Here is a 230,686-nt window from a genome sequence, read left to right as displayed (position 1 = left end):
GCGTTCGTGCAGCGTCGGCAGCGGCGCGAAGTAGTTGCTCAGCCGGGCGCGGAGGTTCTTCGCCTTGCCGACGTAGAGCACCCGGCCGGCCTCGTCACGCCAGCGGTAGACGCCCGGGTCGGTCGGGATCTCCCCCGCCTTCGGGCGCCACGGGACGGTGTCCGCCACCTACCGTGCACCCGCCTTCTGCTTGGTCGACTTCTTCGGTCGGCTCGCCGTGCGGGCCTCCACCGCCTGCTGCTTGCCGACCCGGGCGTCCTGTGCGTCGAAGATCTCCCGCAGGAAGACGCCCGTGAAGCTCTCCGGCACGTCGGCCACGTGCTCAGGGGTGCCGGTCGCGAGCACCGTACCGCCGCCGGCGCCACCCTCTGGGCCCATGTCGATGACCCAGTCGGCCGACTTGATCACGTCGAGGTTGTGCTCGATCGTGATGACGGTGTTGCCCTTGTCGACCAGGCTCTGCAGCACGATGAGCAGCTTGCGGACGTCCTCGAAGTGCAGACCCGTCGTCGGCTCGTCGAGCACGTAGACGGTCCGGCCGTTCGAGCGGCGCTGCAGCTCGGTGGCGAGCTTGACGCGCTGTGCCTCGCCGCCGGAGAGCGTGGTCGCGCTCTGGCCGAGACGGACGTACCCGAGGCCCACGTCGACGAGCGTCGCCATGTACCGGTGGATCGCGGAGATCGGCTCGAAGAACTCGGCCGCCTCGCTGATCGGCATGTCCAGGACCTCGGAGATGCTCTTGCCCTTGTAGTGGACCTGGAGCGTCTCGCGGTTGTACCGCGCGCCGCCGCAGACCTCGCACGCGACGTAGACGTCGGGCAGGAAGTTCATCTCGATCTTGATCGTGCCGTCGCCGGAGCAGTTCTCGCACCGGCCGCCCTTGACGTTGAAGCTGAACCGACCGGGCTGGTAGCCACGGGTCTTCGCCTCGGGTGTCTCGGCGAACAGCTGACGGATCCGGTCGAACACGCCCGTGTAGGTCGCCGGGTTCGACCGCGGCGTGCGGCCGATCGGGGCCTGGTCGACGTGCACGACCTTGTCCAGCTGGTCGAGGCCCTTGACGCGGGTGTGCTTGCCGGCGATGTGCCGGGCGCCGTTGAGCTGGTTCGCGAGCACCTTGTACAGGATGTCGTTGACCAGGGTGGACTTGCCCGACCCGCTCACGCCGGTGACCGCGGTGAACACCCCGAGCGGGAAGTCGGCGTCGATCGTCTTGAGGTTGTTCGCCCGCGCGCCCTGCACGCTGATGGTGCGCTTCAGGTTGACCTTGCGACGCTCGGCCGGGACCTCGATCGCACGACGGCCAGCGAGGTAGTCCCCCGTCACCGACTCGCGGTTCGCGATGATGCCCTCGTACGAGCCCGAGTGCACGACGTTGCCGCCGTTGACGCCGGCCCCGGGGCCGATGTCGACGACCCAGTCGGCCGTGCGGATGGTGTCCTCGTCGTGCTCGACGACGATCAGGGTGTTGCCGAGGTCCTTGAGCTTGACCAGGGTGTCGATGAGGCGGCGGTTGTCGCGCTGGTGCAGCCCGATGCTCGGCTCGTCGAGCACGTACAGCACCCCGGTCAGGCCGGAGCCGATCTGCGTCGCGAGACGGATGCGCTGTGCTTCGCCACCGGAGAGCCCGCCGGCGCCGCGCGCCAGGGTCAGGTAGTTCAGCCCGACCTCGAGCAGGAACTCGAGGCGCGCCCGGATCTCGCGCAGGACCGCCGCGGCGATGTGCGCTTCGCGGTCGGTGAGCGTCAGGGTGTCCATGAACGCGTACGCGTTGTCGAGGGACATGTCGGTGACGTCGGCGATGCTGCGGCCGTCGACCGTGACCGCCAGGACCTCGGGCTTGAGGCGCGTGCCCTCGCACACCGGGCACGGGACCTCGCGCAGGTAGCCCTGGAAGCGCTGGCGCTGCGAGTCCGACTCGGCCTCGGCGAACTTGCGCTCGATGTAGGGCATGACGCCCTCGAACCCGCTGGTGTAGCGCATCTCGCGGCCGAACCGGTTGCGCCAGGACACCGACACCTGGAAGTCCTTGCCCGTCAAGATCGCGGCCTGCACCGAGGCGTCGAGCTGGCTCCACGGGGTGTCGAGCGTGAACCCGAGGTCCTTGCCGAGGCCGGCGAGGAGCTTCTCGAAGTACGAGTACAGCCCGCTCGCGCCGGTCCAGGGCAGCAGGACGCCGTCGCGCAGCGAGGCATCGGGGTCGCCGAGCACCAGGTCCGGGTCCACCGACATGCGCGTGCCGAGCCCGGAGCACTCCGGGCAGGCGCCGAACGGCGCGTTGAACGAGAACGTGCGGGGCTCGATCTCGGTCAGCGCGAGCGGGTGGTTGTTCGGGCACGACAGGTTCTCGGAGTAGGTGCGCACCGCACCGGGACCGTCGTGGTCGACCAGGTCGATGCCGACCGTGCCACCGGTCAGGCGCAGTGCCGTCTCGAGTGAGTCGGTGAGCCGACCGAGGATGTCCTCGTTCGACACGAGACGATCGACGATCACCGAGATGTCGTGCTTGACCTGCTTCTTGAGCTTCGGCGGGTCGCTGAGCTGAATGCGCTCACCGTCGACGATCGCGCGGGCGTAGCCGGACGCCGCGAGTTCCTGGAAGAGGTCGACGAACTCGCCCTTCTTCTTGGAGATGACCGGGGCGAGCACCTGGAAGCGCGTGCCGGACTCGAACTCCATGAGCTGGTCGGCGATCTGCTGCACGGTCTGCTTGCTGATGACCTCGCCGCACGTCGGGCAGTGCGGCACCCCGATGCGCGCCCAGAGCAGACGCATGTAGTCGTAGACCTCGGTGATCGTGCCCACCGTCGACCGCGGGTTCCGGTTCGTCGACTTCTGGTCGATCGACACCGCGGGCGACAGCCCTTCGATGAAGTCGACGTCGGGCCGGTCGACCTGGCCGAGGAACTGCCTGGCGTACGCGGACAGGGACTCGACGTAGCGTCGCTGGCCCTCGGCGAAGATCGTGTCGAAGGCCAGTGACGACTTGCCGGATCCGGACAGGCCGGTGAACACCACGAGGGAGTCACGGGGGATCTCGAGGTCGACGTTCCGGAGGTTGTGCACCCGGGCCCCGCGGACGCTGAGCGTCGAGGAGCCGGTCGGGACGGTCACGCCGGGGAGGTGGGGGTCGGTCGGCTCGCCGAAGGCGTTCCGGCCCGAGGTCGCGGTGCCGCGGTCAGAGGTGATTGTCATCGCCGTCGATTCTACGAAAGGGGTCCGACATCCGCCCGCGAGTCGGTGGTCAGCCGAGTGCGTCGAGAGCGAACGCGACCCCGGAACGACGCTCGCTGGCCGTCCAGAGCCGAGCGGCGGCGGTCCGGTCGTGGGCGCGCGGCTCGGCACGGACCACGGCTGCGGGTCCGCGCAGCTGCATCCACCCGGCCGGGCCCCAGTACTCCCCCGAGCGCACGTCCGCGGCGACCGCAGCGTGCACGAGGGGTTCGGCACCGGCGTCCTTGCCCTGGGCGTACAGACGCTGCGCCGGCCGGGTCCACGCGGGTTCCGGGCGTGACGGTGCGACGTCCGGGCGCTCCGGCGAGAGCGCGTCGAGCGACAGTCCGGGGTGCGCGACCACGCTGGCGACGGACGAGCCCGCATCCGCCAACCGCTGGGCGAGTTCGAAGCCGAACAGCATCACCGCGAGCTTGCTGCGGCCGTACTGCCGGTAGCTGGAGTAGTGGCCGACGCGGAACGGGTCGCCCGTGTCGAGGCTGGCCCACCGGTGTGCGATCGACCCGAGGTGCACGACGCGACCGCCACGCTGTTCGAGCAGCGGCATCGTCAGCGCCGTCCAGGCGAAGTGCCCCAGGTGGTTCGTGCCGATCTGCAGCTCGGTGCCCTGTGCGGTGGTGCTCGGGGTCGAGGCCCCGACGACGCCGGCGTTGTTCACGATCGCGTCGACGCCGTCCGGTTCGAGGGCCGCGAGCTCGTCAGCGGCGGCACGGACGGAGTCGAGGTCGGCGAGGTCGAGGTGCACGTGCGCCAACGACGCTCCGTCCACGTGCCGCCGGATGCTCTGTTCCGCTGCTGCTGCGCGACCGCGGTCGCGGGTGGCGAGCACGACCCGGTGCCCCGACGCGGCGAGCTGCTCGGCCGCGTGGTACCCGAGGCCCGCGCTCGCCCCGGTGACGACGACCGTGCGGCGATCTTCAGCTGACATGCCCGGCCGACTCCATCTGCCGCAGCGCCTTCTTCAGGTCCTGCACCTCGTCGCGGAGTCGCGCGGCGAGCTCGAACTTCAGCTCGGCCGCGGCCTGCAGCATCTGGTCGTTGAGGTCGCCGATCGTCGCCTCGAGCTGGGTCGCGCCCTCGCCCGCGATGCCGCCGCGCTTCAGGTTGGGCGTGGGCGAGCGGCGACCGTCGGCGCCGGGACGACCCTGCAGCAGCGCCTTGGTGTCGTCGTTCTCGCGCTGCAGCACCTCGGTGATGTCGGCGATCTTCTTGCGGAGCGGCTGCGGGTCGATGCCGCGTTCCAGGTTGTACGCGACCTGCTTCTCGCGACGACGATCGGTCTCCTCGATCGCGGTCTTCATCGAGTCGGTCATCTTGTCGGCGTACATGAGCACCTGGCCCGACACGTTGCGGGCCGCGCGACCGATCGTCTGGATGAGCGACGTGGACGACCGCAGGAAGCCTTCCTTGTCGGCGTCGAGGATGGCCACCAGGGACACCTCGGGCAGGTCGAGGCCTTCTCGAAGCAAGTTGATGCCGACGAGCACGTCGTAGACGCCCTGTCGCAGTTCGGTCAGGAGCTCGACGCGCTTGAGCGTGTCGACGTCGGAGTGCAGGTACCGCACCCGCACACCGGCGTTGCCGAGGAAGTCGGTCAGCTCTTCCGCCATGCGCTTCGTCAGGGTCGTGACGAGCACGCGCTCGTCCTTGTCGACGCGCTGCTTGATCTCCTCGAGCAGGTCGTCGATCTGGCCGTCGCTCGGCTTCACGACGATCTCGGGATCGACGAGGCCGGTCGGGCGGATGATCTGCTCGACGACGCTGTCCGTGATGCCGAGCTCGTACCGACCGGGCGTCGCCGACAGGAAGACCTTCTGCCCGACGCGGTCGAGGAACTCCTCGAACCGCAGCGGACGGTTGTCGAGCGCGCTCGGCAGCCGGAACCCGTGGTCGACGAGGGTGCGCTTGCGCGAGGCGTCGCCTTCGTACATCGCGCCGATCTGCGGCACGGTGACGTGCGACTCGTCGATGACGATGAGGAAGTCGTCGGGGAAGTAGTCGATGAGGCAGTGCGGTGCCTCGCCCGCGACGCGGCCGTCCATGTGCCGCGAGTAGTTCTCGATGCCCGAGCAGAAGCCGATCTGCTCCATCATCTCGATGTCGAACGTGGTGCGCATGCGGAGCCGCTGGGCCTCGAGCAGCTTGCCCTGTCCCTCGAGCTCGGCCAGGCGCTCGGCGAGCTCCGCCTTGATGTCGACGATGGCGCGGTGCATGACGTCGGTGTCGGCGACGTAGTGCGACGCCGGGAAGATCGACACGGCGGGCAGGTCGTTGATCACGTTGCCGGTCAGCGGGTGCAGGGACGAGAGCGCTTCGACCTCGTCGCCGAACATCTCGATCCGGATGGCGTGCTCTTCGTACATCGGGATGATCTCGATGGTGTCGCCGCGCACGCGGAAGGTGCCGCGGGCGAAGTCGACGTCGTTGCGCTGGTACTGCATCGAGACGAACTTGCGCACGAGCTGGTCGCGCGAGATCGTCTGCCCGACGTGCAGTGCCACCGAGGCGTTCATGTACTGCTCGGGCGTGCCGAGGCCGTAGATGCAGGACACCGTCGACACCACGACGACGTCGCGCCGGCTGAGCAGCGAGTTGGTCGTCGAGTGCCGGAGCCGCTCGACCTCGGCGTTGACCGAGGAGTCCTTCTCGATGAAGGTGTCCGTCTGCGGGACGTACGCCTCGGGCTGGTAGTAGTCGTAGTACGACACGAAGTACTCGACCGCGTTGTTCGGCATCAGACTGCGGAACTCGTTCGCCAACTGCGCGGCGAGGGTCTTGTTGTGCGCGAGCACGAGCGTCGGCCGCTGCACCTGCTCGATGAGCCACGCGGTCGTCGCCGACTTGCCCGTACCGGTCGCACCGAGCAGCACGACGTCGGTCTCACCGGCGTTGATGCGCCCGGCGAGCTCGGCGATGGCCGCTGGCTGGTCGCCACTCGGCGTGTACTCGCTGATGACCTCGAACGGACGTACCGCTCGGGTCGGTTCGATCGCAACACCCATGGCATCAACGGTAGTCGGCACCCCTGACACCAGCGCCCCTGCTCGCCCTGGGCGTATCGTCCTCGCCAAGCAGCCTCCAAGTCCGCTGATAACCAGCGGGCATAGCGTCCGGTCCGTTCAGCAACCCGATCGCTCCGCACGTCCCCGACGAGCCAGCACGAGCCACACCCGAAGAGGCCCCATGACGACGGCGACCCCCGCCGCACCGACGAAGGGCACCCCGTTCCGCGGTCGCATCCGCGGACGAGTGCTCCTCCTGCTCTGCTGCATGTACGCGATCTCGTACATCGACCGGACGAACATCTCGACGGCGCTGCCGCACATCACCGAGGAGTTCGGCTTCAACGAGGCCACTGCGGGCCTGATCGTGTCCGCGTTCTCGCTGCCCTACGCGCTGCTGCAGGTCTTCGGCGGCACGATCAGCGAGAAGTTCGGACCGCGCAAGGCCCTCTTCGTCATCACCGTCGTGTGGGGCGTCGCGACGCTCTGGACCGGCTTCGCCGTCGGCTTCTGGACCCTCTTCGCGGCCCGAGCGCTCCTCGGGCTCAGCGAGGCCGCGGCGTTCCCGACCGCGACCCAGGCCATGACCCGCTGGATCCCCCGCGACCGCAACGGCTTCGCGCAGGGCGTGGTGCACTCCGCGGCCCGGCTCGGCAACGCGCTGGCCCCGTTGCTCGTCGCCTGGGTGATCGGTTCGACGGGCAGCTGGCGGTGGGCGTTCTTCGCCACGGCGGTCCTCTCCTTCGCCTGGGGCATCGTCTGGTTCGTCTGGTTCCGCGACAAGCCCGAGTCCACGAAGGGCATCACGCAGGTCGAGATCGACGAGCTCCCGCCCGTCGAGACGCGTGCGACCCGTCCGCCGGTGCCGTGGCGGCAGATGGCGCGGCAGATCCTGCCGGTGACCTTCGTCGACTTCGGCTACGGCTGGACCCTCTGGGTGTTCCTCACGTGGCTGCCGACGTTCCTCAGCTCGACCTACGGGCTCGAGATCGGCGACTTCGCGCTGTTCACCACGCTCATCCTGCTCGCCGGCGTCGTCGGCGACACGGTCGGCGGCATGCTCAGCGACCGGATCATCCACCGCGGCGGCAACACCCGGAACGCCCGCCGGACCGTCCTGGTGATCGGACTCGGCGGGTCGCTCGTCTGCCTCATCCCGCTCGTCATCGGGCAGGGCCTGCTCGTCGCGACGATCTCGCTCGCGCTGTCGTTCTTCTTCCTGGAGCTCTGCAACGCGAACCTCTGGGCGATCCCGATGGACGTCGCCCCGCAGTGGTCCGGCACCGCGTCCGGCTTCATGAACACCGGCTTCGGCATCGCCGGCGTGGTCTCCCCCATCGTCTTCGGGCTGCTCATCGACGCGTCCGGCTGGCAGCTGCCGTTCGCCCTGTCGTGCGTGCTGCTCGGCGCCGCGGCGGTCGTCGCGTGGTTCATGAAGCCGCAGCGGCTCACGTCGACGAACGGCGTCCTCGAGGTCGGCACCCCCGCCGCCGAGCAGCGCACCGTCTGACCCGCGACGCGCGCTGTCAGCGGCACGCCGTGCCGAATCGGGCGTACCTGGTCGAGAGGAACGACCAGGTACGCCCGATTCCCCTGTCCGCAACGGAACCCGCGGGCGTGCGCGCGGCTCTGCTGGTCCCCGACCGCCGGACGGGAGGCCCGGGTCCAGGCCGACCCGCGCCTCCCGTCCGCCGCGCAGCGCGTCCACCGCCGCGACGCGCATCCGCCGCCGCGCACAGCGAGCAGGAACGGGCGTACCTGGTCGGAAGAACCGACCAGGTACGCCCGGAACGGACAGGTCAGCGCTGCGGGCTGCGCGCCCGACGCTGGGCGCGGGACGCGAGCGACGGCCGGCCGGTGAGCGGCACGCTCAGCGGGGTCCACCGGAACGCCTCGGTGACCGCCACGGACAACACCACCACCAGCAGGTACGTGACGAGCGTCAGCCACGGCCGCGGCACCACGGCCTCGAGCCAGCTGTCGCCGTACAGCAGGATCCAGATGAGGAACGGGTGGCTCAGGAAGATCCCGAACGACCGGTCCGAGGCGTAGTCGACGAAGCGCGCGACCGGGCTGCCGGGGCGCCGACGATCCGCCCAGCGCGCACCGATCGCCAGGAAGCCGACGAAGACCGCGGTGCTCCACACGGCCTCGATCGGTTGCAGCGGCGTGCCGGCGGCGTAGAGCGACTGGCCGAGGGCGACCTGGAGCGCCCAGACGCCGAGCGTCAGCGCACCGACGCCGGCGAAGGCCCAGAGCACGGCCCGGCGGTGCACCCGGATGAACCGGAGGAACGCGTCGGCGTGGTCGGCGGCGATCGCCCCGGAGACGATGAAGAACACGTACGAGAAGAAGAACTGCTTCTGGTACCCGTGCAGCCAGGCGTCGCTCGCCGGGAAGTACTTGTACCCGGCGAACACGACGAGCTGCACCACCAGCGCCACGACGAGCGTCGTGACGTGGTGCCCGCGGGTCTTCCGGACCAGCCACACGATGACCGGCAACAGCAGGTACACCTGCATGGTCACGAGCAGGAAGTACAGGTGGTACCAGGACGAGCCGGTGACGATGCCCTCGGCGAGGGTGCGCACCAGGTCGGGCACGTCGCCCCGACGGGTGCTGCTGAGGAGCCAGCTCGAGCCGACGTACACGAACGACCACGCCAGGTACGGCACCCCGACGAGCAGGAACCGCTTCGGCCAGAACTGCGCCATCGGCCGCGGTCGCAGCGTGTAGCTGTAGACGAGCACGAACGCCGTCAGCGAGAAGAAGACGAGCCGGGTGAAGTGCAGCAGGGCGAGCAGCGCGTTCAGGCCGACGTCGTCGGAGGCGGCGGTGTGGCTGGTGGTGTGCACGCCGATGACGCAGGCGAAGGTCAGGATCCGGAGGACGTCGACCTCGTACAGGTGGCGTGGCTTGCCCGCCGCGGTGCGGGTCGGGGTCTGGACCTGCGGCTGCGGCTGGGCCTGTGGCTGCGGCTGCACGCCGGTCACGACGGCTGCGCCATCGTCCGCACCTTCGCTCGCTGCACCTTGCCGGTGGGCGCACGCGGCAGGTCGGGGACCACGATGATCTCCACGGGGCGGCGGAAGCGGGTCAGGTGGGCCTCGGCGCGCGCGGTCAGGTCGGCGACGAGCGCAGCGGCGTCCGCTGCGTCCGCTGCGTCCTGCTGCAGGATCACGTACGCCACCGGGACGGCCCCGAGCACGTCGTCCGGCCGCCCGACCACCACGGCTTCGAGCACCCGGGGATCGCCGAGCAGGACGTCCTCGACCTCGGAGGGGTAGACCTTCTCGCCGCCACGGTTGATGACGTCGTCGGAGCGTCCGGCGAGCGAGACCCAGCCGTCCGCAGCGACGGACCCCACATCTCCCGTGCTCAGCCAGCCGTCGGCGTCGAAGCGGTCGGGAGCGCGCCCGAACAGGTAGCGCCCGACGATCCCCGGGCCGCGCACCCACAGCGCACCGACCTCGTCGGCGGGCAGGGCTGCGCCGTCCTCGTCGCGTGCCTGCACCTCGGACCCGACGGGCACGCCGACGGTCCCGGGGCGAGCAGGCGCGTCCAGCGGTGTCGCGGTGATCTGCGACGCACCTTCGGTCATCCCCCAGCTCACGACGAGCGGGACGTCACCGAGTGCCGTGCGCACCGGGTCCGGCAGCGGTGCCGAAGCGCTCCGGACGAACCGGAGGCCCTCCGGGAAGTCCAACGGCCCGGTCTTCGCGAGCACGGCGAGGATCGCCGGCACCGCGTTCAGCCAGGTGATGCGCCGCTCGGCGAGCAGTTCCCAGAACCCGGTCCGCCGGAAGCGCACGTCGAGCACGAGCGTCGCCCCGGCGACGAGCGTCGCCAGTAGGCCGACGACCTCGGCGTTGACGTGGAACAGCGGCAGCGAGTTGAACCCGCGGTCGCGGCCGGTCAACCCGTTGTGCCGCGCGACCGCCCGCGCGACGAACAGCAGCTGCGACTCCGGCAGCTCGACGCCCTTCGGAGCGCCGGTCGACCCGGAGGTGAAGAGCACCACGGACCCCTCGCCCGGTGCGTCCGGGCTCTGCGTGGGCACGTCACCGTCACGGACGGCGGCCGGGAGGAACGTGGCCGCGTCGATCCCGCTGGCGGGCACTCCGGGGACGGTCCCGTCCACGGCGCGGTCCGACACCACGATCGAGGCCCCGCCGATCAGGTCTGCGAGACGGCCCGGCTCGGTCGCCGGCTGTCCGGTGTCCACCGGGACGGCACGGCGCCCGGTCGCCACGGCGGTCAGGTGCACCACGGCGAACGCGAGGGGATCGCCGACGTCGACGAGGACGGCTCCGGAGGCGGGGACGCCGATCGCGTCGAACGTCGCGGACCAGGCGGTCACGGCGTCCTCGAGCGCTCGGTAGGTCAGGACGCGCGCGGAACGGGCGTCCTCCAGGTAGGGGCGCTCGGGGCTCTCCACCGCGCGGTCGCGGATGAGCGAGCGCAGGTCGGGTTCTCCGTCGACGGGCTGCACCAGCAGAGGTTATTGCGCGAGCCTATGAGCCGTCAGAGGGGAACCGGTGCAGCATCCACTGCCAGAGCGCGGTCATCCGCGGGTCCCCGTCCGGTCCGAGCGGCGTGGAGTCCTTGATGATGAACGAGTGCGCCTTCCCCCGGCCCCGGACGTCGGTCAGGATCGCGTGCGGGTCCGCGCCGGCGAGCGGAGGATCGGTGTCCGTCCGGAAGGGGCCGTCGACGCCGTCGAGCCCGAGCACCCGCCACGACCCGGTGATCCGCGGGCCGAAGGTGTCGCGGACGTCGTCGACGGCGTACATGCGGGCGACGGGGGTCTTGCCGGGGCGGTTCATCCACGCCGCGTGCGACGGACCCCGTGACTCGACGGGCGACGAGAACATCAGTGCCCCACGGACGGACCGGATGTGGGCGATGTACGCCGCCTCGCCGCCGCCCTGGGAGTGCCCGGCCACGACGATGTCCTGCCAGGCGATGTCGTCGTCGCCCTGCACGAAGCGGCCCCACCCGCCGTCGGGGTCGTGGTCGTCGAGGTAGGCCACCGCGTCACGGAAGCGCGACACGATCGACCCGGCGGGCGTCACCGAACTGAACTCGGACTGACGGGTGCCGTCGAACCGGTTGCGCTGCACCATGCCGTAGCAGCGGGCGTCGGCCTCGCACGTGCCGGACAGGGTGCGACCGAGGTTCCAGTAGTCCAGCCCGAGCACGTGGTACCCGTCGGCCAGCGCCTGCCCGAGGAACCGCTGGTAGTCCGCCGGGCGGGACCTCGTCGCGGGCAGGAACAGCAGCAGGGGGCCGTCGGCCGAGGTGCGGGCGGCGAAGTCGTCGCGGTTCGGGGTGAGTCGCTCGCCGTTGACGGTCCCGAGCCGGAAGCGGTGGAACTCCCCCTCGGGTCCGCGCTCATCGCCCGATGGCGGCGCGGCGGCGTGCGAGCGGTCGATCGTCGGGACGCGTCCGTCGTCCTCGATGCGCTGCGCACCGAGCAGGTTCGCCGCGACCAGCGCTCCGCCGCCGATCGCGACGAGGACGATCGCGGCGAGGACGAGAAGCAGCCGGTGCTTCACGAGGTGATCCGCGACCACACCTCGTCGGCCGACCGGATCGTCTGGTCGAGTGTGCCCGTCGCGTCGACGACGTGGTCGGCGAGGGCGAGTCGGTCGGCGTCGCTCGCCTGTGCGGCGACTCGGCGCTCGGCCTCGTCGCGGGCCATCGCACGGTGTTCGACCAGCCGCTCGATGCGCTGCGCGGCGGGGGCGTCGACGACCACGACCGCATCGAACCGGAGCGGGCGGGATCCGCGGGCCTCGGCGAGCAGCGGCACGTCGTACACGACGACGGCGTCCGGGTCGGCGGCCTCGGCCGCGTCGAATGCACGCTGGGCGAGCCGCCAGACCTCGGGGTGGGTGATCGCCTCGAGGTCCTTGCGTGCCGCCGGGTCGGAGAACACGATCGCGCCGAGCGCGGGACGGTCGAGCGAGCCGTCGGCCGCGATCACCGAGGAGCCGAACCGCTCGGCGACCTGCGCGAGCCCGGGGCTGCCCGGTGCGACGGCGTCCCGTGCCAGCCGGTCGGCGTCGACGACGATGCCGCCGTGCTCCGCCCACCGCTTGGAGACCGTCGACTTGCCCGCGGCGATGCCGCCCGTGAGACCGATGATGCGCACTGCGACAGGCTAACGACCCGCAGCGTGGAAACGCCGGAAGCCCGGCACCCCCTGGGGGATGCCGGGCTTCCGGTCAGTGCGACTCGCTCGATCAGTTGGTCGAGCTGAGCTTCTCGCGGAGCGCCGCCAGCGAAGCGTCGTCGGCGAGGGGGCTGGCGCCACCGGTCTCGCTCGAGAACGACGACGAAGAGGAAGCGGACGACGTCGAAGCGCCGGCCGGGAGGTCGAAGCCACCCTTTTCCTCGTCGGCGATGGTCTTCGCGACCTGCGCCTTGTGGGCTTCCCAACGACCCTGGGCGGCCGCGTACTGGCCCTCCCACTCGGTGCGCTGGGTGTCGTAGCCCTCGAGCCACTCGTTCGTCTCCGGGTCGAAGCCGTCCGGGTACTTGTAGTCACCCTTGTCGTCGTACTCGGTCGGCATGCCGTAGAGCGCCGGGTCGAACTCGGTGCCCTCGGGGTCCACGCCCTCGTTCGCCTGCTTGAGGCTGAGCGAGATGCGGCGACGGTCGAGGTCGATGTCGATGATCTTGACGAAGACCTCGTCGTTGACCGAGACGACCTGCTCGGCGAGCTCGACGTGCTTGTTCGAGAGCTCGGAGATGTGCACCAGGCCCTCGATGCCGTCGGCAACGCGGACGAAGGCACCGAACGGGACGAGCTTCGTGACCTTGCCCGGTGCGATCTGACCGATCGCGTGGGTGCGGGCGAAGACCTGCCACGGGTCCTCCTGCGTCGCCTTGAGCGAGAGCGACACGCGCTCACGGTCCAGGTCGACCTCGAGGATCTCGACGGTGACTTCCTGACCGACCTCGACGACCTCGCTGGCGTGCTCGATGTGCTTCCAGCTGAGCTCGGAGACGTGGACGAGACCGTCGACGCCGCCGAGGTCCACGAACGCACCGAAGTTGACGATCGAGGACACGATGCCCTTGCGGACCTGGCCCTTGTGCAGGTTGTTGAGGAACGTGGTCCGGGACTCGGACTGCGTCTGCTCGAGGAGCGCACGGCGCGACAGGACCACGTTGTTGCGGTTCTTGTCGAGCTCGAGGATCTTCGCCTCGATCTCCTGGCCGAGGTACGGCGTGAGGTCGCGGACGCGACGGAGCTCGATGAGCGAGGCGGGGAGGAAGCCGCGGAGACCGATGTCGACGATCAGGCCACCCTTGACGACCTCGATGACCGTGCCGGTCACGACGCCGTCGGACTCCTTGATCTTCTCGACGTCGCCCCATGCGCGCTCGTACTGCGCACGCTTCTTGGACAGGATGAGGCGGCCTTCCTTGTCCTCCTTCTGGAGGACCAGGGCCTCGACCTCGTCGCCGACCTTGACGACCTCGTTGGGGTCGACGTCGTGCTTGATCGAGAGCTCGCGCGAGGGGATGACGCCCTCGGTCTTGTAACCGACGTCGAGGAGGACCTCGTCGCGGTCGATCTTCACGACGGTGCCGGAGATGAGATCACCGTCGTTGAAGAACTTCAGGGTCTTCTCGACCTCGGCCAGGAAGTCATCAGCCGAACCGATGTCGTTGATGGCGACCTGCTTAGGAGCCTTGGTCGTAGTGGTTGTCATGTAGAGATTGCTCCGAACGGACATGAGTCGGGCCGTGGCGTGCGGGGAGTCGAGACCCCCGGGGTGCTCCGCCGTGGCGATTGATTGAGTGGCGCGGATTGCGCCGCACAAGTCTAACCGCACCGGCGGAGCCCCCACAACCGGGCGTGTCACCCGCGCGTCAGCCGAGCAGCGCGCTCCGCAGCGTGTCGAGACCGATGCTGCCGAGGGCGAGCGCACGACGGTGGAACGACTTCAGGTCGAAGTCGGCGCCTTCGCGGGCGGCGACCTCGTCGCGGATCGACTCCCACACGCGCTGGCCCACCTTGTACGACGGCGCCTGTCCGGGCCACCCGAAGTACCGCGCGACCTCGAACTGCACGAACGCGTCGTCCATGTTCACGTTCTCGCGCATGAAGTCGAGGGCGTACTCCCACGTCCAGCCGCCGCCGTCCGGGTTGGTCTTCTGCAGGTGCACGCCGATGTCGAGCACCACGCGCGCGGCACGCATGCGCTGGCCGTCGAGCATGCCCAGCCGGTCGCCGTCGTCGTCGAGGAACCCGAGCTGCTCCATCAGGCGCTCGGCGTAGAGCGCCCAGCCCTCGACGTGCCCGGACGAGCCGGACAGCTGGCGGCGCCACGTGTTCAGCTCGCCGCGGTTGTAGACGCCCTGGCTGATCTGCAGGTGGTGCCCGGGGACGCCCTCGTGGTAGACCGTCGTCTTCTCGCGCCAGGTGCCGAACTCGGTGACGCCCTCGGGCACCGACCACCACATCCGGCCCGCGCGCGAGAAGTCGTCGGACGGCCCGCTGTAGTAGATCCCGCCCTCTTGCGTCGGGGCGATGCGGCACTCCAGCCGGCGGATCGGGTCCGGGATGTCGAAGTACGTGCCGGCCATCGCCGCGACGGAGGCGTCGCTCGTCTCCTGCATCCAGCGCTGCAGGGCGTCCGTGCCGTGCAGGATCCGCGACGGGTCGGTGTCGAGCACCTCGATCGCCCGGGCCACGCTCGCACCCGGCTCGATCCGGTCCGCGATCCGCTCCTGCTCGTCACGCATGCGGGCGAGTTCCTCGAGGCCCCACTCGTACGTCTCGTCGAGGTCGACGACGGCACCGAGGAACCGGCGGGAGTGCAGCTCGTAGGCCTCGCGCCCGACGGCGTCGACCGGGGTGGCGAGCGGCAGCAGCTCGTGCTCGAGGAACTGCCCGAGGCTCCGGTACGCAGCCGACGCGACCTCGGCCCCGCGGGTCAGCTCGGCACGGAGCGAGTCCGGCACGGGAGAGCCGTCGTCGAACGCCGCACCCTCGGCGAGCCGGCGGAAGAAGCCGTCCTCGGCACCGTTGCGGGCGGCCTGCTCCGCGACCAGGGCGACCTGCCGCTTCGCCGGGGTCACGTCCTCGCGCGTGCCCTCGAGCAGGGTCTCGCGGATGCCCTCGAGCGCGTCCGGCAACGCGTGCAGTCTGCTGGCGACGTCGTGCCAGTCCGACTCGGTCGCCGTCGGCATCAGGTCGATGATCTCGCGGACCGACTGGGCCGGGCTCGCGATCACGTTGAGGTCGCGGAGGTGCAGCTTCCGCGCGTACGACTCCTGCACCAGGTCGAGTTCGGCGCCGAGGTCCGCCTTCGTGACCTCGTCGACGGGGTCCACCGCGGCCGCGACGTCGAGCGTGCGCTTCGCGGCCCGTGCCGCGTCGGCCAGGGCGGCCGCGCCCGCGGGCGAGGTGTCGCCGTACTCCCCCGTGCGACCCGGCACACCGATGTACGTGGCCGTCGTCGGGTCGAGGTCGACGAGGGTGGCGACCCATCCCTCGGCCACGTGGTCGACGGCGGTCTGCTGGCGGACGGGACGCTCTTCGCTCATGCTCCGACCCTACCGACCGGCTCGGACGACGGACAGCGGTCCTAGGATCGTGACCACCGGTACCGTCCGGTCAGAGGAAAGGATGTTGCATGTCCGAACACGATGGTCGCTGGACCGAGGGCACGCCCTGCTGGTCCGACCTGGGTGTGCCCGACGTGGACGCGGCCCGCACCTTCTACACCGACGTGTTCGGGTGGCACGTCGAGGACGGCCCCGCCGAGGCCGGTGGGTACGTCACGGCGCTCCTCGGTGGCCGCCCGGTCGCCGGGATCGGTCCGCTCACGGGCGAGGGACAGCCACCGAGCTGGACGGCGTACCTCGCCACCGACGACGTCGATGCCATCACCGCTCGCGTCACCACCGCAGACGGCAGCGTCCTGACACCCGCGTTCGACGTGCTCGATGCCGGTCGGATGGCGATCGCCGCAGACCCGACGGGTGCGGTCGTGGGACTCTGGCAGGCAGGGGCGCACGACGGCTCCGGTCGGGTCAACGAGCCCGGTGCTCCGTGCTGGGCCGAGGTGCACACGCGCGACGCCGAGGCGGCGAAGGCCTTCTACACGGCCCTGTTCGGCTGGTCGTACGAAGTGTTCGGCGATCCGTCGGAGCCCTACGCCTCGGCGAAGCTGCCCGGCGCCACTGCGGACGCTGACCCGGTCGCCGGCGTCTTCGCGCCACCAGGCGGACTGCCGGAGGGCGTCCCGGCGTACTGGTTGACGTGGTTCGGCTCGGACGACACCGACGCGACCGTCGACGCGGCCGTCCAGCGGGGTGGGACCGCCCTGATGGAGCCGTTCGACAGCCCGTTCGGGCGCTCGGCGATCGTGCTCGGCCCCCAGGGCGAGGTGTTCGGCGTCGTCGCGATGCCGGCCTGAGGTCCCGGCCACGAACGGACGGGAGGCCCGGTGCCAGCTGGCACCGGGCCTCCCGTCCGTCCTGTGGTCGCGTCGCGACCCGCGGTCAGTGCGCCGCGCTCTCCCAGTTCGCGCCGAGACCGACCGAGACGTCGAGCGGCACGGTGAGTTCGGCGGCGTTGCCCATCCGGGTGCGCAGGATCTCCTCGACGCGGTCCTGTTCACCGGGCGCGACCTCGAGGATGAGCTCGTCGTGCACCTGGAGCAGCAGGTGCGACTCGAGTCCGCCGTCGCGCAGGTCCTGGTCGACGCCGAGCATCGCGATCTTCATGATGTCGGCCGCCGAGCCCTGGATCGGCGCGTTCAGCGCAGCGCGCTCGGCGTTCTCGCGCAGGACGCGGTTCGGGCTCTTCAGGTCCGGGAACGGCCGGCGACGACCGAAGATCGTCTCGGTGTAGCCGTCCTCGCGCGCCTGCTCGACGACGTTGCGCAGGTAGTCGCGCACGGCGCCGAACCGGGCGAAGTACTCGGTCATGAGCGTCCGGGCCTCGGACTGCTCGATGCGGAGCTGCTTCGACAGCCCGAACGCGCTCAACCCGTAGGCCAGGCCGTACGACATCGCCTTGACCTTGGTGCGCATCTCGGCGGAGACCTCGGCCGGCTCGACGCCGAACACCCGGGCGCCGACGAAGCGGTGCAGGTCCTCGCCCTCGTTGAAGGCCTGGATCAGACCGGGGTCACCGGACAGGTGCGCCATGATGCGCATCTCGATCTGCGAGTAGTCGGCCGTGATGAGCGTCGTGTACGGCTCCGCGACGGCGAACGCCGACCGGACCCGGCGTCCGACCGCGGTCTTCACCGGGATGTTCTGCAGGTTCGGATCGGTCGACGAGATGCGGCCGGTGCTGCTGCCGGTCTGCTCGTACCGGGTGTGGATGCGCCCGTCGACGATCGCCGCGTCGAGCGTGTCCACGATCTGGCGGAGCTTCGTGGCGTCGCGGTGCTGCAGCAGCAGTCCGAGGAACGGGTGCGGGTGCTGCTCCTGCAGGTCGGCCAGGCTCGCGGCGTCGGTCGAGAACCCGGTCTTCGTCTTGCGGGTCTTCGGCATCGCGAGCTCGGTGAACAGGACTTCCTGCAGCTGCTTCGGCGACCCGAGGTTCACCTCGTGCCCGATCTCGGCGAACGCCTGCTGCGCCAGGTCGGCGGCGCGCTCCCCCAGTTCCTTCGACAGCCCCGTGAGCACCGGGCGGTCGATGCCGACACCGATCGTCTCCATGCTCGCGAGCACCGACACCAGCGGGAGCTCGATGTCGTCGAGGACCTTGAGCGACGACTCGTCGATCCGGGCACGGAGCGCCGTGGTGACCCGCAGGACGAACCAGGCGTGCACGCCGACGTTCACCGGGTCGGTCTCCGGCACGAGCTGGTTCGGATCGGCGGTGGGGAGCTCTTCGCCGAGCTCCTGGTAGACGAGGTCGGCCAGCGGCTGGCCCTGCTTGCCGGGCTGGGCGAGCCACCCCGTGATGCGTGCGTCGCCGGCGATGCCGTTCACGACGAAGCCCGCGGTCGCGAGCACCTTGATCGCGGTCTTGGCGTCGTGGAAGTGCTTCGGGGCGTCGGAGGCGAACCACGCCGACAGCTGCTCGTAGTCCTTCGCGCCGCTGCCACCGGGCACCTGGACGGCGTCGTCGTGGGTGGCGATGCCGATGGTGCTGAGTCGGCCGTCGATGACCTCGACCGCGACGCCGTAGCCGTTCGCCGCCTCGGACGCGTTGCGGCGCTCGAGCCAGTACCCGAGTTCCTCGTCGATCAGGGTCTTCACCGACGGCGGGGTCGCGGCGCCGTCGGTCACCCCGCCCTCGGCCGGCTGCTCGGACGGTTCACCGGAGCCGGCGACCTTGAAGACGCGGTCGAGCAGCGTGCGGAACTGCAGCTTGGCGAACAGCTCGCGCACGGCGGTCTCGTCGAGGGGACGGAGCGCGACGTCGGCCGGACCGACGGGCAGTTCGACGTCGGTGACCAGGCGGTTGAGCCGGCGGTTGCGGACGGCTCGGTCCTGCTGCTCGCGCAGGTTGTTGCCGACGACGCCCTTGATCTCGTCGGCGTGCTCGAGGACCCCCTCGAGCGAGCCGTACTGCGTGACCCACTTGACCGCGGTCTTCTCGCCGACCTTGTCGATGCCGATCAGGTTGTCGCTGGTCTCGCCGACGAGCGCGGCGATGTCCGGGTACTGGTGCGGCTCGATGCCGTAGCGCTCGTACACCTTGTCGCGGTCGTACCGGGTGAGCTCGGAGACGCCACGGACCGACGGGTACAGCAGCGTCACGTCGTCGTTGACGAGCTGGATGGCGTCGCGGTCGCCGGAGACGACGTACACCTGGTACCCCTGCGCAGCACCCTGGGACGACAGGGTCGCGAGGATGTCGTCGGCCTCGTAGTCCTCCTTCGTCACGGTGGTGATGCCCATCGCCTCGAGCGCCTGCTGCAGCAGCGGGATCTGCCCCTTGAACTCGGCCGGGGTCTCGGAGCGGGTGCCCTTGTACGCCTCGTACTCACGGGTGCGGAACGAGAACCGGGAGATGTCGAACGCCACCGCCAGGTGCGTCGGCTTCTCGCGCTGCAGGAGCATGAGCAGCATCGAGATGAAGCCGTGGATGGCGTTCGTGTGCTGCCCGTCGCGGTTCACGAAACTGTCGACCGGCAGCGCGTAGAAGGCCCGGAAGGCGAGCGAGTGGCCGTCGATGACCATGAGGGTAGGCTTTGCGGAGTCCGACACCCGGACAGCCTACCGACGCCATCCGACACGGGAGTTCGAGCGCGTGACCGACGAAGCCACCATCACCGGGAACGTCGACGAGCGGCTTGCTGCCCGCGGGATGGGCGAGCTCGCCGACAAGATGGGCATGGTCATCACCGAGATGTCGGCCGACCGCGCCGTCGGCAGCATCCCGGTCGAGGGCAACCGCCAGCCGGTCGGCCTGCTGCACGGGGGCGCCTACGTCGTCCTCGCCGAGAGCCTCGGTTCGATGGCCGCCAACGTGCACGCCGGCGAGGGCCGCTACGCCGTCGGCATCGAGCTGAACGCCTCGCACACCCGGAGCGCCACGTCCGGCACCGTCACCGGTGTCTGCACCGCGATCCACCTCGGCAACACGCTCACCACGCACGAGATCGTGCTCACCGACGACCAGGGGCGCCGCTGCTCCACCGTCCGCATCACCAACCTCATCCGCGAGGCACGCTGAACTGCGAACAGCGCTGAACCACTCGCACGCACGCAGGGAGTCCGTCATGGACTGGAAGATCGAACTCGTCATGTTCCCCGTCAGCGACGTCGACCGGGCCCGCGAGTTCTACGAACGCATCGGCTTCACGATCGACCACGACCAGCGCGTGTCCGACGACGTGCGGTTCGTGCAGGCCACCCCGCCCGGGTCGGCGTGCTCGATCGCGTTCGGCGAGGGCATCATGTCCCCGGACGTCCAGCCCGGGTCGCTGAAGTCCGTCCAGGTGGTGGTCCCCGACGCCGACGAGGCCCTCGCCCACCTGCAGGGGCTCGGCGTGAACGCGATCGGTGTCGACGAACTGGCCTGGGGTCGCTTCGTGTTCTTCACCGACCCGGACGGCAACGCCTGGACGCTCCAGCAGCTCCCCGCGCGCGGCTGAGGCACCGGGCGCTCAGTCCTCGGGCGGACGCTGCAGCAGCAACCGTGCGTCGCCGAAGCCGAGCCGTCGGTACAGCCGCTCCCCGTCGACGCTCGAGTGCACCGAGGTCCGCTCGACGCCGAGGTCGTCCGCGATGTCGAGCAGCGCGGTGACGAGTCGTCCGGCGACGCCGAGCCCGCGCAGGTCGGGGTGCACGTAGACGGTCTGCACGTCGGCGGTCAGGCGTCGCCCCGGCCGGTCCGGGGTCGGCGGCCGGGCGACGAGTCCGAGCCACGCCATGCCGAGCACCGCACCGTCGCGCTCCGCGACCACACACCGGTGCGTGTCCGGGTGCTCGCGGGCGAAGGCCTTCATGGCCGCGCGGTAGTCGTCCGGCGTCGCGGCCGGCTCGGCGCCGCCCTCGCCGACACTCCACCGCCACCGCAGGTCGGCCACCGCTGGCATGTCGTCAGGCCGGGAGGCCCGGATCACCACGTCGTCCATGGCTCCAGCCTGCCAGGTGGTCGCCGCCACCGCCCCACGCGCCCGTGGCCGCGAGTGCATGCGTCCGCACACTCCGACAGAACACGCGTCGATCGACCGGTGTCGTGTCGCAACATGCACACGCAGACGATGCGTCTGCACACTGCGACAGAACACGCGTCGATCGACCGGTGTCGTGTCGGAACATGCACACACACCGAGCGCGCCACGCGCCCGGGAACGCAACAGCGCCGCCGGACCGGGGTCCGACGGCGCTGGTGTGAGCGACGGGTGGTACTACTTCTTGGCGCTGAGCTGCTCGATGATCGCCTTGGCGACGTCGTGCATGGTCAGACGGCGGTCCATCGAGGCCTTCTGGATCCAGCGGAACGCCTCGGGCTCGGTGAGGCCCATCTTCTCGTTGAGCAGGCCCTTGGCGCGGTCGACGAGCTTGCGGGTCTCGAAGCGCTCGACGAGGTCGGCGACCTCGGCCTCGAGCGTGATGATCTGCTGGTACCGCGAGAGGGCGATCTCGATCGCGGGGAGCAGGTCGTTCGGGGTGAACGGCTTGACCACGTAGGCCAGCGCGCCGGCCTCGGTCGCACGCTCGACGAGGTCCTTCTGGCTGAACGCCGTGAGGAGGACCACCGGAGCGATGTGGTTCTTGGACAGCTTCTCGGCTGCGGAGATGCCGTCGAGCTGAGGCATCTTGACGTCCATCACGACGAGGTCGGGACGGAGGTCGGTGGCGAGCTGCACGGCGGTCTCGCCGTCGCCGGCCTCGCCGACCACGTCGAACCCGTTGTCGCGGAGGATCTCGACGATGTCGAGGCGGATGAGCGACTCGTCCTCGGCGACGACGACGCGACGGGGTGCTGTTGCAGTTGCTTCTGTGTCACTCACAGCCGCAAGCCTACTAGACGTCAGAAGTGCTTCATGTCAGCACACGACAATCGGTTGGTACGAGTGGCGGGACGCGGTACCGGAACAGCCCCGCACGCCGTGAGCCTGCGTTGTACGAGTGGCGGGACTTGAACCCGCACGCCGTGAGGCAGAGCATTTTGAGTGCCCCGTGTCTGCCGATTCCACCACACTCGCGAGGCCTCCAGGCTAGCAGGGCCCCCGCCCCTCGACCGCCGCCGGCAGCCGCAGGTCGAACACCGCACCGCCGAGCACGTCGCCCTCGCCGCCTTCGTTGTCGTCGGCGTGCTGCAGGGACCCGCCGTGCGCCTCGGCGATGCCCCGTGCGATCGGCAGGCCCAGTCCGGCCCCGCCGGAACGGGCGTCGCGAGCGGCCTCGAGGCGGACGAGTCGGTCGAACACCCGCACGCGGTCCTGGGCCGGGATGCCCGGACCATCGTCCGCCACCCGGAGCACGGGGCCCGCTCCCCGGTCGTCGAGGGAGACGACGATCCGGCCGGCGGGTCCGGCAGCGCGGGCGGCGTTGTCGACGAGGTTCCCGACGACCTGGGCGAGCCGCTCGGGGTCGACGTCGGCGCACACGGGCCGCTCGGGCACCACGACCTCGAGCGCGACGGACGGCAGCCGCAACCGCAGCCGGTCGCCCTCCGCCACCAGGAAGGCGCCGAGGTCCACCGGTCGTCGGTCGAGTTCGATCCCCCGGTCGAGCCGGGCCATCGTGAGCATGTCCTCGATGAGCCGTGCGGCTCGGTCGGCCTGGCGGACGACGTGCACGGCGAGCACCTCGCGCGTGGCGACGTCGCCGCCACCGTCGCGCACGAGCGTGTCGGCTGCAGCCCGGACCCCGGCGACCGGCGTCCGCAGCTCGTGCGCGGCGTCGGAGAGGAACGAGCGGACCCGTGCCTCCGCGGCGACCGCCTCACGCTCCGCGCCCTCGACGGCGTCGAGCATCTCGTCCAGGGCGACGGCGACGCGACCGATCTCGGTGTCCTGCCGCGAGGGTCGGAGTCGCCGCCCACGGTCGCCGCCCGCGATCGACCGCGCGGTCGTCGCCATCTCGTCGAGCGGCCGCAGGGACCGCCGGACGACGACCACCACCCCGAGGACGGCGACCCCGAGGAACGCCGCGGAGGCACCGCCCATGACCCAGCCGAGCTGGACCAGGGTGTCCTGCACATCGCGGGTCCCGGCGGTCAGCGTGATGCGGGTGCCGTCGTCGAGTCGGCTCACGAGGGTGAGCACCCCGTCGTCCTCGCGCACGGACGACGACGTGACCGTGGCGCCGTCCTCGGTGGTCGTCGGCGTCGCCGCGGCCGTGGGTGTGGTCCCGCCGACGAGTGCGCTGCCGCGCGGAACCGTTGCCGGCAGGCTGCCGGGGTCCGGCGGGCCCGTCCGCAGCTGGTCCGGCGTCGGACCGGCCTCGACGGCCCCGCCGTCCGGCCGGACGATGCGCACCGACAGCCCCTGCGCGGAGAGCCGGTCGGCGAGGTCCTCGGCGTCGACGGTCCCGACGAGCGCCGCGGCGGCCGACGCCCGGTCACGGAGCCGGTCCTCGGCCTGGGCGCGCAGTCGGATGCCGAGCAGCACCTCGACGGCGACCGCCAGCCCGGCGAGCAGCACCGCGAGCAGGACCACGATCGCGACGACCGTGCGCAGCCGCAACGAGGTCGTGCGGAGCGCGCCGTCGTGGACCCTCACGCCGCCGTCCGCTCGTCGCTCAGCCGGTACCCGAGGCCGCGGACGGTGTGCACGAGCCGCGGCCCGTGCGCCTCCATCTTGCGTCGGAGGGCGCTGAGGTGGACCTCGACGACGTTCGCCGCGACGTCGTCGTAGCCCCACACCTGCGTCGTGATCTGCCCCTTCGACACGGTGCGGCCCCGGCTCTCGGCGAGGAACCGCAGCAGGCGGAACTCCGTCGCGGTGAGGTCGAGCAGGACCCCGGCACGCCGAGCGGTGGCGGCGTCCGGGTCGAGGACGAGGTCGCCGACCTCGACGACCGACGGGATCCGCCCGCGCCGCCGGAGCACCGCCGTCACCCGCGCCACCAGCTCGGCCATCGCGAACGGCTTCACCACGTAGTCGTCGGCACCCTCGGCGAAGCCGCGCAAGCGCTCGTCGAGCTCGTCCCGCGCGGTCATCATGACGACGGCGGCGTCCGAGGTGGAGCGCACCCGGCCGGCGAGCACGATGCCGCTCGGCCCGGGCAGCATCCAGTCCAACAGGACGAGGTCGGGTGCGGCGCGTCGGAGGTCCTCGACGAGGTCGCGTCCGTCGGATGCCTCGGCGACCAAGAAGCCCTCCGCACGCAGGGTCGTCGCGACGGAGGTCCGGATGGAGTCGTCGTCGTCGACGACCAGGATTCGAGCGGGAACAGGCACGGCGGACACCGTAGGACGCTCCGGCGGCCACCGAGCATGGAGGACGCTGGAGAACCCCTGTGCTTCAGGCATGCTTCAGATTCGGACTCGAGCGTCGTCTCCAGCGGCGGATCACCCGGATCCGCCCGGTCACGGAACGGAACCACCATGCTCGACGAACGAGACGACTCGACCACCACCGCCACCCCGCGACGCGGCGCACTCCTGCGACGGGTCGGGATCGGCACGGCCGCAGCCGCGGTGCTGGTGCTCGGCGGGTTCGGCATCGCCACGGCGAACGCCGCGACGACGACCCCGGCGCCGAGCGCCCCGACCGGTGCGCCGAGCGGTGCACCGGACAGCGCGACCACACCGGCCCCGGTTCCGTCGGACGGCGACACCGCGACGGTGCCCGCACCACCCGAGGGCGGCCCCGCGGCGGCGCCCGGCTGCACGGCGCTGCCGAAGGCCGGCGACACCGCGACGGTGCCCGTGCCGCCGAAGGGCGACGAGGGGAAGGCACCCACCCCGCCGAAGCACGGTGCGAAGCCCACGGCACCCACCCCGCCGAAGGACGGTGCGAAGACCACGGCACCCACCCCGCCGAAGGACGGTGCGAAGCCCACGACGCCCACTCCGCCGACGCCCGACGCGACCACCACGCCGGCGCCGACCTCCGGTTCCTGATCACCAGGCCGGGAGGCGCGCACCGTCGGCGGTCCCGACCGCGCGGGGCGTGCCTCCAGGCCGGGTCGTCCCGACCGGCTCAGGGACCCTCGAGCGCCTCGATCGCCGCCACGAGACCGGCTCGTCGCGGCGACCGCCGCGGCAGGACCGCGAGCAGCGCGCGGAGCACGCGCGCGTCCGCCGCCCCGTCCGGCGTCCGCGCCCACGCGAGCAGCGCCTCGACGCTGCCGTCCGCGACGACCGACTCGCGGAACCGACCGCGCACCAGGTCGCGCACGGCGTCCACCCCCGGCGCAGCCGACCCCGGCAAGACGGGCCCGGTGTACCGGTCGACGGCCTGGAGGCGCGCCCCGCGGTCGAGCGCGGACAGCACCGTGTCGACGTCGGTCGCCATCCCGGTCACCCGGTACGGTCGCGACGTCACGGTCACGCCCGACGCGTGCTCCGCGAGGACCCGTCGGAGCCGCACCACCTCGGCGCGCAGCGTCACGACGGCGCCGGCGTCGCCGTACACGGCGTGCGCGAGGTCGGCGGCCGCCAACCCGTCGGGGTGGGCGGCGAGGACGACCAGGAGCTCGGAGTGCCGCGCGGACAGGTGGACCCGGCGGTCGTGGACGCGCAGGACGGCGGTGTCGGTGCCGAGGACCGTCAGCTCCGCGCCGGGCGCGCGCGGCGTCGACGCGGCGGGCCTCGGCAACCGGCTCGCGGCCAAGGCGAGCTGCGCCTCGGCGGCGGCGACCGTGGCCGCGAGGAGCGAGAGGGTGTGCCGTTCGACGGCCCGGTCGTCGCCTGTCAGGTCGAGCACGCCGACGGTGGCCCCGTGGGCGTCGTGCACGGGCACTGCGGTGCACGACCACGGCTTGACGGCGTTCGCGTAGTGCTCGTCGGAGCGGATCTGCACCGGCCGGTCGAGCCGCAGGGCGGTACCGGGCGCGCTCGTGCCGACGCGGTCCTCGGCCCAGTCGGCGCCTGGGACGAAGCCCATGTCCTCGGCCGCACGTCGGGCCGTCCGCGCGCCGTCGACCCACACGAGCCGACCGGAGGCGTCACCGACTGCCAGGACGCAGCCGGCGGACCGGGTGTCGTCGAGCAGCAGGTGCCGGACCACGGGCAGCAGGGTGGCGAGCGGGCCGTCCCGGCGGGCGGCGTCGAGCTCGTCGTCACCGAGTGCAAGAGATGGCACGCCGTCCGGGTCGACCGCCGCGGACCGCCGCCAGGACGCGGCAACGAGCGGGCGGAGCCGGTCGGGTGCGCGCATGCGTCCTCCGATCGACCCCACCCGCCGCACCGTCGCGACGAGTACGGCCAGCCTACGTCCGCTGCGCGACCGGGACCAGGCCGAGATCCGCCAGCTCGGCGTCGTCGAACATCCGCGACCGGGTCAAGAACCGCTTGCCCTCGGGGCTCTCGACCGAGAACCCGCCGCCCCGCCCGTCGACGACGTCGATCGTCAGGTGCGTGTACTTCCAGTACTCGAACTGCGACACCGACATGTACACCTCGACGGGGTCGATGCCGTCGACCTCGAGTGCCCCGAGCAGGACGTCGCCGGAGCCGGTCCGGAACATGCCGACGGGGTAGCACATCGGGCTCGAGCCGTCGCAGCAGCCGCCCGACTGGTGGAACATCAGCGGGCCGTGCCGGGCGGCGAGGGTGCGCAGGAGCTCCCCCGCCGCCGGCGTGACCGCCACGCGTGCGGTGTCGGGCATCAGAAGAAGCCCATCGGACCATCGGCGTAGGACACGAGCAGGTTCTTGGTCTGCTGGTAGTGGTCGAGCATCATCTTGTGGTTCTCGCGCCCGATGCCGGACTGCTTGTACCCACCGAACGCCGCACCGGCCGGGTACTGGTGGTAGGTGTTCGACCACACCCGTCCGGCCTGGATGTCACGTCCGGCGCGGTACAGCGTGGTGGCCTCGCGACTCCACACCCCGGCACCGAGTCCGTAGAGGGTGTCGTTGGCCGTGGCGATCGCGTCGTCGTAGCCGCTGAAGGACGTCAGCGCGAGGACCGGACCGAAGATCTCCTCCTGGAAGATCCGCATCGAGTTGACTCCCTCGAACACCGTCGGCGTGACGTAGTACCCGCCGGAGAGCTCCCCGCCGAGGTCCGCACGCTCCCCGCCCGTGAGCAGCTTCGCGCCCTCCTGCTTGCCGATGTCGATGTAGCTCAGGATCTTCTCGAGCTGGTCGTTCGACGCCTGGGCGCCGATCATCGTGGACAGGTCGAGCGGGTGGCCCTGCTTGACGGCGCGCACCCGGTCGAGGCCGTCGGCGACGAACCCGTCGTAGATCTCCTTCGCCACGAGCGCCCGGGACGGACACGTGCAGACCTCGCCCTGGTTGAGGTTGAAGAAGGTGAAGCCCTCGAGTGCCTTGTCGTAGAACGAGTCCTTCTCGGCAGCGACGTCGGGGAAGAACACGTTCGGGCTCTTGCCGCCGAGCTCGAGCGTCACCGGGATGAGGCTCTGCGAGGCGTACTGCATGATCAGCCGACCGGTGGTGGTCTCGCCGGTGAACGCGATCTTCCGAATGTCCGGGTGCTGGGCGAGTGGTGCGCCGACCTCGATGCCGAAGCCGTTGACGACGTTGAGCACGCCGGCGGGCAGGAGGTCGCGGATGAGCTCGACGAGCACGTGGATCGACGCCGGGGTCTGCTCGGCGGGCTTCAGCACGACGCAGTTGCCCGCAGCCAGGGCCGGTGCGAGCTTCCACACCGCCATCAGGATCGGGAAGTTCCACGGGATGATCTGTCCGACGACGCCGAGCGGTTCGTGGAAGTGGTACGCCACGGTGTCGTGGTCGATCTCGCCGGCCGAGCCCTCCTGTGCGCGGATCGCTCCGGCGAAGTAGCGGAAGTGGTCGATCGCGAGCGGGATGTCGGCGCCGAGGGTCTCGCGGATCGGCTTGCCGTTCTCCCACGTCTCGGCGACGGCGAGCATCTCGAGGTGCTCCTCCATGCGGTCGGCGATCTTGTTGAGGATGACCGCGCGCTCGGCGGCGCTCGTCCGCCCCCAGGTCGGGAACGCCTTCCAGCCCGCCGCCACCGCACGGTCGACGTCGGTGGAGTCACCGCGCGCGACCTCGGTGAAGACCTTGCCGGTGACGGGGGTGGGGTTCTCGAAGTACTGGCCGCTCGCCGACGGGACGTACTCGCCGCCGATGAAGTGGTCGTACCGCGATCGGTACTGCACGAGCGAGCCCGGTTCGCCGGGTGCGGCGTAGCTGGTGGGCGATGGTGCGATGGTCATGGTGGTGGCCTTTCGACGACGCTGTCGGGGCACGCACGGTTCGCGTGCTGCTCGCACCGTACGACCACGGGGGTTGCATCCGGTTGCACGGGCTCACGCCCGCTCGTCCGAGGACCGCACGGGCTCGCCGTCGGCCGGGTAGCGTTCGGGACTCCAGCGGTCCGATCAGGAGGAGTGTCCGTGGATTCTCGTGCCGTCCGCACGTTCCGGGTGTTCGTCGTCGTCACGGCGGTCGTCGCGATCGCCCTGGGGATCGTCGCCATCGTGTGGCCCCGGCCGTCGCTCGTCCTCGTGGCGCTGCTGTTCGGCGTGTACCTCGTCGTCGCCGGCGCCCTGCGGGTCGTGGCTGCGGCGCGCGGGCACGGGACGCCGACGGTGTGGCGGTGGACCTCCGGGATCGTCGGTGCGCTCGTCGCGGTCGCCGGACTCGTCGCGCTGCTCGACCCCGCGATCCCCCTGGTCGTCTACGCCGTGCTCGCCGGGGTCGGCTTCGTGGTCGAGGGCATCGTGTCGATCGTGGGCGGCTTCGTCGGCCACCCCGGGTCGTCCCGGGCGCCGACGCTGGTGAGCGGCGTGCTGTCGATCCTCGGCGGTGTCGTCGTGCTCGTCGCGCCCGGCCTCGCGCTCACGGTGTTCATGGTCTTCGCGGGCATCGCCCTCATCGTCGTCGGTGCCGCGGCCCTGCTGCTGCTCCCGCCGCGAGCCGCCGTCCGCCGGTAGGCGGTGCCCCGTCCGCCGCTACGCGGTGCCCGTCCCGAACAGCAGCCCGAGCGCGTAGGTCACGACCGCGGCGCCGAACCCGATCGCCAGCTGCCGGAACGCCCGCTTGCCCGGCGACGCACCGCTCAGCACGCCGACGACCGCACCGGTGCCGAGCAGGGCGAGTCCGACGAGCGTGCCGGCGACCGCGATGGCCGCCCACCCCTGCATGCCGAACAGGAACGGCAGCACCGGGATGATCGCGCCCGACGCGAAGAACAGGAAGCTCGACACCGCGGCGCTCAGGCCGTTGCCCACCGCCTCGTGGTCGTCGGTGACGGTGACCGGACCGGTCGACGGGTGTCGCTCACCGATGCCGGACAGCACGTGCGCTGCGTGCTCGGTCGCCTCAGCCTCGGCCATCCCGCGGGCGCGGTACACCAGAGCGAGCTCGTTCGCGTCGACGTCGAGGTCCGCCACGGCGCGCCCGGCCTCGGGGTGCGGTGCGGACGCCTCGAGCAGCTCGCGCTGCGACCGGACCGAGACGTACTCCCCCGCACCCATCGACAGGGCTCCGGCGAGCAGGCCCGCGATGCCGCTCAGCAGCACGAAGTGCCGGTCGGCGCCCGACGCGCTGATGCCGATGATGAGGGCCAGGTTCGACACGAGTCCGTCGTTGGCGCCGAAGACCGCCGCGCGGAACGTGCCCGACAACCGCATCCGACCGCGGTTCGCGAGCCCGCGCACCACCTCGCCGTGGATGCGCTCGTCGGCGGCCATGCTCGCGGTCGCGTCGTCGTCGTCGGCGTACGGCGAGCGGTCCTCGGCGCGCTGCATCAACGCGAGGACGAACACCGACCCGAACCGCTTCGCAAGTGTCGCGAGGACCCGGGTGCGCAGACTGCCCCGCTGCGGACGTCCGACGTCGTCACCGAGCAGGTCGAGCCAGTGCTGCTCGTGCCGTCCCTCGGCCTCGGCCAGCGCGGCGAGGATCTCGCGTTCCTCGCCGGACCGCCGCGCGGCCAGGTTCCGGTAGACCGCGCCCTCGGCGCGTTCGTCGGCCAGGTAGCGACGCCAGCGGCGGACGTCGGCGCGCGGCGCCGGGTGTTCGGTCTGGAGGCTCACAGCAGCCATCCTGCCGCCTGCGGCCGACCGGTGGTCACCACCAGGGCCGTGGGGACGCGGCAGGGCGCGGACCGGAGGCGACGCGTGGTCGTGCGCCGTGCCTCCTGTCCGCGCCCCGCGGACGCCGTCGCGCCCCGGTGTGTGGGGGCGCGACGACCACGGCGGGGCGCACCACGGGTACGTTGGCGGCGGGACGCGACAGGGCGCGGACCGGAGGCTGCGCGCACCACGTGCCCCGTGCCTTCCGTCCGCGCCCGGATGGGACGCGACGGGCGTCGGTGTCGGGCCGGGCTGTCGCGCCCCGCAGACGCCGTCGCGCCCCGGTGTGCGGGGGCGCGACGACCACGGCGGGGCGCAGCCGCGGCGCGTCCAGCGTCCGGCGTCCGGCGTCCGGCGTCCGGGCGGAACGCGGCAGGGCGCGGACCGGAGGCGACGCGTGGTCGTGCGCCGTGCCTCCTGTCCGCGCCCTGTCGGCGTCGGGATCCTGCGGATCAGTCCCGCACGTAGGCCGGAGCGGCCTCGGCGTGGGCGTCGCCCACCCGGTGCACGCGCAGGTCGTTCGTCGAGCCCTCGATCCCGGGAGGCGAACCGGCCGTCACGATGACGCGGTCGCCGGGGGCGGCCAGGCCGTTCTCGAGCAGGACGTCGTCCACCTGCGAGAAGAGCTCGTCGGTGTGGGTCTTGCGCTCGACCAGGAACGACCGGACGCCCCAGGTGAGCGCCATGCGGCGACGCGTGGCCTCGTTCGGGGTGAAGGCGATGATCGGAAGGCCGTGGCGCAGACGCGACATGCGGCGCGCCGAGTCACCCGACTCGGTGAACACGCAGAGGTACGAGGCCTCGGTGAACTCCGCGATCTCGACCGCGGCGAGGGTGATCGCCCCGCCGAGGGTGCGCGGCTTCGTGCCGAGCGGCGCGATGCGCTCGAGGCCGTGGTCCTCGGTCGACTCGACGATGCGGGCCATCGTGCGGACGGTCTGCACCGGGTACTCGCCGACGCTGGTCTCGCCCGAGAGCATGACCGCGTCCGCACCGTCGAGGACGGCGTTCGCGACGTCGGAGGTCTCGGCACGGGTCGGGATCGGCGACGAGATCATCGACTCGAGCATCTGGGTCGCGACGATGACCGGCTTCGCCATGCGGCGCGCGAGCTCGACGGCGCGCTTCTGCACGATCGGGACGGCCTCGAGCGGCAGCTCGACGCCGAGGTCACCGCGGGCGACCATGATGCTGTCGAAGGCGTCGATGATCTCCTCGAGCGCGTCGACGGCCTGCGGCTTCTCGATCTTCGCGATGACGGGGAGTCGCTTGCCCTCTTCGTCCATGATCTCGTGCGCGCGGACGACGTCCGAGGCGTTGCGGACGAACGAGAGCGCGATGAGGTCGGCGCCCTGGCGGATGCCCCAGCGGAGGTCGGCCTCGTCCTTCTCGCTCAGCGCGGGGACGTTCACTGCCACGCCGGGCAGGTTGATGCCCTTGTTGTTCGACACGGTGCCGCCGACGACGACCTCGGTGCGGACACGGACGCCGTCGGTGTCGAGCACGCGCAGGCGGACGCGACCGTCGTCGATGAGCAGCGGGTCGCCGGGCTTGACGTCCTGGGGCAGGCCCTTGAACGTCGTGCCGCAGATCTCCTTGGAGCCGGGGACGTCCTCGGTCGTGATCGTGAACACGTCGCCGACCGCCAGGTCGTGCGGCCCGTCGGCGAACTTGGCCAGACGGATCTTCGGACCCTGCAGGTCGACGAGGATCGCGACCGGCTTTCCGAGCTCCTCGGCAGCGCGACGGACGTTCACGTAGTTGGCCTCGTGGACGCTGTAGTCACCGTGGCTGAGGTTGAGTCGGGCGACGTCGACGCCCGCTTCGATGATCTCCTTGACGGTCTCGTAGTCCGACGTTGCCGGTCCGAGCGTCGAAACGATCTTTGCGCGTCTCAATGGATTCCTTCGTGGTGGTGGGTGATGCTCTGGTTTCCGCGCTGTGGGGCCGCGCGGAACGAAGCGAGGCCACCAGCACCTTATCGAGTGCTGGTGGCCCCTCGCTCACCGGGGGGTGAGCATCTGGTGGTGGTTGGTCATGCGGCGATCCGTCATCTCAGACCGACATCGCGCGGTCGGTCGCCTTCACCGGCGCCGGCAGGATCGTCGAGCCCTCGAGGTACTCGTCGACCTTCGCCGCCGCGGCACGGCCCTCGGCGATCGCCCAGACGATCAGGGACTGCCCGCGGCCGGCGTCACCGGCGACGAACACGCCCGCCTCGTTCGTCGTGTAGTCGGCGCGGCGGTCGAGCGCACCGGAGACCGTCGTCGGCAGACCGAGCTGCGGCTCGATCGTGTCGGATTCCGGACCCGTGAAGCCCATCGCGACGAGGACGAGGTCTGCGGGGATCTCACGCTCGGAGCCGGCCTTCGGCACGCGACGGCCGTCGAGGTACTCGGTCTCGGCGACCCGGAGCGCCCGGACCTCGCCGGCCTCGTTCGCCAGGAACTCGACGGTCGAGGCGAGGAAGTGCCGCTCGCCGCCCTCTTCGTGGGCGCTCGTGACCTCGAAGACGGTCGGGAACATCGGCCACGGCTGCTCGGACGGACGCTCCAGCGGCGGCTGCTTGCCGATCGCCAGGTTCGTCACGCTCAGGGCGCCCTGCCGGTGCGCGGTGCCGATGCAGTCCGCACCGGTGTCACCGCCGCCGATCACGACGACGTGCTTGCCCTCGGCGGTCAGCTGGTTGTCGACCCGGGTGCCGGCGTTCGCCTTGTTCTGCTGGACCAGGTAGTCCATCGCGAAGTGCACGCCCTCGAGGTCGCGCCCCGGGATCGGCAGGTCGCGCGGCACCGTGGCGCCGGTGGCGACGACGACCGCGTCGTAGCGCGACTTCAGGTCGTCCCAGGTGATGTCGCGGCCGATCTCGACGCCCGCACGGAAGCGGGTGCCCTCGGCCTGCATCTGGGACAGGCGCGCGTCGATCTGGCGCTTCTCCATCTTGAAGTCCGGGATCCCGTAGCGGAGCAGCCCGCCGATGCGGTCGTCGCGCTCGTAGACGGCCACGGTGTGCCCGGCGCGCGTGAGCTGCTGCGCGGCGGCCAGCCCGGCGGGGCCGGAACCCACGACGGCGACGGTCTTGCCCGTCAGGCGCTCCGGCGGGTGCGGGGTGACCCAGCCGTTCTGGAACGCCTCGTCGATGATCGAGACCTCGACCTGCTTGATCGTCACGGGCGGCTGGTTGATGCCGAGCACGCACGAGGACTCGCACGGAGCGGGGCACAGCCGGCCCGTGAACTCCGGGAAGTTGTTCGTCGCGTGCAGTCGCTCGATCGCCTGACGGCCCTCACCGCGCCAGGTCAGGTCGTTCCACTCTGGGATCAGGTTGCCGAGGGGGCAGCCCTGGTGGCAGAACGGCACGCCGCAGTCCATGCAGCGGCCGGCCTGGCGCTTGAGGGCACCGGACTCCTGCTGCTCGTAGACCTCTTTCCAGTCCATGAGCCGGACGGGCACGGGGCGCCGTGCGGGCAGTTCGCGTTCCTGGACCTTGAGGAATCCCTTGGGGTCAGCCACCGGTCACCTCCGTGGTCGTGTCGGGCGCTGCCGGTTCCAGACGTGCGTGACGCTCAGCCACCGGTCACCTCCATGATTCTGTTCCAGACGACGTCGCCGTCGGGGTCGAGCCCCTCGTCGACGGCGCGCTGACGGGTCTCGAGCACCGCCGCGTAGTCACGCGGCAGCACCTTGACGAAGTCGCTCAGGTCGCCGGACTCGAGCAGGTCGGACGCGAGCGTCGAACCGGTCTCCTCGGCGTGCCGGGTGAGCAGGTCGGTGACGATCTCGACGTCGGCGCTGTCGAGCGCCTCGAGTCGGAGTTCACCGGTCGCGAGGGCGTCGGTGTTGACGTGCTCCTCGCGCAGACCACGGACGTACGCGGTGCCGCCGGACATGCCGGCCCCGAGGTTCCGACCGGTCTCGCCCAGGATGAGCGCGAGCCCGCCCGTCATGTACTCGAGCGCGTGGTCGCCAACGCCCTCGACCACCGCGGTCGCCCCCGAGTTGCGCACCAGGAAGCGCTCGCCCACGATGCCACGGATGAACATGCTGCCCTGGGTCGCGCCGTAGCCGATCACGTTGCCGGCGATGACGTTCTCCGCCGGGTCGAAGCCCGAACCGGCGTCCGGCCGCACGATGATCTCGCCACCGGACAGGCCCTTGCCGACGTAGTCGTTGCTGTCGCCGATGAGGCGCAGGGTGATGCCGGCGGGCATGAACGCGCCGAGCGACTGTCCGGCGGAGCCGCGCAGCGTGACGTCGATCGAGCCGCTGGGCAGCCCGTGCTCGCCGTGCCGTTTGGTGACCTCGTGGCCGAGCATCGTGCCGACCGCGCGTTCGGTGTTGCGGATGGGCAGGTCGAGCGCGATCGAGCCGCCGTGGTCGAGCACGTCGGCGGTCTGCTGGATCAGCCCCACGTCGAAGTGCTGCTCGAGCTCGTGGTCCTGCTCGCGCTGGTGGCGACGCGGCTCGGCGTCCTCGAAGTGCGGACCCGCGAGGACCGGTGCGAGGTCGAGCCCTGACGCCTTCCAGTGCTCGAGGGCACGGTCGACGTCGAGGGCGTCGGACCGGCCGATCGCCTCGTCGAGGGTGCGGAAGCCGAGCTCGGCGAGGAGCTCGCGCACTTCCTGCGCGATGAACTCGAAGAAGTTCACGACGAACTCGGGCTTGCCGGAGAAGCGCTTGCGGAGCTCGGGGTTCTGCGTCGCGACCCCCACCGGACACGTGTCGAGGTGGCACACGCGCATCAGGATGCAGCCCTCGACGACGAGCGGAGCGGTGGCGAAGCCGTACTCCTCGGCGCCGAGCAGGGCTGCCACGACGACGTCGCGCCCGGTCTTCATCTGACCGTCGACCTGCACGACGACGCGGTCGCGCATGCCGTTCAGCATGAGCGTCTGCTGCGTCTCGGCGAGGCCGATCTCCCACGGGGTGCCGGCGTGCTTGAGCGAGTTGAGCGGGGACGCACCCGTGCCACCGTCGTGTCCGGACACGAGCACGACGTCGGCCAGGGCCTTCGTCACACCGGCCGCGACCGCGCCGATGCCGGACTGGCTCACGAGCTTCACGTGGACGCGGGCGGCCGGGTTGGCGCGCTTCACGTCGAAGATCAGCTGCTTGAGGTCCTCGATCGAGTAGATGTCGTGGTGCGGCGGCGGCGAGATGAGGCCGACGCCGGCGGTGGCGTGCCGGGTGCGGGCGACCCACGGGTACACCTTCTGCGGGGGCAGCTGGCCGCCCTCGCCGGGCTTCGCACCCTGCGCCATCTTCAGCTGGATGTCGGTGGCGTGGGTGAGGTACATGCTCGTCACGCCGAACCGCCCGGAGGCGACCTGCTTGATCGCACTGCGGCGCTCGGGGTCGAGCAACCGGTCGACGTCCTCGCCGCCCTCACCCGTGTTCGAGCGGCCACCGAGGCGGTTCATCGCGATCGCGAGCGTCTCGTGGGCTTCCTTCGAGATGGAGCCGTACGACATCGCGCCGGTGTTGAAGCGCTTGACGATCGACTCGATCGACTCGACCTCGTCGAGCGCGACGGGCTTGCGCACCCCGTGCTTGAAACGGAACAGCCCGCGCAGCGTCATGAGCTCCTCGGACTGGTCGTCCACGGCGCTCGAGTACTCACGGAAGATGTCGTACCGGCGGGCACGGGTGGCGTGCTGCAGCCGGAAGACGGTGTCCGGGTTGAACAGGTGCGGGGGGCCTTCGCGACGCCACTGGTACTCGCCGCCGGTCTGCAGCCGCTCGTGCGACAGGACCGCGCCGTCCTGCGGGTACGCCTGGGCGTGCCGCTCGGCGTTCTCCTTCGCGATGACGTCGATGTCGACCCCGCCGAGGATCGACGACGTGCCGGTGAAGTACTTGTCGACGAACTCCTGGCTGAGCCCCACGGCTTCGAACGCCTGGGCACCGGCGTAGCTCGAGACCGTCGAGATGCCCATCTTCGACATGATCTTCAGGACGCCCTTGCCGAGTGCCTTGATCACGTTCTTGACGGCCTGCTCCGGGGTGATCCCGGTGATCATGCCGGCACGGACCAGGTTCTCGCAGGTCTCCATCGCGAGGTACGGGTTGATCGCCGACGCGCCGTACCCGATGAGCGACGCCACGTGGTGGACCTCGCGCACGTCGCCGGCCTCGACGATCAGGCCGACCTTCATGCGCTGCTCGGTGCGGATCAGGTGGTGGTGCACGGCGGCGAGCAGCAACAGGCTCGGCACGGGCGCCTGCTCGGCGTTGCCGTCGCGGTCCGACAGCACGATGAACTGCTTGCCCGACTCGATCGCGGCGTCGACCTCGTCGCACACGGCGGCGATGCGCTTCTGCATCGCCTTCTTGCCGGCGTCGACGCGGTACAGGCCCTTGATCGTGACCGTCAGGTGCCGACCCGACTCCGTCTCGAAGTGCTGCACCTTGGCGAGCTGGTCGTTGTCGATCACCGGGAAGTCGAGCGTGATCTGCTTCGCGTGCTCGGGACCGGCCGACAGCAGGTTCCGCTCCGGACCGAGGCCCATGCCCATCGAGGTGATGACCTGCTCGCGGATCGAGTCGAGCGGCGGGTTCGTCACCTGGGCGAACTGCTGGGTGAAGTAGTCGAACAGCAGCCGGGGTCGCTGCGAGAGCACCGCGATCGGGGTGTCCGACCCCATCGCACCTAGTGGCTCCGCGCCCACCTGCGCCATCGGGCGGAGCAGGATGCGGACTTCTTCCTCGGTGTAGCCGAACGCACGCTGGCGGCGGGTGACCGACGCCGGGGTGTGCACGATGTGCTCGCGGTCGGGCAGGTCGTTGAGGTTGATGCGCCCCTCGTCGAGCCATTCGCCCCACGGGCCGGAGGACGCCAGGCCCTGCTTGACCTCGTCGTCCTCGATGATGCGGCCGGCCTCGGTGTCCACCAGGAACATCCGGCCGGGGCGCAGACGGCCCTTGCGGACGACCTTCGCGGCGGGCACGTCGATGACACCGGTCTCCGACCCCATGACGATGAGCCCGTCGTCGGTGACGAGGAAGCGCCCGGGACGCAGCCCGTTGCGGTCGAGGGTCGCGCCGACGAGCGAGCCGTCGGTGAAGGTGATGGCGGCCGGACCGTCCCACGGCTCCATGAGCATCGAGTGGTACTCGTAGAACGCCCGCAGCTCCGGGTCCATCCCGACCTGGTTCTCCCAGGCCTCCGGCACCATCATCGACACCGCGTGCGGCAGCGTCCGGCCGGTCAGGGTCAGGAGCTCGAGCACCTCGTCGAACGACGCCGAGTCGCTCGCACCGGGGCTGACGATCGGCAGCAGCGGCGCCACGTCGCCGAGCAGTTCGCTCTCGAGCTGCGACTGGCGTGCGCGCATCCAGTTGCGGTTGCCGCGCACCGTGTTGATCTCACCGTTGTGCGCGATCGTCCGGAAGGGCTGGGCGAGCGGCCACGACGGGAACGTGTTGGTCGAGTAGCGCGAGTGCACGATCGCGAGCTTCGACGCGAAGCGCTCGTCGCTGAGGTCCGGGTAGAACGGCTCGAGTTGCAGCGTCGTGACCATGCCCTTGTAGACCATGGTGCGGCTCGACAGCGACATGAAGTACAGGTCGTTCGCGTGCTCGGCGCGCTTGCGCAGCCGGTAGGTCTGGCGGTCCAGGGCGATGCCGCTCCACGAGGCGCCGTGCACGTCGTGGCGCACCGAGGCGACGAACAGCTGCTCGAACGCCGGCATGGCCGCACGTGCCAGGGTGCCGAGCACCTCGGGGCGCACCGGGACCTCGCGCCAGCCGAGGACCTTCAGGCCCTCTTCGCGCGCCAGTCGCTCGACGGCGCCCTTGACGGCGTGCCGGTCGCCCTCGTCGGTCGGCAGGTAGGCCGTGCCGACCGCGTACTCCCCCGCCGCCGGCAGGTCGAACGGCACCACGGCGCGCAGGAACTCGTCCGGCACCTGGCACAGGATGCCCGCGCCGTCGCCCGTACCGGCGTCCGAACCGACGGCACCGCGGTGCTCGAGGTTGCGGAGGGCGCCGAGTGCAGCGTCGACGATGTCGTGGCCGGGCGTCCCGCGCAGCGTCGCGACCATCGCGAGACCGCAGGCGTCCTTCTCGTTCGCCGGGTCGTACATGCCGGTGGCGTCGGGGACCGCCGAGAACCGACGGTGCGGCGGCACGAGGGACTTCGGTGCCGAGGGCTGGAGTGGCTGGAGCGCCATGGGGGAACCGTCCTCACGAGGAAGTGGAACAGGGACAGCGGTGGCCCGGTGGTGCGTTCCGCCCAGACGGGCGGGACTGGTGCCCGTGCCCCGCTTGTGGCGGGGAGGAGTGCTCCTAGGCGCGGTCAGTGGGAGTCGTGACCGCTCCGGAGCCCTGGGCGACGAGGCGTTCGTCGTCGTCCGCGTGCTCCGAGAAGGTGTCGTCGGAGTCTACATCGGACTTCGGACGCGGCTCGCGACCGGGCAGGTACGGGCTCGGCTCCTTGCCGGTGTGCCGACGGGTCTGCACGATGAAGATGACGATCCCGAGCAGGATGGCCGCGAACGACATCCAGACGTTCGTGCGGATGCCCGCGAAGGTCTCGCTCGTGTCGACGCGGATCGACTCGAGGAAGGACCGGCCGACGCCGTACCAGATCAGGTACAGGGCGAGGACCTTGCCCCACTGGAGCGTGAACTTGCGGTCGAGCAACAGGATGACGACGACGCCCAGGACGTTCCAGATGATCTCGTAGAGGAACGTCGGGTGGAACAGCGTGCCGTCGGGCAGGCCCTTCGGGAACGCGGCGTTCGTCGACTCGATCTGCAGGCCCCACGGCAGGCTGGTCGGCATGCCGAAGAGCTCGTGGTTGAAGTAGTTGCCGAGCCGGCCGAAGGCCTGTGCGAGCAGCACCCCGGGCACGACGGCGTCGATGAACGACGTGAACCGCAGGCCGACCTGGCGGCAGCCGATCCAAGCACCGACGGACCCGAGGATCAGGGCGCCGAAGATCGCGAGCCCGCCCTCCCAGATGTACAGGAAGGACAGCGGGTCGATGCCGGGGCCGAAGTAGTCCGACACGTGCGTGAACACGTGGAAGAGCCGGCCACCGATGATGCCGGCGGGCACCGCCCAGATCGCGATGTCGATGATGATCCAGCGCTCGACGCCGCGCGCGTTGAGGCGGCGGTTCGCGAGCAGGACCGCGGCGACGATCCCGAGCAGGATGCAGATCGCGTACGCGTGGATGCGGAAGTCGAGCGGCAGCGACCAACCGAACACGTCGCGCAGCCAGGCGGTCAGGTCGAAGTACTGCCAGGCGGTGCTCGGGCTCGGGATGCTCAGGAGGGGCATGGAGGAACGGTCGCCTTTCGGAACTGACGGGGCGCGGTGTCGACGTGTCGTCGGCCCCGCTCACTGTAGCGCGGGTCGTGGGCCCGCCAGGAACTGGACTAGGAGCGGCGGGCGCCGGTGGTGAGGTCGGCCGCGCGGTCGGCGACCCCCTGCACCCCGAGGTCGGCCAGTGCTCGGACGAACGCCGAGCCGACGATCGCGCCGTCGGCGTACTCCAGGACCTCGGCGACCTGCTCGGCCGTCGAGATGCCGAGGCCCACGCAGGTGCGCGCGACGCCAGCGTCACGGAGCCGCGACACCACGGTGCGTGCAGCGACGTCGACGCCGGCCCGTGCTCCGGTGACGCCCATCGTCGAGACGGCGTAGACGAACCCGCGGCTCGCCTGCACCGCCTGCTGCATCCGGGAGTCGGACGAGGACGGTGCCGCGAGGAACACGCGGTCCAGGCCGGTCCGCTCCGACGAGGCCATCCACTCGGCGGCTTCGTCCGGGATCAGGTCGGGCGTGATGAGCCCGGCGGCACCGGCGGCGACGAGGTCGTCGGCGAAGCGGTCCACGCCGTAGCGGAGGACCGGGTTCCAGTACGTCATCACGAGCACCGGCACGTCGGCGCGCTCGGTGATCTGGTGCACGGCGTCGAAGACCTGCGCGACCCGGAAGCCGTTCGCCAGGCTCTCCTCGGCCGCACGCTGGATGACCGGGCCGTCCATGACGGGGTCGGAGTACGGCAGGCCGAGCTCGATGACGTCCACGCCGTTCTCGGCGAGGGCGACGGCAGCGTCGACGCTGGTCTGCACGTTGGGGTACCCGGCGGGCAGGTAGCCGACGACGGCCCCGGCACGCTCCGCGTTGGCGGTGTCGATCGTCGTGGCGACGGTCTGGTTCGTGGTCACAGCTGCACCGCGTTCTCGTCGAGGATGCCGAAGTAGCGACTGGCGGACGCCACGTCCTTGTCACCACGGCCGGACAGGTTCACGAGCACGACCCCCTCGGGGCCGAGCTCCTTGCCGAGCTTCATCGCACCCGCGAGCGCGTGCGCCGACTCGATCGCCGGGATGATGCCCTCGGTCTGGCTGAGCAGCCGGAACGCCTCCATCGCCTCGGTGTCGGTGATCGGCGCGTACTGTGCGCGACCGATCGACGCCAGGTAGGCGTGCTCCGGCCCGACGCTCGGGTAGTCGAGCCCGGCGGAGATGCTGTGGCTCTCGATGGTCTGGCCGTCCTCGTCCTGCATCAGGTAGGACTTCGCGCCCTGCAGGACGCCCTCGCGACCGAGCGTGATGCTCGCAGCGTGCCGACCGGTCTCGACGCCGTCGCCACCGGCCTCGAAGCCGTGCAGCGCGACGGACTCGTCGTCGAGGAACGCCTCGAAGATGCCCATCGCGTTCGAGCCGCCACCGACGCACGCGGCGACGGCGTCGGGGAGACGCCCGACGCGGTCGAGGACCTGCTGGCGGGCCTCTTCACCGATCACCTTGTGGAACTCGCGCACCATCTCGGGGAACGGGTGCGGGCCGGCGACCGTGCCGAGCAGGTAGTGGGTCGAGTCGACGTTCGCCACCCAGTCACGCAGGGCCTCGTTGATGGCGTCCTTCAGCGTGCGCGACCCGGTCTCGACCGGGATCACCTCGGCGCCGAGCAGGCGCATCCGGGCGACGTTGAGCGCCTGCCGCTCGGTGTCGACGGCGCCCATGTACACGACGCAGTCCATGCCGAACAGCGCCGCGGCGGTCGCCGTGGCCACGCCGTGCTGGCCGGCACCGGTCTCCGCGATGAGGCGGGTCTTGCCGAGCCGACGGGCCACGAGCGCCTGACCGAGCACGTTGTTGATCTTGTGCGACCCGGTGTGGTTCAGGTCCTCGCGCTTGAGGATCACGCGGGCACCACCGGCGTGCTTCGCGAACCGCGGCACCTCGGTGATGATCGACGGACGACCGGTGTAGTCGCGCTGGAGCTCGTCGAGCTCGGCACGGAAGGCCGGGTCCGCCCAGGCCGTGCGGAAGGCTGCCTCGAGCTCGTCGAGCGCCAGGACGAGCGACTCGGGGACGAAGCGTCCGCCGAAGTCACCGAAGTACGGGCCGTGCAGGTCGCGGAGTGAGGTCACGATGGGTCTTCCCGGGACGAGTCCGACGCGACCGGCGGTTCCGGTGGTCGGACGGGTGGAACGTTCAGCCGCGGTCGGCGGCCTCGATGAACGACGCGAGGGTGGTGGCGGGGTCGGCACCCGTGACGAGCGCTTCCCCGACCAGGACGACGTCGGCACCCGCTGCGCGGTAGTGGGCGACGTCGGCGGGACCTGCGACGGCGGACTCGGCGACGCGCACGACCCCGTCGGGGATGCGGTCGGCGAGCGACCCGAAGAGGTCGCGATCGAGCGAGAAGTCGGTGAGGTCGCGCGCGTTGACGCCGAGGATCCGCGCACCGGCGTCGAGGCCACGGGAGACCTCGTCGGCGGAGTGCGCCTCGACCAGCACGCGCATGCCGAGCTCTTCGGCCAGCGTGTGGAGCTCGACCAGCTGCTGCTGCTCGAGCGCGGCCACGATGAGCAGCACGACGTCGGCGCCGGCAGCTCGGGCCTCGACGACCTGGTACGGGTCGGCGATGAAGTCCTTGCGCAGCACGGGGATGCCCACGCGGGCCTTGACGGCTTCGAGGTCGGCGAGACTGCCGAGGAACTTGCGCCCCTCGGTCAGGACGCTGATCGTCGACGCGCCACCTCGCTCGTAGTCGGCAGCGAGGGCGGCCGGGTCCTCGATGGGGGCCATCGAGCCACGGGACGGGCTGGCGCGCTTGACCTCGGCGAGGATCTTCACCCGGTCGCCCGGGGCGAGGAACGCGAGGGCGTCGAGCGGCGACGCCACCCGGTCGAGGTCGCGTTCGACGTCCGAGTACGGGCGGTCGACACGACGGGCGGCGGCGTCCTCGAGCGCGCCCGCGACGAGGGTCTCGAGCACGTTCGGCATGCGAGTCCTACTCGGCGTGGTGCTTGGCGACGTACTTCGGGCCGTTCACGCCGTAGCCGGCCTTCGCCATGACCGCGCCGATGACCAGACCGATGACGACGACGGCAGCGGAGACCCAGACGCCCCACGGCTGGTCGAACCAGAAGAACAGCGTGCCTGCCGCGAATCCGATCAGCATGATCACGACGGCGGTCCAGGCGGCCGGCGAGTGGCCTTCGCCGAGTTCTGCGGGCTCAGTGTTGCTCACGGTGCTCCTCGTTCTGCTCCGGCGTCGTCGGTCGACCGACGCCCATCCGATCCTACCGTGCCGTCGGTCGGGTCGACCCCAGCACTGAGGTCGTCCCAGTCCACGACGGCGTCGCGCACGACCGGGGCTGCGGCGCGGGCGTCGGCGGCGGCTCCCGCGGTCGCCGCGCCGTACTTCCGGCTCGGACCGGGCCACGCACGCTGCACCACGATGACGACGACACCGAGCAGGACGGCCAGGACCCCACCGGCGATGCCGACGGCCGGCCAGAGCGACACGTCGACGCCGGACACGACGCGGCGCACGGCGGTCAGGTCGCTGACCCCGGCCACCGCGCCGACGGCACCCTTCGCCGCGGCGACCGGGTCACCGAGTGCGGTGATGCCGCTGACCACGACGCCGAGTCCGAGCAGGATCTCGACGCACGCGAGCACGATGCGCAGCACCCGGCCGGCGATGGTCATCGCGAGGAACAGGGCCAGGCTCGCGATCGCCAGGGCGGTGTACTGCGGCACGACCGCGGCCCCGTCGGCGTCGACCGTCGAGGTGACTGCCGCACCGGCGTGCAGGTCCACGGTGAACCAGGTCTGCGTCCACGCGAGCATGATGATGCCGGCGACGAGCAGTCCGGCGACGACGACGATCGGGCGCGAGCGCTTCACGAGCGCACCTCGCGCATCCGGTTCGCCGTGGCCACGGCCCGCAGGGGTGCCGCCGCCTTGTTGATGGTCTCCTCGTGCTCGGTGGCCGGGTCGGAGTCCGCCACCAGGCCAGCCCCGGCCTGCACCCGTGCCACGCCGTCCTTGATCAGGGCGGTGCGGATCGCGATCGCGATGTCCGCGTCACCGGCGAAGTCGAAGTAGCCGACGACACCGGCGTAGGCACCGCGCTTCGCCGGCTCGAGCTCGTCGATGATCTCCAGCGCGCGGGGCTTCGGCGCGCCGGACAGGGTGCCGGCCGGGAACGTCGCCCGGAACACGTCGATGGCGGACATCCCCGCGCGCACCGCACCCTCGACACTCGACACCAGGTGCATGATGTGGCTGAAGCGCTCGACCGTCATGAACTCGGTGACCGCGACGGTGCCGGGCTCGCAGACCTTCTGCAGGTCGTTGCGGGCCAGGTCGACGAGCATCAGGTGCTCGGCGCGTTCCTTCGGGTCGTCGAGCAGGTCGTCGCCGAAGCGGACGTCCTCTTCCGGGGTCGCACCACGTGGACGCGACCCGGCGATCGGGTGCGTGATGGCGCGGCCGGACTGCACCTTCACCAGGGCCTCGGGCGAGGCACCGACGATCCAGTACCGCTCGTCGGCGGTGTCCGCCAGGGCCAGGAAGTACATGTACGGACTCGGGTTCAGCGTCCGGAGGACCCGGTACACGTCGAGCGGGTCGGCGGTCACCTCGTGGTCGAAGCGCTGCGAGATCACGACCTGGAACACGTCGCCGTCGCGGATGAACTCCTTCGAGCGCTCCACCGCGGCCATGTACTCGTCCGGCGTGGAACGGTGCGTCGGCGTCGGCTCGGCGATCTCGAACGCCTCGGCGACGGTCGCGACGCTCGGCTGGACGAGGTCGGCCTGCAGGCGGTCCAGGCGGCGCTGCGCGTCGGACCAGAGCGTGTCGGCGTCGTCGGTGCCGTCGTTCAGCACGCTCGCGACGAGCAGGACGAGCCCCGTGCGGTGGTCGAGCGCGACGAGCTCGGAGACGAAGGACAGCGCCTGTCCGGGCACGTCGAAGTCGGCCGGCGGCACGTTCGGCAGGTGCTCGAGCTGGCGCACGGCCTCCCACCCGATGAACCCGACCGTCCCGCCGACGAGCGGCGGGGAGCCGGGCACCCGCGGGGTGGCCCAGCGCTCGTGCAAGCGTGCCAGGACCTCGAGCGGTTCGCCGTCGAGTGAGCCGACCGCACGTTCGGCGTCGATGCCGGTGTCGATCCAGGCGGCGCGGTCGCCCTCCTGCGTGAGGACGCCGAAGCTGCGCACACCGACGAACGACCAGCGCGACCAGAGGCCGCCCTGGCCCGCGGACTCCAGCAGGAACGACCCGGGCCGGCCGTCGGCGAGCTTCCGGTAGACACCCACCGGCGTCTCGCTGTCAGCGTAGAGCGCGCGCACCACCGGGACGACGCGGTGGTCGCTCAGCAGCGCGTCGAACTCCGGCCGGGAGGTCGTGTGCGGCGCATCGGAGATCGTCGCGGTCGTCATCGGGTCGCCTCCACTGCCGTGTCGGCCGGGGCAGACGCGGTCGCGTCCGTCGGCGCCGACGCCGCTGTGCCGGTCGGGGCTGACGCCGTCGTGGGCGCGAGCGGATCGACGTCGAAGCAGCGGTGCGCCCCGGTGTGGCACGCGGCCCCGACCTGCTGCACGGTGACGAGCAGGGTGTCGGCGTCGCAGTCGAACGCCGCGTCGCGCACGTACTGCGCGTGCCCCGACGTGTCGCCCTTCCGCCAGTACTCGTTCCGCGACCGCGACCAGAAGGTCACGCGCCCCTCGGTGAGGGTGCGGCGGAGCGCTTCCCGGTCCATGTACCCGAGCATGAGGACGTCCTTCGACGACTCCTCTTGCACGATGGCGGGGAGCAGCCCGTCCGCACCGAAACGTGCGCGGTCGAGGACCGCGTCGGTGTCGGTGCTGGTGCTGTCGGTCATGAGACTCCTAGCCTACGGCGGCGGATCAGCGGGCGGCGGCGGTTCAGCGGACGGCGTGGCCGGTCGCGCGCAGCGCGGCCTTGACGTCGCCCACCGTCATCTCGCCACGGTGGAAGACGGACGCGGCGAGGAGGGCATCCGCACCCGCGTCGACGGCCGGGGCGAAGTGGTCGACCCGACCCGCGCCTCCCGAGGCGATGACCGGGACCCGCGCGACCGACCGCACCGCGGCGACGAGCTCGAGGTCGAACCCGTTCTTCGTGCCGTCCGCGTCGATGGAGTTGACGAGCAGCTCCCCCGCACCCCGCTCGACGGCGTCGCACGCCCAGGCGATCGCGTCGATGTCGGTCTCCGTGCGGCCGCCGTGCGTGGTGACCACGAAGCCGGACGCAGTCCGGTCGGAGCGCTTGACGTCGAGCGACAGCACCACGGCCTGCGCGCCGAACCGGTCGGCGATCTCGCCGACGAGGTCGGGCCGGGCGATCGCGGCGCTGTTCACGCCGATCTTGTCCGCGCCGCACTGCTGCAGGCGGGACACGTCGTCGACGGAACGGACGCCGCCACCGACCGTGAGCGGGATGAACACCTGCTCGGCGGTGCGGGTGACCGTGTCGTACATCGTGGCGCGGTTCTCGACCGTGGCACCGACGTCGAGGAAGGTCAGCTCGTCGGCGCCCTGCTCGTAGTAGCGCGCGGCGAGCTCGACCGGGTCACCGGCGTCCTGGAGGTCGAGGAAGTTCACGCCCTTGACCACCCGGCCACCCTTGACGTCGAGGCACGGGATGACACGGACGGCCACGCCGCCCGGCGCCGTGGCAGCCGCGGTCACAGTCGTGCCGCGTGGATCGGGCTGACGAGGATGGCGCGGGCACCGAGGTCGTACAGGGCGTCCATGATGAGGTTCGCGTCGTCGCGCGGGATCATCACGCGCACCGCGGACCAGTCGCGGCCGTGCAGCGGCGACACCGTCGGCGACTCGATGCCGGACGCGACGGCCGTCGCCTGCTCGAGCAGCGCGGTGGGGATGTCGTAGTCGAGCATGACGTAGCCGCGGGCGACGAGCACGCCCTGCAGCCGACGGCGGAGCACGTCGATGCCCGGGATCGTCTCGTCGGTCGACACCAGCAGCGCGGTCGACTCGAGGATGACCGGACCGAAGATCTCGAGGCCGGCCTGCCGCAGCGTGCTGCCCGTGGAGACCACGTCGGCCACGGCGTCGGCGACACCGAGACGCACCGCGCTCTCGACGGCCCCGTCGAGCTTGACGAGCGTCGCCGTCACCCCGTGGCGGGCGAGGAAGTCGCCGACCAGGCCCGGGTAGCTCGTCGCGACGCGGACGCCGTCGAGGTCCTGCAGGGTGCTGTACCGGCCCGGCGTGCCGGCGAACCGGAACGTGGAGTCCGCGAAGCCGAGCGCATCGACCTCGTGCGCCTCGGAACCGGAGTCGAGCAGCAGGTCACGGCCGGTGATCCCGACGTCGAGTGCGCCGGAGCCGACGTAGGTCGCGATGTCCCGCGGGCGGAGGAAGAAGAACTCGACGCCGTTGCGCTCGTCGAGCAGGTGCAGCGCCTTCGGGTCGCGGCGACCGGCGTACCCGGCCTCGCGCAGCATGTCGGACGCGGTCTCGGACAGGGAGCCCTTGTTGGGCACGGCGATGCGGAGCATCAGGGGGTCTGCTTTCTGGTCGGGGTCGTGGCGGATCGAGGTCGGTGCAGGGGCAGTGCCCGAGCGCGTCCTACAGATGTCGCCAGATGTCCGCCGGGGACAGCCCCTTCGCGACCATGAGGACCTGCAGGTGGTACACGAGCTGCGAGATCTCCTCCGAGGTGCGCTCGTCGCCCTCGTACTCGGCCGCCATCCAGACCTCGGCCGCTTCTTCCACGATCTTCTTGCCGATCTGGTGCACGCCGGCGTCCAGTTCGGCGACGGTGCCGGAGCCCTCGGGGCGCGTGCGCGCCTTCTCGGTGAGCTCCTGGAACAGGTCGTCGAACGTCTTCACGCGGTCCAGGCTACCGGTCTCCGCTGACGCTGCCGACGTACCGTCCGGACGGGTCGCGCTCATGCCCGCGCCCGCGCGGCCGCTTCGCGCAGGTCCGTGATCCGCGCGGCGGGCTCACCGCCGTACACGGCCGACCCGGCGACGAGCGTGTCGGCGCCGCTGCGCACGGCCTCGGGCACGGTGTCCACCGAGATGCCGCCGTCGACCTCGAGCCACACGTCGAGCCCCGAGGCGTCGACCGCCGCACGGGCGTCGGCGAGCTTCGGCATCACGGACGGCATGAACGACTGCCCGCCGAAGCCGGGCTCGACGGTCATCAGCAGGATCATGTCGTAGGCGTCGAGGTGGTGCAGCACCTGGGTGATCGGGGTGCCGGGCTTCACCGCGACGGCGGCACGGGCCCCGTTCGAGCGGATCGCGGCGGCCGTGGCCACGGGGTCGTCCGCGGCCTCGAAGTGGAACGTCACGCTCGACGCACCGGTCTCGGCGTACTTCGGTGCGTTGACGTCGGCGTCGGTGATCATGAGGTGCACGTCGAGCGGCACCGGGGAGACCTGCTGCAGGCGCTCGACGATCGGCAGCCCGAGCGTCAGGTTCGGCACGAAGTGGTTGTCCATCACGTCGACGTGCACCAGGTCGGCGGTCTCGATGCGGTGGAGTTCACGCTCGAGGTTCGCGAAGTCGGCGGACAGGATGCTCGGCGAGATGCGGATCGTCACCGGGCAAGCCTACCGGCGCGAGCGCGACGCCCCGCTCGACGGCCTCAGCCGACGCGACGGAACAACGCGATGAACATCGCGTCCGTGCCGACCCGGTGCGGCCAGAGCTGCGCCGTCGCGCCGTCCGCGATCTCCGGGTCGCGCGCGGCGACCCCCCGGACGATCGTCGCGGTGTCGAGCTGCTCGAGGACTCCCCCGTGCCGCCCCATCAGCGCGTCGACCTGCCCGCGCGTCTCGGCCAGGTGCGGTGAGCACGTGACGTACGCGAGCGTCCCACCCGGTGCGAGCACCCGGACCGCGGCGTCGAGCAGCTCGGTCTGCAGGGCCGCGAGCTCTTGGACGTCCTCCGGGGTCTTCCGCCAGCGTGCTTCCGGACGCCGACGCAGGGCGCCCAGGCCGGTGCACGGCGCGTCGAGCAGGATGCGGTCGAAGGTCATCCCGGTGCCGTCGCGGCCGTAGCGCCTGGCGTCGCCCTCGACGACGCGGACGTGGTCGCCGAACACCCCGAGGGCGTTCCGCACGAGTCCGGCACGTGCCGGCACGAGTTCGTTCGCGACGAGGGTCGCGCCGCCCTGCTGCGCCTCGGCGGCGAGCAGCGCGGCCTTGCCGCCGGGGCCGGCGCACATGTCGAGCCAGCGCTCGCCCTCGCGCACCGCGGACGACCGACTCAGCGCGAGGGCGGCGAGCTGCGAGCCCTCGTCCTGCACGCGCAGGCGCCCGGCAGCGACGCCCGGCACGCGCGCGGGGTCACCGGAGATGCCCCGGATCCCGACGGGCGAGACCGGCAGGGCGTCGGCGGCCGGCACGGGGTCGGCGGTCCGGACGGGAGGCACGGTGCCGGTCGCGCCGTCGGCCTCCGGTTCGTCGTCGGCGGGCACCAGGGTCGCCGGCACGTCCGCCGCGCCGTTCGCGTCGGCGAACGCGGCATCGGCGTCTGCGTCTTCGTCGAGCACCGTGCGCGTGGTCGCGGTGGCGATGTCCTCGTCGGTGGCGAGCCCGGGCAGCGCCGCGAGCTGCACCCGGGGCGCGGCGTTGTCGGCGGCGAGCAGGGCGGCGAGCTCGTCGCGGGAGCGTTCGGCGGCGAGGGCGTCGCGCAGTGCCGAGACGACCCAGACCGGGTGCGACCACCGCGTGGCGAGCAGGGCGTCGCCACCACGGCCCTCGGTGATCTGCGCGTCCCACTCGTCGTCGGTGCGCGCGGCGATCTTGCGCATCACGGCGTTCACGAAGCCGGTGGCACGGCGGGCACCGACCTCGCGGGCGAGCTCGACCGTGGCGTCGACCGCGGCGTGCGTCGGGGTGCGCATGGCGAGCAGCTGGTGGGCGCCGAGCCGCATCACGTCGAGGACGTCGGCCTCGATGTTCTCCGGCCGACGACCCGACGCCAGCGCGATGATGACGTCGTAGCGACCGAGCATCCGGATCGAGCCGTAGGTGAGCTCGGTGGCGAACGCGGCGTCGCGCGCGGTGAGGCCGGCACGACGGATGCGTGTCGGCAGCAGCAGGTTCGCGTACGCGTCGTCGACCTGCACGGCGCGGAGCACGTCGAACGCGACACGACGGGCGTTCGCGGGACGGGGACCGCGGCGGGCGCCCCGGGTGTTCGTCGGCTGGCTCATGCGAGGACCTTCCCGTCCAGTTCGCCCAGGCCACGGGCCCAGGCTGCGGCGTCCATCGCCTTCTTGCCGGCCGGCTGCACCTCGAGCAGCGCCAGCGGAGTGTCACCGGTCCCGACCAGCAGCCGACCGCCGTGGAGTGCCAGCGCACCGGGCGCGAGCTGCGGGGCGGGGTCCGCGGGGCCTCCTGTCAGGCGGTTGCTGCGGAGCAGCTTCACGCGGGTCTCGCCGAGGTGGGCGTACGCGCCGGGCTCGGGGGTGACCCCGCGCAGACGGGCGTGCACGACCGCCGCCGGAGCACCGAAGTCGATGCGCCCGTCGTCGATGGTCGTCTTCGGTGCGAGCGTCGGCTCGCCGGTCTGCTCGGTCGCGACGGCCGTGCCGGCGGCGATGGCGTCGACCACCCGGGCGACGGTCTCGGCGCCGGACTCCGCCATGGCGGCGAGGACCTCGCCGGCGGTCGCCTCCGGGTCGATCTCAAACGGGTCCGCCGCGAACACCGGGCCGGCGTCGAGCGCCTCGACGAGCTGGAAGACCGACGCGGCGGTGCGGGTGTCCCCCGCCATCACGGCCCGCTGGACCGGCGCCGCGCCGCGGTACGCCGGCAGGTCGGAGAAGTGCAGGTTGACCCAGCCGAGGCGCGGGGCGTCGAGCGCGGGACGGCGGAGCAACGCGCCGTAGGCGACGATGACACCGAGGTCGACGTCGAGGTCGGCGATGCGCGCGGTGACGTCGTCGTCGACGCGGCTCGCCTCGATGACGGGCAGTCCGAGCTCCGCGGCGACCTGCGCGACCGGTGTCGGGGTCAGCACGCGCTTCCGGCCCTGCGGTGTCGGCGGACGCGTGAGGACCGCGGCGATCTCGTGGTCGGACGCCGCCAGACGGCGGAGGGTGGGGACGGCCGCAGCGGGGCTGCCGGCGACGACGAGACGCATGGGTTCGATCCTCCCACGCGCGCGCTCGGTGGACTGACCCGAACCGGGCCCGCGCCGGGTGGGTACGGTCTGCGGCACAGCACGAGAGGGGTTCCCATGTCCGATGTCACCACGTCCACCGACCGCTTCGCAGGGTCCAGCATCCAGAAGGTCGCGCTGCTCGTCGGCGTCGTGTTCCTGCTCGTCGGCATCGCTGGGTTCGTGCCCGGGCTGACGTCCGGCTCGCTCGCGGGTGCCGGCCACGGGTCGATGGCGATGCTGCTCGGGGTCTTCCAGGTGTCGGTGCTGCACAACGTCGTGCACCTGCTGTTCGGGGTCGTCGGGGTGCTCGCGGCGGGGTACGCCACCGGGTCGCGGATGTACCTGGTGCTCGGCGGGGTCGTCTACTTCGTGCTCTGGGTCTACGGGCTGTTCACCGCGGGGCACTCCTTCGGCGCGAACTTCGTACCGCTGAACTGGGCGGACAACTGGCTGCACCTCGTGCTCGCGGTCGGGATGGTCGCGCTCGGCGTGGTGTTCCCGCGCGTCGGCGGGCGGGCCGTGCGCGCCTGACGCTGCGGCGCGGCGGACTCGTTTCGCGACGAACCACTCGTCGGTCGACGCGTGGATCGTCGGAAGGTGCACACGCATCGGTTGCGTGCGCATCGGCCGACAGAACACGAGGTGATCGACGCGTGGAACGTCGCAAGGTGCGAACGCACACGGCCCGGGAGGCGCGGCGCAGCTCTGCCACGGAGGCCCCGCCCCGACGGCCGGTGCGGGTCAGACCTCGCTGAAGGGTTCGGCGTCGTCGAGCCGGACCCGCAGCGTCGGTGCCGCCCGTCGCCGGTTGCCGCCCTTCAGCACCCGCCGGGTCGACGACCGCCGGATGACCTCGGCCTTCAGGGTCGCCGCGACCTCGGCACCGTGCGCGTACGGGAACCGCACGATCGCCCGGACCGTGCCCGGCAGGGCGTCGTCCTCGACGGGGACCGGGCCGAGCACCGGGCCCGCGGTCGCACCCTCGAGGGCCTCGACCGCAGCGGTGACGGCCTCGTCGGTGCCGGTCATCGTCGCGACGCGGACCGCCGGCGGGAAGTGCAGTTCGCGCCGGTCGGTGAGTTCGTCGTGCGCGGGACCGTCGAGCCGCCAGAGCGCCATCGCCGTCGCGAGCTTGCCGCCGATGCCGACCAGGTACGCCTCGGCCCCGGGAGCGCCCTTCGCGGCGGCGTTCGTCCAGAACCGGAGCACGTCCTCCTGCACGCGCAGCCCCTCGCGCGCGAGCATCTTCTCGCCGTCGAGCAACAGCACGCACGCGTAGCCCCCGGGCACGCTCGGCTCGGCGCCACGGGTCGCGACGACGACGGAGGGCCGCGCGGGGACCTCGTCGAGCGGGCGTGAGCCGTCGGCCACCACGATCCGGGTGCCGGGGAACGCCCGCCCGAGTTCGTCGGCGGTGCGTTGGGCGCCCTGTCCCACGGGCTTCACGCTGCCGTTGCCGCACGTCGGGCAGCGGAACCCCACGGCGAGGGCACCGCAGAACCGGCACTGCGGCGTGGCACCGCGGTGCGGGCTGCCGAGCGGACCGCCGCAGATCCGGCAGTGCGCCCGCTCACCGCACTCCGCGCAGACGAGTCCGGTGCCGAACCCGGGGCTCGCGACCTGCACGAGCACCGGGCCGTGCTGGCTGGCCTCGCGCGCGGCACGCCACGCGGAGCTCGGGATGCGTGCCTGCGCGGCGTACCCCTCGGCCGAGGTCTGCTGCACGGTCGGGATGACCTTCGGGGTCTTCACACGGAACGGCGTGACGTCCTGCAGCCAGTGCAGTTCGACGAGCCGTTGCACGTCGGTGCTGCGGGCGTGCGAGACGAACAGCAGTGCGGCGCCCGACTGCGCTGCCCGCACGAGGGCGACGTCACGCGTGTGCACGTACGGCGCGCGCTGCTCGATGAACGAGGCGTCGCCGTCGTCCCACATCGCGATGAGCCCGAGGTCGGTCGCCGGTGCGTACACCGCCGTGCGGTTGCCGATCGCGACGACGGGGTGCGTCCGCGCCTGCAGCAGTGCCTTGGCCCGCTGACCGTTCGTCTGCTTGGCGTCGAAGCGCACGACCCGTTCCGGCGGCAGCACCGCGAGCAGCGCGCGCTCGAGGTCGATGACGTCGCGGAAGTCGGGGACGGCGATGACGGCGGACTGCTCGCTCGCCAGCGTGTGGGCAGCGGCCTGGGCGAGGGTCGCCGCCCAGCCGGGCACCCAGATCGGATCGGAGTCGCCGTCGCCCTCGTCGCTGGTGGGCCCGGCCAGCGCCACGGGGTGGGGAACCGCCGCGACCGCAGCGCGATCGTGCTCGGCGATCACGCCTTCGAGCATGCCCGGGGTGTAGCCGGTCACCGGCGGGGCGGACACCGGGGGCGGGGACCACGAGGTGTCCCGCGCGAGCCAGGCCTTCTCGGCGCGGACCTGGCGGGTCGGCACGGCCAGACGGAGGACGTCCGACGCCACACCGGCGGCACGGTCGGCCACGGCACGGGCGAGCTTCCAGATCTCCGGAGCCAGGACCGGGACGGGTGACACCAGGGTCTCGATCGCGCTGAGCTCACCCGGGTAGTCGCCCTCGTCGACGATCTCGACGACGTAGCCGTCGGACATCCGGGCCCCGGTGCGGAGCGGGACCTTCACCCGGACCCCCGGCACGCAGTCGTCCTCGAGCTCGGCCGGCACCCGGTAGTCGAACAGACGGTCCAACTGCGGGAGCGGCGAGTCGAGGACGACGCGCGCGACGGTGGTCACGCGGTGCCTCAGACGGCGGCGGTGACGAGCCCTGCGGCGGCGCGGAGTTCCTCGACGCGGTCGAGCTGCTCCCAGGTGAACCCGGGGAGCTCGCGGCCGAAGTGTCCGTACGTCGCGGTCTGCGCGTAGATCGGACGGAGCAGGTCGAGGTCGCGGATGATCGCGGCCGGACGCAGGTCGAAGACCTGGCGGATCGCGGCTTCGATCGTGGCGTCGTCGACGTGTCCGGTGCCGAAGGTCTCGACGTAGAGCCCGACGGGCTTCGCGCGGCCGATCGCGTAGGCGACCTGCACCTCGAGCCGGTCGGCGAGGCCCGCGGCGACCGCGTTCTTCGCGACCCAGCGCAGCGCGTACGCCGCCGAGCGGTCGACCTTCGACGGGTCCTTGCCGCTGAAGGCGCCGCCACCGTGACGGGAGGCCCCGCCGTAGGTGTCGACGATGACCTTGCGGCCGGTGAGTCCGGCGTCGCCCTGGGGGCCACCGATCTCGAAGCGACCCGTCGGGTTGACGATGACGTCGACGTGCGAGGAGTCGAGGTCGACGAGGTCGAGCACCGGACGGATCACGTGCTCGGTGATCTCGGCGGTGAGCTGCTCCAGCGTGACGCTCGGCGAGTGCTGCGTCGACAGGACGACGGTCTCGACGGTCTTCGGCACGACGCCGTCGTAGCCGACGGTGACCTGCGTCTTGCCGTCCGGGCGCAGGAACGCCAGCTCGCCGGACTTGCGCACGGCGGCCAGACGCTCGGCCAGGCGGTGTGCCAGCCAGATCGCGACCGGCATGTACTCGGGGGTCTCGTTCGTCGCGAAGCCGAACATGATGCCCTGGTCTCCGGCACCCTGACGGTCCAGCGGATCGACCGCGCCGGTGCGGGAGTCGAGCGACTCGTCGACGCCCTGCGCGATGTCCGGCGACTGCGCACCGATCGACACCTCGACGCCGCACGTGGCGCCGTCGAAGGAGACGTCCGACGAGTTGTAGCCGATGCCCGTGATGACGTCACGGACGAGCTTGGGGATCTCGACGTAGCCCGAGGTCGTGACCTCGCCCGCGACGTGCACGAGGCCGGTCGTCACCATCGTCTCGACGGCGACCCGAGCGTGCGGGTCCACCGTGAGCAGTGCGTCGAGGATGCTGTCCGAGATCTGGTCGCAGATCTTGTCGGGGTGCCCCTCGGTCACCGACTCGGACGTGAAGAGGCGCAGAGCAGCTGCAGTCACCGGGATCAGTCGGAGGGCTGCTGCTGCTTGGTGACGGTGAGCTTGTCCTCGTTGATCTCGTGGAGAGCCACGGACAGCGGCTTGTCGTCGATCGTCGAGTCGACGAGCGGGCCGACGTTGTCGAAGAGCGAGCCCTCGTGCAGGTCGGCGTAGTAGTCGTTGATCTGACGCGCGCGCTTGGAAGCGAAGATGACGAGCGCGTACTTCGACTCGACCTTGCTGAGCAGGTCGTCGATGGGCGGGTCGATGATGCCCTGGGGGTTGGCCATGGAGTCTCCTCGTCGTCGGTGCACCCGTCAGGGCGCAGAGAACAAGTCTACGACCTGTCGTGCCGCGGTGCCGACATCGGAGTTCACGATGCGGACGTCGAACTCGTCCTGGGCGGCCAGTTCGACCTTCGCGGTGTCGAGTCGACGCGCCTGTTCCTCGGGTGACTCGGTGCCGCGGCCGATGAGTCGACGCACCAGTTCTTCCCACGTCGGGGGCAGCAGGAACACGAGCACGGCCTCGGGCATCGCGTCACGGACCTGGCGAGCACCCTGCAGGTCGATCTCGAGCATGACCCGCTCGCCGGCGTCGAGCGCTCGGTCGATCGGCGGGCGCGGGGTGCCGTACCGGTACGAGTTGTGCACCGTGGCCCACTCGAGCAGTTCGCGCTCGCGGATCATCCGGTCGAACTCGGCGTCGTCGACGAAGTAGTAGTGCACACCGTCGACCTCGCCCGGGCGGGGCTTCCGGGTCGTGGCGGAGACGCTGAGGTTCACGTCCGGGTACTGCTCGCGGATGTACGCGCTCACCGTGCCCTTGCCGACCGCCGTCGGCCCGGCGAGGACGACGAGCTTCGAGGCACCGCGCTTGCGACCGCGCGCGGCGAGCCAGTCGGCCAGGGCCGTGCGCTGCCGGGTGCCGAGGCCCCCGAGACGCTTCGACGGCGCGATGCGCAGGGAGCCCATGATCGACTCGGCACGCGCCGGACCGATGCCGGACAGGCTGACGAGCAGGTCGCGCACCCGGAGCGAGCGCTCCGCGGAGGTCGTGTCGACGAGGGCGTCGTCCCATGCAGACCGTGCGACCTCGAGCGCCGAGCGCTCCCCCGACGCGACCTGGGACTTCACCGCGGCCCGGGCGCGTCGCGCGGCGACCGCTGCCTGGGCCGCCGCGACGCGGTCGACCTCTGGTGGCGTGCGGTGGGCCGGCAGGTCGGTGCCGTCGGAGCGGTCGCCGTCGGTGGTCATGCTGCGGCCCCGAGGGCGGCGCGGATCCGGTCGGCGCGGTCGGACACGAGTGCCGCGACCCCGTCCGGACCGTCGGTCAGCAGACCGCGCGACTCGCTCACGAGCACCTGTTCGGCGCGCGCACCGTACAGCGCACGGAGGTCCTCGATCCGGGCGCCCTGGGCACCGAAGCCCGGGGCGAGCACCGGCGCGGTGCCGATCGCGTCCGCGTCGATGCCGAAGTCGTCGAGGTGAAGGGTCGCGCCGAGCACGAGCCCGACGTCGCCGAGGGCCTGGTCGCCCGCGGCCCGGTTGTCGTCTGCCACGTCCAAGACGATACCGGCAGCCACGGACCGCCCGGCACGCGGGCCCTCCGCCAGGACCGCGGTCTGCAGCACCCGCGCCTCCGGGTTGCTCGTCGCGGCGAGCACGAAGACCCCGGCACCGTTCCGCCGAGCGACGTCGACCGTCCCGCTGAGCGAGCCGTAGCCGAGGTACGGCGACACCGTCATCGCGTCGGCCGCGAACGGCCCGTCACGGTCGAGCCACGCGAGTGCGTAGTCGTCACCGGTCGACCCGATGTCGCCCCGCTTCACGTCGGCGACGACCAGGAGGCCCGAATCGCGTGCACGACGGATCGTCGCGTCGAGCGCGCGGTAGCCCGCCACCCCCGCCGCCTCGAAGAACGCGATCTGCGGCTTCACGATCGCCGCGCGGCCGGCGGCCGCGTCGACCAGGGCCGCGCCGAAGGCGGCCAGTCCCTGCTCGTCGCGACCGAGCCCCCACGCCGCCAGGGTGGTGGCGTGGGGGTCGATGCCGACGCAGAGCGGTGAACGCTCGCGCATCGCGGACGCGAGCCGATCGCCGAAGGAGGCCGGGCCTCCCGATCGTCCGTCGCTCACCAGGTGGCGCGCTCCCGCGCGTAGTCCTGCAGGCTCCGGACGTTGAGCGGCGTGCCGATCGTCTCGATCGCCGCGACCGCCGCACCGATCTGCGCGATCGTCGTGAACAGCGGCTTGTCCGCTGCGACCGTGGCCGCTCGGATCTCGTACCCGTCCGCACGACCGGCGGCACCCGACGGCGTGTTGATGACGATGTCGACCTCGTTGCGCGTCAGCAGGTCGACGACGCTCTCGCCGCCCTGGCTGTACTTGCCGACGATGCCGACCTCGATGCCGTTGCGGCGGAGGATCTCCGCCGTGCCCTCGGTTGCGATGATCGTGAAGCCGAGCTGCTGCAGGCGGTGCACCGGCAGCACGATGGCGCGCTTGTCGGTGTCCGCGACGCTCACGAAGACCGTGCCGCTGGTCGGCAGGCCGCCGTACGCGGCGTCCTGCGACTTGAGGAACGCCCGCGGGAAGTCGCGGTCGATGCCCATGACCTCGCCGGTGGAGCGCATCTCGGGGCTGAGGACCGAGTCGACGACCTGACCCTCGCGGGTGCGGAAGCGGCGGAAGGGCAGGACGGCCTCCTTGACGGCGACCGGGGCCTCCATCGGGACGAACGCCCCGTCGCGGGCCGGCAGCATGCCCTCGGCGACGAGCTCGTCGACGCTCGTGCCGGTCATGATGCGCGACGCGGCCTTGGCCAGTGCGATGCCGAGCGCCTTCGAGACGAACGGGACCGTGCGGCTGGCGCGCGGGTTCGCCTCGAGGACGTAGAGCACGCCGGCGCCGATGGCGAACTGGACGTTGAGCAGACCCTGCACGCCGATGCCGCGGGCGATCTTCTCGGTCGCGTCGACGACGCCCTGGATCTCGGCGCGGCCGAGGCCGACCGGGGGCAGGGTGCAGGCGGAGTCACCGGAGTGGATGCCGGCCTCTTCCAGGTGCTCCATGATGCCGCCGATGTAGAGCCGCTCACCGTCGAAGAGCGCGTCGACGTCGATCTCCACCGCGTCGTCCAGGAACCGGTCGACGAGCAGCGGGAGCTCCGGGCCGATGATCGCCTGGTCCGCCATCCGGTCGAAGTAGTCGGCGAGCGACGGGGAGTCGTACAGGATCTCCATACCGCGGCCGCCGAGCACGAAGGACGGGCGGACGAGCACCGGGTAGCCGATCTCCTCGGCCACGGCGGTCGCGCTCGCCAGGTCGTGGGCGGTGCCGTTGCGCGGCGCGAGCAGCCCCGCGGCGTCGAGGATGGCGGAGAACTGGCCGCGCTCCTCGGCGGAGTCGATCGCCGTCGGGCTGGTGCCGAGGATCGGGATCCCCGCCGCCTCGAGCGGCTTCGCCAGGCCCAGGGCGGTCTGCCCGCCGAGCTGCACGACGACGCCGACGAGCTCGCCCGACGCCGCCTCGGCCTCGATGACCTCGAGGACGTCCTCGGCCGTGAGCGGCTCGAAGTACAGACGGTCCGAGGTGTCGTAGTCGGTGGAGACCGTCTCGGGGTTGCAGTTGATCATGATCGTCTCGAACCCGGCGTCGCTCAGCGCGAAGGACGCGTGCACGCAGGAGTAGTCGAACTCGACGCCCTGGCCGATGCGGTTCGGGCCGGAGCCCAGGATGACGACCTTCTTGCGGTCGCTCGCGACCACCTCGGTCTCGGCGTCGTACGACGAGTAGTGGTACGGCGTCAGGGCAGGGAACTCGCCGGCGCAGGTGTCGACGGTCTTGAAGACGGGGCGGATGCCGAGGGCTTGCCGGTCGTCGCGGACCTGCTGCTCGCTGACCGGGTGCTCCGGGGTGCTGCGCAGCGCCGCGATCTGGGTGTCGCTGAAGCCGTGCTCCTTGGCCCAGCGGATGGTGTCCGCGTCGAGCTCGTCGGCGGCCGCGACCTCGGCGGCGACCTCGTTGATGAGCACGATCTGGTCGATGAACCACGGGTCGATCTTCGTGGCTTCGAAGACCTCGGCGGCGGTGGCACCGGCGACCAGGGCCTGCTGCACCGTGACGATCCGGCCGTCGGTGGGGATGGACGACTTCGCGAGCAGGGCGTCCTTGTCGAGCTCCGACGCCGGGGTGTCCCAGTGGAAGCTCGAGCCGCGCTTCTCGAGCGAGCGCAGCGACTTCTGCAGCGCCGTCGCGTAGTTGCGGCCGATGGCCATCGCCTCGCCGACGCTCTTCATCGTCGTGGTGAGCGTGGCGTCCGCCGCGGGGAACTTCTCGAACGCGAAGCGCGGGGTCTTCACGACCACGTAGTCGAGCGTCGGCTCGAAGCTGGCCGGGGTCACCTTCGTGATGTCGTTCTGGATCTCGTCCAGGCGGTACCCGATGGCGAGCTTCGCGGCGATCTTCGCGATCGGGAAGCCCGTGGCCTTCGAGGCCAGCGCCGACGAGCGGGAGACGCGCGGGTTCATCTCGATGACGATCAGGCGGCCGTTCGACGGGTCGACGGCGAACTGGATGTTGCAACCACCGGTGTCGACACCGACGCGACGGATGATGTCGATGCCGATGTTGCGCATGTTCTGGTACTCGCGGTCGGTGAGCGTGAGCGCCGGGGCGACGGTGATCGAGTCGCCGGTGTGCACGCCGACCGGGTCGACGTTCTCGATGGAGCAGATGACGACGGTGTTGTCGTAGTTGTCGCGCATCAGCTCGAGCTCGTACTCCTTCCAGCCGAGGATCGATTCCTCGAGCAGGACCTCGGTCGTCGGGCTGGACTGCAGCCCGTCGCCGACGAAGCGGACGAGCTCGGCTTCGTCGTACGCGAAGCCCGAACCGAGACCACCCATGGTGAAGGACGGGCGGACGACGAGCGGGTAGCCGAGGTCCTTCGCGAACTCCTTCGCCTCTTCCAGCGTGTGGGCGATGTGGCTCCGGGCCACGTCGGCGCCGGACTCGAGCACGAGCTCCTTGAAGAGCTGGCGGTCCTCACCGCGCTGGATGGCGTCCACCTTGGCACCGATGAGCTCGACGCCGTGCTTCTCGAGGATGCCGGCCTCGTCGAGCGCGATCGCCGCGTTCAGGGCGGTCTGGCCGCCCAGCGTCGGCAGGACGGCGTCCGGCTTCTCGATGCGGATGATCTCCTCGAGGCACGCGTTCGTGATCGGCTCGATGTAGGTCGCGTCGGCGAAGTCGGGGTCGGTCATGATCGTCGCCGGGTTCGGGTTGACGAGGATGACCCGGACGCCCTCGGCACGGAGGACGCGGCACGCCTGGGTGCCGGAGTAGTCGAACTCGGCGGCCTGACCGATGACGATCGGGCCGGAACCGATGACGAGGACGGAGTTGATGTCTGCGCGCTTGGGCATCAGTTCGCTTCCTTGGTGATGTCTGCTGCGGGAGTGGTCGCGTCGGCGGTGGCCGCGTCGAGCGGCTCCCCGTCACGTCGCGCGCGCACCAGGTCCGCGAACCGGTCGAAGAGGTACATGCTGTCGTGCGGACCAGCGGCGGCCTCGGGGTGGTACTGCACGCTGAACGCGGGCACGTCGAGCGCCCGCAGGCCCTCGACCACGTCGTCGTTCAGCGAGTAGTGCGAGACCTCGACGCGGCCGAACCCGGCCGGCGACTCGAGGACCTGCCCCAGGGGAGCGTCGACCGCGAAGCCGTGGTTCTGGCTCGTGATCTCGACCTTGCCCGTGGTGGTGTCGAGCACCGGCTGGTTGATGCCGCGGTGCCCGAAGGGCAGCTTGTAGGTGCCGAAGCCGAGCGCGCGGCCGAGCAGCTGGTTGCCGAAGCAGATGCCGAAGAACGGGCGACCGGTCCGCAGGCTGCCCTGGAGCAGTTCGACCTGGGCGTCCGACGCGGCGGGGTCGCCGGGGCCGTTCGAGTAGAACAGGGCGTCCGGTGCGAGCTCCTCGAGCGCCGCCGCGGAGATGTCCTGCGGCACGACGTGCACCTCGAAGCCGCGCTGGGCGAGGTAGCGGGTGGTCGACGCCTTCACGCCCAGGTCGAGCACGGCCAGTCGGCCGATCTGCTCGCCCTCGGCCGGCACGACGTAGGTCTCCGGGGTGGACACGATCGCCGAGAAGCTCGCGCCGGCCATCGTGGCCTGCGACCGGACGGCGTCCAGCTGCTCCGACTCCGACAGCGTCGCGTCGGCGCCGCTGAACACGCCGCCCTTCATGGCGCCGGCGTCGCGGATCCGGCGCGTGAGGGCGCGGGTGTCGATGCCGGAGATCCCGACGATGCCGTCGCGCACCAGGTGGTCGTCGAGCGACGCGTTCGCGCGGTGGTTCGAGACCACGCGGCTGGGGTCGCGCACCACGTACCCGGCGACCCAGATGCGACGGGACTCGGGGTCCTCGTCGTTGACGCCGGTGTTGCCGATGTGCGGTGCGGTCTGCACCACGATCTGGCCGGCGTAGGACGGATCGGTCAGCGTCTCCTGGTAGCCGGTCATGCCGGTCGCGAAGACCACCTCGCCGAGCGTGCGCCCGCGGGCGCCGTAGGCCCAGCCGTCGTACCGGGTGCCGTCTTCGAGGACCAGGACGGCCCGTTCGCGTGTCATGCTTTCTTCCCTTCGCCCGCGGTTCGCGGGGCATCGGCCGCAGTCGCCTGCGGCCCGGTCTCGGTCAGTCCCTGCAGGGCGAGCAGCGCGGCTGCGTCGCCCTCCGGGAACCGGAAGTACGTGTCGAGGTCCGTCGCACCTGCGGCGCCGGTCGCCGTCCATCGCAGACGGACCAGTCCCCCGGGCTCGACCACCCGGTCGATCGCCCACGTCGAGCGGTCGGCCCCGCGGACCGCAGCACGTGCGATCCAGCGGTCGTCCGCGCCGGCGAGTCGCAGGACCACACCGGTCGCGTGGACGCGCACGCCGCCGCGACCCCGGAACCCGAGTCCGCCAGCGGTGATGCGTTCCAGCGGCTGGTCGGCACGGGTCGTCGCGACGGAGAAACCATCCCAGGACCCGACTTCCGGTCCGATCGTGGTCGGGACGGGGACGGGAGGCACGGATTCCGCCTGCTTCCTGGTCCGCGTCCGCCAGGTGCGCGCCATGGCGACGAACAGCGCGGCCACCGCGAGCAGGATCACCCCGCCGAGCAACCAGCGCGCGGCGTCGCCGCTCATGCGCGCGCCCCCGTCCGGAGTGCCGCGGCGTGCGCGGCGACGGTGTCGGCGTCGACGAGGCGGCCGTCGAGCACCGTCGGCGCGCCCAGGTGGAACGTGGCGACGACCCGGCCGGGCAGCGTCATGCCGAGGTACGGCGAGTTCTGCGACTGTCCGGCGAGGTCGGCGACCGCGAACTCGCGGCTGGCCGTCGGGTCGTAGAGCGTGATCTCGGCGGGCGCGCCCTCGGTGATGCGCTGACCGTGGCCCTCGACCTGACCGATGCGTGCCGGCGCCTCGGACAGGACCCGGGCGACGTCGGCCCAGTCGAGCTGCCCCGACGCGACGACGGCGGACTGCACGACGCTCAGCGCCGACTCGAGGCCGACCATGCCGTTCGCCGCCGCCGGCCACTCGCAGCACTTCGCCTCGGCGGTGTGCGGTGCGTGGTCGGTCGCGACGATGTCGATGGTGCCGTCGGCGAGGGCTGCGCGCAGGGCGTCGACGTCCTCGCGTGCCCGGAGCGGCGGGTTCACCTTGTAGCGGGCGTCGTACCCGGGGGCGCCGTCGTGCCCGGCGATGAGGTCCTCGGTGAGCACGAGGTGGTGCGGGGTGACCTCGGCGGTGACGTCGATGCCGCGGGACTTGGCCCAGCGGATCACCTCGACACTGCCGGCGGTCGACACGTGGCAGACGTGCAGCCGCGCGCCCACGTGGTCGGCGAGCAGGACGTCGCGGGCGATGATCGCCTCTTCCGCCACGGCCGGCCAGCCCGCCAGCCCGAGCTCCGACGACAGGCGGCCCTCGTTCATCTGCGCGCCGATGGTGAGTCGGGGTTCCTGCGCGTGCTGCGCGAGCACCCCGCCGAAGCCCTTGATGTACTCGAGTGCGCGGCGCATTAGGAGCGGGTCGGACACGCACGAGCCGTCGTCCGAGAAGACCCGGACCTTCGCCCTGCTCGTCGCCATGGCACCGATCTCGGACAGGTGCGTGCCCTGCAGCCCCTGCGACACCGCGCCGATCGGGCGGACCGTGACGTAGCCGGCGTCGTCGCCGAGTGCCTGCACCTGCTCGACGACCCCGGCGGTGTCGGCGACCGGGCTCGAGTTCGCCATCGCGTTGACGGCGGTGAAGCCTCCGGCCGCCGCGGCGCGCGAGCCGGTGAGGACCGTCTCGGATTCTTCGTGACCGGGCTCGCGCAGGTGGGTGTGCAGGTCGACGAGACCCGGCAGGGCGATGAGCCCGTCGGCGTCGACGACCGTGGCACCGCTCGCGTCCACGCCGGAGCCGATCGCCGTGATGCGGCCGTCCTGCAGTCGGATGTCGGCGCGCGAGCCGTCGACCAGCTGCGCGCCGCGGATCAGGTGAGCGGTCATGCTGCGGACTCCTTCGGTTCGGTGCCGGTCAGGGCCAGGTAGAGGACCGCCATGCGGACCGAGACGCCGTTCTCGACCTGCTCGACCACGGTGGAACGGGGGTCGTCGGCAGCGACGCCGGCGATCTCCAGCCCGCGGTTCATCGGACCGGGGTGCATGATCAGTGTGCGCTCGGACAGCCGCGCGAACCGCGCAGCCGTCAGGCCCCAGTGCCGCGTGTACTCGCGCGGGTTCGGGAAGAACGCGTCGTCCATCCGCTCCTGCTGGATCCGGAGCGTCATGACGACGTCCGGGTCCTCGGCCAGGGCGGCGTCGAGGTCGTGGTGCACCGCGGCTCCGAACGGCGTCGTCGTCGCGGGCAGGAGCGTCGGCGGTGCGGCGAAGGTCACGCTCGCGCCGAGGGTCCGGAGCAGCCACGCGTTCGACCGGGCGACGCGGCTGTGCAGCACGTCGCCGACGATCAGGACCCGGACGCCGTCGAGGCCCTGTCCACGCGACCCGGCACCGTGCAGGCGACGGCGCATGGTGAAGGCGTCGAGCAGCGCCTGCGTCGGGTGCTCGTGCGTGCCGTCGCCGGCGTTCACCACGGGGACGTCGATCCAGTCGGCGTCGGCCAGCACGCGCGGCGCACCGGACGAGCCGTGCCGCATCACGATGCCGTCGATGCCCATCGCGCCGAGGGTCTGCACGGTGTCCTTGAGGGACTCGCCCTTGGAGACGCTCGAGCCCTTGGCCGCGAAGTTGATGACGTCGGCCGACAGGCGCTTCGCCGCGGCCTCGAACGAGATGCGCGTGCGGGTCGAGTCCTCGAAGAACAGGTTCACGACGGTCTTGCCGCGCAGGGCCGGGAGCTTCCGGACCTCGCGCGTGTTGACCTCGGCCATCTCCTCGGCGACGTCGAGGATGTGCACGGCCTGGTCGCGCGACAGGTCGGCGGTGGAGAGCAGGTGCCGCATCACGCCACCCCCTGCTCGATGAACACGGTGTCGTCGCCGTCGGTCTCGGACAGGTGCAGGGTGACCCGCTCGTCCGAGGCGGTCGGCAGGTTCTTGCCCACGTGGTCCGCGCGGATCGGCAGCTCGCGGTGGCCGCGGTCGACGAGCACGGCGAGCCGGACGGCGCGCGGCCGGCCGATCCCCTGCAGGGCGTCGAGCGCTGCCCGGACCGTGCGACCGGAGTACAGGACGTCGTCGACGAGCACGACGACCTTGCCGTCGATGCCGCCGGCGGGGATCACCGTGCGGTGCGGGGCACGACCGATGCCGTGCCCGAGGTCGTCCCGGTGCATGGTCACGTCGAGCGTGCCGACCCGTTCGGATCCGATGCCCGCCCGCGCGGACTGCCACTCGGGCTCGATGTCCGCCAGGACGCGGCCCAGCCGTTCGGCGAGCACGGCGCCCCGGGTCGGGATGCCCAGGAGGACGAGGTCCGAGCCGCCGTGGTTGGCCTCGAGGATCTCGTGTGCGATGCGCGTCAGAGCGCGCGTGATGTCGGGTTGCTGCAGGACCGTTCTGGTACCCACGTCGACCCCCTTCCCCGCCTCACTGGACGGCATTAAAGGATGCTGACGTGCACAAGCCTAGCGGGACTCCTGGTCCCCTGCGACCGTCCGACCGGACGGTGCACGACCGCCTGCGACGGCTCCGAGGACACCGTTCACGAAGCCCGCGGAGTCCTCGGTCGAGAGCGACTGGGCGAGCTCGACGGCCTCGGCGATCGCGACGGCGTCCGGCACCTCCGGGTTGAACCGGAGCTCCCAGACGGCCATCCGCAGGATGCAGCGGTCGAGCACCGGCATCCGGGCGATCGACCACCCCTGGGCGTGGTCGATGATGACGGAGTCGATCTCGTGGCGGGCGTCATCGACGCCCGTCACGATCTGCCGTGCGTAGTCCCAGCTCGAGGCACGCTCGGGCTGGTCCAGGTGACGGACGGTCTCGGTCGCCAGGACGTCCGTGATCGGGAGCTCACGCACCTCGGCCACGTACAGCATGTCGAGGGCGCGCTTGCGGGCCTTCGAACGAGCACTCATACGGACGTCGCCTAGGAGTTGACGCGGCCGAGGAAGCTGCCGTCGCGCGTGTCGATCTTCACCGTGGTGCCGCTCTCGAGGTACAGCGGGACCTGGATGCGGTGGCCGGTCGCGATGATGGTCGCGTCCTTGGTGCCACCGGAGGAGCGGTCGCCCTGCAGGCCCGGCTCGGTCTCGACCTCGGTCACGATCGACGTCGGGAGCTCGACGTAGAGCGGGTTGCCCTCGTTCATCGCGATGGTGACCATCGCGGACTCGAGCAGGTAGTTCTTCGCGTCGCCGACGACCGTCGCCGAGACCGGGATCTGGTCGTAGGTGTCGGTGTCCATGAACACGTACGAGTCGCCGTCCTCGTAGAGGAACTGGTAGTCGCGGCGGTCGACCACGGCGGTGTCGATCTTCGCACCGGCGTTGAAGGTGCGGTCGACGACCTTGCCGGAGACGACGTTCTTCAGCTTGGTGCGGACGAACGCGCCACCCTTGCCGGGCTTGACGTGCTGGAACTCCACGACCGACCACAGCTGGCCGTCGATGATGAGAACGGCGCCGTTCTTGATGTCAGTGGTACTGGCCATGAGTCTTCGGTGTCCCGTTCGGTCGTGTTGTGAAAGGTCTTCGGGCCGCGCTGGCCCCGGACGAGTGTAGCGGACGCCCGCCCGTCGCCATCAGCGCCGTCGCCGGGCGCGCCAGGAGTCGATCGCCGCCCAGCCGAGCAGCACCACGGCCGCTCCCCCGAGCAGTGCCCCGGCCACCGCGGTCGAGATCGCCGCGTCCGGTCGGGCGGGCAGTGCCAGGTAGACGATCGCCAGGATGCCGGCACCGGCGCCGAGCAGCACGAGCAGGATGCGCCGGATCATGCCGGACACGAGTTCGCGGTCGCGGCGGTCCGCGAAGAGCCGGATGTTGACGGTGAACTTGCCCGTCTCGATCGCCTCGCCGATCCGGTCGACCCGGCGCGGCAGTCGTCGGGCCGCGGAGACGACGCCGATCAGCTCCTTCGCCGCCAGGTCGCGCAGCTTGCCGGGGCGCAGCTGGTCGGTGATCTGCTCACGGGCGAGCCCGCGGGACTCCTCGAGCAGGTCGAACGAGGGCGCGAGCGTCCGGAGCGTGCCCTCGAAGATCGCCAGCGCCCGCGCGGCGGCGACGAAGTCCGGCGGCGCCTTGAGCCGGTACCGCCCGAACACCTCGACGGCGTCGTCGACGGTCTCGACGCCGATGCGCGCGCCCGGTCCGAGCTCGTCCGCGACGAAGCGCGCGATGTCCCGACGGAAGTCTGGCTCGTCGTGCGCGTCGCGCACCGGTGCCATCCGCAGGACCGCATCGGCGATCCGCGAGGTGTCGTCCTGCAGGTAGGCGACCAGCAGGTCCTGGACCGTGTCCCGGAGGGTCGGGTCGAGCCTCCCGACCGATCCGAAGTCGATCAACGCGGGCCGCCCGTCGGGCAGCACCAGGACGTTCCCGGGGTGCAGGTCGGCGTGGTACAGGCCGTCGAAGACGACCTGGCGCAGGAACGCGCGGAGGATCGCGCGCATCGGGCCGTCGAGGTCGCGGTCCGCGCGCTCGGCGCGGATCGCGCTGAGCGTGTCGCCCTCCAGGAACTCCATCACGAGCACGCGGCGCCCGGACAGGTCCGGGTACGGGTCCGGGAACCGGACCTCGTCCGGACGGGCACTGCGGGCCTGGGCGGCACGCAGGGCGGTGAGGTTCCGCAGCTCGGAGACGAAGTCGACCTGGCGGACCAGGTCGTCGGCGTACTGCGCAGCCACGTCCTGCACGCCGACCTGCCGGGCCTCGGTCGACCAGCGCGCCATGAAGCGGACGACACGGAGCGCGATGTCGACGTCGCGGCGGACGGCGGCGTCGATGCCGGGACGCTGCACCTTGACCGCGACCGCGGTGCCGTCGGGCAGGCGGGCGCGGTGGACCTGGGCGATCGAGGCCGCGGCGACGGGCACCGGGTCGAAGGACGCGAAGACCTGGTCGACCGGTGCGCCGAGTTCCTGTTCGAGCAGGGCGAGCACCTGGTCGGCGGGGGCGGCGGTGACGTTGCGCTGCAGGTGGGCGAGTCCCTCGGTCCACTCCTCGGGCAGCAGGTCGTCGCGGGTGGAGAGCAGCTGGCCCATCTTCACGAACCCGCCGCCCGCTTCCTCGAGCGCACGGCGCAGGTGCTCGGCCTGACTGCGGCGCAGGTCGGAGGTGGCCGGGTCGTGCGAGAAGTCGAGGCGACGGAACGGGACGAGGCGGTGGCGTCTCGCGATCGACAGCAGTTCGGTGAACCGGCGGCCGCGGGACCGGAGGGTGCCGGTGTCGGCCTCCTGCGAGCCGGACAGGTCGCTCAGTCGGGGTGGGTTGGGCACGTCGTCAGTCTGCTCCCCGCTGCTGGGTCCGCCGGGTGCGCCCGTTGTCCTGCACAGGCCGGGAGGCGCGGTCCGGCATCCACAGGTCGGCTCGCGTGTCCCGTCGGGACACGCCCACTGCCGCAGGCTTGCCCCGTGGAGACAGCACTGATCGCGGCGTGCATCGCCGCCGGCGCGGCGATCGTGGCGGCGGTCGTCAGCTGGTTCGGGGCGTTCCAGAGCCGGCGGACGACCGATCGAGAGCACGCCTGGAAGCGGTTCACCTGGTCGCTCGCCCAGCCACGAGGCGGCCCTGCATACGACATTTCGAGAACTGTGCTCCGGGAACCCGAGACCGTACGGTGGTGGTCGAAGGCGGACCGACGGCTCGCCACTCGTGCACTCCGGAGGCGAACCGCCGCCGATCACGTCCACCCTGAGGAAGAGGAGTCCACCTGATGCCGATCTTGCGACCCTTGCCGGATGCGCCCGACGTGGATGCGGACGACGACGTGCTCTTCGCGTGGGACAACGGAGCCACCGTCGCGGAGTTCCGGGAATGGCAGCGGACCGGCGTCCTCACCGTCTCGATGCACGTCAAGTGGTGGTGGCGACGGACGCGGCGGGTGTTGCGCTGACGCCGGCTCAGGCACCGCTGCCGTTGTAGCGCGCGGTGGCGCCCGACTCGACCAGGTCGCGGTAGCGCTCGAGCGCCGTCTCGGCACCGGTGCTGTGCTCCTGGTGCACGTCGATCCCCCGAGCAACGAGCTGCTCGCGCCAGTCCCCCGGCACCGGACCCTCGTCGAAGCCCGTGATCCGCTCGACCGTGGCTCCGTCGGCGGCGAACTCCAGCGCGGAGACCCCCGACCACAGCAGGGCCCCGAGGCACATCACGCACGGTTGGGCGTTCACCACGAGCACACGCCGGTGGCCGACGTCACGGCCGAGGTTCCAGGCCCCCGTCCGAGCCTGTGCGAGTCCGAGGGTGACGACCTCGGCGTGCATCGACGACAGGTTGGTGTGCAGCACCAGGTTCACCCCGAGGGCGACGACCGCGCCCGTGTCCTCGTCGACGACGGCCGCCGCGAACGGCCCGCCGGTGCCCTCCTCGACGTTCCGTTCGGCGAGGGCGTTCACGAGCGCGAACCGCTCCGCACGGGTGCCGAGGTGTTCCGGAGCAGCGGCCTGCGCGTCGCGGAGCCAGTCGGGGACGCCGACACGGAGCTCGGTCGGGAACGGGGCGAGGGCTGCTGCAGACATGCGGCGACGCTAACGGCGCATCGTTTCGACGGTGTTTCCCGATCGAAACGATGCCGAAACACCGCGCCCGTAGCGTCGTCCACCACCGGCTCGAGCCGGTGGGAGAACGCGACACGAGCACGGGCGACAGGGGGGGGCGACGATGACGGCACACCACGCGACCGCCGCGTCCCGCTGCTGGCCCCGCGGCGCCATCGCGCACGGACACTGACGTCCGTTCGACCGACCGTTCGTCCGTCTGACCGCCGCGCGCCGATCCGCCGGGCGGTCCACGTGCCCTGGAGCGCGCCGTCTCGCCGAGCCGCGCCGATCCGCGCACCCTGCTCCGTGCCTCCCGGCCGCCCGCCGGAGGCACCCACCCACCTGCTGCACCGTCCCCTCCGAGAGGACCCCCGTGACCACGATCCACCTCGCAATGTTCCTGTTCCCCGGCTACCACCTCGGCGCCTGGCGCCTGCCGGACGCCGTCCCCGAGCTCGACCTCGGCATCGACCACTACGTCCGCGCCGCCGAACTCGCCGAGGCGGCGAAGCTCGACGCCCTGTTCTTCGAGGACCAGGCCGCAGTCCGGCGCAGCAATGACATCCTGGCCGGCGACACCTACGGTGCGGCGAACCCCCGCTCGATCCACTTCGACCCGACGATGCTCCTGCCCGCCCTGGCGATGCGGACCACGCACTTGGGTCTCGCGGCGACGTCGACCACGACCTTCAACGACCCCTACAACCTCGCGCGGCGGTTCTCGACCCTCGACCACATCAGCAAGGGCCGCGCGGGGTGGAACCTCGTGACGTCCTTCAACGAGGACGAAGCCCAGAACTTCGGACTCGACGCCCACGTGCAGCACGCCGCCCGGTACGAGCGGGCGAGCGAGTTCGTCGACGTCGTCACCGGGCTCTGGGACTCGTGGGACCCGGACGCGATCGTGCGCGACAAGGAGTCCGGCACCTACTTCGACATCGAGAAGATGCGGTTCCTGCAGCACGACGGCGAGCACTTCCGCGTGCGAGGACCGCTGACGACGGGTCGGAGCCCGCAGGGACGGCCCGTCGTGTTCCAGGCGGGTGCGTCGGAGCCGGGCCGCGCACTCGCGGCGCGCACCGCCGACGTCGTGTTCACCCTGCAGTCCGACCCGGACGAGAGTCGTGCGTTCCGCGACGACATCCGAGCGCGCGCCGAACGGTTCGGCCGCGACCCCGACCACGTCAAGGTGCTCGTCGGGATGACCCCGATCGTCGGCGACACCGACCAGGACGCCCGCGACCTCGCCGACCGGATGATGGCGTTGATCCCCGACGACCTGGCACTGAGCAACCTGAAGCCCCTCGCCGGTGGCGTCGACTTCCGGCAGTTCGACCTCGACGCGCCCGTACCGGAGCTGCCCGAGTCGAACGCCGGCAAGTCGCACCGGGCAGCGATCATGGCGGTGTCACGGCAACAGGGACTGTCCGTCATCGAGACCGCCCGGTACTTCGCCGAGGGCAGCCACCGGAAGATGATCGGGTCACCGTCGACGATCGCCGACACCATGCAGGCGTGGTCGGAGGCCGGGGCGTGCGACGGGTTCCTGGCGGTGCCGACGCACTTCCCGGCCGGGGTCGAGGACTTCACCCAGAAGGTCGTGCCGGAGCTGCAGCGCCGCGGACTGCACCGGACCGAGTACACCGGACCGCACCTGCGCGACCACCTGGGCGTGCAGAAGTACTAGACGCCGACCTCTTGGTAGGCGGTGAACAGCAGGTGGTCCTCGGGGCCCTCGAGGATCACCGGCTTGCCGACACCGTCGAGGATGATGAAGCGGAGCATGCCGGCACGGGCCTTCTTGTCGCGACGCATCGCGGCGAGGAGGCCCTGCCACCGGCCGAGACCGTACGACGTCGGCAGGTCCAGGGAGTCCAGGATCGCCCGGTGCCGGTCCACGGTCGCGTCGTCGAGGTGGCCCGTCAGGCGTGCGAGCTCGGCGGCGAACACCATGCCGACCGACACCGCAGCACCGTGCCGCCACTGGTACCGCTCCGCGTGCTCGATGGCGTGCCCGAGCGTGTGACCGTAGTTCAGGATCTCGCGTCGTCCCTGCTCGGTGAAGTCGTCGGACACGACCTCGGCCTTCAGGGCGATGGCGAGTTCGACCACGCGGCGGAACTCCGGCGACGTCGGGTCGGTGACGCGGGCGACGTCGGACTCGATGATGTCCAGGATCTCCGGCACGGCGATGAACCCGGCCTTCACGATCTCGGCGAAGCCGGTGAGGATCTCGTTGCGCGGCAGGGTGCGGACGAGGTCGAGGTCGGCGACCACCGCGCGCGGGGCGGAGAAGGAACCGACGAGGTTCTTGCCCTCGTTCGTGTTGATGCCGGTCTTCCCGCCCACGCTGGCGTCCACCATGCCGAGCACGCTCGTCGGCACCGACACGTACGGCACCCCGCGCAGCCACGTCGCCGCGACGAAGCCCGCCAGGTCGGTGACGGCACCGCCGCCGAGGCCGATGACGGCGTCGGTGCGGGTGAAGTCGGACTGGCCCATGATCTGCCAGCAGAACGACGCGACCTCGATGCGCTTGGCGGCCTCGGCGTCCGGCACCTCGGCGATGAGGGCTTCGAGGCCGGCGTCGACGAGCAGGTCGCGCAGGTCGTTCGCCCGCGCACCGAGGGTCGGGGCGTGCACGATGAGGACCTTGGCGACGCGGGGGCCGAGGATCGCGGGCAGCGAGGCGAGCAGGCCCGAACCGACCGCCACCACGTAGCCGTCGTCACCGCCGACGCGGATCTCGGTGGTGCCTGCGGGCAGGATCGGGTCGGTCACGGTGCTCCTTCGGTGGTGGTGCTGGTGTCGTCGCGTCGGCCGGCGCTGGTGTCGCCGCTGGCGCTGCTGTCGCTCCGCAGCCAGGTGACGACCTCGTCGACCACCCGGGACATCGGACGGCGCGAGGTGTCGACGACGACGTGCGCGAGCTCGGCGTAGGTCGCCGCACGCTCGTCCATGATCGTCTGCCAGGCGTCGATGCCGCCGTTCGCGAGCAGGGGCCGGTCCGAGCCGGCGATCCGCTCGGCGACGGCCTCGGGCGAGACGGTGAGCAGGACGATGCGGGCGCCGGACAGTGCCTCGCGGGTGGCGGCGTGCGTCACCGCTCCGCCGCCGACGGCGATGACGCCCCCGGTGCCGAGGGCGGTCCGGACGGCGTCGGCCTCGAGGGCACGGAAGGCCGGCTCACCACGGTCGGCGAAGATGCCGGGGATCGGTCCGTGCTCGCGGACGATGACCCGGTCGGTGTCGGTGAACGGCACACCCAGCGCCTTCGCGACGCGCTTGCCGACGCTGGACTTGCCGGCGCCCATCGGGCCGATCACGACGACGGGCGCAGCCAGACCTCGCGCGGCGCCGCCGCCGGTCGTGCTCACGACGCGTCGGCCGGTGCCGCCGGCTCCGTCCGACGGGTGCGGAGCGTCTCCGGGATCGACGCGAGGTAGGCGTCGAGGTTGCGCTTGGTCTCGACGACGTTGTCCCCGCCGAACTTCTCGAGCACGGCGTCGGCGAGCACGAGCGCCACCATCGCCTCGGCCACGACGCCGGCGGCCGGGACCGCGCAGACGTCGGACCGCTGGTGGTGCGCCGAGGCGTCCTCGCCCGAGACGACGTCGACGGTGTGCAGCGCGTGCGGCACGGTCGCGATCGGCTTCATGCCCGCACGGACGCGCAGGACGGTGCCCGTGGACATGCCGCCCTCGGTGCCACCGGCACGGTCGCTCGTGCGGTAGATCTCGCCGTCCTCGCGGTAGAGCTCGTCGTGGGCCGCGGAGCCGCGACGGCCAGCGGTCGCGAAGCCGTCGCCGACCTCGACGCCCTTGATCGCCTGGATGCCCATGATCGCCGCGGCCAGACGGGCGTCGAGCCGACGGTCCCACTGCACGTGCGAGCCGAGCCCCGGCGGGACGCCGTAGAACAGCACCTCGACGACGCCACCAAGGGTGTCGCCGTCCTTCTTCGCGGCCTCGACCTCGGTCACCATGCGCGCCGAGGTGTCGGCGTCGAAGCAGCGCAGCTGGTCGTCGTCGAGACGGTCGACGTCGTCGGGGAGCGGCAGGTCGGTGCCGTCCGGCACGCGGACCGTGCCGACCTGCAGGGTGTGCGCGACCGACCGCATGCCGAGTTCGGCGAGGAAGGACTTCGCGACGGCGCCGAGCGCGACGCGGGCCGCGGTCTCACGGGCGCTCGCGCGCTCGAGGATCGGGCGGGCCTCGTCGAAGCCGTACTTCTGCATGCCGACCAGGTCGGCGTGGCCCGGACGCGGGCGGGTCAACGGGGCGCTGCGGCCACGCGACATCTCGGTGGACTCGACCGGCTCGGGGTTCATGACCTCGACCCACTTCGGCCACTCGGTGTTGCCGATCCGGATCGCGATCGGGCTGCCGAGCGAGAACCCGTGCCGGACACCGCCGGACACGTGCAGCTCGTCCTGTTCGAACTTCATGCGCGAGCCGCGACCGTAGCCGAGCTTGCGGCGCGCGAGATCGGTACGGATGGACTCGAACGACACCGGGACACCCGCGGGCAGGCCCTCGAGCATCGCGATCAGTTCGGGTCCGTGGGACTCACCAGCAGTCAACCAACGAAGCATGCTGCAATCCTCCCACAGCGCACCGCCGTGCGACGTCGCCGCCCTACTGGTAGTCGGGGTGCGCCCGGAGCCACGCCTGGAACTGCTTCACCGCGACGAGGTGCTCGTCGTAGGTGTTCGAGAACACCGTCTCGCCGGTCTCCAGGTTCACCGTCACGAAGTACAGCCACTTGCCCGGGGCCTCGTTCGTCACGGCCTTGATGGCGATGTCCCCGGGGTTCGAGATCGGTGCCGGCGGCAGCCCCTCGTGCACGTACGTGTTGTACGCGTTCGACTCGTCGGCGCGCTCTGCGTCGGTCGTCGTGACGGTGTGCGTGTTGCCCGTGCCGTAGGCGACGGTGGCGTCGGACTGCAGGCGCATGCCCTGGTCGAGCCGGTTCTGGAACACCCGCGCGACCTTCGGGTAGTCGGCGGCGAGGCCGGCTTCCTTCTGCACGAGCGACGCGAACACGATGACGTGCTCCTGGTCGGCCTCCTTGACGCCGGCGGCGGCCAGGTGCTCCTTCATCGTGTCGACCATCGACCCGAAGTACTGCTCCGCCGTCCACCCCGGGTTGATCGGGTACGTCGCGGGGAACAGCCAGCCCTCGAGCGTGGTGACGCCGGACGGCAGGTCGTACGCGGACACGTCCTTCGCGGCCTTGGCGACCTCGGTCTTGGTGAGCCCGGCCTTGGAGACCATGCCGGCCTCGATGTCCGCCAGCGCGGTGCCCTCGGGGATCACGATCGAGGCCTGCACGCGGTTCTTCTCGTCCTGCAGCGCGGCCAGGGCCGACTTCGAGCTCATCTGCTTCTTCAGCGAGTACGAACCCGGCTGGAACTGCACGTCGGGCGACGCCAGCAGCAGCTTGTAGAAGACCTTCGAGTCCTTCACGACCCCGCTGCGCTGCAGCGTCGCGGCGACGTTCTCGCCGATGTCGCCCTGCTTGATCGTGATGGTGACCTTGGCCTTGCCGGAGCCGGTGTAGTCGTCCGGTTCGGTCGAGCCGCTGACCGCGGCGACGATCTGCTGGATCTTCGGGGCAGCGAACGCGTACGCGCTCACCCCGCCGGCCACGACCACGGCGACGATCACGATGCCGGCGATGAGCGGCCCGCGACGGCGCTTCGGGCGCGGTTCGCGCGGCGGCCTGGAGGCTCCCCCGCGTCCGCCACGGCCACCACGTCCGCCGCCTCCCGCGGCTCCACCGCCACCGGTGCGCCCGGCGTCGTCGGTACCGTCGGGCCCGTCGGACCCGGCTCCGCCGACGGCGGGCGCCGAGGGCACCACCTCGCCGGTCAGCAGCGCGGCGACCTCGGGATGGAGTTCAGGGGCCGCCTGCTGCGGTCGCACGGGCTCCGGTGCCGGCTGCTCGCGCGGAGCGGTCGAGTCGGGGTCCATGCGGTCGGCAGCGACAGCGGGCTCCTCGGGTGCCGGCTCGGAGTCGGGCCCGGGAACGGCGTCGCGACGAGCGCGTTCCGCTTCGAGCGCCCGAGCCTCGCGACGGGACATCGGACGGTCCGGCTGCGGGGTCACCCGCGCGGAGTCATCACGGTCATCGGTACCTGCTGCGCGGTCGGAAGTGGTCTTCCGCCGCTCGGCTTCGTTGCCGGGCGCGATGATCGCGTTCCAGTCCAGATCGTCTGCCAACGGTTCTCGGTCTCTCGGTCGGGAACTCCGCCTGGGCACCGTCGTCCTCGGGTGACGGAAGGGCAGCCGGGTCGCGGCGGGTTGCCCTGTCAGGGAAGCGTGGTGCCCGGAGGGGCACCGGCACTGCGTTCGTGGTCGAGCGCGTGTTGCAGAATGATAACAGCGGCCGCTTGGTCGATCACGGACCGCGACTTCTTCGTGTTCTTGCCGGCCTGGTGCAGTCCGCGTTGCGCGGTCACCGTGGACAGTCGTTCGTCGACCAGCCGGACCGGGCGGCGCTCGGCGATCCGGGCCGCGAACGCCCGCGCGTCGTCCGTCGACGGGGTGTCGCCGCCGGACATCGACAGGGGCAGTCCGACGACGAGCTCGAGCACGTCGTACTCGTCCGCGATCTCGAGGATCCGACGCAGGTCGGTCGAGTCGTCGCGGCGCACGGTCTCGACCGGCGTCGCCAGCAACCCGTCGCGGTCGCACACGGCGATCCCGATCCGGGCACGGCCGACGTCCACGCCGAGCCGCCGCCCGGACCGGATCGCCACGATCAGCCCGCGATCCGAGCGGTCACGGCGCGGAGCGCAGCCGGGAGCGCAGCCGGGTCGGTGCCGCCGCCCTGGGCCAGGTCCGGCTTGCCGCCGCCGCCACCACCGAGCACACCGGCGGCCTCCTTGGCGAGCGGACCCGCCTGGACGCCCGCGGAACGCGCCGCGTCGTTCGTCGCGACGATCACGATCGGCTTCCCGCTCACCACGGCACCGAGCACGACGACGGCAGCGCCGTCACCGAGCTGTGCGCGGACCCCGGTGGCCAGCGAGCGCAGGTCGTCGCCGGACTGCAGGCCGTCGACGGTCTCGGCCACGACGGTGGTCGTGCCGACGGTCGTCGCGGTCCGTGCGATCGACGGGACCCGCTGCTGCAGGTTCGCCGACTCGAACTCGGCGATCCGCTTCTGCGCGGTGCGGAGGTCCTCCATGAGCGACTGCACACGCGTGGGCAGGTCGGCACGCGGGGCCTTCAGCGCACTGGAGAGCTGCGAGACGATCGTCCGCTCGACCGCGAGGTCACGGAAGCCCTCGAGCCCGACGAGCGCCTCGACACGACGGTTCGTCGACCCGACGCTCGACTCCCCCACCAGGTTGACGAGTCCGATCTGGGCACTCGAGGCGACGTGCGTCCCACCGCAGAGCTCGCGCGACCACGGACCACCGATGTCGACCATGCGGACCTCGGCGCCGTATTTCTCGCCGAAGAGCGCCTGCGCACCGAGCGCCTTGGCCTCGTCGATCGGCATGATGCGGGTCGAGACCTCGAGGTCGGTGCGGATCGCGGTGTTGACGACCTCCTCGATCTCGGAACGGGTCGCGAGCGAGATCGGCTGCGACCACGAGAAGTCGAGGCGCATGTAGCCGGACTTGTTGTACGAACCCGCCTGCAGCGCCTCGGGGCCGAGGATGTCGCGGAGCGCGGCGTTCACCAGGTGCGTCGCGGAGTGCGCCTGCGTGGCGCCGCGACGGTACTCGGCGTCGACCACGGTGCTCGCCGCGTCGCCCACGCCGACCTCGCCCGAGCGGACCTGGACGGTGTGGCTCCAGAGGCCGGCGACGGGACGCTGGACGTCGAGGACCTCGAGGTCGAAGCCGTTGCCGACGATCGATCCCTGGTCGGCGTCCTGACCACCCGACTCGGCGTACAGCGACGTCTCGCCGAGGACGACCTCGGCGATGTCGCCCGCCACGGCCCGGTCGACGCTGACGCCGCCGACGATGATGCCGAGCACGTTCGTCTCGGCCTCGAGCGCGTCGTAGCCGAGGAAGACCGTCTCGCCCTTCGCCCGGAACGCGCTGTACACACTCAGGTCGGCGATCGCGGTCTTCTTGCTCTTCGCGTCGGCCTTCGCCCGGGCACGCTGCTCGGACATCAGGGTCTCGAACGCGGTCCGGTCGACGTGGACCCCGGCCTCTTCGGCCATCTCCATCGTCAGGTCGATCGGGAACCCGAAGGTGTCGTGCAGCAGGAACGCGGTGTCCCCGCCGATGGACGGAGCACCGTCCTGCTTCGCGCGCTCGACGGCGACGTCGAGGATCGTCGTGCCCTGCGCGAGCGTGCGGAGGAACGTCTCCTCTTCCGCGTAGGCGATCCGCGCGATGCGGTCGTAGTCGGAGGCGACCTCGGGGTAGGCGTCGCGCATCGCGTCGCGGGACGCCGGGAACAGCTCCGGGAACGTCGCGGTCTCGACCCCGAGCAGGCGCATCGCACGGACCGTGCGGCGCAGCAGACGACGCAGGATGTACCCGCGGCCCTCGTTCGACGGGCTCACGCCGTCGGCGATGAGCATGAGCGCGGAGCGCACGTGGTCCGCGATGACCCGCATGCGGACGTCGTCCTCGTGCACGGCGCCGTAGCGGCGGCCGGAGATCTCGGACGCGCGGTCGAGGACCGGGCGGACCTGGTCGATCTCGTACATGTTGTCGACGCCCTGCTTGATGAAGGCGACGCGCTCGAGCCCCATGCCGGTGTCGATGTTCTTGTTCGGCAGCTCGCCGGTGATCTCGAAGTCGTACTTCGAGCGGACGTCCGCGATCTGGTACTGCATGAACACGAGGTTCCAGATCTCGACGTACCGGTCGTCGTCGGTGGCCGGGCCGCCGTCGATGCCGTACTCGGGCCCGCGGTCGAAGAAGATCTCGGAGCAGGGACCTGCGGGTCCGGGCTGGCCGGTGGACCAGTAGTTCGTGTCCTTGCCGAGTCGCTGGATGCGCTCCTCGGGCAGGGAGGAGTGCTGCTTCCAGAACGCGATCGCCTCGTCGTCGTCCTCGTAGACCGTCACCCAGAGGTCGTCGGGCGAGAAGCCGAGCCCGCCGTCGGACTCCGGGTTCGTCAGGAACTCCCAGGCGAACTGGATCGCCTGCTCCTTGAAGTAGTCGCCGAACGAGAAGTTGCCGTTCATCTGGAAGAACGTGCCGTGGCGAGGGGTCTTGCCGACCTCTTCGATGTCGTTCGTGCGGATGCACTTCTGCACGCTCGTGGCACGGGGGTACGGCGCGGGGACGAGCCCGGTCAGGTACGGGATGAACGGCACCATGCCGGCGACCGTGAAGAGGAGCGACGGGTCGTCGGAGACGAGGGACGCGGACGGGACGACGGTGTGGCCGCGGTCACCGAAGTACTGGAGCCAACGGCGGCGGATCTCTGCGGTCTGCATGGTGCTTCCTGGGTTCAGGTCGGGGGTGGGAGGTGGAGGCGGGACGACGGTGCGGCCGGACCGCGGTGGAGCTCGACGACTCAGACGTCGGTGCGGAGCTCGGCCCCGCGGGACCGGTACCCGTCGGCGACCGCGCCCGTGAAGGCCTTCGTGCTCGCGTCGACGACGGCGAAGAGCCGTGCGCCTCCGGGGGTCCTGGCGACCTGGTGCGCCACGGCGAACCCGATGACGACGCCGACCGCGACGAAGAACAGCTGCTTCACGGTGCCTCTCCCTCTGTGCACCCTGGCGGTGCATGCCCGGACAAGCTTAGCCGCCGGGCACTTCGGGGCCGGAACGCCGAACGGCGGGCCGTCCTCGAGAGGACGACCCGCCGTTCGGGTGTGATCAGTGGATCAGCGAGCTGCGTAGTACTCGACGACGAGCTGCACTTCACAGGTCACGGGGACCTCGGCGCGCTTCGGGCGACGCACGAGGCGGGCCTGGAGCTTGTCGATCTCGACCTCGAGGTAACCCGGGACCTTCGGCAGGACTTCCTGGTGGCCACCGGCAGCGGCGACCTGGAAGGGCTCCATCGACTCGGACTTCGGCTTGACGTGGATCAGCTGGCCCTCCTTGACGCGGAAGGAGGGGCGGTCCACGAGCTTGCCGTCGACCAGCAGGTGACGGTGCACGATCAGCTGACGGGCCTGCGCGGTGGTGCGGGCGAAGCCGGCACGGACCACGAGGGCGTCGAGGCGCTGCTCGAGGAGCTCGACCAGGTTCTCACCGGTCAGGCCCTTCGTCTTGCGGGCCTCTTCGAAGACGATGCGGAGCTGCTTCTCGCGGATGCCGTACTGGGCACGCAGACGCTGCTTCTCACGGAGGCGGACGGCGTAGTCGCTGTCCGCACGACGGCGCGTACGGCCGTGCTCACCGGGGCCGTAGGGGCGCTTCTCGAGGTAACGGGCGGCCTTCGGCGTCAGCGGGATGCCGAGTGCGCGCGACAGGCGGGTCTTGCTGCGGGTACGTGACTTGGTAGACACAGGGTCCTTTTCTCTGTTCGAACTGAATACTCACCGGAGGCCGGGCACGCGAGTGCCCGTGGCCCCGACGACGGGATCCAGAGGGATGAGCCTGTGGGATCGGACGGCTACAGTCCGAACCTCTGCCCCCGTACCACCGGAGTGGCACTCTGTCCTCAACGCAGCCGTGCTCGAGGACCAGGACGTAGGCCCGGCAATGCTAGCAGGAAGTCGACGTGCCGTCCTACTGCCCGCGGGTGATCTTCCGGAGTCGTTCTAGCCGCGGACCGACCTCGCGCTCGTAGCCGTTCGCGGTCGGGGTGTAGTACTCGGTGCCCTCGAGCGCATCGGGCAGGTACTGCTGCTCGGCGACCCCGTGCTCGGCGTCGTGCGAGTAGACGTAGCCCTTGCCGTGGCCGAGTCGCTTCGCCCCGGCGTAGTGCGCGTCGCGCAGGTGCATCGGCACGGTGCCCATCCGGCCGGCCTTGACGTCCGCCATCGCCGCGTTCACACCGTTGTAGGCGGCGTTCGACTTCGGCGCGGTCGCCAGGTACACGACGGCCTCGGCCAGGGGAATGCGTCCCTCGGGCATGCCGATGAGCTGCACGGCCTGGGCCGCCGCGACGGCGATGGGCAGCGCCTGCGGGTCCGCCATGCCGATGTCCTCGGACGCCGAGATGATGATCCGGCGCGCGATGAACCGGGAGTCCTCGCCCGCCTCGATCATCCGCGCGAGGTAGTGCAGCGCGGCGTCGACGTCGCTCCCCCGCACCGACTTGATGAACGCGCTGATGACGTCGTAGTGCTCGTCGCCCTGCCGGTCGTACCGCAGCAGTGCACGGTCGACGGCCGCCGCGACGGTGTCCGCGTCGACCACCGGCACGGTGTCGTCGTCGTCGTCCTGGGCCGCGGTGGCCGAGGCCGCAGCGGCCTCGAGCGCCGTGAGGGCGCGTCGGGCGTCACCCGAGGCCAACCGGACGATGGCCCCACGTGCCTCGTCACCGAGGACGACCGCGCCACCGAGGCCGCGGGGGTCCTCCACCGCACGGTCGACGAGCATGCCGAGGTCGGCGTCGGTGAGCGGCTTGAGCGTCAGGAGCAGGGACCGGGACAGCAGCGGGGAGATGACCGAGAACGACGGGTTCTCGGTGGTGGCCGCGATGAGGATCACCCACCCGTTCTCGACACCGGGCAGCAGGGCGTCCTGCTGGGCCTTGCTGAACCGGTGGATCTCGTCGAGGAACAGCACGGTCGTGGACCCGTAGAGGTCGCGGTGGGTGAGGGCCTTCTCCATGACCTCGCGCACGTCCTTGACGCCGGCGGTGACAGCGGAGAGCTCGACGAACTCGCGCCCGGACTGCCGCGCGATGGCCTGCGCCAACGTGGTCTTGCCGGTGCCGGGAGGACCCCAGAGGATGACCGACACACCGCCCGGGTTGTCGCGGGTGCCGGTGGCGAGCTGCACGAGCGGCGACCCGCGGCCGAGCAGGTGCTGCTGGCCGGCGACCTCGTCGAGGCTGGTCGGGCGCATCCGGACCGCGAGCGGGACGGAGCCCTGCGCGAGACCGGCGCGACCGCCCGTCGTGGGCGCACGCATGCTCGAACGGTCCGCTGCCATGCTCCAATCGTAGGCCGACCCACTGACAGCCCCGCGCCTCCCAGGCCGTTGATGGTGACGACTCGGATACGCTCGTTCCACACTGCGACGAGAGGGCAGAACAGCACCGTGGCACCGAAGAACCCAGCGCGCGACAACCGCGAGGCGCGCGAGCGCCTCCGTCTCTACCAGGCCCGCCAGGGACTCCACGACCGGCAGCGCCGCCGGCGGGTGCGCGACAACCTGGTCGGCGCCGGTGTCCTCGTGCTGGTCGCCGCCCTGGCCACCGGGTCGCAGCTCGCCTTCGCGGGCTCGCAGGGGAACGGGTCGGCGGAGGCCAGCGCGAGCGCCACCGCCACACCGACGCCCTCGGCGAGTGCCACGGCGGCGAACACGGGCGACGTGCCGAGCAAGGAGATCGCGAAGGGCGCGACCTGGACGGGCTCGCTGACGCTCAACAAGTCGATCGACCTCGGCATCGAACTGGACGGCGAGAAGGCCCCGCAGGCCGCGAGCGTCGAGATCTCGTTGATCAAGGAGCAGTTCTACAACGGCACCACCTGCCACCGGCTGGCCGACAGCGACGGGCTGAAGTTCCTGCAGTGCGGTTCGGCGAACGGCGACGGCACGGGCGACGCCGGGTTCGAGTACGGCCCGCTCGAGAACGTCCCGAGCGACGGCGTCTACGACGAGGGCACCATCGCGATCGCGCGGTCGACGTCGCCGTACTCGCAGTCGACCCAGTTCTTCATCGTCTACGGCGACACCACGCTCGACGGCTCCACGGGCGGCTACACGGTCGTCGGGAAGGTCACGAGCGGCCTGTCCGAACTCGAGTCGAAGATCGCCGCGAAGGGCATCTCGTCACCCGGTGACGACGGCACCGGTGAGCCGAAGGTGGCGACGACGATCACCGCCGCGACCATCGCCCAGGAGAAGTAGTCCACAAGCCGTTGCGTCCGGCGGGCCGCGGAGCCCGTCCGTGCAATAGGCTGACGACCTGACCGTGCCGACGGTGACGTCGGCGATGCACGACCACGATCGAGGCGAGACCTGTGGGATCTGACGAAGCAACGACCTGGGGGCGGGTCGACGAGAACGGGACCGTGTACGTCCGGTACGAAGAGACCGAACGTGCTGTCGGTGAGTACCCGGACGCCACCCCCGAAGAAGCCCTCGCCTACTTCGCGCGGAAGTACGCCGACCTCGAGGGGCAGGTGAAGATCGCCGAGCAGCGCGTCCAGCGTGGTGCGTCGGCGAACGACGTCGCCCGGACGGTCGAGCACCTGACGACCCTGGTGGCCGAAGCCCGCGTGGTCGGTGACATCAAGTCGCTCGAGACCCGCGTGGGTGCGCTCACCGAGCAGCTCGGCTCGCTCACCAAGGAGCAGGCGGAGCAGGCGCAGCAGGCCCTGAACGACGCCCTGGCGCACCGTGCGGCCCTGGTCGAAGAGGCCGAGGCACTCGCGGCGGTCGACCCGGCACGCGCGCAGTGGAAGCAGATCACCGCGCAGCTCGACGACGTGTTCGCCCGCTGGCAGCAGCACCAGCACGACGGCCCGCGCATCCCCAAGAACGAGGCCAACGAGCTCTGGAAGCGGTTCCGCGCAGCGCGGTCCACCGTCGACCAGCACCGTCGCGCGTTCTACTCCGAGCTCGACGCGCAGCACCGCGACGCCCGCACCCGCAAGCAGGAACTCGTGACCCAGGCCGAGGCACTCGCCTCGCGCGGGTCCGACGCGATCCCGGACTACCGCCAGCTGCTCGACGACTGGAAGAACGCCGGGCGCGCCGGCAAGCGCCACGACGACGCCCTCTGGGCGCGGTTCAAGGCCGCCGGTGACGTGCTGTTCGAGCAGCGCCACGCCGAGAGCGCAGCCGAGGACGAGGAGTTCTCGGGCAATCTCGAGGCCAAGCAGGCACTCCTGACCGAGGCCGAGCCCCTGCTCAAGGCGACCGACCGGGTCGCGGCGCGCAAGACCCTGACCGGCATCCAGCGCCGCTGGGACGAAGTCGGTAAGGTCCCCCGCGCGGATGTCCGTCGCATCGAGGACCGCCTGCGTGCGATCGAGGACCACGTGCGTGGCCTCGAGGACGCGCACTGGAAGGAGTCCAACCCGGAGCGCAAGGCCCGGCAGACCGGACTCGCCAGCCAGCTCGAGGACGCCATCGGCAAGCTCGAGTCCGAGCTCGCCGACGCGCAGGCCTCCGGCGACGCCCGCAAGATCAAGGACGCCCAGGAAGCGCTGGACGCCCGCAAGATCTGGCTCGACGCCCTCGGCAGCTAGTCACCGCACACGACGACGCCCCCGTGAGACCGATCGGTCGCGGGGGCGTCGTCGTGTGGTGCCGTGTGGGCACTGTCTGCTGGCGTCCGGTGTGGCGCCGCCGTTCAGACCGGCGTGGGCAGGCCCAGCAGCAACCGGATGTCGAGGTCGTCCTGCCGCATCTGCGTGGCGAGCTCGTCCATCGAGTCGAACTTCACCATGCCGCGGACGTACGAGACGAACAGCACCGAGATGCGGTCGCCGTACAGGTCGAGGTCGACGTCGAGCAGGTGCGCCTCGATCTGCTTGGCGGGCACGCCCTCGAACGTCGGGTTGTTGCCGACCGAGACGGCCGCCGGGTACACCGTGCCGTCGTGCAGCACGCGCGCGGCGTAGACGCCGTCGGCCGGTGCGAACCCCTCGAACGCCGGGTCGAGGTTCGCCGTCGGGTACCCCATGGCGCGCCCGCGCTGGTTGCCGTGCACGACCGTGCTGCGGACCGCGTGCTCACGGCCGAGCAGCCGGGCGGCCTCGGCCACCCGCCCGTCGCCGAGCAGTTCGCGGATCCAGGTCGACGAGACGCGTCGCTCGCCGTCGGGGCGGACGTCGTCCACCAGGTCGACGTCGTCGATGAGCTCGACCGTGAAGCCGTGCTGCTCCCCCAGGGTGCGGAGCAGGGCGACGTCGCCGGCACCCTTCGCCCCGAAGCGGAAGTCGCTGCCGACGAAGACGAGCCGGGCGTGCAGGGTGTCGACGAGGATCTCGGACACGAACGCCTCGGGCGACTTCGACTGCAGTTCCTCGTCGAAGCGGAGCAGCAGGGTGGCGTCGACCCCGGCGTCGTCGAGGAGCTCGCGCCGCTGCGCCGTGCTCGTGAGGGCCGGCGGGACGTGCTGCGGGTCGATGACGTTGAGGGGGTGCCGGTCGAACGTCACCACGGTGGCGACCAGGCCCTGTTCGTGGGCGGCGCGCTCCAGGTGCGCGATCACCGCGCGGTGTCCGACGTGCACGCCGTCGAACTTGCCGATCGTGACGGCGCTCGGACCGAAGCCCTCGGCCACGTCGGCGATGTCGTCGTAGAACTGCACGGCTGCTCCTACTCGCCCACGGGGGCGGTGGTCGATGCGGGCACCGGTTCGACCGTCGCGGTGCGGTGGTGCTTGCGGAGCCACCAGAGTCCGGCGATCGGCAGGACCAGCGGCGCGAAGGCGTAGCCCATGCCGTAGTACGACCAGATCGTGTCGTCGGGGAAGAGCTGCCGGTCGAACAGCGAGAGCGTGCCGATGACGAGGACGCCGGTCATCTCGAACACGATCGTGACGCACGCGACGCGGTACCAGAAGCGTCCGGGCACGATCAGGGCGATCATCGCCACGATGTACACGACGGCGGCGATGGCGCTCACCGTGTACGCGAACGGCGCGAAGGAGAACTTCTCGATGATCTGCACGACGCTCCGGCCCGTCGCCGCCAGGGCGAGGATGCCGTACACGGCGATGAGGACGCGGCCGATGCCGGTCGCGAGTGAGGATCTGGTCGCCATTGCACCGATTCTACCGACGTGCGCGGACCACCATGACGCTCGGCGTCAGTTCAGGGCGAACCAGATCTGGTACATCCGGTAGATCATGACCGCGACGGTGAAGGCGCCGGCGCCGAGGACGACGGTGCTCCACTTCGTGCGGTCCACGAGCGCCCAGACGATGGTCGCCGGCGGCACCAGGAGCACCGACACGGCGTAGACCCCGAACTCGAGGGCGTTGCCGTCCGGCGGGCTGCCCGTCGCGGGCAGCACGATCGAGATGACGCCCTGCACCAGGAGCAGGACCTCGATGAGCGCGAGGGACCCCACGGTGTAGTCGTTCGGCTTCCAGCCGATGAAGCCGACCACGACGGCGAACAGCCCGGCCAGGACCGCGACGACGAGCTGGACCCACATGAACCACTCGATCACGCGTGCGCCCCGTTCTGCGACGCCGGAGCAGCCGGCGCCGGGAAGTTCGTGATGACCCGGAGCAGTCCGCGCCGGACCGAGACCAGGCCGACGAGGCGGTCGTCGTCGACGGCCACGGCAGCCACCGGTTCGTCCGAGTCGGGGTGGTCGGCTGCGACGCGCTTGCCGTCGGTCAGGTCCTTCGCCGCGGCCGCGTCGAGCGACACCGACGAGAACAACCGGCGTGCCACGTCAGCGGGACGAGCGAGCGCCGCGCGGACGTCGACGGCGTCGTCCTCGAGGTCGATCGCGTCGGCCACGTCGAACGGACCGACCTGGGTGCGGCGGAGCGCGGTGAGGTGCGCGCCGGTGCCGAGGGCAGCGCCGACGTCGCGTGCGAGAGCCCGGACGTACGTGCCGGACGAGCACGTCACGACGACGTCGAGGTCGACGACCGCCACCTCGGCACCGTCGACCGTGACGGTGCGGTCGTTCCGGCCGGTGACGTCGAACCGCGAGACGGTGACCGTGCGGGACTTCAGCTCGACGGTCTCGCCCTTGCGCGCCAGGTCGTACGCGCGGCGCCCGTCGACCTTGATCGCGCTGACGGTCGACGGGACCTGGTCGATCGTGCCGCGCTGCAGGGCGACGGCACGTTCGACGGACTCGTCCGAGACGTCCGCTGCGGCGATGCCGGTCGCGGCGGTCGGGGTGCCGTCGGCGTCGTCGGAGTCCGTGGACACGCCGAGCCGGATGGTGGCGGTGTAGGTCTTGCCGAGGCCCACCAGGTGGGTGAGCAACCGGGTGGAGTGCCCGATCCCCAGGAGCAGCAGCCCGGTCGCCATCGGGTCGAGGGTCCCCGCGTGGCCGACCTTCTTCAGACCGAGGCGGCGGCGGGCGATCGACACGACGCGGTGGCTGGAGATCCCCTGCGGTTTGTCGACGAGGAGGATGCCGTCCGGCACGGTTTCGAGCACCAGAGGAGATTACCAGCGCCGGTCAGCAGGCGTCGTTCCACTCGCGACGAGGGTGCTCGGGATCGGTGACGTCGAGGACGGCGGAGGCGGCGATCTTGACGTCCGCCCGACGTTCGAGCCGGCCGGCTTCCTGCTCGACCCACAGCGACCAGCGCCAGAGCCCACGGACACCCGGGGCCAGCAGCCCGTGCCCGTGAACGACCAGCACGCCGTCACCGGCACCGGTGGTGCGGAACGGGGTGACCACCTCGTCGCGCAGCGTGTCGGGATCGGTGGACGGCGCCGTCGCGGCCATCGCGGACACCCCGTGCTGCTCGAAGCCGGCCACCAGCGTGGCGGCGACGTGTTCGAGATCGGTGCCGTCCTGCCCGTCGATGCCGATCACGGTCCGGTTCTTGCCGACCTGCGCGATCACCTCAGCAGCGATCGCGGCCATCGTGTCGGTCTCTTCGGGTGCCCAGCGTGCCATGCGTCCACCGTAGGCTGTCGTGGTGAACGCGAGCAGGGCCGCCCGGCCAGATGTGGAGAACGCGAGCGTCCCCGACATCGCGACCCCGTTGACCACCTGGTTCCGACAGGAGGCCCGCGACCTGCCGTGGCGTCGCCCCGGCTTCCCCGCGTGGGGCACCCTGGTCAGCGAGATCATGCTGCAGCAGACGCAGGTCGCGCGCGTGATCCCCCGACTGGAGGCGTGGCTCACCCGGTGGCCGACGCCTGCGGACCTCGCGGCGTCGCCCCCGGCGGACGCGGTGCGTGCCTGGGACCGGCTCGGCTACCCGAGACGCGCGCTCGCGCTGCACGCGGCGGCCACGGTGATCGCCACCGAGCACGGCAACGTCGTCCCACGGGACGTCGAGGCGCTGCTCGCGCTGCCGGGGATCGGCGACTACACGGCACGGGCCGTCGCCGTGTTCGCGTACGGCGACCGGCACCCGGTCGTCGACGTCAACGTGCGGCGGGTCCTGAAGCGCGCGCTCCTCGGCCAGGGCGAGCCCGGGCCGGCGAAGGCCAAGGACGACCTGCCCCTGATGGAGTCCGTGCTGCCGGCCGACCGCGACGACGCCGCTGCGACGAACGCGGCGGTGATGGAACTCGGAGCGCTCGTGTGCGTCGCCCGCTCCCCCGCGTGCGATGCGTGCCCGATCGCGGACCGCTGCGCCTGGCGTGCGGCCGGGTACCCCGAACACGACGGGCCACGCGCCCCGAAGCAGGCGAAGTTCGCCGGCAGCGACCGGCAGGTGCGCGGGCTGATCATGGCCGAGCTGCGCGCGAGCGACGTGCCGGTCGCCCGGTCGGAGATCGAACCGGTCTGGCCGGACGCCGAGCAGCGGGACCGAGCGCTCGCGTCGCTGCTGCGCGACGGGCTGGCGGTCGGCGACGACACCACCGGGTACCGGCTGCCGGACGCCTGACGTCTCCGCCAGGCACGACGCACGAGCGCCCCGCCGCACACGGTGCAGCGGGGCGCTCGGATGCTCGTCGGGCTACGCCCGCGCCACGTCCTGCTCGTCGTCGGACTCGTCGTCCTCGTCCTCGTCGTGCTTGTACGGGTCGGCGTCGCCGGCGAACGTCGCACCGACCGACGCGGCTCGCACCTGCTCGTCACGCACCTGGGCCTGCACGAGCAGGTCCTCCATGTGGGCTGAGGTCTCCGGCAGTGCGTCGGCGATGAACTCGAGCGACGGGGTGAGCCGCGCCGTGATGTTCTTGCCGACCTCGGAGCGGAGCATGCCGGTCGCGGCCTTGAGTGCCGCGGCGGAGTCGGCGCGCTCCTCGTCGGTGCCGTACACGGTGTAGAAGACCGATGCGTGCTGCAGGTCTCCGGTCACGCGGACGTCGGTGATCGTCACGAACCCGAGACGCGGGTCGCGCAGACCCTTGTCGAGACGGCGTGCGACGACTTCCTTGATGCGGTCCGCCATCTTGCGTGCGCGCTGCGGATCGGCCATGGGTGCCTCCTGAGGCAGTGGCGGGACGTTTCCCGCCGGTGGTTCTGCGTGGAAAGGGGTCGGGCCCCGACCTCCCGCGAAGGGAGGCCGGGGCCCAGGGTAGTCACACGATCAGTCGCGCGGCTTCTCGACGAGCTCGGTGGTCTCGATCTCGTCACCGATCTGGAGATCGTTGAACTTGCCGAGACCGATACCGGCCTCGAAGTCCGTGCGGACCTCGGTGACGTCGTCCTTGAAGCGACGGAGCGACTCGATCGCCAGTCCGTCGGCCAGGACCACACCGTCACGGATGACGCGCGCCTTGGCGTTGCGCGTGATCGTGCCGGAGCGGACGATGACACCCGCGATGTTACCGAACTTCGAGGAGCTGAAGACCTCGCGGATCTCGGCGACACCGGACTGGACCTCTTCGTACTCGGGCTTGAGCATGCCCTTGAGGGACTGCTCGATGTCGTCGAGTGCGTTGTAGATGACCGAGTAGAAGCGCACGTCGATGCCTTCGCGCGCCGCACGCTCGCGGGCCTTGACGTCCGGACGGACGTTGAAGCCGACCACGATGGCGTTGTCGATCGTGGCGAGGTCGATGTCCGACTCCGTGATCGCACCGACACCGCGGTGGAGGATGCGGAGCTGGACGCTGTCGTCGACCTCGATGTCCAGGAGCGACTGCTCGAGTGCCTCGACGGCACCGGAGACGTCACCCTTGATGATGAGGTTGAGCGAGTCGACCTTGCCCTCTTCGAGTGCACGGGTGAAGTCCTCGAGCGAGATGCGCTTGCGGGCCTTGGCCAGCTGGGCGTTGCGCTCGGCGGCTTCACGCTTCTCGGCGATCTGACGTGCCGTGCGGTCCTCTTCGGTGACGAGGAACGTGTCACCGGCGCGGGGCACCGAGGACAGACCCTGCACCTGGACCGGGCGGCTCGGCGTGGCGGCCTTGACCGCGACACCGTTCTCGTCGGTCATCGCACGGACGCGGCCGTAGGCCGTGCCCGCCACGATGGCGTCGCCGACGTGCAGCGTTCCGGACTGGATGAGGACGGTCGCCACCGCACCACGGCCCTTGTCGAGCCGTGCTTCGATCGCGACGCCGCGGGCGTCCTTGTCGGGGTTCGCACGCAGGTCGAGCCCGGCATCAGCGGTGAGCAGCACGGCGTCCAGGAGGTCCTGGATGCCGATGTTCTGCCGAGCCGAGACGTCGACGAACATGACGTCTCCGCCGTACTCCTCCGCCACCAGGTTGTACTCGGTGAGCTGCTGGCGGACCTTGGCCGGGTTCGCGCCTTCCTTGTCGATCTTGTTCACCGCGACCACGATCGGCACGTTGGCCGACTGCGCGTGGTTCAGCGCCTCGATCGTCTGGGGCATGATGCCGTCGTCCGCCGCGACCACGAGGATCGCGATGTCGGTGACCTGCGCACCACGAGCACGCATGGCCGTGAAGGCCTCGTGACCCGGGGTGTCGATGAACGTGATCGGACGCTCGATGCCCTCGTGCTCGGTGACGATCTGGTACGCACCGATGTGCTGGGTGATGCCACCGGCTTCACCCTCGACGACCTTCGAGTTCCGGATCGCGTCGAGCAGTCGCGTCTTACCGTGGTCGACGTGACCCATGACGGTCACGACGGGGGGACGGACCTGCAGGACGGAGTCGTCCTCGTCGGCGTACTCGGCATCGATGTCGATGTCGAAGCCCTCGAGGAGCTCCTTGTCCTCGTCCTCGGGCGAGACGATCTGGATCTTGTAGCCCAGCTCGTCACCGAGGACCTCGAACGTCGCCTCGTCCAGCGACTCGGTCGCGGTCGCCATCTCACCGAGGTGGAACAGCACCGTGACCAGGTTGCCGGGCATGGCGTCGATCTTGTCCGCGAAGTCCGAGATGCTCGCACCGCGACGGAGTCGGACGACCGTGTTGCCGTCGCCACGAGGGACCTGCACACCGCCGAGCGACGGGGCCTGACGCATCTCGTACTCGGCGCGCTTCGTCCGCTTCGACTTGCGGGCACGGCTCTTGCCGCCACCGCGACCGAACGCACCGGCGGTACCACCACCGGGGCCACGACCACGGCCACCGCCACCGGCGGGACGCGGGCCGCTGAAGGCCGGACGCGGGAAGCCGCCACCGGCACCGCCGCCGGCACCCGGACGGGCGCCACCGGGGCCGCCACGACCGCCACCCTGGCCCGGGCGCTGCCCGAAGCCGTTGGGACGGTTCGCCTGACCGGGTCCACCCGGACGCGGTGCACCCGGACGCGGGACGCCGGGACGCGGGGGCTGCGGACGCGGGATGCCCGCTCCACCGGCACCAGCGGCGGGGCGCTGGCCCATGCCCTGGTTCGAGGCGAAGGGGTTGTTGCCGGGGCGCGGCGGGCGCGAGCCCATGCCCTGGTTCGACGCGTAGGGGTTGTTGCCCGGACGTGCGCCGGGCTTCGGGCCACCGGGCTTCGGGCCGGCAGCGGCGGGCTTGGCACTCGAGCCAGGCTTCACCGCGTCGGTCTTCGGCTCGTCACCGGTCGAGTCGGCCGGCTGCGTGGCAGCCTGCTGCTCGGCGGCGGCCTTCTCGGCACGGGCCTTCTGTGCGGCCTCGGCCTCGGCCTGTCGCTGGGCGACGGACTTCGGTGCGGCCGGGGCCGGGACGTCTTCGGCAGCAGGTGCTGCCTGGACCTCGGGCTCCGGTGCGGGTGCCGGACGGACCGGGCCGGGGCGCGGGCCACCGGGCTTCGGCGCGCCGGACGCGGGCGTGCTGCTCTTGGCCGGCGTGCTCGGCGCGGGGGCCGAGGCTGCGGGCTTGGATGCCGGGACACCGTCCGCCTGCAGGGCGGCACGGAGCTTCCGGGCAACGGGGGGCTCGATGCTCGAGCTGGCACCCCGGACGAACTCGCCGAGCTCCTTGAGCTTCTCGAGTGCGGTCTTGCTGTCGACGCCGAGTTCGCTTGCGATCTCGTGTACGCGTGGTTTAGCCACTGTTCTCCTTCACGGGTCCCACCCCGTAAAGGGCAGGACTCAATGGATGACGGGTCTCATTTCGAGCCGCTCATCAGTTGTCCATAAGCCGTTCAGCCTGTTCTGTCATGTCCGGGCGCTCGGTCGACGCTCGTGAGAGGCCGACGATGTGGTCGAGCACCGCGGACGTGTCGGGATCGCGATCCAACCGGAGCGCACGGCGGAAAGCCCTGCGCTTGACGGCCAGATCGTAGGCATCGGCGGTCGGTGTGAGCCATGCTCCCCGGCCCGGCATGACTGCCTTCGGATCCGCCACGACGCGGCCATCGCTCAGGGCGACGACTCGGAGGAGTGAGGATCGGGAAGCGCGACGACGACTGCCGATGCACGTTCTGACGGGAACCACTCTACTCCTTGCCTCGGACGTCCGCGATCCGGCGCGCCCTTCTGGGCACGCCGGCGGCGAAATCGCCTAGTCGTCGCCGTCCAGGATGGAGTCCGGCTGGATGTCGATCCGGGCCCCGGTGAGCTTGGCAGCCAGGCGGGCGTTCTGCCCTTCCTTGCCGATCGCGAGCGACAGCTGGTAGTCCGGCACGAGTGCGCGGACGGCCTTGGTCGACGCGTCGAGCACGAAGGCGCTGGTCACCTTGGCGGGCGACAGGGCACTCGCGACGAACGCCGACAGGTCCGGGGACCAGTCCACGATGTCGACCTTCTCGGCACCGAGCTCGTTGGTGACGGCACGCACGCGCGCACCGAGCTCACCGATGCAGGCACCCTTCGCGTTGACGCCGGGCTCGTTCGCCTTGACCGCGATCTTCGTGCGGTGGCCGGCTTCGCGCGCGAGCGACGTGATCTCGACGACGCCCGAGGCGATCTCCGGCACCTCGAGGGCGAAGAGCTTCCGGACCAGGCCCGGGTGGGTGCGCGACACCGTGATCTGCGGGCCCTTGTTGCCGCGGGCGACGCTCGTCACGTACACGCGGATGCGCGAACCGTGCGCGTAGGACTCGCCCGGCACCTGCTCTTCGGGCGGCAGGATCGCCTCGACCGTGCCGAGGTCGACCATCACCATGCGCGGGTTCGGGCCCTGCTGGACCACACCGGCGACGATGTCGCCTTCCTTGCCGCGGAACTCGCCGAGGATCTTGTCGTCACCGATGTCGCGCAGGCGCTGGTTGATGACCTGCTTCGCCGCGAAGGCCGCGATGCGACCGAAGTCGCTCGGCTGGTCGACGGCTTCACCGATGACGGTGCCCTCGTCGTCGAGCTCGGGGACGTAGACACTGACCTCGCCGGACTTGCGGTCGAGCTCGACACGCGACTGCGCGTGGGCCGGCTCGCCGTTCTCTTCGGCGTGCTTCTGGTAGGCGGTCAGGATGGCAGATTCGATGATCTGGACCAGTTCGTCGAACGGGATCTCCCGCTCGCGCTCCATGAGTCGCAGGACTGCGAGATCGATCTTCACCGAGGTGCCTCCGTATTCAGATGAGTCGCTCCTGCGGATGGAACCGTCGCAGAAGTCGGCCACAAGCGTACCGCACTGCGGCTCGCGGACCCGAGTCGAGACGGACGGGAGGCCCGGTGCCAGCTGGCACCGGGCCTCCCGTCCGTCTCCTGGTGGCGTCTAGATCGCGCGGACCGCGTCGAGCAGCTCGGCGACCGGCACGTCGCGGCGTTCGCCGCTGGCACGGTTCCACAGCTCGACGACGCCGTCGGCGGCGCCGCGGCCGGCGACGACCACGATCGGCATGCCGAGCAGCTCGGCGTCGCGGAGCTTGACGCCGGGCGACACCTTCGGACGGTCGTCGTAGAGCACGTCGAACCGCTCGCCCTCGAGCTCGGCGACGATCGACGTCGCCAGCTCGTAGGCGACCTGGTCACGGCCGGTGGCGACGATGTGCACGTCGAACGGTGCGACGTTCTTCGGCCAGGCCAGACCCTTGTCGTCGTTGTGCGCCTCGGCCAGGATCGCCAGGATGCGCGTCACGCCGATGCCGTACGAGCCCATCGTGACGGTCGCGAGCTTGCCGTTCTCGTCCTGCACCTTGAGGCCGAGGGCCTCGGCGTACTTGCGGCCGAGCTGGAAGACGTGCCCGATCTCCATGCCGCGGGCGGTCTCGAGCGGACCCGAGCCGTCGGGCGACGGGTCCCCGGCGCGGACGTCCGAGACCTCGGCGACGCCGTCGGCCACGAAGTCCCGGCCGGCGAGCAGGCCGGAGACGTGCACGCCGCGCTCGTTGGCGCCGGTGACCCAGGCGGTGCCGTCGACCACGCGCGGGTCGACGAAGTACCGGATGCCCGTGGCGCTGTCGGCGCCGAGGACCTGCGGGCCGATGTAGCCCTTGACCAGGCCCTTGTGCTTCTTGAAGTCGTCGTCGCCTGCGGCTTCGACCTCGGCCGGGGCGAACGCCACCTCGGCGCGCTTCAGGTCGACGTCGCGGTCACCGGGGAGCCCGACGACCACGACCTCGCGCGTGCCGTCCAGGTGGGTGAGGGCGAGGACGACGTTCTTCAGCGTGTCCGCGGCGGTCCACGGCGCGCCATCGCGCGGGGCGACCTCGTTCGCGTGGGCGACGAGCGTGTCGATCGTCGGGGTGTCCGACGACGGCAGGAGCACCGCGTCGGGCTGCCCCTCGATCGGCAGGGACGCGGGCACGGGTGTGACGTAGGCCTCGACGTTCGCCGCGTAGCCGTTCGCGCTGCGGACGAAGGTGTCCTCGCCCACGGCGATCGGGTGCAGGAACTCCTCCGACTTGGAGCCGCCCATCGCTCCGGCGTCCGCCTTGACGATGACGTACTCGAGGCCGAGGCGGGCGAAGATCTTCTCGTACGCGTCGCGCATGACCTGGTAGCTGCGCTCGAGGCCCTCGTCGGTGAGGTCGAACGAGTACGCGTCCTTCATGGTGAACTCGCGACCGCGCAGCAGACCCGCGCGCGGGCGTGCTTCGTCGCGGTACTTGTCCTGGATCTGGAACAGCGTGACGGGGAGGTCCTTGTACGACGAGTACAGGTCCTTCACCAGCAGCGCGAACATCTCTTCGTGCGTGGGGGCGAGCAGGTAGTCGGAACCCTTGCGGTCCTGCAGGCGGAACATGCCGTCGCCGTACTCGGTCCAGCGGTTCGTCGCCTCGTACGGCTCGCGCGGCAGCAGCGCCGGCAGGAGCACTTCCTGCGCACCGGCAGCGACCATCTCGTCGCGGATGATCCCCTCGATCTTGGCGCGCACCCGGAGACCGAGCGGCAGCCAGGCGAAGATCCCCGGGGACTGGCGACGGACGTACCCGGCGCGGACGAGCAGCTTGTGGCTCGTCACCTCGGCGTCGGAGGGGTCGTCGCGGAGCGTACGGAGGAACAGATGCGAAAGCCGTGTGACCACGGGGCCAGCCTAGCGGCGTGCGCCGACGGCGCGGCACGGGAGGGGGCGCACCGTGCGAGGTTCGCCGCACGGTGCGAGGTCCGGGCGGGCGCGCACCGTGCGAGGTTCGCCGCACGGTGCGGCGCAAGCCGCATCGTGCGGTGTCACAAGCGCGCACCGGACTGCTTTCCCGTCACGGGTTCGCGAAGTCCGCACGGTGCGAACGGGACGCCCGGTGCCAGGCCGCCACGGGCCTCCCGTCCGGCACGCTCGCGACGCTCGTCGAGCGCGGACGCGCACCGTGCGAGGTTCGCCGATCGGTGCGGCCTCAGCCGCACCGTGCCGCCCGCTGACCCCGCACCGAGCCGTCAACCCGGCACACAGTGGCGGAATCCGCACCGTGCCGGAGCGCGCGCTACGGGGTGGTGATGACCTCGGGGGTGCCGAGCGCGGCCTCCGGCCCCATCTCGTCGGCGATGCGGTTCGCCTCGGCGATGAGGGTCTGCACGATCTCGTGCTCCGGCACCGTCTTGACGACCTTGCCCTTGACGAAGATCTGGCCCTTGCCGTTGCCCGACGCCACGCCGAGGTCGGCCTCGCGCGCCTCGCCGGGGCCGTTCACGACGCAGCCCATGACGGCGACGCGCAGGGGGACGGACATGCCCTCCAGGCCCTTGGTGACGTCGTTCGCCAGCTGGTAGACGTCGACCTGGGCCCGGCCGCAGCTCGGACACGAGACGATCTCGAGCTTGCGTTCGCGCAGGTTGAGCGACTGCAGGATCTGCAGGCCGACCTTGACCTCTTGCGCGGGCGGCGCGGACAGGGACACGCGGATGGTGTCACCGATGCCCTCGGCCAGCAGGATGCCGAACGCGGTGGCGCTCTTGATGGTGCCCTGGAACTCGGGGCCGGCCTCGGTCACACCGAGGTGCAGCGGCCAGTCACCGGCGGCGGCGAGCTGTCGGTAGGCCTTGACCATGACGATCGGGTCGTTGTGCTTGACCGAGATCTTGAAGTCGTGGAAGTCGTGCTCCTCGAACAGGCTGGCTTCCCACACGGCGGACTCGACGAGCGCCTCGGGTGTGGCCTTGCCGTACTTCTGCAGCAGGCTCGGTTCGAGTGACCCGGCGTTGACGCCGATGCGGAGCGACACGCCTGCGGCCTTCGCCGCGGCGGCGATCGCACCGACCTGGTCGTCGAACTTGCGGATGTTGCCCGGGTTCACGCGGACCGCGGCGCAGCCGGCGTCGATCGCCTGGAACACGTACTTCGGCTGGAAGTGGATGTCGGCGATGACCGGGATCTGCGACTTCTTCGCGATGATCGGCAGCGCGTCGGCGTCTTCCTGCGTCGGCACGGCGACCCGGACGATGTCGCAGCCCGAGGCCGTGAGCTCGGCGATCTGCTGCAGCGTCGCGTTGATGTTCGTCGTCGGGGTCGTGGTCATCGACTGGACGGACACCGGAGCGTCGCCGCCCACGAGCACCTTGCCGACCCGGATCTGGCGCGACTTGCGTCGGGGGGCGAGGGTTTCGGGCGACTTGGGCATACCGAGGTTCACAGCGGGCACGTGAGCACTCTACGCGCTCGCTCCGACCGTCCCGGCCCGGTCACACCGGACGCTCAGAGCCGGGTGGCGCTGTCCACCACGGTGATGAGCGGCGCGTACAGCCGCATCGCGTCGAGCGCCCGCTCGTGGTCCGCGTCGCTCGCCCCGGCGCAGGCGTCCGCGACGACCGTCACGGTCGCTCCGGCGTCCGCCGCCGCCAGGGCGGTCGACAGCACGCAGCAGTCGGTCGACACCCCCGTGAGCACCAGGTGCGGGTGGTCGCCGACGACTGCCTGGAGGCCCGTCCCCCACTTGCCGAACGTCGGCTCGGTCACGACGGGGTCGTTGCGGTCCCCTGCCGCACTCGCGAAGGGCTCGGTCAGCGCGTACAGCGGGGCGGCGTCCGGCACGAGGGCGAAGGGCCACTCGCGGTAGTACGGCACCCAGGCGCCCTGCGGGCGCTGGGGCGCGACGAACCGGGTGAACACCGTGCGTCCGGTGAACCGGGGCAGCAGACGCTCGATGCCGACTCCGGCGTGGTCGTACCGCGGCGCCGCCCACGGGGACTCCCCCGTGAAGACCTGCTGCATGTCGATGACGACGAGCCAGGCGTCGTCGGGGACGCCCGTGGTCCCCGACGTGCTCACTGCTTCGCTCCCCGTTGCGCTCACCGCTGTGCTTCCTGGCGCCGGACGGAGCCCCGGGCGAACAGCAGGGTGCCGAGGAACCCGACGACGAGCGCGACCAGCACACCGAGGTTCGCGTAGGCCCAGGCACCGTCGCGTCCGCCGAGGCCGAACGGCCCGAGCAGGTAGCCCTGCCACGACAGCCACGCCGGTGACGCCAGCGTGACGAGACCCCACCCGAGTGCCGTGCCGACCGCGACCAGAGCGATCGCGCCCCACCGGACGTCGCCGTAGCGGCCGCGACGGTCGTCGAGCTCGCCTTCGGCGTAGGCCGTGCGCCGCAGCAGGACGTCGGCGACGAAGATGCCGGCCCAGGCGGCGATCGGGACGCCGAGGGTGATGAGGAACGCCTGGAACGGGCCGACGAAGTCCGTCGCGAAGAACGCGATGTAGATCGCACCCGCCACCATGAACACGCCGTCCACCCCGGCGGCGACCGGCCGTGGGATCTTCACGCCGACGCTCAGCAGCGCGAGGCCCGACGAGTAGATGTCGAGCACCGCGCCGCCGACGAGCCCGAGGATCGCGACGAGGGCGAACGGGATGAGGAACCACACCGGCAGGATCGTGGTGAGCGCGCCGATCGGGTCGTCCTGGATCGCGGCGTTCAGGTCGGGCGAGGAGCCGGCGAGCAGGACACCGAAGACCACGAGGATCGCCGGTGCGAGCGCCCCGCCGAAGGTCGTCCACCCGACGACTCCCCCGGTCGACGCCGAGCGCGGCAGGTACCGCGAGTAGTCGGCAGCGGCGTTCACCCAGCCCAGCCCGAAGCCGGTCATCACGAGCACGAGCGCACCGATGAACTGCTGGGCACTGCCCGTCGGCATCGCGGCGATCGCGGCGAAGTCGATGGACGGCACCGCGAGCACGACGTAGAAGACCGTGAGCACCCCCGTGATGACCGTGATCCAGGTCTGCAGGCGCATGATCACGTCGAAGCCCGCGACGCCGGCCCCGACCACGAGCGCGGCGACCACGACGAGGGCGACGACCTTCGTCAGCACCCCGCCGTCCCAGCCGAGCTCGGTGAACACCGTCGAGGTCGCGAGGACGGCCAGTGCGGCGAGGGCGGTCTCCCACCCGACGGTGAGGATCCAGCTCAGGAACGAGGGCACCCGGTTGCCGCGGACCCCGAAGGCCGCGCGGCTCAGCACCATCGTCGGCGCCGACCCGCGTTTGCCGGCGATCGCGACGACGCCGCACAGCAGGAACGAGAACACCACCCCGACAACCGAGACGACGGTGGCCTGCCAGAACGAGATGCCGAAGCCGACCACGAAGGACCCGTAGGCGATGCCGAGGACGGAGATGTTCGCCGCGAACCACGGCCAGAACAGTCCGCGCGGGGTGCCCTTGCGGTCGGACTCGGCGATGACGTCGAGGCCCTGCCGTTCGACGGTGCGGACCTCGGGCGCGGCGGTGGTGGGCCCGGAGTTCGTGGGCGCTGTGCTCATCCGCTGAGCGTAGCGCCGCAGCGACTACCCGAACAGGTTCACGGGCCGCACGATGTCGGCGTAGATCAGCAGCGCGCTCATCCCCGCCAGCAGCACCACGACGACCATCGTGAGCGGCATCGTCTTCGCCAGGTCGATGGGGCCCGGGTCCGCCTTGCCGACGAGTTTGAAGGACCGTCGCTTGATCGCCTCCCACAGGGCGCCGGCGATGTGCCCGCCGTCGAGCGGCAGCAGCGGCACCATGTTCAGCACGAACAGGCCGATGTTCAGCGAGGCCAGCAGCCCGAGGATCGTGTACGCCTTGTCGACCACCGGCACGCCGCTCATCGACGAGACCTCGCCGATCGCGCGGCCGACGCCGACGACCGACACGGGGCTGTCCTGCGACCGCTCCTGCGCGCCGAACGCCGCGTTCCAGACGGCGACCAGGCGCTGCGGCAGGTCGATGATGAGGTGCGCCGACGCGGCGATCTGCGCACCCGTCGCGGGCAGGACCTCGGCCGGCGACTGCCGCACGAGCGACTGCCCGATGCTGACGCCGACGACACCGACCCGCTGGGTCTTCGTCGTGCCGTCGTCGTTCGTGACGACCTTGCCCTCGGCGTCGTAGACGTCGCGGGTGGCGGTCGTCGGGGTGATCTCGAGCGTCTTCCGGGCACCGTCACGCTCGACGACGACCGTCACCTGCTCGCCGGCCGACTTCTGGAAGACCTCGGAGACGCGCGCGATGGTCGGGTCCTGCTCACCGTTCACCGAGAGCACGACGTCGCCCGACGCGATGCCGGCCTGCTTCGCCGGCGACTCCGCATCGCCCGAGGAGCACTCGGTCGTCTGGCTGGTCGGCAGGACGCAGTCGACGCTCGACGTGAACGTCGTGGTCGGCGACCCGAAGCCGCACAGCAGCACGCCGAACAGCACGATCCCGATCACCAGGTTCATCGCGGGGCCGGCGACCATCACGATGATGCGCTTCCACGGGGTCAGTCGGTAGAACGCGCGGGAGTCGTCGCCGCCGGAGTCCGCGATCTGCTCCGCGCTGGCCTGGCGGGCGTCCTGCACGAACGCGCCGTACATGCCGGTGTTCGTGATCGCACTCGGGCGGCCGGAGGCACGCGGCTTGAGCATGCCGACCATCGAGATGTAGCCGCCGAGCAGGATCGGGCGGATGCCGTACTCGGTCTCACCCCGCTTGAACGACCAGATGGCCTTGCCGAACCCCAGCGAGTACTGCGTCACCTTGACGTTGAACAGCTTCGCGAAGGACAGGTGCCCCAGCTCGTGGAGTCCGATCGAGACCAGCAGGCCGATGATGAAGACGACCACGCCGAGGACGAAGAGCAGGACGGATTCGACGGTCACCGGGAAAGGGTACGGGACGCTTGCCATGACGGAGCCGAGCGCCGTCTGAGAGGTGATCTGAGCCTCTCCCCACCGGCACGGCCGTCCCGCCGCTGGCGCGTCGCGCCGGAACCGGCGGTGTGGGCCCAGTCCGTCACGTGGTGACCATGCGACCGACGGGAGGCGCGGATCACGTCAGCGGGTCAGCGCGCGGTCCGCCGCGGCGCGGGCCCAGTGCTCCGCAGCGAGCACACCGTCGAGTGACGGCTCCCCCGCGGTGTGCTCCTCGACGACGCGCTCGACCGTGTCGACGATGTCGAGGAACCCGATGGCGCCCGCGTGGAACGCGGCCACGGCCTGCTCGTTCGCCGCGTTGAAGACGGCCGGGAAGGTCCCGCCGAGCTCACCGACACGCTTCGCGAGGGCGACGGCGCCGAACGCGTCGGCGTCGAGCGGCTCGAAGGTCCAGGTGCTCGCCGTGGTCCAGTCGAGCGGCACACCGACCCCGGGCACGCGGTCCGGCCACGCCAGGCCGAGCGCGATCGGCAGACGCATGTCCGGCGGCGAGGCCTGCGCGATGGTGGAGCCGTCGACGAACTCGACCATCGAGTGCACGATCGACTGCGCGTGCACCGTGACCTCGATGCGGTCGTACGGCACGCCGAAGAGCAGGTGCGCCTCGATGACCTCGAGCCCCTTGTTGACGAGCGTGGCGGAGTTCGTCGTGACGACGAGTCCCATGTCCCACGTGGGGTGCGCCAGCGCCTGCGCCGGGGTGACGTCGCGGAGCTGCTCGCGGGTGCGGCCGCGGAACGGACCGCCGCTCGCCGTGAGGACGAGCCGCTGCACCTCGGTGTCGGCACCGGAGCGGAGCGTCTGCGCGATCGCCGAGTGCTCGCTGTCCACGGGGACGATCTGGCCCGGCGCCGCAGCCTGCTGCACCAGGGAACCGCCCACGATGAGGCTCTCCTTGTTGGCGAGCGCCAGGGTCGCACCGGTCTCGAGCACCGCGAGCGTCGGCCCGAGGCCGACCGACCCCGTGATGCCGTTCAGGACGACGTCGGCCTCGACGCTGCGGACGAGCCGCTCGGAGTCCTCCGCCCCGAACGCCGTGTCGCGCACGCCGAACCGCTCGGCCTGCTCGGCGACCAAGGTGCGGTTGCTGCCGGCGGTCAGACCGACGACCTCGAACCGGTCGGGGTTGCGGGCGACGACGTCGAGCGCCTGCGTGCCGATCGAGCCGGTGCTGCCGAGGACGACGATGCGGCGCCGGGCCACGGTCAGCCCTTCGCGAGGATGTCGACCACGAAGACGAGCGTGGCGTTCTTCGGGATGCCCGAACCCTCCTGCGGGTTCGCGCCGTAGGCGTCCTCCGGCGTGGCGACGATCAGCACCTGGGAGCCGACCTTCTGGCCGACGAGCCCCGTGACGAAGCCCTTGATGAGTGCGCTCTCGGAGACCGTGAAGGTCGTCGGGGCGCCCTTCGACCACGAGGAGTCGAACTCCTTGCCGGTGCTGTAGACGACGCCCTTGTACTGCACGAGGGCGGTGTCGCCGTCGGCGATGGACGCGCCGTCGCCCTGCTTGAGGACCTCGACGGTCGTCTTGGTCGGGGCCTTCACACCGTCGGGGATCGTGATCTCCGGCTCGCCGGACGCCTTGTCCTTGACCGTCGGCAGGCCGGGGTCCTGGTCCTGCGGGGTGCCGCTCGCCTTGGTGGGGGTCTGCGCGACGACGTCCGCGACCACGACGATCTCGCCGCCGGTGTTGAAGCCGAGTGCCGCGGACTGACCGACCGCTGCCACCCGGTCGCCGACCTTCGAGCAGGCGAGGAGGGCACCGAAGCCCGAGCCGCCGACGGACAGGACCTGCGGGTTGCCCTCGTCGAAACCGACCGTGCCGAGCTTCTTGGCGTCCTTCGCCTCGTAGACCGTGTACGACACCTGGGCGTAGTCGCCCTCGTCCAACGACGCGCCCTTGCCCGAGACGAGCTTCGTGGCCTGCGGGGTCTTGGCCGACAGGCCCGCCGCGAACTTGACGGTCGGGGCCTTCGCGCCCCCGAACGAGCCGGTCGCCCGGATCGAGTCAGAGGCCTTGCCGGGGTCCGGGCAGGACGTGATCGCCGAGGCGGTCGCACTGGCGGTCGGGGTCGGCGAGGCCGTGGACCCGTCCGAACCGGAGCCGGAGCATGCGGCGAGTCCCAGCACGACGGCGGGGACGAGGGCGATCGGGAGCAGGCGCAGACGCTTCACGGGAACCTAGTCTGCCCCACCTGCTGAAGAGTCCCCTGCCAATGTCGCAGCACGGACGACGGTCTGGGCCTCGTGGTGCACCGGGAACGACACCGACCGGGCGATGAAGCAGAGCTGGTTCGCCGTGGCGTGCGCGGCTTCGGCATCGGCCACCCGGTCTGCCTCGAGGATCGTCACGACCGGGTGCAGCGTCGCACCGGTGAGCTCACCCGAGCCGTCGCGGTTCAGGTTCAGCGACGCAGTGGCCGTGTCGCGGTAGTCGACGACGGTGAAGCCCTGGGTCACCGCGACGTGCAGGTAGCTGAGCATGTGGCACTGGGCCAACGCGGCGACGACGAGTTCCTCCGGGTTCCAGCGGTCGCGGTCACCGCGGAACGTGGGGTCGGCCGAGCCGGCCACGTCGGGCTTGCCGACCGCCGAGACGACGTGGTCGCGCCCGTAGTCGCGGTAGCCGGACGTGCCGGTGCCGCGGTCTCCCGTCCAGCTGACGGAGACCTCGTAAGTGTGGTCCTGCACGGGTGCTGCCCCTTCGTCGGCGTCACTGGCGGTCGTCCGCCCTGGCTAGCATGGCGGCATGACGGTGAGCCACGAAGTCCGCACTGATCGCCATCCTCTCACCGCCGACGGGTCGGTCGAACTCGCGGTCCTCGACCGGTCGGGGTTCGACGAGAGCCGGCACATCGGCGCCGGGGTCGTGGTCGACTCCGCGGGTGCCGTGGTCGACTCGGTCGGCGACGTCGCAGCCAGCATCTACCCGCGCTCGACGATGAAGCCGTTCCAGGCCCTCGCCGTCCGCGGCGCCGGTGCCCGGTTCTCCGATGAGGAACTCGTCCTCACCACCGCGAGCCACGCCGGTACCGTCGCACACCAGGCCCTCGCGCTGCACATGCTCGAGTCGTTCGACCACGTCGAGGCCGACCTCGGGTGCCCGCCGGACATGCCCTTCGACCGAGCGACCGGCCGGACGATGGACGGCCCCCGGCGCCTGGCGATGAACTGCTCGGGCAAACACGCCGGCATGCTCGCCGCCTGCCGCGTCAACGGGTGGGACGAGGCGACGTACCTGGACATCGAGCACCCGATGCAGCAGCGGGTCCGCTCGGTGGTCGAGGAGTACACGCACGAGACGGTCGACCTGGTCGGCACCGACGGCTGCGGCGCTCCCGTCTTCCCGCTCGCGCTGACCGGACTGGCACGCGGGTTCGCCGGCGTCGTCGCCCGGGCCGACGACGACTCCGCGGCACTGACCGACGCCGTCCTGGCGCACCCGTGGGCGATCGACGGGGTCGGGCGGGCCAACACCGTCACGATCGAGCGGCTGCAGGTCCTGGCGAAGCTCGGGGCCGAGGGCGTCATGGTGATGGGGCTGCCCGGTGGGGCCGCGGTCGCGGTGAAGGTGCTGGACGGGTCGCAGCGCGCGGGCACCCTCGCAGCACTCACCCTGCTGCAGCGGAACGGGCTGGTGGGCGCCGACGGCGTGGCCGATGTCTTGGCGGCGACGGGTGAGCAGGTGCTCGGCGGTGGTGTGCCGGTCGGCGCGGTCCGGGTCGGCGCCGGCCTGCGCTGAGGCCGTCATCCGACGAGCTCCGGCAGTACCGGGAGCACCGGTCTGAGCGTGACACCACGTCGGTCGGGTGGGCGACGGACGGTGCAGCCGTAGCGGGTGACCTCGACCGCGGCGTCCCACAGCCGTGGCATCGCGCCGAGGCCCGGGACGAGCACGACCGTGCCGCTGGGACGTCCGGAGCGGTCGAGGCGAGCGAGCACCGCCGTGCCGTCGGGCAGCGTCGTACCGTCGGGCAGGGTCGCGCCGTCGGGCAGCGCCGGACCGTCGCCAGCGGGGCTTCCGGGTCTGCCGGCTGCGCGGAGGTCGTCCCACGGATCGGCGGTGGCGCGGAGCTGTTCGGCGATCGCCCGGAACACCGCGGCGGCGAGTGCCCCGGTGCCGACGACCACGACGTGACCGGTCGTGTCGGTCTCCCACGGGTCACCGTCCGGGCCGTGGCCGAGCAGGAGCCGTCCGGGCGCGCTCGGACAGTGGGACTCGATCGCCGCGGCGGAGTCGTCGCCGGCCAGCGACTCCGGTTCGCGGGGCCCGCCTGCGCCGGACCGGTGCAGCAGGACGTCGAGCACCGCGCAGCACCCGGCGGCTGCGAACACCACCGCACGGGAAGCGCCGTCGAGGGGCGCGAACACCCCGGCGAGGACGAGCACGACGGCGGTCCCGACCAGGACGCACCGAGCAGCGAACGGGGTCATGCCTCCATCGCAGCAGGACGGCGGCGTCTCCGGGGCGCCGACGACCGATCTGTGGAGAACTCCGAGCGCTACTGCACGAGGAAGAACTGCTCGCCGATGTCCACCCGAGCCCCGCGCTCCACGCGGTACCGACGGCCGGGCTCGCAGCGACGGATCGAACCGTCGATGTGGCGGACGACGGTGCCGTTGCCGGAGAACCGGTCGGACACCCACAGGTCGTCACCGTCGCGGCCGAGCTCGAGGTGGGTCTTCGACACCGACTTGCCCGGGTCGTGGACGGTCAGCAGGTCGTCGTAGCGCTCCCCCGGCTGCGGACGAGGCAGACGACCGAGCAGGCCCGTGCCGTGCACCCCGAACCGCTCGCCCGTGCTGAAGTGCAGCAGGAACGGCGCGCGCGTCGGGGTCTTCGAGACGATGCGGGTCTCGTCGACGTCCTCGTCGAGCTCGTCGGCGTCCGCACTGGCCTCGGGACGGTCCGACGGCGGGAGCGGGAGCTCGGGTGCCGTCGCCCCGGGGAGCGGAGGCAGCGGCGCGGCGAGCGGGGCGTGCGCCGGCGGGGCCCAGGACCGTTCGGAGTCCTGCGGTTCTCCGTGCGGTGCCGCGTCCCCGGGCTCGGTCGGCTCGGTCACCGGCGCCGCGTGTGCGCCGCGGGGACGGCCACCCGGGCGCGAGGCCTCGCTGTCCGGCAGGGCAGACTCGTCGTCGGCGGCGGTCTCGTCGGCCACGGCCTCGACGGACCCGTTCTCGTCGGACCCGGTCTCGCCGGACCCGGTCTCGTCGCTCGAGGCCTGATCGTCCGCAGGCGCATCGACCGGGATCTCGTCGTCCGGCACGTCGGTCGACGACGACCCGCCGGCTCCGGCCGACTCCACGCCGGAGTGCTCGGTCGCCCAGTCCGGACGCGCCATCGGCAGCGGCACGACCGGTCCGGTGAACGCGGCGGTCACGGCGGGGCGGACTGCTCCGCACTCGCCGCAGAAGATGTCGTCGGGCTCGAGGCGGTTGCCGCAGACGTGGCAGATGGTCGTGGCGTGCATGCCCGGCGTCACGAGCGGCGCGGGCCGCGGCGGTCGGCGGTCGATCAGGGGCTCGACGACGGCGGTGTCCCCCGGCTGCGGCGGCGAGACGACGGGCACGGCTGCGGTCGGTTGTCCGAGCGCACCGTCCTGCACGGGCTCGGCGGAGCGGGTGGACGTCGTGTCGTCAGCACCGTCGGTGTCGGCGTGCACGGCTGCGTCGTCCGTCGCGTGCGAGGACGCCTCGGTGTCGTCGGGCGTGTCGTGGGTCGTGTCACGGAGCGTGTCGTCAGCGACGGTCGGTGCACTCGGGACCGGCGGCACGACGGGAGCCGAATCAGCTCCGGACGCGGGCTGCGCGGCATCGGTGGTGGCGCCGCGGCCGACCCACCAGGACGGGCCTGCCGGAGCCGCGGACGGGGCCGGAGCGACCGGCGGCGCCCACACGGGAGCCGGAGCCTCGTCAGCGGCCGGCGGGGTCACGGGACGGTCCTCGACGGGAGCCAACCGGGTCCGCTCGGGGTCGTCGGCGGGCTCGGAGCGGTAAGCGTCCGGGTCCAGTGGCGGTTCGTCCTGGGCGGGGACGGCGTCGGGCTGCGCGGCCGCGTTCGACCAGTCGCCGAGGCCGGAGCCCGCTCCGTGCACGTGCGACGGTGCCTCGCGCGGGGCGAGGTCGTCGGGGCGTTGCACGGGCACCGCGGTCGGGGGTTCGGTGCTGCGGCGGTCGGCACCGGTCAGCCAGGCGCGGGTGGCGGGGTCGAGGGTCGACTCGGGCAACCACGCGTCGGCCGCAGGGTCGGAGCGACGTCCGTGGGAGTCGGGCTGCTGCAGGGGCGGTGGCGGCGCCTGCTCGACGGGGGTCGGAGCGACCGGCCGGCGGCTCGCTCCGGCGGTCACCGCGCGTCCGCACTCACCGCAGAAGATCGCCCCCTCCGGGAGCATCGATCCACAGTGTTCGCATCTGATCACGGTCTGCCTCTGTCCTCACTCGGCCGTCCACGACGCTCGTCAGGCCTCCGGCCATCGTAGTCACCGCGTCTCGCCGAGCCCTGACCGGTGGTGGCGCGCGGCCGTCCGGGTCCACGCAGGGACCGGAGCGACACGGCGGTGCGGAACCGCTCACGGCGCGTCCGACCGGCGCGCAGGGTCCCCACCGCATCGTCCGTCGCCGACCACATCCGGTCGGCGGCGGCCTGGTCGACATCGCTCGGTCCGAACACCGCCCGGTCGGCGAGGGCGGCCAGTCCGGTCCCGCCCTCACCCGGAGCACCGGTCACGGTCTCGCGTCGTGTGGCCGATCCGGCCACGTCGTGCCCACGGTCGAGGAGCGCATCGCGGTACTCGTCCCAGGCCCCGACGATGCGACCGCGCGGCGTCGGAGCACGACGGCGCCGTCGGCGGCGGACCCGCTTCAGCAGGACGATCACCCCGAACGGCAGGAGCACGACGGCGATCAGCCCCAGTGCACCGAGCACCCACGGCAGCGCTGCGAGCAGGATCTGCAACCACAGCGGCTGCACGGGCGGCGTGTTCCGGTCGCTCTGCGGCGGCGCCTGCTGGTCCTGGTCCTGCTGGTCGACGGGAGGCGGCGGCACGACGGTCTCGGGACGGGTCACCGGCTGCGGCGTCTGCTGCTGCTCGTTCGGGATCTCGCGGACACTCGGGTTGGGGTTGAGCATCACCCACCCCCACTGCGCGGTGTCGACCTCGATGCGCGCGGTGACGTCCGACCCGCGGAACGTCGTGGCGCCCCCGCTCGCCGACGCCCCGCCGGACCCCGAGTCGCCGCCTGCGGTGAAGCCCATGACCACCCGCGCCGGGAACCCGAGCTCGTCGGCCATCAGCGCTGCGGCGGCGGCGTACTGCTCCTGGTCGCCGATCATCAGCGGCGACGTCAGGAGCTCCTGGATGCGGTCGGCGCCGTGCCCCGAACGACTCATCCGGTCGTCACCGACGCCGTGGCTGACGTACCCGTTGCGCTTGAGCGCCTGGATCACCGCGACGAGCTTCGCACCAGAAGTCGCATCGGCGTCGGTCGTCGCCTCGACCGTCTCGCGGACGGCATCGGGCACGTCGCGCGCCGTCGGGACCGCGGCACTGCCCGGGCGGGCGGCCGCGAGTTGCTCGTCCGTCGGCTGGTCGGGGACCACGGCGGTCAGGTCGTAGGAAGTGCCTTCGCGGACACCGCCGACCACGGCGCCCGTCTGCGTCGAGCCGTTGTAGAAGAAGGACCCACGCTCGTCGTCGGCGTCGGTCCCGGTGAAGTCGACGCGCTCCAGGTCCCCCACCGTCGGCAGCCAGACCCCGCTGTAGCCGTCGACGGTCACCCCCACGCGCACCGTGGTGCCGTCCACGCCACGGACGTCGACCGACGTCGGCACGCGCTCGAAGGTGCCCGACGACGAGGAGCCGTCCGACCCGCCGACGCGGTAGACCACGCCGTCGTAGGTGTCGAGCGTCGCGATGCGCACGAACCCGTTCTCCGGCAGTCCGGTGACCCGGAGCTGTGCGGTGTCCGCCGCGCTCTGTTCCTCGTACGCGCGGAAGCCGCTCAGCGGGCTGACGTAGTCGCGGGGGTCGAACGGCTTCACGACGTCCGTGCGGGCGACGGTGCGCTCGTTGGCCGGTGGCGCGACCAGCCCGAGACCCGTGGCGACGACGGCCGCCGCGACGATCGTCCCCGTGCCGACGAGCGCCGGTCGCACGACCGACCGGGCGATCGGTACCGACGACCCGATCGTGGTCGCCACGGCGACCGCGCGACGTGCGTGCCGCACCGTCAGCGCCCACACGAGCGCGACGGCGACGAGCACGACGGCCGTCACGATCGACGTGTCCAGCCGGCTCGGTCCGACGACCACCCCGATCGCGAACAGCACCAGTGCCGGGATGCTCGCGAGTTCCTGCCTGGAGGCCCGGGTCGCCACGCTCACGGCCGTCACCGTGGCGACGAGGAGCGTCACGAAGTACGGCACGAGGAGCGCCTCGTACGAGCCGACCGGCAGGCTGATGGTCACCAGCTGCTTCCACCCCAGCGCGACGCCGGCGAACAGCGCGAGCAGGCCCGGGCCCGTCGGCAGGACCCCGTTGGCCTGACCGGGCACGGCGGCGGGTACACCGGCGAGCGTGAACGCCGCCACCGTCGCGATCGCCACCACGACCAGCGGCAGCCGCAGGACCGCGCCGACGAGGGCGACGAGGGTGCCGAACGCGATCGCGGTCACCGCCGCGACGATCATCGAGTCGTCGCGGTAGACCGGCCACCACGACACACTCGCGATCGCGAGCAGGAGCCACACGACGAGGGTCCCGCCGGCAAGACGGAACGGCACGAGCCGCCGGGCATCGCGTCGATCGGAACGCCGGGTCGACCGACGGGCACGCTCCGCGGGCGGCGTCGGCGTGGCCACCGGAGGGGCGCTCACGCGGCGGCCGATCGGTGCAGGGCGTGCCGGAGGTCGTCCAGGTATCCGATGGTCATCACGGTCAGGCCCGCGACCCGCAGGAACCGTGGCTGTGCTTCGGGCTCACAGATCACCGCGACGACCTCGACCCCGACGGGGAAGCGCGTCGCCGCGAGCCGGAGCGCCGGCAGTCCGATCGTCGAACCGACGACCAGGAACGCCACCGAGATGCCCTCGGTGTCGCTGCCGACGATCCGGGAGACCTCGGCGATGGGCAGGCAGGCATCGGCGAGTCCGACCGAGGCGAAGTCGTCGAGCAGTCGCGTCGGGGTGACCGTCGGCAGGGTCCGCACCGCGTAGACGGCACGCTTCGCGAACTCCGGGGTGCGTTCCGACACCACGACCGAGACCTCTCGGCCGTCGCGGATCGCACGGGCACCGAGCGAGGCCGCAGCGCTCACCGCGAGCTCGAACTCCTCGTCGTCCCCGAACTCCGACCGGGCGATGCCGAGTGCCACGACCAGGTGCGAGCGGCGCGTGTCCTCGAACTGGCGCACCATCAGCGCGCCCGACTTCGCCGTCGACTTCCAGTGGATGGTGCGGGGGTCGTCACCCGGCATGTACTCGCGGATGGCGTGGAACGCGATGTCGGCCGGCGACAGGTCGGTGGTCGCCTGCCCCTCGAGGTCGCGCACCAGCCCGGTGCTCGTCGACGGGATCGCGATCGTGCGCGGGTGCACGATGACCTGTTCGCGTGCGGTCCAGACGACCTCGCGGCGGACGAGACCGACGGGGTCGGCGCGGACACCGGTGACCGGACCCACGTCGAGCACGCCGCGGCGCACGGTCGGTACGGGCACCAGCTGCTCGAACGTGCCGTGCGCGCCGATCGCCGGGATCGCGACGTCGACGAGACCCGGGCCGACCGGCACCTCGACCGTCGTCGGCACCGAAGGCAGACGTGTCGGGTTCTCCGCCGTGACCACCACGCCGGCCTCGTCGCCGACCGCCACTCGGTGCTGCGGCAGGCGCATCCGGATCACCAGCCGAGTACGGCCGATGAGCGCGATGGCCGCGACGACGACGAGTACCGCTCCCGCGAACCCGACGACGACGATCTCACGCAGGCCGAACCGGTAGCCGGCCACGAACGCGACGAGCGTGAGGGCCGCGACCGTCCACCCGAGCCCGGTGACGACGGACGAGACCTCGCCCCAGGAACGCTTGACGAGCCTCCAGGCCGTTGCCCAGACCCGGACGATCCCGACGACCGCATCCGCTGCGACGCCTTCGCGGTCACCGACGATCCGTGAGCGGACGTTGGTCAGGCCGGCGACCGTCCCCGTGCGCTCGTACGCCGTCGCCCCGCGACGCGACCGCGTCGAGGACGGACGGCGTGAGCGCGTGGAGACGGGCCGGCGGTCCGTCACTTCGTGACTCGGTCGGCCGGCGGCGGGGTCTCCACCAGCAGCTGTGCGATGACGCTCGGCGCGCTGACACCGTCGAACTCCGCCTCGGCGTCGAGCACCAGGCGGTGCGCGAGCACCGGGACGGCGAGGGCCTTGACGTCGTCCGGCGTGACGTAGTGGCGGCCGCTCAGCGCCGCGAGCACGCGTGCCGAACGGATGAGGCCCATCGCGCCGCGGACGCTGACGCCCAGGCGGACCTCGCTGGCCGAACGCGTCGCGTCGACCAACCGCGCGACGTAGTCGGCGATGACGGCGTCGACGTGCACCGTGCGGGCCAGCGCGGCCATCTCGGTGATCGTCGCCGCGGGCACGACGCTCGCGAGCGGAACCGATGCCGACGGAGCCGACGAGGTCTCGAGGATCTTCACGGTGGCGGCGTGGTCGGGGTAGCCGATCGAGGTCTTCATGAGGAACCGGTCGAGCTGCGCCTCGGGCAGACGGTACGTGCCGGCCTGCTCGATGGGGTTCTGCGTCGCGATGACCATGAACGGAGCCGCCAGACGGTGGTTCACGCCGTCGACCGTGATCGCCGACTCCTCCATCGCCTCGAGCAGGGCCGACTGCGTCTTCGGGCTCGCACGGTTGATCTCGTCGGCGAGCACGATGTTCGCGAAGACCGGGCCGCGGTGGAAGTCGAACTCCTGCGTGCGCTGGTCGTAGACACTGATGCCGGTGATGTCGCCGGGCAGCAGGTCGGGGGTGAACTGGATGCGGTTCGTCGTCCCCTGCACGCTCTGCGCCATCGCCCGCGCCAGGCTCGTCTTGCCCGTGCCGGGGACGTCCTCGAGGAGCAGGTGGCCCTCGCTGAGCATCGCCGTCACCGCGAGGCGGATCACGAACGTCTTCCCGAGGAGCACCTGCTCGACGTTGGTCACGATGCGGCCTGCGACGTCGGCGAACCAGGTGGCCTGCTCCGGGGTCATGCTCATGCGGGGTCGTTCCTCGTTCTCGGGGATGGCGGTAGGTGCAGCGTACGGTCAGCGGGCAGCGGAACCGGGTCAGCCGGGCGCGGGTTCCGGATCGGGCTCGCCCGGATCGGACGGCTCCGGCTCGGGGTCCGGCACCGGCGCAGCTGCGATGGTCGCGCTCGGCGGGTTCGGGTCCTCGTGCCCGTCGACGATGGCGGCGACGTACACGTAGCGTGCCAGGAGCGAGTCTTCGACCGCAGGAAGGGCATCGGGCGCGTAGACCGTTCCCTGACCACAGAGCGCGTAGTACCGGGACCCGCAGAAGACCACGCGGTAGCCGGTCGGCTGGAGGCCGGCGTTCTGCGGTACGGCGTTCACCGTCACCTGGGTGCCAGCGGTCATCGAGTCCAGGAGCGTCGCACGTGTCTGGACCGGTCGGAGTCCGTCCACCGTGCTGCCGCTGCCGCAGAAGTTCGACGTGCCGTCGGCACACGCCACCACGGTCACGCTGACCGCAGACCCGAAGGCCACGCCACTCACCCACGAACCGTTCGCGCCGAACGACACGAGCCCGCCGCCGTTCACCGCGTACGCGTAGTGATCCACGGATCCGTTGGCGCTGGGCTGCGCTCGCGGGTTTCGGATGCGGATGGCGTACGTGCCCGCATCGTCGCTGAACTTCTCGACCGCGATGTCCGCCGACGCAGTTCCCGGTGCCGCGTACCCCTGCACGGACGCGGCACGGCTCGGGGTGCAGAACAGCCCGTTGTCGGCCAGTGCGACGTACTGGAAGTTCCCGTTCGAGCTCAACGTGTCCGTCGCGCTGCTGCCGTCCCACTTCTTGTCCGAGCCCGTCGTCGTGCAGCCGCCGGGGATGTCGACGCCGGGCGGGTAGCGGACGATCGTGAGCGTCCGACCGCTGCCGGCCCAGTCGCTCTCCGTCGCGCTCAGCGAGACCGTCGTCTTCCCCGGGGACTGGTCACGCGTCGCGTTCAGCGTCGGGGCCGAGGGCGTCCCGACGGCCGTGCCCGTGGCCGATGCCGAGTTCCACTGCACGACGGTGCCGTTGCGGTCGGCGTCGTTCCGGGCCGAGATCGTCACCTTGTACTGCGCGGCGCTCTGCGCTCCGGTGAACGAGGTGCTCGTCGCCGTGCCGGTGTGCCGGGTGCCGGACAGCCCCGGTCCCTCGATGGTGACGATGTAGTCGTCGACCGCGCTGCCGCGGTTCGGAGCGGGAACGGCCTTCCACGCGACGTCGAGTTGGTTCGGCGTCGACCCGTTCGGCGTGACGGTGATGCCCTTCGGCGGCGCCGGCACGTAGTCGGCGCTGATCGGGGCCGAGCTGCCCGACGGCTTCGAGTCGCCGATCGCGTTCGTGGCGATGACCTGGAAGCGGTACGACGCCTTCGGGTCGAGGCCCGTCAGGGTGCAGACGGTGGCGGTGCCGCAGTTCTTCGCGACGCCGTTCGTGCCGGTGACGCGGTACCCGGTGATCGGCGAGTTGTTGCCCTGCGGGGTCGACCAGGTCAGCGTGGCCTGGCCACCGTCGTAGGACCCGGTCCGGGTGGGCGTGCCGGGGGCGTCGGGGACGTCCTGCACCGAGATCGTCACGTCGCCCCAGACGTAGCGGTCCGGGTCGTTCGTGGCGTCGGCGACCTGGTACTGCAGGTGGGCGTCCACCGGCTTGGCGCTGTCGGAGACGCGGACCTGCAGACGGGTGCGGTCGCCGCTCGGGGTCACGGAGACGCCGCTCGGCAGCCCGCCGGACAGACCACGGATGTTCACGACGCGCAGCCGCTGTCCGGGGAACGGGTTCGTCGGCTGGTCGTTCGTCAGGACGTCGATGGTGGTCGTCGCACCGCGCTTGGTGATCGACCGGTCGGCGCCGGGTTGCACGAGCGGACGCGTCGAGGCCACCACCCCGACGGTCACGGTGCCGGCACGTCCGGCGTTCGCGTCGTCCTGCACCCCGATGCCGATCGACGCCGTGGTGTTCTTCTTCGCGGTGTCGGCGACCGTGATGGTCAGCTGCTGCTTGGAGATCGTGGCGGTGGTGCCGGCCGCTGGACGGCCGACGACGGAGTAGCGCAGCTCCGGCAGGTCCTTCGGGTACGGGTAGTCGGTGAGCTTCGTCAGGTCGACGGTGCGCGTCTCGCCCGGCTGCATCTCGACCGCCGAGCCGGTGAACGCCGGCGGCTGGTTCGACCGCGGCGTCACGGTGACCGGGAGCACGAGCGTCGCGACCCGGCCCTTCCCGCCGTTGGCCGCGGAACCGTCCGTGACCTCGAACGAGATGGACGCGTTGCCGTAGTACAGCTTCGACGAGGTGAACTGCAGGGTCGACGAGTCCACGACCAGGCTCTGGCCGTTCGCGTGGGTCGCCTTCACCGTGCCGCGGTCCGTGATCGTCGCCGTCTGGCCGTTCGCGGTCACGACGTAGTCCTCGAGCGGGATCCGGACCGTCGCCTCGCTCTTCACGGTGACGGCACCGGCCGAGCGGTTGATCTGCGGCAGGGCGTCGTCGAACCCGGGGACGTTGATGAAGCCGTAGGACACGATGTCGGGGTGGTCGACCCGCGCGACCGAGAACGGGATGACCTGGGACTCGTCGGTGAGCCGGACCGTGATCCGTCCGTCGTCGGTGAGCCGTGCGGTGTCGCCGTAGCCGTCGACGATCCCGACCTGCAGGTCGGCAGCGGTGCCCTCGGCGAAGAAGACGTTCTCGAGCACGTCGACGGTCACGCTCTCGCGCCGCAGGATGTCCTGCAGGTCCAGGGTGGTGTCGTCGACCTCGGGGCGGAGGGGCTGCGCGTCCGGGTCGACCGTGACGGTGAGGAACGCGGTGCTCGATCCCCCGCTGGCGTTCGCCACCGTGTAGAGCACGGCGTAGTCGCCCGACTTCGCGGTCTTCGGGGGTGTGACCCGGATCTGCTGCTTCCGCAGGATCTTCGCCGACACGTCGTCGGCGGTGGGCTCGGCCGCCGACACGGTGAGCTGGCCGCCCTCGGGGTCGGAGTCGTTCTGCAGCACCCGCACGGTCACCGACCCGCCGGGGCGGATGGTCACGTGGTCGGCCTCGGCGACGGGGTTCGACGCCTGTTCGGCCCGGGGGGCGATGCCCACGCGGACGGTACCGGTGGCACGTGCGCCGAGGGCGTCGACCACCGTGTAGGTGAACTCGTCGGTGCCGGCCGAGTAGTCCCCCGCCTCGTAGGTCAGCGCGTCGGACGCGACGTCGGTGACGGAGCCCTTGTCCGGGTTCGACCCGACGCCGACGAGCTGCACCGAGTCGCCGTCCGGGTCGATCCCGTTCAGCGGCACCGAGATCCGCACCGACGAACCCGCCACGACCCGCGCGGTCACGGTCTGCGGGACCGGCGGGTTGTTCGTCGCCGCGTCCCGTTCGCGCACCGAGATCGAGACGGCGGCGTCGGCGTACTGGCCGTCCGGACCGGCGACCCGGTAGACGGCGGTGTAGTTGCCGGGGGTCTTCGGCGCGAGGTAGCGCAGGTGGTCGCCCGAGGCGAACAGCAGACCGCCGTCGCCGGGCACGTTCTGCACGAGCTCGGGCTCGAGGGTCAGGGGCTCGCCCTCGGGCTGGGTGTCGTTGTCGAGCACGTCGATGTTCGCGACGTCGCCGACCCGGACGGTCGCGCTGTCGGGCTGGGCGACGGGCGGCTGGATCCGGTCGGGCTTGGGGATCTCGACGACGGTGATCGTGCCGGTGGACGACGCCAGGCCGTTCGTCTCGGTGTAGCCGAACGACACCGGCCCGTCGAGCGGTGCGGTCAGCGTGACGCGCACGGTGTGCTGGTCGAGGATGCTCGCCTGGACCCCGTTGCCCCGCGCCGGTCCGTCGAGGGCGGTGACGAGCAGCACCCCGCCCGCCGGGTCGATGTCGGTCGCGGTGACGTCGGTGTCCTTGCTCGACAGCGTGTTGACGAAGACCGTCTTCGGGGTCGTGATGGGCGCGGTCGAGGCGTCCGGCGGCGCGAGGATCGTGACCCGGACGATGCCGCTCGACGTCTTCACACCGTCGGTCACGGTGTACTCGAGCTGGTGGTCGCCGGCGCTCGCCCCCTGCACCCGGAACGTGCCCGCGTCGTAGCTCGGGGTGACCGTCAGCCCCGCCGACGACGACACACTCGTGAGGGTCACGGTGCCGTTGCCGCCGCGGACGTGGTCGAGCGGCTCCACCGTGAAGGCCTTGCCGGCGTAGCCCTGCACCGGGAACGGGTCGGCACGCAGCGGCACACTCCCCTGCTTCGCCACGCGCACGGTCACCGAGCCACGGCCGTCCGCGCGTCCGTCGCTCACGACGAGTTGCACGGCACGGTCACCCGTCCGGCCGCTGTCCGCACGGAAGTCGAGCAGGCCGTCCGGGGTGGTCGACACCCGGTCGCCGTCCGAGGCGGTCGCGGACTTCAGGTACACCGGGTCGCCGTCGGGGTCGACCCAGTCGCCGAGCACGCTGCTGACGACGTGTCCGTTCTGCACCACGTCCGCCGAGGTGTCGCGCACCTGCCGCGGGGCCTCGTTCTGCGACTCCGGCCGCACCGTGACGCGGACGGTCGCAGTGTCCGACCCGCCGTTGCCGTCGGTGATCGTGTACGGGAAGGTCACGGTGCCGGTCGCGCGCGACGACAGCGTGACCTGCAGCCGTTGGCCGTCGGCGACGATGGCGACGCGGCCGGCGGACTCCGAGATGGACCCGACCTCGCTCACGATGATCGGGTCACCGTTCGGGTCGTAGTCGTTGAGCAGGACCGGGAGGCTCGTGGTGCGTCCCGGACGAGCGCCCAGGTCGTCGTCCACCGCCACCGGCGGCTTCTGGTCCTTGTCGACCTCGGGGTCGTCGTCGGAGACCTGCTCCTGCTGCTGCTCGTCGTCCTGCTTGATGAGGTCGGCCCAGTTGTCGATGAGCTGGCCGCTGCGGTCGATCGCCCAGGAACGACCGCTCGACGGGTCGTTGGCGACGACGGTCTGCCCGTTGTGCAGGATCTGCATCGTGCTGGTCCCGCCGGTGCTCGGGAGCCGCTGGAGGGCGTTGCCGTCGCAGGTGTCGATCGCCTGGCCACCGGCCCACGCCGCGTAGGTGCAGGACCCGTCGACGTAGGGGCGCGCCGCACGCCCGGACACCTGGAGCGCGGTGGCGTCGACGGACCCCGAAGCGCTGACCCGGACGAGTCCGGCGGTGCCCGCGACGGTGACGTCGGACGAGGTGTCCGACGATCGCTGGAGCGCGGGTGACGCGCCGACCCGGTCGCCGAGCTCCACGGTGCGGCCGTCGATCGACAGTGCGCCGCTGGTGCGGTCGAGCACGGCCAGGTGGCCGTCGACGGTCGCGACCTGGAAGTCGTCGGTGCGGTCCATGTCGACCTTCCACCGTTGGTCGACGGACAACGTCGACCCGACGTCGACGAGCGATGCCGTGCCGGTCTTCGCCGAGTACACCGCGACGTGTCCGTCCGAGGCGTCGAAGACGGTGTCCGCCCCGAGCGTCAGGTCGGCCTTGGTCGAGGCGTCGAACTCGGCGAGGTCGGCCGCGGGCGTCGCCCACAGCTCGCCGGTGTCCTGGTTGCCGATCACCGCGGTGTCCCCCGCGAAGAAGACCTGGGGTGTCCCCGCGGGCAGGGTCACTGCGTCGCCGACGGTGGCGTCGGCGACGTCGACCTTGGCCACGGTCCCCTTGGTCTGGTCGACGCTGTAGACCATGGACCCGCGCTGCAGCACCGCCAGGTCGTCGCTCGCGGTCTCGACGGCGGTGTTCAGCTGGAGGACCCCGGTGTTGGCCCGGCCGACCGCTCCGTACTCGGCGGAGGGCACCCAGACGGTGCCGTCCCCGAGGTCGACTCGTTGCGTGTGGTACCCGGTCGAGACGATCGCGGTCGTCGCGACGACCGCGGCGACCAGGACGGAGACCCCGGTGGTGACGGCGGCGGATCGGTGCTTCGCGACGAGCGCGCGGATCACCCGGTGCTCCCGACGGTCGCGCACTTCTGCGCGCTCGCTGCACCGGTCTTGCCGTCGCGGTTGACGGCGACCGCGATGCACTCCTCGTCGCCGCGCTGCCCGGAGACCACGAACGTGGTGCCGGTCTGCTGGCTGGACGCGCCGTTCGACGAGATGACGTAAGTGTCGCCGCTCTTGAGACCCGGGTCCGCCCACGAGAACGACACCGCCTGCGCCGAGGGCTGTGCGCGGACGTCCGCCACCACGGGGATCGCCCCGGCGCCGAGCCGCCCGACGACGACCACGGTCGCGATGGCGAGGGCAGCGACCACGACGACGGCGAGGGACGTCGCCCAGACGAGCGTCGACCGGGTGCGTCGACGCGCACGTGTGACCGATCCGGTGCGGTGGACGGTGCCGACGCTCTGCGAACCGCCGGCGACGACGCCGCCCTGGACCGCGCGACGGGTGCGGCGGCGGGCGCCGACCCGCGACGGCGGCTGGAGCTCGCGGATCATGGTCCGGTCGCCCTCCGGGGTCGGGGTCGCGATGGCCCATGCCTCGACCGCGACGTCGGCCGCGGTCTGCGGGATCCCGAGCTCGGCCTCGACCTGCTGGAACCCGCGCACGAGTTCGAGCACGGTCGTCGGGCGCGACGACACCTTGCGGGACAGCGCGGTGGCGAGCAGGCGCTCGAGCGACGGTGGGACGTCGGTCCGACCGGTGGGCTTGACGCCCCCCTTGTCGATCCGGCTCATGAGGTCGCTCGCACCGTTCTTGCCGCCCCGGACCTCGAACGGGCTGCGACCGGCGAGCAGGGAGTACACGGTGGCGGCGAGCGAGTACACCTCGGACTGGATCGTGCCCCGGGACTCGTCGATCAGGACCTCGGGCGCCGACCACGGGATCGACATGCCGATGGGCTCGTCCGGGTCGGTCCCGCCGATGGTGGCCGCGATGCCGAAGTCGGACAGCACGGGGTTGCCGTACGCCGTGAGCAGGATGTTCGACGGCTTGATGTCACGGTGGAGCACGCCTTCGCGGTGGGCGGTCTCGAGGGCCGACCCGATCCGGACACCGATCGAGAGCACCTCGGACACCGGGATCGGCTCCCGCCGGTACCGCTCGCTGAGCGATGAGGAGCACAGCTCCATCACCAAGTACGGACGTCCGTCAGCCGCGACGCTCGCCTGGAACACCGTCAGGATCGACGGGTGGGTGCTGAGCCGCGCCATCAGGTTGGCCTCGGCCTGGAACATCTGCCGGACGCGGTCGTCGACGACCTCGTCGAGCAGCACCTTCACCGCGACCTGACGACGCGGCATGTCCTGCTCGTAGAGGAAGACGTCGGCGAAGCCACCGGAACCGAGGACGTGCACGGGGCTGAAGCCGCCGATCACGGGCGGGTTGGACGGCAGGCGACGCGCCATCGACATCTCCTCCCCGGCCGAGCGGCCAACTCTCTCGTCGTGGCACAGTCATTGTACGAAGCGCCGGTGACCGTCGATCCGCACACCGACCACCTGTGGACGGGCGCACTCCCCCAGTTCGGGGGGTCATGTGCCGGCGGTCAGTGCCGCGGCAGGGTGTCCTCGAGGTCGCCGTCGTCCGGGGCGGCATCGACCTGGAGCACCACGACGGTGACGTTGTCGCGGCCGCCGGCGACAACCGCGTCGCCGACGAGGCGTTCGGCGAGTCCCTGCGCACCGGCTTCTCGAGCCGCGATGCGCGCGATGCCGGCGTCGCCGAGCTCCTTCGTCAGGCCGTCGGAGCAGACGATGTACCGGTCGCCCGCGCGGAGCGGCAGGGTCCACCAGTCGGGCGCCGGCGGTTCGCCGAAGCCGACCGCGCGGGTGATGACGTTGCTGTCCGGGTGCTGTTCGGCGTCCTCGGCCCGCAGCAACCCGGCGTCGACCATCTCCTGCACCACGGAGTGGTCCACGGTGACGCGGCGCAGCACGCCGTCCTCGATCCGGTAGGTCCGGGAGTCGCCGACGTTGAAGACGAGGGCCGCCGGCTGGCCGAGCGACGCGACCAGGGCGATGCCGGTGACGGTCGTGCCCGCTCCGATCGCGTTGCCGCCGGCTGCGCGCTCGATGTCGGCCGTGGCGAGCAGCAGCGCCCGCTGGATGCCCTGCCGCGTGGTGAAGGGCTCCTGCGTCACCTGCTCGAGTCGACGCACGACGGCGTCGCTCGCGCGGTCGCCGGCGAGGTGTCCGCCCATGCCGTCGGCGACGACGAAGAACGGCGCCCCGACGATGTAGCTGTCCTCGTTGTGGTCACGGCGACGACCTACGTCGGTCGCGGCTCCCCACGAGAGCGTCAGGGTGGCGCCGTCGGCACCGGGGACGTCGATGGCGTGCGCAGTCGCTGCTCGGCCGAGTTCGGTCACGTTTCAGGATCGCTCTCTGGGGGTTCGGGGCGTGCCGTGTGCTGTCTGGTCGGTGGGCCACGGGGGAACCGGTGGGAACCCGTCCGCCGTCGGTGCGACCCGGAGGTACGGCGAGAGGACCTCGATGGCGTTGCCGTCACCGACCTCGACTACCGTACCCGTCAGCGCGACGATCGACGCACCCGATGCCATGCGGTACAGCGGCGCGCCGGCCGGTCGGACGACGGTGCCGTTCGTGGACCGCAGGTCCTGCACCACCACGGCTTCGCCTTCGGCGTGGATGCGGACGTGCGAGGACGACACCTGCCCGTTGGCAGACCGCACCGTCACGAGTTCCGGTTCGGGGCCACTGGTGATCCGCGGCAGCGACGGACGCCGTCCGATGACGACCGGGTGGTCCAGGCGGAAGGTGCGGTCGCCGATGCGGATCGACGGCACGCGCGCCGCGGGCGCGGCAGGGACGGACGGGAGGCCCGTGGCGGCTCCGGCGGGCACGCTCGGTCCGGCGGCGCTCCGGACACGGGCGCGGACGACCGTGTCCTCCGGGTCGGCTCCGTCGTCGGCTCTGTCGTCGGCAGGGTCGTCGGCTCTGTCGTCGGCACGGTCACCGACCGGTTCGGACGGCTCCGTGCGCGGCCGGATGACGGTGTCACCGAGCACGTCGTCGAAGCGATCGCCGCCCCCGGCACCGCGGGGTCGCCGGATGACGGTGTCCTCGATGTCGTCGTCGCGCAACCGGAGCCCTTCGGATGTGGTGTCCTCCACCGTAGACGATCCGGTCGACCCGTCGCACCGCACCGACGGCCGTCCGCGCCGGTCACGATCGGTGCCGGTCACGACGGGGCCCGGCCCACGTCGGCGCACTGCCGGCCAGGACCGACCGCAGGACCAGCCCGGCGAGCGGGTCGTCGGCACGGGTCTCGAGGGCGTAGCGCGCCCGTGTCTCGGCGCGGGCGGACGACCCGAGCGCCCACGCGCACCAGGCCCCGAGTGCGAGCGCACCTGCGGCTCCGGCCGTACAGTCCACCTGACCACCCTCGGCGCGCCAGACCCGCCAGGCCTCGGCACACCGGTCGCCGGCCGTGCGCAGCCGAGCACGGTCCGGTTCCGGTCCGAGGCCGTGCAACGCCGGCGGCGTCGGGTCATCGAACGGGTCGAACCCCCGGATGGCCCGCGGATCCGGCTGGTCTCGGGCGGCGAGGAACGGGATGAGCGCCATGCGGGTCGACAGCGCACCGCAGGCGGTGACGATCGCGATCGCGCCGACGCGGGAGCCAGCGCCGACGCCGGACGTGACCAGCGCTGCGGCCGCTGCCGGGAGGGTGACCGCCGCCGCGATCTCGCGAGGGAACCGGACTGCGGTGTGGTCGGGGGTGTGTGCCGTCAAGGGGATCATGCACGCCATCGAAGCGTGATCCGGGCCTCCAGTCAGGCACGAACCGACCACCTGTGGACAGCAGCGCCCCGGCCCGACCTGTGGAGGACGGGCCGGGGCGATGATCAGACGGTGACGGGCTCCAGGCTCTCGGCGACCAGGTCCCAGCCGGAGTCGCTGCGTTCGACCACGACGCCGTTCGCGGCGGCCCAGTCGACCAGGTCGTCCATGGTCGCGACGACCGCTCCGGTGCGCGCGAGCAGCGCGACGAGTCGGCCCTTCGCCGTCTTGTTCCAGTGGTTCAACGCCCGCCGCCGACCGGAGCCGTCGATGCTCACGACGCGCGGGGCGACCGCGTCCGGGACGGGACCGAGCTGGCGGTAGCCCTCGGACCGGAGGTCGAGCACCAGGCCGTCCGCCCGATCGGCCAAGACCCGGGACGAGGCCGCGGGCCAGTGCGACGCCAATCGGATCGTCCCGAGCCGGGAGTCGTGCGACAGGCGGTACGCCGGGATCGGGTCACCAGCACCGATCGGTCCGAACATGGCCGACTGCACGACCACGTGGTCGTGCCACCACGCCCGCGTCGACGCGTCGGCGGTCTGCGCGCCGAGGGGGTCGTAGAGCACCCCCGTGTAGCGCTCGATCGCCGGCATCGTGCCCGACGTGTCGAGCTCGAGGTTGCGGAACCGTTCGGCGATCGACTTCGGGCCGAGCTTCAGAGCCGTCCTGGCCGAGGACTCCTCGGAACTGACAGAGCGGGCCGCGGTGATCACCGCGGCCCGCTCTTCGGCCAGTTCCGGGAACGTGAGTGCACGCAGATCGAGCGTGCGGCTCGTGTCCCCACCCTCCCGCTTCGTCTCCGAAGGCGGGAGGAGGACGGTCAGTCCGGTCAGGACGCCAGCGCGGCCTGCCGCGCGACGATCGTCACCGTGTCGTGCTCCACCGACAGGAAGCCGTCTTCGGCGTCGACCGCGACGGTCGACCCATCGGCCCGCGTGATGCGGACCTGACCCTGCGCGAGGATCGCGAGCATCGGCTCGTGTCCCGCGAGGATGCCGATCTGGCCCTCTGTCGTGCGTGCGACGACCATGGTGGTGTCGCCGGACCAGACCTCACGGTCGGCCGAGACGACGCTCACGTTGAGACCCGCCATGTCAGCGGTTCTCCTTCTGGATCTGTGCCCACTTCTCTTCCACGTCGTTGATGCCACCGACGTTGAAGAACGCCTGCGTCGCAACGTGGTCGAACTCGCCGTCGGCGATGGCGCGGAAGGACTCGATGGTGTCCTTGAGCGGCACCGTGGAGCCCTCGACGCCCGTGAACTTCTTCGCCATGTACGTGTTCTGCGAGAGGAACTGCTGGATACGACGAGCGCGCTCGACCGTGATCTTGTCCTCTTCGGAGAGCTCGTCGACACCGAGGATGGCGATGATCTCCTGCAGTTCCTTGTTCTTCTGGAGGATCTGCTTGACGCGCGTGGCCGTCTCGTAGTGGTCGGCGCCCAGGTACCGCGGGTCCATGATCCGCGACGTCGAGGTCAGCGGGTCGATCGCGGGGTACAGACCCTGCGACGCGATCTCACGCGAGAGCTCGGTGGTTGCGTCGAGGTGCGCGAACGTGGTGGCCGGAGCCGGGTCGGTGTAGTCGTCAGCCGGCACGTAGATCGCCTGCAGCGAGGTGATCGAGTGACCACGCGTCGAGGTGATGCGCTCCTGGAGCACACCCATCTCGTCGGCGAGGTTGGGCTGGTAGCCCACGGCGGACGGCATGCGACCGAGCAGCGTCGAGACCTCGGAGCCGGCCTGCGTGAAGCGGAAGATGTTGTCGATGAAGAGGAGCACGTCCTGCTTCTGGACGTCGCGGAAGTACTCCGCCATCGTCAGCGCCGACAGGGCCACGCGGAGACGCGTTCCCGGCGGCTCGTCCATCTGGCCGAACACGAGGGCCGTCTTGTCGAAGACCCCCGCCTCTTCCATCTCACCGATGAGGTCGTTGCCCTCACGGGTGCGCTCACCGACACCGGCGAACACCGACACACCGCCGTGGTCCTGCGCAACGCGCTGGATCATCTCCTGGATGAGGACCGTCTTGCCGACGCCCGCACCACCGAAGAGGCCGATCTTGCCACCCTGCACGTACGGGGTGAGGAGGTCGATGGACTTGATACCGGTCTCGAACATCGAGGTCTTCGACTCGAGCTGGTCGAAGGCCGGGGCCTTGCGGTGGATCGGCCAGCGCTCGGTGATCTCGAGCTTCTCGTCCGTGTTGAGCACGTTCCCGAGGACGTCGAAGACCTTGCCCTTGGTGACGTCGCCGACGGGGACCGAGATCGGAGCGCCCGAGTCACGGACCTCCTGGCCACGGACCAGGCCGTCGGTCGGCTTCAGGGAGATGGCACGGACCAGGTCGTCGCCCAGGTGCTGGGCGACCTCGAGGCCGATCTCCTGCGACGAGTCACCGATGGTGATGGTCGTGAACAGGAGGTTGTACATCTCCGGGATTGCGTCGTGGGGGAACTCGATGTCGACGACGGGACCCGTGACACGGGCGATCCGGCCGACACCGGGCGCCGACGACGTCTCGACCGCGGTGGTTGCGGTGTCGGTCATGGCTGGTGCCTTCCTGAGGGTGGGTATCTGTCCGCGAACGACGCGGACTACTTCTTCTTCGACGAGAGGGCGTCGGCGCCGCCGACGATCTCGGAGATCTGCTGCGTGATCTCCGCCTGACGCGCGTTGTTCGCGAGTCGGGTGAAGTCACGGATCAGCGAGTCCGCGTTGTCGCTGGCCGCCTTCATCGCCTTCTGACGGGCGGCGTGCTCGGAAGCAGCCGACTGCAGCATGGCGTTGAAGATGCGGCTCTCGATGTAGACCGGGAGCAGCGAGTCGAGCACCGCATCGGCGTCCGGCTCGAACTCGTAGAGCGGCAGGGGCTCGTTGCCCTCGGGCTCCTCGACCCCTTCGACGACCTCGAGGGGCAGCAGGCGAACGACCTGCGGCTCCTGCGTGGCCATGCTGAGGAACCGGTTGAACACGATGTGGATCTCGTCCACGCCGCCCTCTGCGGTGTCCTGGAGGAACTTCGCCACGACGGCGTCGCCGATCTCCTTGGCCGTCGAGAACTCGGGCTGGTCGGTGTTGCCGACCCACTGCTGCTCCGACGCGCGCTCACGGAACGCGAAGTACCCGACGGACTTGCGGCCGACCAGGTAGTAGACGACGTCCTTGCCCTCGCTGCGGAGCAGGGAGGCGAGCTCCTCGCCCTGCTTGAGGACGTTCGTGCTGAACGCGCCGTTCAGGCCGCGGTCCGAGGTGAAGAGCACCACGGCCGCACGGGTCGAGGACTCCGGCTCGGTGGTCAGCACGTGGTCGACGTTCGAGAACGTCGCCACGGCCGACACCGCACGCGTCACAGCTCGCGAGTACGGGCCGGACGCAGCCATGCGGGCCTGCGCCTTCTGGATCCGCGACGCCGAGATCAGTTCCATCGCGCGAGTGACCTTCTTCGTGGTCTTCGCGGACTTGATTCGCTGTCGGTAGACCCGGACCTGCGCTGCCATCTAGCGACGACCCTTGACGATCTGCTCCTGGTCGACGTCCTCGGAGTCTGCCGCGTCGAACTGCTCGGAGCCGAGGGTCTTGCCGTCGCTCGTCTGGAAGCTCTTCGTGAACTCGTCGATCTGCTTCGACATCTCGGCGACGGTCTCGTCGCTGAGCTGGTTCGTCTCGCGCAGGGTCGTGAGGACCTCGGAGTTGCGACGCAGGTGGTCGAGCAGTTCGGACTCGAAGCGCAGCACGTCCGGCACCGGGACGGTGTCGAGCTTGCCGTTGGTGCCGGCCCAGATCGAGACGACCTGCTCCTCGACCGGGTACGGCGAGTACTGCGGCTGCTTGAGGAGCTCGGTCAGGCGGGCGCCACGGTCCAGCTGACGACGCGACGCCTGGTCGAGGTCGGACGCGAACATCGCGAACGCCTCGAGGGAGCGGTACTGCGCCAGCTCGAGCTTCAGCGTGCCGGAGACCTTCTTGATCGACTTCACCTGGGCGTCACCACCGACGCGGGACACCGAGATGCCCACGTCGACGGCCGGACGCTGGTTCGCGTTGAAGAGGTCCGACTGCAGGAAGATCTGGCCGTCGGTGATGGAGATGACGTTGGTCGGGATGTACGCCGAGACGTCGTTCGCCTTGGTCTCGATGATCGGGAGACCCGTCATCGAACCGGCGCCGAGCTCGTCGGACAGCTTCGCGCAACGCTCCAGCAGACGGGAGTGCAGGTAGAAGACGTCACCCGGGTACGCCTCGCGCCCCGGCGGACGACGCAGGAGGAGCGACACGGCGCGGTAGGCCTCGGCCTGCTTCGACAGGTCGTCGAAGATGATGAGGACGTGCTTGCCGGAGTACATCCAGTGCTGGCCGATGGCCGAGCCGGTGTACGGGGCGAGGTACTTGAAGCCGGCCGGGTCGGACGCGGGGGCGGCGACGATGGTGGTGTACTCCATCGCGCCGGCGTCCTCGAGCGCACCCTTGACGGAGGCGATCGTGGAACCCTTCTGACCGATGGCGACGTAGATGCAGCGGACCTGCTTGTCCTCGTCGCCGGACTCCCAGTTGGCCTTCTGGTTGATGATCGTGTCGATCGCGATGGCCGTCTTGCCGGTCTGGCGGTCGCCGATGATCAGCTGTCGCTGACCACGGCCGACGGGGATCATCGCGTCGATGGCCTTGATGCCGGTCTGCAGCGGCTGGTGGACCGACTTGCGGGCCATGACGCCGGGAGCCTGGAGCTCGAGGGCGCGACGGCCCTCGGCAGCGATCTCGCCGAGACCGTCGATCGGGGCGCCGAGCGGGTCGACGACGCGACCGAGGAAGGCGTCGCCGACGGGGGCGGAGAGGACCTCACCCGTGCGGGTGACCTCCATGCCTTCTTCGATGCCGGCGAACTCGCCGAGCACGATGGCGCCGATCGAGTCTTCATCGAGGTTCTGCGCGAGGCCGAGCGTGCCGTCCGCGAAGCGGATGAGCTCGTTGGCCATGACGCCGGGGAGGCCCTCGACGTGCGCGATGCCGTCGCCGGCGTCGGTGACGTGCCCGACCTCGGCCGTGGAGGCCTTCGTCGGCTCGTAGTTCGAGACGAAGTCCTTCAGGGCATCACGGATCTCATCGGGGCTGATGGTGATGTCTGCCATGGGATTTTCCTTGTGGTTTTCCGGGGCCCTTCGGCTCCGAGAGGGTGACGCTGCCGGACTCGGCAGTTCCCGTTGTGGACTTGGGAGGAGCGGCTTCGACCGTACGCCTAGCCGGCGAGCTGGAGCCGGAGCTCCGAGAGCCGCGTGGACACGGTGCCGTCGATGACGTCGCCGCCGATCTGCACCCGGACCCCGCCGACGACCGTGGGGTCGACGACCTGGTTGATGCTGATGTCCTTGCCGTAACGCTCGGCCAGACCGCGTGCAACGCGTGCCGACTGGGCGGTCGTGAGTGCCGTGGCGGTGACCACGGTCGCGACGAGCTTGCCGTCCTGCTCGGCCACGATGCGCGAGGCATCGCGGACGAGTTCACCGATGCGGCGGCCGCGAGGCTGCTGCACGAGCGCGGAGACGATCGTCACGGTCTGCTGCGACGCCTTGGGGCCGAGGAGCCGCTCGACGAGCGCGCCCTTCTGCGCCGCGCTGCCGAGCTTCGTGCCGAGTGCCAGCTCCAGGCCGGCGTCCGAACGGACAGCGGTCTCGAAGGCGAACAGCTCGGACTCGATCGGCGAGTCGGTACCCGCGGTGGCGGCGACGGCGCGGATGCCCGCGTCCTCGATGCCGGCGAGCAGGTCCTGGTGCGAGGACCAGCGCGAGCCGGCCACCGCGGTCAGGACCGCACGAGTCGCGTGCGACTGACCGGCGAAGACGCGGTCGATGAGGACCTTCTTGCCGGCCGGGTCGGCCGTCGGGTCGGACAGCAGCCCGAGCAGCTGCGGCGCACCGGCGATCGCACGCCCGGAGGCGAGGATCTCGGCACCCACGGCCAGGTCGGCGCTCGAACCGAGGTCCGAGAGCACCGCCCTGGTGGACGCGAGTGCTTCTCTGGTAGCGCTGCGCATGCTCAGTGCTCCCCCGTCTTCGTGGCCTGCGAGGCCTCGAGGTCGGCGAGGAAGCGGTCGACGACTGCCGACGACTTGGCGTCGTCCTTGAGCGATTCGCCGATCACACCGGACGCGAGGTCGAGGGCAAGGGTGCCCACCTCGGACCGGAGGGACTGGACGGCGCTCTGACGCTCGGCTTCGATCTGCGCCTGGGCGTTGGCCGTGATGCGTGCTGCATCGGCCGCTGCCTGCTCGCGGACCTCGTTGCCGATCGCCGTGGCGTCGGCGCGGGCCTGCTCACGGATGCGGGACGCCTCGGAGCGGGCGTCGGCGAGCTGCTTGTTGTACTCGTCGAGCGCAGCAGCGGCCTGCTCCTGAGCAGCCTCTGCCTTCTTGATGCCACCCTCGATGGCCTCAGTGCGCTCATCGAGCATCTTCGTGATGCGCGGCGTGACGACACGCCACATCACCAGGAAGATGATGACGAAGGCCACCGCGGACCACACGATGTCGTACACCGGCGGAATGAGGGGGTTGTGCGTCTCCTCCGCCGCGATGATGAGTGCGTTGTGCATCGAGGAACCTTAGTTGGTGAAGATGAAGTACGTGGCGATGCCGATGAAGGCCAGGGCCTCGGTGAAGGCGATACCGATGTACATGAGGGTCGTCAGGCGGCCCTGGAGCTCGGGCTGGCGGGCGACGGACTCGATCGTCTTGCCGACGACGATGCCAACACCGATGGCCGGGCCGATCGCAGCGAGGCCGTAGCCAACCGTCGCGATGTTGCCGTTGATCTCCGCGAGAACGGTCGTTGCGTCCACGTGTTTTCCTTTCGAGGTGCGGGTCCGACGGTTGCCGGTCCCGTAGGGGGTCAGTGAGGAATCAGTGCTCGTCAGCCAGCGCCAGCTGGATGTAGACGGCGGTGAGGAGCATGAAGACGTAGGCCTGCAGCAGCGCGACGAGGATCTCGAAGAAGCTGAACGCGATGCCGAACGCGAGGGTCCCGACACCGAAGGCCTTGAAGCCGAGCGAAGCGTCGAAGAAGAAGAACTGCGTCGCCGAGAAGAACAGGACGAGCAGCAGGTGCCCGACGACCATGTTCATCAGGAGTCGCAGGGTGAGCGTCACCGGACGGAGCACGAAGGTCGAGACGAGCTCGATCGGCGTCACGATGATGTAGAGGAACCACGGCACCCCGGGCGGGAAGAGCGAGTTCCGGAGGAACGTGCCCGGGTGCTTGCGGAGGCCGGCGTAGATGAACGCGACGTAGGCGACGATCGCGAGGATCATCGGCATCGCGATGCGACTGGTGCCGGCGAGGTTCATGCCCGGGATCAGACCGGTCAGGTTCATGAACAGCACGCCGAAGAAGATCGTCGCCAGGAGCGGCAGGAATCGCTTGCCGTCCTTCTCTCCGAGGTTGTCGAAGGTGTTGCGACGAACGACGTCGAACGCGTACTCGATGAACGCCTGACCGCGGTTCGGGACGAGCTTCAGCGCGCGGGTTCCCACGAAGGCGAACACCAGGAGCACGGCGACGGCGAAGAAACGGATGAGGACGACCCGATCGATCTCGAACGGCGTCCCTGCGAAGAAGATCGCATCCGGGAAGAACTCGTTGATCGACGGACCATGGAACTCGGCGGCCTTGCTGCTCCCCGCCGCAACGGTGTCAACCGCAGCAGAGAGGGACAGGGGAAGAGCGTGGGATAGCAGCGCTGTCTCCTGTGTCGGCGCGCGCACATCATGGCACGCGATGGTGGACGTTGTGGAGGCTTGCCCGCTCCGAGCGAAAGGCTCCGGTGGCGGACTCCGAGAAGCCTATCAGGTGCGAGAGGCTTCCCGGCTTCTCAGTTGCGGGGGGTCGGGTTCTCAGCGTCCGCGGAGCCACCGGACCCGTCACCGGGCAGCTCCACGCCGATCGGGACGCGGGCCTTCGCCACCGCGACGACGTCGATGACCAGGGAGCCGACGACCCCCGCGATGATCACGATCGCGAGCACCGGAAAGTCCACCCAGGTGCGGTCCTTCAGCGCCACCAGCAGCACGATGAACACGATGAACTTGAGCAGCCAGGTGCCCATCACAATGCCGAAGAAGGCACCCGAGATCATCTGCCCCTTGGACACGCGCAGCGCGACGAGGACACTGACCGCGGTGAGGCCGAGGAACACCACGCTGAGCACGGCTCCGAGCAGGCCGCCGACGAGCCCGGGAGTGTCGGCGACGAGCAGTCCCACGACTCCCCCGACGATCGCGAGGGCGACCGCGAGCACGGCGCCCCACGTGATGATGCGGCGGAACACCGGCCGGACGTGGTCGAGCGCGTTCGGTGCGGTCACGTGATGTCTCCTGGGATCGTGCGGTCGTTGGCGGCCCGGTCGAGCGGGTCGAGGCTGGCGTCCACCACGGCGGCGGAGCGGTTGGCGGTCTGGGCGGCGATCTCGGTGCGCTTCCGGCCGAGCGGCGCGAACGTGGCGACGGCGCACACGGTGAAGCCGACCGCGACGAAGGCGACCACCCAGTACCAGTCCACGAACAGGAACAGCAGGCACCCGACCGCGACGGTGGCGGTCCACGCGTAGAAGATCAGCACGGCGTGGAAGTGCGAGTGCCCCATGTCGAGCAGGCGGTGGTGCAGGTGCTTGCGGTCGGCCGAGAACGGTGACTTGCCGGCGCTGAGCCGACGGGTGACCGCCAGGCCGAAGTCCAGGATCGGCACGATCAGGATCGCGAAGGGCAGCAGGATCGGGATGAACGCCGGCAGCAGCGCCTGGCGTGTCTGCACCGCTGCGGGATCGATGTTGCCCGTGACCGACACGGCGCTGGTGGCCATCAGGAAGCCGACGAGCAGCGCTCCGGCGTCGCCCATGAAGAGCTTCGCGGGGTGCCAGTTCAGGATGAGGAACCCGAAGCAGGAGCCGACGAGCACCGCGGTCAGCAGTGACGGCAGGTTGAAGAAGAACTCGGTCTGCACGACCACGCGGTTGATGAAGAACGTGTAGAGGAAGAACACCCCGCCGGCGATGATCGCGACCCCGGCGACCAGGCCGTCGAGTCCGTCGATGAAGTTCACCGCGTTCATCACGAGCACCACCGCCAGCACCGTGAAGATCAGGCTCATGTACGACGAGCCCACGCCCAGGGTGTTGCCGATCGGCAGCGACACGATCGCGACGCCCTGCCAGGCGAGGATGCCCGCAGCGATGATCTGCCCGGCGAGCTTCGTCATCCAGTCGAGGTCCCAGATGTCGTCAGCGACACCCAGCACCACGATGATCGTCGCGCCCCCGAGCACCGCCAGCACGCGCCCGGGTTCGGAGAACACGAGCCGGAAGTAGTCGGTCCCCGCGATCGACGGGAACAGGAACCACGCCGCCAGCAGCGACACGATGACGCCGATGTACATCGCGATCCCGCCGAGGCGCGGAGTCGGCGTGCGGTGCACGTCTCGCTCGCGCACCTGGGGGTACCACTTGTACTTGAGACCGAGCTTCCACACCAGCACGCTGACCAGGAAGCTCACGACCGCGGCGATCGCCCCCGCCAGCAGGTAGTACTTCATCCGACGAGGTCGGCTCCGACGACCCGGATGATCTCGTCGTCGGAGATCACCCCGTGCCGGACGATGCGGAGCTTCCCGCCGTCCGACAGCCCCGTCGCGTCGACGATCGTCGACCCGGTGGAGGCCTCGAAGCCCTCGTGCTCCCCGATCGCGCCGCCGTCCAGGTACACGGCGACGCTGTCGCCGAGCATCCGCTCCGCGGCGTCGACGTCCATCGCGGCCGGGTCGCCGGTCGAGTTCGCGGACGAGACCGCGAGCGGACCGACCTCCTGCAGGAGCTCGAGCGCGATCCGCGAGTCCGGCATCCGCAGGGCGACCGTGCCCCGCGTCTCGCCGAGGTCCCAGTCGAGCGACGGCTGCGCGCGCAGGATCACGGTCAGGCCGCCGGGCCAGAACTCGGCGACGAGGTCGCGCACCTGCTGCGGCACGTCGCTCGCGAGCGCGTCGAGCGTCGGCGGGCCGGGGATCAACACCGGCGGCGGCGACTGCCGCGTCCGGCCCTTCGCGTCGAGCAGTCGCTGGACGGCGGCCGCGTTGAAGGCGTCCGCGGCGAGGCCGTAGACGGTGTCGGTGGGGACGACGACGAGGTCTCCGCGCCCGAGGGCGGCACGTGCGAGCCGCATCCCGGTCAGGAGCCCGTCGGAGTCGGTGCAGTCGTATCGGGATGCCATGACTCGACGATGATAGTGCGACACAATGGAGGACATCGTGAACGAGACCCCTGCGCCCCACCTCCTGTTCCTCTTCGACATGGACGACGTCCTGGTCCGGTACGACTGGCAGGTGCGGATGGCCGCACTCTCCGAGTTCACCGGACACGAGTTCGAGGAGCTCCGACGCCGCTGGTGGGACTGCGGCCACGAGATGCGTGCCGAGGCCGGTGACTTCGCCGACGGCGACGAGTACCTCGCCGCGTTCGAGCGGGCCATGGAGTGCGACGTCCCGGAGGCCGAGTGGGCGCGCATCCGCGGGTCCGCGATGACCGAGCTGCCGGAGCGCATCGAGGCCGTCCGGATCGCGAGCGAGCACGGGCGTGTCGGCCTGCTCACCAACAACGGGCCGCTCGCGGGGCGGTGGATCCACCAGTGGGCGCCGTCACTGCCGGGGCTGTTCGGCGAGCACCTGGACACGTCGAGCAACTTCGGCGCCCGCAAGCCCGAGCCCGAGGTCTTCCTCCGCGCGATGGAGCACCACCGCGTGCCCGCCGAGCGCACGTTCTTCGCCGACGACATGCCGGAGAACATCGCGGGTGCCCGGAGCGTCGGCATCCACGCGGTCCTGGTCGAGCGCGACACCGACCTGCGCGAGCACGTCCGCGCCTTCGTCGCGCAGCAGCGCGAGGCCTCCCCCGTCGCCTGATCCTTCCCATCACGTTCGCGATGGCAACAAGCAACGGGCGTACCTGGTCGTTCTGAACGGCCAGGTACGCCCGTTTCCGCTCGGTAACGCCAAGCACGCCACACGACCGGGAGGCCCGGGGTGCGTCCGCCTACCGGGTCGCGGTGGTCGTGCGGTCGCGACCCGTCAAGTCGACGTGCGTCTCCGGGGTCCGGAACCCCCGTCGCGCCAGGACCTCGCGGACGCCGGCGCCCTGCGGCTCGGCGTGCTCGATGACGAGCACCCCGCCGGGCACGAGCAACCGCCACGCCGTCTCGGCCAGGGCGCGCACGGCGTCGAGGCCGTCCGGACCGCCGTACAGCGCCATCGCGGGATCGTGGTCGCGGACCTCGGGGTCGATCGGGATTGCGTCGTCCGGCACGTACGGCGGGTTCGACACCACGACGGACACGGTGCCGTCGAGTTCGGGCAGCGCGTCGGCGAGGTCTCCCTCGACGAGTCGCACCGTGCCGCCGTGGGCGTCGGTGTTCCGGCGAGTCCAGGGCAGGGCCTCGGGCGACCGTTCGACGGCGTACACGACGGCGTTCGGCACCTCGGTGTCCATGGCGATGGCGATCGCACCGCTGCCGGAGCCGAGGTCGACCGCGATCGGCGCCGGCACCGCGACGGCTCGGAGCGCGTCGATGCCGAACTGCACGACGCCCTCGGTCTCGGGACGGGGCACGAACACGCCGGGTCCGACCGCCAGGGTCAGTGCCCGGAAGTACGCCTGCCCGGTGATGTGCTGCAGCGGCTCGCGGGTGCTCCGTCGGGCGATCGCGTGCCGGAAGCGCTCGACGTGCTCCGGAGCGATCGCGCCGCCGGTCATCGCGCGGGCCTGCACGGCACCGCGCGAGGTGTCGGTCGCCCACGCGAGCAGCAGCTCGGCGTCGACCTGGGGCGTCGGGACGCCGGACGCGACGAGCGCCGCGGCCGCCTGCTCGAGCAGGCGATCCGCGGCGTACGTGAGGGGCGTGTCGGACACGAGCCGGGCCTCCAGGCGGGGTGAGCGGTTACGCGTCCTGGTCGCCGATGGCGGCCAGACGTGCCTCTTCGTCCGCCTGGATGGCGGACTGGACGACGGGCTCGAGCGCACCGTTCATGACGCGGTCCAGGTCGTACGCCTTGTAGCCGGTGCGGTGGTCCGCGATCCGGTTCTCCGGGAAGTTGTACGTCCGGATGCGCTCCGAACGGTCCATCCCGCGGATCTGCGACTTGCGCGCGTCCGAGGCGATCGCGTCGAGCTCCTCCTGCTGCCGCGCGAGGATGCGTGCACGGAGAACGCGCATGCCGGCCTCACGGTTCTGGAGCTGCGACTTCTCGTTCTGCATCGCCACCGTGATGCCCGTGGGCAGGTGGGTGATGCGGACCGCGGAGTCCGTCGTGTTGACGGACTGCCCGCCGGGACCGGAGGACCGGTACACGTCGATCTTCAGGTCGTTCTGGTTGATCGCGACCTCTTCGGGCTCGTCGACCTCGGGGAACACCAGCACGCCGGTCGTCGAGGTGTGGATGCGCCCCTGCGACTCGGTCTGCGGCACGCGCTGCACACGGTGCACGCCGCCCTCGTACTTCAGGTGCGCCCAGACGCCCTGCGACGGGTCGGTCGTGTTCGACTTGATCGCGACCTGGACGTCCTTGTAGCCACCCAGGTCGGACTCGGTGCGCTCGAGGAGCTCGACCTTCCAGCCCTTGGTCTCGGCGTAGTGCGAGTACATGCGCAGGAGGTCGGCCGCGAACAGCGCCGATTCCTCGCCGCCCTCGCCGCCCTTGATCTCCATGATCACGTCGCGCCCGTCGTCGGGGTCGCGCGGGATGAGCAGCCGGCGGAGACGCTCCTGGCGCTCCGCCAACTGCTCCTCGAGCTCGGGGACCTCGTCCGCGAACGCCGAGTCCTCACGCGCGAGCTCCTGGGCGGCGGCGAGGTCGTCCCCCGCCGCCTGCCAGGACTCGTACGCGGACTTGATCTGGTTGAGCTCGGCGTAGCGCCGGTTCACCTTCTTCGCCCGGGCCGCATCGGCGTGGAGCGCGGGGTCCGACAGCTGCTGCGTCAGGTCCTCGTGTTCCGCCAGCAGCCCTGCCACCGACTCGAACACGCGTTACTCCTGGTGACCGTTGTGGTGAGCGCCGCCGGTCGTCGGGACCGACTTCTGCACCTGCACCAGGAACTCGACGTTCGACTGCGTCTCCTTGAGGTTCCGCAGCACGATCTCGAGGGCCTGCTGCGGGTCGAGCCCGGCGAGGGCTCGGCGCAGACGCCAGGTGATCTTGACCTCGTCGGCGGAGAGCAGCTGCTCCTCGCGACGGGTACCGGAGGCGTTGACGTCGACGGCCGGGAAGATCCGCTTGTCCGCCAGGTGACGGTTCAGGCGGAGCTCCATGTTGCCGGTGCCCTTGAACTCCTCGAAGATGACCTCGTCCATCTTGGAACCGGTCTCGACGAGCGCGGTGGCGAGGATGGTCAGCGAGCCGCCGTCCTCGATGTTGCGCGCCGCACCGAAGAAGCGCTTCGGCGGGTAGAGCGCCGCCGAGTCGACGCCACCGGAGAGCACGCGGCCCGACGCCGGGGTCGACAGGTTGTAGGCACGGCCCAGACGGGTGATCGAGTCGAGCAGCAGCACGACGTCGTGGCCCAGCTCCACCAGGCGCTTCGCACGCTCGATGGCGAGCTCGGCGACCGTGGTGTGGTCCTCGGCCGGACGGTCGAAGGTCGAGGCGATGACCTCACCCTTCACCGTGCGCTGCATGTCGGTGACCTCTTCGGGCCGCTCGTCGACGAGGACGACCATGAGGTGCGCCTCGGGGTTGTTCTTCGCGACGGCGTTCGCGATGGCCTGCAGCACGACGGTCTTGCCGGCCTTGGGCGGCGAGACGATGAGGCCGCGCTGGCCCTTGCCGATCGGCGACACGAGGTCGATGATGCGGGTGCTCAGCTTGCCCGGCTCCGTCTCGAGACGCAGGCGCTCGTTCGGGTACAGCGGGGTGAGGTCCGAGAAGTCGACACGGGCCGCTGCTTCTTCGGCGGTCTGGCCGTTGACCGAGTCGACGGTCACGAGCGCGTTGTACTTCTGACGGCTCTGCTGCTCGTTGTCACGGGGCTGCTTGATCGAACCGACGACGGCGTCGCCCTTGCGCAGGTGGTACTTCTTCACCTGGCCGAGGGAGACGTAGACGTCGTTCGGTCCGGGCAGGTAGCCGGTGGTGCGGACGAACGCGTAGTTGTCGAGGACGTCGAGGATGCCCGCGATCGGGATCAGGACGTCGTCCTCGGTGACCTCGGGCTCGAAGTCGTCGTTCTGGCCGCCACGGCCGCGCTTGCGGTCACGCTGGCGACGGCTGCGGCCGCCCTCGGTGTCGTCGGCGTTCTGCTGGGCCTGCTGGCCCTGCTTCTGCTGACCGTTCTGCTTCTGCTGGTTCGCCGCCTGCTGCTTCTGCTCGGCGCGGTCGTCCTGCTTCTGGTCGCGCTGCTTGGCGTCGCCCTGCTTCGCGTCGGCCTGCTTGGCATCGGCCTGCTTCTGCTGGTCGCCGCCGTTCTGCTTCTGCTGGCCGGCCTGCTGGTGCTGCTGCCCGTCCTGCTGCTCGCCGTTCTGCTCGCCGTTCTCGGCGTTCTGCCCACGGCCACGACCGCGACCACGGCTGCGACGTCCGCGACGCGAACCGCCCTCGCCGTTCTGGTCGTTCTGGTCGTGCTGCTCGCCGGAGTCGGCGGCACCGGACTGGTCCTGCGACTCGCCGTCGGTGCTCTGCTGCTCGGTCCGCGCCTGCTGCTCGGTCCGCGCCTGCTGGTCGCTGCGGGCCTGCTGGTCGGTCTGGGCAGGTGCCGAGGTCGGCGTCTGCTGGTCGGCCGACTCGTTCGGCTGCTGGGCCTGCTGGTCGGCGCCGCGCTGGCCGCGGCCGCGACGCTGCCCACCGGTCTGCGTCTGGGCGGCTTCCTGGGCGTCCTTCTCGGCACGCACCTGGTCGAGGCCCGCGAGCAGGTCCTCGGTGCCGGTGTGGCCGGCGTTGGTGTGCTCGGCGGCCGAGGTCGGGCCGGCGTTCACGGTGCCACCGGAGGACGCACGGCGCGAACGGCGGGCACGCGACGGCGCGGCCGGCTCGGAACCGACGGCGGGTGCCTCGGGTTCGGCGACCGGAGCGGTCGGCGCCTCGGCGGCGGGCTCCGGCAGCGTCGGCTGCTCGGTCACCGGCGCCGCGGCGGGGATCGTCGCGGGCGCTGCCGCGGCGGGGACGTCGTCCGTGACGGGGCGCTTGTCCTCGATGGAGGCGATGAGGTCGCCCTTGCGGAGCTTCGAGAGCCCGGTGATGCCGAGCGAGGAGGCGATGCGCTGGAGTTCCGGCAGGCGGAGGGCGCGCAGGTCGCTGGGGATCTCCACCGGGGTGGAGTTGTTGTCGGTCAAGGTCGGTGTTTCCTTTCGAACCGCAGAACGCGGAGAGTTTCCACCGTCCCGGATGCACGGGTATGCATCGACCGCCGTTCAGACGACGGACCGGGATTCGGTGATCAGAAAGAGATGCACACCCGCGCGCCGGACCCTGCGACGTCGCAGGCGCTGTCCTTGAGGACGGGCATACCGTGCGGTTACGCGGGTTCGGCTTCGAGCGCCGAGTGCGCCACCACTGTAGCACCACCGAGATCGGCGGCCAGCATGAGCGCGCGCCAGTCGGATTCCCCGTGTCGGGCGACGAGATCCGCGGCCGTGAGCCGTTGTGCCGGGTCGCTGCCGAGGACGAGCAGGCTCGGTCCCGCCCCCGACACCACGGCCGCGAGGCCGTGCTGCCGGAGCAGTCCGATCAGTGCGTCGGTCTCCGGCATCGCGCTGGCACGGTACGCCTGGTGCAGGCGGTCCTCGGTCGCGGCGAGCAGGAGCTCAGGGCTCTGGATGAGCGCGGCGACGAGCAGCGCGGAACGGGAGACGTTGAACGCGGCGTCGGCGTGCGGGACGTTCTCGGGCTGCAGGGAGCGGGCGAGCTTCGTCGACAGCGTGGACGTCGGCACGAACACGACCGGTGCGACGCCGCGGTGCACCAGGAGGCGCTTGTACGCGGGTCCCTCGGCCGTCATCCACGCGATGGTGAGCCCACCGAAGAGTGCGGGGGCGACGTTGTCCGGGTGCCCCTCCATCTCGGTGGCCAGGCTGAGCAGGGTCGAGGCGTCCAGGTCGACGATGCCCTCGAGCAGCCCGCGGGCCGCCATCAGGCCGGCGACGATCGCGGCCGCCGAGGAACCGAGCCCGCGGCCGTGCGGGATCGCGTTCGTGGCGTGCAGCTCGAGGCCGGGCTGGTCGACGCCGGCGTGCTCGAGGCCGCGGCGGACGGCGCGCACGACCAGGTTCGTGTCGTCGGTGGCGACCTCGCCGGCACCGACGCCCTGCACCGTGACGGTGGCGCCGGCTTCCGGTCGGACCCGGACGACGACCTCGTCGTACAGCGAGAGCGCAAGACCGAGCGAGTCGAACCCCGGGCCGAGGTTGGCGGACGTCGCCGGCACGCGGACGCGCACGGCCCGTCCGGCGGGCAACACGTGGGCCGCCCGCCCGGCGGGCACAGCGTGGACCGCCCGTCCGGCCGGTACAGCACTGCGGGCGGTGACGCCCTCCCCCGGTCCGGACGAGCGGTCGGGGCTCACTGCGCCGCGACCAGTCCGAGCACGTCCGCGATCGACTTGGTGTCGACCGGCACGCTCGTCGGGGTGACCTCGCTGCCGTCCTCGGTGCGCAGGGCCCACTGCGGGTCCTTCAGGCCGTGGCCGGTGACGGTGATGACGACCTTCGCGCCCTTCGGCACGACGCCGGCGTCGGCACGCTCGAGCAGCCCGGCGACACCGATGGCCGAAGCGGGCTCGACGAAGACGCCGACCTCGGCCGACAGGATGTGGTGCGCGGCGAGGATCGCCTCGTCCGAGATCGCGCCGAAGTAGCCGTCGGTCTCGTCGCGGGCCTCGAGGGCGAACTGCCACGAGGCCGGGTTGCCGATGCGGATCGCGGAGGCGATGGTGTCGGGGTTCTTGACGACCTCGCCGCGGACGATCGGTGCGGAACCGGCGGCCTGGAACCCGAACATGCGCGGGAGCTTCGTCGTGCGACCGGCGGCCACGTCCTCGCGGTAGCCGCGGGAGTACGCGGTGTAGTTGCCCGCGTTGCCGACCGGCAGGAAGTGGAAGTCCGGGGCGTCGCCGAGGACGTCGACGACCTCGAACGCAGCGGTCTTCTGGCCCTCGATGCGGTCGTTGTTGACCGAGTTGACGAGGTGCACCGGGTAGTTCGCCGCCAGGTCGCGGGCGATGTCGAGGCAGTCGTCGAAGTTGCCCTGGACCTGCAGCAGCTGGGCGTCGTGGGCGACGGCCTGGCTGAGCTTGCCCATCGCGATCTTGCCCTCGGGCACGAGCACCGCGGCGGTGATGCCGGCGTGCGTGGCGTACGCGGCGGCCGAGGCACTGGTGTTGCCGGTCGAGGCGCAGATGACGGCCTTCGCGCCGTGCTCGACGGCCTTCGAGATCGCCATCGTCATGCCGCGGTCCTTGAAGGACCCGGTCGGGTTCATGCCCTCGAACTTGACGTAGACCTCGGCGCCGGTGCGCTCGGAGAGCCGACGAGCCGGGATGAGGGGCGTGCCGCCCTCGCCGAGCGTGACGATCGGCGTCGCCTCGGTCACGTCGAGTCGGTCGGCGTACTCGCGCAGGACTCCCTGCCACTGGTGGGCCATCAGGCTTCTCTCTCTGTCCGGTTGGTCGGTCTGGTGGTGGTTCGCGGTCGGCCTGGAGGCCCGTGGTGCGTCAGGCGCCGACGAAGCGCAGGACGCTGGTCACGTCCAGGACCACGTCTTCGCCGCGGAGCGTGCGGACGGTGTCCGCCAGGTCGGCTTCGCGCGCCAGGTGCGTGCCGATGACGAGCGCTGCCGTCCCCTCGGAGGCACCCGTGGTGGTCTGCTCGACGGTCTCGACGCTCACGCCGTGCTTCGCGAGCACGCCGGCGACCGTCGACAGCACGCCGGGGGCGTCCTTGACGTGCAGGGTGATCTGGTAGCGCGTGCGCACGGTGCCGATCGGGAAGACGGGCAGGTCCGACTGGGTCGACTCCGCGACACCCGGGCCGCCGATGACGTGCCGACGTGCGGCGGACACCAGGTCGCCGAGGACGGCGGACGCGGTCTCGACACCACCGGCACCGGCGCCGTAGAACATGAGGTCGCCCGCGGCCTCGGCCTCGACGAACACGGCGTTCTTCGCGCCGTGCACGCTCGCCAGGGGGTGCGACTCCGGCACGAGGGCCGGGTACACGCGGGCGCTGACGCCCTCGCGGCCGTCCTCGTCGGTCAGTCGCTCGGCGGTCGCCAGGATCTTCACGACGTAGCCGGCCTTGCGCGCGGCGCGGACCTGCTCGATGGTGACCGAGGTGATGCCCTCGCGGTGCACGGCAGCGAGCGGCACCGAGGTGTGGAACGCCAGCGAGGCCAGGATCGCGGCCTTCTGCGCGGCGTCGTAGCCCTCGATGTCGGCGGTCGGGTCGGCCTCGGCGTACCCGAGCTCGGTCGCGGTCGCCAGGGCGTCCTCGAACGTCGCGCCCTCGCGGTCCATCAGGTCGAGGATGAAGTTCGTGGTGCCGTTGACGATGCCCATGATCCGCTCGATGCGGTCCCCGGCGAGCGAGTCGTGCAGCGGTCGGATGATCGGGATGGCGCCGGCGACGGCGGCCTCGTAGTACAGCTGCGCGCCGACCTGCTCGGCCACCGCGAAGAGCTCCGGACCGTGGGTCGCGAGGAGCGCCTTGTTGCCGGTCACGACGTCCGCGCCGGACTGCAGCGCCTGCAGCACGAGCGTGCGCGCGGGCTCGATGCCGCCGATCAGCTCGACGACGATGTCGGCACCGAGGATGAGCGACTCGGCGTCGGTCGTGTAGAGGTCCTTCGGCAGGTCGACGTCACGCGGGGCGTCGACGTCGCGCACGGCGATCCCGACGAGTTCCAGGCCGGCACCGGCGCGCGAGGCGAGTTCGTCGGCGTGCTCGAGCAGGAGCCGCGCGACCTGGGACCCGACCGAGCCGGCCCCGAGCAGCGCGACGCGGACGTTGCGGTATTCGATCATCTGGAGTTGGTTCCTGTTCGTCGGGTCAGCGACCGGTGCCGGCGTGGGGCACGGGGCGGACCCCGGTGTCGCGGGCGAGGAGGTCGTCGATCGACTCGCCCCGCACGAGGATACGGGTTGTGCCGTCCGCCACGGCGACGACCGGCGGGCGGCCCACGTGGTTGTAGTTGCTCGACAGCGCCCAGCAGTACGCCCCGGTGGCTGCGACGGCGAGCAGGTCCCCCCGCTGGACGTCACCCGGCAGGTACTCGTCGTTGACCACGATGTCCCCGCTCTCGCAGTGCTTCCCGACGACGCGGGTGAGCACGGCGGGTGCCTCGGACGTCCGGGCGAGGCGAGCGGTGTAGTCGGCGCCGTACAGGGCAGGACGGGCGTTGTCGCTCATGCCGCCGTCGACGGACACGTAGGTGCGGGTGGCGTGGCCGGTGTCCGCGTCGCCGGTCTCGAGGGTGACGGGCTTGATCGTGCCGACGCGGTAGAGCGTGATGCCCGCCGGCCCGACGATGTAGCGACCGGGCTCGACCGCGACCTCGGGCACCGGGATGTCCCGCTCGGCGCAGGCCTCGGCGATGATCGCGGCGAGGGCGTCGGCGACGTCCTCGGGTGCGAACGCGGAGTCGGCCTCGGTGTAGTCGATGCCCCAGCCGCCGCCGAGGTTCAGCTCGGGCACCGGACCGGTCTCGACGAGGGTCGCGTGCACGTCCATCAGGCGTCGAGCGGCCTCGCGGAACCCGGACTCGTCGAAGATCTGCGACCCGATGTGCGAGTGCAGCCCGACGAACACGAGCGACGACTCGGCGCGCACCGCCTCGGCCGCGGCGACGGCCTCGGTGAGCGGGATGCCGAACTTCTGGTCCTCGCGCGCGGTCGCCAGGTACTCGTGGGTGGACGCGTGGACGCCGCTGTTGATGCGGATCCGGACGCGCTGCACGACCCCGGCGTCGGCAGCGGCACGGGCGACGCGCTGGACCTCCTCGTGGCTGTCGAGCACGATCGTGCCCACGCCGACCTCGACGGCGCGGGCGATCTCGGCGTCGGACTTGTCGTTGCCGTGGAAGCCGAGCATCGCCGGGTCGATCCCGGCGGCCAGGGCGACCGCGAGCTCCCCGCCGGTGCAGACGTCCACGCGCAGGTCGGCCTCGGCCATCCACGCCACGACCTGCGTCGTCAGGAACGCCTTGCCGGCGTAGTAGACGTGCGCCCGGGTGCCGATGCCCTCGAACGCCTCGGTGAACGCGTTCCGCACCCGGACCGCACGGGACTGCACGTCACGCTCGTCGACGACGTACAGCGGGGTGCCGTACTGCCGGACGAGGTCCGTCGCGGTGACACCGCCGACCGCCAGGTCGCCGTCGTCGGTCCGCGTCGCGGACGCGGGCCAGATCCGGTCCACCAGCTCGGAGGCGTCCGTCGGGAACCGCAGTCGCGGCGGTGCAAGGGGGTTCTCGCTCACGGGACCCGATCCTACCGACGCGGGGCGGGCCTCCCGTCCGTGTGACGCAGCCACGGGATCAGCCGCAGCTGCCGACCGTCTGCAGGCCCTGCTCGTTGAGCGGCAGCGCGTCCGCGGTGACGCGGACCGTCGCGTCGGCCTTCGAGACGTCGAGCGAGCGCACGCGGAGCGCCTCGGGCAGGAACTGCGCCGTGCAGACCTGCACCGGCACGTTCGTGACGCCGGGGATCGAGTCGACCTTGAGACCGAGGTCGGAGTTCGTGATCCGCACGCTCTTCGGGGTGATCGTGATGCCGCGGCCGTCGTCCTGCGCGACCACGTCGCCCTTCGCCGCGTAGGTGATGTCGTACCCGAGCACCGCCGTGGAACCGGACAGCTCGACGCCGCCGTCCACCAGGGTCAACCGGTCGAACAGCGGGCTGTACTTCGACAGGTCCTTCACGCTCGACGACGCCAGCGTGACCGTGCCGTCGACGTCGTGCACGTCGCCCTTGCCGTCCACGGGGACGTCCTTCGCGGTGACGTCGGCGGCGAGCGGGATGCCGTCGACGGTGAGCTTCTCGGACGTGATCTCGACCTGGTCGAGGGTGCCGCCGATGAGCTGCGGGATGACGATGCCGTCGGCGTGCGCCTCGACCTGGCCCGTGGTGCCGTCGGGCAGCGACTGCTCGACCTGCTGGGCGATGATGCGGTCGACGACCCCGCGGAGCACGAACTCGGCGATCACGACGAGGGCGGCGAGCACGACGACGACCACGATCAGGACGACGGGCCAGCGGCGGCGCTTGCGGGGGCGTTCGGTGGCGGCGGACATGCGTCCCACCCTGCCAGGTGGTCCCGTCAGCCTGCCTGGAGGCGCGGGGTGCGTCCGGTGGGCGGGTGCGGCGGGGCGATGGGTCCCTTCCACACCGTGGAACGGACACAGCACCGCGGGATTCCGCGGTGCTGTGTCCGGAACCTGGTTCCGGGGGGGGGGGCGGCCGCTCCGCTACATGCGGGACGGAGCGCTCACGCCGAGCAGGCCGAGGCCGTTGCGGACGACCTGGCCGGTGGCGTCGTTCAGCCACAGGCGCGTGCGGTGCAGGTCGGTGACCGGCTCGTCGCCGAGCGGGGTCACGCGGCAGGCGTCGTACCAGCGGTGGTACAGGCCGGCGAGCTGCTCGATGTACCGGGCGATGCGGTGCGGCTCGCGGAGCTCCGCGGCGTGGCGCACCACGCGCGGGTACTCGGCGAGGGCGCCGAGCAGCGCACCCTCGGAGTCGTGCGTCAACAACGAGGCGTCGAACACGGAGCGGTCGACCCCGGCGGCCTCGGCGTTGCGGGCCACGGACTGGGTGCGTGCGTGGGCGTACTGCACGTAGAAGACCGGGTTGTCGTTCGTCCGCTTCGTGAGCAGGTCGAGGTCGATGTCGATCGCGGTGTCGCTGGCGAACCGGACGAGCGAGTACCGGCCGGCGTCGACGCCCACCGCGTCGACGAGGTCCTCCATCGTGACGATGGTGCCGTTGCGCTTGGACATGCGCATCGGCTCGCCGTCCTTGAGCAGGTTGACCATCTGCCCGATCAGGATCTCGAGGTTCGTGCCCGGCTCGTCGCCGAACGCCGCGCACATCGCCATCATCCGGCCGACGTAGCCGTGGTGGTCCGCACCGAGCATGATCAGGTTGCGCTCGAAGCCGCGCTCGCGCTTGTCGAGGTAGTACGCCAGGTCGCCGGCGATGTACGCGGGCTCCCCGTCGGACTTGATGACCACGCGGTCGCGGTCGTCGCCGAAGTCGGTCGTGCGGAGCCACTCGGCGCCCTCGGCCTCGTACATCACGCCCGCCGAACGCAGCCGGGCGATGGCGCGCTCGACGGCCTTCGACTCGTGCAGGGCGTTCTCGTGGAAGTAGATGTCGAAGTCCACGCCGAAGTCGTGCAGCGACGACTTGATGTCCGCGAACATGAAGTCGACGCCCTCGCGCCGGAAGAGTTCCTGCGCCTCGTCGCGCGGCAGGTCCTTCACGTCGACCGAGGGGTCGAGCGTCGCGATGACGCGGGCCGCGATCTCAGCGATGTACGCACCGCCGTAGCCGTCCTCCGGCGTGGGCTCACCGAGCGCCGACGCGACGAGCGACCGGGCGAAGCGGTCGATCTGCGCGCCGTGGTCGTTGAAGTAGTACTCGCGGGTGACGAGGCCGCCCTGCGCCTGGAACACGCGGGCCAGGCTGTCGCCGACCGCCGCCCAGCGCACGCCGCCCATGTGGATCGGGCCGGTCGGGTTCGCCGACACGAACTCCAGGTTGATCCGGACGCCGTCGTACAGGTCGCCGTGCCCGAAGGCGTCGCCGCCCTCGACGATGGTGCGGGCGATCTCACCGGCCGCTGCGGCCTCGAGCGTGATGTTGATGAACCCCGGGCCGGCGACGTCGACCGAGGCCACGCCGTCGAGCTCGGTCAGCTCGCCGGCGATCTCCGTCGCGAGCTCGCGCGGGTTCGTGCCGATGCGCTTCGCGAGCTGCATGGCGGCGTTCGAGGCCCAGTCGCCGTGCGCACGGTTCTTCGGACGCTCGAGCACCACGTGGGAGTCCCCGATCGTCACGGTCTCGGACGCGCCTCGTCGCTCGACGATCCCGGTCAGGATCGACAGGTACGCGGCGGAGAGTTCGGCAGGAGTCACGGCGGACGAGTCTACCGGGACACCCAGGTGCACGCCGGACGATGGGCCATCATGTCGGGATGACCACCCGAAGCCGTGCCCGGGCGTGCTCCGTCGCCGTCGTCACCGCCGCAGCAGCACTCGCGTTGTCGGCCTGCTCGGGCGGCGGGGACAGCGACCCGACGCCCAGCCCGACCCCGGTCGGCAAGACGGTGTCGCAGACCTGCGCCGAGCTCCTGCCGACCGAGGCCCTGTCCGTCTACGGGACGACCTTCGCGCTCGACGACTCCTTCACGCCGGCGAAGGGCTCCCCCGCCGCCACCATCGCGAAGCAGCGGGGCCGCGTCTGCCAGTTCGTCGCCACCGACGACGACACCGAGACGATCACCCTGGCCGTCGCCGACCTGCCTGAGAAGTCGCTCACGAACCTGAAGGACGCCCTGTACGACCGGGGCGGATCGGTCCCCACCTACCGCGTCGAGGGCTACTTCGCGCTGAACGACGGCATCGGCCGCGCGGACGCCTTCGCCGACCCGTACTGGATCACCACGCAGTCGACGCTGTTCACGGAGCCCGGCGGCGCACAGCCCGTCGTCGACGCGGTGCGCGCCGCGCTGCAGCCGTCGGCGACGGCGACGGCGACGGCGACACCCGCGGGCTGACGCGACCGCGCACGCGCCGGCACGGTGCCGGGTCCCCCGCCCGGTGCGAGGTTGCACGCTTGGTGCGCGCTCACAAAGCCGCAGGGAGTGCGCAACGCCGCACGGGCCCGCGACGCGCGCACGGTGCGGACGGGAGGCCCGTGGCGGGCCCGCACCGTGCCTCCCGTCCAGCGGCGACCACGCACAGTGCCGGGCCCGCCGCCCGGTGCGAGGTTGCGCGCCTGGTGCGCGCTTGCAGCGCCGCACGGAGCGCGCAACCCCGCACGGGCCCGCGAAGTCCGCACGGTGCGGACGGGAGGCCCGTGGCGGGCCCGCACCGCGCCTCCCGTCCGACGGCCACCACGCACAGTGCCGGGCCCGCCGCCTGGTGCGAGGTTGCACGCTTGGTGCGCGCTCACAAAGCCGCACGGAACACGGAACCTCGCACCGGCCCGCAACGGACGCACGGTGCGGACGGGAGGCCCGTGGCGGCCCCGCACCGTGCCTCCCGTCCGACGGCCACCACGCACAGTGCCGGGCCCGCCACCCGGTGCGAGGTTGCACGCTTGGTGCGCGCTTGCAGCGCCGCACGGAGCGCGCAACCTCGCAAGGGCCCGAGACGCGCGCACGGTGCGGACGGGAGGCCCGTGGCGGCCCCGCACCGCGCCTCCCGTCCGCCCTGCGGCCGCGTCTCGTGCGCGACACGCGCTGTCCAGGAGCCCGCGCCGGACCTGCTACGGTTGTTCCACCCCTTGGCCCCCATAGCTCAGGGGATAGAGCACTGCCCTCCGGAGGCAGGGGCGGAGGTTCGAATCCTCCTGGGGGCACTGTCACATTTCCGCGCAAGCAGTTGTCTTCGCTGCGCTCAGTCAGCTGCGCGCGATGTCGCCTGCGGCGACCTTCCCCCGTTGAGACTTCTCCGGGTCCGTCGCCAGTCTCGTGGCCGATGTCGACGCTCGCGCGGATGATGAGCAGGAATGGTCGGGTCGGGGGAAGCGACTCGACAGTTTCTGCTCACGAAGCGCCCGCGCGCACCGCGCTACCCCGTGTTTCCCCGCGCGTCACGCGCACCCCCTAGGATCACGGGCCGGTCGTCCTGCACGCGACCGGGAAGAGGGAACCGATGACCACCGGCACCGGGAACGCGCAGCTCGAACTCGCCCGCGGCGGGCACGCCCCCGCACCACGGACCCTGTTCGACGTCCTCGCGGCGACCGCGGCCACCCACCCGACCGCGACCGCGCTCGAGGACCCCGCCGGCACCGTCGACTACGCCGCCCTGCTCGACCTGGTGCGCGCGCAGGCTGACGACCTCGCCCGTCGCGGAGTCCGCCGGGGTGACCGGGTCGGGGTGCGGATCCCCTCCGGCGGGCGTGACCTGTACCTGTCGATCCTCGCGGTCCTCGCCGCCGGAGCCGCGTACGTGCCCGTCGACGCCGACGACCCCGAGGAACGCGCGACCCTCGTGTTCGGTGAGGCCGGAGTCGTCGGCGTGATCGGGGCCGGCGGCGTCCTGCGCGACCGCGACGGCGGCGAGCTGCCCGTGACCGACCCCACGGCGAGCGCCGAACTCCCCCACCTGGACGACGACGCGTGGATCATCTTCACCTCGGGGTCGACCGGGGTGCCGAAGGGCGTGGCGGTCACCCACCGCAGTGCTGCGGCGTTCGTGGACGCCGAGGCGCGGATGTTCCTGCAGGCGGCGCCGATCGGTCCCGGTGACCGGGTGCTGGCGGGGCTGAGTGTGGCGTTCGATGCGTCGTGCGAGGAGATGTGGCTGGCGTGGGGGCACGGTGCCGCGTTGGTGCCGGCGCCGCGGTCGTTGGTGCGGACGGGGGTGGACCTGGGGCCGTGGTTGATCGCGCACACGATCACGGTGGTGTCGACGGTGCCGACGCTCGCGGCGCTGTGGCCGGACGATGCGTTGGAGCAGGTGCGGCTGGTCATCTTCGGTGGTGAGGCGTGCCCGCCGGAGCTGGCGGCGCGCATCGCGAGCCGGGACCGTGAGGTGTGGAACACGTACGGTCCGACGGAGGCGACGGTGGTGGCGTGCGGGTCGCTGCTCGACGGGAGCCAGCCGATCCGGATCGGGCTGCCGCTGGACGGGTGGGACCTGGCGGTCGTGGACGGTGCCGGGCAGCGGGTGGAGCCGGGCGGGGTCGGTGAGCTCGTGATCGGTGGTGTCGGGTTGGGGCGGTACCTGGACCCGGCGAAGGACGCGGAGAAGTACGCGCCGTTCCCGGAGCTCGGGTGGGAGCGGGCGTACCGGAGTGGTGACCTGGTGCGCTACGACCCCGAGGGGCTCGTGTTCCAGGGGCGTGCGGACGACCAGGTGAAGCTCGGTGGTCGGCGCATCGAGCTCGGGGAGATCGACGCGGCGCTGCAGGCGCTCGACGACGTGGCCGGTGGTGCGGCCGTGGTGCAGCGGACGCCGGCGGGCAACCAGGTGCTGGTGGGGTACGTGGCGCCGGTGGCGGGTGCCACGGTGGACGTCGCGGCTGCGAACGCCCGGTTGCGGCAGGAGCTGCCCGCGGCGCTCGTCCCGCTCGTCGCCGTGGTGGACTCGTTGCCGACGCGGACGTCGGGCAAGGTCGACCGTGCCGCGCTGCCGTGGCCGTTGCCCGGGGCGACGGACGCCGCGATGCTGCCGGACACGGTGGCGTGGATCGCGGAGCGTTGGGCGGCGATCCTCGGGGTGCCGGTGTCGAGCGTCGACGACGACTTCTTCGCGCACGGTGGCGGGTCGCTGACGGCGGCGCAGCTGGTGTCCGCGATCCGGGAGCGGTTCCCGACGACGACCGTCGCCGACGTCTACGACCACCCGCGCATCGGCGCGCTGGCGGCCGCGTTGGACGAGTCCGGTCCGGTGGCGGCCGCATCACGCGACGTGACGCCGGTCCCGCCGACGACGGGCCTCGCGATGACGTTGCTGGGCCTGCCGGTGCAGGTGCTGCGCGGGTTGCGGGTCCTGACGTGGACGGCGCTGGTCGCGGCGGTGCTGCACGCGACGACGCTGCCGTTCCTGCCGGTGCTCCCCTGGCCGGCGCTCGTCGTCGCGCTGCTGGTGTTCGTGACGCCGATCGGCAAGATGGCGCTCACGGTCGTGCTGGCCCGGCTGCTGCTCGTCGGGGTCCGGCCTGGCGACCACCCCCGGGGTGGCTCGGTGCACCTGCGGGTCTGGCTGGCGGAGCGGATCGCCGAGGCGGTCGACGGTCCCTCGACCGCCGGGGCGCCGTGGATCAGCTACTACGCCCGTGCGCTCGGGGCGCGGATCGGCACGGACGTCGACCTGCACACGCTCCCGCCGGTCACCGGGATGCTCACGATCGGCAAGCGTGCGTCGATCGAGCCCGAGGTGGACCTCGCGGGGCACTGGGTGGACGGTGACGTGTTCCGGCTCGGCCGGGTCCGTGTCGACGACGACGCCGTCGTGCACAGCCGCACCACGCTGCTGCCCGGTGCGCACGTGGGCGCGGGTGCCGAGGTCGAGGCCGGCTCGGCCGTCGCCGGCCGGGTGCCCGCCGGTCAGCGCTGGGCGGGTTCGCCCGCCGAACGCGTCGGGTCGGCCAGGCACGGCCGGGAGGCCCGTCCCCCGTCGCGTCGACGCTGGCTGCTGGCGTACGGGGCCGGCTCCGTGGCCGTGGCCGGGTTGCCGGTGATCGGGGTCGCGGTCGGGCTGCTGGTCGCGGTCGCCCTGGTCGGGCGCGCGTCGTCGCTCGGCGACGCGGTGCTGCGCGCCCTCGCGACCGTGCCGCTCGCGACCGTCGTCGCCGGGGCCGTGTACGCGCTGCTCGTGGTGGGGTCGGTGCGGTTGCTCGGCATCGGGCTGCACGAGGGTCGCCACCCCGTGCGGTCGCGGATCGGCTGGCAGGCGTGGTCGACGGAGCGGGTGCTGGACGCGGCGCGGACGCTGCTGTTCCCGCTGTACGCCTCGCTCGTGACGCCCGTGTGGTTGCGGCTGCTCGGGGCGAAGGTCGGCCGGAACACGGAGATCTCGACGGTCCTGCTCATCCCCGCGCTGACGCAGATCGCGTCCGGTGCCTTCCTGGCCGACGACACCATGGTCGCCACGTACGAGCTCGGTGGTGGCCGGGTGCGGATCGGCCGGTCGAAGGTCGGTCGGCGGGCGTTCCTCGGCAACAGCGGGATGACGGGCGCCGGACGCTCGGTCCCCCGCGAGGCGCTGGTGGCGGTGCTGTCCGCCGTGCCGAAGAAGGCCAAGCGCGGGTCGTCGTGGCTCGGCTCGCCCCCGGTGCGGCTGCGCCGTGCGGCGACGCAGTTCGACGAGGAGCGCACCTTCCGCCCACCCGTGCGGCTCAAGGTCGCCCGCGGCTGCTGGGAGCTGCTGCGGCTCGTGGCCCCGATGGTGTCCGCTGCGATCGCCCTCGGGGTGGCGGGCACCCTGCTCGCCCTGTGGTCGGCGGTCGGCGTCGGGTGGACGGTGCTGCTCGCCGGGCCGGTGCTCATCGTCGCCGGGGCCGTCGCCGCGGTGGTGTCGACGATCGCGAAGTGGGCGTTCGTCGGCCGGATCACCGCCCGGGAGCACCCGCTGTGGTCGTCGTTCGTGTGGCGCAACGAGGTGCAGGACACCTTCGTCGAGACGGTCGCCCGACCCTGGTTCGCCGAGCAGGCCACCGGCACCCCGGCCCTGTCGGCGTGGCTGCGGAGCCTCGGCGCGACGATCGGCCGCGGCACCTGGCTCGAGACCTACTGGCTGCCCGAGGCCGACCTCGTCACGATCGGGGCCGGCGCCTCGGTGGCGCGCGGGACCGTCGTGCAGACCCACCTGTTCCACGACCGGGTGATGCAGCTCGACACCGTGCGCCTCGACGCCGGCGCGACCCTCGGGCCGCACAGCGTCGTCCTGCCCGCAGCCGGCATCGGCACGGGCGCCACGGTGGGTCCGGCCTCGCTCGTGATGCGCGGCGAGCAGGTGCCCACCGGGTCTCGCTGGTCCGGCAACCCCATCGCTCCGTGGACAGCCGAACCGGCCACCGTGGCGGACTGACCGGCGCCATGGGGTTGACTGGGACCGTGCCGAACACCCCCGCTGCCGACCCGTACACCCCGCACAGCGGCGACCGACGCTGGAGCGCCGAGCACTACGACCTCCGCCTCGACTACCGCGTGGCCACGAACCGTCTCGACGGCACGGCGACGATCACCGCCCGAGCCCACGAACCCCTCGACCGGATCGTCATCGACCTGCACGGCCTGAGCGTCGAGCGCGCCGACGTCGACGGCACCCGCGCGAAGAAGGTGTCGAAGGCGGTGCACAAGGTCACCGTCACCCCGGCGTCGCCGATCGCTGCCGACACCACGTTCACCGTGCACCTGCGGTACCGCGGCAACCCGCGCCCCGTCCGCAGCGCCTGGGGCCAGGTCGGCTGGGAGGAACTCACCGACGGCGTCATCGTCGCGGCCCAGCCGACGGGGGCGCCCTCGTGGTTCCCCTGCAACGACCGACCGGACGACAAGGCGACCTACCGGTTCGAGATCGCCGCCGAGGCCGCGTACGACGTCCTGGCGAACGGTGAACTTCTCGGCAAGGAACGCGACCGCATCGGCACCAGGTGGACCTACGCCACCACCGAGCCGATGGCGACGTACCTGGCGACGGTGCAGATCGGGCGGTACCGCACGACGAGGCTCCGCGGTGCCGTCGTCCCCGTGACCCTGCACCACCCCGCCGACCTGGCTGCCGCCGCGAAGACCGACTTCGGGCAGGTGCCGGAGATGCTCGCGCTGTTCTCGGACCGCTTCGGCCCGTACCCGTTCGCGGCGTACGGCGTCGTGGTCACCGACGACGAGCTCGAGATCCCCCTCGAGGCCCACGGGCTGGCGGTGTTCGGCCGGAACCACGTCGACGGCGAGCACGGCACCGACCGGCTCATCGCGCACGAGCTCGCACACCAGTGGTTCGGCAACTCGGTGACGGTCACCCGCTGGCAGGACATCTGGCTGCACGAGGGGTTCGCCTGCTACGCCGAGTGGTTGTGGTCCGAGCACCACGGCGGCGACACCGCCGACGTGCTCGCGGCGCAGTACCGGCAGGGGCTCCTCGACCAGCCCGAGGACCTCGTCGTCGGTGACCCCGGCGCGAAGGACATGTTCGACGACCGGGTCTACAAGCGCGGGGCCCTCGCCCTGCACGCCGTCCGCCGCACGTTCGGCGACGACGCGTTCACCGCCGGACTGCGCAGCATCACCGAACGGCACCGGCACGGTTCGGTGACGGTGCCCGACGTGCTCAGTGCGTTCGCCGACGCCGCCGACCGTTCCGTCGCGGACGTCCGGGCGGTGACCGGGCCCTGGATCGACGAGGCGTCGGTACCGGCGCTGCCCGCGCCGCGCGTCGACTAGCCAGCCAGCTCGCCGTCGGCCGGGTCGCAGCTGACCTCGGACCAGACCGCGTCGAGCGACAGCCCGACCACGCCGGCGACGGACGCGATGGTCGAGAACGCCGGGGTCGCGATCCGCCCGGTCTCGATCTTGCGGAGGGTCTCGGGCGAGATCCCGGCGGCGAGGGCGGTGTCGACGATCGACCGTGGGCCACGTGCGCGGCGGAGCAGGGCACCGAGACGGCGGCCGCGCGCGACCTCGTCGGGGCGGAGCGGGAGACGGACCATCCCCACATAGTAATACCGGTATGATCATCCGCGTGATCGAGATCCTGACGCCCACCGAGGTCGAGAAGGCCCGTGCCACCGGAGCCCTCGTCGGCACCATCCTGCAGACCCTGCGCGAACGCACCCGCGTGGGCACCAACCTGCTCGAGATCGACCGGTGGGCGAAGCAGATGATCGAGGCCGCCGGCGCGGACTCCTGCTACGTCGACTACGCACCGTCGTTCGGCCGCGGTCCGTTCGGCCACCACATCTGCACCGCCGTGAACGACGCCGTGCTGCACGGGCTGCCGCACGACCGGGCTCTGGCGGACGGCGACCTGCTCACCCTCGACCTCGCGGTGTCGCTGGACGGCATCGCCGCGGACGCCGCCGTGAGCTTCGTCGTCGGCACCCCGCGCGACGAGGACCTCGCCCTCATCGACGCGACCGAGCGCGCCCTGGCCGCCGGGATCGCCGCCGCCCGCCCCGGGGCCCGCATCGGCGATCTGTCGCACGCCATCGGGACCGTGCTCGAGGGGGCGGGCTACCCGGTCAACGTCGAGTTCGGCGGCCACGGCATCGGCTCGACCATGCACCAGGACCCGCACGTGTCGAACACGGGCCGCGCGGGCCGTGGCTACACGCTCCGTCCGGGCCTCCTGCTCGCGCTCGAACCGTGGGTGATGGCGGACACCGACGTGCTCGTCACCGATGCCGACGGCTGGACGCTCCGCAGTGCCACGGGAGCCCGGACGGCCCACACCGAGCACACCATCGCGATCACCGAGGACGGCGCCGAGGTGCTCACACTCCCCCGCTGAGCGACCCCTCGACCACGACGGGCAGCCCGCCGGCCGCGACGACGAGCACCAGGTCGGGTGCCGGCCGGTGGACCGACACCGGGTGGTCGCGCCCCTCGAACCGCGCGGTGCCGGCAGCGACGTCCACGTCGACCGACAGCGGATCGACGCGCAGGCCCCGACCGTCGCGCTTCAGCACGGCCTCCTTCGCCGCCCAGCAGGCCGCGAGCGAGCCGGCACCACCGGCCGAGCGCTCGCGTTCGCCGGACGTGAAGACGTCGAGGGGCGCTGCGCCGACGCGGGACACCCGCTCGAGGTCGACGCCGACCATGCCCGGCGCGACCGCGAGCGCGAGCACGCCGGTGGTGCGCGACAGACTGACGCCGAACGCGGTGCCGTGCACCGTGGCCCAGGGACGACCGTGGTCGGTCCCGGCACAGTGTGGGCAGACGCGCCCCGCGCGCACGGCGACCGTCTCGACTGCCGCAGCCGCCGCGACGGCGGCGACCAGGGCCTCCCGGTCGGCCGCGCGGTCCGGACCCGTCGCGCACAACGTCACCACGACGGCCTGGAGGCCCGAGTCACCCACGCACGCAGCCTACGGTGCGCGGATGGCCGGCCCAGAGCCGTGGTCGCTACGCGTGCGTGAGTGCGATCAGTGCGACGTTCATCGTGCTGTAGAGACCCTCGGATCGGGTCGCCTGGCGGACGCGTCCGCGCAGCACTTCGTAGCGGCCGTCGTGCTCGCGCACGAAGCCGATCACGCCGGTCGCCGGCGTCGAGACGCGGTGGTAGCCGTCCTCGAGCGGGACGACCTCGGTACTCGTGGTTCGCTCCATTGCTGTTCCCTTCCGTTCGTCGTCGAACAGTGGCGTCAGCCTACCCCGCTCCGGGGGACAAGACACCCATGGATCGGCTTGTCCACAGTGTTCGCCGAGAGTCCGTCCGTCGCTTGCGCGCCGTGGATAGACTCCGCGCGACGGCGCTCTCATGGCGCCGTTCGGGACGGCGTCGACGGCGCCGACCGGTGACGGACGGAGGACGGATGCGAACGGTCCAGCGTGGATCGGGCACAGGCGGGTCGAGGACGGAACGGGGGACAGCGCGGCTCTGGGGTCGCGTCACGGCAGCGGCCGTGGCGATGTTGATCGTCCTGGCTCCGGCGGCGACCGCGCAGGCCACGGCACCCGTCGACCTGGGTGGGGCGTACGTCCTCGACGAAGCCGACGCCCTCAGCTCCTCGCAGCAGGCGCAGGTCGAACAGGCGGTGCAGGACCTGTACGCCGAGACCCAGACGCAGCTGTACGTCGTGTTCGTGCCGACGTTCACCGATCCGACGGACCACACCGCGTGGGGCTCCGCGGTCATGGAGCAGAACCAGATCGACACCGACGGCATCCTGCTGTCGGTCGCCGTCGACGACCGCAACTACGACGTGCAGCAGACGAACGAGACCGCCATCTCCGAGTCCGACGTGCAGAGCGCCGTGAACGACTCGCTGCTCCCCGCGCTGAAGCAGGGCGACTGGTCCGGCGCGGCCGTGGCGTTCGCGAACGGGCTGACGGACACCCAGGCGCCGCCGAACCTGACCTGGGTCTGGATCCTGCTGCTCGTCATCGTCGTCGGCCTGATCGTCGTCGTGCTCGTCATCCGCACCCGCAACAAGCGGAAGACCGCCGCGGCCACCCAGGCACAGCAGGAGTCTCTCGCCGACCTCGAGCGCACCGCCGGCGGCGCGCTCGTGACGATCGACGACGAGCTCCGCACCGCCGAGCAAGAGGTGGGGTTCGCCACGGCCCAGTTCGGTCCCGACGCCGCGAAGCCCTTCGCCGACGCCGTCGCCGCTGCGCAGCAGGCCGTGCGCAAGGCCTTCACGTTCCGGCAGCAGCTCGACGACGAGATCCCGGACTCCCCGCAGCAGCGTGCGGACTGGGCGAACCAGATCATCGCGATCTGCCAGCAGGCGCACGCCTCGATCGAGGAACAGACCGAGTCGTTCGACAAGCTCCGGTCGCTCGAGGACGGCGTCGAGGAAGCAGCCGCCGCACTGGCCCAGGCCGTCGCGGAAGCACCGGCGTCGGTCGGCGCAGCAGCAGCCGCGCTCGACCGCGTGCGAGCGAACTACACCGGCCGTACCCTCGCGACCGTCGCCGACAACGTCGACCAGGCACACCAGGTGCTCGCCTACGCCACCGAGCGCTCGAACGCGGCCACCGCGGCGATCGCGGCCGGCGACAAGGGCGAAGCGGTGGTCGCCGTGCGCGACGCCCAGCACGCCCTGGCCCAGGTGCAGCAACTCACGAACAGCGCGGTCGCGGCCGAGGGCACCTTCGCCGAGGCCACCGCACGCGCCGAGGCGATGCGCATCGACATCGAGGGCGACATCGCCGCGGCCCGGACCCTCACCGTGGGCGGGCCCGACCTCGCCGCGGCCGTGACCCGGGCGCAGACCGTGCTGCGGCAGGGGTTCGACCCGAAGGACCCGATCACCGCGGTCGACGCCCTCACGAAGGCGAACACCGAGATCGACCAGGCCATCGCGGCCGCCCGGGGTGCCGAAGAGCAGCAGCGCCGGGCGTCCCGCGCCCTCGACGACGCCCTGCGCGACGCCCGGAACCGGATCAGCCAGGCGCGCGAGTACATCTCGCTGCACCGTGGCGGCATCGGACCGACCGCCCGCACCCGTCTGTCCGAGGCCGAACGCGCCCTCGACGACGCCGTGCAGCTCGCCACCACCGACCCCGGACAGGCACTGCAGGCAGCACGGGCGGCCGAGCAGTACGCCGCCGCGGCGATGGACTCGGCGAACGACGACATGGGCGGCTGGGGCGGCGGTGGCGGCGGCTTCGGCGGTGGCGGCGGCAACGGCGCCCAGCTCGGCGGCCTCGTCACCGGCATCGTGCTCGGCGGCCTGCTCGGCGGTCGCGGTGGCAGCTTCGGCGGCGGCTCCTTCGGGGGCGGCGGAGGCGGCGGCTTCGGCGGCGGGGGCGGTTTCGGCGGTGGCGGAGGCGGCGGCGGAGGCGGGTTCTCCGGCGGCGGCCGCTTCTGACCCCGACCCACCCGACGACCAGACCACCGACCAGTACCAGCCAGACCAGAACCCGACAGACCAGACACACCACGTCAGACCTTCCAGGAAAGGGAACAGCAATGGCAAAGCAGACGATCTTCGGCCGCATCTCCACCCTCGTGCGGGCGAACATCAACCAGCTCATCGACAACGCCGAGGACCCGCAGAAGATGCTGGACCAGCTCGTGCGTGACTACACGAACAACATCGCCGACGCGAAGACGGCGATCGCGCAGACGATCGGCAACGTGCGGCTGCTCGAGCAGGACCACGAAGAGGACAAGCGCGCCTCGTCCGAGTGGGGCCAGAAGGCCGCCAACGCCTCCACCGCCGCGGACAAGTACCGCGCCGAGGGCAAGACGGCCGAGGCGGACAAGTTCGACAACCTCGCCAAGATCGCGATCGGCAAGCAGATCGCGGCCGAGCAGGAGGTCAAGGACGCCGAGCCGAACCTCGCCTCGCAGAACGAAGCGGTCGAGAAGCTCAAGACCGGGCTCGCCGGCATGGAGCAGAAGCTCGAGGAGCTCCGTGCGAAGCGCGACAACCTCGTCGCCCGCTCGAAGACGGCCGAGGCGCAGTCCAAGGTCAACGACGCCCTCGGCAACATCGACGTGCTCGACCCGACGAGCGACCTCGGTCGCTTCGAGGAGAAGGTCCGTCGTGAAGAGGCCAAGGTCCTCGGGCAGCAGGAACTGCAGTCGTCGAGCCTCGACGCCCAGTTCGAGAGCCTCGAGGACGTCGGCAAGGACGCCGAGGTCGAGGCACGACTCGCCGCGCTGAAGTCCGGCGGCTCGTCGAGCCTCTGACGTTCCCGGACGACCTTCCCGGACGACGCCGGACCCCAGCTGACAGACTGAGACGATGCAGTTCCTCGTGGTCGGTCAGTGGCAGGGTTCGGCGTCGTCGCGCGCGATGCGCCTCGGGGACGGAGCGACCGCGATCGCGGCCGACCTCCCCCGTGCGTCCACCACCGTGGTCGACGTCCCCGCCGGCGCGGGCGACCGGCTCGAGACGGCCGTCGCCCGCTACACCTCCGTGCTCGCCGTCGCCGACCGCGTGGCCGAGGAGACCGGCGTCGCCAGCGAACCCGTCCTCGTCGTCGGCGGGGACGGTGCGAGCGTCCTCGGCGCGACCGTCGGCCTCGGCCCGGACACCGCGTTCGTCCGCATCGCCGGGTCCAGCGGGTACCGCGCACTCAACCGCGCCCAGCCCGTCGCCGCCGAGACCGCAGCCCTCCGGATCCTGGTCGACCGCGCCGACGAGCTGTTCCCCGGGCTGCCGGTGCTCCCCGCTTCGTCGGTCGTGGTCGCGGGCGTCCGCGGGCTCGACGACGCCGAGGACGCCGCACTCGACCGTGCCGGGATCACCCGACTCGACGTCGACGCCGCGACCCCGGACGCCCTCGCCGCCGCCGTCGACGCCACCGGAGCGACCTCGGTGTTCGTGCACGTCGACCTCGACGTCCTCGACCCGTCCGAGGTCGACGGCCTGCTCGAGCCGGTGCCGTTCGGACTCGACGGCGCGGGACTGGTCGAGCGGATCCAGGCCGCGACCCGCGGCCGCCGCCTGGCCGGCGCCGCGCTCACCGGATTCGCTCCCGTCGACCCGGAGCGTGCAGTGGACGACCTCGGCGTGATCCTGCGCGTCGTCGGGGCGTTGACCAGCGCCTCCCGGGTGGCCTGAGAACCGACCCGGCGCGCCGGGCGCACCCCATGCCGGTCCGCGTACGCTCGGCCTCATGACGGACTACGACCTCATCGTGATCGGCGCCGGCGCAGTCGGCGAGAACGTGGCGGACTACGCCCACAAGCGCGGCCTGGCGGTCGCGATCGTGGAGTCCGAACTGGTCGGCGGCGAGTGCTCCTACTGGGCGTGCATGCCGTCGAAGGCACTGTTGCGCAGCGGCCACGCCCTGGCAGCGGCGAAGCGGCTCGACGGCGCGAAGCAGGCCGTCACCGGCGAGCTCGACGCCGCCCACGTGCTCGCCCGCCGCAACTCGTTCACCTCGGACTGGAAGGACGACGGTCAGGTCTCCTGGCTCGAGTCCGCCGACATCGCCCTGATCCGCGGCCACGCCCGCATCACCGGCGAGAAGACCATCGAGGTCGGCGGTGAGACGCACACCGCCCGTGCCGCCGTCGCCGTCGTGACCGGGTCGCTGCACGCGCTGCCCGACGTGCCGGGACTCGCCGAGGCGAAGCCGTGGGGCACCCGCGAGGGCACCAGCGCCCAGCAGGTGCCGGAGAGCCTGCTCGTGATCGGCGGCGGTGTCGCCGGCTCCGAGCTCGCCACCGCCTGGGCATCGCTCGGCGCGAAGGTCACCCTCGTCGCCCGGCACGGACTGCTCGGCGGCATGGAACCGTTCGCCGGCGAACTCGTCACCGATGCCCTCCGCGAGCTCGGCGTCGACGTCCGCACCGGCGTGAACCCCGTGCGGGTCGACCGCGACGAGCACGGGCTCGTCACCACCACACTCGACGACGACACCACCGTCATCACGAGCGAGGTGCTGGCCGCCACCGGCCGCACCCCGCACACCGCCGACCTCGGCCTCGAGTCCGTCGGGCTCACCGCCGGCGACTGGCTCGAGGTCGACGACACGATGCTCGTGCACGGCACCGACTGGCTGTACGCCGTCGGCGACGCCAACCACCGCGCCCTCCTCACCCACCAGGGCAAGTACCAGGCCCGCGCGGCCGGCGAGGCGATCGCCGCCCGGCACCAGGGCACGCCGCTGCACACCGAACCGTGGGGCGCACACGTCGCGACCGCCGACCACGCCGCGGTCCCCCAGGTCACGTTCACCGACCCCGAGGTCGCGAGCGTCGGCCTGACCGAGAAGGCCGCACGAGAGCAGGGGCTGAACGTCCGTGCCGTGGAGTACGACCTCGGCGGCGTCGCGGGTTCCGCCCTGCAGGCCGACGGCTACACCGGCCGCGCCAAGATGGTCGTCGACGAGGACCGCGGGGTCGTCGTGGGCGTCACCTTCGTCGGCCAGGACGTCGCCGAGATGCTGCACGCGGCGACGATCGCCGTCGTCGGCGAGGTACCCGTCGACCGCCTCTGGCACGCGGTGCCGGCCTACCCGACGATGAACGAGATCTGGCTCCGGCTGCTCGAGACCTACGGTCGCCCGGCCTGAGCATGCGCGGACTGGCACGCCGGGCGCTGCTCGACTCCCCCGTGTCGCGGGTGGGCTGGCTGTTCGCCACGGCGGTGGGCCTGGCGATCGGTGTGCCGCTGTCGACCGGCCGCGTCCGCGTGGTCGACGGGCTCGTCGTCTGCTCGGGGCTGCCGCGGTGGGTGTTCCGTCGTGGTGGCACCTGCGTGGGTTCGGTGTACCTGACCCGGGACAACGACGGGCCCCGGGTGCTGCGGCACGAGCGGGTGCACGTCGAGCAGTGGCGGCGGTACGGCATGCTCATGCCCGTGTTGTACGCCGTCGCCGGCCGAGACCCGCTCCGCAACCGCTTCGAGGTCGAGGCGGGGCTGGAGGACGGCGGCTACCGCTGACGGGTGCCCGTGCGCGGCGCTGTCTGTGCTTCCCGCATCGTTTGCCGTGTGCCGATCGGTCACGACACCCCGTCGGGCCGGCGCCGAGTGGTCGCAGACCGTCGGCGGCTCCGGCCGCATCCGACGGTCTGCGACCGCTCGGCGCGGCACGCGCGGCGCGGCGTGACTTCGGTGAGGGCCGGACGGGCGACGAGACGTGACCGAACGGCGGACGGGAGGCACGGATCACGGCCGCCACGGGCCTCCCGTCCGCCCTGGCCCGGCCCACCTGCCCGGCTGAGCAGCGCTGATCGGTCGCGACACCCCGCCGGGGCGGCGCCGAGCGATCGCTGACCGTCGGCCGCACCGGCCGTGGCCGACGGCACGCGGCCGCTCAGACGCCCTCCACCCCTGCCGCCGAGGTTCCACGACATGCCGCGTGCGTTGCGCCGAGGTTCCGCGGACGGCCCGGATGCGGCTCGAGATGCCGAGATTTTGGAACCTCGGGGCGCGGGGGCGGGCGGGTCAGGCGGCGGGACGACGGGGGACGATGAGGGGCGTGCCGGTCTCGGGGTCGGGGACGACCACGCACGGCAGGCCGAAGACGTCCTCGACGAGGTCGGCCGTCAGCACCGCGGCCGGGGGCCCGGCAGCGACGATCGACCCGCTGCGCATCGCGATGACGTGGGTGGCGTACCGCGCCGCCTGGTTCAGGTCGTGCAGCACCGCGACGACCGTCCGACCCGCGGCGTGCAGGGCGGAGGCCAGCTCGAGCACGTCGTACTGGTGGGCGATGTCGAGGAACGTCGTCGGCTCGTCGAGCAGCACGATGTCGGTCTCCTGCGCCAGGACCATCGCGATCCACACGCGCTGCCGCTGCCCGCCGGAGAGCTCGTCGACGCTCCGGTCCGCGAGCTCCACCGTCGACGTCTGCTCCAGGGCGGCCTGCACGGCACGCCGGTCGGACCCGGACGACGGGTGCAGCAGGTCCTGGTGCGGGAACCGCCCTCGGGACACGAGGTCGCGCACGGTGATGCCGTCCGGTGCGATCGGCGTCTGGGGCAGCATGCCGACCCGCCGGGCCACGGCCTTCGGGCGGTAGGAGTCGATCGGCGCCCCGTCGAGGTACACCGTGCCGGCTCGGGGCTTGAGGGTGCGCGCGAACGACTTCAGCAGCGTCGACTTGCCGCACGCGTTCGGACCGACGATGACGGTCAGTTCACCGTCGGGGACGTCCACGTCGAGCCCGTCCACCACGATGCGGTCGTCGTAGGCGAGCGTCAGCCCACGCACGCCGAGCGCGGTCGTCGGGACCCCGACCACGCTGGTCGGCAGTCCGGCTGCGGCGTTCAGTTCTCGGCCTTGCCGTGCCGCCAGTACCCCATGAACGCGACCTGCTTGCGGTCGATGCCGACCCCGCGCACCAGGTGCCGTCGGAGCTCCTTGACGCAGCCGGCCTCGCCCGCGATCCAGGCGTAGACAGGGCGCGACTCCTCGGTGGCCGGCACGTCCCAGAGGACCTGCTCGTCGACGTCGACGTCCGCCAGCTCGACGGCGTCCCCACAGGCGGGACCCGCGGCGACAGGTGCAGCACCGGCGACGACCGTCGACGCCCACGCGTGCACCTGGTCGGTCATGCGGACGCCGTGGGTCGCACCGTTCCGGGCGATCCAGCGGACCTCGACCCCGGCGGGCGCGCTCACGGGCAGCCGGTCGGCGTCGGTCGGCACCTCGATGAAGACGTGTCCGACGGTCGAGACGTCGAGCGCCTCGAGGATGGCGCAGATGGCCGGGGCGGCGGTCTCGTCCCCGGCGAGCAGGATGCGGTTCGCGTGCCCGGGTGCGAACTCGGCGGCACCGGTGGGCAGGTCCTCGGGCGACTCCGGCACGCGGGGTCCGACGATCCGGAGTTCGTCGCCGACCCGGCAGGACGACACCCAGCGTGATGCGGGTCCGGCGTCGCCGTGTGCGACGAAGTCGATGTCGAGCTCACGGGCGTCGGGCCGGAACGAGCGGACCGTGTAGGTGCGCAGCGGGTTGCGTTCCGCGTCCGGCAGCGCACGCCAGGCGGCGTACCAGTCCTCGTCCTCGGGCAGTTCGGAGAACCCCACACCGTCGAGCGGCAGGACGACCTTGATCCGCTGGTCGAGCCCGACCGAGGAGAAGTCCGCCAGGGCGTCGCCCGTCAGCGTCACCCGGACGAAGTGCGGGGTGAGCGACGTGACCGCTGCCACACGGACGGAGAAGACGCGGTACCGGGTTGCCACGGATCCGAGTATGGCATGCCTTACCTAACGTCTCCAGACCCCGCAGACGGTGCGAAGATCGCTTCCGTGCCCGATGCCCCCGACGACGAATTCGCAGACCTGGCCGCCCTCGCCCGCGCGAGCGGCGTGACGGAGCCGCTCCGCGCCTCCAGGCAGGTGGTCCGCACCGATGACGGGCAGGAGACGTCCGCCATCCGGTGGGGCGACCGGGAGGCCCGGATCACCTACCTGCACGGGCTCGGCATCGACGCCCACAGCTTCGACCAGACCGCGATCGCCGTCGGCGAGCCGGCGGTCGCCCTCGACCTGCCCGGCCACGGCCGGTCGTCGTGGCGGGACGACGCCGACTACGGGGCGTCCGTGACGGCGCCGACCGTGCTCGCGGCGCTCGACGCCCTGGAGGTCCCGCCGGGGATCGTCGTCGGGCACTCGCTCGGCGCGATCCTGTCGGCACGGCTCGCGGCCACGGCACCGGAGCGGGTGACCGGGCTCGTCCTCGTCGACATGTCGCCGGACTTCGCGCAGCGGGCGGTCGACCGGATCGCCCGCGCGCTCGAGGCCGAGGAGCCCTTCGCCACCCTGGACCAGGTCGTCGACCGGGCGGTCGAGGCACGCGTCGGCGACGACCGGCACGTGCTGCTGCGTGAGGCGCGCCACACCACGCGGCTCGGTGACGACGGAGCGCTCGTGCGGCGCCACCACTTCCCGCACCTGCCCGCCGGCCGCACGTCGTCGGTGGGGCGCTTCGCCGACGCCTGGCCCGACCTCGAGGCCCTGCGCGTGCCGATCCTGCTCGTCCGCGGCGACCGCGGGTACGTCTCGCCGAAGCTGCACGCCGCGTTCGCCGAGCGGCTGCCGGAGGCCGAGATCGTGACGGTCACCGCACGGCACGCAGTGCAAAACCAAGCGCCCCTCGAACTGGCTTCGGCGATCCGGGCATGGGCCGCACGTCACGGATTGTTGCACCGGATCGATGAACCGTCGCGGGACCGCACCGGCCCCCGGTAACCTCGTGCGAGCGCGAGCTGTGACCATCGCCCTCGCGTCCGGAAGGAACCCACACCCCATGAGTCCGCTCCTGCCTCGCCGTACCGCTCGGGCTGCGCGCACCACGCGCCTCGGACGTGCTGCCCTCGCCGCAACCGCGGTCGCCGTCGTCTCCGCCCTCGCGCTGACCGGCTGCTCCGGCTCGTCGAACGAGGACGGCGGCGCCGACGCCACCGTCCGCGTCGGCCTGGTGCTCGAACCGACCAGCCTCGACATCCGCACGCAGTCCGGTGCAGCGCTCGACCAGGTGCTCATCGACAACGTGTACCAGGGGCTCGTCGGCCGGACCGCCGACGGCGACATCCGCGACGTGCTGGCCTCCGAGCACGAGGTCTCCGACGACGGCCTGACCTACACGTTCACGCTGCGCGACGGCATCACCTTCCAGGACGGCAAGGACGTCACCGCGGCCGACGTCGTCTGGTCGCTCGAGCAGGTCAAGTCGAACGAGACCTACGTCGACTCCGCCAAGCTCGCGGGCGTCACCTCGATCACGTCCCCGTCGACCGGCGTGGTCGAGCTCAAGCTGGCGAAGCCCGACTCGGACCTGCTCTGGAACCTGACCGGCCGCTCCGGGCTGGTGCTCGAGAAGGCCGCGACGAACGACCTGTCGGACACCGCGAACGGCACCGGCCCGTACGAGGTCGCGAGCTGGAAGCAGGGCGACTCGCTCACCTTCGACCGCAACGACGACTACTGGGGCACGAAGGCGAAGGTCGCGAAGATCGTCTTCCGGTACATCACCGACCCGTCGACGGCCGTCAACGCCATGGCGAACGGCGACCTCGACGTCCTCAACCCGGTCGACGGAACACTCAAGAGCCAGCTCGACGGTAACTCGGACATCGCGCTGCACTCCGGCAAGACGACCGACAAGTACACGCTCGCGTTCAACGACCAGAAGGCGCCGTTCACCGACAAGAAGGTGCGCCAGGCGATCCGGCAGGCGATCGACCCGAAGGCCCTCATCAAGGCCATCGGTGGCACGGGCGTCGAGCAGGGCGGCCCGATCCCGGAGCTCGACCCCGGGTACGAGGACCTGACCGACATCGACGCGTACGACCCCGACAACGCGAAGCAGCTCCTCGCCGCCGCCGGTCAGGAGAACCTGAAGCTCACGCTGACGTACGCGAACATCTACCCGGCGACCATCGGCGACGTGCTCAAGTCGCAGCTCGCCGACGTCGGGATCACCCTGACCGTCAAGCGCGTCGACTTCGCGACCTGGCTGTCGACGGTGTTCCAGGCGCCGAAGTCGGGTGAGCGCGACTTCGACCTGTCCATGGTCGACCACGTCGAGGCCCGCGACTTCGGCAACTGGGCGAACCCCGACTACTACTTCGGGTACGACAACGCCGAGGTGCAGTCGCTGTACGCCGAGTCGATCGCGGCCACCGACGAGGACGCCAAGGTCGACGCCCTGCGGAAGGCCGCGAAGATCGTGAGCGAGGACGCCGCCGGCGAGTGGCTCTACACGGCCACCGAGATCACCGCGGTGCGCTCCGGCGTGACGGGCTTCCCGGTCGACGGCGGCAACTCACGACTCGACCTGTCGAAGCTCGCCGTCAAGTGAGACGACCCGCGCCCGGAGCTCCGAGCACGTGACCCGGTTCCTGGTCGGCAGGCTGCTGCTGTTCGTCGTCGGGCTGCTCGTCGCGAGCGTCATCATCTTCGCGACCCTGCGGGTGCTCCCCGGCGACGTCGCACAGGTCGTCGCCGGCACCCAGTCGACCCCGGCGCAGGTCGAGCAGCTCCGGCAGCAGCTCGGCCTCGACCGGCCCGTCGTGGTGCAGTACCTCGACTGGATCGGCGGGGTGTTCCGCGGCGACCTCGGCCGGTCCCTGGTGACCAACGGGCAGGTCGCGCCGGAGATCACGCAGAAGCTGGCGATCACGCTGCCGCTCGCGGGCATGTCACTCGTCACCGCGCTCGTGGTCGGCGTCCCCCTCGGGGTCGTCGCCGCGGTGCTCCGCCGTCGACCGGGCGGCGCCGTCATCGGGTTCGTGGCGCAGGCCGTCGCCGCGATCCCGGTCGTCTGGGCCGGCATGCTGCTCGTCGCGCTGTTCGCCGTCACGCTGCACTGGCTGCCGACCCAGGGCTTCCCGCTCGACGGCTGGTCCGAGCCGGGGCGGGCGTTCGCGTCGCTCGTGCTGCCCGCCCTGACCATCGGCGCGGTCGAGGGTGCCGTCATCCTGCGCTTCACCCGGTCCGCGACGCTGTCGGTGCTCGACGCCGACCACGTCCGCACCGCGGCCGCGATCGGGCTGACGCGCACGCAGGCGTTGCTCCGGCACGGGCTGCCCTCGGTCGCCCTCACCGTGCTCGCCGTGCTCGGGGTGCAGATCGCCGGGCTGCTGGTCGGAGCCGTCGTCGTCGAGCAGCTGTTCTCGCTGCCCGGGGTCGGTCGCATGCTCGTGACCGACGTCGGGCGCCGCGACGTCACGAAGGTGCAGTCCGAGCTGCTCGTGCTCACCGGGCTCGTGCTGCTGGTCGGCTTCGCCGTCGACGTCGTGCACCGCGCCCTCGACCCACGCCAACGCGAGGTGTCCGGATGATCCACCGCCTGCTCTCCCGCCCCACCGGGGTCTTCGCCGTCGTCGTGCTCGGCCTGCTCGTGGTGCTCGCCGCGGTGTCGCTCGTGTGGACGCCGCAGGACCCGTTCCGCGCCGATCCGTTCCAGCAGTGGGAGGGCCCGAGCGCCGCGCACTGGTTCGGCACCGACGCCGCCGGCCGGGACATCGCGAGCTACCTGCTCGCCGGCACCCGCACCACCGTGCTCGTCGCCGTCGGAGCCGGGGTCATCGCGAGCGTCGTCGGCATCGTCCTGACCGCGATCGGGTCCCTCACCGCCCGCTGGGTGCGCGAGGGCACGGCCGTCCTGCTCGACATCCTGGTGGCGTTCCCGACCCTGCTGACCGCGATGCTGCTGACCGCGGTGTTCGGCGGCTCGCTCGGGGTCGTCATCGTGAGCGTCGGCCTGTCCTTCGGCGTCACGATCGCCCGGGTCGCCCGCGGCGAGATCCGGCGTATCGCCCGCAGCGACTACGTCACCGCCGCCCGGGCCTCCGGTGTCGGTGGTGTCGGGGTGCTGTTCCGCCACCTGGTGCCGAACGCCGCGCCGCTGTTCACCGTGCAGCTCTCGCTCGCGATGGCCACCGCGGTCCTCGCCGAGGCCGGTCTGTCGTACCTGGGCTACGGCGCCGGGTCGGACACGGCGTCGTGGGGCAACCTGCTCTCCGACCTGCAGACCTACATCGGCGTGCACCCGTGGAGCGCCACCTGGCCGGGAGCCGCGATCGCGCTGGTCGTCGCGGCGCTCTCCCTGCTCGGTGACGCGATCCGCGACGCCACCGACCCACGGCTGACGACGAACGACCGCGCAGCGGGCGGCGACCGCCGCACCGACCCGGCCCCGACCACCCCGGGGGTGACCGCATGACCGACCGCAGCCACAGCCACAGCCGCAGCGACACCGGCCCCGGCGGGCTCGCGGTGGTGGGGCTCTCCGTCCGCATCGCGGGGCGGACGATCCTCGACGACGTGACGTTCACCGTGCCTCCCGGCGAACGCGTGGGCGTGATCGGCGCATCCGGATCCGGCAAGTCCATGACCTCGCTCGCCCTGATGGGCCTGGAGCCCGCCGGCGCGACCGTCACCGGCAGCATCCGCCTGGACGGCACCGAACTCGTCGGCCTGCCCGATCGGGAGCGTGCGAAGCACCGCGGATCCGGCATCGGCATGGTGTTCCAGGAGCCCGGCACCGCCCTCGACCCGCTGCGCCGCGTCGGCGCGCAGATCGCGGAGCCGCTGCGCCTGCACCGCGGACTCGACCGGCGGGCGGCACGCGTCGCGGCGACCACCCTGGCGGCGGACGTCGGACTGCCGGACCCGGAGTCGCTGCTGCGGCAGTACCCGCACCAGCTGTCCGGCGGGCAGCGACAGCGGATCTGCATCGCGATGGCGATGGCCGGGCAGCCCGCGTACCTCGTGGCCGACGAGCCGACCACGGCGCTCGACGTCACGACCGAGGCACGGATCCTGGACCTCTTCGAAGGGCTGCCGGCCGGCATGGTCTTCGTCACGCACGACCTCGCCGTGCTCGCGCGGATCGCCGACACCGCCGTCGTGCTCGACGGCGGACGGGTCGTCGAGCAGGGCTCGGTCGCGTCCCTGCTCGCCGCGCCGCAGCACCCCGCGACCGTCGCGCTCGTCGACGCCGCGCGCGCCACCGCCCGTCGTGCCCGTCCGTCCGGAGGCTCCGCATGACCGCCATCCTCGACGGGGTCGGGCTGCACCGCACCTACCGGCTCCCCCGCCGCGGGCCCTTCGAACCGGGCCCCGTCCGCACCGCCGTCGACGGCGTCGACCTGACGGTCGCCCCCGGCCAGCGGCTCGGGATCGTCGGCGAATCGGGGTCCGGCAAGTCCACCCTGGTCCGGCTGCTCGCCGGCCTGGAGGCACCTTCCGCGGGTTCCGTGACCGCCTCCGGTCGTCCGGTGGTGGCGTCCGGGTCCGCGGCCGCGATGCGCTGGTTCCGTCGCGAGACCGGGGTGGTGTTCCAGGACCCGTACGCGTCCCTCGACCCGCGGATGCGCGTCGGCGCGATCGTCGGCGAACCGCTGCGGGCACTGCGGATCGACGGGGATCACCGGACGCTGGTGCGCGACGTGCTGGAGCGGGTCGACCTGCCGGCAGACGTGGTCGACCGGTACCCGCACGAGTTCTCCGGTGGGCAGCGGCAGCGCATCGCGATCGCCCGGGCCGTGGTGCACGGGCCGCGGATCCTGTTCGGCGACGAGCCGATGAGCGCCCTCGACGTGGTGGTGCGGGCACGGGTCATCGAGCTGTTCCGCTCGCTCGCCGACGACCTCGGGCTGACCATGGTCCTGGTGTCGCACGACATCGGTGTGGTCCAGCGGCTGTGCGACACCGTGGCCGTGATGTCGGCGGGACGCATCGTGGAGCACGGGCCGGTGTCGCTGCTCGATGCGCCGGAGCACCCGGTGACGCGGGCGCTCGTGGACGCTGCGCCGACGCTGCCGTAGGGGCGGGCGCGGGGCGGGGCGGCACGCGATTCGCGACATCCCACGAGTCGATCGACGCGTGGCCTGTCGGAACATGCACACGCACCGGATGCACGTGCATGATGCGACGATCCACGAGGTGATCGACGCGTGCTTCGTCGGAACATGCACACGCACCCACCTCGCTCCCCAGCGCGTCGCCAGGGGTGTGCGACTCCTGTTCGACTGGGCGGGACTCCTTGCCCACTGAGCGGGACGCCGGGACGATCGACCTGCACCGATCGCTTCTCGAAGGGGAGAACGCATGAGCAAGTCGCACGACATCACCAGGCGCACGGCACTCGGACTCGGCATCGTCGCCACCGCATCGGCAGCGAGCGGGGTGCTCGGCAGCACACCGGCGAGTGCCCACGGCCGCGCCCACCCCGGCGCAGGCGCAGGCCCCGCCGGCCCCGGCCCCGGCCACCCCGGTCGCCCGCACCTCGCCGCCGCGGTCGAGCGGGAGTTCGCCGCCGACACCACCACGGTCCTGCGGAACCCGCTCAACGGCTGGGCGCTGTACGGCTCGTCGGCACCGCCTGCGAACTACTGGACGCAGTACGACGACGTCCCGCTGCCCGACGGCACCACGGTCACGGTGTCCGACCACGCCTCGGTCATGTACATGCGGGTCTCGTGGACGATCCTCGAGCCGTCCGAGGGCGTGTACGGCTGGGACACGAACGCGGCGTTCGCGGGCATCCTCGCCGAGGCCCGTCGCCGTGGGCTGCGGCTGGCCTTCCGCGTCGTGGTGGACAGTCGCGACAAGTCGTCGGACTTCACGCCCGCGTGGGTGCGTGCCGCCGGGGCCGCCGGGTACGAGACGCAGACCGGCAGCAAGACCGTGTGGAGCCCGTACCCGGACGACCCGGTGTTCCAGGCGAAGTACGCCGCGTTCGTCGCGGCCTTCGGCGAGCAGTACGACGACCCGGCCACGACGGACTTCATCGATGGGTACGGGCTCGGCAAGTGGGGTGAGGGCCACTCGATGCTGTACCAGGACGCCGCGAACCGCGAGCCGGTGTTCGACTGGATCATCGACCTGTACCAGGAGCACTTCACCCGGGTGCCGCTGGCGTTGAACTACCACCGGATGATCGGGGGCCCGAAGGACTGGGGCGCCCCGGACCCCGAGAGCGAGCGGATGCTCGACGGCGCGTACGAGAAGGGCTACGTCCTGCGCCACGACGCCTTCGGCATGACCACGTACTACGCGGACTGGGAGAAGTCGATGGCCGCGAAGTGGCGGTACCGGCGGCCGATCATCATGGAGGGCGGGTGGGTCACGGCCCAGCACGACGTCACGCAGGACCCGCGCGGGTACGTGACGACCGCCGACGTCCGTCAGGGCGAGTTCGACGACTCGGTCGAGGCGCACGTGAACATGATGGACCTGCGGAACGGCGAGGCCCTGTCGTGGTTCGCGGCGCAGACCTTCCCGTTGACGCAGCGGTTCGACGCTGAGGGCGGCTACCGCCTGCACCCGTCGCGCGTGGTCGTGCCCGGTTCGGCGTCCGCCGGCGCGACGGTCGACGTCACGCACGAGTGGACGAACACCGGGTGGGGCTACCTCCCCGACAACCTGCCGGTGTGGAACGGCAAGTACAAGGCAGCGGTCGCGTTGCTCCGTGCGGACGGCAGCGTGGCCGGGACGTTCGTGGACACCGCGTCCGACCCGTCGACGTGGTTGAAGGGCTCCCCGACGTCGTACGCGTTCCGTCCGTCGCTGGCCGGCGTCGCGGCGGGTGCGTACCGGTGGGGCATCGCGATCGTCGACACCACCGCGGGCAACGCCCCCGGCATCGAGCTCGGTGCGCAGGGCACGCAGCAGGCGGGCTGGCTGGTCGTCGGCGACGTCACCATCGCCTGAGACGCGACTGCCTGGAGGCCCGGTGCCGGTCCACGAGACCGGCACCGGGCCTCCAGGCAGTCGCCCCCGCCCCGTCCCGTCAGCGCGCGAGGAGCGTCACGGCGCGCGTCAGGAACGCGCGGTGCTCCGGTGACGCGAACGACGCGGCGGAGTGGCCGAGCGCGTCGTAGACGGTGGTGCCGCCGCCGGGTCGTTCGTGCACCCAGGCGAGCGGGTGCCGCTCCCCCTCGTGCTCGTGGTCGAGCAGGACCCGCACCGAGGGCGAGACCCGCAGGTGCGTGTAGCGCTCGTCCTCCAGGGTGAAGTCCGGCAGGCCGGCGGTGATCGGGTGCGCCGCGTCGACCACCCGGACGGTCGCGGGCCCGAACGGCGGGTGCATCGTCGTGCCGCGCTCCCACACCCCGCCGAGGGCACGCTCCCAGTGCGGGTCGTCGGCGAACGACGTCGCGGCGACGTGCAGCACGAGCAGCGGCACGTCGCTCGCGAGCAGGCGGTGGAAGCCGGCCCGGGCGTCGGTGAGCGGGACCGGGCGGTCGTCCCGGGGCAGCCCGACGTCGACGACGACGAGCGACGGCAGGGGTCCGGTCGCGAGGGCGGCCAGGGCGGTGTCCACGTCCTCCGGTTGCTCGAGCGCGACGCCGGCCGACGCAGCGAGCGCCGTGACCGCCGCGTTCGTCTCGGCGAAGGGGTGCCACGGGTCGGTCCAGCGTCCGGAGCCGCCGAGCAGGACCGCGCTCACGGTGTCGCCCGGGTCACGGTGAGCGCGTGCTCGCCGTCGGTGGACGCCTGCCGCGCGACGAGCCGCACACGGTGCACCGCCGGGCCCCAGACCCGCTCGAGCTTCGCGTCGTCGACGTCCCGCCGCTCGACGTGCACCGCGAACCGATCGGTGTCGACGGACAGGTGGGCGGGGCCGACGCGCAGCCCGCCGTCGACGGGCACGGGTTCGTCGCGGGTCATGAGCACCAGGGTCATCGTGCCGGGCTCCGCGAACGTCCAGGTGTCGCGGACGACCACGCGTTCGGTGGCGCGGTCACGGGGCACCGCCCGGTCGAGCGTCGCGGTGCGGTGGAGCGATCGCAGTCCGCCGGTCGCCGGGTACGCGGCGGTCAGGTCGGCGGACCACGACGCGACGTCGCCGTCGTCCTCGAACACGGTGCCGGTCGCGCGGAACGCGGCGCCCTCGTGCTGTTCGACGCCGTTCGGCAGCGGGACGGTGTGCCAGGCACTCCGCATCGTCCAGATGCCGTAGCGGTGCTCCGGCATGAACGTCTCGCGGCGGTACACGCCCACCCCGACGTCGATGAGCACCGGTTCGCCGTCGAGCGAGACGATCACCCCGCCGGCGTCGTTGTGGTTGTGACTGACGTCGTTGTGCCCGCCCTTCACCGCGAGGACGAACCCGTCGGTCGCGCCGTCGTGGGCACGGGCGACGGCGACCTCGGTGCCGGGCAGCCACAGCGACGCGGGCATCCCGGGCTCGGCCGGCCCGTCGGTCCACGAGGGGTCCCGCAGTTCCGCGAGCGTCCGACGGAACAGCGCGGCGAGCTGCCCGTCGAACCGCAACGCGTGCTGCCGGCCCATCCACCGGGCGTGCCGCACGACCCGGTCGTCGTCGACGCGCTCCCCGAAGCGGGCGAGCAGGTCCCAGTTCGCGTTCTCGGCCAGCGCCGGGGAGCCGTCGGAGTGGTTGACCTGCGTCGCGGCACCGATCTGCATGCCCATCGGGAACCGGGCCATCGCGGCGACCGGCTCGACCGAGAAGCCGTCGAACGCGCCGCCGGTGAGCTCCTCGACCAGGTCCAGGGCCTCGAACAGGGTCGCGCCGGCCCACCACCAGTACGTGGCACCCTCGTCGCAGCTGCCGTCGGCGTCGTAGCCGGCGCGGAACCGGTCGAGGATCACGAGCGCACGGTCGATCGTCGCGGCGAGGCGATCGCGGTCGGGCTCGACCACGGCGGCGCACACGAGCACGTTCGACACGATCCACGGCGCCCAGTTGTTCGGCGGCCCGTCGACCCCGTGCCAGAAGTACACCTCCTGCTCCCACGGGTCGAGCACGCGGCGGCGGATCTCGTGGTGGACGTGCGCGCGGATGCCGGGGCGGTCCTGCTCGAGGCGCTCCCCCGCGATCGCGTCGATCGCCGCAAGCATGCCGCCGACGTAGGCGTCGGACAGGTCGAGCACGTCCCGACCGGGCACGGGCAGGAACGGCCGGCTGCCGTCCTCGGGCAGCGCGTAGTGCGACGGCAGGCACCAGGCGCGCAGCTCCAGGATCCGCCAGACCTGGTCGCCGAGCACGTCCGCCCACTCGGCGTCGCCGGTCACGCCGAGTGCCAGGGCCGCGGTCGCGGCGGACTCGAGCAGGTTCCGCTGGGCCCGCTCGTACGGCTGGCGGTTCCCGTCGCGACTGTACGTCGCCCACAGGGCGAGGGTCGGGAAGGTGACCGCCGCGGCGGCGCGACGGTCGTGCGCGACCGCGAGCAGGGCCTCCCGGTCGGCATCCGCGACGTGCGCCCACGCCGGGCGGTCGCTGACGGGAGGCGCGGGTCGCCACGTGCGCGGACGGAGCGCCGCGCGCGCTGCCGGGGTGAACCGGTCGGTGAAGGACGGGGCGTCGACGGTGACGGTCATGGGGTGGTCTCCGGGTGGTGACGGTGGTGGACGGGTGCTGGCGGCTGGTGGGTGGCAGCTGGTGGCGGCGGTTGGTGGTGGCGGCCGGTGGGCTGCAGCTCAGGCCTGGACGGCGAAGCCGTCGGGGACGATGGGGTCGGTGAACGCGCCGGTGGCCGCGAACGCGATGGTCTCGCGCACCGCGTTGTCGGCGAGCCGACGCAGCTCGTTGCCCAGGGATCCGGCGATGTGCGGCGTGATGAAGGTGTTCGGCGTCGACCGCAGTCGGGCGTCCGCTGGCAGGCGTTCCGGCTCGGTGACGTCGAGGACGGCGGCCAGGTCGCCGCGGTCCAGGCGGTCGGCGAGGGCGTCCTGGTCGACGATCGCCCCGCGCGCGGTGTTCACGAGCGTGGTACCCGGCCGCATCCGCCCGATCACGGCACGGTCGACGAGCCCCCGCGTCGACGGCAGCAGCGGCGCGTGCAGGGTGACGACGTCGCTCGAGGCGGCGAGGGTGCCGAGGTCGACGGCGGTGACGCCGAGCAGCGCGGCCTCGTCGTCGTCCAGGTACGGGTCGCTCACGAGCACGCGGACGTCGTAGTCGCGGAGCCGTTCGATGACGGCCCGCCCGACGCGCGAGGCGCCGACGACACCGACGGTCACGCCGTGCATGCCGACGACCGGCCACGAGCCCTCGACGTCGACCGGGGTGTCGTCCGAACGCAGAGCGGCGGCGCTGGCGAACGCCCGCTTGGCGGCGAGCACGATCACCGCGACCGTGAACTCGGCGACCGGGACGGCGTTCGCGGCGGCGCTCGACGCCACGGCGATCCGTCGCTCCCACACGTCGGTGTCGACGACGGGCTTGACCGACCCGGCGGAGTGCACGACGGCGCGGAGCCGCGGCATCCGGTCCAGACGGTCCGCGGACAGCACGGGGGTGCCCCACCCGGTGACGAGCACTTCGGCGTCGGCGAGCAGCGGGAGGTCGCACGGGTCGTCCGGGTCGAGCGGACGGTCGGCGACCAGCCGGACGGCCTCGGAAGCGTGCAAGGCGGCGAGGTCGCCGGGGTCGAACACCCGGGTGAAGGTCGCCTCGGGCATCACGAAGGCGACGGGGACGGGCGAGCGGTGCGCGTGGCCGCGTGGGGCGGGGGGCACGGGCACCGCCGGGGGCGCGGGCTGCGCTCGGGGCGTGACGGGGCGTGACGTCATCGTCGGACGGTTCCTCTCCGGGGGTACGGCGTCCCCATGCCAGCGTTCGGCGGTGTGCGGAGTCAAGCCGCGGGGCGCAAACGCTCACGAAGTGAACACGACGGGCGCGCGGATTGCGCGCCGGCCGCTCACCGGCCGGGGACGACAGCCGCGGTCGACGCCCGCACGCTCAACGTCGGCGCCAGGGTCATGTGCCGACGGGCGAAGCCGACCTGCGCCGTCGCCGAGATGCGCTCGAAGCACATCGTGGCCGCGAACCGGCCGACGTCGTTCTTCGGGGGCGCGACCGCGGTGAGCGGCACCCCGGCGAGCGCCGCGACCTCGTCGTCGTAGGCGACCACGGACAGGTCGTCCGGGATCGAGAGGCCCATCTCGGTGACGGTCTCGACGAACTCGACGGCGTACTGGTCGGAGTGCACGAAGACGGCGGTGGTGCCGGTGGCGAGGCAGCGCTCGATGAAGGCCCTGGTCGCGGCACCCACACCCTGGTCGTCCGGGATGACCTGGACCGGGGCGTCGGGGTCGAGGCCGAGTTGCCGGACGGCGCGGTCGTACCCGGTGCGGAGCTGCGGGGTGGTCGGGGTGTCGAACACGGCCATGCCGATGCGGCGGTGCCCGAGTTCGGCGAGGTGGCGGACCGCGATGCCGGCGCCGGACTCGTGGTCGCTGCGGACGGACTCGAGCGCGGAGCCGACGGGGGCCTCGACCACGGAGCGTTCGACCACGACGACGGGCATCGGTGCGTGGTCGAGGAGCTCGAGGGTGGTGAAGGCGTCGGCGACGGTGGTGGTGACGAGCAGCCCGTCGACGCCGGCGGCGATGAGGCGTTCGACCTGCTGGCGTTCGCGGGCGGGTTCGTAGCGGGAGACGCCGAGCACGACGCGTCCGCCCAGGGCCTCGGTGCGTTCGGCGACGCCGGCGACGATCTTCGGGAAGTAGTAGCCGGGGTCGGGGACGACGAGCCCAAGGGTGAAGAGCGCGCCGCTGCCGTCGGTGGTGTCCCGGTCGGGGCGGGGTGCGGGTCGGTGCGGTGCGCCGGCGGTGGGCAGGGTCTCGACGGAGACGGCGCCGCCGTGCACGCGCCGGAGCACGCCGCGGTCGGCGAGTTCGGACAGGTCGCGGCGGACCGTCATGGCCGAGATCCCCTCGCGCTCGGCGAAGTCCGAGGCGGACAGGGTCCCGTGCACGCGGAGCTCGGCGAGGATCCGTTCGTGGCGTCTGGTCGGGTGCATCGTCGCTCCCAGTGTTCGATTCGTGTGCGGGTGAATACCGCGGCTTGACCGTCATCATACGGACGCCACAGGATGACGAAACCCCCAGCCACGTGAGCAAAGGAGCCACATGAGCGCGACGCTGGTCGATCCGACCACCGAGCCACGGACCACCCGGTCCGGTGGCGCCCCGGCCCCGCGGAAGGTCCCGTTCCTCGCTCGGCTGCGGCGCGACTACCCGCTGCTGCTCATGGTGGCGCCGGCGGTGGTCCTGCTGCTGCTGTTCGTGTACGTGCCGATGATCGGCAACGTCATCGCGTTCATGGACTACCAGCCGTACATCCCGATCGCCCAGAGCCCGTGGGTCGGGTTCACGAACTTCCAGCTGATGTTCGCCGACCCGGAGTTCTGGCGGGCGACGGTGAACACGCTGGAGATCACGTTCCTGCAGCTCATCCTGTTCTTCCCGGTGCCGATCGCATTGGCCATCCTCATCCACTCGCTGGTGTGGCCGTGGCTCCGGGCGACCGTGCAGTCGGTGCTCTACCTGCCGCACTTCCTGTCGTGGGTGATCGTCGTGGGCTTCTTCCAGCAGTCGCTGGGGTCCGGCGGTGTGGTCAACCACACGCTGCGGCAGCTCGACATGGGGACGATCGGGATCATGAGCGACCCGGAGACGTTCAAGCTGTTGCTGACGTCACAGGTGATCTGGAAGGACGCCGGCTGGGGCACGATCATCTTCCTGGCGGCGCTCGCGGCGATCGACGACAACCTGTACGAGGCGGCCGCGATCGACGGGTCGGGAGCGTGGAGCCGGTTCTGGCACGTCACGCTGCCGGGCATCCGTCCCATCATCGTGCTCCTGCTGATCCTGCGGCTCGGCGAGGCCCTGTCCGTCGGGTTCGAGCAGATCATCCTGCAACGGAACGCCGTGGGGGCCGATGCCGCCGAGGTCCTCGACACCTACGTCTACTACCACGGCGTCGTCGACGGGAACTGGTCCACGGGCATCGCGGTCGGTCTGGTCAAGGGCCTGGTCGGGTTCGTCCTCATCATGGCGGCGAACAAGGCCGCCCACATGCTCGGTGAGCAGGGAGTGTATTCACGGTCATGAGCACCATCGCCCGTCCGGTCTGGGCCGGAAAACCCACACCCGTCGTCCTCGCACTCAAGGCCGTCGCGATCGTCCTGATCCTCGCCGTCGTGCTGTTCCCGTTCCTCATCGTCTTCTCGACGAGCGTGTCGAGCCAGGCGGACGTCACCGCTGCCGGCGGCTACGTCGTGTGGCCGCGGTCGTTCGACCTGTCCGCGTACGTGCAGATCCTGTCCGGCGGGGTCGTCACCCGCGCCGTGGTGACCACGTTGCTCGTCACGGTCGTGGGCACCGTCATCAGTCTGGCGTCGACGGTGCTCGCCGCGTGGGCGCTCAGCCGACAGGGATCGCTGTTCCAGCGGCCGCTGCTGACCTTCGTGCTCATCACGTTCCTGTTCGCGCCGGGGATGATCCCGCTGTACCTGATGGTGAAGCAGCTCGGACTCCTCGACAACTACTGGGCGCTGATCCTGCCGAGCGCGTTCAGCGTGTTCAACATGGTGGTCGTCCGCGGCTTCATGATGAGCATCCCGCAGGAGCTCATCGACAGCGCGAAGATCGACGGCGCCGGCGAGTTCCGCATCCTGTGGCAGCTCGTCCTGCCGCTGTCCCGCGCGGTCATCGCCGTCGTCGGCCTGTTCTACGCCGTCGGCTACTGGAACGCGTTCTTCAACGCGCTGCTCTACCTGTCGGACTCGACGAAGTGGACGCTGCAGCTGGTGCTGCGCACCTACGTCCTGCAGGGCTCCAGCCTGGTGTCCGGTGCCGGGTCCGACGCCTCGATGCAGCCGCCGGCGGAGTCGATCCAGATGGCCGTCGTGATGATCGCGATCATCCCGATCCTCGCCGCCTACCCCCTGGTGCAGCGCCACCTCACCAAGGGCGTCCTGACGGGCGCCGTCAAGGGCTGACACGGCCCCACCACCCCACTGCCACCCGACGCTTCAAGGGAGAAGCCATGACCGACACCACCACCGGCGGCCTCAGCCGCCGGACCCTCATCTCCGGCGCCGCCTTCGGCCTCGTCGCCCTCGGCGCCGCCGGCAGCCTGACCGGGTGCTCCACCGGCGGCAACGCCGCGACCATCTCGGACCAGGTGGCCGCGCTGCCGACCTACGTCCCCATCACCAAGGGGCCGAAGCCCGACCTGCCCGGCAACGGCGTCGTCCAGCCCGTGTACTACTCGTACCCGCAGGACAGCGAGCTCTTCACCTCGGTCACCGGCAAGGTCGGCGACGGCGAGAAGACCACCGGGTTCGTCGTGACCTACGCGGCGCCGCCGCCGGCGCAGAACTCGTTCCTCGACTACGTCGGCGGCCTGACGGACACCGAGTACAACCTGACGTTCGTGCCCGGCGACTCGTTCGCCGCGAAGTTCGCGACGATGACCGCCGGCAACGACATCCCGGGCATCGTCGAGTTCCTGACGTTCGCAATGCCACCACGGTTCCCGCAGCTGCTCGACGCGAAGTTCGCGGACCTGTCGGAGCACCTCTCCGGCGACGCCGTCAAGGACTACCCGAACCTGGCGAACATCCCCACCGCCTCGTGGCGGAGCGCCCGCATCAACGGGAAGATCTACGGCGTCCCCGAACACCGGCCGCCGTTCGGGTCGGTGATGATCTGCCGCCCCGACCTCATCGAGCAGCTGACGGGCGCAGCACCGGCCCCGAAGGACAAGGACGAGTTCACCGAGCTGTGCACGGCCGTCACCGACGCCAAGGCCGGCCGGTACGCGATCGCCGGCCAGGGCGGGGCGAGCGGCGTCGACTGGGCGTACGACTTCATCGGCGCCACCTTCGGCGTGCCGAACCAGTGGGCGATGTCGAAGGGCGGCGAACTCACCCACAAGAACGAGACCGACGCGTGGCTCGAGACCCTCAGCTACGTCAAGAAGCTCTGGAACCTCGGCGTCTTCCACCCGGACACCCCGAGCCTCGAGAGCGCGAAAGCGAAGACGTACATCAACAACGGCACCGTGCTCATGCACCTCGACGGCATCTCCGCCCTGCTCGACGTGTCCATGCCGAAGGGGATCGTCACGGGCGGCATCGTGCCCTTCGGAGCGACGGGCGGCCCCGGTGCGAACTACCAGGGCACGTCGAGCTTCTCGTTCGCCGCCCTGAAGAAGACGACGCCCGAACGCATCAAGGCCCAGCTCCGGCTCATCGACTACCTCTCCGCACCGTTCGGGTCGAAGGAGGCGTTCACGCTGACCCACGGCGAGAAGGGCGTCCACCACACCGGCAGCGGCCCGGACGCGACGCTGACGAAGGCCGGCGAGCAGACCATCAACGCCAGCGCGCTGTACCGACTCGGCGCCGGCCCGCAGGTGCTGAACACCGCGGTCCGCTTCGACGAGCAGCTGCGGCAGTCGCACCAGTACCAGACCAAGACGCAGGACATGCTCGTGAAGAACCCGGTGGACGGCTTTTACTCCCCCTCGGCCGCGGCGACGGCGTCGGCGAGCACCGCGTTCAACAGCGTGTGCAACGACTACGTGCTCGGGCGGACGAACCTGGCGAAGGTGAAGGCCGCACGGGCGACGTGGGTGTCGGCCGCCGGGGACAAGATGCGCCGCGAGTACTCCGAGGCGATCGAGAAGCAGAGCTAGCCCGGGCGGCGGCTCGCACGCGTTCTGCGACGTTCCACGAGTCGATCACCGAGTGCTTCGTCGCACCATGCACACGCATCCGATGCACGTGCATGGTGCGACGTTCCACGAGTCGATCGACGCGTGGATCGTCGGAACATGCACACGCGTCGACCCCCGCGCAGGCGGTCAGGCGGTCCAGGCAGCCGGGTGCCGCCGCTGCCAGCGCAGCCGCCGCTCGAGCTGGGCCCCGATCGCGAGCAGCACCCGCTCGCCCCCGGGCCGCCCGATCAACTGGACGCCCATCGGCAGGCCGCCGCCGTCCGGGTGGTCGTCGGCGGTGACCCCGACGGGCAGGGTGATCGCGGGCAGCCCGGCCACGTTCGCCATCGAGGTCCACGGCGAGTACGCGCACTGGCGGCGGAAGTCCTCGTCCGGGTCGTCGCCGTACCAGCCGAGCGGCCGCGGGGTCAGTGCGAGGGTCGGTGACAGGACGGCGTCGAACCGGTCGAACGCACCGATCAGCGTCGCCGAGAACGTGTCGAGCACGGTCATCGCGTCGAGCACCTGCGTGCCGGTGAGTCGCTGTCCCCGCTCCACGAGCCACGCCACCAGCGGCGTGAGCGCCGTCAGGTCGATGCCGGGGACCATCGGCAGCCGCGCCGCGGAGCTCTCCCACGCCACCCGGAACGCGTCGGCGTACGGCGCCCGCGGCATCTGCACGTCCTCGACGCCGTGCCCCAGTTCGCCGAGCACCCGCACAGCGGTCTCGACGGAAGCGCGCGCCGCGGGGTCGACCACGACGTCGACGGTGTCGTCCCACGGTGAGCCGTCGAGCAGCCCGACGACGAAGCGTCCCTCACCGCGGACGGCCGCCGCGGTGAACGGGCCGTCACCGCGCGACGGCGTGACCAGGGCGTACGGCGACGGTTCCGGCAGGCCGGTCGGCGCGACGAGGGCGTCGAGCAGCATCCCTGCGTCCGCGACGGACCGGGTCAGCGGCCCGGCGACGGAGAGCCCGCCGACACCGGAGCGACCGGGCATCGTCGGCACCCGCCCGCGGCTCGGCTTCAGGCCGACGAGTCCGGTCGCGGCGGCCGGGATCCGGACCGATCCCCCGCCGTCGGACCCGACGGCCGCAGGAAGCAGCCCGGCCGCCACGGCGACCGCCGCTCCGCTCGACGACCCACCGGGCGCGCGGGTCGTGTCGTAGGGGTTCCGCGTCACGCCGAACCGCGTCTCCGACGACGACGACATCCCGAACTCCGGTGACGCCGTCTTGCCGAGGCTCACCGTGCCGGCGGCGTCGAGCGCCGCGACGAGCGGGTGGTCGGCCCCGGCTGGGCGCTCCGGCAGACTCGCGGTGCCGGAGCGCGTGGGGACCCCGGCGCGGTCGTACAGGTCCTTGTCGGCGGACGGGAGGCCCCACAACGGTCTGGACGTCGGCACCAGGTCCCCGAGACGGTCGGCTCTCGTGCGCGCGGCGTCCGCCGTGACCGTCACGAACGCACCGAGGGCCGGGTCGAGGCGCTCGATGCGGGCGAGGTAGTGCTCCGTCACCTCGAGCGCGGTCGCCTCCCCCCGGCGGATCCAGTCCCAGAGTTCCTGCGCGGCGAGGTGGTGGAGTTCGAACACGGTTCCCGAGCCTAGGCGGCGACGGTGCCGGTCGTGCGTCAGTGCTGGTCGACCGTCAGTGCTGGTCGTACGCGTAGAAGCCGCGGCCGGTCTTCACGCCCAGGTGCCCCGCGTCGACGTACTGCCGGAGCAGCTGCCGCGGGCCCTCGGGCAGGTGCGGGTCCTCCGCCGCGTAGTGCTCCTCGATGTCCAGGACCACGTCGAGCCCCACCTGGTCCATCATCCGGAACGGCCCCGCGGGCGAACCGGTGTTCACCGCGAACATGGCGTCGACGTCCTCCGGCGTGGAGACCCCGTCGGCCACGACCGCCAGGGACTCGCGCTTGATGGCCGCCCAGATGCGGTTGAAGATGAACCCGGTCGACTCCTTGCGGGCGACGAACGGCCGGACGCCGTAGGTCGGCAGGACCTCGAGCAGCAGGTCGATGACCGCGGGGTCGGTCTCCCCGTCGCTCATCAGGTCGACGGCGTTCTGCGCCGGCGGCATGTAGAAGTGCATGTTCAGCACGCGCTCGGGGTGCTCGACCTCGTCGATCACGAGTCGGCTCGCGTACGACGACGAGTTGCTCGCCAGGATCGTGTCCGCCCCGACGGCGCGGTCGAGCTGCCCGAACACCGTCGTCTTGAGGTCGAGGCGCTCCGGTATCGCCTCGACGACGAGCCACGAACCGGCGACGGCCTCGTCCAGGTCGTCGAACGCGCGGACGGTGCCGACCGCGCCCCCGTCCCGCGCCGCGGCGAGCGCCGGGAGCTCGCGCTCGACGTACTCGACGGCGGCCGTGCGGACCGGCTCGGCGAGGTCGTACACGCGGGACTCGCCGCCGGCGCTGGCGAACACCAGGGCGATGCGACGACCGAGGGTCCCACCGCCGATCACGGTGACGGGTCGGTTGCGGATGTCGGTCGGCAGGGAGAAGCCCATGGTGTCCTTCGTTCTCGGGTGTACGTTCGATACACAACGTACTCAGTACGGAACGTATCGCAACTCGACAAGGAGTTCCCATGCAGGCCTCGGACGTCCTCCGCCACGCCACCACCCCCCTCACCGGGCCGGTCTACCCGCTGCGCCCGACGCGCTTCACCGATCGCGAGTACTTCAACGTCGTGTACCGGACCGACCCCGACGCCCTCCGCGCCGTCGTGCCGGAGCCGCTGCAGGTCGACGCGCCGCTGGTCCGGTTCGAGGTCATGAAGATGGGTGACGTCGACGGCTACGGCCCCTACGTCGAGTCCGGTCAGGCGATCCAGGTCACCCACGACGGCGAGGTCGGCGAGTACCTGCACGCCATGTACCTCGACAACTCCGCGGCGACGCTCGCCGGTCGCGAACTGAGCGCCTACCCGAAGGTGCTCGGGACCCCGGGGTTGCGCGTCGACCAGGGCGCCCTCGTCGGCACGCTCGACCGCGGTGCCGAGCGCGTGGCGACGGCGACCATGGCGTACCAGTGGGAACCGATGGACCCGGTCGAGGCCGCGGCGCAGATCACGGTGCCGACCTGGATGGTGAAGCTCGTCCCCGACGTGACGACCCTGGGGCTGCGCGCCGCCGACCTCGTGCGGACCGAGATCACCGACATCGTCGTGAAGGGGGCCTGGACCGGGCCCGCCCGCCTGCAGCTGTTCGAGCACGCCCTCGCGCCGATGGCCGACCTGCCGGTGCTCGAGGTCATCAGCGCCTCGCACGTCCTGACCGACCTGACGCTCGCGCCGGTGCGGTCCGTGCACGACTACCTGGCCGACCCGCGCCGGTCGGACGACGCCTCCTAGGATGAGCCGATGTCCCCACGAGTGAGCGACGACACCGCCGCAACCGCCCGCCCCACCCGGCGGCGCAGCAGCACCCGCGCGGAGCTCGTCCGCGCGGCCGAGGCGCTGTTCGACGAGACCGGATCGGCCTCGGCCAGCGTCGAGGCGATCGTCGCGCGTGCGGGGTTCACGCGCGGGGCCTTCTACTCGAACTTCGCGACGACCGACGAGCTCTTCTTCGCGGTGTACGAAGCGCAGGAGGCCGTGGTCGTCGAGCGGCTCGCGGACGGCTTCCGGGCCGCGCTCGGCACGACCGATCCGCAGTCCGTCGACGCGATCGTGTCCGGGGTCCTCGGTGGCCTGCCCCCCGAGGGCAAGTGGTACGCGATCCGCTCGGTCCTGCTGTCCCGGGCGCGACACGAACCCGAGCTCCGGGCACTGCTCCGAGCGCACACCGACGCCTTCCACGCGGCACTCGAACCGCTGCTCGTCGAGTCGGTCACGGCACAGGGCCGGCGCCTCACCGTCGCCCCGGACGTCTTCACCCGCGCGGTCGTCGCCGCGCACGTCGGCGCGGTCAGCCAGACGGTGCTGTACGACGACGCCGCGACCATCCGCGTCGCCGCGGTGCGGGGTGCACTCCTCGGGCTCAGCGAGCCGGCGCACGAGCCCGACGACCCCGCCGACACCGCCGACACCGCCGACGCGGAAGGCGCAGCGTGATCGTCCCCGAAGCCGCGGTCCCCCTGTTCCTGCGGGCCACGCACGCGAACGCGCCGTTCGTCACCGAAGCGGGAGCGCACCGAGCCGTCCGCCGACAGGCCCTCCGCCCCGAGCCGTTCGGACCACCGAAGCGCCTCCGGCCCGACGTGCGCGTCGACGTCCACCGGCAGGGTGGCTCCCCCGTGTACACCGTGACCCCGAGCCGACAGCCGCCGCTCCGCGACCTCGTGTACGTGCACGGCGGCGGGTGGGTCCACGAGATCGCCCCGCAGCACTGGGCGCTCATCGCCCAGCTCGCCGCCGAGGCGCGCGCCACCGTGACCGTGCCGATCTACCGACTCCTGCCGGACGGCAACGCTCGGCAGGCGCACGACCTGGTCCTCGACGTCGCACGCCGCGTCATCGACCGGCGCGGACGGGTGCAGCTCGCCGGCGACTCCGCCGGTGGGCAGATCGCGCTGTCGGTCGCCCAGACCCTGCGCGACCAGGGCGTCCGGTCGCTCCGGACCGTCCTGGTGTCACCGGCGCTCGACCTCGGCTTCTCGAACCCGCGCATCCCCGAGGTGCAACCGAGCGACCCGTGGCTCGGTCGCGACGGGGGCCGTGTCCTCGGTCACCTGTGGGCCGACGGCCTGTCGATCGACGACCCGGTCGTCAGTCCCCTGGCCGGATCGTTCCACGGCCTCGGCCCGATGCTCGTCCACACCGGGACCCACGACGTGCTCAACCCCGACGCGCACCTGCTCGTCGCGGCCGCCCGGGCAGCGGGCGTGGACGTCACGCTGGGCGAGCGCCCCGGCGCCCTGCACGTGTTCCCCCTGCTGCCGACGCGCAGCGGACGAGCAGCACGGCAGGAGATCGTCGCGGCCGTCCGCGGCACCTGACCGTCAGCGCAGGAACCGGCCGGCGCGTGCCCGTGACGGCCACGGCGGCGGACCGCCGGCCGTCCTGCGCGACGCGGGGCGGGCCTCCCGGTCGGACCGTCAGACCATCAGACGCCCAGGTGGGCGGCGAGCACGTCGCGGACGCTCGTCCACCCGTGCGGACCGAAGCGGTCGTCGTCGACGTGGTGGAGCTCCGCCTTACCGCTGAACATGCTCACGAAGTACTGCATGCCCTGCCAGGCCGGGAACGGTTCGGCATCGTCCTTCGACAGCCGACGGCCGATCCGTGCCATCGCCGACAGCGTGCCGGTCGTCCCCGCCCACTGCAACCGGAACGGGGTGCCGGTCAGTCGGGACATCGTGTCGGCGATCGACCGTGCCGTCACGCGGTCACCGGCGACCTCGACCACACGGGGTGCGTCCGCGTCGAGTGCGACGAGCGCCGTCACGCGCGCGACGTCGTCCTTCGTGGTGAAGTCGAGGACCTGGTCGGCCGACGACCAGTAGAGCACCCGCTGGCGGTCGAACAGGATCAGCGGCGCCTGACCGGTGAGCATGTCCGTGAACGCCCCGTTCAGCACCGAGGTCGCACGGATCGGCGCAGCGTCGAGGGCGGCGGCGAACTCGCGGCGGAGCTCGAAGTTCCGGTTCGAGCCGGGCGTGATCGAGCGGTAGTCGGCGGCGTAGTCCGAGGGGATGAACCGCGGGACGCCGGCCTGGACCGCGGCGTCGAGCAGGGCACGCTGGGCGTCCACGATCACGGCGCGGGTACCGCTGACCGTGGAGACGACGACGTCGACCCCGGCGAGCGCCGTGACCAGCGCCGGTGCGTCCGTGTAGTCCGCGGTGACGACGTCGATGCGGTCGTCGTCGGCGAACTGCCGCTGGGCGCCGGTGCTGGACGGGCGGGTGAGGACGCGGACACGGGTGTCGTGCTGCAGGAGCTCGCGGACGATGCGTCCGCCGAGGTCTCCGGTGGCGCCGGCGACGAGGACGGTGGTGGTCATGGCCGCCACGCTACGGGTGCGCGGGTGCGGCGGGTACAGGTGCGGAGTCCACGTATCCTGCGGAGGTGGACACGACTCTCCCCTCCGGCACGACGAAGCGCCGGATCGAGCTCCGGCTCGCTCGCCCCCTGCTCACCTGGTTCGCCCGCCCGACCGTCACGATCGACGGGGTCGGGCACCCGGCGCAGTGGGGCACCGGCACGTGGGCAGTCGCCGACGACGGCCGGACCGTGATCGGGGTGTACCTGTTCAACCGGGCATGGCGCTTCGGCGCGGCGACGGTGACCGTCGGCGGTGCCGAGGTGCTCGAGTACCGCGCGGGTGTGCTGCCCGTCGGCGCGGGGCGGTTGGCGCCCCTGCCGGTGCTGGGTCTGCCGGGCCGACATTCGCGCTGAGCGACACTCTTCGCGGCGTGGGGCCCGAGGAATGTCGCTGAGCCCGAGACCCGGGCCCGGCGCCCGGCCAGGCCCGGCCCGGCCCGGTGCTACTCGTGCTCGATGTCGGAGAACAGGCCGGTGAACGTGGCACCCGTGCCGCCGAGCTGCTGGAAGAACGCCCCGGCCTCGGCGGTCGCCACTGCGTCGGAGGCATCCCCGTACGAGGCGAAGTACAGGTCGAGGGTGCGGTGCGCCGGTGTGGGCGTGCCGTCCTCCTTCGGCCAGACCTTCGCCGCCTCGAGCCGCTGCAGGCCGGGCAGCTTCGCGGCGAGTGCCTCGAGCTCCACGTAGGACTGCTCGAACGCCGACGGGTCGGCCGGGTTGTCGATGATCAGGGTGATCTTCGTGGTCATGGCGTGCTCCTGCGGGTGTCGGTGGGACGGGTGACGGTGCAGCGCCCACTCCACTCCGTTCCGCGCACCGCTGCCCGGGATCGGCTACTCGAACATCTCGGCGAGGAGTGCGTGCGGGTCACCGTCGACGACGTGTGCCGAGGGCGGCTCCGGCCAGTGCGTCGTGCCGTCGTCCGGCCAGCACGGCACGACGTGGAAGTGCAGGTGCCGCACGCTCTGCCCGGCGTCGGCGCCGGAGGCCTGCAGCACGACGGTGCCGGTGGCGCCGAGTGCGCCCCGCATCGCCCGTGCGACACGCTGCGCGAGCGCGACGGTGGCGGCCAGTGCCACCGGCGCGGCACCGAGCAGGTCGTCGGCGTGCTCGACCGGTGCGACGAGGGTGTGCCCGGGCGCGAGCGCCGACCCGGGCAGCGGCGCGAACGCGACGGCGTGTTCCTCGCGCTCGACCCACACGGCCGGTTCGTCGCCGGCGATGATCGCGCAGAAGACGCAGGATGCCATCCGTCCAGTGTGCTGCACCCGGAGCACCGGGCGCTCCGAGGGCGGTGCCGTGCGCGCGCCGCCGCGTGGGACGATTGGCGCATGACCGCCACGCTCGTCGCCAAGGGCCTGTCCGGCGGGTACGCCGCTCGCACGCTGTTCGACTCCCTCGACCTCACGGTGGCACCGGGCGACGTGATCGGCGTCGTCGGCGTGAACGGTGCCGGCAAGTCCACCCTGCTCCGACTGCTGGCGGGTGTCGACGAGCCCCTAGCGGGCACGGTGTCGCTCGCACCGACCGACGCGTTCGTCGGCTGGCTCCCCCAGGAGCACGAGCGGATCGCGGGCGAGACCGTCGCCGCGTACATCGCCCGACGGACCGGCTCGGCCGAGGCGACCGAGGCCATGGACGCCGCGGCTGCCGCGCTCGGCGACCCGGACGCCGGCGACGCTGCCGCGGACCGCTACTCGACGGCGCTCGACCGCTGGCTCGCCGCGGGCGCCGCTGATCTGGAGGACAGGATCCCCGCCGTCCTGGCCGACCTCGGCCTCGAGACCGGAACCGATGACGACGGCGTCGGGCCGGACTCGTTCATGACCGCGCTGTCCGGTGGGCAGGCCGCTCGGGTCGGGCTGGCGGCGCTGCTGCTGTCGCGGTTCGACATCGTCCTGCTCGACGAGCCCACCAACGACCTCGACCTCGACGGGCTGGACCGGCTCGAGGGGTTCGTCCGGGGCCTGCGCGGCGGGGTCGTGCTCGTCAGCCACGACCGGGAGTTCCTGGCACGGTCGGTGACCAGCGTGCTCGAGCTCGACCTGGCGCAGTCGTCCAACCGGCTGTTCGGCGGCGGCTACGACTCATTCCTCGAGGAGCGCGAGATCGCCCGGCAGCACAAGCGCGACGCGTACGAGGACTACGCCTCCACCAAGGCCGACCTGGTCTCCCGCGCCCGCACACAGCGCGAGTGGTCGAGCCAGGGCGTGCGCAACGCCATGAAGAAGGCCCCGGACAACGACAAGATCCGGCGCAAGGCCGCCTCGGAGTCGAGCGAGAAGCAGGCGCAGAAGGTCCGCCAGATGGAGTCCCGCATCGCGCGGCTCGACGAGGTCGAGGAACCCCGCAAGGAGTGGCAGCTCGAGTTCACGATCGGCAGCGCGCCCCGGTCCTCGGCCGTCGTGGCCACCCTGTCCGACGCCACCTTCACGCAGGGCGACTTCACGCTCGGCCCGGTGTCGTTGCAGGTCGACGGCGGCGACCGCATCGGCATCACCGGACCGAACGGCGCCGGCAAGTCCACGCTGCTCCGGGCACTGCTCGGCAAGCAGGCACCGACGACCGGCACCGCCTCGCTCGGGTCGAGCGTCGCGATCGGCGAAGTCGACCAGGCCCGTGCGGCCTTCACCGGCGACCAGTCGCTCGCCGCGGCGTTCGAGGCGATCGTGCCCGAGTACACCACCGCCGACGTCCGGACGCTGCTCGCGAAGTTCGGGCTGAAGGCCGACCACGTCGGACGGCCCGCGTCGGCGCTCTCCCCCGGCGAACGGACCCGCGCCGGACTCGCGCTGCTGCAGGCCCGCGGGGTGAACGTGCTCGTGCTCGACGAACCGACGAACCACCTCGACCTGGTGGCCATCGAGCAGCTCGAACAGGCACTGGAGTCGTACGACGGCACCCTGCTGCTCGTCACGCACGACCGGCGCATGCTGGAGACCGTCCGCCTCGACCGGCAGTGGCACGTCGACGCCGGCCGGGTCACCGAACGCTGACGACACCAGGAGCACACACCCAGACGACGAGCGCACGCTGGACCAGGAGCACAGGGGGATGCCGATGCGACGCAGGGGCTGGATCGCCGTGGTCGGAGCTGCTGCTGCGCTCGCCGTCGCGGCCGCCGTCGTCGTCGGGGTGACCGCCGACCGGCCGGACGCCGACCCGACCCACGTCGCACGGGCCACCCCGACCGCGACGCCGACGCCGACCCCCACCCCGACGCTCGCGGCCGTCCCCCGAGCACCGTCGGCCGCCGCCCTCGCCGCCCTGCCGTTGGCGTTCCACGACGGCGTCGTCCCCGAACTGCTCGACGGCGGGGACGTCCGCCCCGCGGACACCTGGCAGATAGCCACCCCACGGCACGACCTCGTGGCCCTGTACGCGAGCCCGTCCAGCCGCGCCCGCCCGGTGGCCACGCTGTCGCACCTGGTGTCGACGATCGACCTGCCCGCCGCCACCGCCGTCTGGGGCCGGTCGCCCGGCGTCGACGGCGGCATGCTCCTCGTCTCGACCCCGGCCCGGAACCGCACCCCGGGCGACGGCGGTGACCCGGACGCGCCGAGCGCCACGTTCGCCTGGGCACGGGCCGCCGACTTCACGGTCGCCGACACCGACCGGATGATCCGCGTCGACGTCGCCCGGAGCACGGTCTCCGTCGTCACCCGGAGCGGCCAGGTCGCCGCGACCGAGGCGGCCCGGCTCGGCACCCCCGAGGACCCCACACCGTCCGACACCGCCACCTACGTCGAAGCGGCGTACGTGGACACCCGCGTGACCTACACGCAGGGCAACCCGATCATCCTGACCGGGGCGCACTCGTCGCGGATCCCGTCGTACGGCGGCAACGCGGCACTGACGGCGCTGCACTACTACCCCGACCCGACCGGCAGTTCGCACGGGTGCGTGCGGATCTCGGCGGAGATGACCCGCACCCTCGCCGCCCTGCCCGTCGGCACCCCGATCCGGTTCAGCTAGCGGCCGCCGCCGAGCCCGAGCCGCTCGACGACCTCGGCGCTCTCCTCCTCCGGAGTGCGGTCGGCCGCGATCGTCAGGTGCGCCTCGTCGTCCTGCGGCGGCTCGAGCGTCGCGAGCTGGGACTGCAGCAGCGACGTCGGCATGAAGTGGCCCGACCGCTGCGACATGCGCTGTTCGATCAACGCGCCGTCACCGGCCACGTGCACGAACACCACGCCGGGCGCCCGCAGCACGTCGCGGTACGACCGCTTCAGCGCCGAGCAGGTCACGACACCGTGCGTGCCGGCGTCGAGGTGCCCGCGGATCCAGCCGGCGACGACGTCGAGCCACGGCCAGCGGTCCTCGTCGGTGAGCGGTGTGCCGGCGTGCATCTTGTCGACGTTCGCCTGCGGGTGCATGGCGTCGCCCTCGGCGAAGTCCCACCCGAGCTGCTCGGCGACCATCGCGGCGACGGTCGACTTGCCGGAACCGGAGACCCCCATGACGACCAGGACACGCGCATCCAGAGCGGAGTCGCTGCTCATCGGATGAACACCCCGGCCAGCAGCACCCCGAGCAGACCGAGCACCGAGATGAGGCACTCGAGCACCGTCCACGTCTTGAAGGTCTGTCCCACGGTGGTGTTGAGGTAGCCCTTGACGAGCCAGAACCCGGCGTCGTTGACGTGCGACAGGAACACCGAGCCCGCACCGATCGCCAGCACGAGCAGCGAGGTCATCGGCGTGGACAGGTCGGCGGCGATCGGGGCCATGATGCCCGCCGCGGTCACGGTGGCGACCGTGGCCGACCCGGTCGCGACACGCACCAGTGCCGACACGACCCAGGCGACGAGGAGCACCGAGACGCCGGAGTCCTTCACGGCGTCGGCGATCACGCCGCCGATGCCCGTGTCGATGAGCACCTGCTTGAACCCACCGCCGGCACCGACGATGAGCAGCACCCCGGCGACCGGGGGCAGCGCGCTCTCGAGAGACTTCGCCACGGCGGACCGGTCCATGCCGCCGCCGATCGCGAAGAAGACCATCGCGTAGATCGCCGCGATGCCGATCGCGATCATCGGCGACCCGAGGAAGTCGAGCAGGCTCACCCACGAGCCAGCGGCGTCGGGCATCGTGGCCTCGCGGACGGCCTGGGCGAGCATGAGGACGACGGGCAGCAGGATGCCGATGAGCGCGACGGTGAACGACGGGCTGCGGGGCTCGCTGATGACGCGCGTGAAGTCGCTCTTGCCGTTGGGAAGGGACGCGGTGTCCTGCGTGGCGGGGCCGCGCCGGGCCTCCCGTCCGCCCGAGGCGGGGTCCTGCGGACCGGACGCCGCCCCGGAGTCCGACCCACGCGACCCGAACATGTCAGGCGCGGGGATGTCGACCCAGCGGGCCGCGAACTGGGCGAACACCGGTCCGGCCAGGATGATGACCGGGATCGCCAGCACGATGCCGAAGGCGAGCGTGGTGCCGAGGTTCGCGCCGACGGTCGAGATCGCGACGAGCGGGCCGGGGTGCGGTGGGACGAACGCGTGCATCGTCGACAGGCCGACCAGGGCGGGCACGGCGATCTTCATGATCGGCACGGAGCTGCGCTTCGCGACGAGCACGATGATCGGGATGAGGAGCACGAGGCCGACCTCGAAGAACATCGGCAGGCCGATCAGCGCACCGATCAGGGCCATCGTCCACGGCAGCGCGGCCTTCGACGACCTGCGCACCAGGGTGTCGACCACGCGGTCGGCGGCGCCGGAGTCGACGAGCATCTTGCCGAACATCGACCCGAGGCCGACCAGGATGCCGACGCTCGTCATCGTCGCACCGAAGCCGTTGCCGAAGCTCACGACGGCCTTGTCCGGCGCGAGCCCCGCCCCGATGCCGACGCCCAGGGCACCGATCACGAGCGCGATGAACGGGTGGACCTTGAGCCAGGTGATGAGCGCGATGATCACGACGATGCCGACCAGGGCCGCGATGATCAGCTGCGGGATCGGACCGGACGGGTCGACCGTCTCGGTGCCGCCGCCCTCGGCCGCGAGGACCGTGCCCACGGGGTGGGCGAGCAGGTGGACTGGAGCGTGAGGCATCGGTGCCCCTTCCTGGAGCCGCTGCCGCGCGGCTCCGTCGCCTTCGTGTCGAGGGGCGGCTGGCGCTGCACGCACCGACCCTCAATAATCTGATTAATCAGACTATACGACGATCCGCCGCGCGCCATCCGCCCTCGGACGCAGTCTGCCGTTTCGATGGGACCGACGTCACGCCGACCGCGCGACCCGTACTGCACGGAGGAACGATGCCCCCAGCCCGCGGACTCCACGCCCACGTGCTCGACACCCTCGGGCAGCGCATCGTCGACGGTGCGCTCGACCCTGGCACGGTGGTCCGCCCCGAGCTCGTGGCGGACGAGTTCGGCGTGTCCCGGTCGGTCGTGCGCGAGGCGCTCCGCGTCCTGCAGTCGCTCGGACTCGTCGAACCACGGCAGCGCGTCGGCACGCAGGTGCTCGGCATCGGGTCGTGGGAACTGCTCGCCCCGACGGTCATCCGCTGGCGTGGCGCCTCGCCCGCCTACTTCGTGCAGCAGCGGGAACTCCTCGAACTGCGGCTCGGCGTCGAACCCGTCGCAGCGTCGCTCACCGCCGGCGGCTCCGGGGCGTCCGCCGTCCTCGACGCCGCGCAGGACATGCTCGCCGCCTGCGCGCGCGAGGACAGCCGCGCGTACCTCGAGGCCGACGTCCGCTTCCACCGCGCCCTGCTCACCGGCTCCGGCAACGCCGTCTTCGCGCACTTCGCCGGCACCGTCGAGGCGCTGCTGCGCACCCGCACGTCGGAGTCGCGCGACACCATCACGCGCTGGACGCGCGAGGCCGCCCTCCGGCACGAGGCCGTCGGGCACGCCCTCGTCGCGGGTGACGGGGCCGCCGCGGCGGCCGCGACGACGGCGCTCGTCGGCGTCACGCGCGACGAGTTCATCGCCGAGGCCCCGCGGCCCTGACGGGGCGGGCGCGGTGCGGGGGCGGGCGAGGGCCGGCACGCCGGGCGCTGACCGCCGAGGTTCCACAACGCGCCGTGCGCTGGACGTCGAGGTTCCACAACACGCGCGATCGCGCGCCGAGATGCGCAGATCTCGGAACCTCGGCGCGGCCCGAGACGCGACCGAACGACGGACGGGAGGCCCGTGGCGACGCGCCCACGGGCCTCCCGTCCGACAGACGCCCGGGTTCCACAACACGCCGTGCGCTGGTCGTCGAGGTTCCAGAACGCGCGCGATCGCACGCCGAGATGCGCAGATCTCGGAACCTCGGCGCGGCCCACCGCGACCAGACGACGGACGACGGACCGACTACTTGCGCGCGAAGAGGCGGGGACCGCGCAACCGCAGGCGCATCGTCACCGTGCCGAGCCACCGGTCGTACTTGTAGCCGACCTTGCCCATCCGGCCGACCTCCTCGAAGCCGAGCCGCTCGTGCAGGCGGATCGAGGCCTCGGCCTGCCGGTCGGCGATCACGGCGACGACCTCGCGGACCCCGGCGGACCGGCACTCGTCGAGCAGGGCCTCCATGAGCGCACGGCCCAACCCCTTGCCCCCGGAGGCCGCTCCGAGGTAGATCGAGTCCTCGACCACCCGGTTCGACCGGTCGCGCGGGTTCCAGGCGTCCACGAGCGCGTAGCCGAGGATCTGCCCGGCGGGGTTCTCGGCCACCAGGAAGGGCAGCTTGCGCTTCCGGATGTCGTCGTAGCGCTGCTTCCACCGGGCGAAGGTGAACGCCGACGGGTCGAACGTCACCGACGAGTTGCGGACGTAGTGCGTGTGGATCTCACGGACGTCGGGCAGGTCGCTCGCCTCGGCGGCACGGATCCGGTACTCGAACGCGGTCTCGCTCGCCGGCCGGGCACGCAGGTGTCGCGGCAGGACCCGCCGTCGCTGGTATTCCTCCTCGAGCACGTGCCGAGCCTACTGAGCGGGCAGCGACCAGTCGACCGGTGCCGCGCCCTGTTCCTGCAGCAGCGCGTTGACCTGCGAGAACGGCCGGCTGCCGAAGAAGCCCCGCGACGCACTCAACGGGCTCGGGTGCGCCGACGCCACCACCGGGGTGTCGCCGAGCAGCGGCCGGACGGACGCGGCCTGCGCGCCCCACAGCACGGCGACGAGCGGGGTCCCCCGGGCGACGAGTGCGCGGACCGCTTGGTCGGTGACGGCTTCCCAGCCCTTGCCGCGGTGACTGCCGGCGTCGCCCGCACGGACCGTGAGCACGCGGTTGAGCAGCAGCACTCCCTGGTCCGACCACGCACGCAGGTCACCGTGCGCCGGTGGGGTCACACCGACGTCGGCGCTGAGCTCCTTGTAGATGTTCGCCAGGCTGCGCGGCACCGGACGAACTGCCGGGTCGACGGCGAACGACAGCCCGATCGGGTTGCCCGGCGTCGGGTAGGGGTCCTGCCCCACCACGAGCACCTTCACGGCGTCGAACGGCGTGGTGAAGGCCCGGAGCACGTCGGCGCCGGCCGGCAGGTAGGTACGGCCAGCCGCGGTCTCGTCACGCAGCCAGGCACCCATGCGGTGCACGTCGGCCTCCACCGGAGCGAGCGCCGACGCCCAGCCCGGGTCGACCAGGTCGGCGAGCGGTCGTGGTTCCACGACGGCTACGCGCCCATCGTGGCGACGGCCACCGACTCCTCGCCGGCCATGACCCGCCAGACGCTGCCGGTGCCCCGGACCTCGAGCGCGCCCTCGCCGACGACGAGGGCGGTGTCCTCGTCGATCGCCAGGCCGGCGGTGACGAACTCGGCCTCGGCGCTCGCGATCAGGCGGGCGAGGGTGCCGGCCTGCACCGCGTGGACGTCGATGGTCAGGTCGACCAGGCCGAGCCCTTCGCGGAGTTCGACCTCGTCGAGGCCTTCAGAGGCTGCCTCGGGGCAGATCTCGACGCCGCCGATGCGCCAGCCACCCACGAGCGCGCGGTCGGCGGCGATCATCGCACCGGCCGAGTAGCCCAGGTAGGGCAGGCCGTCGGCGACGAGCAACCGGAGCTGGTCGACGAGTGGGGCGATCGCGCCCAGGTAGTCGGGGGTGACGCCGCCGCCGACGACGAGCGCGTCGACGTCGCTCATGACGGTCGTGTCGAACACCTGGCCGGCCGCGACCTCGGTGACGACGACCTCGGCCGTGCGGGCGCCACCGAGCACCTCGGCGATGTCGGCGGTCGACGACGGACTGCCGCCGTCCGGGCCGGCGACGGAGAGCAGGGCGATGCGCGGGACCGTCCGGCCGACGGCGGCCGAGCGTGCGGTGGCCTCGGCGAGGAAGGGCGCTGCGGCGTCCGAGGCGGCGAAGAGTCCGCCGCCGACGAGGTGGATGCTCACGACTCGGCCGTCACCGGTGCGAGGGCGCTCCACGGGAACGTGATCCAGCCGTCGACCCGGCGCCACACGTGGTCGGGCTCGAGGACGGTGCCGGGCTTCGAGTACAGGCAGGCGCTGCGGACGTCGGCACCGGCGTTCCGGATGATGTCGACCACCAGGCGCAGGGTCCGACCGGAGTCCGACACGTCGTCGACGACGAGCACGCGCTTGCCGGCGAGGCTCGGGGCGTCGAGCGCGGGTGCGAGCACGACGGGCTCGTCCAGGCGCTGCTCGACGTCGGTGTAGAACTCGACGTTGATCGAGCCGCACTCCTTGGTGCCGAGCGCGTAGGCCACGGCACCGGCGATGATCAGCCCGCCGCGGGCGACGGCGACGACGACCTCGGGCTCGAAGCCGGAGGACAGCACGTCCTTCGCGAGCAGGCGTGCGGCGTCACCGAACTCCAGCCATCCGAGCACCTCGGGCCCGCTCGTCACGGTCACGGTCGACTGAGCCGGGGCCGTGGGCTCGGGTTCGCTGCTGATCGGCATCCGACCACGGTACCGGCAGGGACCCCGCGCCCGCGACCCGTGGCCACCGCCCGGGCGCTGCGCAGGCGGTCAGCGCGGCGTGAGCGTCCCGCGCGCGAGCTTGTGCTGCGCCGACTGCGCGACCGGTCGGATCGTGACGAGGTCGAGGTTCACGTGCGGCGGCAGTTCCACCGCGTGCACGATCGCCTCGGCGACGTCGTCGGCCACGAGCGGGTCCGGCACGTCGTCGTAGACCGCAGCGGCCTTCTGCTCGTCGCCGCGGAACCGGGTGAGCGCGAACTCGTCGGTCTTCACCAGGCCGGGGGCGATCTCGACGACGCGGATCGGTTCGCCGTTCAGCTCGAGCCGGAGCGCGCCGACCAGGGCGTGCTCGGCGAACTTCGCGGCGTTGTAGCCGCCGCCGTTCTCGTACGCCACGAAGCCGGCCGTGCTCGTCACCGTGACGATGTCCGCTCCCCCGGTGTCGCGTGCACGGTCCCGCAGGTGCGGCAGCAGCGCGGCGACGACGCGCTTCGTGCCGATCACGTTCACCTCGAACATGGCCCGCCAGTCGTCGACGTCGGACTCCTCGACGCTGGCCGAGCCGAACGCGCCACCGGCGTTGTTCACGAGGACGTCGGCGCCGCCGAGCTCGGCGACGCGGGCGGCGAGCGCCTCGACGTCGGCGGCGCTCGTGATGTCCGCCACCAGGACCTCGGCCCCGGTCTCCACGGCGAGCGCCTCGAGCTTCGACGCCCGGCGGGCGACGGCGAGCACGTCCCAGCCCCGCGAGCGGAACAGCCGGACGGTGGCCGCCCCGATGCCCGAGCTCGCTCCGGTGACGACTGCGCGCCGTGCTGCCATGTGATCTGCCTCCTGCGTCGGTGTCGGGGCAACGGATCGCCCCGGTGTCGGGACGACTGCTCGCCCCGGTGTCGGGACGACTGCTCGCCCCGATCCCCACCGTACCGACCCTCCCAGGTCACGATCCGGTAACGTGACCGACGATGACGACGGATGCCGCCCCTCCCGCACCCTCGGCCCCGGCGACGCAGCTCGAACCCGGCCGGGCACCGCGCCGTATCCCGATGTGGGACACCGCGCGGTTCGTCGCGGTGACCCTCGTGGTGATCGGCCACGCGATCCAGCGCCAGACGACGGCGAGCGAGCACGCCCTGGCGCTCTACACGTTCATCTACGCGTTCCACATGCCCGCGTTCGGTGTGATCAGCGGCTACTTCTCGTCGGCCGACACCCCGACGGCGAAGCGCATGCGCCGGACGATCACCGACATCGTCGTGCCGTACATCATCATGCAGACGATCTGGACGGTGGTGCAGGGCATCGTCGAGGGCGGCAAGGACTTCAACCCGACGCAGCCGACCTGGACCCTGTGGTTCCTGTTGGCCCTCGGCATCTTCAAGCTGATCCTGCCGTACCTGGCGCAGCTGCGGTGGCCGTTGTTCTGGGCTGTCGTGTTCAGCATCGGCGTCGGCTACTTCGACAACGTCGACTCCACGCTGTCGTTGTCCCGTGCGATCAGCCTGCTGCCGTTCTTCCTGCTCGGGTGGCAGGTCAAGCAGTGGGGGCTCTTCGACCGCTGGTACGAGGCCTCGCGTCGCACCGTGGTCCGGGTGCGCGTCGCCGCCGGCGTCGTGTTCGCCGCGTGGGCCGTGTCGTGCGCGGTGTGGATCCCGCAGTTCAAGGAGTTCGACCTGCACCATTGGTTCTTCTACGACGACTCGTACTCGGGTCTCGGCGAGGACGCGTGGTGGGCCGGTGCCGTCCGCTTCGGCCTGATGCTGCTCGCGACACTGCTGACCGCGTCGTTCCTGGTGCTCATCCCCCGCCGGAACATCTGGCTCACGCAGTTCGGTGCGGCGACGATGTACGTGTACCTGCTGCACACGTTCGTGCTCTACCCGATCCGCGAGTCCGGCGTGCTCGCCGGTCCGCACTCCGCGTGGCCGTTCGTGCTCCTGATGGTCGCGATCGCCTGCGCGGTCAGCCTCTTCCTGGCGCAGCCCTTCGTGCGGCGCGGGATGCGCTGGCTGCTCGAACCGAACGTCGGTTGGCTGTTCCGTCGCGACGCGTGACATCCCCGCGCAAGCAGTCGTCTTCGCTGCGCTCAGTCGGCAGCGCGCGACGTCGCGGCAGGCCGCGACCGATCCCCGTGGTCGCCGCCGTCAGCCCCGGGCATCATCCTGGCCTGGAGGCCCGTGGCGCGTCGGGCGCGCGCGTTACGTCCGAAGGCGGGTGCGGTGGTGCGGGCCCGGCCACCTGCGTACCGTGACACCCGACGCAAAGCAGCGCCGAGCCTCCAGGCCGAGCGCGAGGCGACCCGACGACCAGCCGCACCGGACAGGAGCACCAAGATGACCGAGCACGACGCCGCGCAGTGGCGGTTCGAGACCACGCAGGTCCACGCCGGCGCACAGCCGGACCCGACCACGGGCGCCCGCGCCACCCCGATCTACAAGACGACCTCGTACGTCTTCGCGAACTCGGACGAGGCCCGCGACCTGTTCGCCCTCGCCAAGCCGGGCAACATCTACTCCCGCATCATGAACCCGACGAACGACGTCGTGGAGCAGCGCATCGCGGCACTCGAGGGCGGCAGCGGCGCACTCCTCGTGGCGTCCGGCCAGGCGGCGGAGACCTACGCCGTGCTGAACATCGCGGGTGCTGGCGACCACATCGTGTCGTCGTCGTCGATCTACGGCGGCACGTACAACCTGTTCAAGTACACGCTGGCGAAGCTCGGCATCGAGACCACGTTCGTCGAGGACCAGGACGACCTCGAGGAGTGGCGCCGCGCCGTCCGCCCGAACACGAAGCTCTTCTTCGCCGAGACCATCGGCAACCCGCGGATCAACGTCCTCGACATCACCGGCGTCAGCGACGTCGCGCACGAGTCCGGCGTCCCGCTGATCGTCGACAACACGATCGCGACGCCGTACCTGATCCGTCCGTTCGAGCACGGGGCCGACATCGTCGTGCACTCGGCGACGAAGTTCCTCGGCGGCCACGGCACCGTCATCGGCGGCATCATCGTCGACGGCGGGAAGTTCGCCTGGTCCCAGCACCCGGACAAGTTCCCGGAGTTCAACACGCCCGACCCGTCGTACCACGGCGCGGTCTTCGCCGAGGCCGTCGGCAACGAGCTCGCCTACATCGTGAAGGCCCGCGTGCAGCTGCTCCGCGACCTCGGCGCGTCGAACTCGGCGGACACCGCGTTCGCACTCCTGCAGGGCATCGAGACCCTGTCGCTCCGCATCGAGCGCCACGTGTCGAACGCGCAGGAGATCGCCGAGTGGCTCGACCAGCACCCGGACGTCGCGACCGTCGCCTACGCCGGCCTGCCGACGTCGCCCTGGTACGCCGCGGCGAACCGGTACGCGCCGAACGGCGTCGGCGCCGTGCTGTCGTTCGAACTCAAGGGCGGGGTGCCCGCGGGCAAGGCGTTCGTCGACAACCTGCAGCTGTTCTCGCACCTGGCGAACATCGGCGACGTGCGCTCGCTCGTGATCCACCCGGCGTCGACCACGCACTCGCAGCTCACGCCCGAGCAGCAGCTCACCACCGGGGTCACGCCGGGCCTGGTGCGCCTGTCCGTCGGCATCGAGAACATCGAGGACCTGAAGGCCGACCTCGAGGCCGGGCTCGCCGCGGCCCGTGCGGTCTCGCAGGAGGGGCAGCGCGCCTAGCGTTCGCCCGGCCCGAGGCACCGCGCGCTCGATGCGTGTGCATGGTGCGACGTCCCACGAGTCGATCGACTCGTGGGACGTCGCTCGTTGCGCACGCATCCGGTGCGTGTGCATGGTGCGACGATCCACGAGTCGAACAACGCGCTCGATGTCGGAACATGCGCACGCACGCAAACGGCGAGCGCGGCCTGACAACCCGGCCACGGGGCGGGCGTGACGTAACACGGCGGCGGCGACCCGCGCCTCCCGGCAGACTGGACGCACCATGGACTGGCAGACGACCCCCGAGGACTCCGTGCCGTCCACCCTGGTGCCCGGCGCCGAACTCGGCACCATCGGCAAGCCGCCGGTCACCGGCGCCTGGCGCCCCGGGGACCACCCGGGTGCGCGCCACTTCGCGTCCCTCGGCGAGCAGTGGGTGCGTGGCGGACGGCTCCCGGCCGTGCGGGTGGCGTACGAGTCGTGGGGCACGCTCAACGCGGCGCGCGACAACGCCGTCCTGCTGTTCCACGCGCTGACCGGGGACTCGCACGTCGCGGGCGCACCCGGTCCGGGGCACCGCACCGCCGGCTGGTGGGGCGACGTCGTCGGACCCGGCCTGGCGATCGACACCGACCGCTGGTTCGTGATCGCGCCCAACATGCTCGGCGGCTGCCAGGGCACGACCGGGCCGTCGTCGGTGGCACCCACCGGGGTCGAGTGGGGCTCGCGGTTCCCGTTCGTCACCGTGCGCGACCAGGTCGAGGTGCAGCGCCAGCTCGCCGACCGACTCGGCATCGACGTGTTCGCTGCCGTCGTCGGCGGGTCGATGGGCGGGATGCACGCCCTCGAGTTCGCGGTGTCGCACCCCGCACGCGTCCAGCGGCTGGCGGTGCTGGCCTCGACGGCGCAGACCACGGCGGACCAGATCGCGGCGAACTCCCTGCAGCGCTCGGCGATCCAGATGGACCCGGCGTTCGCGGGCGGCGACTACTACGAGGCCGACGCCGGCGAGGGCCCGCACCGCGGGCTGGCGCTCGCGCGGCGGATGGCGTTGATGACCTACCGGGCGTCCGACGAGCTGAACGGCCGGTTCGCCCGGTCGTGGCAGAGCGACGTGTCCCCGCTCGGCGACGACGGGCGGTTCTCGGTCGAGAGCTACCTCGACTTCCACGGCAACAAGTTCACCCGGCGCTTCGACGCGTCGTCGTACATCACCCTCACGCACGCGATGGACTCCCACGACGTCGGGGCCGGGCGGGGCGGTGTCGCTGCCGCGCTCGAACTCGTGACGGCCCGCACGCTCGTCGTGGGGATCTCGAGCGACCGGCTGTTCCCGATCGAGGACCAGCACCGGATCGCCGCGGGGGTGCCGGACACGCTCGACGGTGACACGGCCGCGGTGATCAAGAGTGAGTTCGGGCACGACGGGTTCCTCATCGAGCACGAGCAGGTCGGCGCGCACCTGCGGCGGTTGCTCGACGGCTGAGCGCGACACGGCACGCGGCGAGGCGGCGGCACGCACAGGGGCCGCGGCACGCACCGGGGCGGCGGCGGCACGCGCGGCACGGCGCGCCGAACACCCCCCAACGGGTGTCGCCCGTGGTTGGATGGCTGCGAGCCCGGACTGAACGAGGCTCGGTTTCCCCGCACGACCCGTCACACCAGCTCGTCACCAACCAGGACATCGATGGAATTCATCGCACAGGAACGCGACCGCTTGCTGCGGGCGACGACCCGTGTCGTGGGCATCGTCTGCGCGCTCATCAGCGTCGTCGGCGTGGTCTCCGCCGCCGCGGTCTCCGCCCTGCCGCTCGTGGGCGCCCTGCTGTGCATCGCCGCGATGGTCGCCGCGTTCGTGTTCTTCGGGCGCAGCGGCACCGTGTGGTGGACCGCCGCGATCCTCGTCACGGGCCTCGCCTCGCTCGCGCTGCTGTTCTCCGGCGTGGACGAGTCGGTCCGCCCGCTCGTCGCCAGCGCCGTCATGCCGCTCGCGGGCGGCTCGCTGTCCGCCCCGCTGATGGCGCAGCGCGGCCAGCCGTTCGGCCTCGGACTCACGATCGGCACCGGCGCGATCGTCGTCGTCGTGATGGTGTGGGCCACCGGCGGGCTCCTGTCGACGCCCGTCAGCGGCGCCCTGCTCGGCTGGGTGCTCATCGCGGTCGTGGCCGTGTGGATCTCGCGCAGCATCCCCCGCGTCGCCCGACGGATCTACAGCATCGGCACCGCGCACCGCGCCGAACGCCAGGCCAGCGAGACCGAGGCGCAGCGGCGGCAGGGTGCTCGGCTGCTGCACGACACGGTCCTCGCGACGCTCACGCTCCTCGCCCACTCCGGCGTCGGGGTCTCCGAGCAGGCCATGCGCGAGCAGGCCGCCGAGGACGCCAGACTCCTGCGCCACCTGCGACTCGGCGCGACCCCGCAGCCGTCGCAGTCGGGCGACTACTCGCTCACCCGCGAAGAGGAGTCGCCGCTCGGCCAGACCCTCGAGTCGGTGAAGCAGCGCTTCGGGCGGATGGGCCTCGAGGTCAGCTGGCACGGCACCGGCCAGGTGCTGCTGCCGTCGCACGTGCTCGACGCCTTCCTGCTGGCGCTCGGCGAGTGCCTCGAGAACGTCCGCCGGCACGCCGGTGTCGGTGAGGCGCACGTCACGATCGTCCACGACAACGACATGGTGCGGGCCATGGTCACCGACTCCGGCGTCGGGTTCGACCTGACCACCGTCAGCGCCGAACGCCTCGGCTTCAAGGAGAGCGTCGTGAGCCGACTGCGCGAGGTCGGCGGGGACGCCAAGCTGTTCTCCGCGCCGGGCTCCGGCACCACCGTCGTCCTGGAGGCACCGCGATGACCCGGGTCCCCGAGGACACCATCAGCCGTGGCCTGCCCGGCGAGTCGACCGGCCAGCAGCCGCCGCGCACCCGCCGCGAGGCGCGCGAGCGCTACCGCACCAGCGAGCGCCGGCAGGCCCGCGGGCTCCCCTCGACCTCGACCGGCGCACGGTCGCTCCGCCAGGCGGCCAAGCCCGGCGCCTCGCTCGGAGCCGGGTACCTCGGCCTCGGCGCAGCGGTGCTCACCGCCATCGAGGCCGTCTCCGGCATCGTGTACTTCCTGGTCCGCTGGTCCGACTTCTCCGACCCGTGGTTGCCCGCAGCCGCCTGGATGCTCTACATCGTCGCCGCGGTCGGTGTCGGCCTGAGCGTGCTGACCTACGGCGAGCGGTTGACCGGGCTGGCCTTCGTGCTGATCTGCGTCGTGCTGGCGTGCGTCGTGACCCTCGACTTCATCGGCATCTGGCCCGAACACGACATCGCCCACACGGCATCGGCGTCGATCGCCGCGGGCTTCGCGCTCCTGCCGATCGCCACGCTCCGGCCCGCCCGCGAGGTCGCCGCCGCCATCGCGGTGCTCGGCCTGGCGTTCGTCGGCATGAGCGTCGCCTCGACCCCGATCACCAACGACACGCTGCCGGGCATCGTGTCCCTGCTGGCCCTGGTCGTCGTGCCGCCGTCGATCGCCCTGTACGTGGTGCAGCGGTTCCGGCAGCTCGTGCAGCGGGAACTCGACCGAGTGCTCGTGCAGAGCAACGTGCAGGCGCCGCAGTTCGCCGTCGGCATGCTCGCCTCGGACGAGCTCGCCCGACTCGACCTGGCCGCCGAGAAGCTGCTCGACGCCGTCGCGAACGGCACCGATCCCCTGCCGCTGTCGGACGCCTCGAGTTCCGTCGCGGCCTCACTCGCGACCGAGCTCCGCCTGCACCTCATCGAGGGACGGCGCGAGACCTGGCTGTACCACGCGATCACGGAGTCCGACCACCTCGGGCGTTCGGTGAGCGTCGCCGACCCGGGCGCCCTGGCCGGACACCTCTCGCCCGCCCAGCGCGACGGACTGCTGCAGGCCCTGTGGCAGATGGTCGGCGACGGCCGCACTGCCACCCCTGGCCTGCCGGTCGTCTCGGTCACGCTCGGCCCGGTCGGGTCCGACGGCCACCCCGTCACCGACGAGCGGATGGACGTGCCGGTCGTGATCGAGTCCCGCGGCGTCCAGCGCCGACGCCTCGGCCCCACCGCCTGGAGTGCCCTGCAGCGCATCGGTCCGTACACCGAGACCGTCCGCGACGGCGCGCTCCACATCGTCGCCCACTGCGTCGTGGACCGACATCCGTCGATGTAGCTGCCGGACACCCGGACAGCCTGCCCGTGCCACGTGCCCCTCCCTCCTAGGATCGGGCACGAACTGCCCCCGAGAAAGGACGCCCGCATGGCGACTCCAGAGGAACCCATCCGACTCGCACTGGTCGACGACCACAGGATGCTCCTCGGCGCGCTCACGGAGTGGATCCGGAGCGCCGCCGACGACATCACGCTGGTGGCCGCGGTCACGACCTGGCCCGAGCTCCTGACGAGCCCGGCGTTCCCGGTGGACGTGGTGCTGCTCGACCTGGACCTCAAGGACTCCATCCCGGTGTCGCTGAAGATCTCGACGCTCAAGACCGCCGGTGTGAAGACCGTCGTGATGAGCACCTACTCGGAGCCGAACGTCGTGCGCGAGGCCCTGGCGGCCGGCGCACTCGGCTACCTGGTGAAGAGCGAGGACGCCGACATGATCGTCGAGGCGATCCGCTCCGCCCAGCGCGGCGAGCAGTACGTCTCCGCCGAGCTCGACCTGGCCATCAACAGCGGCGACGTCGGTGGCGTCCCGAAGCTCAGCGCCCAGGAGCGTCGCGTGATGGCCCTGTACGGCGGTGGCGAGCCCGTGAAGAGCGTCGCGTACCAGCTCGGCATCTCCGAGGAGACGGCGAAGAGCTACCTCAAGCGCATCCGCGAGAAGTACCGCGTCGCAGGCTTCGACGTGGGCACGAAGGTGGCGCTCCGGAAGCGGGCGATCACCGACGGCATCATCGTGCAGGACGGCGGCCCGCTGGGCCTGTAGCGCGGCGCAGATGGGCGCTTGCCCGCTTCGTGAGCACAAATGGTCGGGTCCCATCACGGGACCCGACCATTTCTGCTCACCATGGGCGGTCTGCCGCACCCACATCGGACGGGAGGCCCGTGGCGGCGTCGCCACGGGCCTCCCGTCCGGTGCGTGGGCACGCCCACTGCGCGCGGTCAGTGGATCGGGACCGGCCTGCGGTCTGTCCCGCCACAGCGACACGGTGCCGCCGATGCCGGCGGTCCGTTCCACGAAAGCGACGCTCTGCCGCGAACAGTTCGCGGCAGACTGTCGCTTTCGCGAACCGCGCTGGCGGCGCCCGCGCGCGGTCAGTGGATCGGGACGGGCGCCGTGATCGGGCCGGTGCTCGGCGACGGGGAGCGCAGCGCGGCACGGCGCGTGGTGCGACGCTCGACCGAGTAGCTGAACATCGTGACGAGGACGCCGAGCAGCGCGAGGACGATGCCGAGCCAACCCGGTGCGACGAACCCGAAGCCGGCAGCGATGACCGCACCGCCGAGTGCAGCGCCGAGCGAGTTGCCGATGTTGAACGCCGAGTGGTTGAGCGCCGCGGCGATCGTCCGGGCGTCGCCGGCGACGTCCATCAGGCGGGACTGCACCGCCGGCGGGATCGCCGACGAGGTCGCACCGAGCAGGAACGCGCCGAGCAGCATGCCCCAGAGCCACTGCGCGGTCAGCACCGTGAGCAGCAGCGCGCCGATGAGCGAGAACATGCCGAAGTAGATCGTGCGCTTCACGCTGTGGTCGGCGAGGTGTCCGCCGAGCACACCGCCGACGACCATGCCGATGCCCACGACCACCAGGACGATCGGCACGAACGACTCCGGCATGCCGGTGACGTTCTGCACGAGCGGCGAGATGTACGAGTACACGGCGAAGAACCCACCGAACCCGACGGCGCCGAGGCCCATCACGATCCAGACCTGCGGCACGCGGAAGGCGCGGAGCTCCCGGCCGATCGTCGCGTGCTCGTCACGGGCGCTCTTCGGCACGAAGGCCGCGACGGCGAGGAACGTGAGCGCGAACAGTGCGGCGACGACGCCGTAGGCGATCCGCCAGCCGGCGAGCTGGCCGACCCAGGTGATCGCGGGGACGCCGACGACGTTCGCGACCGACAGACCGAGCAGCACCATCGCGATGCCCTTGCCGCGCTTGCCCGGGCCCATCATGTCGCCCGCGACGATCGAGGCGATGCCGAAGTAGGCGCCGTGCGGCAGACCCGCCACGAACCGGGCGACGAGCACCAGTCCGAACGACGGCAGCAGCGCACTCGCGATCGTCGCGAGGACGAACCCGACGAGCAGCACGAGGATCAGGCCCTTGCGCGGGAACTTCGCCGACATCGCCGCGATGGTGGGAGCACCGACGACGACCCCGAGGGCGTAGGCACTGACGAGCCAGCCCGCGTGCGCGATGCCGGCGTCCGGGTCGAGGCCGTACTGCTGCGGCAGCAGCGCCTGCGCGATGTTCGGCAGCAGGCCCATCGCGACGAACTCGGTCGACCCGATGGCGAAGCCGCCGAGGGCGAGCGAGATGAGCGCGGCGGTGCGACGCGCAGGCGTGAGCTGTGACATGGGGCCTGTTCTCGGACGACGTCCTGCACGGGCGGCGTCGGATCGGGGTGTCGGCTGGACGGTGTCGCCTGGGCGACGGTGGTGACGGAGGCGTCCCGCGATCGTCGCGGTCCACGTGCCGATCGGCAGCGCGGCCACGCCCGAACGGGGTGCCGGTCCGGGTTCAGCAGCGAACGGGACGGTCCGGGTGGCGACGACCATCCGGTCCGAGCAGTGTAGACCGCTCCAAAGGCCGAACGGAAGTCGCCGTGCACGGCCGGCACGGGTCGCACCGGGCTGGCCCGGCCGTACCCGAGGAGAACCGGGTCAGGCCGCCTGACGCTCCGTGTGGGCGGGACGCGTCGACGCAGGTGCGAGATCGGGCAGCTCGTCGCGGTGCGTCCAGCCGGCGCCGCACTCGGCGCACGTGGCCCAGGCGTTCTCGCCCTGTTCGTCCGTGTCGATGACGACCGTTCGCAGGTCGCAGTCGGGGCACCAGCCGTCGTGGGTCATCACGCGCTCCTCGTCGTCTCGGGGCCACCGGATGTGGCTCGACACGGGCAATGAGACACCCGACCACCGACATCCGCGGGAGGGCAACGGCGTGTCGCGCGGGCCCTCGTTGTTCAATGAGCACGTGACCCTCGCCGCCACCGTGCTCGCCTCGTGCCGCGCCGGCGCGCCCGTGAACTGCGAGGACGCCACCGACCCGATGGGCATGGTCATCGTGCTCATCGCGGCGCTCGCCGGCATCGCGCTGCTGACGGTGTTCGTGGTGCTCGGGCCGGACCCCCGCCGTCGGACCCGGGCACGGCGGCGCGACAAGCGCTGAGCGCTACTCGCCGAGCGCCGCTTCGAGCCGCTCGAGCTTGCCGTCGATCTCGCCGGTGTGCCCCGGTCGGATGTCGGCCTTGAGCACGAGCGACACCCGCGTGCCGTAGGCGCCGACGGCCTCGGTGGCGCGCTTGACGACGTCCATGACCTCGTCCCACTCCCCCTCGAGCTCGGTGAACATCGACGACGTGCGGTTCGGCAGGCCGCTCTCACGGACCACCCGCACGGCTGCGGCGACGGCGTCGTGCACGGAGCCGTCCGCCTGTTCGGAGGGACCACCGGACGGAGCAACGGAGAAGGCGACGATCATGCGTCCATCCTGCCCGCGCCCCGGCCCATCCGCACCAGCTCGACCACGGTCCACGCCAGGATCGCCACCTCGAGCACGTTCCGCAGCGTCAGCACCACGAGCATCCACGGCTGCAGCGTGAGCACCTGGTCGTAGTAGGCCGGGTAGATCAGCTGCGTCAGCACGGCGGTGGGGAGCGCGGCGATCGCGATCGGCACGAACCGGTGCACACTCGGCGTCCCGGCGGCCAGTCCCCACACGATCGGCACGGCGAGCCACCCGATGTACTGCGGCGACCCGACCTTGTTGGTGGCGATGAGCGTGGCGACGAACAGCAGCGCGAGCACGGGAGCGAGCTCGGCCCGACGGGCGCCACGGCGTGCGGCCCACAGCGCGAGCACGACACCGGCGACGACCACGAGGGCCATCAGCGGCGTCGAGACCGCGGCAGCGGCGTGCGTGCCGGCCCCGGAGACCTCGAACGTCAGGATCTGCTGGTTGTAGAACACGGCCGCACCAGGAGCCCCGAACGCTGCCGCCCACATGAACGGCGTCGCGAGCGGTGACTCGATCTGCAGCGCCCGACCGGTCTGCTCCCCGATGAACGACAGCAGGTACGGCGCTCCGCCCCAGAGCACGTCGACGAGCACGATGAGCGCACTGAGCACGAGGGCGCCCGCCAGCACACCGCGGCGGTGCCCCTTCCGCAGGAGCAGCAGCACGCCGACGAGGGCGGCCGGCCAGACCTTCGTCCACGCACCGGCGGTGAATAGCGCCGAGGCGACCGCCGGCCGCGAGGCGACGAAGGCCACCCCGACCAGCGCGAACACCGTCGCCACCGTGTCGATGCGACCGAGCGCGATCGGCCCGAGTGCGAGCAGGAACGCGAGCCACCACCACACGACCCGCACGCCACGCGACGACGAGCCGTCCGCACGCGAGCCGAACGCACCGCGCGCCCGGAACCGCCACAGGAACGCACACGCGACGGCGTCGAGCAGCACCATCAGCAGCAGCCACCCAGAGCCGATCGACGCGATCCCACCGAGTGCTGCGGCGGCCATCGGCACGATCGCCAGGATCGGGTAGACCCACTCGCCGTCGATCCCGACCCAGAAGTCCGCGCTCCGCCCGGTCTCGATCCACCGGCTGTAGGTGATGGTGACGTCGCCGAGGGGCAGGTTCGCCGAGATCACGGTCAGCCACCACAGCGCCGCGTGCACGGCGGCGAACGCCAGGACGAACCCGACGCGTTCGATCCACGGGTTCCCGGTCCTGCGCACCGGACGAGCGTACCGGCAGCGAGCGCACCCGAACCGGCAGCGAGCACACCCGAACCGGCTGGGAATCCCAGGCTCCCCCAACCATGACGTGTCACCGTCTTGGTCGTGACCACCGAAACCCCGCGCGGGCGCCGCAAGGCCGTCATCTGGATCTCCGTCATCGCCGCCGTCGTCGTGCTCGGCGTCATCGGGGCGATCGTCGCGACGAACGTCTACACGAGCAACGAGAACGCGAAGGCGTCGGCGGCACCGTCCGTGGCCGCCAGCCGCGAGGCCTCCACCCTCGACGACTCCGACCTGTCCGGCGCGTGGACGGTCGGCGGCGACTCCGAGGCCGGCTACCGCCTGCACGAGGTCCTCAACGGCTCCGACGTCACCGTCACCGGCCGCACCGACAGCGTCTCCGGCAGCGCCACCGTCGACGGCACGAGCATCACGAAGGCGACGATCACGGTGCAGGTCACCGACATCGCCACCGATTCGGACCAGCGTGACTCCTACTTCCGCGACTCCGCGATGGACACCTCCGCCTTCCCCGAGGCCACGTTCGAACTCTCCGAGCCGATCGCCGACGCGGTCCCGAGCGGCTCGGACACGACGAAGGTCACCGCTGCCGGCAAGCTCACGCTGCACGGCGTCACGAAGGACGTCACCGCCGACCTGCAGGTCGGCCTGAACGGCGACGGTGTCGACATCTCCGGCTCGATCCCGGTCACCTTCTCGGACTACGGCGTGCAGGCGCCGAGCCTCGGCTTCGTGAAGGTCGACGACTCCGGCACGGTCGAGTTCCTGGTGCACGCGACCCCCGCGAGCTGACGTCCGCGACGCGCGTCACGCCCGTGACGTGCGCGACAGGCGGACGGGAGGCCCGTGGCGGCCCCGCCACGGGCCTCCCGTCCGTCCCCGCTTGCGTCTGCAACAGGCGACACGATCGATGTCGCACGACGTCGACCTTGTCGTCACCTCGCGCCCGCAACCATGCGCGTGGGCAAAGCACGACGAACTCGATGTCGTACGACACCCATGCTGTCGTCACCACGCGTGTGCAACCACCGGCGCACGCACGGAACGACTTCTTCGTCGTCGTGCGACAACGAGGAAGTCGTCACGCGGCGTCCACAACAAGCGACATCACTGATGTCGTACGACGTCGACGCTGTCGTGCTGCGTCGCCGCGCACCGACCGCTACCCGCGCGCGTCGCCGTCCACGACCAGGTCCCGCACGACCCCGGGCAGCTCGCCGATGAGCCCGGTCATCGGGAACGGCCCGCCGCCGGACGCCCGCCGCGCCGCGAGCCCGTGCACCACCGCGGCCGACGCGGCCAGGTGCGCGAGGTCCGACGGGGTCAGGGACGAACCAGCAGCCTCGACGGAGCCCTGCCGCGACGCCACGAGCGCGCCGAGCACCCCGCCGAGCACGTCCCCGGCACCGGCCGCAGCGAGCCACGGCGTCGCCGACGACGCCACCAACCGGACCGACCCGTCGGGCGTGACCACGTGCGTGCGCTCCCCCTTGAGCAGCACGACGCTGCCGGTCTGCTCGGCGGCACGGAGCGCTGCGGCGGCGGGATCCTGCTCGATCGACTCGCGGGAGACGCCGAGCAACGACGCGAGCTCCCCCGCGTGCGGGGTCAGGACGGCGAGCGGGCCGAGGTCGACGAGCGGGATCGCGCCCGCGTCGACCACGACCGGGACGCCGTCGTCCGAAGCGTGCGTGAAGGCCGAGGCGGTCGTGTCGTCCAGGTCACCGAGCGACGACGCCGAGATGCCCGAGCCGACGAGCCAGGCCTGCACCCGACCGACGCCGGCGACGGACTCGGGGCGACGCGCCAGGACGTGGTCCGACGCCCGCGACGGCCCGACGTACCGGACCATGCCGACACCGGTGTGGACCGCGGCGTCGACCCCGAGCACCGCGGCACCCGGGTACTGGTCGGAGCCGGTCGCGATGCCGAGCACCCCACGGCGGTACTTGGTGGACTCCCCCGTCGGCGCGGTGACCCACGCGGCGGCATCGGACGGCTGGACGGGCACGAAGTCGTTCACCGGCCCCACGTTACGGTGGAGCGCATGAGCCTGTTCCTGCCTGGTCGCGTGGTGGTCTTCGACTACGGCGAGATGATCAGCCGGACGCCGCACGCGTCGCGCGATGCCCTCGTCGAGCTGACCGGCGTGCCCGCCGACGAACTGTTCCCCGTCTACCAGGAGCTCCGCCACGACCTCGACCGCGGCGACCTGTCCGTGGTGGCGTACTGGCGGGCGATCGGCGAGCGCGTCGGGCGGACCTGGAGCATCACGGACATCCACCGGTTCTGGGCCGTCGACTTCACCGGGTGGTTCGAGGTCGAACCGGAGACCCTGGCGATCGTCGAGGAGCTGCACGACGCCGGCACCCGGGTGGCGCTGCTGTCGAACGCCGGCTTCGACTTCGGTGACCCGTACCGGCGCTCCCCGATGGGCTCGCTGTTCGAGACGGTGGTGGTGAGCGCCGAGGAGCACGTCCTGAAGCCCGACGCATCCATCTACCGCGACACGTGCGCACGTCTGGGAATCGAGCCGCAGCAGATGGTGTTCGTGGACAACAGGGCCGAGAACGCCACCGGCGCGGAAGCGATCGGGGCGGTCGGCCACCACTACACGTCGTCGGCGTCACTGCGGTCGTTCCTGACGGAACTCGCGGCCGAGCCGGCGCCCGTCCCCTGAGGAGTCCCGCGTGACGCACGCCCTGTTCGAGCCGATCACCATCCGCGACCTGACGGTCCGCAACCGCATCTGGGTCTCCCCGATGTGCCAGTACTCGGCCGAGGAGCAGGACGGCGTGCCGACCGCGTGGCACCTCGTCCACCTGGGCGGCTTCGCCAAGGGCGGTGCCGGTGCGGTGGTCGTCGAGGCGACCGGCGTGGTGCCGGAAGGCCGGATCAGCCCGCAGGACCTCGGGCTCTGGAACGACCAGCAGCGCGACGCCTTCAAGCCGATCGTCGACTTCCTGCACGCGCAGGGCGCTGCCGCCGGTGTCCAGCTCGCGCACGCCGGCCGCAAGGCGTCGACGTTCCGCCCGTGGGAGTCCACACACGGTTCGGTCCCCGCCGACCAGGGCGGCTGGTCCACCGTCGCCCCGTCCGCCGTGGCCTTCGACGGCTACGCGCTCCCGCGCGAGCTGGAGGCCGAGGACATCCGGGTCGTCGCACTGGCGTTCGCGCAGTCCGCTCGCCGCGCCGTCGAGGCCGGGTTCGACCTGGTCGAGATCCACGCCGCCCACGGGTACCTGCTGCACCAGTTCCTCTCGCCGCTGAGCAACCACCGCACGGACCAGTACGGCGGGTCGCTCGAGAACCGCGCCCGGGCACTGCTCGAGGTCCTCCACGCCGTCCGTGCCGAGGTCGGCGAGGGCTTCCCGATCGTCGTGCGGTTCTCGGCGACCGACTGGGTGGACGGCGGGCTCACGCTCGACGAGACCACGCAGGTCGCCCGGTGGGCTGCGGAGCACGGCGCGGACCTGGCTGACGTCTCGACCGGCGGCAACGTCGCGAGCGCACCGATCCCGGTCGGCCCCGGCTACCAGGTGCCGCACGCTGCGGCGATCAAGCGCGATGCCGGCATCGGCACCATCGCGGTCGGCATGATCTCCGAGGGCTTCCAGGCCGAGCAGATCGTCGCGACCGGACAGGCCGACGTGGTGATGGTGGGCCGCGAGTTCCTGCGCGACCCGGGGTTCCCGCTGCGCGTGGCCGTCGAGCTCGGCGTGACCGTCGACTACGAGCCGCAGCAGTACCACCGCGCACGGGTCACGGCGTAGACGCGCGGCCTTCCTGAGCGGATTCTCGGTCGGCCCCTCGGGCAGGCAGTACGATTGGCAGCACTGTGGACGATCCCCCGAATAGTTCTTCGCCTCACTCATCCGCCGCTCACTCGGTGAGCTGCACGTCATCCCCGTGCGCGGACGGGGGTGAATCATGAGTCCGATCGACATCGTCATGCTCGTCGGCGGCATCCTGCTGACACTCGGCACCGGCGTCTTCGTCGCGTCCGAGTTCGCGTTGGTGAACCTCGATCGCGCCGACGTCGAAGCGCGTCGCGACCGCGGCGAGCCGGGCCTGGCACCCGTCATCGGGGCGTTGAAGGTCACCTCGACGCACCTGTCGAGTGCGCAGCTCGGCATCACACTGACCACGCTGCTCACCGGCTACCTGCTCGAGCCGTCCATCGCGAAGCTGCTCGAAGCGCCGTTCCTGGCGATGAACCTGCCAGAGGGCATCGTCGAGACCGTCGGATCGATCATCGCGCTCGTGATCGCGACCCTGCTGTCGATGATCCTCGGCGAGCTCGTGCCGAAGAACTTCGCGCTCGCGCTGCCGCTACAGACCGCGAAGCTCGTCGTGCCGTTGCAGATCGCCTTCACGACGGTGTTCAAGCCGGCGGTCGCGGTGCTCAACGGCACCGCGAACGCCGTGCTGCGGTCGATCGGCATCGAGCCGCAAGAGGAACTCTCCGGTGCTCGCAGCGCCGAGGAGCTCACCTCGCTGCTCCGCCGTTCGGCGTCCGAGGGGTCGCTCGAACAGGACACCGCGACGCTCCTCCAGCGGACGATCTCGTTCTCGGAGCTCAGCGCCAGCGACGTCATGACGCCGCGCCCGCGGCTCTCCACCATCCGGGTGTCCGAGTCCGCGCAGGACGTCATCGCCCTCGCCCGCAAGACCGGCTTCAGCCGCTTCCCCGTCATCGAGGAGGACGCGGACGACGTCGTCGGCATCGTGCACGTCAAGCAGGCCGTCGCCGTCCCCCGCGAGAAGCGCCCGGAGGTCCCCGTCGGAGCACTCATGACCGACGCCGAACGCGTGCCCGAGACGATGCCGGGCGACACCCTGCTCGCCGAGGTCCGCGGCCGCGGCTACCAGATGGTCATCGTGGTCGACGAGTACGGCGGCACCGCCGGGGTCGTCACGCTCGAGGACCTCATCGAGGAGATCGTCGGCGAGGTCTCCGACGAGCACGACCGCGCACGCATCGACGTGGTCCGTTCCCGCGACTGGCTGACCTTCCCCGGCCTGCTGCGTCCCGACGAGCTCGAGGACCGCGCCGGCGTGAAGGTGCCGGAGGACGGCCCGTACGAGACCGTCGGCGGCTTCCTCATGTCGACGCTCGGCCGCCTGCCCGTCGTCGGTGACGAGGTCCCGCTCGACAGCGGTGTCTTCCGGGTCGAACGTCTGGACGGCCGCCGGATCGACCGCATCCGCTGGACCCCGACGCCCCCGCCGACGGACACCGCGGCGACCGCCATCATCATCCCCGCCACGAAGGGCAGTACCCGATGAGCTCCGACTGGTGGGGCATCTTCTGGCTCTTCGTGCTGCTGCTCGGCAACGCGTACTTCGTCGCCGCCGAGTTCGCCGTCATCTCCGCCCGCCGATCGCAGATCGAACCGCGCGCAGAAGAAGGCTCGAAGGCCGCGCAGATGACGCTGTGGGCGATGGAGCACGCCACTCGCATGCTCGCGACCACGCAGCTCGGCATCACGGTCTGCTCGCTGCTCATCCTGAACGTCTCCGAGCCGGCGATCCACCACCTGCTCGAGGTGCCGCTGCACCTGACGGGCTGGAGCGTCGAGGTCATCGGCACCGTGGCGTTCGTGGTCACGCTGCTGCTCGTCTCGTTCCTGCACGTGGTGTTCGGCGAGATGGTCCCGAAGAACATCTCGTTCTCGATGCCGGACCGCGCAGCGCTGCTGCTCGTGCCGACGCTCTGGTACATCGGCCACGGCCTGCACTGGGTCATCGTCGGCCTGAACGAGGTCGCGAACGCCGTGCTGCGCCTGTTCCGCGTCGAGCCCAAGGACGAAGCCGTCAGCGCCTTCACGGTGGAAGAGGTGCAGACGATCGTGGAGCAGTCCCGCCGCGAGGGCACCCTGACCGACGACGGCAAGCTCGCCCTGGCGTTCGAGTTCACCGAGAAGAAGGTCCGCGACGTCGCCGTGCCGATGGCCGAGCTCGTCACCCTGCCCGAGGACGCCACCCCGGCGGACGTCGAGCGTGCGGTGGCGCAGCGCGGGTTCTCGCGGTACGTGCTCGTCGGCGAGGACGGCTCCCCCACGGGCTACGTGCACGTGAAGGACGTCATCGACCTGCGGCCGGACGAGTTCGACGACCCGGTGCCGCCGAAGCGCATCCGCCAGCTCATCTCGCTCTACACGGAGATGGACCTGGAGGACGCCCTGGCCACCATGCGGGCTGCGGGCCGCCACGTCGCGCGGGCGTTCGACGCCGACGGCCGGACCCTCGGCGTGCTCTTCCTCGAGGACATCCTCGAGGAGCTCGTCGGCGAGGTCGAGGACGCGACCCGACGCCGGTAGCCACACCGCCAGTCCCGCCAGTTCCGCCAAAGCAACAGATCCCCGCGAACGTTCCGCAGGGAACTGTCGCTTTCGCGATGGCGGACGGGAGGCCCGTGGCAACGCAGCCACGGGCCTCCCGTCCGTTCGTGGTCGCGACCAGGGCCGCACCCGCCGGCGCGCGCTACCAGCTGACGGGGAGCGGCTTGCCCTCTTCGTAGCCGGCGGCGGACTGGATGCCGACCAGGGCACGCTCGGAGAACTCGGCCAGCGACGCGGCGCCCGCGTAGGTGGCGGAGCTCCGGACGCCCGTGGTGATCATGTCGAGCAGGTCCTCGACGCTCGGACGCTCCGGGTCGAGGTAGATCGTCGACGACGAGATCCCCTCGGCGAAGAGCTCCTTTCGGGCCCGCTCGTACGGGTCGAGCCGCTCGAAGCGCTCGCGGACGGCCTTCGCCGACGCCATTCCCCAGCTCTCCTTGTAGGCCTTGCCGGCGGCGTCGCGACGGAGCACGCCCGGCGCTTCGAGGGTGCCGGCGAACCACGAGCCGATCATCACGGCCGAGGCGCCGGCCGCCAGGGCGAGGGCGACGTCGCGGGGGTACCGGACCCCGCCGTCGGCCCAGACGTGCGCGCCGAGGGACCGGGCGGCGGCGGCGGTCTCGAGGACGGCGGAGAACTGCGGCCGACCGACGGCGGTCATCATGCGCGTGGTGCACATGGCGCCGGGTCCGACACCGACCTTGATGATGTCCGCGCCCGCGTCGACGAGGTGGGCGACGGCGTCGGCGGTGACGACGTTGCCGGCGACGAGCGGGATGCCGAGCCGGAGCCCCGCGACGGTGCGGAGCGCGCGGAGCATGCTCTCCTGGTGGCCGTGCGCCGTGTCGAGCACGAGCACGTCGACCCCGGCGGCGGCGAGGGCCTGCGCCTTGGCGGCGACGTCGCCGTTGATGCCGATCGCGGCCGCGACGCGCAGGCGACCAGAGACGTCGACGGCCGGCGTGTAGATGTCCGAGCGGATGGCGCTGGTCCGGCTCGTGGTGCCGACGACCTTGCCGTGCCGCACGACGGGTGCGAAGTCGACCTCGGCGCCGCTCAGGACGTCGTAGACGTGGCGGGGCGTGCCGGCGTCCTCGGCGTCGATCGCGGTCGAGGCGCCGTGCAGCAGGTCGCCGAGCGTCGCGTCGGGACCGGCGTCGCCGAGCCGGCTGGCGGGGACGCACCCGAGGTACTCCCCGGCGGCGTCGCGGACCACCACGCCCCGACCGGCGACGGGCAGCAGCTGCTCGAGCGCCTCGGCGACGGTGGTGGACGAGCCCATGTCGTAGGCGGTGTCGTAGTCGACCGGCTGGTCCTTCACCCAGCGGATCGCGGCGTCGAGGTCCTGCAGGTGCATGTCCTGCGGCAGGACGCCGAGGCCCCCGCGCCGGGCCAGGGTCGCGGCGAGGCGCGGACCCGTGACCGAGTTCATGTTGGCGCTCACGATCGGGATCGTCGCACCGCTGCCGTCGTTCGACGCGAGGTCGACGTCGAAGCGGCTCGTCACGCCGGAACGGCTCGGGACGAGGAAGACGTCGGAGTAGGTCAGGTCGTGTGTCGGCCGCGTCTCGTAGAACCTCATGGGCCCCACTGTACGGCTCCGCCCGGAGGCCGGACCGGGCCCCGACTCGCGCCACGGCTGACACCGAACGGACATGTGCGAGCGGCTAGGCTTGGCACCTGTGCGGGGCAGGGTTGCACCGCACGACACACACGAGCATCTATCGACGGAGAGTGGGCGATCGGCTGTGTCGAGCCATCTGACCGGAACGGACGAGACCGCGGGCGAATTCGGGGCGAACGAGTGGCTCGTCGACGAGCTCTACGAGCAGTTCGTCGCGGACAAGGAGTCGGTCGACAAGTCCTGGTGGCCGGTCCTCGAGAGCTACCACCGCACGCAGGTCGGCGGCGCTCCGGCAGCTGACCAGCAGTCCTCGACGCCCGCGCAGTCGACCACGCAGCAGCCCGCGACCGGTGACGCGCCGGCCCCGCAGCAGGCGGCAGCGCAGGGTGGTCCGATCCAGGCGAAGACCACGTCGCGCCAGCCGACCCCGCCGCCGATCCCGGCCGAGGCCAACGACGCCGCCGACGACCACGAGGAGACCCACGAGGACGTGGCGACCCCGCTCCGGGGCATGGCGAAGACCCTGGCGTCGAACATGGACGCCTCGCTGACCGTCCCGACGGCCACGAGCGTCCGGACGATCCCGGCGAAGCTGATGATCGACAACCGGATCGTCATCAACAACCACCTGCGCCGTGCGCGCGGCGGCAAGATCTCCTTCACCCACCTCATCGGGTGGGCGATGGTGCAGGCACTCAAGGACTTCCCGAGCCAGAACGTCTTCTACGAGGAGCGCGACGGCAAGCCGTTCGTCGTCGCCCCGGCGCACGTGGGTCTCGGCATCGCGATCGACGTCCCGAAGAAGGACGGCACCCGGTCGCTCCTCGTGCCGAGCATCAAGCGTGCGGAGACCCTGACCTTCGGCCAGTTCCTGTCGGCCTACGAAGACCTGGTCAAGCGGGCCCGCGACAACAAGCTGACGCCGGCCGACTTCCAGGGCACCACGATCTCACTCACGAACCCGGGCGGCATCGGCACCGTGCACTCGGTCCCCCGCCTGACCAAGGGGCAGGGCGCGATCATCGGCGCCGGCGCCCTCGAGTACCCGGCGCAGTTCCAGGGCTCGGCGTCGAAGACCCTGGTCGAGCTCGGCATCGGCAAGACCATCACCCTGACGAGCACCTACGACCACCGGGTGATCCAGGGCGCCGGCTCGGGCGAGTACCTCAAGCACGTGCACGAACGCCTCATCGGCGAGCACGGCTTCTACGACGGCATCTTCGCGGCGCTCCGGATCCCGTACAAGCCGATCCAGTGGGCGAACGACATCAACGTCGACCTGGCGCACCGGGTCAACAAGACCGCGCGCGTGCAGGAGCTCATCAACAGCTACCGCGTCCGCGGGCACCTGATGGCCGACATCGACCCGCTCGAGTACCGCCAGCGCACGCACCCCGACCTCGAGATCGAGAGCCACGGGCTGACGTTCTGGGACCTCGACCGCGAGTTCGTCACCGGCGGGCTGGCCGGCACGACGAGTGCTCCGCTGCGCGACGTCCTCGGGATCCTGCGCGACGCCTACTGCCGCACCGTCGGCATCGAGTACATGCACATCCAGGACCCGGAGCAGCGCCGCTGGGTGCAGGAACGCATCGAGGTCCCCTACTCGAAGCCGTCGAAGGACGAGCAGCTGCGCGTCCTCGGCAAGCTCAACGAGGCCGAGGCCTTCGAGACCTTCCTGCAGACCAAGTACGTCGGGCAGAAGCGCTTCTCGCTCGAGGGCGGCGAGTCCACCATCGCCTTCCTCGACACGCTCATCCAGCACGCCGCCGGTGTCGGCCTTGCCGAGGTCGCGATCGGCATGGCCCACCGCGGTCGCTTGAACGTCCTGACGAACATCGCCGGCAAGACCTACGGCCAGATCTTCCGTGAGTTCGAGGGCTCGTCGCTGCCGGGCTCGGTGTCCGGTCAGGGCTCCGGCGACGTCAAGTACCACGTCGGCACCGAGGGGCTGTTCCGCACGTCGGACGGCTCGAGCATCCCCGTGACGATCGCGGCGAACCCGTCCCACCTCGAGGCCGTCGACGGCGTGCTCGAGGGCATCGTCCGCGCCAAGCAGGACAAGCAGGGCCCGGGTTCGACGAACGTCCTGCCGGTGCTCGTGCACGGCGACGCGGCGATGGCCGGTCAGGGCGTGGTCGTCGAGACGCTGCAGATGTCGCAGCTCCGCGGCTACCGCACGGGCGGCACCGTGCACCTGGTCATCAACAACCAGGTCGGGTTCACCACCCCGCCCGAGTCGGCGCGCAGCTCGGTGTACTCCACCGACGTCGCCAAGACGATCCAGGCGCCGATCTTCCACGTGAACGGCGACGACCCCGAGGCCGTCGCACGCGTCGCCGACCTGGCGTTCGCGTACCGCGAGGCGTTCCACCGTGACGTCGTCATCGACCTCATCTGCTACCGCCGCCGCGGGCACAACGAGGGCGACGACCCCTCGATGACCCAGCCGCTCATGTACAACCTGATCGAGGCGAAGCGGTCCGTCCGCACGCTGTACACCGAGGCCCTCGTCGGCCGCGGTGACATCACGCAGGAAGAGTACGACGAGGCGCATCGCGACTTCCAGGACCGCCTCGAGCGTGCCTTCGCCGAGACGCACGAGGCGCAGACCGGCACGATCCCGGTGATCCAGGTCGACGACGACGGCGCCGTGCAGGGGCTCGAACGCCCGGCGGCGCAGCAGGACGACTCCGAGGTCGAGGTCCGCGAGACCGCAGTGTCGGAAGAGCTCGTCCGCTCCATCGGTGACGCGCACAGCAACCCGCCGGCCGGCTTCTCGATCCACCCGAAGCTGCAGCAGCTGCTGTCGAAGCGCACCGACATGACGCGCAACGGCGGTGTGGACTGGGCGATGGCCGAGCTCATGGCCATCGGGTCGCTGCTGGTGGAGGGCAAGCCCGTCCGGTTCGCCGGCCAGGACGCCCGCCGCGGCACCTTCGTCCAGCGCCAGGCGGTGTTCCACGACCGGTCGAACGGCCAGGAGTGGCTGCCGCTGTCGAACCTCACCGAGGACCAGGCCCGGTTCACCATCTACGACTCGCTGCTCAGCGAGTACGCGGCGATGGCGTTCGAGTACGGCTACTCGGTCGAGCGGCCCGAGGCACTCGTGCTGTGGGAGGCGCAGTTCGGCGACTTCGCGAACGGTGCCCAGACCGTCATCGACGAGTTCATCTCGTCCGCCGAGCAGAAGTGGGGGCAGCGCTCCGGCCTCGTCCTGCTGCTGCCGCACGGCTACGAGGGCCAGGGACCGGACCACTCGTCCGCCCGCATCGAGCGCTACCTGCAGCTGTGCGCCGAGGACAACATGGTCGTCGCCCGCCCGTCCACTCCGGCGTCGTACTTCCACCTGCTGCGTCGTCAGGCGTGGGAGCGTCCGCAGAAGCCGCTGATCGTGTTCTCCCCGAAGGCCATGCTCCGCCTGCGCCAGGCGACGAGCGCGGTCGAGGCCTTCACGAACGGCACCTTCGAGGAAGTGATCGACGACGACCGCGTGGCCGACAAGGCGGCGGTGCGTCGGGTGGTCCTGCACTCCGGCAAGGTGCACCACGACCTGCGCGCCGAGGCGGACAAGCGCGGGGTCACCGACGTCGCCCTCGTCCGGCTCGAGCAGCTCGCGCCGCTCCCCCTCGAGCGGATCCTCGAGGTCCTGGCTGGCTACCCGGACGCCGACGTCGTGTGGGCGCAGGAGGAGCCGGAGAACCAGGGCGCCTGGCCGTTCGTCTGCATGAACCTGTCGCCGCACCTCGACGGTCGACCGCTGTCGGTCGCCGCCCGCGCCGCGAGCGCCGCGCCGGCCACCGGTTCGTCGAAGCGCTCCGCGCAGGAAGCCACCGAGGTCATCGAGAAGGCGTTGAGCGCGTCGGCCTGAGCGTCAGGAAGCGCCCCGCGCGGGAGTCCGAGGGACTCCTGCACGGGGCGCTTCGACGTTCGCGAGGAACGTGACGGCTACGCGATCTTCGTGTAGCGCACACCCGCGTCGTGGTACCCGCGCTTCTGGTAGAACCGGTGCGCGCTGTCCGTGGCAGCCGCACTGACGGCGCTCAGGCGACGCGCGCCCTGCTCGACGGCCCACGCTTCGAAGGTGCCGATGAGCGCGGAACCCGTGCCGAGCCTCCTGGCCGTGTCGTCGACCACCAGCAGCAGGAGCTGCGCCGTCGGCTCGTCGCTCGCGTACGCCCAGGTGACCTGCGCGCCGGCGACGGCGACCGCGCGACCGTCGTCACCGCGCACCACCCAGGTGCGGTGTCCGGCCTCGGGCGTGAGCCGTTCGAGGCGTGCGCGCATCGCCGCGTCGTCGACCTCGTGGCCGAGCAGGCGGACGAGGGCAGCGACGTCGGAGACGTCCGTGTCGGACCAGGTGGTGATCGACTCGACGAGGAGGGTCATGTCCGTGACACTACCGACCCGACCCGCCGTGTGACGACGGAGCCGAGGACCTCAGTGGGTCGACTGCTCCAGCCGGATGCGCGCGAGGATCTCGCCACGCAGTTCTTCCGGAGCGGTCTCCTTGCACGCGCGGCGCACGGTCTCGATCAGGACGACGCCGACGCGGTGTTCGGTCGTGCAGTCCTCGCAGTCGTCCATGTGCTCACGGATGTCCGCCGCGTCCTCGCGGCAGAGCTCCCCGTGCAGGAACTCCTCGAGCTCGGCCTTCGCCTTGGAGCAGTCGCAGCCGCTCATCGTGCTTCCTTCCCATCGACGCGACCCTCGGTCGCGGCAGTCTTCCGGCCTCGTCCGCGCATCGTCGCCGTCGACGCTGCGTCCGGGACGATGCCGGTCTCACGGGCGTGGTCCGCCAGGAGCCCCCGGAGGAGCCGGCGACCACGGTGCAGACGGCTCATGACCGTCCCCACGGGGGTCTTCATGATGTCGGCGATCTCCTGGTACGAGAAGCCCTCGACATCGGCGAAGTACACGGCCATCCGGAAGTCCTCGGGGATGGCCTGCAGGGCGTCCTTGACGGCGGACGACGGCAGGTGGTCGATCGCGTCGGCCTCGGCGGACCGTGCGGAGATCGACTGGGTGACGCTCTCGGCGCCGCCGAGCTGCCAGTCCTCGAGCTCGTCGATGGTGCCCTGGTAGGGGTTCCGCTGGTTCTTGCGGTACGTGTTGATGAACGTGTTCGTCAGGATCCGGTACAACCAGGCCTTCAGGTTCGTGCCCTGCTTGAACTGGCGGAACGCGGCGAACGCCTTGACGAAGGTCTCCTGCACCAGGTCCGAGGCGTCGGCCGGGTTGCGGGTCATCCGCATCGCCGCGCCGTACAGCTGGTCCATGAAGGGCAGTGCCTGGGTCTCGAAGAGGGCCCGGAGTTCGTCGGCCGACACGGTCTTGGCGTCGACGAAGGACTCGTCGTCCGCTTCTTCCGCCTCGACCGCGTCGAGCTGCTCCTCGGTCTCCTCGACCAGGTCGTGCGGTGCTGCCTGCGGCTCGTCGGTCGTCATCGCGGGCCAGTCTAGAGCGAGCGACGTGGACACGCCGGGCAGGCGCGTCCGCGAGGGTGCGAGTGCTGTCGCCAAGGGTCCTCCCGATCGTTTCAGTAGTCTTGTGAACCGATGGCAGACACGACGCATTCCCACAGCGGTGCACAGGCCGCCGCGGACCCGGCCCCCTGGATCGCCCCGCTCGCGCGCGGTCCCCTGCGCGGCGACGTCGCGCTGCCCGGCTCGAAGTCGCTGACGAACCGGGAGCTCGTGCTCGCCGCCCTCGCCGACGGCCCCTCCGTCATCCGCCTGCCGCTGCACTCGCGCGACTCGGCGCTCATGATCGCGGCGCTCCGGCAGCTCGGCGTCGGGATCGACGAGGTCGAGCCGGCACCGGGCACGCAGCCGAACCCCTACGGGCCCGACCTCCGGATCACCCCGGCACCGATGCACGGCGACGTCCGCGTCGACTGCGGCCTCGCCGGCACCGTGATGCGGTTCCTGCCGCCGCTGGCCGCCCTGGCGGTCGGCCCGGTCGTCGTCGACGGCGACCCCTACGCCCGCAAGCGTCCGATGCACGCGATCATCGGGGCGCTCGTCGACCTGGGCGTCGACGTCACCGACGACGGCGCCGGCTCGATGCCGTTCGCGTTCACCGGCACCGGGTCGGTGCGCGGTGGCGCCCTGTCGATCGACGCGTCGGCGTCGTCGCAGTTCGTGTCGGGCCTGCTGCTCTCCGCGCCGCGCTTCGACGAGGGCCTGCACCTCACCCACGTCGGGGAACACCTGCCGAGCCTGCCGCACATCGAGATGACCGTCGCCGCGCTCCGTGCCCGCGGCGTGACCGTCGACGAACCCGCGGTCGGCGAGTGGGTCGTCCACCCCGGTCCGATCGCCGCGCGCGACGTCACCATCGAGCCCGACCTGTCGAACGCCGCGCCGTTCGCGGTCGCCGCGCTCGTCGCCGGCGGCACCGTCCGCATCCGCACCTGGCCGCGCGAGACCACGCAGGTCGGCGCCGACCTCGAGACGCTCCTGCCCCTGTGGGGCGCGACCGTGGCCCGAGACGGCGACGACCTGGTCGTCGACGGCGGCGTCGGGATCCGGGGCGGGGCCTCCTTGCCGGGTCTCGACCTGGACCTCAGCCGCGGCGGTGAACTCGCACCGGCGCTCGTGGCGCTGGCCGCGCTGGCCGGCGGGCCGACCGAGATCACCGGGATCGGCCACCTGCGTGGGCACGAGACGGATCGTCTCGCCGCGCTCGCGGCGGACGTGAACCGGTCGGGAGGCGCGGTGCACGAACTCGACGACGGCCTGCGCATCGAGCCTGCCGCGCTCCACGGCGGCGACTGGGCCGCGTACGACGACCACCGGATGGCGACGGCCGGCGCCGTCGTGGGCCTCGTCGTCGACGGCGTCGCCGTCGACGACATCGGGTGCACGGCCAAGACGCTGCCGCAGTTCCCCGAGCTGTGGGCGGCGCTCGTCTCGACCGGGGACGCGGGGGCCTGACGCATGAGCTGGTGGGACGACGTCGACGGTGACGACTCCGACGCGGACGAACCGTACGGACAGTACGACGAGTCGAGCGTGCGGGTGCGTCCGAACCCGAAGGGCAACCGGCCCCGCACGAAGACCCGGCCGACGTACGACGACGCGCCCGTGGGGTGGGTCACGAACGTCGACCGTGGGCGCTTCGGCGTGCTGGTGGGGACGGGCTCCGGCTCCGATTCCGGATCCGAGCACGTCATCACGGCGACGAAGGCCCGCGAGCTCGGCAAGAAGTCGGTCGTCACCGGCGACCACGTGTCACTCGTCGGCGACGTCTCGGGTGACCCCGGGTCACTGGCGCGCATCGTGAAGGTCGCCGAGCGCACCACGCTGCTCCGCCGCAGTGCCGACGACTCCGACGAGGTCGAGCGCGTCATCGTGGCGAACGCCGACCAGATGCTCATCGTCGTGGCGGCCGCCGACCCCGAGCCCCGCACCCGGCTCATCGACCGGTACCTCGTCGCCGCGTTCGACGCCGGGCTCGACCCGATCCTCTGCATCACGAAGACGGACCTCGCCGACCCGGCACCGTTCCTGGCGCACTTCGCGTGCCTGGACCTCCGGATCGTGACGAGCCGGTCCGACGACGTCCCGTTCGAGGCCCTGCACGACCTGCTCGACGACAAGGTCACCGTGACCGTGGGGCACTCCGGTGTCGGCAAGTCGACGCTCGTGAACGCCCTGACCGGGTCGACGCGGGCGATCGGCGTCGTGAACTCGGTGACCGGGCGCGGGCGGCACACCTCTTCGTCGTCGATCGCGCTGCGGGTCCGTGACGGCGGGTGGATCATCGACACCCCCGGCGTGCGGTCGTTCGGCCTCGGGCACGTCGACCCCGCGAACGTGTTCCGCGCGTTCGCCTCGCACGCGATCCCGGTGCGCCCCGCTCGGGACGGCATCCCCCTGGCGCAGGCGCACGACTGGGAGATCGTCGACCGGGTGCAGGACGGCGAGCTCGGTGCCACCGGCGTCGAACGGCTCGACTCGTTCCGCGCACTCCTGACGGGCATGGGCGCCTCCGACCCCGGCCTCGAGTAGCCCGGCGGCGCGCCCGCGCCCGTTGGCGTGCGCCGATGGGTCACGAACTGTCGCCTGACAGAGCAGCATTCAACGGTTCGTGGCCGCTCGAGCTCCGACGCACGGCATGTCTTGACCACTCCGGCGCCCCGACCCGCCCGCCGGTCCTGTCCAGGCGTGGCCAGTCCCGCCCGTCCCGTCCAGTCGCGGCCCTCCAGTCGCGGCCCGTCGAGGTTCCGAAATCTGCACATCTCGGCGGCAGGTCGGGCCGTTCGTGGAACCTCGGCGAACCGCGTGCGGCATGTCGTGGAACCTCGGCGGAGAGCGCTCGGGCGTGGCACCTCGTCCCACCGCGCCCGGCCCGACCGCACCCCCACCCAGCACGCGTCGACAAGTGTGCAGCGGTGTTGTACAGTGAACCCTCGTGTCTGAAGTTGCAAAGTACAACTTTGCGCCGACCCCCGCCGTCGACGCCCCGTCCTCGAGCACGACAACGACGTCGCACGCGCACCACTCCCCCACCCACAAGTCCTCACGAGCACCGCGACCGCAGCGCACCGACAGCGTCCTGCGCCCTGCCGGCCTCGGACGGGTGCTCCTGACCTTCGCCACGCACATCCTCGTGCCGCTGTTCCTCGCCGCCGGCATGGGCCTGGCGTACCTCGGTGCCTTCCACGCCCCCGCGCCGAAGGAACTGCCGGTCGGCATCGTCGGGCAGTCCGCCGCCACCCAGGTGTTCGCCCAGACCGTCACCGACGAGTCCGACGGGGCCCTCGTCGCCCACGTCGTCGCCTCGACCAAGGACGCCGAGCGGCAGATCCGCGACCGCGACCTGGCCGCCGTGTACGCCCCCACCACCACGGGCGCGACGCTCTACGTCTCGACCGCGGCATCGGAGACGACCGCGAGCGCCGCGCAGAAGGTCTTCCTGCCGATCGCCTACGAACAGCACGTGCCGTTCCGGGTCGTCGACGTCGTCCCCACGGGCGAGCAGGACAGCACCGGGCAGGGGCTGTTCTTCCTGCTCGTCGCCCTGAGCGTCGGCGGCTACGCATCGGCCATCGCCGTGGCGTCCGTCGCGACGAAGCTCCGCGCGGTGTGGACCGCGGTGGTCGGCCTCGCCACCGCCGGGGTCGTCGCCGGCATCGGCATCATCGTCGCCGGACCGATCTACGGCGTCATCACCACGCACCACTGGCAGGTGTTCCTGTTCGCCTGGCTGTACGACGCGATCATCGTCGCGATCGGCGTCGGCCTGCACCCGGTCCTCGGGCGGTGGACGACGCCCGTGCTCACCATGCTGTTCGTGATGCTCAACTTCACGTCGTCCGGCGGCATCTTCCAGGCGTCGTTCGTGCCCGGGTTCTTCTCGGCGCTCCACTCCTTCTGGAGCGGCGCCGCGTGGCTGCAGGCGGCACAGGACCTGCAGTACTTCCCGGACGCCTCGCTCGGCCGGTCGTCCCTGGTGCTCGCGCTCTGGCTCGCCGCAGCCGTCCTGCTCTGCGTGGTCGTGCACGGTCTCGTCGCCCGCCGCACCCGCATCGCCCGCGAGCGTGAGGTCACCCGGCTCGAAGAGGAAGAGGTCGTCGCCGCGTAGCCCCGCTACGCTCGACCCGTGGACCTCAGCGCCGACCTGGACTTCGCCCGCTCGCTCGCCGACATCGCCGACACGATCAGCCTCGAGCGGTTCCGCGCCGCCGACCTGCACGTGTCGAAGAAGGCCGACAGCACGCACGTGACCGACGCCGACCAGGCCGTCGAACACGCCCTGCGCGAGCGGATCGCGACGGAACGACCCGACGACGCGTTCCTCGGCGAGGAGACCACGGCGGACACCGGCGCCGAGGCGACCAGCGAGGGGCACCGTCAGTGGGTCATCGACCCGATCGACGGCACCGCGAACTACCTGCGCGGTGTGCCGGTGTGGGCGACGCTCATCGCCCTGGCGGTCGACGGCCGCCCCGTGCTCGGCGTCGTGAGCGCCCCCGCGCTCGGCAAGCGCTGGTGGGCGGCCGAGGGCCTCGGCGCGCACTCGTTCGGCGGCGACCTCCGCGTCTCCGGCGTCGCGGACCTGTCCGACGCGAGCCTGAGCTACAACAGCATCCAGCAGTGGGACGACGACGACCGGCTCGAGTCCCTCGTCGACCTGTCCCGCAAGGTCTGGCGGACGCGCGCCTACGGCGACATGTGGTCGTACATGCTGGTCGCCGAGGGGGTCATCGACATCGCGGGCGAACCCGACCTGAAGCCGTGGGACATCGCGGCCCTCGTGCCCATCGTGGAAGAGGCCGGCGGCCGCTTCAGTTCACTCGACGGCGACCCCGGGGCCTGGCACGGCAGTGCACTCGCGACGAACGGCCTGGTGCACGACGCCGTCGTCGAGGTCATCCGCCGCTAGCACGACCCCGAACGACACGCTCGACGTCGGACGACGTCGCGGGTGTCGTTCCGAGTCGATCAGGTGGCCGCAGCCGCTGCCTCACGCCGAGCCGCACGCCGCCGCACCACCAGGTCCCCGACCGCCAGCACGAGCGCGAGGGCCATCAGCGACACCGTGAACGTCGTGCCGCTCCGGAACGCGTCGTGGTACGCGTCGAGCCGACTCCCGCCGGAGCCCCCGGCAGCAGCACCCCGCACGATCCCGTAGAAGATGCTCGTCGCCACCGCGGTCCCGATCGCGGTCCCGACGCGCTGCCCGAGCTGCTGCATCGACCCGGCGACCCCGGACTGCTCCACGGGGATCTCGGCCAGGGTGAGCGTCTGGTTCGGCGACACCACGAACCCGCCGCCGAGCCCGCCGACCAGGAACGCCCCGGCCATCGCCCACGGCGTGACCTCCGGCGGGGTCAGCACCGCGGCGAGCATGAGGAGCACGAAGCCGACGACGACCATGAAGAGCCCGAAGACCACCAGGGCCCGTCCGACCCGGTCGACGATCCGTCCGCCGATGTAGGACCCCACGGCGCTCGTGGCCGCGAACGGGATGCTCACCATGCCGGCGAACAGCGGTGACAGCCCGAGCCCCTCCTGCAGGAACAGCGTCACCATCAGGAAGGACGCCGGGATCGCCGCGAAGTAGACGGCCACGATCGACAGCCCGTTGCGGTACGACGACAGCCGGAACAGCTCGAAGTGCACCACCGGCGACTTGCCCTGCTGCTTGTACCGGACCTCCCAGAGCACGAACAGGCCGAGGAACACGACGAAGGCGATCAGCCAGAGCCACCGGGCGCCGGAGTCGCCGGCACCCGTGGTGAGCACGAACGGCAGCATCAGCGTGATGATGGCGACGCCGAGCAGCAGGATGCCGACGATGTCCAGCTCGCGGTCCTTCGCCTGTCCCTGCGCCCCCTTGGGCAGGAGCCGCATCGCGAAGAACAGCGCGACGAGTCCGAGCGGCACGTTCATCCAGAACAGCAGCCGCCACCCGTTCTCCTCGCCGCCGATCGCGATGAGGCCACCGCCGATCGTCGGGCCGAGCGCCGTCGAGATGCCGATCATGGCGCCGAACAGCCCGAAGGCCCGTCCGCGCTCCGGGCCCCGGAACAACTGCTGCACGAGTCCGATCACCTGCGGCATCTGGGTGCCCGCGGCGAAGCCCTGCAGGATCCGCGTGACCATGAGCACCTCGATGGTCGGCGCCACGGCGCAGAGCAGGCTCGACACGGTGAACGCCACGAGCCCGATGATGAACAGGGCACGGCGGCTCTTCAGGTCGCCGAGCCGGCCGGCGGGCACGAGGGCGAGGCCGAACGCCAGCGCGTACCCCGCCACGATGAGCTGCAGCGACGAGCTGGTGGCGCCGAGGGACTTCTCGATCGACGGCAGCCCGACGTTGACCTTCGACAGGTCGAGGATCGTCAGGGCGGCCACCGCGACGCACACGGCGAAGGCCCTCCAACGCGTGCGGTCGTCGAGGCGGGCGTCGGTCGGGTGAGCGCTGGACATCACCATCGTTCGTACACCGACCGGCCTCCGGGCGGGCGAGACCCACCCCCCGGGTGGGTGACACCCCCTCATCGTGGCCCCCCGGACTGGGGGCACCGTTGCCGGATACGCGGTGCGCGGGGCGGCTCAGATGGTCAGGACCTGAGTTATCGTGCTCGTACGGAAGGTCACGCAAGCACCTGGATTCCCTAGATCCGAGTGCACGTGCACGGCCTCCCGTGTTCGTCCGAAGACCCTAACCCGAGGGGTGATACAGACGATGACATCATCGTTCCCGAGCGGAACCGAGTGCACCCTCACTCGTCGACCGCATTCAATCCACGACAGCTCCGGCGCGCGCGCAGTCGCCGCCATCCGTCCGCACTCCGACACGGCCACCCACCGTGCAGCAGTCCGGTCCGCCTCACGGCGCCCCGTCGCAGCGTTCAGAGCGCTCGCCGACGGCCTCTCCGCAGGATCCGCTTCCGGGCCCGGAGGCCGGTGAGTCATGGCACTCACCGGTCGACGTCTCGAGGTCGACCGGATCGCGACCCTCGCTGTACTCCCTCGGGAGTCCGCGATGGTCGTGGTCGGCGACCCTGGTTCCGGACGCAGCAGCGTCCTCGACGCGGTCTCGAACCGCGTTTCCCTCCCCGTCGTGCGGGTCGGTGTCAACGGGAGTGAATCCCGTTGGCCGCTGGCCGGCGTGACCTCCTTGTTCACCGCGCTCGACGACCCTCGTGCGACGGCCCACATCGCCCATCTCCTGCAGACGGGTGAGTCGGCGGTCCCCGTGACCGCCGGACTGGCGGCGGCGCACGACTTCCTCGACGCCGTGCACGCCCTCACCCTGCCGCCGACGCTCGTGCTGATCGACGACCTCGACCGTATGGACGTCGAGAGCCAGGAGCTCATCGCGTTCCTCGCCGGCCGACTCGCAGGCACCGCCCTGCGCGTCGTGGCGACGGTCCGTTCGGTGCCGTCGGACGGTCCGCTCGCGGCCCTGCCGGCGCTCCGCATCGAGCCGCTGCCGTCCGACGAGGCACTCATCCTCGCCCGGACCATGGCACCGGAAGAAGCGAACGACGGCGTCCTCGCCGTCCTCGCCGCGGAGACCGGTGGCAACCCCGGCGCGCTCCGCGAACAACTCGCGGTGCTCAGCCGCGAGCAGCTCACCGGCGCGGAGCCGATCGTGCTCCCGCTCCGACCCACTCCGACGACCGAGGCCCTCGCAGCCCTCGCACTCGGGTCCGCCGCGGGACGAGATCTGGACGTCCTCGCGAAACTCGCCCTGGTGCCGGTCGCGAAGACCACGGCCTGGGACCGCGACGAGTTGGACGACCTGGTCGGAGCAGGCCTCGCCACCGTGCGGGGCCAGAGCGTGACAGTCCGCGACCCCCTGGTCCGGTCCTCGCTGTACTGGCGGATGCCCGCCCGTGACCGCCGCGCGGCGCACGCCGCGCTGGCCACGGCGAGCGCCGAGTCCGACCCGCGGGCAGCCGCGTGGCACCGGAGCTTCGTCGACGACGTCCCCGACGTGGTCGCGTTGCTCAGCGCCGCACGGTCCTACGTGGTGGACGGCAACGTGCACGCCGCGATCGCCCTCACCGAGCGTGCCCTGCACGTCGGTGGTGGCACCGAGGACGAGCTCGTCGCGCTGCTCGGGGTCGCTGAGGCCCTGCTCGGCAACCGGCTGCTCGGCTTCGCCGCGCGTTACCTCGCCGCGCTCCGTCCGTTCCGGACGACGGCGCACGAGGTCCGCCGGCTGCGCCTGCAGTACTCGGCGCAGTACCTCAGTGGCGACGCCGTGCACGCGGACGAACTCCTCGTGTCGGTGGACGCGACCGAGCCGGCCGACGTGGACGCGGTCGCCGGGCTGATGGCCATGGTGGCGTGCTTCCGTGCCGAGGCGTGGGAGCTCGACCAGGCGAAGGACCTGCTGCACCGCGTCGAGCCCCTCGAGGCGTCGGCGTCTCCGCACACGTTGGAGATCACGACGACCGCGCGGGAGCTCATCGCCGCGATCGACGGCACCCTGCCGTCGGACACCGACCTGCACGACGGACTCGCGACGTCGGTGCTGCTGGCGATGTCCGACCCGGCCCTGCTGCTCCTCGCCCACGCGCTGAGCATCGCCGAGCGGTACCGGAGCGCGCGTCGGGTGTTCGCACTCGTCCTCGCCCGTGGCCCGCAGACGGCGCCGGTGTGGACCGAGGCAGCCCGCTACCTGACCGCCGAGAACGAGGTGCGCTCCGGGAACTTCCGGCAGGCGCTCCGCGCGATCGACGTGTGGGAGGCCGGTTCCTCGGTGGTCGAACGGCTCCGTGAGCCGTCGCGGGCCATCGCGATCGCCTGGCGGCACTTCGCCGAGGGGCGCTCCGCCGATGCCCTCGCGGTCGTGGACCGGTGCCTCGAGCACCGTTCGACGAGCCGCCTGTGGGGTGCGACGGCGAAGCTGCACGCGCTCCGCGGTCGGGTCCTGCTGCTCGACGGCCGACTGGAGGAGGCAGCCGCCGCACTCGAAGCGGCGGACGCCATCGGCAGGTCCCTGCGGAACCCCGCGGTGCTCCGGCACCTCGGCGACCTGGTCGAGGCGTACGCACGCCTCGGACGGATCGACGACGCCCGAACCATCACCGCGCGGCTCGCTGCGGACCACCACGCCCGACCGGGTCGCTGGGGTGCGCTCGTGCTGGCGAGGAGCCTCGCGCTCGTCGCCGACGACACCACCCGGGACACCGCCCGTCGCCGCGCGTTGGAGCTGTTCCAGCCGCACGACTCGCAGTTCGAGCGGGCACGGACGTTCGCGGCCCTCGCGACGGTCGGCAACCCCGCCGAGCGTCCGCGTCTCGGTGCGGCAGCAGCAGCGGCGTACGAGGCGGCCGGCATGCGCCGTCCCCTCGTCACCCCCGCACCGGCAGCGGCCATGCCGCCGTTCGGCACGGGGCCGTCGCTCCGGTCCGCACCGGTGCTCTCCGCGTCGATGCCGGGGACGCCCCGGAGCGCTCCGGACGCCTCTGCGGTGCTCACCTCGCTCACGGCCGAGGAGCGCGCCGTGGTGCAGAAGGTGACGGAGGGCTACCGCAACCGCGAGATCGCGTCGTCGCTGTTCATGTCGCAGCGCACGGTGGAGCTGCGGCTCACGCAGATCTACCGCAAGGTGGGCGCGCGGTCGCGCTCCCACCTGGTCGCGCTGCTCACGTAGTAGACGCGACCACAAGGCGGACGGGAGGCCCGGTACCAGCTGGTACCGGGCCTCCCGTCCGCCTTTTCCCTGTTTTCACGCAACCGGCCTCGCAGGCTCGGTCGGCGCTGGCGCCGCGCGCCGCTGGCGCGTCGCTTCATGCGGAGCGCGCGCGTTGCGGGAGTCCGCACGCGACCGCACCGCGGCGTCCCCCGCACGCGGGGAACCGCAAGAGCAGTCGACGACTGTTGCCGTGGCGGCGTCGCCGGGTGAGGCTTCTCATGCACCGACCGCCGTGCCCCTCCCGAGGGGCCAGACCGCGGTACCCCGTCCGGTACCCGAACCTCGTGGCCCACCCACTCCGTCGTCCGTCCTCGCCTGATCCGAGGACGGGCGCCGGTCAGGACCGCGAGGGCCCGGACGCGCGGCAGACCCGACGGCGGTCGGTGCCGAACCCCGCTCCACTCCCCCACCCCGTTCCCCCGAAGGGACAGCCGATGTGCGGCATCATCGCGGCCCGCGTGTCTGACGACGCGACGCCCTACCTGCTCGACGGACTCGAACGACTCGAGTACCGCGGCTACGACTCCGCCGGCATCGCCGTCCGGACCGCCGCCGGACGCACCGAGACGATCCGCTCGGTCTCCCGCGTCGGGGACCTGCGCACGCTCGTCGCCGCCCGGTCCGGCGACGCCCTGACCGGCGTCGGCATCGGGCACACGCGCTGGGCCACGCACGGTGCCGTGCGCGAGGCGAACGCCCACCCGCACGCCGACTGCTCGCGCCGGATCAGCATCGTGCACAACGGCATCATCGAGAACGCCGACCGCCTGCGCGACATGCTCACGGCGCAGGGCCACCGGTTCCGCTCCGAGGTCGACTCCGAGGTCATCGCGCACCTCGTCGAGCGCGCCCTGGCCGTCGACCCGGACCTGATGCTCGCCGTGCAGATCGCGACCGCGCAGCTCGAGGGGTCGTGGGCGATCGTCGTCCTCGACGCCCGCGACGGCCGGATGGTCGTGGCCGCGGACCGCTCCCCGCTCGTCGTCGCCCGGTCCGCCCGCGGCGACTTCGTGGCGAGCGACATCGGTGCGATCGCCGAGTGGTGCGAGACCTTCGTGGCGCTCCGCGACGGTGACGTCGTCGAGCTCGGCGAGGCCTGGACCTGGTCGTCGAACGGGATCACCGTCCCCGTGCCGTTCCCCACCCCGTCGCCGTTCGCCGCCACCGCGCTGGACCTCGGCGACCACCCCGACCACATGGCGAAGGAGATCGGCGAGCAGGCCGACGTCGTCAGCACGATCCTGGACCGCATCGCCCGCCGCACCGCGGACGGCAGCATGTGGGTCGGCCTCGGGCTGCCCGCCTTCCAGCGCCTGGCGATCGTCGCCTGCGGCACCTCGCTCAACGCCGGCCAGGTGATCGCCACCGCGCTGCGCGGCATCGGCGGCGTCCCCACCGACATCGTCGTCGCCAGCGAGGCCGACCAGGCCGTCCTCGGCCCCGACACCCTGGTCGTCGCGATCAGCCAGTCCGGCGAGACCGCCGACGTCCTCCGCGCGCTCGACCGCTTCGAGGACCGCCACCCGGTGCTCGCGCTCACGAACAACATGCACTCCTCGCTGGCCCGTCGCGCCGACGCAGTGCTCGACTGCCACGCCGGTCCGGAGATCGGCGTCGCCGCGACGAAGACGTTCACCGCGCAGGTCGTCGTCGGAGTCGCCGCGGTGATCTCCGCGCTCGTGGCGTCCGGCCGCATCGAGGTCGCACGTGCCCACGCGCTCGTCGACGAACTGCTCGACCTGCCGGCACGCATCGAGCACGCCACGCAGGTGTCCGCCGACCGGATGCCGCTCCTGGTGTCGAGCGTGAAGGAGGCCACCGGCTTCCTGTTCCTCGGCCGCGGTGCCGGCCTGCCGTACGCCGCCGAGGGCGCACTCAAGCTCAAGGAGCTCAGCTACCGCTGGGCCGAGGCGTACCCCGCGGGCGAGCTGAAGCACGGTCCGCTCGCCCTCGTCGACGAGGGCACCCCCGTCGTCGTGATCGACCACGGGGAGCCGAAGATCCAGTCGGCGATCGCCGAGGTCCGGGCCCGCGGCGGGTTCGTCATCACCATCGGCGGCGAAGGCTCCGACATCCCGGCGCTCGGCAGCCGCGGCACCGGCGGACTCGCCTGGGGCGCCATGGCGGCGCCGTGGGGCCCGCTCGAGGCCGTCGTGCCGCTGCAGATGCTCGCCCGCGAACTCGCGCTGCAGCTCGGCTGCGACGTCGACAAGCCGCGCAACCTGGCGAAGTCGGTGACGGTCGAGTGATGCGCGGTCGGATGAACCACCTGACGACGTTCCTGGTCGTGCTCACGGCGTTCGCGATCGCCATGACGACGGTGCTCGTCGTCGTGGTGGCCGGGCCGACCGTCCTGGGC

The 230,686-nt window shown here is 71.5% G+C and carries 200 protein-coding genes and 2 tRNA genes (2 of these 202 cut by a window edge); 62 read left to right on the top strand and 140 right to left on the bottom strand.

The annotated features are described in order from the left end of the window. The 4 genes in view from uvrC to uvrB are tightly spaced (at most 49 nt apart) and all read right to left on the bottom strand, a layout consistent with a single transcriptional unit that may run on beyond the window. Positions 1 to 168 carry the beginning of an excinuclease ABC subunit UvrC gene (gene uvrC, locus EDF23_RS01530; RefSeq protein ID WP_131920117.1) on the bottom strand. The gene continues 1,908 nt to the left of window position 1, outside the view, so 168 of the gene's 2,076 nt are visible here — the first part of the coding sequence; it begins with the start codon at positions 166 to 168; the stop codon falls past the left edge of the window. Next, positions 169 to 3,195, bottom strand: a complete 3,027-nt coding sequence (gene uvrA / locus EDF23_RS01525; RefSeq protein WP_243648774.1) for an excinuclease ABC subunit UvrA — start codon at positions 3,193 to 3,195, stop codon at positions 169 to 171. Positions 3,196 to 3,244: 49 nt separating this feature from the next. Further along, a complete protein-coding gene (locus EDF23_RS01520; RefSeq protein ID WP_131920115.1) occupies positions 3,245 to 4,162 on the bottom strand; it encodes an SDR family NAD(P)-dependent oxidoreductase in 918 nt (305 codons plus the stop codon). Further along, the gene (gene uvrB, locus EDF23_RS01515; protein WP_111084166.1) at positions 4,152 to 6,224 is read right to left on the bottom strand and encodes an excinuclease ABC subunit UvrB; all 2,073 of its coding nucleotides are present in this window, start codon (positions 6,222 to 6,224) and stop codon (positions 4,152 to 4,154) included. The genes EDF23_RS01520 and uvrB overlap by 11 nt, the downstream gene beginning before the upstream one ends. Positions 6,225 to 6,417: 193 nt before the next feature. On the opposite strand from uvrB, the gene EDF23_RS01510 reads away from it, so the two are divergent. After that, entirely contained in the window at positions 6,418 to 7,746 is a 1,329-nt protein-coding gene (locus EDF23_RS01510) for an MFS transporter (RefSeq protein ID WP_131920113.1), read from the top strand. A 289-nt stretch (positions 7,747 to 8,035) separates the two neighbouring features. Here the strand turns inward: EDF23_RS01510 and EDF23_RS01505 are convergent, their stop codons facing one another. From EDF23_RS01505 to EDF23_RS01480, 6 genes are all read right to left on the bottom strand, one after another. After that, positions 8,036 to 9,229, bottom strand: a complete 1,194-nt coding sequence (locus EDF23_RS01505; protein WP_131920111.1) for an acyltransferase — start codon at positions 9,227 to 9,229, stop codon at positions 8,036 to 8,038. Continuing rightward, positions 9,226 to 10,728: an AMP-binding protein gene (locus EDF23_RS01500; protein ID WP_131920110.1), complete on the bottom strand. Its 1,503-nt coding sequence runs from the start codon at positions 10,726 to 10,728 to the stop codon at positions 9,226 to 9,228. Before EDF23_RS01500 ends, EDF23_RS01505 begins: the two co-directional genes overlap by 4 nt. A gap of 22 nt (positions 10,729 to 10,750) precedes the next feature. Continuing rightward, complete coding sequence (locus tag EDF23_RS01495) at positions 10,751 to 11,794, bottom strand: hypothetical protein (protein WP_131920108.1); 1,044 nt, start codon at positions 11,792 to 11,794, stop codon at positions 10,751 to 10,753. Continuing rightward, on the bottom strand, positions 11,791 to 12,393 hold the full coding sequence (coaE, locus tag EDF23_RS01490) for a dephospho-CoA kinase (protein ID WP_131920106.1): 603 nt from the start codon (positions 12,391 to 12,393) through the stop codon (positions 11,791 to 11,793). Before coaE ends, EDF23_RS01495 begins: the two co-directional genes overlap by 4 nt. Positions 12,394 to 12,484: 91 nt before the next feature. Then, positions 12,485 to 13,963, bottom strand: coding sequence for a 30S ribosomal protein S1 (rpsA, locus tag EDF23_RS01485; protein WP_111083948.1), 1,479 nt, complete (start codon positions 13,961 to 13,963; stop codon positions 12,485 to 12,487). A 160-nt stretch (positions 13,964 to 14,123) separates the two neighbouring features. Next, entirely contained in the window at positions 14,124 to 15,803 is a 1,680-nt protein-coding gene (locus EDF23_RS01480; RefSeq protein ID WP_131920104.1) for a DUF885 domain-containing protein, read from the bottom strand. An 89-nt stretch (positions 15,804 to 15,892) separates the two neighbouring features. On the opposite strand from EDF23_RS01480, the gene EDF23_RS01475 reads away from it, so the two are divergent. Next, positions 15,893 to 16,678, top strand: a complete 786-nt coding sequence (locus EDF23_RS01475; RefSeq protein WP_131920102.1) for a VOC family protein — start codon at positions 15,893 to 15,895, stop codon at positions 16,676 to 16,678. Between the two features lie 85 nt (positions 16,679 to 16,763). Here EDF23_RS01475 and polA read toward each other — a convergent pair whose 3' ends face one another. Continuing rightward, positions 16,764 to 19,433 carry a DNA polymerase I gene (gene polA, locus EDF23_RS01470; protein WP_123294360.1) on the bottom strand — a complete coding sequence of 890 codons (2,670 nt, stop codon included), beginning with the start codon at positions 19,431 to 19,433 and terminating at the stop codon, positions 16,764 to 16,766. 100 nt (positions 19,434 to 19,533) lie between these two features. On the opposite strand from polA, the gene EDF23_RS01465 reads away from it, so the two are divergent. Both EDF23_RS01465 and EDF23_RS01460 read left to right on the top strand, forming a co-directional pair. Next, entirely contained in the window at positions 19,534 to 19,902 is a 369-nt protein-coding gene (locus EDF23_RS01465; protein WP_111084165.1) for a hotdog fold thioesterase, read from the top strand. 46 nt (positions 19,903 to 19,948) lie between these two features. Then, positions 19,949 to 20,323: a VOC family protein gene (locus tag EDF23_RS01460; protein ID WP_123937815.1), complete on the top strand. Its 375-nt coding sequence runs from the start codon at positions 19,949 to 19,951 to the stop codon at positions 20,321 to 20,323. Positions 20,324 to 20,335: 12 nt separating this feature from the next. On the opposite strand, the gene EDF23_RS01455 is transcribed toward EDF23_RS01460, so the two are convergent. The 5 genes from EDF23_RS01455 to EDF23_RS01435 all read right to left on the bottom strand — a co-directional run bounded on the left by EDF23_RS01455 (position 20,336) and on the right by EDF23_RS01435 (position 24,084). Beyond that, positions 20,336 to 20,806, bottom strand: coding sequence for a GNAT family N-acetyltransferase (locus EDF23_RS01455; protein WP_165900974.1), 471 nt, complete (start codon positions 20,804 to 20,806; stop codon positions 20,336 to 20,338). Positions 20,807 to 21,082: 276 nt separating this feature from the next. Further along, positions 21,083 to 21,688: a response regulator gene (locus tag EDF23_RS01450; RefSeq protein WP_071291723.1), complete on the bottom strand. Its 606-nt coding sequence runs from the start codon at positions 21,686 to 21,688 to the stop codon at positions 21,083 to 21,085. A gap of 113 nt (positions 21,689 to 21,801) precedes the next feature. After that, positions 21,802 to 21,883 (bottom strand) — tRNA-Leu (locus EDF23_RS01445). A gap of 12 nt (positions 21,884 to 21,895) precedes the next feature. Next, a complete protein-coding gene (locus EDF23_RS01440) occupies positions 21,896 to 23,404 on the bottom strand; it encodes a HAMP domain-containing sensor histidine kinase (protein ID WP_131920098.1) in 1,509 nt (502 codons plus the stop codon). Continuing rightward, entirely contained in the window at positions 23,401 to 24,084 is a 684-nt protein-coding gene (locus EDF23_RS01435; RefSeq protein WP_243648773.1) for a response regulator transcription factor, read from the bottom strand. Before EDF23_RS01435 ends, EDF23_RS01440 begins: the two co-directional genes overlap by 4 nt. A gap of 147 nt (positions 24,085 to 24,231) precedes the next feature. Between EDF23_RS01435 and EDF23_RS01430 the strand changes: the two genes are divergently transcribed. After that, on the top strand, positions 24,232 to 24,750 hold the full coding sequence (locus EDF23_RS01430; RefSeq protein WP_131920094.1) for a hypothetical protein: 519 nt from the start codon (positions 24,232 to 24,234) through the stop codon (positions 24,748 to 24,750). A gap of 79 nt (positions 24,751 to 24,829) precedes the next feature. Here the strand turns inward: EDF23_RS01430 and EDF23_RS01425 are convergent, their stop codons facing one another. Genes EDF23_RS01425 through EDF23_RS01415 form a run of 3 tightly spaced genes read right to left on the bottom strand, consistent with a single transcriptional unit; the run spans position 24,830 to position 28,000 of the window. Beyond that, on the bottom strand, positions 24,830 to 26,008 hold the full coding sequence (locus EDF23_RS01425) for a helix-turn-helix domain-containing protein (protein WP_131920092.1): 1,179 nt from the start codon (positions 26,006 to 26,008) through the stop codon (positions 24,830 to 24,832). 52 nt (positions 26,009 to 26,060) lie between these two features. Next, a complete protein-coding gene (locus EDF23_RS01420) occupies positions 26,061 to 26,459 on the bottom strand; it encodes a DUF779 domain-containing protein (protein WP_131920090.1) in 399 nt (132 codons plus the stop codon). Continuing rightward, positions 26,459 to 28,000, bottom strand: a complete 1,542-nt coding sequence (locus EDF23_RS01415; protein WP_123294335.1) for an aldehyde dehydrogenase family protein — start codon at positions 27,998 to 28,000, stop codon at positions 26,459 to 26,461. The genes EDF23_RS01420 and EDF23_RS01415 overlap by 1 nt, the downstream gene beginning before the upstream one ends. 180 nt (positions 28,001 to 28,180) lie before the next feature. Here EDF23_RS01415 and EDF23_RS01410 point away from each other — a divergent pair, with 180 nt between their 5' ends. Beyond that, positions 28,181 to 28,720 carry a DUF308 domain-containing protein gene (locus tag EDF23_RS01410; RefSeq protein ID WP_165900973.1) on the top strand — a complete coding sequence of 180 codons (540 nt, stop codon included), beginning with the start codon at positions 28,181 to 28,183 and terminating at the stop codon, positions 28,718 to 28,720. An 18-nt stretch (positions 28,721 to 28,738) separates the two neighbouring features. On the opposite strand, the gene EDF23_RS01405 is transcribed toward EDF23_RS01410, so the two are convergent. From EDF23_RS01405 to EDF23_RS01320, 18 genes are all read right to left on the bottom strand, one after another. Then, a complete protein-coding gene (locus EDF23_RS01405) occupies positions 28,739 to 29,833 on the bottom strand; it encodes a VIT1/CCC1 transporter family protein (protein ID WP_131920086.1) in 1,095 nt (364 codons plus the stop codon). Positions 29,834 to 30,315: 482 nt separating this feature from the next. Next, entirely contained in the window at positions 30,316 to 31,761 is a 1,446-nt protein-coding gene (gene pyk / locus EDF23_RS01400) for a pyruvate kinase (protein ID WP_123294333.1), read from the bottom strand. Between the two features lie 157 nt (positions 31,762 to 31,918). Then, on the bottom strand, positions 31,919 to 33,376 hold the full coding sequence (locus EDF23_RS01395) for a glutamate synthase subunit beta (protein WP_131846522.1): 1,458 nt from the start codon (positions 33,374 to 33,376) through the stop codon (positions 31,919 to 31,921). A 53-nt stretch (positions 33,377 to 33,429) separates the two neighbouring features. Continuing rightward, positions 33,430 to 37,947, bottom strand: a complete 4,518-nt coding sequence (gltB, locus tag EDF23_RS01390) for a glutamate synthase large subunit (RefSeq protein WP_131920652.1) — start codon at positions 37,945 to 37,947, stop codon at positions 33,430 to 33,432. A 202-nt stretch (positions 37,948 to 38,149) separates the two neighbouring features. Continuing rightward, positions 38,150 to 39,148, bottom strand: coding sequence for a prolipoprotein diacylglyceryl transferase (gene lgt / locus EDF23_RS01385; RefSeq protein ID WP_207895423.1), 999 nt, complete (start codon positions 39,146 to 39,148; stop codon positions 38,150 to 38,152). A 98-nt stretch (positions 39,149 to 39,246) separates the two neighbouring features. Further along, positions 39,247 to 40,041, bottom strand: coding sequence for a tryptophan synthase subunit alpha (gene trpA / locus EDF23_RS01380; protein ID WP_131920084.1), 795 nt, complete (start codon positions 40,039 to 40,041; stop codon positions 39,247 to 39,249). Further along, the gene (gene trpB / locus EDF23_RS01375; protein WP_123294329.1) at positions 40,038 to 41,252 is read right to left on the bottom strand and encodes a tryptophan synthase subunit beta; all 1,215 of its coding nucleotides are present in this window, start codon (positions 41,250 to 41,252) and stop codon (positions 40,038 to 40,040) included. Before trpB ends, trpA begins: the two co-directional genes overlap by 4 nt. A gap of 64 nt (positions 41,253 to 41,316) precedes the next feature. Next, positions 41,317 to 42,102, bottom strand: coding sequence for an indole-3-glycerol phosphate synthase TrpC (gene trpC / locus EDF23_RS01370; protein WP_123294446.1), 786 nt, complete (start codon positions 42,100 to 42,102; stop codon positions 41,317 to 41,319). Positions 42,103 to 42,118: 16 nt separating this feature from the next. After that, positions 42,119 to 42,358, bottom strand: a complete 240-nt coding sequence (locus EDF23_RS19075; RefSeq protein WP_159571188.1) for an HGxxPAAW family protein — start codon at positions 42,356 to 42,358, stop codon at positions 42,119 to 42,121. Next, positions 42,355 to 43,020, bottom strand: a complete 666-nt coding sequence (locus EDF23_RS01360) for a Trp biosynthesis-associated membrane protein (protein ID WP_123339700.1) — start codon at positions 43,018 to 43,020, stop codon at positions 42,355 to 42,357. The genes EDF23_RS19075 and EDF23_RS01360 overlap by 4 nt, the downstream gene beginning before the upstream one ends. Continuing rightward, the gene (locus EDF23_RS01355) at positions 43,017 to 44,561 is read right to left on the bottom strand and encodes an anthranilate synthase component I (RefSeq protein ID WP_131920082.1); all 1,545 of its coding nucleotides are present in this window, start codon (positions 44,559 to 44,561) and stop codon (positions 43,017 to 43,019) included. Before EDF23_RS01355 ends, EDF23_RS01360 begins: the two co-directional genes overlap by 4 nt. Further along, positions 44,558 to 45,004 carry a phosphoribosyl-AMP cyclohydrolase gene (gene hisI, locus EDF23_RS01350; RefSeq protein WP_111083928.1) on the bottom strand — a complete coding sequence of 149 codons (447 nt, stop codon included), beginning with the start codon at positions 45,002 to 45,004 and terminating at the stop codon, positions 44,558 to 44,560. Before hisI ends, EDF23_RS01355 begins: the two co-directional genes overlap by 4 nt. A 43-nt stretch (positions 45,005 to 45,047) precedes the next feature. Next, entirely contained in the window at positions 45,048 to 45,833 is a 786-nt protein-coding gene (gene hisF / locus EDF23_RS01345; RefSeq protein WP_243648772.1) for an imidazole glycerol phosphate synthase subunit HisF, read from the bottom strand. Then, complete coding sequence (gene hisG, locus EDF23_RS01340) at positions 45,830 to 46,669, bottom strand: ATP phosphoribosyltransferase (RefSeq protein WP_111083926.1); 840 nt, start codon at positions 46,667 to 46,669, stop codon at positions 45,830 to 45,832. Before hisG ends, hisF begins: the two co-directional genes overlap by 4 nt. A 70-nt stretch (positions 46,670 to 46,739) precedes the next feature. Beyond that, complete coding sequence (locus EDF23_RS01335) at positions 46,740 to 47,003, bottom strand: phosphoribosyl-ATP diphosphatase (RefSeq protein ID WP_111084162.1); 264 nt, start codon at positions 47,001 to 47,003, stop codon at positions 46,740 to 46,742. Between the two features lie 59 nt (positions 47,004 to 47,062). After that, positions 47,063 to 47,722, bottom strand: a complete 660-nt coding sequence (rpe, locus tag EDF23_RS01330; RefSeq protein ID WP_123294325.1) for a ribulose-phosphate 3-epimerase — start codon at positions 47,720 to 47,722, stop codon at positions 47,063 to 47,065. A gap of 44 nt (positions 47,723 to 47,766) precedes the next feature. Further along, positions 47,767 to 49,341 (bottom strand): transcription antitermination factor NusB, encoded by a 1,575-nt coding sequence (locus tag EDF23_RS01325; protein WP_243648771.1) that lies wholly within the window; start codon positions 49,339 to 49,341, stop codon positions 47,767 to 47,769. Then, positions 49,338 to 50,273: a methionyl-tRNA formyltransferase gene (locus EDF23_RS01320; protein ID WP_131879626.1), complete on the bottom strand. Its 936-nt coding sequence runs from the start codon at positions 50,271 to 50,273 to the stop codon at positions 49,338 to 49,340. The genes EDF23_RS01325 and EDF23_RS01320 overlap by 4 nt, the downstream gene beginning before the upstream one ends. A 96-nt stretch (positions 50,274 to 50,369) precedes the next feature. On the opposite strand from EDF23_RS01320, the gene EDF23_RS01315 reads away from it, so the two are divergent. Further along, positions 50,370 to 50,825, top strand: coding sequence for a DUF4383 domain-containing protein (locus EDF23_RS01315; RefSeq protein WP_123339707.1), 456 nt, complete (start codon positions 50,370 to 50,372; stop codon positions 50,823 to 50,825). Positions 50,826 to 51,035: 210 nt separating this feature from the next. Here the strand turns inward: EDF23_RS01315 and EDF23_RS01310 are convergent, their stop codons facing one another. From EDF23_RS01310 to EDF23_RS01245, 14 genes are all read right to left on the bottom strand, one after another. Next, entirely contained in the window at positions 51,036 to 53,042 is a 2,007-nt protein-coding gene (locus EDF23_RS01310) for a primosomal protein N' (protein WP_131920081.1), read from the bottom strand. 8 nt (positions 53,043 to 53,050) lie between these two features. Then, complete coding sequence (gene metK / locus EDF23_RS01305) at positions 53,051 to 54,262, bottom strand: methionine adenosyltransferase (protein WP_111083919.1); 1,212 nt, start codon at positions 54,260 to 54,262, stop codon at positions 53,051 to 53,053. A gap of 5 nt (positions 54,263 to 54,267) precedes the next feature. Next, a complete protein-coding gene (rpoZ, locus tag EDF23_RS01300) occupies positions 54,268 to 54,531 on the bottom strand; it encodes a DNA-directed RNA polymerase subunit omega (RefSeq protein ID WP_114849971.1) in 264 nt (87 codons plus the stop codon). Positions 54,532 to 54,558: 27 nt separating this feature from the next. Further along, positions 54,559 to 55,497 (bottom strand): guanylate kinase, encoded by a 939-nt coding sequence (gmk, locus tag EDF23_RS01295; RefSeq protein WP_131920079.1) that lies wholly within the window; start codon positions 55,495 to 55,497, stop codon positions 54,559 to 54,561. Next, entirely contained in the window at positions 55,494 to 56,378 is an 885-nt protein-coding gene (gene pyrF, locus EDF23_RS01290) for an orotidine-5'-phosphate decarboxylase (RefSeq protein WP_279388183.1), read from the bottom strand. The genes gmk and pyrF overlap by 4 nt, the downstream gene beginning before the upstream one ends. Beyond that, positions 56,375 to 59,668 carry a carbamoyl-phosphate synthase large subunit gene (carB, locus tag EDF23_RS01285; RefSeq protein WP_131920075.1) on the bottom strand — a complete coding sequence of 1,098 codons (3,294 nt, stop codon included), beginning with the start codon at positions 59,666 to 59,668 and terminating at the stop codon, positions 56,375 to 56,377. The genes pyrF and carB overlap by 4 nt, the downstream gene beginning before the upstream one ends. Further along, positions 59,668 to 60,867, bottom strand: coding sequence for a glutamine-hydrolyzing carbamoyl-phosphate synthase small subunit (gene carA, locus EDF23_RS01280; protein WP_123937797.1), 1,200 nt, complete (start codon positions 60,865 to 60,867; stop codon positions 59,668 to 59,670). The genes carB and carA overlap by 1 nt, the downstream gene beginning before the upstream one ends. After that, the gene (locus tag EDF23_RS01275) at positions 60,864 to 61,427 is read right to left on the bottom strand and encodes a hypothetical protein (protein WP_123294318.1); all 564 of its coding nucleotides are present in this window, start codon (positions 61,425 to 61,427) and stop codon (positions 60,864 to 60,866) included. The genes carA and EDF23_RS01275 overlap by 4 nt, the downstream gene beginning before the upstream one ends. Next, positions 61,424 to 62,782 carry a dihydroorotase gene (locus EDF23_RS01270; protein ID WP_123294317.1) on the bottom strand — a complete coding sequence of 453 codons (1,359 nt, stop codon included), beginning with the start codon at positions 62,780 to 62,782 and terminating at the stop codon, positions 61,424 to 61,426. Before EDF23_RS01270 ends, EDF23_RS01275 begins: the two co-directional genes overlap by 4 nt. Beyond that, complete coding sequence (locus EDF23_RS01265) at positions 62,779 to 63,738, bottom strand: aspartate carbamoyltransferase catalytic subunit (protein WP_123294316.1); 960 nt, start codon at positions 63,736 to 63,738, stop codon at positions 62,779 to 62,781. The genes EDF23_RS01270 and EDF23_RS01265 overlap by 4 nt, the downstream gene beginning before the upstream one ends. Then, entirely contained in the window at positions 63,738 to 64,337 is a 600-nt protein-coding gene (gene pyrR, locus EDF23_RS01260; protein WP_111083911.1) for a bifunctional pyr operon transcriptional regulator/uracil phosphoribosyltransferase PyrR, read from the bottom strand. Before pyrR ends, EDF23_RS01265 begins: the two co-directional genes overlap by 1 nt. 24 nt (positions 64,338 to 64,361) lie before the next feature. Then, on the bottom strand, positions 64,362 to 64,814 hold the full coding sequence (gene nusB / locus EDF23_RS01255; RefSeq protein WP_123294314.1) for a transcription antitermination factor NusB: 453 nt from the start codon (positions 64,812 to 64,814) through the stop codon (positions 64,362 to 64,364). A gap of 11 nt (positions 64,815 to 64,825) precedes the next feature. Further along, entirely contained in the window at positions 64,826 to 65,389 is a 564-nt protein-coding gene (gene efp, locus EDF23_RS01250; protein ID WP_111083909.1) for an elongation factor P, read from the bottom strand. Positions 65,390 to 65,479: 90 nt separating this feature from the next. Further along, complete coding sequence (locus EDF23_RS01245; RefSeq protein WP_131920073.1) at positions 65,480 to 67,171, bottom strand: AarF/UbiB family protein; 1,692 nt, start codon at positions 67,169 to 67,171, stop codon at positions 65,480 to 65,482. 135 nt (positions 67,172 to 67,306) lie between these two features. Here EDF23_RS01245 and EDF23_RS19455 point away from each other — a divergent pair, with 135 nt between their 5' ends. Continuing rightward, positions 67,307 to 67,609: a hypothetical protein gene (locus EDF23_RS19455; RefSeq protein ID WP_131920071.1), complete on the top strand. Its 303-nt coding sequence runs from the start codon at positions 67,307 to 67,309 to the stop codon at positions 67,607 to 67,609. Then, complete coding sequence (locus tag EDF23_RS01235; RefSeq protein ID WP_123671703.1) at positions 67,609 to 67,788, top strand: hypothetical protein; 180 nt, start codon at positions 67,609 to 67,611, stop codon at positions 67,786 to 67,788. Before EDF23_RS19455 ends, EDF23_RS01235 begins: the two co-directional genes overlap by 1 nt. 7 nt (positions 67,789 to 67,795) lie before the next feature. On the opposite strand, the gene EDF23_RS01230 is transcribed toward EDF23_RS01235, so the two are convergent. Beyond that, positions 67,796 to 68,410 carry a nucleoside deaminase gene (locus tag EDF23_RS01230; protein WP_131920070.1) on the bottom strand — a complete coding sequence of 205 codons (615 nt, stop codon included), beginning with the start codon at positions 68,408 to 68,410 and terminating at the stop codon, positions 67,796 to 67,798. Between the two features lie 394 nt (positions 68,411 to 68,804). Here EDF23_RS01230 and EDF23_RS01225 point away from each other — a divergent pair, with 394 nt between their 5' ends. Then, the gene (locus EDF23_RS01225; RefSeq protein ID WP_207895422.1) at positions 68,805 to 70,118 is read left to right on the top strand and encodes an LLM class flavin-dependent oxidoreductase; all 1,314 of its coding nucleotides are present in this window, start codon (positions 68,805 to 68,807) and stop codon (positions 70,116 to 70,118) included. Here the strand turns inward: EDF23_RS01225 and aroB are convergent. The 9 genes from aroB to EDF23_RS01180 form a co-directional block, all read right to left on the bottom strand. Then, the gene (gene aroB / locus EDF23_RS01220; RefSeq protein ID WP_207895421.1) at positions 70,115 to 71,212 is read right to left on the bottom strand and encodes a 3-dehydroquinate synthase; all 1,098 of its coding nucleotides are present in this window, start codon (positions 71,210 to 71,212) and stop codon (positions 70,115 to 70,117) included. The genes EDF23_RS01225 and aroB overlap by 4 nt on opposite strands. Then, positions 71,209 to 71,745, bottom strand: a complete 537-nt coding sequence (locus EDF23_RS01215; RefSeq protein WP_131920640.1) for a shikimate kinase — start codon at positions 71,743 to 71,745, stop codon at positions 71,209 to 71,211. The genes aroB and EDF23_RS01215 overlap by 4 nt, the downstream gene beginning before the upstream one ends. Positions 71,746 to 71,804: 59 nt before the next feature. Beyond that, entirely contained in the window at positions 71,805 to 73,025 is a 1,221-nt protein-coding gene (gene aroC, locus EDF23_RS01210) for a chorismate synthase (protein ID WP_123294309.1), read from the bottom strand. A gap of 43 nt (positions 73,026 to 73,068) precedes the next feature. Beyond that, entirely contained in the window at positions 73,069 to 74,655 is a 1,587-nt protein-coding gene (gene mltG / locus EDF23_RS01205) for an endolytic transglycosylase MltG (RefSeq protein WP_243648770.1), read from the bottom strand. A gap of 89 nt (positions 74,656 to 74,744) precedes the next feature. Next, positions 74,745 to 75,188, bottom strand: coding sequence for a Holliday junction resolvase RuvX (gene ruvX, locus EDF23_RS01200; protein WP_173168791.1), 444 nt, complete (start codon positions 75,186 to 75,188; stop codon positions 74,745 to 74,747). 8 nt (positions 75,189 to 75,196) lie between these two features. Beyond that, positions 75,197 to 77,854: an alanine--tRNA ligase gene (gene alaS / locus EDF23_RS01195; protein WP_123294307.1), complete on the bottom strand. Its 2,658-nt coding sequence runs from the start codon at positions 77,852 to 77,854 to the stop codon at positions 75,197 to 75,199. Between the two features lie 80 nt (positions 77,855 to 77,934). After that, positions 77,935 to 78,117, bottom strand: a complete 183-nt coding sequence (locus EDF23_RS01190; RefSeq protein ID WP_111083901.1) for a hypothetical protein — start codon at positions 78,115 to 78,117, stop codon at positions 77,935 to 77,937. 132 nt (positions 78,118 to 78,249) lie between these two features. Then, entirely contained in the window at positions 78,250 to 78,879 is a 630-nt protein-coding gene (rpsD, locus tag EDF23_RS01185) for a 30S ribosomal protein S4 (RefSeq protein ID WP_111083900.1), read from the bottom strand. 223 nt (positions 78,880 to 79,102) lie between these two features. Next, the gene (locus EDF23_RS01180; protein ID WP_111084157.1) at positions 79,103 to 80,455 is read right to left on the bottom strand and encodes a replication-associated recombination protein A; all 1,353 of its coding nucleotides are present in this window, start codon (positions 80,453 to 80,455) and stop codon (positions 79,103 to 79,105) included. 129 nt (positions 80,456 to 80,584) lie between these two features. On the opposite strand from EDF23_RS01180, the gene EDF23_RS01175 reads away from it, so the two are divergent. Then, positions 80,585 to 81,397, top strand: a complete 813-nt coding sequence (locus EDF23_RS01175; RefSeq protein WP_131920068.1) for a peptidylprolyl isomerase — start codon at positions 80,585 to 80,587, stop codon at positions 81,395 to 81,397. Positions 81,398 to 81,510: 113 nt separating this feature from the next. Beyond that, on the top strand, positions 81,511 to 82,743 hold the full coding sequence (locus EDF23_RS01170) for a DUF349 domain-containing protein (protein ID WP_173168634.1): 1,233 nt from the start codon (positions 81,511 to 81,513) through the stop codon (positions 82,741 to 82,743). A 104-nt stretch (positions 82,744 to 82,847) separates the two neighbouring features. Here EDF23_RS01170 and EDF23_RS01165 read toward each other — a convergent pair whose 3' ends face one another. The 5 genes from EDF23_RS01165 to EDF23_RS01145 are packed head-to-tail and all read right to left on the bottom strand — an operon-like array spanning position 82,848 to position 86,101. After that, positions 82,848 to 83,810 (bottom strand): bifunctional riboflavin kinase/FAD synthetase, encoded by a 963-nt coding sequence (locus EDF23_RS01165; protein WP_123937788.1) that lies wholly within the window; start codon positions 83,808 to 83,810, stop codon positions 82,848 to 82,850. Between the two features lie 8 nt (positions 83,811 to 83,818). Further along, positions 83,819 to 84,265, bottom strand: a complete 447-nt coding sequence (locus EDF23_RS01160) for a hypothetical protein (RefSeq protein WP_123339724.1) — start codon at positions 84,263 to 84,265, stop codon at positions 83,819 to 83,821. Positions 84,266 to 84,310: 45 nt separating this feature from the next. After that, a complete protein-coding gene (locus tag EDF23_RS01155; protein ID WP_123937787.1) occupies positions 84,311 to 84,676 on the bottom strand; it encodes a hypothetical protein in 366 nt (121 codons plus the stop codon). Then, positions 84,673 to 85,632: a tRNA pseudouridine(55) synthase TruB gene (gene truB / locus EDF23_RS01150; RefSeq protein ID WP_131920066.1), complete on the bottom strand. Its 960-nt coding sequence runs from the start codon at positions 85,630 to 85,632 to the stop codon at positions 84,673 to 84,675. Before truB ends, EDF23_RS01155 begins: the two co-directional genes overlap by 4 nt. A 22-nt stretch (positions 85,633 to 85,654) precedes the next feature. Further along, positions 85,655 to 86,101: a hypothetical protein gene (locus EDF23_RS01145; RefSeq protein WP_131920064.1), complete on the bottom strand. Its 447-nt coding sequence runs from the start codon at positions 86,099 to 86,101 to the stop codon at positions 85,655 to 85,657. Positions 86,102 to 86,189: 88 nt separating this feature from the next. Between EDF23_RS01145 and EDF23_RS01140 the strand changes: the two genes are divergently transcribed. Next, positions 86,190 to 87,044: an A/G-specific adenine glycosylase gene (locus tag EDF23_RS01140; RefSeq protein WP_207895431.1), complete on the top strand. Its 855-nt coding sequence runs from the start codon at positions 86,190 to 86,192 to the stop codon at positions 87,042 to 87,044. A gap of 72 nt (positions 87,045 to 87,116) precedes the next feature. On the opposite strand, the gene rbfA is transcribed toward EDF23_RS01140, so the two are convergent. From rbfA to EDF23_RS01080, 12 genes are all read right to left on the bottom strand, one after another. Beyond that, complete coding sequence (rbfA, locus tag EDF23_RS01135) at positions 87,117 to 87,581, bottom strand: 30S ribosome-binding factor RbfA (protein WP_123294301.1); 465 nt, start codon at positions 87,579 to 87,581, stop codon at positions 87,117 to 87,119. A 111-nt stretch (positions 87,582 to 87,692) separates the two neighbouring features. After that, a complete protein-coding gene (gene infB, locus EDF23_RS01130; RefSeq protein ID WP_123339727.1) occupies positions 87,693 to 90,545 on the bottom strand; it encodes a translation initiation factor IF-2 in 2,853 nt (950 codons plus the stop codon). A 73-nt stretch (positions 90,546 to 90,618) separates the two neighbouring features. Further along, positions 90,619 to 90,930: a YlxR family protein gene (locus EDF23_RS01125; protein WP_131920063.1), complete on the bottom strand. Its 312-nt coding sequence runs from the start codon at positions 90,928 to 90,930 to the stop codon at positions 90,619 to 90,621. 66 nt (positions 90,931 to 90,996) lie between these two features. After that, entirely contained in the window at positions 90,997 to 91,992 is a 996-nt protein-coding gene (nusA, locus tag EDF23_RS01120; protein ID WP_111083890.1) for a transcription termination factor NusA, read from the bottom strand. A 159-nt stretch (positions 91,993 to 92,151) separates the two neighbouring features. After that, positions 92,152 to 93,903 carry a proline--tRNA ligase gene (locus EDF23_RS01115; protein WP_131920061.1) on the bottom strand — a complete coding sequence of 584 codons (1,752 nt, stop codon included), beginning with the start codon at positions 93,901 to 93,903 and terminating at the stop codon, positions 92,152 to 92,154. 394 nt (positions 93,904 to 94,297) lie between these two features. Beyond that, positions 94,298 to 95,431, bottom strand: coding sequence for a flavodoxin-dependent (E)-4-hydroxy-3-methylbut-2-enyl-diphosphate synthase (gene ispG, locus EDF23_RS01110; RefSeq protein ID WP_123938104.1), 1,134 nt, complete (start codon positions 95,429 to 95,431; stop codon positions 94,298 to 94,300). Positions 95,432 to 95,505: 74 nt separating this feature from the next. Then, complete coding sequence (locus tag EDF23_RS01105) at positions 95,506 to 96,102, bottom strand: cysteine hydrolase (RefSeq protein ID WP_279388182.1); 597 nt, start codon at positions 96,100 to 96,102, stop codon at positions 95,506 to 95,508. Next, positions 96,099 to 97,571, bottom strand: a complete 1,473-nt coding sequence (locus EDF23_RS01100; RefSeq protein WP_131920057.1) for a cytosine permease — start codon at positions 97,569 to 97,571, stop codon at positions 96,099 to 96,101. The genes EDF23_RS01105 and EDF23_RS01100 overlap by 4 nt, the downstream gene beginning before the upstream one ends. A gap of 24 nt (positions 97,572 to 97,595) precedes the next feature. Continuing rightward, positions 97,596 to 98,930, bottom strand: a complete 1,335-nt coding sequence (locus tag EDF23_RS01095) for a site-2 protease family protein (RefSeq protein ID WP_207895420.1) — start codon at positions 98,928 to 98,930, stop codon at positions 97,596 to 97,598. A gap of 174 nt (positions 98,931 to 99,104) precedes the next feature. Beyond that, complete coding sequence (dxr, locus tag EDF23_RS01090) at positions 99,105 to 100,187, bottom strand: 1-deoxy-D-xylulose-5-phosphate reductoisomerase (protein WP_131920053.1); 1,083 nt, start codon at positions 100,185 to 100,187, stop codon at positions 99,105 to 99,107. A gap of 2 nt (positions 100,188 to 100,189) precedes the next feature. Continuing rightward, entirely contained in the window at positions 100,190 to 101,161 is a 972-nt protein-coding gene (locus tag EDF23_RS01085; RefSeq protein ID WP_131920052.1) for an FKBP-type peptidyl-prolyl cis-trans isomerase, read from the bottom strand. Between the two features lie 6 nt (positions 101,162 to 101,167). Next, the gene (locus tag EDF23_RS01080) at positions 101,168 to 101,677 is read right to left on the bottom strand and encodes an OsmC family protein (protein ID WP_123294293.1); all 510 of its coding nucleotides are present in this window, start codon (positions 101,675 to 101,677) and stop codon (positions 101,168 to 101,170) included. Between the two features lie 58 nt (positions 101,678 to 101,735). Here EDF23_RS01080 and EDF23_RS01075 point away from each other — a divergent pair, with 58 nt between their 5' ends. After that, positions 101,736 to 102,728 carry an asparaginase gene (locus tag EDF23_RS01075; RefSeq protein WP_131920050.1) on the top strand — a complete coding sequence of 331 codons (993 nt, stop codon included), beginning with the start codon at positions 101,736 to 101,738 and terminating at the stop codon, positions 102,726 to 102,728. A gap of 5 nt (positions 102,729 to 102,733) precedes the next feature. Here the strand turns inward: EDF23_RS01075 and EDF23_RS01070 are convergent, their stop codons facing one another. The 22 genes from EDF23_RS01070 to EDF23_RS00965 all read right to left on the bottom strand — a co-directional run bounded on the left by EDF23_RS01070 (position 102,734) and on the right by EDF23_RS00965 (position 130,247). Further along, positions 102,734 to 103,420, bottom strand: coding sequence for a hypothetical protein (locus tag EDF23_RS01070; RefSeq protein WP_131920048.1), 687 nt, complete (start codon positions 103,418 to 103,420; stop codon positions 102,734 to 102,736). Between the two features lie 68 nt (positions 103,421 to 103,488). Further along, entirely contained in the window at positions 103,489 to 105,378 is a 1,890-nt protein-coding gene (locus tag EDF23_RS01065; RefSeq protein WP_131920046.1) for an FHA domain-containing protein, read from the bottom strand. Positions 105,379 to 105,401: 23 nt separating this feature from the next. Further along, positions 105,402 to 107,768 carry a transglutaminaseTgpA domain-containing protein gene (locus tag EDF23_RS01060; protein WP_131920044.1) on the bottom strand — a complete coding sequence of 789 codons (2,367 nt, stop codon included), beginning with the start codon at positions 107,766 to 107,768 and terminating at the stop codon, positions 105,402 to 105,404. A gap of 89 nt (positions 107,769 to 107,857) precedes the next feature. Next, positions 107,858 to 109,270, bottom strand: coding sequence for a DUF58 domain-containing protein (locus EDF23_RS01055; protein WP_131920043.1), 1,413 nt, complete (start codon positions 109,268 to 109,270; stop codon positions 107,858 to 107,860). Further along, positions 109,267 to 110,238, bottom strand: a complete 972-nt coding sequence (locus tag EDF23_RS01050) for a MoxR family ATPase (protein ID WP_131920041.1) — start codon at positions 110,236 to 110,238, stop codon at positions 109,267 to 109,269. Before EDF23_RS01050 ends, EDF23_RS01055 begins: the two co-directional genes overlap by 4 nt. Positions 110,239 to 110,307: 69 nt before the next feature. Continuing rightward, positions 110,308 to 116,190: an Ig-like domain-containing protein gene (locus EDF23_RS01045; RefSeq protein ID WP_131920039.1), complete on the bottom strand. Its 5,883-nt coding sequence runs from the start codon at positions 116,188 to 116,190 to the stop codon at positions 110,308 to 110,310. Next, a complete protein-coding gene (locus EDF23_RS01040) occupies positions 116,187 to 117,599 on the bottom strand; it encodes a serine/threonine-protein kinase (RefSeq protein WP_131920037.1) in 1,413 nt (470 codons plus the stop codon). The genes EDF23_RS01045 and EDF23_RS01040 overlap by 4 nt, the downstream gene beginning before the upstream one ends. 140 nt (positions 117,600 to 117,739) lie before the next feature. After that, positions 117,740 to 118,561, bottom strand: a complete 822-nt coding sequence (locus tag EDF23_RS01035) for a protein phosphatase 2C domain-containing protein (protein ID WP_123294286.1) — start codon at positions 118,559 to 118,561, stop codon at positions 117,740 to 117,742. A gap of 3 nt (positions 118,562 to 118,564) precedes the next feature. Then, the gene (locus EDF23_RS19530) at positions 118,565 to 119,326 is read right to left on the bottom strand and encodes an FHA domain-containing protein (protein WP_243648769.1); all 762 of its coding nucleotides are present in this window, start codon (positions 119,324 to 119,326) and stop codon (positions 118,565 to 118,567) included. Between the two features lie 52 nt (positions 119,327 to 119,378). Continuing rightward, positions 119,379 to 119,957: a hypothetical protein gene (locus EDF23_RS19065; protein WP_165900971.1), complete on the bottom strand. Its 579-nt coding sequence runs from the start codon at positions 119,955 to 119,957 to the stop codon at positions 119,379 to 119,381. A gap of 104 nt (positions 119,958 to 120,061) precedes the next feature. Next, entirely contained in the window at positions 120,062 to 120,823 is a 762-nt protein-coding gene (gene yaaA, locus EDF23_RS01020) for a peroxide stress protein YaaA (RefSeq protein WP_123937772.1), read from the bottom strand. A 5-nt stretch (positions 120,824 to 120,828) separates the two neighbouring features. Next, positions 120,829 to 121,092: a F0F1 ATP synthase subunit epsilon gene (locus tag EDF23_RS01015; RefSeq protein ID WP_017885743.1), complete on the bottom strand. Its 264-nt coding sequence runs from the start codon at positions 121,090 to 121,092 to the stop codon at positions 120,829 to 120,831. Position 121,093: 1 nt separating this feature from the next. Continuing rightward, entirely contained in the window at positions 121,094 to 122,548 is a 1,455-nt protein-coding gene (atpD, locus tag EDF23_RS01010) for a F0F1 ATP synthase subunit beta (RefSeq protein ID WP_065959250.1), read from the bottom strand. A gap of 47 nt (positions 122,549 to 122,595) precedes the next feature. Beyond that, positions 122,596 to 123,498, bottom strand: a complete 903-nt coding sequence (locus tag EDF23_RS01005) for a F0F1 ATP synthase subunit gamma (protein WP_123339744.1) — start codon at positions 123,496 to 123,498, stop codon at positions 122,596 to 122,598. Then, positions 123,499 to 125,127, bottom strand: coding sequence for a F0F1 ATP synthase subunit alpha (gene atpA / locus EDF23_RS01000; protein WP_123339745.1), 1,629 nt, complete (start codon positions 125,125 to 125,127; stop codon positions 123,499 to 123,501). Between the two features lie 107 nt (positions 125,128 to 125,234). Further along, complete coding sequence (locus EDF23_RS00995; protein WP_123294281.1) at positions 125,235 to 126,029, bottom strand: F0F1 ATP synthase subunit delta; 795 nt, start codon at positions 126,027 to 126,029, stop codon at positions 125,235 to 125,237. 2 nt (positions 126,030 to 126,031) lie between these two features. After that, positions 126,032 to 126,586, bottom strand: a complete 555-nt coding sequence (locus EDF23_RS00990) for a F0F1 ATP synthase subunit B (protein ID WP_123294280.1) — start codon at positions 126,584 to 126,586, stop codon at positions 126,032 to 126,034. A 9-nt stretch (positions 126,587 to 126,595) separates the two neighbouring features. Then, positions 126,596 to 126,832, bottom strand: coding sequence for an ATP synthase F0 subunit C (gene atpE, locus EDF23_RS00985; RefSeq protein ID WP_027465781.1), 237 nt, complete (start codon positions 126,830 to 126,832; stop codon positions 126,596 to 126,598). Between the two features lie 61 nt (positions 126,833 to 126,893). Next, the gene (gene atpB, locus EDF23_RS00980) at positions 126,894 to 127,706 is read right to left on the bottom strand and encodes a F0F1 ATP synthase subunit A (RefSeq protein ID WP_111084153.1); all 813 of its coding nucleotides are present in this window, start codon (positions 127,704 to 127,706) and stop codon (positions 126,894 to 126,896) included. Positions 127,707 to 127,861: 155 nt separating this feature from the next. Next, complete coding sequence (locus EDF23_RS00975) at positions 127,862 to 128,353, bottom strand: hypothetical protein (RefSeq protein WP_131920033.1); 492 nt, start codon at positions 128,351 to 128,353, stop codon at positions 127,862 to 127,864. Next, positions 128,350 to 129,576, bottom strand: a complete 1,227-nt coding sequence (locus EDF23_RS00970) for an MraY family glycosyltransferase (protein WP_111083866.1) — start codon at positions 129,574 to 129,576, stop codon at positions 128,350 to 128,352. Before EDF23_RS00970 ends, EDF23_RS00975 begins: the two co-directional genes overlap by 4 nt. After that, entirely contained in the window at positions 129,573 to 130,247 is a 675-nt protein-coding gene (locus EDF23_RS00965; protein ID WP_123294277.1) for an L-threonylcarbamoyladenylate synthase, read from the bottom strand. Before EDF23_RS00965 ends, EDF23_RS00970 begins: the two co-directional genes overlap by 4 nt. Before the next feature lie 37 nt (positions 130,248 to 130,284). On the opposite strand from EDF23_RS00965, the gene EDF23_RS00960 reads away from it, so the two are divergent. Continuing rightward, positions 130,285 to 130,935, top strand: coding sequence for an HAD family phosphatase (locus EDF23_RS00960; RefSeq protein ID WP_165900970.1), 651 nt, complete (start codon positions 130,285 to 130,287; stop codon positions 130,933 to 130,935). A 130-nt stretch (positions 130,936 to 131,065) separates the two neighbouring features. On the opposite strand, the gene prmC is transcribed toward EDF23_RS00960, so the two are convergent. From prmC to argS, 9 genes are all read right to left on the bottom strand, one after another. Beyond that, positions 131,066 to 131,938, bottom strand: coding sequence for a peptide chain release factor N(5)-glutamine methyltransferase (gene prmC / locus EDF23_RS00955; RefSeq protein WP_123294275.1), 873 nt, complete (start codon positions 131,936 to 131,938; stop codon positions 131,066 to 131,068). Between the two features lie 28 nt (positions 131,939 to 131,966). Next, entirely contained in the window at positions 131,967 to 133,049 is a 1,083-nt protein-coding gene (gene prfA / locus EDF23_RS00950) for a peptide chain release factor 1 (RefSeq protein ID WP_123294274.1), read from the bottom strand. Positions 133,050 to 133,052: 3 nt separating this feature from the next. Then, on the bottom strand, positions 133,053 to 135,350 hold the full coding sequence (rho, locus tag EDF23_RS00945; RefSeq protein WP_131920031.1) for a transcription termination factor Rho: 2,298 nt from the start codon (positions 135,348 to 135,350) through the stop codon (positions 133,053 to 133,055). Positions 135,351 to 135,532: 182 nt separating this feature from the next. Continuing rightward, positions 135,533 to 136,474, bottom strand: a complete 942-nt coding sequence (gene thrB / locus EDF23_RS00940) for a homoserine kinase (protein ID WP_131920029.1) — start codon at positions 136,472 to 136,474, stop codon at positions 135,533 to 135,535. A gap of 101 nt (positions 136,475 to 136,575) precedes the next feature. After that, on the bottom strand, positions 136,576 to 137,655 hold the full coding sequence (gene thrC, locus EDF23_RS00935) for a threonine synthase (RefSeq protein WP_123294272.1): 1,080 nt from the start codon (positions 137,653 to 137,655) through the stop codon (positions 136,576 to 136,578). A gap of 70 nt (positions 137,656 to 137,725) precedes the next feature. Further along, positions 137,726 to 139,033 carry a homoserine dehydrogenase gene (locus tag EDF23_RS00930; protein ID WP_131920027.1) on the bottom strand — a complete coding sequence of 436 codons (1,308 nt, stop codon included), beginning with the start codon at positions 139,031 to 139,033 and terminating at the stop codon, positions 137,726 to 137,728. Between the two features lie 25 nt (positions 139,034 to 139,058). After that, a complete protein-coding gene (gene lysA, locus EDF23_RS00925; RefSeq protein WP_131920025.1) occupies positions 139,059 to 140,486 on the bottom strand; it encodes a diaminopimelate decarboxylase in 1,428 nt (475 codons plus the stop codon). A gap of 58 nt (positions 140,487 to 140,544) precedes the next feature. Beyond that, entirely contained in the window at positions 140,545 to 141,300 is a 756-nt protein-coding gene (locus EDF23_RS00920; protein ID WP_111083857.1) for an LmeA family phospholipid-binding protein, read from the bottom strand. 174 nt (positions 141,301 to 141,474) lie between these two features. After that, on the bottom strand, positions 141,475 to 143,145 hold the full coding sequence (argS, locus tag EDF23_RS00915) for an arginine--tRNA ligase (RefSeq protein ID WP_131920023.1): 1,671 nt from the start codon (positions 143,143 to 143,145) through the stop codon (positions 141,475 to 141,477). 59 nt (positions 143,146 to 143,204) lie between these two features. Between argS and EDF23_RS00910 the strand changes: the two genes are divergently transcribed. The 4 genes from EDF23_RS00910 (at position 143,205) to EDF23_RS00895 (ending at position 150,128) form a co-directional block, all read left to right on the top strand. After that, the gene (locus tag EDF23_RS00910) at positions 143,205 to 143,786 is read left to right on the top strand and encodes a hypothetical protein (RefSeq protein WP_131920021.1); all 582 of its coding nucleotides are present in this window, start codon (positions 143,205 to 143,207) and stop codon (positions 143,784 to 143,786) included. A gap of 734 nt (positions 143,787 to 144,520) precedes the next feature. Next, a tRNA-Arg gene (locus EDF23_RS00905) sits at positions 144,521 to 144,592 on the top strand. A gap of 296 nt (positions 144,593 to 144,888) precedes the next feature. Continuing rightward, on the top strand, positions 144,889 to 148,773 hold the full coding sequence (locus EDF23_RS00900) for a Pls/PosA family non-ribosomal peptide synthetase (protein WP_131920019.1): 3,885 nt from the start codon (positions 144,889 to 144,891) through the stop codon (positions 148,771 to 148,773). Positions 148,774 to 148,799: 26 nt separating this feature from the next. Next, on the top strand, positions 148,800 to 150,128 hold the full coding sequence (locus EDF23_RS00895) for a M1 family metallopeptidase (protein WP_243648768.1): 1,329 nt from the start codon (positions 148,800 to 148,802) through the stop codon (positions 150,126 to 150,128). Here the strand turns inward: EDF23_RS00895 and EDF23_RS00890 are convergent. Further along, positions 150,125 to 150,394: a helix-turn-helix domain-containing protein gene (locus EDF23_RS00890; RefSeq protein ID WP_027465796.1), complete on the bottom strand. Its 270-nt coding sequence runs from the start codon at positions 150,392 to 150,394 to the stop codon at positions 150,125 to 150,127. The two genes, EDF23_RS00895 and EDF23_RS00890, sit on opposite strands and share 4 nt — an antisense overlap. A 32-nt stretch (positions 150,395 to 150,426) precedes the next feature. On the opposite strand from EDF23_RS00890, the gene map reads away from it, so the two are divergent. Beyond that, positions 150,427 to 151,194, top strand: a complete 768-nt coding sequence (gene map, locus EDF23_RS00885; protein WP_131920017.1) for a type I methionyl aminopeptidase — start codon at positions 150,427 to 150,429, stop codon at positions 151,192 to 151,194. On the opposite strand, the gene EDF23_RS00880 is transcribed toward map, so the two are convergent. Next, a complete protein-coding gene (locus EDF23_RS00880; protein ID WP_131920015.1) occupies positions 151,178 to 151,762 on the bottom strand; it encodes a 4'-phosphopantetheinyl transferase superfamily protein in 585 nt (194 codons plus the stop codon). The genes map and EDF23_RS00880 overlap by 17 nt on opposite strands. A 46-nt stretch (positions 151,763 to 151,808) precedes the next feature. Then, positions 151,809 to 152,012 (bottom strand): hypothetical protein, encoded by a 204-nt coding sequence (locus tag EDF23_RS00875; protein ID WP_071255966.1) that lies wholly within the window; start codon positions 152,010 to 152,012, stop codon positions 151,809 to 151,811. A gap of 302 nt (positions 152,013 to 152,314) precedes the next feature. Between EDF23_RS00875 and EDF23_RS19700 the strand changes: the two genes are divergently transcribed. The 5 genes from EDF23_RS19700 (at position 152,315) to EDF23_RS00850 (ending at position 157,756) form a co-directional block, all read left to right on the top strand. Beyond that, positions 152,315 to 154,222: a TPM domain-containing protein gene (locus EDF23_RS19700; protein WP_279388789.1), complete on the top strand. Its 1,908-nt coding sequence runs from the start codon at positions 152,315 to 152,317 to the stop codon at positions 154,220 to 154,222. A gap of 101 nt (positions 154,223 to 154,323) precedes the next feature. After that, positions 154,324 to 155,049: a PspA/IM30 family protein gene (locus EDF23_RS00865; RefSeq protein ID WP_123294264.1), complete on the top strand. Its 726-nt coding sequence runs from the start codon at positions 154,324 to 154,326 to the stop codon at positions 155,047 to 155,049. A gap of 55 nt (positions 155,050 to 155,104) precedes the next feature. Further along, positions 155,105 to 155,926 carry an arginase family protein gene (locus EDF23_RS00860; RefSeq protein ID WP_131920011.1) on the top strand — a complete coding sequence of 274 codons (822 nt, stop codon included), beginning with the start codon at positions 155,105 to 155,107 and terminating at the stop codon, positions 155,924 to 155,926. Between the two features lie 55 nt (positions 155,927 to 155,981). Continuing rightward, positions 155,982 to 157,385 (top strand): NAD(P)/FAD-dependent oxidoreductase, encoded by a 1,404-nt coding sequence (locus tag EDF23_RS00855; RefSeq protein ID WP_123671673.1) that lies wholly within the window; start codon positions 155,982 to 155,984, stop codon positions 157,383 to 157,385. A gap of 2 nt (positions 157,386 to 157,387) precedes the next feature. Continuing rightward, positions 157,388 to 157,756, top strand: a complete 369-nt coding sequence (locus EDF23_RS00850) for a Fe-S oxidoreductase (RefSeq protein WP_123294261.1) — start codon at positions 157,388 to 157,390, stop codon at positions 157,754 to 157,756. Positions 157,757 to 158,260: 504 nt separating this feature from the next. Here the strand turns inward: EDF23_RS00850 and EDF23_RS00845 are convergent. Together EDF23_RS00845 and EDF23_RS00840 are read right to left on the bottom strand one after the other, a co-directional pair. After that, a complete protein-coding gene (locus EDF23_RS00845; protein ID WP_243648767.1) occupies positions 158,261 to 159,058 on the bottom strand; it encodes an ABC transporter ATP-binding protein in 798 nt (265 codons plus the stop codon). A gap of 26 nt (positions 159,059 to 159,084) precedes the next feature. Beyond that, positions 159,085 to 160,002, bottom strand: a complete 918-nt coding sequence (locus EDF23_RS00840) for a siderophore-interacting protein (RefSeq protein WP_243648766.1) — start codon at positions 160,000 to 160,002, stop codon at positions 159,085 to 159,087. 66 nt (positions 160,003 to 160,068) lie between these two features. Here EDF23_RS00840 and EDF23_RS00835 point away from each other — a divergent pair, with 66 nt between their 5' ends. The 7 genes from EDF23_RS00835 (at position 160,069) to EDF23_RS00805 (ending at position 167,982) form a co-directional block, all read left to right on the top strand. Then, positions 160,069 to 161,010, top strand: a complete 942-nt coding sequence (locus EDF23_RS00835; protein ID WP_165900968.1) for an alpha/beta fold hydrolase — start codon at positions 160,069 to 160,071, stop codon at positions 161,008 to 161,010. 58 nt (positions 161,011 to 161,068) lie between these two features. Further along, on the top strand, positions 161,069 to 162,622 hold the full coding sequence (locus tag EDF23_RS00830) for an ABC transporter substrate-binding protein (protein WP_131920008.1): 1,554 nt from the start codon (positions 161,069 to 161,071) through the stop codon (positions 162,620 to 162,622). Positions 162,623 to 162,650: 28 nt separating this feature from the next. Further along, a complete protein-coding gene (locus EDF23_RS00825; RefSeq protein ID WP_131920006.1) occupies positions 162,651 to 163,604 on the top strand; it encodes an ABC transporter permease in 954 nt (317 codons plus the stop codon). Then, positions 163,601 to 164,488 (top strand): ABC transporter permease, encoded by an 888-nt coding sequence (locus EDF23_RS00820; RefSeq protein WP_131920004.1) that lies wholly within the window; start codon positions 163,601 to 163,603, stop codon positions 164,486 to 164,488. Before EDF23_RS00825 ends, EDF23_RS00820 begins: the two co-directional genes overlap by 4 nt. Beyond that, a complete protein-coding gene (locus EDF23_RS00815; protein WP_131920002.1) occupies positions 164,485 to 165,315 on the top strand; it encodes an ABC transporter ATP-binding protein in 831 nt (276 codons plus the stop codon). The genes EDF23_RS00820 and EDF23_RS00815 overlap by 4 nt, the downstream gene beginning before the upstream one ends. Next, complete coding sequence (locus EDF23_RS00810) at positions 165,312 to 166,094, top strand: dipeptide/oligopeptide/nickel ABC transporter ATP-binding protein (protein WP_131920000.1); 783 nt, start codon at positions 165,312 to 165,314, stop codon at positions 166,092 to 166,094. Before EDF23_RS00815 ends, EDF23_RS00810 begins: the two co-directional genes overlap by 4 nt. 283 nt (positions 166,095 to 166,377) lie before the next feature. Beyond that, positions 166,378 to 167,982, top strand: coding sequence for a DUF4832 domain-containing protein (locus tag EDF23_RS00805; protein WP_131919998.1), 1,605 nt, complete (start codon positions 166,378 to 166,380; stop codon positions 167,980 to 167,982). Positions 167,983 to 168,061: 79 nt separating this feature from the next. Here the strand turns inward: EDF23_RS00805 and EDF23_RS00800 are convergent, their stop codons facing one another. The 4 genes from EDF23_RS00800 to EDF23_RS00785 form a co-directional block, all read right to left on the bottom strand. After that, positions 168,062 to 168,721, bottom strand: a complete 660-nt coding sequence (locus tag EDF23_RS00800; RefSeq protein WP_165900967.1) for a ThuA domain-containing protein — start codon at positions 168,719 to 168,721, stop codon at positions 168,062 to 168,064. After that, a complete protein-coding gene (locus EDF23_RS00795; RefSeq protein WP_131919994.1) occupies positions 168,718 to 170,616 on the bottom strand; it encodes a heparinase II/III family protein in 1,899 nt (632 codons plus the stop codon). The genes EDF23_RS00800 and EDF23_RS00795 overlap by 4 nt, the downstream gene beginning before the upstream one ends. A gap of 99 nt (positions 170,617 to 170,715) precedes the next feature. After that, positions 170,716 to 171,810, bottom strand: a complete 1,095-nt coding sequence (locus tag EDF23_RS00790; RefSeq protein ID WP_131919992.1) for a hydroxyacid dehydrogenase — start codon at positions 171,808 to 171,810, stop codon at positions 170,716 to 170,718. Between the two features lie 128 nt (positions 171,811 to 171,938). Next, the gene (locus tag EDF23_RS00785; protein ID WP_123937745.1) at positions 171,939 to 173,042 is read right to left on the bottom strand and encodes a substrate-binding domain-containing protein; all 1,104 of its coding nucleotides are present in this window, start codon (positions 173,040 to 173,042) and stop codon (positions 171,939 to 171,941) included. 109 nt (positions 173,043 to 173,151) lie between these two features. On the opposite strand from EDF23_RS00785, the gene EDF23_RS00780 reads away from it, so the two are divergent. The 3 genes from EDF23_RS00780 to EDF23_RS19060 are packed head-to-tail and all read left to right on the top strand — an operon-like array spanning position 173,152 to position 176,728. Beyond that, the gene (locus EDF23_RS00780; protein WP_123294248.1) at positions 173,152 to 174,135 is read left to right on the top strand and encodes an ABC transporter permease subunit; all 984 of its coding nucleotides are present in this window, start codon (positions 173,152 to 173,154) and stop codon (positions 174,133 to 174,135) included. Beyond that, on the top strand, positions 174,132 to 175,025 hold the full coding sequence (locus EDF23_RS00775) for a carbohydrate ABC transporter permease (protein ID WP_131919990.1): 894 nt from the start codon (positions 174,132 to 174,134) through the stop codon (positions 175,023 to 175,025). Before EDF23_RS00780 ends, EDF23_RS00775 begins: the two co-directional genes overlap by 4 nt. Positions 175,026 to 175,072: 47 nt before the next feature. Next, the gene (locus EDF23_RS19060; protein WP_165900966.1) at positions 175,073 to 176,728 is read left to right on the top strand and encodes an extracellular solute-binding protein; all 1,656 of its coding nucleotides are present in this window, start codon (positions 175,073 to 175,075) and stop codon (positions 176,726 to 176,728) included. Positions 176,729 to 176,896: 168 nt separating this feature from the next. On the opposite strand, the gene EDF23_RS00765 is transcribed toward EDF23_RS19060, so the two are convergent. Continuing rightward, positions 176,897 to 178,342: an amidase gene (locus EDF23_RS00765; RefSeq protein ID WP_131919988.1), complete on the bottom strand. Its 1,446-nt coding sequence runs from the start codon at positions 178,340 to 178,342 to the stop codon at positions 176,897 to 176,899. A gap of 55 nt (positions 178,343 to 178,397) precedes the next feature. Further along, entirely contained in the window at positions 178,398 to 179,264 is an 867-nt protein-coding gene (locus EDF23_RS00760; protein ID WP_123339781.1) for a 3-hydroxyacyl-CoA dehydrogenase NAD-binding domain-containing protein, read from the bottom strand. Between the two features lie 80 nt (positions 179,265 to 179,344). On the opposite strand from EDF23_RS00760, the gene EDF23_RS00755 reads away from it, so the two are divergent. Genes EDF23_RS00755 through EDF23_RS00745 form a run of 3 tightly spaced genes read left to right on the top strand, consistent with a single transcriptional unit; the run spans position 179,345 to position 181,695 of the window. After that, positions 179,345 to 180,109 carry an acetoacetate decarboxylase gene (locus tag EDF23_RS00755; RefSeq protein ID WP_123294243.1) on the top strand — a complete coding sequence of 255 codons (765 nt, stop codon included), beginning with the start codon at positions 179,345 to 179,347 and terminating at the stop codon, positions 180,107 to 180,109. 9 nt (positions 180,110 to 180,118) lie between these two features. Further along, a complete protein-coding gene (locus tag EDF23_RS00750) occupies positions 180,119 to 180,811 on the top strand; it encodes a TetR/AcrR family transcriptional regulator (RefSeq protein ID WP_131919986.1) in 693 nt (230 codons plus the stop codon). Then, positions 180,808 to 181,695 (top strand): alpha/beta hydrolase fold domain-containing protein, encoded by an 888-nt coding sequence (locus tag EDF23_RS00745; RefSeq protein ID WP_131919984.1) that lies wholly within the window; start codon positions 180,808 to 180,810, stop codon positions 181,693 to 181,695. The genes EDF23_RS00750 and EDF23_RS00745 overlap by 4 nt, the downstream gene beginning before the upstream one ends. A 107-nt stretch (positions 181,696 to 181,802) precedes the next feature. On the opposite strand, the gene EDF23_RS00740 is transcribed toward EDF23_RS00745, so the two are convergent. Then, the gene (locus EDF23_RS00740) at positions 181,803 to 182,702 is read right to left on the bottom strand and encodes an NmrA family NAD(P)-binding protein (protein WP_131919982.1); all 900 of its coding nucleotides are present in this window, start codon (positions 182,700 to 182,702) and stop codon (positions 181,803 to 181,805) included. A gap of 65 nt (positions 182,703 to 182,767) precedes the next feature. On the opposite strand from EDF23_RS00740, the gene EDF23_RS00735 reads away from it, so the two are divergent. Beyond that, the gene (locus EDF23_RS00735) at positions 182,768 to 183,097 is read left to right on the top strand and encodes a hypothetical protein (protein ID WP_131919980.1); all 330 of its coding nucleotides are present in this window, start codon (positions 182,768 to 182,770) and stop codon (positions 183,095 to 183,097) included. Between the two features lie 89 nt (positions 183,098 to 183,186). On the opposite strand, the gene EDF23_RS00730 is transcribed toward EDF23_RS00735, so the two are convergent. Both EDF23_RS00730 and EDF23_RS00725 read right to left on the bottom strand, forming a co-directional pair. Then, complete coding sequence (locus tag EDF23_RS00730; RefSeq protein WP_123294430.1) at positions 183,187 to 183,492, bottom strand: EthD family reductase; 306 nt, start codon at positions 183,490 to 183,492, stop codon at positions 183,187 to 183,189. A gap of 84 nt (positions 183,493 to 183,576) precedes the next feature. After that, entirely contained in the window at positions 183,577 to 183,993 is a 417-nt protein-coding gene (locus EDF23_RS00725; protein WP_131919978.1) for an HIT domain-containing protein, read from the bottom strand. 81 nt (positions 183,994 to 184,074) lie between these two features. Between EDF23_RS00725 and EDF23_RS00720 the strand changes: the two genes are divergently transcribed. Both EDF23_RS00720 and EDF23_RS00715 read left to right on the top strand, forming a co-directional pair. Next, positions 184,075 to 185,739, top strand: coding sequence for an ABC-F family ATP-binding cassette domain-containing protein (locus EDF23_RS00720; RefSeq protein ID WP_131919977.1), 1,665 nt, complete (start codon positions 184,075 to 184,077; stop codon positions 185,737 to 185,739). 64 nt (positions 185,740 to 185,803) lie between these two features. Then, positions 185,804 to 186,718 (top strand): L,D-transpeptidase, encoded by a 915-nt coding sequence (locus tag EDF23_RS00715; protein ID WP_131919975.1) that lies wholly within the window; start codon positions 185,804 to 185,806, stop codon positions 186,716 to 186,718. On the opposite strand, the gene EDF23_RS00710 is transcribed toward EDF23_RS00715, so the two are convergent. Further along, complete coding sequence (locus tag EDF23_RS00710; RefSeq protein ID WP_123937732.1) at positions 186,715 to 187,242, bottom strand: gluconokinase; 528 nt, start codon at positions 187,240 to 187,242, stop codon at positions 186,715 to 186,717. The genes EDF23_RS00715 and EDF23_RS00710 overlap by 4 nt on opposite strands. Beyond that, positions 187,239 to 188,789 (bottom strand): SLC13 family permease, encoded by a 1,551-nt coding sequence (locus tag EDF23_RS00705; RefSeq protein WP_207895419.1) that lies wholly within the window; start codon positions 188,787 to 188,789, stop codon positions 187,239 to 187,241. Before EDF23_RS00705 ends, EDF23_RS00710 begins: the two co-directional genes overlap by 4 nt. Positions 188,790 to 188,995: 206 nt before the next feature. Between EDF23_RS00705 and EDF23_RS00700 the strand changes: the two genes are divergently transcribed. Beyond that, complete coding sequence (locus tag EDF23_RS00700; protein ID WP_131846445.1) at positions 188,996 to 189,694, top strand: FCD domain-containing protein; 699 nt, start codon at positions 188,996 to 188,998, stop codon at positions 189,692 to 189,694. A 348-nt stretch (positions 189,695 to 190,042) separates the two neighbouring features. Here EDF23_RS00700 and EDF23_RS00695 read toward each other — a convergent pair whose 3' ends face one another. The 5 genes from EDF23_RS00695 to EDF23_RS00675 all read right to left on the bottom strand — a co-directional run bounded on the left by EDF23_RS00695 (position 190,043) and on the right by EDF23_RS00675 (position 193,436). After that, on the bottom strand, positions 190,043 to 190,645 hold the full coding sequence (locus EDF23_RS00695; protein ID WP_123294233.1) for a GNAT family N-acetyltransferase: 603 nt from the start codon (positions 190,643 to 190,645) through the stop codon (positions 190,043 to 190,045). 9 nt (positions 190,646 to 190,654) lie between these two features. Then, positions 190,655 to 191,338: a uracil-DNA glycosylase gene (locus tag EDF23_RS00690; RefSeq protein WP_123339794.1), complete on the bottom strand. Its 684-nt coding sequence runs from the start codon at positions 191,336 to 191,338 to the stop codon at positions 190,655 to 190,657. 5 nt (positions 191,339 to 191,343) lie between these two features. Continuing rightward, positions 191,344 to 192,063 (bottom strand): Type 1 glutamine amidotransferase-like domain-containing protein, encoded by a 720-nt coding sequence (locus tag EDF23_RS00685; protein ID WP_131879746.1) that lies wholly within the window; start codon positions 192,061 to 192,063, stop codon positions 191,344 to 191,346. Beyond that, a complete protein-coding gene (locus EDF23_RS00680; protein ID WP_173168683.1) occupies positions 192,060 to 192,593 on the bottom strand; it encodes a phosphoribosyltransferase in 534 nt (177 codons plus the stop codon). The genes EDF23_RS00685 and EDF23_RS00680 overlap by 4 nt, the downstream gene beginning before the upstream one ends. Positions 192,594 to 192,662: 69 nt before the next feature. Then, on the bottom strand, positions 192,663 to 193,436 hold the full coding sequence (locus EDF23_RS00675; RefSeq protein WP_131919973.1) for an SDR family oxidoreductase: 774 nt from the start codon (positions 193,434 to 193,436) through the stop codon (positions 192,663 to 192,665). A gap of 143 nt (positions 193,437 to 193,579) precedes the next feature. Here EDF23_RS00675 and EDF23_RS00670 point away from each other — a divergent pair, with 143 nt between their 5' ends. The 6 genes from EDF23_RS00670 (at position 193,580) to EDF23_RS00645 (ending at position 201,187) form a co-directional block, all read left to right on the top strand. Beyond that, the gene (locus EDF23_RS00670; protein WP_131919972.1) at positions 193,580 to 194,668 is read left to right on the top strand and encodes an acyltransferase family protein; all 1,089 of its coding nucleotides are present in this window, start codon (positions 193,580 to 193,582) and stop codon (positions 194,666 to 194,668) included. 279 nt (positions 194,669 to 194,947) lie between these two features. After that, positions 194,948 to 196,279, top strand: coding sequence for a bifunctional o-acetylhomoserine/o-acetylserine sulfhydrylase (locus EDF23_RS00665; protein ID WP_131846442.1), 1,332 nt, complete (start codon positions 194,948 to 194,950; stop codon positions 196,277 to 196,279). Positions 196,280 to 196,544: 265 nt separating this feature from the next. After that, positions 196,545 to 197,747, top strand: coding sequence for a homoserine O-acetyltransferase (locus tag EDF23_RS00660; RefSeq protein WP_131919970.1), 1,203 nt, complete (start codon positions 196,545 to 196,547; stop codon positions 197,745 to 197,747). Positions 197,748 to 197,948: 201 nt separating this feature from the next. Further along, positions 197,949 to 199,106 (top strand): ATP-binding protein, encoded by a 1,158-nt coding sequence (locus tag EDF23_RS00655; protein ID WP_123294227.1) that lies wholly within the window; start codon positions 197,949 to 197,951, stop codon positions 199,104 to 199,106. Next, complete coding sequence (locus EDF23_RS00650; RefSeq protein WP_123339799.1) at positions 199,103 to 200,428, top strand: hypothetical protein; 1,326 nt, start codon at positions 199,103 to 199,105, stop codon at positions 200,426 to 200,428. The genes EDF23_RS00655 and EDF23_RS00650 overlap by 4 nt, the downstream gene beginning before the upstream one ends. Positions 200,429 to 200,515: 87 nt before the next feature. Further along, the gene (locus EDF23_RS00645) at positions 200,516 to 201,187 is read left to right on the top strand and encodes a response regulator transcription factor (RefSeq protein ID WP_111086410.1); all 672 of its coding nucleotides are present in this window, start codon (positions 200,516 to 200,518) and stop codon (positions 201,185 to 201,187) included. A 329-nt stretch (positions 201,188 to 201,516) separates the two neighbouring features. Here the strand turns inward: EDF23_RS00645 and EDF23_RS00640 are convergent, their stop codons facing one another. Both EDF23_RS00640 and EDF23_RS00635 read right to left on the bottom strand, forming a co-directional pair. Next, positions 201,517 to 202,782, bottom strand: coding sequence for an MFS transporter (locus EDF23_RS00640; protein WP_123339800.1), 1,266 nt, complete (start codon positions 202,780 to 202,782; stop codon positions 201,517 to 201,519). 306 nt (positions 202,783 to 203,088) lie between these two features. After that, positions 203,089 to 203,274, bottom strand: coding sequence for a hypothetical protein (locus tag EDF23_RS00635; protein WP_131919968.1), 186 nt, complete (start codon positions 203,272 to 203,274; stop codon positions 203,089 to 203,091). Between the two features lie 124 nt (positions 203,275 to 203,398). Here EDF23_RS00635 and EDF23_RS00630 point away from each other — a divergent pair, with 124 nt between their 5' ends. Next, positions 203,399 to 203,593, top strand: coding sequence for a hypothetical protein (locus tag EDF23_RS00630; protein WP_131879758.1), 195 nt, complete (start codon positions 203,399 to 203,401; stop codon positions 203,591 to 203,593). Positions 203,594 to 203,596: 3 nt separating this feature from the next. On the opposite strand, the gene EDF23_RS00625 is transcribed toward EDF23_RS00630, so the two are convergent. Then, on the bottom strand, positions 203,597 to 203,905 hold the full coding sequence (locus tag EDF23_RS00625; protein WP_123312342.1) for a thiamine-binding protein: 309 nt from the start codon (positions 203,903 to 203,905) through the stop codon (positions 203,597 to 203,599). Beyond that, positions 203,902 to 205,167, bottom strand: coding sequence for a glycosyltransferase 87 family protein (locus EDF23_RS00620; RefSeq protein ID WP_131919966.1), 1,266 nt, complete (start codon positions 205,165 to 205,167; stop codon positions 203,902 to 203,904). Before EDF23_RS00620 ends, EDF23_RS00625 begins: the two co-directional genes overlap by 4 nt. A gap of 105 nt (positions 205,168 to 205,272) precedes the next feature. Here EDF23_RS00620 and EDF23_RS00615 point away from each other — a divergent pair, with 105 nt between their 5' ends. Next, positions 205,273 to 205,983 (top strand): YceI family protein, encoded by a 711-nt coding sequence (locus EDF23_RS00615; RefSeq protein WP_243648765.1) that lies wholly within the window; start codon positions 205,273 to 205,275, stop codon positions 205,981 to 205,983. A gap of 370 nt (positions 205,984 to 206,353) precedes the next feature. On the opposite strand, the gene EDF23_RS00610 is transcribed toward EDF23_RS00615, so the two are convergent. Beyond that, positions 206,354 to 207,214 (bottom strand): ADP/ATP-dependent (S)-NAD(P)H-hydrate dehydratase, encoded by an 861-nt coding sequence (locus EDF23_RS00610; RefSeq protein WP_131919964.1) that lies wholly within the window; start codon positions 207,212 to 207,214, stop codon positions 206,354 to 206,356. Between the two features lie 24 nt (positions 207,215 to 207,238). Between EDF23_RS00610 and EDF23_RS00605 the strand changes: the two genes are divergently transcribed. The 4 genes from EDF23_RS00605 to EDF23_RS00590 all read left to right on the top strand — a co-directional run bounded on the left by EDF23_RS00605 (position 207,239) and on the right by EDF23_RS00590 (position 211,514). Continuing rightward, positions 207,239 to 207,871 (top strand): HAD family phosphatase, encoded by a 633-nt coding sequence (locus tag EDF23_RS00605; protein ID WP_131919962.1) that lies wholly within the window; start codon positions 207,239 to 207,241, stop codon positions 207,869 to 207,871. Positions 207,872 to 207,881: 10 nt separating this feature from the next. Beyond that, positions 207,882 to 208,964, top strand: coding sequence for an NADH:flavin oxidoreductase/NADH oxidase (locus EDF23_RS00600; RefSeq protein ID WP_131919960.1), 1,083 nt, complete (start codon positions 207,882 to 207,884; stop codon positions 208,962 to 208,964). 157 nt (positions 208,965 to 209,121) lie between these two features. Beyond that, complete coding sequence (locus tag EDF23_RS00595) at positions 209,122 to 210,480, top strand: hemolysin family protein (protein ID WP_131919958.1); 1,359 nt, start codon at positions 209,122 to 209,124, stop codon at positions 210,478 to 210,480. Next, positions 210,477 to 211,514 carry a hemolysin family protein gene (locus tag EDF23_RS00590; RefSeq protein WP_123294216.1) on the top strand — a complete coding sequence of 346 codons (1,038 nt, stop codon included), beginning with the start codon at positions 210,477 to 210,479 and terminating at the stop codon, positions 211,512 to 211,514. Before EDF23_RS00595 ends, EDF23_RS00590 begins: the two co-directional genes overlap by 4 nt. A 163-nt stretch (positions 211,515 to 211,677) precedes the next feature. Here the strand turns inward: EDF23_RS00590 and EDF23_RS00585 are convergent, their stop codons facing one another. Next, positions 211,678 to 213,117 carry a GuaB1 family IMP dehydrogenase-related protein gene (locus EDF23_RS00585; RefSeq protein ID WP_131846431.1) on the bottom strand — a complete coding sequence of 480 codons (1,440 nt, stop codon included), beginning with the start codon at positions 213,115 to 213,117 and terminating at the stop codon, positions 211,678 to 211,680. Positions 213,118 to 213,283: 166 nt separating this feature from the next. Between EDF23_RS00585 and EDF23_RS00580 the strand changes: the two genes are divergently transcribed. Then, positions 213,284 to 217,030, top strand: a complete 3,747-nt coding sequence (locus EDF23_RS00580; protein ID WP_207895418.1) for a multifunctional oxoglutarate decarboxylase/oxoglutarate dehydrogenase thiamine pyrophosphate-binding subunit/dihydrolipoyllysine-residue succinyltransferase subunit — start codon at positions 213,284 to 213,286, stop codon at positions 217,028 to 217,030. A gap of 77 nt (positions 217,031 to 217,107) precedes the next feature. Here EDF23_RS00580 and EDF23_RS00575 read toward each other — a convergent pair whose 3' ends face one another. Genes EDF23_RS00575 through EDF23_RS00565 form a run of 3 tightly spaced genes read right to left on the bottom strand, consistent with a single transcriptional unit; the run spans position 217,108 to position 218,606 of the window. Beyond that, complete coding sequence (locus EDF23_RS00575; protein WP_123294768.1) at positions 217,108 to 217,548, bottom strand: GNAT family N-acetyltransferase; 441 nt, start codon at positions 217,546 to 217,548, stop codon at positions 217,108 to 217,110. Positions 217,549 to 217,599: 51 nt separating this feature from the next. Further along, a complete protein-coding gene (locus EDF23_RS00570) occupies positions 217,600 to 217,842 on the bottom strand; it encodes a zf-HC2 domain-containing protein (RefSeq protein WP_111086426.1) in 243 nt (80 codons plus the stop codon). Then, a complete protein-coding gene (locus EDF23_RS00565) occupies positions 217,839 to 218,606 on the bottom strand; it encodes a sigma-70 family RNA polymerase sigma factor (RefSeq protein WP_123294769.1) in 768 nt (255 codons plus the stop codon). The genes EDF23_RS00570 and EDF23_RS00565 overlap by 4 nt, the downstream gene beginning before the upstream one ends. A gap of 111 nt (positions 218,607 to 218,717) precedes the next feature. On the opposite strand from EDF23_RS00565, the gene aroA reads away from it, so the two are divergent. The 4 genes from aroA to hisN all read left to right on the top strand — a co-directional run bounded on the left by aroA (position 218,718) and on the right by hisN (position 223,551). Further along, positions 218,718 to 220,097 (top strand): 3-phosphoshikimate 1-carboxyvinyltransferase, encoded by a 1,380-nt coding sequence (gene aroA, locus EDF23_RS00560; protein ID WP_131919956.1) that lies wholly within the window; start codon positions 218,718 to 218,720, stop codon positions 220,095 to 220,097. A gap of 3 nt (positions 220,098 to 220,100) precedes the next feature. Beyond that, positions 220,101 to 221,174, top strand: coding sequence for a ribosome small subunit-dependent GTPase A (gene rsgA, locus EDF23_RS00555; RefSeq protein ID WP_131919954.1), 1,074 nt, complete (start codon positions 220,101 to 220,103; stop codon positions 221,172 to 221,174). Between the two features lie 403 nt (positions 221,175 to 221,577). Further along, positions 221,578 to 222,750 (top strand): hypothetical protein, encoded by a 1,173-nt coding sequence (locus EDF23_RS00550; RefSeq protein WP_131879779.1) that lies wholly within the window; start codon positions 221,578 to 221,580, stop codon positions 222,748 to 222,750. A gap of 18 nt (positions 222,751 to 222,768) precedes the next feature. Next, on the top strand, positions 222,769 to 223,551 hold the full coding sequence (hisN, locus tag EDF23_RS00545; protein WP_131919948.1) for a histidinol-phosphatase: 783 nt from the start codon (positions 222,769 to 222,771) through the stop codon (positions 223,549 to 223,551). A 59-nt stretch (positions 223,552 to 223,610) separates the two neighbouring features. On the opposite strand, the gene EDF23_RS00540 is transcribed toward hisN, so the two are convergent. Then, positions 223,611 to 225,101 (bottom strand): MFS transporter, encoded by a 1,491-nt coding sequence (locus EDF23_RS00540; RefSeq protein WP_131919946.1) that lies wholly within the window; start codon positions 225,099 to 225,101, stop codon positions 223,611 to 223,613. 487 nt (positions 225,102 to 225,588) lie between these two features. On the opposite strand from EDF23_RS00540, the gene EDF23_RS00535 reads away from it, so the two are divergent. The 3 genes from EDF23_RS00535 to EDF23_RS19520 form a co-directional block, all read left to right on the top strand. Then, positions 225,589 to 228,285, top strand: coding sequence for a LuxR family transcriptional regulator (locus tag EDF23_RS00535; RefSeq protein ID WP_131919944.1), 2,697 nt, complete (start codon positions 225,589 to 225,591; stop codon positions 228,283 to 228,285). A gap of 476 nt (positions 228,286 to 228,761) precedes the next feature. Further along, a complete protein-coding gene (gene glmS, locus EDF23_RS00530; RefSeq protein ID WP_123294776.1) occupies positions 228,762 to 230,576 on the top strand; it encodes a glutamine--fructose-6-phosphate transaminase (isomerizing) in 1,815 nt (604 codons plus the stop codon). Further along, on the top strand, positions 230,576 to 230,686 hold the 5' portion of the coding sequence (locus tag EDF23_RS19520; protein ID WP_240347339.1) for a Rax2 family protein. Its footprint extends 3 nt past the window's final position; only the first 111 of its 114 coding nucleotides appear in the window; the start codon lies at positions 230,576 to 230,578; its stop codon lies off the right edge, out of view. Before glmS ends, EDF23_RS19520 begins: the two co-directional genes overlap by 1 nt.

This window comes from Curtobacterium sp. PhB128, assembly GCF_004340725.1.
GTDB lineage: Bacteria > Actinomycetota > Actinomycetes > Actinomycetales > Microbacteriaceae > Curtobacterium.
The sequence above is the reverse complement of the archived record's forward strand: the minus strand, read 5'-3'. Positions and strand labels throughout refer to the sequence as shown.

What these genes read in the sequence shown, in the direction of transcription:
- EDF23_RS00710 (WP_123937732.1), bottom strand. Translation starts at nt 187,242, where the DNA reads ATGAGCAGCGACTCCGCTCTGGATGCGCGTGTCCTGGTCGTCATGGGG.
- EDF23_RS01430 (WP_131920094.1), top strand. Translation starts at nt 24,232, where the DNA reads ATGCTCGACGAACGAGACGACTCGACCACCACCGCCACCCCGCGACGC.
- EDF23_RS01405 (WP_131920086.1), bottom strand. Translation starts at nt 29,833, where the DNA reads ATGGCTGCTGTGAGCCTCCAGACCGAACACCCGGCGCCGCGCGCCGAC.
- EDF23_RS01005 (WP_123339744.1), bottom strand. Translation starts at nt 123,498, where the DNA reads ATGGCAGCGCAGGTCCGGGTCTACCGACAGCGAATCAAGTCCGCGAAG.
- EDF23_RS00540 (WP_131919946.1), bottom strand. Translation starts at nt 225,101, where the DNA reads ATGTCCAGCGCTCACCCGACCGACGCCCGCCTCGACGACCGCACGCGT.
- EDF23_RS00965 (WP_123294277.1), bottom strand. Translation starts at nt 130,247, where the DNA reads ATGGCATCCCGATACGACTGCACCGACTCCGACGGGCTCCTGACCGGG.
- aroA (WP_131919956.1), top strand. Translation starts at nt 218,718, where the DNA reads ATGGCAGACACGACGCATTCCCACAGCGGTGCACAGGCCGCCGCGGAC.
- rpsA (WP_111083948.1), bottom strand. Translation starts at nt 13,963, where the DNA reads ATGACAACCACTACGACCAAGGCTCCTAAGCAGGTCGCCATCAACGAC.
- EDF23_RS01475 (WP_131920102.1), top strand. Translation starts at nt 15,893, where the DNA reads ATGTCCGAACACGATGGTCGCTGGACCGAGGGCACGCCCTGCTGGTCC.
- EDF23_RS00645 (WP_111086410.1), top strand. Translation starts at nt 200,516, where the DNA reads ATGGCGACTCCAGAGGAACCCATCCGACTCGCACTGGTCGACGACCAC.
- EDF23_RS01075 (WP_131920050.1), top strand. Translation starts at nt 101,736, where the DNA reads ATGACGGTGAGCCACGAAGTCCGCACTGATCGCCATCCTCTCACCGCC.
- EDF23_RS00850 (WP_123294261.1), top strand. Translation starts at nt 157,388, where the DNA reads ATGCGCGGACTGGCACGCCGGGCGCTGCTCGACTCCCCCGTGTCGCGG.
- EDF23_RS00570 (WP_111086426.1), bottom strand. Translation starts at nt 217,842, where the DNA reads ATGAGCGGCTGCGACTGCTCCAAGGCGAAGGCCGAGCTCGAGGAGTTC.
- carB (WP_131920075.1), bottom strand. Translation starts at nt 59,668, where the DNA reads ATGCCCAAGCGCGCAGACATCAACTCCGTCCTCGTCATCGGTTCCGGC.
- EDF23_RS00565 (WP_123294769.1), bottom strand. Translation starts at nt 218,606, where the DNA reads ATGACGACCGACGAGCCGCAGGCAGCACCGCACGACCTGGTCGAGGAG.
- EDF23_RS00535 (WP_131919944.1), top strand. Translation starts at nt 225,589, where the DNA reads ATGGCACTCACCGGTCGACGTCTCGAGGTCGACCGGATCGCGACCCTC.
- EDF23_RS00590 (WP_123294216.1), top strand. Translation starts at nt 210,477, where the DNA reads ATGAGCTCCGACTGGTGGGGCATCTTCTGGCTCTTCGTGCTGCTGCTC.
- EDF23_RS01180 (WP_111084157.1), bottom strand. Translation starts at nt 80,455, where the DNA reads ATGCGTGCGCCCACGACGGGCGGTCGCGCCGGTCTCGCGCAGGGCTCC.
- thrC (WP_123294272.1), bottom strand. Translation starts at nt 137,655, where the DNA reads ATGGCCCACCAGTGGCAGGGAGTCCTGCGCGAGTACGCCGACCGACTC.
- EDF23_RS00865 (WP_123294264.1), top strand. Translation starts at nt 154,324, where the DNA reads ATGGCAAAGCAGACGATCTTCGGCCGCATCTCCACCCTCGTGCGGGCG.
- gmk (WP_131920079.1), bottom strand. Translation starts at nt 55,497, where the DNA reads ATGACCACCGACGGCGACCGCTCCGACGGCACCGACCTGCCGGCCCAC.
- EDF23_RS00665 (WP_131846442.1), top strand. Translation starts at nt 194,948, where the DNA reads ATGACCGAGCACGACGCCGCGCAGTGGCGGTTCGAGACCACGCAGGTC.
- EDF23_RS01510 (WP_131920113.1), top strand. Translation starts at nt 6,418, where the DNA reads ATGACGACGGCGACCCCCGCCGCACCGACGAAGGGCACCCCGTTCCGC.
- EDF23_RS00910 (WP_131920021.1), top strand. Translation starts at nt 143,205, where the DNA reads ATGACCACCCGAAGCCGTGCCCGGGCGTGCTCCGTCGCCGTCGTCACC.
- EDF23_RS00730 (WP_123294430.1), bottom strand. Translation starts at nt 183,492, where the DNA reads ATGACCACGAAGATCACCCTGATCATCGACAACCCGGCCGACCCGTCG.
- EDF23_RS01040 (WP_131920037.1), bottom strand. Translation starts at nt 117,599, where the DNA reads ATGGCGCGTCGCCTGCCGTCCAACCCGCCCGTGATCGGCGGCTTCAGC.
- EDF23_RS01325 (WP_243648771.1), bottom strand. Translation starts at nt 49,341, where the DNA reads ATGAGCCAGCCGACGAACACCCGGGGCGCCCGCCGCGGTCCCCGTCCC.
- EDF23_RS00860 (WP_131920011.1), top strand. Translation starts at nt 155,105, where the DNA reads ATGCAGTTCCTCGTGGTCGGTCAGTGGCAGGGTTCGGCGTCGTCGCGC.
- EDF23_RS01355 (WP_131920082.1), bottom strand. Translation starts at nt 44,561, where the DNA reads ATGACGACCGCGACGATCTCCGATGCGCCGCACACGACCTCCCGGCCG.
- EDF23_RS00970 (WP_111083866.1), bottom strand. Translation starts at nt 129,576, where the DNA reads ATGAAGTACTACCTGCTGGCGGGGGCGATCGCCGCGGTCGTGAGCTTC.
- EDF23_RS00675 (WP_131919973.1), bottom strand. Translation starts at nt 193,436, where the DNA reads ATGGCAGCACGGCGCGCAGTCGTCACCGGAGCGAGCTCGGGCATCGGG.
- EDF23_RS00575 (WP_123294768.1), bottom strand. Translation starts at nt 217,548, where the DNA reads ATGACCCTCCTCGTCGAGTCGATCACCACCTGGTCCGACACGGACGTC.
- EDF23_RS00995 (WP_123294281.1), bottom strand. Translation starts at nt 126,029, where the DNA reads ATGCGCAGCGCTACCAGAGAAGCACTCGCGTCCACCAGGGCGGTGCTC.
- EDF23_RS00750 (WP_131919986.1), top strand. Translation starts at nt 180,119, where the DNA reads ATGTCCCCACGAGTGAGCGACGACACCGCCGCAACCGCCCGCCCCACC.
- EDF23_RS01145 (WP_131920064.1), bottom strand. Translation starts at nt 86,101, where the DNA reads ATGGCACGCTGGGCACCCGAAGAGACCGACACGATGGCCGCGATCGCT.
- hisI (WP_111083928.1), bottom strand. Translation starts at nt 45,004, where the DNA reads ATGACCGACAGCACCAGCACCGACACCGACGCGGTCCTCGACCGCGCA.
- EDF23_RS01215 (WP_131920640.1), bottom strand. Translation starts at nt 71,745, where the DNA reads ATGGGCGCCGGCAAGTCCAGCGTCGGCAAGCGCGTCGCGAAGGCGCTG.
- alaS (WP_123294307.1), bottom strand. Translation starts at nt 77,854, where the DNA reads ATGCAGACCGCAGAGATCCGCCGCCGTTGGCTCCAGTACTTCGGTGAC.
- EDF23_RS00920 (WP_111083857.1), bottom strand. Translation starts at nt 141,300, where the DNA reads ATGTCCGCCGCCACCGAACGCCCCCGCAAGCGCCGCCGCTGGCCCGTC.
- EDF23_RS01520 (WP_131920115.1), bottom strand. Translation starts at nt 4,162, where the DNA reads ATGTCAGCTGAAGATCGCCGCACGGTCGTCGTCACCGGGGCGAGCGCG.
- EDF23_RS19700 (WP_279388789.1), top strand. Translation starts at nt 152,315, where the DNA reads ATGTTGATCGTCCTGGCTCCGGCGGCGACCGCGCAGGCCACGGCACCC.
- EDF23_RS01070 (WP_131920048.1), bottom strand. Translation starts at nt 103,420, where the DNA reads ATGACCCCGTTCGCTGCTCGGTGCGTCCTGGTCGGGACCGCCGTCGTG.
- EDF23_RS00855 (WP_123671673.1), top strand. Translation starts at nt 155,982, where the DNA reads ATGACGGACTACGACCTCATCGTGATCGGCGCCGGCGCAGTCGGCGAG.
- EDF23_RS00830 (WP_131920008.1), top strand. Translation starts at nt 161,069, where the DNA reads ATGAGTCCGCTCCTGCCTCGCCGTACCGCTCGGGCTGCGCGCACCACG.
- EDF23_RS01315 (WP_123339707.1), top strand. Translation starts at nt 50,370, where the DNA reads ATGTCCGATGTCACCACGTCCACCGACCGCTTCGCAGGGTCCAGCATC.
- EDF23_RS00930 (WP_131920027.1), bottom strand. Translation starts at nt 139,033, where the DNA reads ATGATCGAATACCGCAACGTCCGCGTCGCGCTGCTCGGGGCCGGCTCG.
- nusB (WP_123294314.1), bottom strand. Translation starts at nt 64,814, where the DNA reads ATGAGTGCTCGTTCGAAGGCCCGCAAGCGCGCCCTCGACATGCTGTAC.
- EDF23_RS00790 (WP_131919992.1), bottom strand. Translation starts at nt 171,810, where the DNA reads ATGACGTCACGCCCCGTCACGCCCCGAGCGCAGCCCGCGCCCCCGGCG.
- EDF23_RS00705 (WP_207895419.1), bottom strand. Translation starts at nt 188,789, where the DNA reads ATGCCTCACGCTCCAGTCCACCTGCTCGCCCACCCCGTGGGCACGGTC.
- rsgA (WP_131919954.1), top strand. Translation starts at nt 220,101, where the DNA reads ATGAGCTGGTGGGACGACGTCGACGGTGACGACTCCGACGCGGACGAA.
- EDF23_RS00720 (WP_131919977.1), top strand. Translation starts at nt 184,075, where the DNA reads ATGACCGCCACGCTCGTCGCCAAGGGCCTGTCCGGCGGGTACGCCGCT.
- EDF23_RS00585 (WP_131846431.1), bottom strand. Translation starts at nt 213,117, where the DNA reads ATGAGGTTCTACGAGACGCGGCCGACACACGACCTGACCTACTCCGAC.
- EDF23_RS01455 (WP_165900974.1), bottom strand. Translation starts at nt 20,806, where the DNA reads ATGGACGACGTGGTGATCCGGGCCTCCCGGCCTGACGACATGCCAGCG.
- EDF23_RS00725 (WP_131919978.1), bottom strand. Translation starts at nt 183,993, where the DNA reads ATGGCATCCTGCGTCTTCTGCGCGATCATCGCCGGCGACGAACCGGCC.
- EDF23_RS01320 (WP_131879626.1), bottom strand. Translation starts at nt 50,273, where the DNA reads ATGCGTCTCGTCGTCGCCGGCAGCCCCGCTGCGGCCGTCCCCACCCTC.
- carA (WP_123937797.1), bottom strand. Translation starts at nt 60,867, where the DNA reads ATGACACGCGAACGGGCCGTCCTGGTCCTCGAAGACGGCACCCGGTAC.
- EDF23_RS00755 (WP_123294243.1), top strand. Translation starts at nt 179,345, where the DNA reads ATGCAGGCCTCGGACGTCCTCCGCCACGCCACCACCCCCCTCACCGGG.
- EDF23_RS00990 (WP_123294280.1), bottom strand. Translation starts at nt 126,586, where the DNA reads ATGCACAACGCACTCATCATCGCGGCGGAGGAGACGCACAACCCCCTC.
- EDF23_RS00715 (WP_131919975.1), top strand. Translation starts at nt 185,804, where the DNA reads ATGCGACGCAGGGGCTGGATCGCCGTGGTCGGAGCTGCTGCTGCGCTC.
- EDF23_RS01065 (WP_131920046.1), bottom strand. Translation starts at nt 105,378, where the DNA reads ATGCTCCCGGAGGGGGCGATCTTCTGCGGTGAGTGCGGACGCGCGGTG.
- pyrR (WP_111083911.1), bottom strand. Translation starts at nt 64,337, where the DNA reads ATGCCGTCCAGTGAGGCGGGGAAGGGGGTCGACGTGGGTACCAGAACG.
- EDF23_RS00680 (WP_173168683.1), bottom strand. Translation starts at nt 192,593, where the DNA reads ATGCCGATCAGCAGCGAACCCGAGCCCACGGCCCCGGCTCAGTCGACC.
- EDF23_RS01235 (WP_123671703.1), top strand. Translation starts at nt 67,609, where the DNA reads ATGCCGATCTTGCGACCCTTGCCGGATGCGCCCGACGTGGATGCGGAC.
- EDF23_RS00810 (WP_131920000.1), top strand. Translation starts at nt 165,312, where the DNA reads ATGACCGCCATCCTCGACGGGGTCGGGCTGCACCGCACCTACCGGCTC.
- EDF23_RS00595 (WP_131919958.1), top strand. Translation starts at nt 209,122, where the DNA reads ATGAGTCCGATCGACATCGTCATGCTCGTCGGCGGCATCCTGCTGACA.
- EDF23_RS01230 (WP_131920070.1), bottom strand. Translation starts at nt 68,410, where the DNA reads ATGTCTGCAGCAGCCCTCGCCCCGTTCCCGACCGAGCTCCGTGTCGGC.
- lgt (WP_207895423.1), bottom strand. Translation starts at nt 39,148, where the DNA reads ATGCCCCTCCTGAGCATCCCGAGCCCGAGCACCGCCTGGCAGTACTTC.
- EDF23_RS00625 (WP_123312342.1), bottom strand. Translation starts at nt 203,905, where the DNA reads ATGATCGTCGCCTTCTCCGTTGCTCCGTCCGGTGGTCCCTCCGAACAG.
- glmS (WP_123294776.1), top strand. Translation starts at nt 228,762, where the DNA reads ATGTGCGGCATCATCGCGGCCCGCGTGTCTGACGACGCGACGCCCTAC.
- EDF23_RS19065 (WP_165900971.1), bottom strand. Translation starts at nt 119,957, where the DNA reads ATGATCCCCTTGACGGCACACACCCCCGACCACACCGCAGTCCGGTTC.
- EDF23_RS01415 (WP_123294335.1), bottom strand. Translation starts at nt 28,000, where the DNA reads ATGACCATCGCACCATCGCCCACCAGCTACGCCGCACCCGGCGAACCG.
- EDF23_RS00875 (WP_071255966.1), bottom strand. Translation starts at nt 152,012, where the DNA reads ATGGAGCGAACCACGAGTACCGAGGTCGTCCCGCTCGAGGACGGCTAC.
- rbfA (WP_123294301.1), bottom strand. Translation starts at nt 87,581, where the DNA reads ATGGCCGATCCGCAGCGCGCACGCAAGATGGCGGACCGCATCAAGGAA.
- atpD (WP_065959250.1), bottom strand. Translation starts at nt 122,548, where the DNA reads ATGACCGACACCGCAACCACCGCGGTCGAGACGTCGTCGGCGCCCGGT.
- EDF23_RS01425 (WP_131920092.1), bottom strand. Translation starts at nt 26,008, where the DNA reads ATGCGCGCACCCGACCGGCTCCGCCCGCTCGTTGCCGCGTCCTGGCGG.
- EDF23_RS01160 (WP_123339724.1), bottom strand. Translation starts at nt 84,265, where the DNA reads ATGGCGACCAGATCCTCACTCGCGACCGGCATCGGCCGCGTCCTCATC.
- EDF23_RS00740 (WP_131919982.1), bottom strand. Translation starts at nt 182,702, where the DNA reads ATGACCACCACCGTCCTCGTCGCCGGCGCCACCGGAGACCTCGGCGGA.
- uvrA (WP_243648774.1), bottom strand. Translation starts at nt 3,195, where the DNA reads ATGACAATCACCTCTGACCGCGGCACCGCGACCTCGGGCCGGAACGCC.
- efp (WP_111083909.1), bottom strand. Translation starts at nt 65,389, where the DNA reads ATGGCCAGTACCACTGACATCAAGAACGGCGCCGTTCTCATCATCGAC.
- rpoZ (WP_114849971.1), bottom strand. Translation starts at nt 54,531, where the DNA reads ATGGCCAACCCCCAGGGCATCATCGACCCGCCCATCGACGACCTGCTC.
- EDF23_RS01275 (WP_123294318.1), bottom strand. Translation starts at nt 61,427, where the DNA reads ATGAGCGGCGACGCCGCGCGCTGGTTGCTCGGCGGGGTGATCCTGCTC.
- EDF23_RS01465 (WP_111084165.1), top strand. Translation starts at nt 19,534, where the DNA reads ATGGGCGAGCTCGCCGACAAGATGGGCATGGTCATCACCGAGATGTCG.
- EDF23_RS00890 (WP_027465796.1), bottom strand. Translation starts at nt 150,394, where the DNA reads ATGGTCCGTCTCCCGCTCCGCCCCGACGAGGTCGCGCGCGGCCGCCGT.
- EDF23_RS00700 (WP_131846445.1), top strand. Translation starts at nt 188,996, where the DNA reads ATGCCCCCAGCCCGCGGACTCCACGCCCACGTGCTCGACACCCTCGGG.
- EDF23_RS01265 (WP_123294316.1), bottom strand. Translation starts at nt 63,738, where the DNA reads ATGCGGCACCTGCTCTCCACCGCCGACCTGTCGCGCGACCAGGCCGTG.
- gltB (WP_131920652.1), bottom strand. Translation starts at nt 37,947, where the DNA reads ATGTACGACCCGGCGAACGAGAAGGACGCCTGCGGTCTCGCGATGGTC.
- EDF23_RS00805 (WP_131919998.1), top strand. Translation starts at nt 166,378, where the DNA reads ATGAGCAAGTCGCACGACATCACCAGGCGCACGGCACTCGGACTCGGC.
- EDF23_RS01100 (WP_131920057.1), bottom strand. Translation starts at nt 97,571, where the DNA reads ATGAGCACAGCGCCCACGAACTCCGGGCCCACCACCGCCGCGCCCGAG.
- hisG (WP_111083926.1), bottom strand. Translation starts at nt 46,669, where the DNA reads ATGCTCCGCATCGCCGTGCCCAACAAGGGCTCCCTGTCCGAGACCGCG.
- EDF23_RS19060 (WP_165900966.1), top strand. Translation starts at nt 175,073, where the DNA reads ATGACCGACACCACCACCGGCGGCCTCAGCCGCCGGACCCTCATCTCC.
- EDF23_RS00785 (WP_123937745.1), bottom strand. Translation starts at nt 173,042, where the DNA reads ATGCACCCGACCAGACGCCACGAACGGATCCTCGCCGAGCTCCGCGTG.
- EDF23_RS01420 (WP_131920090.1), bottom strand. Translation starts at nt 26,459, where the DNA reads ATGCCCGACACCGCACGCGTGGCGGTCACGCCGGCGGCGGGGGAGCTC.
- EDF23_RS01460 (WP_123937815.1), top strand. Translation starts at nt 19,949, where the DNA reads ATGGACTGGAAGATCGAACTCGTCATGTTCCCCGTCAGCGACGTCGAC.
- EDF23_RS00655 (WP_123294227.1), top strand. Translation starts at nt 197,949, where the DNA reads ATGGAATTCATCGCACAGGAACGCGACCGCTTGCTGCGGGCGACGACC.
- EDF23_RS00900 (WP_131920019.1), top strand. Translation starts at nt 144,889, where the DNA reads ATGACCACCGGCACCGGGAACGCGCAGCTCGAACTCGCCCGCGGCGGG.
- EDF23_RS01050 (WP_131920041.1), bottom strand. Translation starts at nt 110,238, where the DNA reads ATGAGCATGACCCCGGAGCAGGCCACCTGGTTCGCCGACGTCGCAGGC.
- EDF23_RS00640 (WP_123339800.1), bottom strand. Translation starts at nt 202,782, where the DNA reads ATGTCACAGCTCACGCCTGCGCGTCGCACCGCCGCGCTCATCTCGCTC.
- atpA (WP_123339745.1), bottom strand. Translation starts at nt 125,127, where the DNA reads ATGGCAGACATCACCATCAGCCCCGATGAGATCCGTGATGCCCTGAAG.
- EDF23_RS01270 (WP_123294317.1), bottom strand. Translation starts at nt 62,782, where the DNA reads ATGACCGCTCACCTGATCCGCGGCGCGCAGCTGGTCGACGGCTCGCGC.
- EDF23_RS00795 (WP_131919994.1), bottom strand. Translation starts at nt 170,616, where the DNA reads ATGACCGTCACCGTCGACGCCCCGTCCTTCACCGACCGGTTCACCCCG.
- EDF23_RS00635 (WP_131919968.1), bottom strand. Translation starts at nt 203,274, where the DNA reads ATGACCCACGACGGCTGGTGCCCCGACTGCGACCTGCGAACGGTCGTC.
- EDF23_RS00775 (WP_131919990.1), top strand. Translation starts at nt 174,132, where the DNA reads ATGAGCACCATCGCCCGTCCGGTCTGGGCCGGAAAACCCACACCCGTC.
- EDF23_RS00760 (WP_123339781.1), bottom strand. Translation starts at nt 179,264, where the DNA reads ATGGGCTTCTCCCTGCCGACCGACATCCGCAACCGACCCGTCACCGTG.
- EDF23_RS00650 (WP_123339799.1), top strand. Translation starts at nt 199,103, where the DNA reads ATGACCCGGGTCCCCGAGGACACCATCAGCCGTGGCCTGCCCGGCGAG.
- EDF23_RS00660 (WP_131919970.1), top strand. Translation starts at nt 196,545, where the DNA reads ATGGACTGGCAGACGACCCCCGAGGACTCCGTGCCGTCCACCCTGGTG.
- EDF23_RS00780 (WP_123294248.1), top strand. Translation starts at nt 173,152, where the DNA reads ATGAGCGCGACGCTGGTCGATCCGACCACCGAGCCACGGACCACCCGG.
- EDF23_RS00815 (WP_131920002.1), top strand. Translation starts at nt 164,485, where the DNA reads ATGACCGACCGCAGCCACAGCCACAGCCGCAGCGACACCGGCCCCGGC.
- EDF23_RS01015 (WP_017885743.1), bottom strand. Translation starts at nt 121,092, where the DNA reads ATGGCGGGTCTCAACGTGAGCGTCGTCTCGGCCGACCGTGAGGTCTGG.
- EDF23_RS00820 (WP_131920004.1), top strand. Translation starts at nt 163,601, where the DNA reads ATGATCCACCGCCTGCTCTCCCGCCCCACCGGGGTCTTCGCCGTCGTC.
- EDF23_RS00670 (WP_131919972.1), top strand. Translation starts at nt 193,580, where the DNA reads ATGACGACGGATGCCGCCCCTCCCGCACCCTCGGCCCCGGCGACGCAG.
- aroC (WP_123294309.1), bottom strand. Translation starts at nt 73,025, where the DNA reads ATGCTTCGTTGGTTGACTGCTGGTGAGTCCCACGGACCCGAACTGATC.
- EDF23_RS01480 (WP_131920104.1), bottom strand. Translation starts at nt 15,803, where the DNA reads ATGAGCGAAGAGCGTCCCGTCCGCCAGCAGACCGCCGTCGACCACGTG.
- EDF23_RS00605 (WP_131919962.1), top strand. Translation starts at nt 207,239, where the DNA reads ATGAGCCTGTTCCTGCCTGGTCGCGTGGTGGTCTTCGACTACGGCGAG.
- ispG (WP_123938104.1), bottom strand. Translation starts at nt 95,431, where the DNA reads ATGCCCAAGTCGCCCGAAACCCTCGCCCCCCGACGCAAGTCGCGCCAG.